The sequence below is a fragment of the Pandoraea pnomenusa genome, from assembly GCF_040391475.1.
Taxonomy (GTDB): domain Bacteria; phylum Pseudomonadota; class Gammaproteobacteria; order Burkholderiales; family Burkholderiaceae; genus Pandoraea; species Pandoraea pnomenusa_C.
Map to the genome: position 1 here is coordinate 345,358 of NZ_JBEBXS010000001.1, position 230,686 is coordinate 576,043.

At 62.7% G+C, this 230,686-nt stretch carries 214 protein-coding genes, 2 tRNA genes and 5 pseudogenes (1 of these 221 cut by a window edge); 77 read left to right on the forward strand and 144 right to left on the reverse strand.

Annotation, left to right across the window (positions count from 1 at the left end):
* A protein-coding gene (locus tag ABWO90_RS01410; protein ID WP_502922521.1) for a LysR family transcriptional regulator crosses the window boundary here: on the reverse strand, positions 1-14 show its 5' end (the start). The gene continues 1,012 nt to the left of window position 1, outside the view; 14 of the gene's 1,026 nt are visible here — the first part of the coding sequence; the start codon lies at positions 12-14; its stop codon lies beyond the left edge, outside the window.
* A 239-nt stretch (positions 15-253) separates the two neighbouring features.
* Here ABWO90_RS01410 and ABWO90_RS01415 point away from each other — a divergent pair, with 239 nt between their 5' ends.
* From ABWO90_RS01415 to ABWO90_RS01445, 7 genes are all read left to right on the forward strand, one after another.
* On the forward strand, positions 254-1,204 hold the full coding sequence (locus ABWO90_RS01415; RefSeq protein WP_353189406.1) for an alpha/beta hydrolase: 951 nt from the start codon (positions 254-256) through the stop codon (positions 1,202-1,204).
* Between the two features lie 28 nt (positions 1,205-1,232).
* Positions 1,233-2,489: an efflux RND transporter periplasmic adaptor subunit gene (locus ABWO90_RS01420; RefSeq protein WP_502922522.1), complete on the forward strand. Its 1,257-nt coding sequence runs from the start codon at positions 1,233-1,235 to the stop codon at positions 2,487-2,489.
* Between the two features lie 38 nt (positions 2,490-2,527).
* Positions 2,528-5,713: an efflux RND transporter permease subunit gene (locus ABWO90_RS01425; RefSeq protein ID WP_353189407.1), complete on the forward strand. Its 3,186-nt coding sequence runs from the start codon at positions 2,528-2,530 to the stop codon at positions 5,711-5,713.
* 12 nt (positions 5,714-5,725) lie between these two features.
* Positions 5,726-7,291 carry an efflux transporter outer membrane subunit gene (locus ABWO90_RS01430; RefSeq protein WP_353189408.1) on the forward strand — a complete coding sequence of 522 codons (1,566 nt, stop codon included), beginning with the start codon at positions 5,726-5,728 and terminating at the stop codon, positions 7,289-7,291.
* A 454-nt stretch (positions 7,292-7,745) separates the two neighbouring features.
* Complete coding sequence (locus ABWO90_RS01435; RefSeq protein ID WP_353189409.1) at positions 7,746-8,276, forward strand: RcnB family protein; 531 nt, start codon at positions 7,746-7,748, stop codon at positions 8,274-8,276.
* 419 nt (positions 8,277-8,695) lie between these two features.
* A complete protein-coding gene (locus tag ABWO90_RS01440; protein WP_353189667.1) occupies positions 8,696-9,811 on the forward strand; it encodes an HPP family protein in 1,116 nt (371 codons plus the stop codon).
* Between the two features lie 232 nt (positions 9,812-10,043).
* Entirely contained in the window at positions 10,044-10,871 is an 828-nt protein-coding gene (locus ABWO90_RS01445) for a hypothetical protein (RefSeq protein ID WP_353189410.1), read from the forward strand.
* 45 nt (positions 10,872-10,916) lie between these two features.
* Here ABWO90_RS01445 and map read toward each other — a convergent pair whose 3' ends face one another.
* On the reverse strand, positions 10,917-11,756 hold the full coding sequence (map, locus tag ABWO90_RS01450; RefSeq protein WP_353189411.1) for a type I methionyl aminopeptidase: 840 nt from the start codon (positions 11,754-11,756) through the stop codon (positions 10,917-10,919).
* Positions 11,756-12,010, reverse strand: coding sequence for a ParD-like family protein (locus ABWO90_RS01455; protein WP_353189412.1), 255 nt, complete (start codon positions 12,008-12,010; stop codon positions 11,756-11,758). The genes map and ABWO90_RS01455 overlap by 1 nt, the downstream gene beginning before the upstream one ends.
* A gap of 206 nt (positions 12,011-12,216) precedes the next feature.
* Here ABWO90_RS01455 and ABWO90_RS01460 point away from each other — a divergent pair, with 206 nt between their 5' ends.
* Together ABWO90_RS01460 and ndhC are read left to right on the forward strand one after the other, a co-directional pair.
* The gene (locus tag ABWO90_RS01460) at positions 12,217-12,531 is read left to right on the forward strand and encodes a DMT family transporter (protein ID WP_353189413.1); all 315 of its coding nucleotides are present in this window, start codon (positions 12,217-12,219) and stop codon (positions 12,529-12,531) included.
* Positions 12,532-12,712: 181 nt separating this feature from the next.
* Positions 12,713-13,072, forward strand: a complete 360-nt coding sequence (gene ndhC, locus ABWO90_RS01465) for an NADH-quinone oxidoreductase subunit A (protein ID WP_353189668.1) — start codon at positions 12,713-12,715, stop codon at positions 13,070-13,072.
* 29 nt (positions 13,073-13,101) lie between these two features.
* Here ndhC and ABWO90_RS01470 read toward each other — a convergent pair whose 3' ends face one another.
* On the reverse strand, positions 13,102-13,377 hold the full coding sequence (locus ABWO90_RS01470) for a hypothetical protein (protein ID WP_353189414.1): 276 nt from the start codon (positions 13,375-13,377) through the stop codon (positions 13,102-13,104).
* 507 nt (positions 13,378-13,884) lie between these two features.
* On the opposite strand from ABWO90_RS01470, the gene ABWO90_RS01475 reads away from it, so the two are divergent.
* A complete protein-coding gene (locus ABWO90_RS01475; RefSeq protein WP_353189415.1) occupies positions 13,885-14,841 on the forward strand; it encodes a cation diffusion facilitator family transporter in 957 nt (318 codons plus the stop codon).
* 34 nt (positions 14,842-14,875) lie between these two features.
* On the opposite strand, the gene ABWO90_RS01480 is transcribed toward ABWO90_RS01475, so the two are convergent.
* From ABWO90_RS01480 to ABWO90_RS01535, 12 genes and pseudogenes are all read right to left on the reverse strand, one after another.
* A complete protein-coding gene (locus tag ABWO90_RS01480; protein ID WP_353189416.1) occupies positions 14,876-16,954 on the reverse strand; it encodes an esterase/lipase family protein in 2,079 nt (692 codons plus the stop codon).
* A gap of 48 nt (positions 16,955-17,002) precedes the next feature.
* Positions 17,003-18,472 (reverse strand): efflux transporter outer membrane subunit, encoded by a 1,470-nt coding sequence (locus ABWO90_RS01485; RefSeq protein WP_353189417.1) that lies wholly within the window; start codon positions 18,470-18,472, stop codon positions 17,003-17,005.
* A gap of 76 nt (positions 18,473-18,548) precedes the next feature.
* On the reverse strand, positions 18,549-20,189 hold the full coding sequence (locus tag ABWO90_RS01490) for a complex I subunit 5 family protein (RefSeq protein ID WP_353189418.1): 1,641 nt from the start codon (positions 20,187-20,189) through the stop codon (positions 18,549-18,551).
* Positions 20,186-21,697 (reverse strand): complex I subunit 5 family protein, encoded by a 1,512-nt coding sequence (locus ABWO90_RS01495; RefSeq protein ID WP_353189419.1) that lies wholly within the window; start codon positions 21,695-21,697, stop codon positions 20,186-20,188. Before ABWO90_RS01495 ends, ABWO90_RS01490 begins: the two co-directional genes overlap by 4 nt.
* A complete protein-coding gene (locus ABWO90_RS01500) occupies positions 21,694-22,047 on the reverse strand; it encodes a sodium:proton antiporter (RefSeq protein WP_353189420.1) in 354 nt (117 codons plus the stop codon). The genes ABWO90_RS01495 and ABWO90_RS01500 overlap by 4 nt, the downstream gene beginning before the upstream one ends.
* Positions 22,044-22,988, reverse strand: a complete 945-nt coding sequence (locus ABWO90_RS01505; RefSeq protein ID WP_353189421.1) for a hydrogenase subunit MbhD domain-containing protein — start codon at positions 22,986-22,988, stop codon at positions 22,044-22,046. The genes ABWO90_RS01500 and ABWO90_RS01505 overlap by 4 nt, the downstream gene beginning before the upstream one ends.
* Positions 22,985-23,278, reverse strand: coding sequence for a monovalent cation/H(+) antiporter subunit G (gene mnhG, locus ABWO90_RS01510; RefSeq protein ID WP_353189422.1), 294 nt, complete (start codon positions 23,276-23,278; stop codon positions 22,985-22,987). Before mnhG ends, ABWO90_RS01505 begins: the two co-directional genes overlap by 4 nt.
* The gene (locus ABWO90_RS01515; protein WP_353189423.1) at positions 23,275-23,559 is read right to left on the reverse strand and encodes an MrpF/PhaF family protein; all 285 of its coding nucleotides are present in this window, start codon (positions 23,557-23,559) and stop codon (positions 23,275-23,277) included. The genes mnhG and ABWO90_RS01515 overlap by 4 nt, the downstream gene beginning before the upstream one ends.
* On the reverse strand, positions 23,552-24,079 hold the full coding sequence (locus tag ABWO90_RS01520) for a Na+/H+ antiporter subunit E (protein ID WP_353189424.1): 528 nt from the start codon (positions 24,077-24,079) through the stop codon (positions 23,552-23,554). Before ABWO90_RS01520 ends, ABWO90_RS01515 begins: the two co-directional genes overlap by 8 nt.
* Positions 24,080-24,198: 119 nt before the next feature.
* Positions 24,199-27,264, reverse strand: a complete 3,066-nt coding sequence (locus ABWO90_RS01525; protein ID WP_353189425.1) for an efflux RND transporter permease subunit — start codon at positions 27,262-27,264, stop codon at positions 24,199-24,201.
* On the reverse strand, positions 27,261-28,373 hold the full coding sequence (locus ABWO90_RS01530) for an efflux RND transporter periplasmic adaptor subunit (RefSeq protein ID WP_353189426.1): 1,113 nt from the start codon (positions 28,371-28,373) through the stop codon (positions 27,261-27,263). Before ABWO90_RS01530 ends, ABWO90_RS01525 begins: the two co-directional genes overlap by 4 nt.
* Before the next feature lie 106 nt (positions 28,374-28,479).
* Positions 28,480-29,454, reverse strand: a pseudogene (locus tag ABWO90_RS01535) (arginine deiminase family protein); the annotation flags it as partial.
* 974 nt (positions 29,455-30,428) lie between these two features.
* Between ABWO90_RS01535 and ABWO90_RS01540 the strand changes: the two are divergent.
* Positions 30,429-30,659, forward strand: a complete 231-nt coding sequence (locus ABWO90_RS01540; protein ID WP_353189428.1) for a hypothetical protein — start codon at positions 30,429-30,431, stop codon at positions 30,657-30,659.
* A gap of 49 nt (positions 30,660-30,708) precedes the next feature.
* Complete coding sequence (locus ABWO90_RS01545; protein ID WP_353189429.1) at positions 30,709-31,845, forward strand: alpha-hydroxy-acid oxidizing protein; 1,137 nt, start codon at positions 30,709-30,711, stop codon at positions 31,843-31,845.
* Between the two features lie 63 nt (positions 31,846-31,908).
* Here ABWO90_RS01545 and ABWO90_RS01550 read toward each other — a convergent pair whose 3' ends face one another.
* From ABWO90_RS01550 to ABWO90_RS01580, 7 genes are all read right to left on the reverse strand, one after another.
* Entirely contained in the window at positions 31,909-33,468 is a 1,560-nt protein-coding gene (locus ABWO90_RS01550) for an indolepyruvate oxidoreductase subunit beta family protein (protein ID WP_353189430.1), read from the reverse strand.
* Positions 33,465-35,615 (reverse strand): thiamine pyrophosphate-dependent enzyme, encoded by a 2,151-nt coding sequence (locus tag ABWO90_RS01555; RefSeq protein ID WP_353189431.1) that lies wholly within the window; start codon positions 35,613-35,615, stop codon positions 33,465-33,467. Before ABWO90_RS01555 ends, ABWO90_RS01550 begins: the two co-directional genes overlap by 4 nt.
* Before the next feature lie 75 nt (positions 35,616-35,690).
* The gene (locus ABWO90_RS01560; RefSeq protein ID WP_353189432.1) at positions 35,691-36,524 is read right to left on the reverse strand and encodes an ABC transporter ATP-binding protein; all 834 of its coding nucleotides are present in this window, start codon (positions 36,522-36,524) and stop codon (positions 35,691-35,693) included.
* Positions 36,521-37,276: an ABC transporter ATP-binding protein gene (locus ABWO90_RS01565; protein WP_353189433.1), complete on the reverse strand. Its 756-nt coding sequence runs from the start codon at positions 37,274-37,276 to the stop codon at positions 36,521-36,523. The genes ABWO90_RS01560 and ABWO90_RS01565 overlap by 4 nt, the downstream gene beginning before the upstream one ends.
* On the reverse strand, positions 37,276-38,214 hold the full coding sequence (locus ABWO90_RS01570) for a branched-chain amino acid ABC transporter permease (RefSeq protein WP_353189434.1): 939 nt from the start codon (positions 38,212-38,214) through the stop codon (positions 37,276-37,278). The genes ABWO90_RS01565 and ABWO90_RS01570 overlap by 1 nt, the downstream gene beginning before the upstream one ends.
* Positions 38,211-39,083 (reverse strand): branched-chain amino acid ABC transporter permease, encoded by an 873-nt coding sequence (locus ABWO90_RS01575; protein WP_353189435.1) that lies wholly within the window; start codon positions 39,081-39,083, stop codon positions 38,211-38,213. The genes ABWO90_RS01570 and ABWO90_RS01575 overlap by 4 nt, the downstream gene beginning before the upstream one ends.
* 72 nt (positions 39,084-39,155) lie before the next feature.
* Positions 39,156-40,316, reverse strand: coding sequence for an ABC transporter substrate-binding protein (locus tag ABWO90_RS01580; protein WP_353189436.1), 1,161 nt, complete (start codon positions 40,314-40,316; stop codon positions 39,156-39,158).
* Positions 40,317-40,424: 108 nt separating this feature from the next.
* Here ABWO90_RS01580 and ABWO90_RS01585 point away from each other — a divergent pair, with 108 nt between their 5' ends.
* Positions 40,425-41,345 carry a LysR family transcriptional regulator gene (locus tag ABWO90_RS01585; RefSeq protein WP_353189437.1) on the forward strand — a complete coding sequence of 307 codons (921 nt, stop codon included), beginning with the start codon at positions 40,425-40,427 and terminating at the stop codon, positions 41,343-41,345.
* 69 nt (positions 41,346-41,414) lie between these two features.
* Here the strand turns inward: ABWO90_RS01585 and ABWO90_RS01590 are convergent, their stop codons facing one another.
* Positions 41,415-42,497, reverse strand: a complete 1,083-nt coding sequence (locus tag ABWO90_RS01590; RefSeq protein ID WP_353189438.1) for an enolase C-terminal domain-like protein — start codon at positions 42,495-42,497, stop codon at positions 41,415-41,417.
* Between the two features lie 178 nt (positions 42,498-42,675).
* Between ABWO90_RS01590 and ABWO90_RS01595 the strand changes: the two genes are divergently transcribed.
* Both ABWO90_RS01595 and ABWO90_RS01600 read left to right on the forward strand, forming a co-directional pair.
* On the forward strand, positions 42,676-43,020 hold the full coding sequence (locus ABWO90_RS01595; RefSeq protein WP_353189439.1) for a hypothetical protein: 345 nt from the start codon (positions 42,676-42,678) through the stop codon (positions 43,018-43,020).
* Between the two features lie 117 nt (positions 43,021-43,137).
* Entirely contained in the window at positions 43,138-43,887 is a 750-nt protein-coding gene (locus ABWO90_RS01600) for a hypothetical protein (RefSeq protein WP_353189440.1), read from the forward strand.
* Positions 43,888-43,998: 111 nt separating this feature from the next.
* On the opposite strand, the gene ABWO90_RS01605 is transcribed toward ABWO90_RS01600, so the two are convergent.
* Together ABWO90_RS01605 and ABWO90_RS01610 are read right to left on the reverse strand one after the other, a co-directional pair.
* Positions 43,999-44,301, reverse strand: coding sequence for a hypothetical protein (locus tag ABWO90_RS01605; RefSeq protein ID WP_353189441.1), 303 nt, complete (start codon positions 44,299-44,301; stop codon positions 43,999-44,001).
* Between the two features lie 140 nt (positions 44,302-44,441).
* A complete protein-coding gene (locus ABWO90_RS01610) occupies positions 44,442-44,840 on the reverse strand; it encodes a hypothetical protein (protein WP_353189442.1) in 399 nt (132 codons plus the stop codon).
* A gap of 667 nt (positions 44,841-45,507) precedes the next feature.
* Here ABWO90_RS01610 and ABWO90_RS25020 point away from each other — a divergent pair.
* The 9 genes and pseudogenes from ABWO90_RS25020 to ABWO90_RS01650 form a co-directional block, all read left to right on the forward strand.
* Positions 45,508-45,687 (forward strand): annotated as a pseudogene (locus ABWO90_RS25020) (BrxR family helix-turn-helix transcriptional regulator); the annotation flags it as partial.
* Positions 45,688-45,729: 42 nt separating this feature from the next.
* A complete protein-coding gene (locus ABWO90_RS01615; RefSeq protein WP_353189443.1) occupies positions 45,730-46,359 on the forward strand; it encodes a helix-turn-helix transcriptional regulator in 630 nt (209 codons plus the stop codon).
* On the forward strand, positions 46,344-47,819 hold the full coding sequence (locus tag ABWO90_RS01620) for a Wadjet anti-phage system protein JetA family protein (RefSeq protein WP_353189444.1): 1,476 nt from the start codon (positions 46,344-46,346) through the stop codon (positions 47,817-47,819). The genes ABWO90_RS01615 and ABWO90_RS01620 overlap by 16 nt, the downstream gene beginning before the upstream one ends.
* The gene (locus tag ABWO90_RS01625; protein ID WP_353189445.1) at positions 47,819-48,502 is read left to right on the forward strand and encodes a DUF4194 domain-containing protein; all 684 of its coding nucleotides are present in this window, start codon (positions 47,819-47,821) and stop codon (positions 48,500-48,502) included. The genes ABWO90_RS01620 and ABWO90_RS01625 overlap by 1 nt, the downstream gene beginning before the upstream one ends.
* Entirely contained in the window at positions 48,499-51,957 is a 3,459-nt protein-coding gene (locus ABWO90_RS01630) for an SbcC/MukB-like Walker B domain-containing protein (RefSeq protein WP_353189446.1), read from the forward strand. Before ABWO90_RS01625 ends, ABWO90_RS01630 begins: the two co-directional genes overlap by 4 nt.
* 164 nt (positions 51,958-52,121) lie before the next feature.
* Positions 52,122-53,138, forward strand: a complete 1,017-nt coding sequence (locus tag ABWO90_RS01635) for a Wadjet anti-phage system protein JetD domain-containing protein (RefSeq protein WP_353189447.1) — start codon at positions 52,122-52,124, stop codon at positions 53,136-53,138.
* A gap of 114 nt (positions 53,139-53,252) precedes the next feature.
* Positions 53,253-53,655 (forward strand): annotated as a pseudogene (locus ABWO90_RS01640) (transposase); the annotation flags it as partial.
* 577 nt (positions 53,656-54,232) lie between these two features.
* The gene (locus ABWO90_RS01645; protein WP_353189448.1) at positions 54,233-55,165 is read left to right on the forward strand and encodes a hypothetical protein; all 933 of its coding nucleotides are present in this window, start codon (positions 54,233-54,235) and stop codon (positions 55,163-55,165) included.
* 6 nt (positions 55,166-55,171) lie between these two features.
* Positions 55,172-56,542, forward strand: a complete 1,371-nt coding sequence (locus ABWO90_RS01650) for a phosphoribosyltransferase-like protein (protein ID WP_353189449.1) — start codon at positions 55,172-55,174, stop codon at positions 56,540-56,542.
* Positions 56,543-56,857: 315 nt separating this feature from the next.
* Here the strand turns inward: ABWO90_RS01650 and ABWO90_RS01655 are convergent.
* From ABWO90_RS01655 to ABWO90_RS01695, 9 genes and pseudogenes are all read right to left on the reverse strand, one after another.
* A pseudogene (locus ABWO90_RS01655) lies at positions 56,858-57,061 on the reverse strand (IS3 family transposase); the annotation flags it as partial.
* A 12-nt stretch (positions 57,062-57,073) separates the two neighbouring features.
* A complete protein-coding gene (locus ABWO90_RS01660) occupies positions 57,074-58,123 on the reverse strand; it encodes an IS110 family RNA-guided transposase (protein ID WP_353189450.1) in 1,050 nt (349 codons plus the stop codon).
* 180 nt (positions 58,124-58,303) lie between these two features.
* Positions 58,304-59,295 (reverse strand): annotated as a pseudogene (locus ABWO90_RS01665) (IS3 family transposase); the annotation flags it as partial.
* A gap of 92 nt (positions 59,296-59,387) precedes the next feature.
* Positions 59,388-59,609 (reverse strand): hypothetical protein, encoded by a 222-nt coding sequence (locus ABWO90_RS01670; protein ID WP_353189451.1) that lies wholly within the window; start codon positions 59,607-59,609, stop codon positions 59,388-59,390.
* 51 nt (positions 59,610-59,660) lie between these two features.
* Entirely contained in the window at positions 59,661-62,261 is a 2,601-nt protein-coding gene (locus ABWO90_RS01675; RefSeq protein ID WP_353189452.1) for a DEAD/DEAH box helicase, read from the reverse strand.
* Positions 62,262-62,264: 3 nt separating this feature from the next.
* Positions 62,265-64,364: a site-specific DNA-methyltransferase gene (locus tag ABWO90_RS01680; protein ID WP_353189453.1), complete on the reverse strand. Its 2,100-nt coding sequence runs from the start codon at positions 64,362-64,364 to the stop codon at positions 62,265-62,267.
* Positions 64,365-64,393: 29 nt separating this feature from the next.
* Positions 64,394-64,966, reverse strand: coding sequence for a recombinase family protein (locus ABWO90_RS01685; protein ID WP_353189454.1), 573 nt, complete (start codon positions 64,964-64,966; stop codon positions 64,394-64,396).
* A 461-nt stretch (positions 64,967-65,427) separates the two neighbouring features.
* Positions 65,428-66,432, reverse strand: a complete 1,005-nt coding sequence (locus ABWO90_RS01690; protein ID WP_353189455.1) for a tyrosine-type recombinase/integrase — start codon at positions 66,430-66,432, stop codon at positions 65,428-65,430.
* Between the two features lie 188 nt (positions 66,433-66,620).
* Positions 66,621-66,707 (reverse strand) — tRNA-Leu (locus tag ABWO90_RS01695).
* Positions 66,708-67,012: 305 nt separating this feature from the next.
* Between ABWO90_RS01695 and hpnD the strand changes: the two genes are divergently transcribed.
* Positions 67,013-67,888 (forward strand): presqualene diphosphate synthase HpnD, encoded by an 876-nt coding sequence (gene hpnD / locus ABWO90_RS01700; RefSeq protein ID WP_353189456.1) that lies wholly within the window; start codon positions 67,013-67,015, stop codon positions 67,886-67,888.
* 4 nt (positions 67,889-67,892) lie between these two features.
* Here the strand turns inward: hpnD and ABWO90_RS01705 are convergent, their stop codons facing one another.
* The 3 genes from ABWO90_RS01705 to ABWO90_RS01715 form a co-directional block, all read right to left on the reverse strand.
* A complete protein-coding gene (locus ABWO90_RS01705; protein WP_353189457.1) occupies positions 67,893-69,110 on the reverse strand; it encodes a DUF1501 domain-containing protein in 1,218 nt (405 codons plus the stop codon).
* A 100-nt stretch (positions 69,111-69,210) separates the two neighbouring features.
* A complete protein-coding gene (locus ABWO90_RS01710; protein ID WP_502922530.1) occupies positions 69,211-70,758 on the reverse strand; it encodes a DUF1800 domain-containing protein in 1,548 nt (515 codons plus the stop codon).
* A gap of 279 nt (positions 70,759-71,037) precedes the next feature.
* On the reverse strand, positions 71,038-71,349 hold the full coding sequence (locus ABWO90_RS01715; RefSeq protein WP_353189459.1) for a hypothetical protein: 312 nt from the start codon (positions 71,347-71,349) through the stop codon (positions 71,038-71,040).
* 169 nt (positions 71,350-71,518) lie between these two features.
* Here ABWO90_RS01715 and ompR point away from each other — a divergent pair, with 169 nt between their 5' ends.
* The 4 genes from ompR (at position 71,519) to ABWO90_RS01735 (ending at position 75,150) form a co-directional block, all read left to right on the forward strand.
* The gene (ompR, locus tag ABWO90_RS01720; RefSeq protein WP_010808867.1) at positions 71,519-72,244 is read left to right on the forward strand and encodes an osmolarity response regulator transcription factor OmpR; all 726 of its coding nucleotides are present in this window, start codon (positions 71,519-71,521) and stop codon (positions 72,242-72,244) included.
* A gap of 194 nt (positions 72,245-72,438) precedes the next feature.
* Entirely contained in the window at positions 72,439-73,779 is a 1,341-nt protein-coding gene (locus tag ABWO90_RS01725; protein WP_353189460.1) for an ATP-binding protein, read from the forward strand.
* A 235-nt stretch (positions 73,780-74,014) separates the two neighbouring features.
* Entirely contained in the window at positions 74,015-74,563 is a 549-nt protein-coding gene (locus ABWO90_RS01730; protein WP_353189461.1) for a peroxiredoxin, read from the forward strand.
* A gap of 59 nt (positions 74,564-74,622) precedes the next feature.
* Positions 74,623-75,150, forward strand: coding sequence for a carboxymuconolactone decarboxylase family protein (locus ABWO90_RS01735; RefSeq protein ID WP_353189462.1), 528 nt, complete (start codon positions 74,623-74,625; stop codon positions 75,148-75,150).
* Positions 75,151-75,298: 148 nt separating this feature from the next.
* Here ABWO90_RS01735 and ispF read toward each other — a convergent pair whose 3' ends face one another.
* Positions 75,299-75,820 carry a 2-C-methyl-D-erythritol 2,4-cyclodiphosphate synthase gene (gene ispF / locus ABWO90_RS01740; RefSeq protein ID WP_353189463.1) on the reverse strand — a complete coding sequence of 174 codons (522 nt, stop codon included), beginning with the start codon at positions 75,818-75,820 and terminating at the stop codon, positions 75,299-75,301.
* A 107-nt stretch (positions 75,821-75,927) separates the two neighbouring features.
* Complete coding sequence (gene ispD, locus ABWO90_RS01745) at positions 75,928-76,650, reverse strand: 2-C-methyl-D-erythritol 4-phosphate cytidylyltransferase (RefSeq protein WP_353189464.1); 723 nt, start codon at positions 76,648-76,650, stop codon at positions 75,928-75,930.
* Positions 76,651-76,759: 109 nt separating this feature from the next.
* Here ispD and mfd point away from each other — a divergent pair, with 109 nt between their 5' ends.
* From mfd to serB, 8 genes are all read left to right on the forward strand, one after another.
* Entirely contained in the window at positions 76,760-80,224 is a 3,465-nt protein-coding gene (gene mfd, locus ABWO90_RS01750; protein ID WP_353189465.1) for a transcription-repair coupling factor, read from the forward strand.
* 196 nt (positions 80,225-80,420) lie between these two features.
* Positions 80,421-81,638 carry an acetylornithine deacetylase gene (argE, locus tag ABWO90_RS01755; protein WP_353189466.1) on the forward strand — a complete coding sequence of 406 codons (1,218 nt, stop codon included), beginning with the start codon at positions 80,421-80,423 and terminating at the stop codon, positions 81,636-81,638.
* A gap of 330 nt (positions 81,639-81,968) precedes the next feature.
* The gene (locus ABWO90_RS01760; RefSeq protein ID WP_353189467.1) at positions 81,969-83,255 is read left to right on the forward strand and encodes an MFS transporter; all 1,287 of its coding nucleotides are present in this window, start codon (positions 81,969-81,971) and stop codon (positions 83,253-83,255) included.
* A 99-nt stretch (positions 83,256-83,354) separates the two neighbouring features.
* Entirely contained in the window at positions 83,355-84,380 is a 1,026-nt protein-coding gene (locus ABWO90_RS01765) for a pyridoxal-phosphate dependent enzyme (protein WP_353189669.1), read from the forward strand.
* 117 nt (positions 84,381-84,497) lie between these two features.
* Entirely contained in the window at positions 84,498-85,523 is a 1,026-nt protein-coding gene (locus ABWO90_RS01770; RefSeq protein ID WP_353189468.1) for an ornithine cyclodeaminase family protein, read from the forward strand.
* 148 nt (positions 85,524-85,671) lie between these two features.
* Positions 85,672-86,238: an isochorismatase family protein gene (locus tag ABWO90_RS01775; RefSeq protein WP_353189469.1), complete on the forward strand. Its 567-nt coding sequence runs from the start codon at positions 85,672-85,674 to the stop codon at positions 86,236-86,238.
* Positions 86,239-86,349: 111 nt separating this feature from the next.
* Positions 86,350-87,375 carry a GlxA family transcriptional regulator gene (locus ABWO90_RS01780; RefSeq protein ID WP_353189470.1) on the forward strand — a complete coding sequence of 342 codons (1,026 nt, stop codon included), beginning with the start codon at positions 86,350-86,352 and terminating at the stop codon, positions 87,373-87,375.
* A 197-nt stretch (positions 87,376-87,572) separates the two neighbouring features.
* Complete coding sequence (serB, locus tag ABWO90_RS01785; RefSeq protein WP_502922531.1) at positions 87,573-88,475, forward strand: phosphoserine phosphatase SerB; 903 nt, start codon at positions 87,573-87,575, stop codon at positions 88,473-88,475.
* A gap of 171 nt (positions 88,476-88,646) precedes the next feature.
* On the opposite strand, the gene ABWO90_RS01790 is transcribed toward serB, so the two are convergent.
* From ABWO90_RS01790 to phaC, 8 genes are all read right to left on the reverse strand, one after another.
* Positions 88,647-89,864: a cystathionine beta-lyase gene (locus tag ABWO90_RS01790; RefSeq protein WP_353189471.1), complete on the reverse strand. Its 1,218-nt coding sequence runs from the start codon at positions 89,862-89,864 to the stop codon at positions 88,647-88,649.
* A gap of 53 nt (positions 89,865-89,917) precedes the next feature.
* The gene (bktB, locus tag ABWO90_RS01795) at positions 89,918-91,099 is read right to left on the reverse strand and encodes a beta-ketothiolase BktB (RefSeq protein WP_353189472.1); all 1,182 of its coding nucleotides are present in this window, start codon (positions 91,097-91,099) and stop codon (positions 89,918-89,920) included.
* Between the two features lie 68 nt (positions 91,100-91,167).
* Positions 91,168-92,127, reverse strand: coding sequence for a sugar kinase (locus tag ABWO90_RS01800; protein WP_353189473.1), 960 nt, complete (start codon positions 92,125-92,127; stop codon positions 91,168-91,170).
* The gene (gene rimO, locus ABWO90_RS01805) at positions 92,127-93,494 is read right to left on the reverse strand and encodes a 30S ribosomal protein S12 methylthiotransferase RimO (RefSeq protein ID WP_353189474.1); all 1,368 of its coding nucleotides are present in this window, start codon (positions 93,492-93,494) and stop codon (positions 92,127-92,129) included. Before rimO ends, ABWO90_RS01800 begins: the two co-directional genes overlap by 1 nt.
* 185 nt (positions 93,495-93,679) lie before the next feature.
* Entirely contained in the window at positions 93,680-94,270 is a 591-nt protein-coding gene (gene phaR, locus ABWO90_RS01810) for a polyhydroxyalkanoate synthesis repressor PhaR (RefSeq protein ID WP_353189475.1), read from the reverse strand.
* Positions 94,271-94,432: 162 nt separating this feature from the next.
* The gene (locus ABWO90_RS01815; RefSeq protein ID WP_353189476.1) at positions 94,433-95,173 is read right to left on the reverse strand and encodes a 3-ketoacyl-ACP reductase; all 741 of its coding nucleotides are present in this window, start codon (positions 95,171-95,173) and stop codon (positions 94,433-94,435) included.
* A 189-nt stretch (positions 95,174-95,362) separates the two neighbouring features.
* Positions 95,363-96,544: an acetyl-CoA C-acetyltransferase gene (locus ABWO90_RS01820; protein ID WP_353189477.1), complete on the reverse strand. Its 1,182-nt coding sequence runs from the start codon at positions 96,542-96,544 to the stop codon at positions 95,363-95,365.
* Between the two features lie 44 nt (positions 96,545-96,588).
* Entirely contained in the window at positions 96,589-98,436 is a 1,848-nt protein-coding gene (phaC, locus tag ABWO90_RS01825) for a class I poly(R)-hydroxyalkanoic acid synthase (RefSeq protein WP_353189478.1), read from the reverse strand.
* 195 nt (positions 98,437-98,631) lie between these two features.
* On the opposite strand from phaC, the gene ABWO90_RS01830 reads away from it, so the two are divergent.
* Entirely contained in the window at positions 98,632-98,871 is a 240-nt protein-coding gene (locus ABWO90_RS01830) for a hypothetical protein (RefSeq protein ID WP_353189479.1), read from the forward strand.
* Here ABWO90_RS01830 and pgeF read toward each other — a convergent pair.
* Positions 98,864-99,694, reverse strand: coding sequence for a peptidoglycan editing factor PgeF (gene pgeF, locus ABWO90_RS01835; protein WP_353189480.1), 831 nt, complete (start codon positions 99,692-99,694; stop codon positions 98,864-98,866). The two genes, ABWO90_RS01830 and pgeF, sit on opposite strands and share 8 nt — an antisense overlap.
* On the reverse strand, positions 99,675-100,835 hold the full coding sequence (locus tag ABWO90_RS01840; protein ID WP_502922523.1) for an RluA family pseudouridine synthase: 1,161 nt from the start codon (positions 100,833-100,835) through the stop codon (positions 99,675-99,677). The genes pgeF and ABWO90_RS01840 overlap by 20 nt, the downstream gene beginning before the upstream one ends.
* Positions 100,836-100,856: 21 nt before the next feature.
* Between ABWO90_RS01840 and ABWO90_RS01845 the strand changes: the two genes are divergently transcribed.
* Positions 100,857-101,681, forward strand: coding sequence for an outer membrane protein assembly factor BamD (locus tag ABWO90_RS01845; RefSeq protein WP_353189482.1), 825 nt, complete (start codon positions 100,857-100,859; stop codon positions 101,679-101,681).
* A 138-nt stretch (positions 101,682-101,819) separates the two neighbouring features.
* Positions 101,820-102,539, forward strand: coding sequence for a glutamine amidotransferase (locus ABWO90_RS01850; RefSeq protein ID WP_353189483.1), 720 nt, complete (start codon positions 101,820-101,822; stop codon positions 102,537-102,539).
* A 22-nt stretch (positions 102,540-102,561) separates the two neighbouring features.
* Here ABWO90_RS01850 and ABWO90_RS01855 read toward each other — a convergent pair whose 3' ends face one another.
* The 3 genes from ABWO90_RS01855 to ABWO90_RS01865 form a co-directional block, all read right to left on the reverse strand.
* The gene (locus ABWO90_RS01855) at positions 102,562-104,769 is read right to left on the reverse strand and encodes an ATP-dependent DNA helicase (RefSeq protein WP_502922524.1); all 2,208 of its coding nucleotides are present in this window, start codon (positions 104,767-104,769) and stop codon (positions 102,562-102,564) included.
* A 123-nt stretch (positions 104,770-104,892) separates the two neighbouring features.
* Positions 104,893-105,096, reverse strand: a complete 204-nt coding sequence (locus ABWO90_RS01860; RefSeq protein WP_353189484.1) for a YdcH family protein — start codon at positions 105,094-105,096, stop codon at positions 104,893-104,895.
* Between the two features lie 135 nt (positions 105,097-105,231).
* On the reverse strand, positions 105,232-106,041 hold the full coding sequence (locus tag ABWO90_RS01865; protein WP_353189485.1) for a hypothetical protein: 810 nt from the start codon (positions 106,039-106,041) through the stop codon (positions 105,232-105,234).
* Between the two features lie 189 nt (positions 106,042-106,230).
* Here ABWO90_RS01865 and ABWO90_RS01870 point away from each other — a divergent pair, with 189 nt between their 5' ends.
* Complete coding sequence (locus ABWO90_RS01870) at positions 106,231-108,576, forward strand: Tex family protein (protein ID WP_353189486.1); 2,346 nt, start codon at positions 106,231-106,233, stop codon at positions 108,574-108,576.
* 184 nt (positions 108,577-108,760) lie between these two features.
* Here the strand turns inward: ABWO90_RS01870 and ABWO90_RS01875 are convergent, their stop codons facing one another.
* The 16 genes from ABWO90_RS01875 to ABWO90_RS01950 form a co-directional block, all read right to left on the reverse strand.
* Positions 108,761-110,653 (reverse strand): potassium transporter Kup, encoded by a 1,893-nt coding sequence (locus ABWO90_RS01875; protein ID WP_353189487.1) that lies wholly within the window; start codon positions 110,651-110,653, stop codon positions 108,761-108,763.
* Between the two features lie 404 nt (positions 110,654-111,057).
* On the reverse strand, positions 111,058-111,783 hold the full coding sequence (locus ABWO90_RS01880) for a DUF2968 domain-containing protein (protein ID WP_353189488.1): 726 nt from the start codon (positions 111,781-111,783) through the stop codon (positions 111,058-111,060).
* A 381-nt stretch (positions 111,784-112,164) separates the two neighbouring features.
* Positions 112,165-113,562, reverse strand: coding sequence for a sigma 54-interacting transcriptional regulator (locus tag ABWO90_RS01885; protein WP_353189489.1), 1,398 nt, complete (start codon positions 113,560-113,562; stop codon positions 112,165-112,167).
* A 96-nt stretch (positions 113,563-113,658) separates the two neighbouring features.
* Entirely contained in the window at positions 113,659-115,743 is a 2,085-nt protein-coding gene (locus ABWO90_RS01890; protein ID WP_353189490.1) for a pilus assembly protein TadG-related protein, read from the reverse strand.
* A gap of 6 nt (positions 115,744-115,749) precedes the next feature.
* Complete coding sequence (locus ABWO90_RS01895; RefSeq protein WP_353189491.1) at positions 115,750-116,322, reverse strand: DUF3613 domain-containing protein; 573 nt, start codon at positions 116,320-116,322, stop codon at positions 115,750-115,752.
* Between the two features lie 80 nt (positions 116,323-116,402).
* The gene (locus ABWO90_RS01900; protein ID WP_353189492.1) at positions 116,403-117,581 is read right to left on the reverse strand and encodes a tetratricopeptide repeat protein; all 1,179 of its coding nucleotides are present in this window, start codon (positions 117,579-117,581) and stop codon (positions 116,403-116,405) included.
* Complete coding sequence (locus ABWO90_RS01905) at positions 117,578-118,612, reverse strand: type II secretion system F family protein (RefSeq protein ID WP_353189493.1); 1,035 nt, start codon at positions 118,610-118,612, stop codon at positions 117,578-117,580. The genes ABWO90_RS01900 and ABWO90_RS01905 overlap by 4 nt, the downstream gene beginning before the upstream one ends.
* Before the next feature lie 19 nt (positions 118,613-118,631).
* Complete coding sequence (locus ABWO90_RS01910; RefSeq protein ID WP_353189494.1) at positions 118,632-119,555, reverse strand: type II secretion system F family protein; 924 nt, start codon at positions 119,553-119,555, stop codon at positions 118,632-118,634.
* Positions 119,552-120,919, reverse strand: coding sequence for a TadA family conjugal transfer-associated ATPase (locus ABWO90_RS01915; RefSeq protein ID WP_353189495.1), 1,368 nt, complete (start codon positions 120,917-120,919; stop codon positions 119,552-119,554). Before ABWO90_RS01915 ends, ABWO90_RS01910 begins: the two co-directional genes overlap by 4 nt.
* A 1-nt stretch (position 120,920) precedes the next feature.
* Positions 120,921-122,261 carry a CpaE/TadZ family protein gene (locus ABWO90_RS01920; RefSeq protein WP_353189496.1) on the reverse strand — a complete coding sequence of 447 codons (1,341 nt, stop codon included), beginning with the start codon at positions 122,259-122,261 and terminating at the stop codon, positions 120,921-120,923.
* Positions 122,262-122,348: 87 nt separating this feature from the next.
* Positions 122,349-123,725 carry a type II and III secretion system protein family protein gene (locus ABWO90_RS01925; RefSeq protein WP_353189497.1) on the reverse strand — a complete coding sequence of 459 codons (1,377 nt, stop codon included), beginning with the start codon at positions 123,723-123,725 and terminating at the stop codon, positions 122,349-122,351.
* A gap of 57 nt (positions 123,726-123,782) precedes the next feature.
* Positions 123,783-124,811, reverse strand: a complete 1,029-nt coding sequence (gene cpaB / locus ABWO90_RS01930) for a Flp pilus assembly protein CpaB (protein ID WP_353189498.1) — start codon at positions 124,809-124,811, stop codon at positions 123,783-123,785.
* A 103-nt stretch (positions 124,812-124,914) separates the two neighbouring features.
* A complete protein-coding gene (locus ABWO90_RS01935; protein WP_353189499.1) occupies positions 124,915-125,385 on the reverse strand; it encodes a TadE/TadG family type IV pilus assembly protein in 471 nt (156 codons plus the stop codon).
* A gap of 198 nt (positions 125,386-125,583) precedes the next feature.
* Complete coding sequence (locus ABWO90_RS01940; RefSeq protein ID WP_353189500.1) at positions 125,584-126,063, reverse strand: A24 family peptidase; 480 nt, start codon at positions 126,061-126,063, stop codon at positions 125,584-125,586.
* A 20-nt stretch (positions 126,064-126,083) separates the two neighbouring features.
* Positions 126,084-126,287, reverse strand: coding sequence for a Flp family type IVb pilin (locus tag ABWO90_RS01945; protein WP_353189501.1), 204 nt, complete (start codon positions 126,285-126,287; stop codon positions 126,084-126,086).
* Positions 126,288-126,291: 4 nt separating this feature from the next.
* Entirely contained in the window at positions 126,292-126,477 is a 186-nt protein-coding gene (locus tag ABWO90_RS01950) for a Flp family type IVb pilin (RefSeq protein ID WP_353189502.1), read from the reverse strand.
* Positions 126,478-127,440: 963 nt separating this feature from the next.
* Here ABWO90_RS01950 and ABWO90_RS01955 point away from each other — a divergent pair.
* The 5 genes from ABWO90_RS01955 to ABWO90_RS01975 all read left to right on the forward strand — a co-directional run bounded on the left by ABWO90_RS01955 (position 127,441) and on the right by ABWO90_RS01975 (position 133,008).
* Positions 127,441-127,734 carry a hypothetical protein gene (locus tag ABWO90_RS01955; RefSeq protein WP_353189503.1) on the forward strand — a complete coding sequence of 98 codons (294 nt, stop codon included), beginning with the start codon at positions 127,441-127,443 and terminating at the stop codon, positions 127,732-127,734.
* Positions 127,735-127,761: 27 nt separating this feature from the next.
* Entirely contained in the window at positions 127,762-129,348 is a 1,587-nt protein-coding gene (locus ABWO90_RS01960; RefSeq protein WP_353189504.1) for a collagen-like triple helix repeat-containing protein, read from the forward strand.
* 252 nt (positions 129,349-129,600) lie between these two features.
* The gene (locus ABWO90_RS01965) at positions 129,601-130,776 is read left to right on the forward strand and encodes a collagen-like triple helix repeat-containing protein (RefSeq protein ID WP_353189505.1); all 1,176 of its coding nucleotides are present in this window, start codon (positions 129,601-129,603) and stop codon (positions 130,774-130,776) included.
* A 120-nt stretch (positions 130,777-130,896) separates the two neighbouring features.
* Positions 130,897-131,613 carry a MarR family winged helix-turn-helix transcriptional regulator gene (locus ABWO90_RS01970; RefSeq protein ID WP_353189506.1) on the forward strand — a complete coding sequence of 239 codons (717 nt, stop codon included), beginning with the start codon at positions 130,897-130,899 and terminating at the stop codon, positions 131,611-131,613.
* Between the two features lie 87 nt (positions 131,614-131,700).
* The gene (locus ABWO90_RS01975; RefSeq protein WP_353189507.1) at positions 131,701-133,008 is read left to right on the forward strand and encodes a collagen-like triple helix repeat-containing protein; all 1,308 of its coding nucleotides are present in this window, start codon (positions 131,701-131,703) and stop codon (positions 133,006-133,008) included.
* Positions 133,009-133,345: 337 nt separating this feature from the next.
* Here the strand turns inward: ABWO90_RS01975 and ABWO90_RS01980 are convergent, their stop codons facing one another.
* The 3 genes from ABWO90_RS01980 to ABWO90_RS01990 form a co-directional block, all read right to left on the reverse strand.
* Complete coding sequence (locus tag ABWO90_RS01980) at positions 133,346-133,828, reverse strand: DUF2147 domain-containing protein (RefSeq protein ID WP_353189508.1); 483 nt, start codon at positions 133,826-133,828, stop codon at positions 133,346-133,348.
* 265 nt (positions 133,829-134,093) lie between these two features.
* Positions 134,094-134,552, reverse strand: coding sequence for a DUF2147 domain-containing protein (locus tag ABWO90_RS01985; protein WP_353189672.1), 459 nt, complete (start codon positions 134,550-134,552; stop codon positions 134,094-134,096).
* A gap of 54 nt (positions 134,553-134,606) precedes the next feature.
* Positions 134,607-135,251, reverse strand: a complete 645-nt coding sequence (locus ABWO90_RS01990) for a DUF2939 domain-containing protein (RefSeq protein ID WP_353189509.1) — start codon at positions 135,249-135,251, stop codon at positions 134,607-134,609.
* A 225-nt stretch (positions 135,252-135,476) separates the two neighbouring features.
* On the opposite strand from ABWO90_RS01990, the gene ABWO90_RS01995 reads away from it, so the two are divergent.
* A complete protein-coding gene (locus ABWO90_RS01995) occupies positions 135,477-135,806 on the forward strand; it encodes a hypothetical protein (RefSeq protein ID WP_353189510.1) in 330 nt (109 codons plus the stop codon).
* Between the two features lie 96 nt (positions 135,807-135,902).
* Here ABWO90_RS01995 and zapE read toward each other — a convergent pair whose 3' ends face one another.
* The 4 genes from zapE to ABWO90_RS02015 form a co-directional block, all read right to left on the reverse strand.
* The gene (gene zapE, locus ABWO90_RS02000; protein ID WP_353189511.1) at positions 135,903-137,000 is read right to left on the reverse strand and encodes a cell division protein ZapE; all 1,098 of its coding nucleotides are present in this window, start codon (positions 136,998-137,000) and stop codon (positions 135,903-135,905) included.
* A 92-nt stretch (positions 137,001-137,092) separates the two neighbouring features.
* Positions 137,093-138,538 (reverse strand): dihydrolipoyl dehydrogenase, encoded by a 1,446-nt coding sequence (lpdA, locus tag ABWO90_RS02005; protein ID WP_353189512.1) that lies wholly within the window; start codon positions 138,536-138,538, stop codon positions 137,093-137,095.
* Positions 138,539-138,632: 94 nt separating this feature from the next.
* Positions 138,633-139,898 carry a 2-oxoglutarate dehydrogenase complex dihydrolipoyllysine-residue succinyltransferase gene (gene odhB / locus ABWO90_RS02010; protein ID WP_353189513.1) on the reverse strand — a complete coding sequence of 422 codons (1,266 nt, stop codon included), beginning with the start codon at positions 139,896-139,898 and terminating at the stop codon, positions 138,633-138,635.
* Between the two features lie 88 nt (positions 139,899-139,986).
* Complete coding sequence (locus ABWO90_RS02015; RefSeq protein ID WP_353189514.1) at positions 139,987-142,848, reverse strand: 2-oxoglutarate dehydrogenase E1 component; 2,862 nt, start codon at positions 142,846-142,848, stop codon at positions 139,987-139,989.
* 545 nt (positions 142,849-143,393) lie between these two features.
* Between ABWO90_RS02015 and ABWO90_RS02020 the strand changes: the two genes are divergently transcribed.
* Both ABWO90_RS02020 and ABWO90_RS02025 read left to right on the forward strand, forming a co-directional pair.
* Positions 143,394-145,217: an assimilatory sulfite reductase (NADPH) flavoprotein subunit gene (locus ABWO90_RS02020; RefSeq protein WP_353189515.1), complete on the forward strand. Its 1,824-nt coding sequence runs from the start codon at positions 143,394-143,396 to the stop codon at positions 145,215-145,217.
* A gap of 135 nt (positions 145,218-145,352) precedes the next feature.
* Positions 145,353-147,071 carry an NADPH-dependent assimilatory sulfite reductase hemoprotein subunit gene (locus tag ABWO90_RS02025; RefSeq protein ID WP_353189516.1) on the forward strand — a complete coding sequence of 573 codons (1,719 nt, stop codon included), beginning with the start codon at positions 145,353-145,355 and terminating at the stop codon, positions 147,069-147,071.
* Positions 147,072-147,164: 93 nt separating this feature from the next.
* Here ABWO90_RS02025 and ABWO90_RS02030 read toward each other — a convergent pair whose 3' ends face one another.
* Together ABWO90_RS02030 and ABWO90_RS02035 are read right to left on the reverse strand one after the other, a co-directional pair.
* Entirely contained in the window at positions 147,165-147,566 is a 402-nt protein-coding gene (locus ABWO90_RS02030; protein ID WP_353189517.1) for a hypothetical protein, read from the reverse strand.
* A 123-nt stretch (positions 147,567-147,689) separates the two neighbouring features.
* The gene (locus ABWO90_RS02035) at positions 147,690-149,315 is read right to left on the reverse strand and encodes a methyl-accepting chemotaxis protein (RefSeq protein WP_353189518.1); all 1,626 of its coding nucleotides are present in this window, start codon (positions 149,313-149,315) and stop codon (positions 147,690-147,692) included.
* A 313-nt stretch (positions 149,316-149,628) separates the two neighbouring features.
* On the opposite strand from ABWO90_RS02035, the gene ABWO90_RS02040 reads away from it, so the two are divergent.
* Both ABWO90_RS02040 and ABWO90_RS02045 read left to right on the forward strand, forming a co-directional pair.
* The gene (locus tag ABWO90_RS02040; RefSeq protein WP_353189519.1) at positions 149,629-149,931 is read left to right on the forward strand and encodes a hypothetical protein; all 303 of its coding nucleotides are present in this window, start codon (positions 149,629-149,631) and stop codon (positions 149,929-149,931) included.
* Between the two features lie 91 nt (positions 149,932-150,022).
* A complete protein-coding gene (locus ABWO90_RS02045; protein ID WP_353189520.1) occupies positions 150,023-150,682 on the forward strand; it encodes a LysE family translocator in 660 nt (219 codons plus the stop codon).
* 73 nt (positions 150,683-150,755) lie between these two features.
* Here the strand turns inward: ABWO90_RS02045 and ABWO90_RS02050 are convergent, their stop codons facing one another.
* The 13 genes from ABWO90_RS02050 to ABWO90_RS02110 all read right to left on the reverse strand — a co-directional run bounded on the left by ABWO90_RS02050 (position 150,756) and on the right by ABWO90_RS02110 (position 162,338).
* A complete protein-coding gene (locus ABWO90_RS02050) occupies positions 150,756-151,547 on the reverse strand; it encodes a DNA adenine methylase (protein ID WP_353189673.1) in 792 nt (263 codons plus the stop codon).
* 149 nt (positions 151,548-151,696) lie between these two features.
* On the reverse strand, positions 151,697-152,374 hold the full coding sequence (locus ABWO90_RS02055) for a DUF7338 family protein (protein WP_353189521.1): 678 nt from the start codon (positions 152,372-152,374) through the stop codon (positions 151,697-151,699).
* Positions 152,374-152,793 (reverse strand): phage tail assembly chaperone, encoded by a 420-nt coding sequence (locus ABWO90_RS02060; RefSeq protein ID WP_353189522.1) that lies wholly within the window; start codon positions 152,791-152,793, stop codon positions 152,374-152,376. The genes ABWO90_RS02055 and ABWO90_RS02060 overlap by 1 nt, the downstream gene beginning before the upstream one ends.
* A 1-nt stretch (position 152,794) precedes the next feature.
* A complete protein-coding gene (locus ABWO90_RS02065) occupies positions 152,795-154,399 on the reverse strand; it encodes a phage tail protein (protein ID WP_353189523.1) in 1,605 nt (534 codons plus the stop codon).
* Position 154,400: 1 nt separating this feature from the next.
* Positions 154,401-155,036 (reverse strand): phage tail protein I, encoded by a 636-nt coding sequence (locus ABWO90_RS02070; protein ID WP_353189524.1) that lies wholly within the window; start codon positions 155,034-155,036, stop codon positions 154,401-154,403.
* Positions 155,029-156,135 carry a baseplate assembly protein gene (locus ABWO90_RS02075; RefSeq protein ID WP_353189525.1) on the reverse strand — a complete coding sequence of 369 codons (1,107 nt, stop codon included), beginning with the start codon at positions 156,133-156,135 and terminating at the stop codon, positions 155,029-155,031. The genes ABWO90_RS02070 and ABWO90_RS02075 overlap by 8 nt, the downstream gene beginning before the upstream one ends.
* Positions 156,132-156,485, reverse strand: a complete 354-nt coding sequence (locus ABWO90_RS02080; protein WP_353189526.1) for a GPW/gp25 family protein — start codon at positions 156,483-156,485, stop codon at positions 156,132-156,134. The genes ABWO90_RS02075 and ABWO90_RS02080 overlap by 4 nt, the downstream gene beginning before the upstream one ends.
* Positions 156,486-156,530: 45 nt before the next feature.
* Positions 156,531-157,019 (reverse strand): hypothetical protein, encoded by a 489-nt coding sequence (locus ABWO90_RS02085; RefSeq protein WP_353189527.1) that lies wholly within the window; start codon positions 157,017-157,019, stop codon positions 156,531-156,533.
* A gap of 13 nt (positions 157,020-157,032) precedes the next feature.
* Entirely contained in the window at positions 157,033-157,635 is a 603-nt protein-coding gene (locus ABWO90_RS02090) for a phage baseplate assembly protein V (RefSeq protein ID WP_353189528.1), read from the reverse strand.
* Complete coding sequence (locus tag ABWO90_RS02095) at positions 157,632-158,816, reverse strand: phage late control D family protein (RefSeq protein WP_353189674.1); 1,185 nt, start codon at positions 158,814-158,816, stop codon at positions 157,632-157,634. Before ABWO90_RS02095 ends, ABWO90_RS02090 begins: the two co-directional genes overlap by 4 nt.
* On the reverse strand, positions 158,813-159,019 hold the full coding sequence (locus ABWO90_RS02100; protein ID WP_353189529.1) for a tail protein X: 207 nt from the start codon (positions 159,017-159,019) through the stop codon (positions 158,813-158,815). Before ABWO90_RS02100 ends, ABWO90_RS02095 begins: the two co-directional genes overlap by 4 nt.
* Entirely contained in the window at positions 159,019-159,930 is a 912-nt protein-coding gene (locus ABWO90_RS02105; protein ID WP_353189530.1) for a phage tail protein, read from the reverse strand. Before ABWO90_RS02105 ends, ABWO90_RS02100 begins: the two co-directional genes overlap by 1 nt.
* Positions 159,930-162,338, reverse strand: a complete 2,409-nt coding sequence (locus tag ABWO90_RS02110) for a phage tail tape measure protein (RefSeq protein WP_353189531.1) — start codon at positions 162,336-162,338, stop codon at positions 159,930-159,932. Before ABWO90_RS02110 ends, ABWO90_RS02105 begins: the two co-directional genes overlap by 1 nt.
* 28 nt (positions 162,339-162,366) lie before the next feature.
* On the opposite strand from ABWO90_RS02110, the gene ABWO90_RS02115 reads away from it, so the two are divergent.
* Positions 162,367-162,606 (forward strand): hypothetical protein, encoded by a 240-nt coding sequence (locus ABWO90_RS02115; protein WP_353189532.1) that lies wholly within the window; start codon positions 162,367-162,369, stop codon positions 162,604-162,606.
* A gap of 59 nt (positions 162,607-162,665) precedes the next feature.
* Here ABWO90_RS02115 and ABWO90_RS02120 read toward each other — a convergent pair whose 3' ends face one another.
* The 26 genes from ABWO90_RS02120 to ABWO90_RS02240 all read right to left on the reverse strand — a co-directional run bounded on the left by ABWO90_RS02120 (position 162,666) and on the right by ABWO90_RS02240 (position 178,802).
* Entirely contained in the window at positions 162,666-162,971 is a 306-nt protein-coding gene (locus tag ABWO90_RS02120; protein ID WP_353189533.1) for a phage tail assembly protein, read from the reverse strand.
* A 166-nt stretch (positions 162,972-163,137) separates the two neighbouring features.
* On the reverse strand, positions 163,138-163,662 hold the full coding sequence (locus tag ABWO90_RS02125) for a phage major tail tube protein (RefSeq protein ID WP_058377583.1): 525 nt from the start codon (positions 163,660-163,662) through the stop codon (positions 163,138-163,140).
* Between the two features lie 2 nt (positions 163,663-163,664).
* A complete protein-coding gene (locus ABWO90_RS02130; protein ID WP_353189534.1) occupies positions 163,665-165,095 on the reverse strand; it encodes a phage tail sheath subtilisin-like domain-containing protein in 1,431 nt (476 codons plus the stop codon).
* Between the two features lie 3 nt (positions 165,096-165,098).
* Entirely contained in the window at positions 165,099-165,323 is a 225-nt protein-coding gene (locus ABWO90_RS02135) for a hypothetical protein (RefSeq protein ID WP_353189535.1), read from the reverse strand.
* Complete coding sequence (locus ABWO90_RS02140) at positions 165,320-165,784, reverse strand: Gp37 family protein (protein WP_353189536.1); 465 nt, start codon at positions 165,782-165,784, stop codon at positions 165,320-165,322. The genes ABWO90_RS02135 and ABWO90_RS02140 overlap by 4 nt, the downstream gene beginning before the upstream one ends.
* Positions 165,784-166,218, reverse strand: coding sequence for a gp436 family protein (locus tag ABWO90_RS02145; protein ID WP_353189537.1), 435 nt, complete (start codon positions 166,216-166,218; stop codon positions 165,784-165,786). Before ABWO90_RS02145 ends, ABWO90_RS02140 begins: the two co-directional genes overlap by 1 nt.
* 7 nt (positions 166,219-166,225) lie before the next feature.
* Positions 166,226-166,522: an Acb2/Tad1 domain-containing protein gene (locus ABWO90_RS02150; RefSeq protein ID WP_353189538.1), complete on the reverse strand. Its 297-nt coding sequence runs from the start codon at positions 166,520-166,522 to the stop codon at positions 166,226-166,228.
* 2 nt (positions 166,523-166,524) lie between these two features.
* The gene (locus ABWO90_RS02155) at positions 166,525-166,857 is read right to left on the reverse strand and encodes a capsid cement protein (protein ID WP_150555714.1); all 333 of its coding nucleotides are present in this window, start codon (positions 166,855-166,857) and stop codon (positions 166,525-166,527) included.
* Entirely contained in the window at positions 166,854-167,198 is a 345-nt protein-coding gene (locus ABWO90_RS02160; RefSeq protein ID WP_353189539.1) for a hypothetical protein, read from the reverse strand. The genes ABWO90_RS02155 and ABWO90_RS02160 overlap by 4 nt, the downstream gene beginning before the upstream one ends.
* Positions 167,199-167,206: 8 nt before the next feature.
* Positions 167,207-168,130: a major capsid protein gene (locus ABWO90_RS02165; protein WP_353189540.1), complete on the reverse strand. Its 924-nt coding sequence runs from the start codon at positions 168,128-168,130 to the stop codon at positions 167,207-167,209.
* A 12-nt stretch (positions 168,131-168,142) separates the two neighbouring features.
* Positions 168,143-169,270, reverse strand: a complete 1,128-nt coding sequence (locus tag ABWO90_RS02170) for a peptidase (RefSeq protein WP_353189541.1) — start codon at positions 169,268-169,270, stop codon at positions 168,143-168,145.
* Positions 169,271-169,461: 191 nt separating this feature from the next.
* A complete protein-coding gene (locus tag ABWO90_RS02175) occupies positions 169,462-169,980 on the reverse strand; it encodes a phage virion morphogenesis protein (protein ID WP_353189542.1) in 519 nt (172 codons plus the stop codon).
* A complete protein-coding gene (locus ABWO90_RS02180; RefSeq protein WP_353189543.1) occupies positions 169,977-170,828 on the reverse strand; it encodes a phage head morphogenesis protein in 852 nt (283 codons plus the stop codon). Before ABWO90_RS02180 ends, ABWO90_RS02175 begins: the two co-directional genes overlap by 4 nt.
* Positions 170,821-172,272, reverse strand: coding sequence for a DUF935 domain-containing protein (locus ABWO90_RS02185; protein ID WP_353189544.1), 1,452 nt, complete (start codon positions 172,270-172,272; stop codon positions 170,821-170,823). The genes ABWO90_RS02180 and ABWO90_RS02185 overlap by 8 nt, the downstream gene beginning before the upstream one ends.
* Before the next feature lie 14 nt (positions 172,273-172,286).
* A complete protein-coding gene (locus ABWO90_RS02190) occupies positions 172,287-173,747 on the reverse strand; it encodes a hypothetical protein (protein ID WP_353189545.1) in 1,461 nt (486 codons plus the stop codon).
* A gap of 56 nt (positions 173,748-173,803) precedes the next feature.
* Positions 173,804-174,352 (reverse strand): DUF3486 family protein, encoded by a 549-nt coding sequence (locus ABWO90_RS02195; protein ID WP_353189546.1) that lies wholly within the window; start codon positions 174,350-174,352, stop codon positions 173,804-173,806.
* A complete protein-coding gene (locus ABWO90_RS02200; protein WP_150690290.1) occupies positions 174,349-174,660 on the reverse strand; it encodes a hypothetical protein in 312 nt (103 codons plus the stop codon). Before ABWO90_RS02200 ends, ABWO90_RS02195 begins: the two co-directional genes overlap by 4 nt.
* Complete coding sequence (locus tag ABWO90_RS02205; protein ID WP_353189547.1) at positions 174,653-174,997, reverse strand: hypothetical protein; 345 nt, start codon at positions 174,995-174,997, stop codon at positions 174,653-174,655. The genes ABWO90_RS02200 and ABWO90_RS02205 overlap by 8 nt, the downstream gene beginning before the upstream one ends.
* A gap of 28 nt (positions 174,998-175,025) precedes the next feature.
* The gene (locus ABWO90_RS25025; RefSeq protein WP_502922525.1) at positions 175,026-175,205 is read right to left on the reverse strand and encodes a hypothetical protein; all 180 of its coding nucleotides are present in this window, start codon (positions 175,203-175,205) and stop codon (positions 175,026-175,028) included.
* Positions 175,132-175,539: a hypothetical protein gene (locus ABWO90_RS02210; protein ID WP_353189548.1), complete on the reverse strand. Its 408-nt coding sequence runs from the start codon at positions 175,537-175,539 to the stop codon at positions 175,132-175,134. Before ABWO90_RS02210 ends, ABWO90_RS25025 begins: the two co-directional genes overlap by 74 nt.
* A complete protein-coding gene (locus ABWO90_RS02215; RefSeq protein WP_353189549.1) occupies positions 175,536-176,261 on the reverse strand; it encodes a transglycosylase SLT domain-containing protein in 726 nt (241 codons plus the stop codon). Before ABWO90_RS02215 ends, ABWO90_RS02210 begins: the two co-directional genes overlap by 4 nt.
* Before the next feature lies 1 nt (position 176,262).
* Entirely contained in the window at positions 176,263-176,610 is a 348-nt protein-coding gene (locus ABWO90_RS02220) for a putative holin (protein WP_353189550.1), read from the reverse strand.
* 82 nt (positions 176,611-176,692) lie between these two features.
* On the reverse strand, positions 176,693-177,172 hold the full coding sequence (locus ABWO90_RS02225; protein ID WP_353189551.1) for a hypothetical protein: 480 nt from the start codon (positions 177,170-177,172) through the stop codon (positions 176,693-176,695).
* Positions 177,173-177,222: 50 nt separating this feature from the next.
* Positions 177,223-177,612, reverse strand: a complete 390-nt coding sequence (locus tag ABWO90_RS02230; RefSeq protein WP_353189552.1) for a hypothetical protein — start codon at positions 177,610-177,612, stop codon at positions 177,223-177,225.
* A gap of 73 nt (positions 177,613-177,685) precedes the next feature.
* Positions 177,686-178,378, reverse strand: a complete 693-nt coding sequence (locus ABWO90_RS02235) for a hypothetical protein (protein WP_353189553.1) — start codon at positions 178,376-178,378, stop codon at positions 177,686-177,688.
* Between the two features lie 7 nt (positions 178,379-178,385).
* Complete coding sequence (locus ABWO90_RS02240; RefSeq protein ID WP_353189554.1) at positions 178,386-178,802, reverse strand: hypothetical protein; 417 nt, start codon at positions 178,800-178,802, stop codon at positions 178,386-178,388.
* Between the two features lie 139 nt (positions 178,803-178,941).
* Between ABWO90_RS02240 and ABWO90_RS02245 the strand changes: the two genes are divergently transcribed.
* On the forward strand, positions 178,942-179,181 hold the full coding sequence (locus ABWO90_RS02245) for a DNA-binding protein (protein ID WP_353189555.1): 240 nt from the start codon (positions 178,942-178,944) through the stop codon (positions 179,179-179,181).
* A 33-nt stretch (positions 179,182-179,214) separates the two neighbouring features.
* On the opposite strand, the gene ABWO90_RS02250 is transcribed toward ABWO90_RS02245, so the two are convergent.
* On the reverse strand, positions 179,215-179,460 hold the full coding sequence (locus ABWO90_RS02250) for a hypothetical protein (RefSeq protein ID WP_353189556.1): 246 nt from the start codon (positions 179,458-179,460) through the stop codon (positions 179,215-179,217).
* Positions 179,461-179,570: 110 nt separating this feature from the next.
* Here ABWO90_RS02250 and ABWO90_RS02255 point away from each other — a divergent pair, with 110 nt between their 5' ends.
* The 18 genes from ABWO90_RS02255 (at position 179,571) to ABWO90_RS02340 (ending at position 192,902) form a co-directional block, all read left to right on the forward strand.
* Positions 179,571-180,047, forward strand: coding sequence for a hypothetical protein (locus ABWO90_RS02255; RefSeq protein ID WP_353189557.1), 477 nt, complete (start codon positions 179,571-179,573; stop codon positions 180,045-180,047).
* A gap of 2 nt (positions 180,048-180,049) precedes the next feature.
* On the forward strand, positions 180,050-180,358 hold the full coding sequence (locus ABWO90_RS02260; protein ID WP_353189558.1) for a helix-turn-helix domain-containing protein: 309 nt from the start codon (positions 180,050-180,052) through the stop codon (positions 180,356-180,358).
* A 10-nt stretch (positions 180,359-180,368) separates the two neighbouring features.
* Positions 180,369-181,304: a hypothetical protein gene (locus tag ABWO90_RS02265; protein ID WP_353189559.1), complete on the forward strand. Its 936-nt coding sequence runs from the start codon at positions 180,369-180,371 to the stop codon at positions 181,302-181,304.
* 3 nt (positions 181,305-181,307) lie between these two features.
* A complete protein-coding gene (locus ABWO90_RS02270; protein ID WP_353189560.1) occupies positions 181,308-183,107 on the forward strand; it encodes an integrase in 1,800 nt (599 codons plus the stop codon).
* Positions 183,104-184,393 carry an ExeA family protein gene (locus ABWO90_RS02275; RefSeq protein WP_353189561.1) on the forward strand — a complete coding sequence of 430 codons (1,290 nt, stop codon included), beginning with the start codon at positions 183,104-183,106 and terminating at the stop codon, positions 184,391-184,393. Before ABWO90_RS02270 ends, ABWO90_RS02275 begins: the two co-directional genes overlap by 4 nt.
* 1 nt (position 184,394) lies before the next feature.
* A complete protein-coding gene (locus tag ABWO90_RS02280; protein WP_353189562.1) occupies positions 184,395-184,721 on the forward strand; it encodes a hypothetical protein in 327 nt (108 codons plus the stop codon).
* A complete protein-coding gene (locus ABWO90_RS02285) occupies positions 184,718-185,002 on the forward strand; it encodes a hypothetical protein (protein ID WP_353189563.1) in 285 nt (94 codons plus the stop codon). Before ABWO90_RS02280 ends, ABWO90_RS02285 begins: the two co-directional genes overlap by 4 nt.
* A complete protein-coding gene (locus ABWO90_RS02290; protein ID WP_353189564.1) occupies positions 185,002-185,484 on the forward strand; it encodes an HI_1489 N-terminal domain-containing protein in 483 nt (160 codons plus the stop codon). Before ABWO90_RS02285 ends, ABWO90_RS02290 begins: the two co-directional genes overlap by 1 nt.
* Positions 185,477-185,944 carry a hypothetical protein gene (locus ABWO90_RS02295; RefSeq protein WP_353189565.1) on the forward strand — a complete coding sequence of 156 codons (468 nt, stop codon included), beginning with the start codon at positions 185,477-185,479 and terminating at the stop codon, positions 185,942-185,944. The genes ABWO90_RS02290 and ABWO90_RS02295 overlap by 8 nt, the downstream gene beginning before the upstream one ends.
* Positions 185,945-186,559 carry a DUF3164 family protein gene (locus ABWO90_RS02300; RefSeq protein WP_353189566.1) on the forward strand — a complete coding sequence of 205 codons (615 nt, stop codon included), beginning with the start codon at positions 185,945-185,947 and terminating at the stop codon, positions 186,557-186,559.
* A gap of 1 nt (position 186,560) precedes the next feature.
* Entirely contained in the window at positions 186,561-186,770 is a 210-nt protein-coding gene (locus ABWO90_RS02305) for a hypothetical protein (RefSeq protein WP_353189567.1), read from the forward strand.
* On the forward strand, positions 186,767-187,042 hold the full coding sequence (locus tag ABWO90_RS02310) for an HU family DNA-binding protein (protein WP_353189568.1): 276 nt from the start codon (positions 186,767-186,769) through the stop codon (positions 187,040-187,042). The genes ABWO90_RS02305 and ABWO90_RS02310 overlap by 4 nt, the downstream gene beginning before the upstream one ends.
* Before the next feature lie 59 nt (positions 187,043-187,101).
* Complete coding sequence (locus tag ABWO90_RS02315) at positions 187,102-187,803, forward strand: DUF2786 domain-containing protein (RefSeq protein ID WP_353189569.1); 702 nt, start codon at positions 187,102-187,104, stop codon at positions 187,801-187,803.
* Between the two features lie 5 nt (positions 187,804-187,808).
* Positions 187,809-188,387, forward strand: coding sequence for a gp16 family protein (locus tag ABWO90_RS02320; RefSeq protein WP_353189570.1), 579 nt, complete (start codon positions 187,809-187,811; stop codon positions 188,385-188,387).
* Between the two features lie 2 nt (positions 188,388-188,389).
* Positions 188,390-188,773 carry a Mor transcription activator family protein gene (locus ABWO90_RS02325; protein ID WP_353189571.1) on the forward strand — a complete coding sequence of 128 codons (384 nt, stop codon included), beginning with the start codon at positions 188,390-188,392 and terminating at the stop codon, positions 188,771-188,773.
* A gap of 329 nt (positions 188,774-189,102) precedes the next feature.
* Positions 189,103-191,610, forward strand: coding sequence for a penicillin-binding protein 1A (locus tag ABWO90_RS02330; RefSeq protein ID WP_502922526.1), 2,508 nt, complete (start codon positions 189,103-189,105; stop codon positions 191,608-191,610).
* Positions 191,611-191,769: 159 nt separating this feature from the next.
* Positions 191,770-192,582 (forward strand): AzlC family ABC transporter permease, encoded by an 813-nt coding sequence (locus tag ABWO90_RS02335; RefSeq protein WP_353189572.1) that lies wholly within the window; start codon positions 191,770-191,772, stop codon positions 192,580-192,582.
* Positions 192,579-192,902: an AzlD domain-containing protein gene (locus tag ABWO90_RS02340; RefSeq protein WP_353189573.1), complete on the forward strand. Its 324-nt coding sequence runs from the start codon at positions 192,579-192,581 to the stop codon at positions 192,900-192,902. The genes ABWO90_RS02335 and ABWO90_RS02340 overlap by 4 nt, the downstream gene beginning before the upstream one ends.
* 84 nt (positions 192,903-192,986) lie before the next feature.
* Here ABWO90_RS02340 and gshA read toward each other — a convergent pair whose 3' ends face one another.
* On the reverse strand, positions 192,987-194,675 hold the full coding sequence (gene gshA, locus ABWO90_RS02345) for a glutamate--cysteine ligase (RefSeq protein WP_353189574.1): 1,689 nt from the start codon (positions 194,673-194,675) through the stop codon (positions 192,987-192,989).
* Positions 194,676-195,012: 337 nt separating this feature from the next.
* Between gshA and ABWO90_RS02350 the strand changes: the two genes are divergently transcribed.
* A complete protein-coding gene (locus tag ABWO90_RS02350) occupies positions 195,013-195,786 on the forward strand; it encodes a sulfite exporter TauE/SafE family protein (RefSeq protein ID WP_353189575.1) in 774 nt (257 codons plus the stop codon).
* A gap of 42 nt (positions 195,787-195,828) precedes the next feature.
* Here the strand turns inward: ABWO90_RS02350 and ABWO90_RS02355 are convergent, their stop codons facing one another.
* The gene (locus tag ABWO90_RS02355) at positions 195,829-197,517 is read right to left on the reverse strand and encodes an AMP-binding protein (RefSeq protein ID WP_353189576.1); all 1,689 of its coding nucleotides are present in this window, start codon (positions 197,515-197,517) and stop codon (positions 195,829-195,831) included.
* 289 nt (positions 197,518-197,806) lie between these two features.
* Here ABWO90_RS02355 and ABWO90_RS02360 point away from each other — a divergent pair.
* Positions 197,807-197,883 (forward strand) — tRNA-Pro (locus tag ABWO90_RS02360).
* A 393-nt stretch (positions 197,884-198,276) separates the two neighbouring features.
* Here ABWO90_RS02360 and ABWO90_RS02365 read toward each other — a convergent pair.
* Positions 198,277-202,569 carry an autotransporter domain-containing protein gene (locus ABWO90_RS02365; RefSeq protein WP_353189577.1) on the reverse strand — a complete coding sequence of 1,431 codons (4,293 nt, stop codon included), beginning with the start codon at positions 202,567-202,569 and terminating at the stop codon, positions 198,277-198,279.
* Positions 202,570-203,073: 504 nt separating this feature from the next.
* Between ABWO90_RS02365 and ABWO90_RS02370 the strand changes: the two genes are divergently transcribed.
* A complete protein-coding gene (locus ABWO90_RS02370; protein WP_353189578.1) occupies positions 203,074-204,666 on the forward strand; it encodes an EAL domain-containing protein in 1,593 nt (530 codons plus the stop codon).
* A 167-nt stretch (positions 204,667-204,833) separates the two neighbouring features.
* On the opposite strand, the gene ABWO90_RS02375 is transcribed toward ABWO90_RS02370, so the two are convergent.
* The 12 genes from ABWO90_RS02375 to ABWO90_RS02430 form a co-directional block, all read right to left on the reverse strand.
* Positions 204,834-205,472, reverse strand: a complete 639-nt coding sequence (locus tag ABWO90_RS02375) for a LysE family translocator (protein WP_353189579.1) — start codon at positions 205,470-205,472, stop codon at positions 204,834-204,836.
* A 171-nt stretch (positions 205,473-205,643) separates the two neighbouring features.
* Positions 205,644-206,318: a hypothetical protein gene (locus tag ABWO90_RS02380; protein ID WP_353189580.1), complete on the reverse strand. Its 675-nt coding sequence runs from the start codon at positions 206,316-206,318 to the stop codon at positions 205,644-205,646.
* Positions 206,319-206,510: 192 nt separating this feature from the next.
* Entirely contained in the window at positions 206,511-206,888 is a 378-nt protein-coding gene (locus ABWO90_RS02385; protein ID WP_353189581.1) for a VOC family protein, read from the reverse strand.
* Positions 206,889-207,009: 121 nt separating this feature from the next.
* Complete coding sequence (locus tag ABWO90_RS02390; protein ID WP_353189582.1) at positions 207,010-208,575, reverse strand: MFS transporter; 1,566 nt, start codon at positions 208,573-208,575, stop codon at positions 207,010-207,012.
* On the reverse strand, positions 208,572-209,084 hold the full coding sequence (locus ABWO90_RS02395) for a MerR family transcriptional regulator (protein ID WP_353189583.1): 513 nt from the start codon (positions 209,082-209,084) through the stop codon (positions 208,572-208,574). The genes ABWO90_RS02390 and ABWO90_RS02395 overlap by 4 nt, the downstream gene beginning before the upstream one ends.
* A gap of 487 nt (positions 209,085-209,571) precedes the next feature.
* The gene (locus ABWO90_RS02400) at positions 209,572-209,937 is read right to left on the reverse strand and encodes a cupin domain-containing protein (RefSeq protein ID WP_353189584.1); all 366 of its coding nucleotides are present in this window, start codon (positions 209,935-209,937) and stop codon (positions 209,572-209,574) included.
* Positions 209,938-209,987: 50 nt separating this feature from the next.
* A complete protein-coding gene (locus ABWO90_RS02405) occupies positions 209,988-211,259 on the reverse strand; it encodes an NAD(P)/FAD-dependent oxidoreductase (RefSeq protein ID WP_353189585.1) in 1,272 nt (423 codons plus the stop codon).
* 58 nt (positions 211,260-211,317) lie between these two features.
* Entirely contained in the window at positions 211,318-211,893 is a 576-nt protein-coding gene (locus ABWO90_RS02410; protein ID WP_353189586.1) for a helix-turn-helix domain-containing protein, read from the reverse strand.
* Between the two features lie 313 nt (positions 211,894-212,206).
* On the reverse strand, positions 212,207-212,707 hold the full coding sequence (locus tag ABWO90_RS02415; RefSeq protein WP_353189587.1) for a flavin reductase family protein: 501 nt from the start codon (positions 212,705-212,707) through the stop codon (positions 212,207-212,209).
* 101 nt (positions 212,708-212,808) lie between these two features.
* Positions 212,809-214,137, reverse strand: coding sequence for an LLM class flavin-dependent oxidoreductase (locus tag ABWO90_RS02420; protein ID WP_353189588.1), 1,329 nt, complete (start codon positions 214,135-214,137; stop codon positions 212,809-212,811).
* A gap of 44 nt (positions 214,138-214,181) precedes the next feature.
* Positions 214,182-215,093, reverse strand: a complete 912-nt coding sequence (locus ABWO90_RS02425; RefSeq protein ID WP_353189589.1) for a LysR substrate-binding domain-containing protein — start codon at positions 215,091-215,093, stop codon at positions 214,182-214,184.
* A gap of 304 nt (positions 215,094-215,397) precedes the next feature.
* On the reverse strand, positions 215,398-216,693 hold the full coding sequence (locus tag ABWO90_RS02430) for an MFS transporter (RefSeq protein WP_353189590.1): 1,296 nt from the start codon (positions 216,691-216,693) through the stop codon (positions 215,398-215,400).
* A 246-nt stretch (positions 216,694-216,939) separates the two neighbouring features.
* On the opposite strand from ABWO90_RS02430, the gene ABWO90_RS02435 reads away from it, so the two are divergent.
* The gene (locus ABWO90_RS02435; protein ID WP_353189591.1) at positions 216,940-217,791 is read left to right on the forward strand and encodes a hypothetical protein; all 852 of its coding nucleotides are present in this window, start codon (positions 216,940-216,942) and stop codon (positions 217,789-217,791) included.
* Positions 217,792-217,919: 128 nt separating this feature from the next.
* Here the strand turns inward: ABWO90_RS02435 and ABWO90_RS02440 are convergent, their stop codons facing one another.
* The 3 genes from ABWO90_RS02440 to ABWO90_RS02450 form a co-directional block, all read right to left on the reverse strand.
* Positions 217,920-218,393, reverse strand: coding sequence for a DUF934 domain-containing protein (locus ABWO90_RS02440; protein ID WP_353189592.1), 474 nt, complete (start codon positions 218,391-218,393; stop codon positions 217,920-217,922).
* Positions 218,383-220,389, reverse strand: a complete 2,007-nt coding sequence (locus tag ABWO90_RS02445) for a DUF2849 domain-containing protein (RefSeq protein ID WP_353189593.1) — start codon at positions 220,387-220,389, stop codon at positions 218,383-218,385. The genes ABWO90_RS02440 and ABWO90_RS02445 overlap by 11 nt, the downstream gene beginning before the upstream one ends.
* Before the next feature lie 193 nt (positions 220,390-220,582).
* Positions 220,583-220,906 carry a hypothetical protein gene (locus ABWO90_RS02450; protein WP_353189594.1) on the reverse strand — a complete coding sequence of 108 codons (324 nt, stop codon included), beginning with the start codon at positions 220,904-220,906 and terminating at the stop codon, positions 220,583-220,585.
* A 295-nt stretch (positions 220,907-221,201) separates the two neighbouring features.
* Between ABWO90_RS02450 and ABWO90_RS02455 the strand changes: the two genes are divergently transcribed.
* Positions 221,202-221,447, forward strand: coding sequence for a hypothetical protein (locus tag ABWO90_RS02455; protein WP_353189595.1), 246 nt, complete (start codon positions 221,202-221,204; stop codon positions 221,445-221,447).
* A gap of 34 nt (positions 221,448-221,481) precedes the next feature.
* Here ABWO90_RS02455 and ABWO90_RS02460 read toward each other — a convergent pair whose 3' ends face one another.
* Entirely contained in the window at positions 221,482-221,844 is a 363-nt protein-coding gene (locus ABWO90_RS02460; RefSeq protein ID WP_353189596.1) for a hypothetical protein, read from the reverse strand.
* A 250-nt stretch (positions 221,845-222,094) separates the two neighbouring features.
* Here ABWO90_RS02460 and ABWO90_RS02465 point away from each other — a divergent pair, with 250 nt between their 5' ends.
* Positions 222,095-223,183 (forward strand): helix-turn-helix transcriptional regulator, encoded by a 1,089-nt coding sequence (locus ABWO90_RS02465; RefSeq protein WP_353189597.1) that lies wholly within the window; start codon positions 222,095-222,097, stop codon positions 223,181-223,183.
* Between the two features lie 60 nt (positions 223,184-223,243).
* On the opposite strand, the gene ABWO90_RS02470 is transcribed toward ABWO90_RS02465, so the two are convergent.
* From ABWO90_RS02470 to ABWO90_RS02500, 7 genes are all read right to left on the reverse strand, one after another.
* Positions 223,244-224,842: a GGDEF domain-containing protein gene (locus ABWO90_RS02470; RefSeq protein ID WP_353189598.1), complete on the reverse strand. Its 1,599-nt coding sequence runs from the start codon at positions 224,840-224,842 to the stop codon at positions 223,244-223,246.
* Positions 224,843-224,863: 21 nt separating this feature from the next.
* On the reverse strand, positions 224,864-225,625 hold the full coding sequence (locus ABWO90_RS02475; RefSeq protein ID WP_353189599.1) for a YoaK family protein: 762 nt from the start codon (positions 225,623-225,625) through the stop codon (positions 224,864-224,866).
* A gap of 137 nt (positions 225,626-225,762) precedes the next feature.
* Positions 225,763-226,809 carry an ABC transporter substrate-binding protein gene (locus tag ABWO90_RS02480; protein ID WP_353189600.1) on the reverse strand — a complete coding sequence of 349 codons (1,047 nt, stop codon included), beginning with the start codon at positions 226,807-226,809 and terminating at the stop codon, positions 225,763-225,765.
* Positions 226,810-226,869: 60 nt separating this feature from the next.
* A complete protein-coding gene (locus ABWO90_RS02485; RefSeq protein WP_353189601.1) occupies positions 226,870-228,006 on the reverse strand; it encodes an NAD(P)/FAD-dependent oxidoreductase in 1,137 nt (378 codons plus the stop codon).
* Positions 227,999-229,468 carry an FAD/NAD(P)-dependent oxidoreductase gene (locus tag ABWO90_RS02490; protein ID WP_353189602.1) on the reverse strand — a complete coding sequence of 490 codons (1,470 nt, stop codon included), beginning with the start codon at positions 229,466-229,468 and terminating at the stop codon, positions 227,999-228,001. Before ABWO90_RS02490 ends, ABWO90_RS02485 begins: the two co-directional genes overlap by 8 nt.
* Complete coding sequence (locus tag ABWO90_RS02495) at positions 229,461-229,868, reverse strand: (2Fe-2S)-binding protein (protein WP_353189603.1); 408 nt, start codon at positions 229,866-229,868, stop codon at positions 229,461-229,463. The genes ABWO90_RS02490 and ABWO90_RS02495 overlap by 8 nt, the downstream gene beginning before the upstream one ends.
* A gap of 23 nt (positions 229,869-229,891) precedes the next feature.
* Positions 229,892-230,686: an ABC transporter permease gene (locus ABWO90_RS02500; RefSeq protein WP_353189604.1), complete on the reverse strand. Its 795-nt coding sequence runs from the start codon at positions 230,684-230,686 to the stop codon at positions 229,892-229,894.

Genomic DNA, 230,686 nt, shown 5'->3' on the forward strand with positions numbered 1-230,686 from the left:
TGCAAGCGATCCATGATATTTCCCCATTGAAGACACTGTTGCGCTGACCAATCCGCCACTTTTGCCCCAATCGCGAAAGCATAAGCATATTGGTCGACGGCATAAGCCAATGCCCATAAGGCCAGGGCCGATTAGTCGACCTGACCGAACAGTGTTGCCAAATTATAGGCGTTTATCCCAATGTCCGTGGCCTCTAGACTTCGCTCCATCGAATGTCATCAGAGGGGTATCGCTCGCGCGAACCCGAAGCCATATGTCAAGCAACGCCAAGCCGCGCTCGGGACGCACCGGGACACCGCACGAAGGACACGAAGCGCACGTATCCCGTGACGCCAACGGTCAGCCTGCGGGCGACGGGCTGCGCATTGAGGACGTCAGCATCGCCGGTCATGTCGGGCCGATCACGTTGCGGCTGTACCGTCCGGTCGCGGCCGCCGGGGCGCTGGCCAGCGAGCTCGCCGGTCAGCCGGGCGTGGTCGTGCCGCTCGAAGCACACCTGCCCGCCGTGCTGTACTTCCACGGCGGCGGCTTCTGCACGGGTTCGCTCAACGATGGCGACGCCGCCGCCCGTTATCTCGCCACGCATGTCCCGGCACTGGTCGTGTCGGTCGGCTACTCGCTCGCGCCCGAACATCCGTTCCCGGCCGCGCCCGAGGATGCGTGGAATGCCGCGCTCTGGCTGCAACGCCATGCCCGCCGCTACGGCGCGAGCCCGCGCCGTCTGGCGGTGGCGGGGCACGATGCGGGGGGCAATATCGCCACCGCGTTGACGATGATCGCCCGCGACCGCGGTGAAATTGCGATCTCGGCACAGGCACTGCTCGCCCCCCTGCTGGACCCGAGCATGACGCGCCTGGCCGACGGCCGCACGCCGAGCGACATCGAGGCGAGCGAATGCGCTCAGTGCTATCGCAAGTACCTGCCGCACGCCACGCAACGCCTGCACCCCTACGCCGCACCGCTCGAATCGCGGCGTCTGGCGGGCCTGCCGGCCACGCTGATTGCCTCTGCCGAACACGACCTGTTGCACGTCGAAGCCGAAAAATATGCGTCCGAACTCATCGCAGCCGGCGTGCCCACACAAGTCACGCGCCATCGCAGCGCGTCCCATCACGGTCTGGCCGCCCTTCCCGCCGCACTGCGGGAGGTGGCCGCGTTCCTGACACGCCGGCTGGCACCGCCTGCCGCTGGCTCTACCCAGTGAGTCCAATCCGATACCGGAGATTTCAATAATGACCACCCTCGCTCGCAAACCCGTACTCATTGCCGCTGCCGCCACCGCAGCCCTCCTGGCCATCGGCACGCTGACCGTCGTGCGTGTCGACGCCAGCACGCCCCCGGCCGCGCAAGTCATGCCCTCGGTGGAAGTGGACGTCGCCAACGTCATCTCGCGCACCGTGACCGACTGGCAAAGCTACTCCGGCCGACTCGACGCCGTGGACCGCGTCGATATCAAGCCGCTCGTGTCAGGCACCATTACCGCCGTGCATTTCAAGGACGGCCAGCTCGTGAAGAAGGGCGACGCCCTCTTCACGATCGACCCGCGTCCGTATGCGGCGGAGGTCGATCGTGCGGCGGCGCAACTCGCGTCGGCACAGGCGCGCGACGTCTTCACCAGCACCGACCTCGCACGCGCGCAGCGCCTGATCGCGGATAACGCCATCGCGAAAAAGGACTTCGACCAGAAGGAAAACGCCGCGCGTGAAGCCGTAGCCAATGTGAAGGCCGCGCGCGCCGCGCTCGAAACCGCCCGCATCAACCTCGGCTACACGCAGATCGTGGCGCCGGTCGCGGGTCGCGTCTCGCGCGCGGAAATCACGGTGGGCAACACCGTGTCGGCCGGCGCGCAATCGCCTGCGCTGACCACGGTGGTGTCGGTCTCGCCGATGTACGCCGCGTTCGACGTGGACGAGCAAACGTACCTGCGCTATCTGGCGCGCGACACGGGCAAGAACGGCGTGCCCGTCGATCTGGGGCTTGCCAACGAATCCGGCTACTCGCGCAAGGGCACGGTGTACTCGGTGGATAACCGCTTCGACACCACGTCGGGCACGATCCGTGTGCGCGCCCGCTTCGACAATGCCGACGGCGCGCTGGTGCCGGGGCTGTACGCCCGCATTCGCGTCGGTGGCGGCGAACCGCACCCGGCCCTGCTGGTGGACGAAGCAGCCATCGGCACCGACCAGAGCAAGAAGTTCGTGATGGTCGTGGACCCGGCGAACAAGGTGCAGTACCGCGAAGTCCAGTTGGGCGAGCGCCACGGCGGTCTCGTGGAAATCGCCGGCGGCCTGAAGGAAGGCGAGCGCATCATCGTCAACGGTCTGCAACGCGTGCGCCCGGGTGACCCGGTCGCGCCGAAGACCGTGAAGATGGCCGGCGATACGGGTGATGGCCACGACGTCGCAGGCACCGCCGTTGCCGCCGCAGGCACCCCGGGCAAACCCGCTACCGCGGCAGCCGCCGCTACAGCAACCGCGTCGCGCTCGTAATGAACGCCACGCGCTGAACGACACCCCAGAGTTTCGTCATGAACATCTCAAAATTCTTTATCGACCGGCCCATCTTCGCGGGGGTTCTTTCGGTCGTCACGCTGCTGGCCGGCTTGATCGCCGTGTTCCAGCTGCCGATCTCGGAGTACCCGGAAGTGGTCCCGCCGTCGGTCGTCGTGCACGCCCAATACCCCGGCGCGAACCCGAAAGTGATCGCCGAGACCGTTGCCTCGCCGCTCGAAGAGCAGATCAACGGTGTGGAGAACATGCTGTACATGCAGTCGCAGGCGAACAGCGACGGCAACCTCACCACGACCGTGACCTTCCGTCTGGGCACCGATCCGGACAAGGCACAGCAACTCGTGCAGAACCGCGTCTCGCAAGCGCTGCCGCGCCTGCCGGACGACGTGCAGCGTCTGGGCGTGACGACCATCAAGTCGTCGCCCACGCTCACGATGGTCGTCCACCTGATCTCGCCGAACAACCGCTACGACATGACGTACCTGCGCAACTACGCGCTCATCAACGTCAAGGATCGCCTCTCGCGCATCAAAGGCGTGGGCGAAGTGCAGTTGTGGGGTGCCGGCGATTACTCGATGCGTGTCTGGCTCGATCCGGCCAAGGTCGCCCAGCGCGGCCTGACGGCGTCCGACGTCGTGAAGGCCATTCGCGAACAGAACGTGCAGGTGGCTGCCGGGGTGATCGGTGCAACACCGGCCGGTCCGAACACGCCGCTGCAGCTCAACGTGAACGCGCGTGGTCGTCTGAACACGGAAGAGGAATTCCGCGACATCATCATCAAGACCTCGCCGGATGGTGCCGTCACGCATCTGGGTGACGTGGGTCGTGTGCAACTCGACGCATCGTCGTACAGCCTGCGCTCGCTGCTCAATGACAAGCAGGCCGTGGGGCTCGGTATCAACCAGTCGCCGGGTGCAAACTCGTTGCAGATCTCGGACGAAGTTCGTGCCGCGATGGCCGACCTGGAAAAGGACATGCCCCCTGGCGTGGAGTACCGCATCGAGTATGACCCGACGCAGTTCGTACGCTCGTCGATCAAGGCCGTGATTCACACGCTGCTCGAAGCCATTGCGCTCGTCGTGATCGTGGTGATCGTGTTCCTGCAAACGTGGCGCGCTTCGATCATCCCGTTGCTGGCCGTGCCGGTCTCGATCGTGGGAACGTTTGCCCTGCTGCTCGGTTTCGGTTACTCGATCAACGCGCTCTCGCTATTCGGGATGGTGCTGGCGATCGGCATCGTGGTCGACGACGCCATCGTGGTCGTCGAGAACGTCGAGCGGAACATCGCCGCCGGGCTCTCGCCGAAGGAAGCGACGTACCAGGCCATGCGCGAAGTGAGCGGTCCGATCATCGCGATTGCGCTCACGCTGGTGGCCGTGTTCGTGCCGCTCGCCTTCATGTCGGGCCTGACGGGGCAGTTCTACAAGCAGTTCGCGATGACCATCGCCATTTCGACGGTGATCTCGGCCTTCAACTCGCTGACGCTCTCGCCGGCCATGGCCGCCCTGCTGCTGCGCGACCATCACGCCAAGCCGGACTGGCTCACGCGTCAGATGAATCGTTACCTCGGCGGCTTCTTCGCCGCATTCAACCGCGTGTTCCATCGCGGCTCGGAGAAGTATGGCCAGGGCGTGACCCGCGTGATCGGTCGCAAGGCCGTGATGATGGCGATCTTCGCCGTGCTGCTGGGCATCACGGTGCTGCTCGGGAAGGTCGTGCCGGGTGGGTTCGTACCGGCGCAGGACAAGGAGTACCTCGTCGCGTTCGCCCAATTGCCCAACGGTGCCTCGCTTGACCGTACCGAGAAGGTGATTCGCGACATGACGGACATCGCCCTGAAGGTGCCGGGCGTGAAGAGTTCGGTGTCGTTCCCGGGTCTGTCGGTCAATGGCTTCACCAACTCGTCGTCGGCAGGTATCGCGTTCATCATTCTCAAGCCGTTCGACGAGCGTAAGGACAAGTCGATGTCGGCCGCCGCCATCGCCGCGAAGCTCAACGCCGAGTATTCGAAGAACAAGGACTCGTTCATTGCCGTGTTCCCGCCGCCGCCGGTGATGGGGCTCGGTACACTCGGCGGCTTCAAGTTGCAGGTCGAAGACCGTGGCGCACTCGGCTACGAAGCCCTTAACGATGCAACGCAAGCGTTCATCAAGAAGGCGTCGCAAACGAAGGAACTGGGCCCGACGTTCTCGTCGTACCAGATCAACGTGCCGCAACTGAACGTCGACCTCGACCGTGTCAAAGCCAAGCAACTGGGCGTGCCGATCACCGACGTGTTCGACACCATGCAGATCTACCTCGGCTCGCTGTACGTGAACGACTTCAACAAGTTCGGTCGTGTGTATCAGGTCCGTGTGCAGGCAGACGCGCCGTTCCGCGCCCACGCCGAAGACATCGGCCTGCTCAAGACGCGCAACAGCAGTGGTGACATGGTGCCGCTCTCGTCGCTGGTGAAGGTCACGCCGACCTACGGCCCGGAAATGGTGGTGCGTTACAACGGCTACACCGCAGCCGACATCAACGGTGGCCCGGCGCCGGGGTATTCGTCGGGTCAGGCACAGGCCGCTGTCGAGCGCATTGCGGCCGAGACGCTGCCGCGTGGCGTGAAGTTCGAATGGACGGACCTGACGTATCAGCAGATTCTCGCGGGCGATTCGGCGCTGTGGGTGTTCCCGATCTCCGTGCTGCTGGTGTTCCTGGTACTCGCCGCACAGTACGAAAGCCTGACGCTGCCGCTGGCCGTGATCATGATCGTGCCGATGAGCATCATGTCCGCGCTGTTCGGTGTGTGGCTCACGCGAGGCGATAACAACATCTTCACGCAGATCGGCCTGATGGTGCTGGTGGGACTCTCCGCGAAGAACGCCATTCTGATCGTGGAGTTTGCGCGGGAGCTGGAAATGCAGGGCCGTAGTACTGTCGCTGCCGCCATCGAGGCCAGCCGCCTGCGTCTGCGCCCGATTCTGATGACGTCCATCGCGTTCATCATGGGTGTGGTGCCGCTGGTGATGTCGACCGGTGCCGGTTCGGAGATGCGTCATGCCATGGGCGTGGCCGTGTTCTTCGGCATGATCGGCGTGACCGGGTTCGGTCTGATGCTCACGCCGGTGTTCTACGTGCTGCTGCGCACGCTGGCAGGCAAGAAGCCGCTGCACAGTGCGCATGCGTCGACCATGCCCGCCAACGTCAAGGCCGAAGTCTGAAGGATGCCAATCATGCAATCGCAATGGATCAAACGCAGTCTGGGTGTCTCGACGCTGCTCGCCACCCTGTTGGTGGTGGCGGGCTGTTCGATGGCCCCGACATACGAAGTGCCGAAGGTGACCGACAAGGGTACGCCGACGGCCTTCAAGGAAGCCGCACTCCCGGCCGGTGAAGCCGGCACGTGGAAGACCGCCGAGCCCTCCGAGGCGCTGGCGCGCGGCGAATGGTGGAAGGTGTTTGGAGACGCCACGCTCGACAAGCTCGAGGAAGATGCGCTGTCCGCCAACCAGAACCTGAAGGCGGCTGCCGCCCGCGTGCAGGAAGCGCGCGGCGTGCAACGTCAGGCCCGGGCAGCGCTGTTCCCGACACTCGACGCCGGGTTCGGACCGACGCGTCAGAAGATCTCGCCCGCATCGCAGATGCAACCGGACGGGACCAACATCGCGCCATACACGCTGTGGCGTGCGCAGGCGAGTGTCGGCTACGAGGTCGATCTGTTCGGACGCGTATCGGATAACGTCGCCGCCGCACGGGCAGACGCCGAGCAGAGCGAAGCGCTATACCACTCCGTGCAACTCGCCCTGCAGGCCGACGTCGCACAGAACTACTTCAGCCTGCGCGAACTCGACGCCGAACAGGCGCTGTACACGCAGACGGTGAAGTTGCGCGAGGAAGCGCTCAAGCTGGTGCAGCGTCGCTTCACCGAAGGCGACATCGGCGAGCTGGACGTGGCACGCGCCAAGGCCGAACTCGCCACGGCGCAATCCGATGCGCTCGCGGTCGCCCGGTTGCGCGCGGCGTCGGAACACAGCCTGGCGATTCTGCTCGGCAAGACGCCCGCCGAGTTCACGTTCGCCCCCTCGCCGCTTGTGCCGGTCACGGTGCAGATTCCGGCGGGCCTGCCGTCGGCGCTGCTGGAACGGCGTCCGGATATCGCGGCGGCCGAGCGCGGCATGGCGGCTGCGAATGCGCGTATCGGGGTGGCCAAGGCGGCGTTCTTCCCGTCGCTCTCGCTCACCGGCTCGGGCGGCTTCGAAGCGGCAACGCTGGGTGACCTGTTCAACTGGTCGAGCCGCACGTTCCTGCTCGGCCCGGTGGTCGGTGGCCTGCTCTCGATGCCGATCTTCGACGGCGGTGCGCGCAGTGGCAATCTGTCGCGTGCCCGTGCGCAATACGAAGAAGATGTGGCGAATTACCGTCAACAGGTACTCGTGGCCTTCCAGGAAGTCGAGGACAACCTGTCGAACCTGCGCCTGCTCTCGCAGCAAACGCGTGCGCAGGACGACGCCGTGAAAGCGTCGAATCGCGCCGCGCAACTCTCGCGCACGCAGTATCAGGAAGGCTCGATTGCCTATCTCGACGTGATCGACGCCGAACGCACGGTACTGCAATCGCAGCGCAGCGCCGTGCAATTGGCCGGTGCGCAAGCCGTGTCCACCGTCAACCTGATCCGCGCGCTCGGCGGCGGCTGGGGCGACGTGGCCAACGCGAAGACGCCGGCCGATACGTCGGATACGCCGGCGGTGGCACCGTTGGCGAGCGCGCCTGCGACGGGCGCCACGGTAGCGGCACGTTGAGCCGGAGAGTCGGAATGACGTGACGCCCCGATCCGGGCGTCACGACAGAAGTGAGGTGTGTGGCCCGGTCGAGAGATCGGGCACGCACCGCGACCCGATGCATCGAACCGGTGGCCACCCTCGTGTCCCCCAAGACGAGTGGCGCGCTGACCCGCCCCCGACGTGCGCCGTGTGCGCTACCGGTTCCGATGCACCCGTCGGAAAACGTACCGTAAGTTTTTGAAAGGTTTCTTCCCTGCGACCCTGCTTGCCCGGTGTTGCCTGAGGTCAATCGACCTTCGGCAAGCCCGGGCTTTTTTTTGCGTCCCGATGGTAGGATGGACGCACGGTTTTCGCTTTCGCCCGCCTTCGCTGATGTGACGAAAGGTGCGGTGGTGACGATCGTCGCTGGCAATTCATCTCGAATGCTCCCCCCGCGTCAGGTCTCTCGACCCTACGATAAGGACTGCAAACAATGAAGATGCGAAATATTCTGTCGCTTTGCCTCGCCGCCGGCCTGGCGGTTTCCTCGACACTCGCCCTTGCACAAGGCGGCCCGCCGCAGCAAGGTGGACCCGGTGGTCCCGGCGGTCAGCGCGGTCCCGGCGGGCAAGGCGGCCCTGGGGGTCAGAGCGGCCCCGGAGGGCAAGGTGGTCACGGCGCTCAAGGCAGTCCCCGCGGACAGCAGCCCGGTGGCCCGCACGGTGGTCCGCCGGGACAGAGCCAGTCTCACGGCAATCAAGGCGGTCATCGCGGCGGACCGCCGCCGCGAGGGCAAGCCGGCCCCGGACCGGGTTCGGACTCCTGGCAGCACCCGGACTGGCGCCGGGGCGATCGCATGCCACAGCAATACCGGGATCGTCAGTACGTGATCGACGACTACCGACAATATCGCCTGAACCCGCCGCCACGCGGCTATCACTGGGTCGGCGTCGGCGGCGACTTTCTGCTCGTGGCAATCGCCACCGGCGTGATTTCGCAGATCGTACTCAGCGGCGCTCGCTGATCGACGCTGCCGTTTTCGGGGTGCGACCGACGCACCCCATGCCGCCGAAATTCGCGGCGTCTGCCGGCATCTGCGTTAGCGCCGCCAATTTCCGCTGAAGGGTCAGCCCGCGGCGAGGCCTCGCGCCTTGCCGCATTCTTCCAGCCACATCCTCCTGCCGTGCCCTCCCCGGATTCCCGCCTTAGCAAGGTTCGGGCCGGTTCCGCATCGCCCCGAACCCTTTGGCGCTCGTCACGTCTCGTTTTCCTTTATTTGGTGCACCGCTTCGTCTTCCAGTGAGGCAGACCGCTGATTTCGCTGCGGCGCAGCATTAAAATTACGCCCTCATGCCCTCCCAATTCATCGATATACGATATATCATGCACAAAATATCAAGCAGACGCGCCAAACCGGTGCGCGTGGAGAGGGACGACATGGCAATGACACGACGTGACTTGCGGGACTGGGCAGTGGGCTTCCTGCCCGCCGTCGTCGCTGTTCACTGGCGCGAACGGCTTCGCGCAGGATTCGGCGCCCTCTGCGGTATCGCACTGACCGGCGGCCTGATGTTGTGGATGCTCGGCCCTGCAACGTATATCCCCTGGCTGGTCGCGCCGATGGGCGCGTCGGCCGTGTTGCTCTTCGGCGTGCCCGCCAGTCCGCTCGCCCAGCCCTGGTCGATTCTCGGCGGGAATCTGGTCGCCGCCGTCGTCGGCGTGACATGTGCCACCTACATTCCCACGCCAGTCGTAGCGGCGGCCACGGCCGTTGGCGTGTCCATCGCGCTGATGTTTACGTTCCGGTGCGTCCACCCGCCCTCGGGCGCCGTCGCTTTGACCGCCGTGCTGGGCGGTCCGGCGGTGCATGCGTTGGGGTATGGATTCGTGCTGGAGCCGATCGCCGTGCAGTCGGTCGCGCTGCTCGGGGCGGCCATCGGTTATCACGCGTTGACGGGGCACCGTTACCCGCACGCCATGCGAGCACAAGCCCCGGCGAAGCCGGTCAATGCGCAGGCAATTCCGGTCACGACGGCCGACGCAGAAAAGGCGCTTGCGCGCCGCAGCGAACTGCTCGACATTTCCGCCGACGACCTCGCCAGCCTGCTGCGCGATACCCAGCGCGAGGCGTTTGCGCGCCGTGCGCGCGAGTTGACTGCGGCAGACGTCATGGGGCCGCCGCTGGCGAAAGTGCAGCCGCATGACGAAGCCCCGGCCGCATGGCGTTTGTTGCAACGGCATGGCCTCGACGCGCTGCCGGTCGTCGACAGCGACGCCCGCGTGATCGGTCTGGTGACCCGCCACGACCTGCACACGCGCCGCGCGCGCCGCCAGCACTGGCCGCGTTTCGGCGTGGCGCTCGGCGCGAAGCAACGCCCCGCCGTGCGCGATCTGATGCAAGGCGATCTCAAAACCGCCACCACCGGTATGCCGATTTCCGAACTGGTGCCGCTGCTCATGACGCAACGTCATGGCACGTTGCCGGTGCTCGACGATGCCGCCAGGCTGGTGGGCGTCGTCACGCACGCCGAAGTGCTTCGCAAGGTGATGAACGCCTGAAGCAGGCGCCCGAGCGTCCCATCCGCTCGCGGCGCGCTCCGCGTCGCGAGCGTCTTTCCGCTTCCCTCCCCGCCCTGCGCGTCGCTCCGCGATTCCCCCCTTCTGCGCTCGCTTGCCGACAGGTACGCCAGTGCGATTGTCAGCCCTCGGCCGATCTGCAAGAATGGCGGCGGCGTGCCACATCGCGCCTTACCGATTCGCTCAACGAAGCGATATTCGCTCAGGGGGAAACATGGAACCGATCACGTTCAAGGAATGTTTCAGGGGCGCATGGCGCGACGGCCTGGGGGCACTGCGGAATCGACCGTTGCTTTGCCTGACGATCGCCGTCATTGTTCTGGTCACTTCGGCACTCAGCTATTCACTCAGGCAACTGGCGGTACAGGCCACACAACTGGGTGAGCCGACCGCCTACCGATTGCGCATTGCATTGATGTCGCTCGGTGTGTTGCTCGTGAACATCGTGGCGTTCTGCGTGGTCGCGATCCAGGTTTACCGATACTCGATTCTCGGGCCGGAAGCTGCCCGGCAACATCGCTGGTATGGACGCGACCTCTGGCGTTACCTCTGGTTGGCGGCGCAGATTTTCATCAGTTGCGTCGTCGTGTGGTTCGTCCTCGGGTTCGGTACGGGGCTCGCGCTGCGACTGAGCGGAAACGGGAACGCCACGGCGACCGTCGCCACACTGCTCGTGCTGCTGTCGTGCGCCATGTTTTTCGTGATCGTTCGCCTGTCCCTGATCTATCCGCAGGTCGCCACGGGACGCAGCAAGCAATGGCGCGCGGCGTGGCATGACTCGCGCGGTCACTTCTGGTCGATGTTCGGCACCATGATCGCGACAATGCTGCCGCTGGTAGTCGGCGGTTTCGTCGTCACGCTCTTGTACGGGCTGGTGTTGCACCTGATGCCGACGGCAACCGTGTTGGTGCTCGGCACCCTGATCCTTCAGGTAGTTCTGGCCATCGCCTGGGTGGCGGTCGCATCCGCCACCGCCGCCTGGATCTACCGTCGCCATGCCGATCGACTGCTCGTACTCGACGACGCACCTGACGACATTTGAGACGCCTTCGCGCCCCGAACGTCGTTCAGGTTGCGTTCTTCTTCGTCAGGCGGCGTCGGCCGTGGTCGCAGTACCGTCCACAGCCCCCAACGCGCCGAAGCGGGCGTACTCGCCAAGGCCATCGGGCCATTGGGTCAACACCTCAAAACCGGTCTCCGTCACGGCAACCATATGCTCCCACTGCGCCGACAACGACCGGTCTCGGGTTACTACGGTCCAGCCGTCCGCCAGTTGCTTGGTGTCGGGCTTGCCGACGTTGATCATCGGTTCGATCGTGAAGATCATGCCCGGGCGCAGCGTCAGGCCCGTGTTCGGACGTCCGTAGTGGAGCACTTGCGGATCGTCGTGATACGTGGTGCCGATGCCGTGCCCGCAATAATCGCGCACGACGCTGAAGCCTTCGCGATGCGCGACCGTCTGGATCGCGTAGCCGACGTCGCCCAGCGTCGCACCGGGACGCACGGCGCGAATGCCGGCCAGCATCGCCTCGTAGGTTGTGTCTACCAGACGCTTGGCGAGAATGCTCGGCTTGCCGGCGTAATACATGCGGCTCGTGTCGCCGAACCAGCCGTCCTTGATCAGGGCGACGTCGATATTCACGATGTCGCCGTCGTGCAGCTTCTTGTCGCCGGGAATGCCGTGGCAGACGACGTGATTGACCGACGCGCAGACGGTCTTCGGATAGCCGTGATAGCCGATATTGGCGGGAATCGCCTTCAATTCGTCGACGATGAAATCGTGACAGAGGCGATCAAGCTCGTCCGTCGTGACGCCGGGCTTGACGTGCTCGCCGATCATGGCGAGCACCTGTGCCGCCATTTCTCCTGCACGACGCGACAGGGCGATTTCTTCTTTCGAGCGGATGACAACGCGTTCGCGCACCATTAGGCCACCTTGTTCAATGCGGTGACGGGTGCACCGGTTGCTGGGGGAACGGCAGCCGCGGCCTCGCTGGCCTGGGCGCCGTCGGATTCGATGAGACGGCGGCAGATTTCGCCGTAACTCAGCGTGGGATTGAGTTCGGCGAGCATGCCGACGCGCAGCCAATGCTCGGCCTGCGCGTTGATGGAGCGGCTGAGCGCTCCGCTGGTATTGCGCAGCGCCTCGTGCATTTGCTCCGATATCTTCACGATACCCATGGTACGGGCTCCATATATACGAAATAGCTACGAAACGTATATTAACAGGTCCGCGTGAGGTTGGCGAGGGCGCGACGCGCCTGATGACACCTGAGTCCCCGACACTTCCCTATCGGTTCCCCGTCGGCTATAGTGTCAGGCGTGAGGACGACCTCAGCCAGTTGACGACAATTCCGGGACGGCCCGGCTCTTTTCAGGAGAGCCGTATGGCTTGGATCTATTTGGCGTTGGCGGGTGGTCTCGAGGTTGTCTGGGCCTTCGCGATGAAGCAATCCGCCGGCTTCACGAAGCTGACCCCGTCCGTCATCACGCTCATCACCATGGCCGCTAGCTTCGGATTGCTATCGGTCTCCATGAAGTCCCTCCCCCTTGGCACTGCCTACACCATCTGGACCGGTATCGGTGCGGTTGGCGCGTTCGTCGTCGGCGTTGCCGTGCTCGGCGAGTCACTCTCCCTCGCGCGCCTGTGCGCCGCTGCGTTGATCGTCAGCGGCCTGATCCTGATGAAACTCTCCTCCTAGGCGTTCGTCGTCCTTCCCTGTCCGATAGCCATGTCGATCACTGCGTGACGGGTGATTGGCATGCATCCGGATCGCATTCGGGCTAACGCCCGCTTCGTGGTTGCTGCCGTCGAGCGAATTCGCGTGCGTCGCGAACTCGCCTCTGCATTGCCGCTTTCAAACGTTTTTTGGGTGCTTCATGATGGACCTCGCTGAATACTATCCCGTGCTCCTTTTCCTGATCGTCGGGCTGCTGATTGGCGGTGGATTGCTTGTCGTGGCGAAACCCATTCGCCCGAACCGGCCCGACGACGAAAAAGGATCGCCATATGAATGTGGCTTCAATGCATTCGGAGACGCGCGAAGGAAGTTCGATGTGCGCTACTACCGCGTGGCGATTTTCTTCATTATTTTCGACATCGAACTGGCGTTCACCTTGCCGTGGGCAGTTTCGCTTCGGGAGACCGGCTGGATCAGCCTCACCGCGATGATCGCGTTCCTCGCGATTCTTGCGCTGGGCTTTGCCTACGAATGGAAGAAGAAGGCGTTTGATTGGGAGTAACGACCGAAGTCGCACGACGGTAACGACGATTACTGTCGTTGCATCACGCATACTGCGCAGCCGCCGTCCTTGTTGCACCAGCGATCGCTCAGCGATTGTCCATCGGCGGACAGTGTCATCGCGTGGACACTGCCCACACTGCTGATTTGAAGATCGGCGCCGTACGATCCTTTGGTCGACTGGGTCGGCACAACGGTAATCGACGCTTCGCAGTTGCCCGTGTATTGCTGGCAATCGCAGTTATTGCCCTGCCCCAGCGCTGCTGTTGCCGTGAGTACGAGTAGTATTCCGATGCGTTTTCGCATACCCATCCCGGTTCTGTCATCGAGCTGGACTGCTGCGGGTGCAGTCCTTCAACACCGACGATTGCGCACCGTATGTGACCATCTGCTGGAGGAGATCGCATCCACCATTTGAGTGATAAGCCCATCCACAGTCGCCGACCGAAGCTTTGTCAAAAACGTATGCGGTACGGTAGACGCAACGATGCACGCTGGTTTCGCGTGGTGCGCCAGAGGCGCCTATGGCGAATGCTCTTCCAGGGCAATTTCGTCTACACTTAATCGCCATATCCCCGCGTAAGTCGCATCAGTCTCGGGGGAAGGCGCACATTCCGGGCTGCACACAGCAGCCCTTTTAGCCACGCAAGTAAGGCCAGGCGAAGGTAGCGCTCTTTCGTGCGATGGGCGGTGGGTGGGAGCTTGTCACGTCCCCGCCGTTGCACATCGCGATTGATCTTCAGCGACAAGCCTGATGCGTGGTGAAGCGGATGTGTACGGCACCTCGCACTGCGCACCAACGAGGAAGCTGACATGCCCATACGCTCTACGCTGGAAAAAGCGCAGCTCGCCGAGATCGAAAAACAGGCGATGAGAGTGTCGCTCATCGTCACGTGCTTCGGCTTTGCCGCCAACATCTTTTACGGGTTACTCATCCAGTCAGATGCCCTGCTGCTGACCGCCATTATCTATCTGCTCAACCTCGCAACGGCTGGCCTGGGTGTGCTCGCTGCGACACTGGTCAATTCGCCGGCGAGCCAGCGGCATGAGCATGGTTATTGGTTTCTCGAGCCGCTCGTCAATGGCATCAGCGGGGTCATGATACTGCTGGTCTGCGCGTATGGCCTGATCAATGGGATCGAAGGCATCCGCACTGGTGGCCATTACGTATACACACGGGGGGTCGTGTGGTTCACCGCGGGCAGTTGTCTCGTTTGTCTTGTGATGGTGCGCTACAAGCTCTGGGCAAGCAAAAAAGTCAATTCCAAGCTACTGAAGACCGACAGCTGGAAATGGGTCATCAAGCTGGCATTCAGCGCCGCGACGATGGCCGGTTTCCTGGTGTACAGCGCGATGCCCGACCATCTCCGTGACATGTGGTCGCGCTACATCGACAGCGCTGTCACGATCGTGCTCTCGCTAATATTTGTCGGCGTTGCGCTCAAGGTTATCGGCCGTAGCTTCGGCGAACTCTTGCACGTCCCCCCCGAAGAAAACAATCCGACGGACGACGTGCGCCAGCTGTTGTCCGACGTCGGTGACAACGCGGGAATTCTGCGCTTTCATACCCACGTGATACAAATCGGACGATTGAACTCGGTGGATATCTGCATTCTGATCGACGCCGACTCCGAGCTACGCAATGTACGAGCGCAGGACGCACTACGGGAACGCATCTGGTCGGTCACGAACCGACAGCCAATCGGCAGTCGGGTAACGGTGCAGATCAGCGCTGACCCGAACTGGGAAGACGGTCGACATTCGGACTGACTCCGGCGGCAAAAGCGCTTCGATTGGCACATGATCACTGCTCGCTCGCACCCGCACGGCCGGCGTTCCAACAGCCGATTTCAGTGGCCGACCTTGAATGATCGAATGCTTCGATGTCCTCATGCAGGATGCGCCGAATCTCGTTGATCGCTTGCGGCGACTCCTGAACACTGTGTCTCGATACGACGATGAATTCAGAGCGTGCCCCCTCCAGATGTGCACTGCGATAAGGCACGACGCCGTCGTCCGAATCCTCAAGCGGCCCGTTCTCTTGGCGTCTCGCAATAATCGAGTGAAAACATACCTTCGGGCTTATCTGGAGCTGCGAGGCTGCCTGGATGATCGGATCACTATCCCGAAGCTGGTCAATGCTGTTTGGAATGTGAAACGTGCTACCTGCGCGTTCGGCGCTGTTGGCATTGGTGGCCACCTGTACCACTTCATCGATTTCCTGTAGCAAAGCCAGCGGCAGACGCACAAGATTGGCCGCCCATCGTGAAATCCGGTTATTCGCGAAGGGCGTGCCTCGATGAGGCGCCGCAATGAAAATGGCGCGGCCGACCTGCGGCATCGGCGTGAACATCAAGAACCGATTCACTTGCTCGTTTTCGAGATCAATCTGTGTCCCGGTCGGCACAAACGCTTTCTCGAATGCCGACATGAGGTTCTCGTCAGCCGTGGACACAAGCAATCTCGCCAGCACGCCTCCCATGCTGTGCCCGATCAACACCATCCCGCGCGAGGCCGGCATCGTGCCCTTGGGATCGAAATGCGCCAACGTCTGACGTACTGCCCGGCGAATACGAGCCAGATTCGCGAGGATCGGCGCATTCGTCGGGTAGTACACCTGCCACACCTGGAAATGCTCGCGCAGGGTTTCGTCCCCGAGAAGCTCGTTTGCGACATTGACCCACGCTTCCGGACTACTCGCGAGACCATGCAGCATCAGCACGATGCGCCGATTTGGATCGAATGGCTGCATCAGGTAAATGCGTGGCCGGTCAATACCTCGCGACCGACCAAACAGTGTGCGCAACGATTGTCCGGCAAAGCCGGAACGTGCGAGCCAGACCCCGTAGCCAGCACTGAAATTGCCAGCCAGTGGCACACTTTCCCCGCGTCGATCCACGTCCTCCACGCGATACGGGTCGTAAACGGACAGGGTTGCTTCGCGAGAATCGAGCACCTGCGCCAGCGAGTCGCCGCGGAAGTTGAGCAGCGCGGTAATGTTGGGCGACGGCATTTCTCTGAACGACCGAAATGGCACTACCGGCGCATCGGCGGCACGCGCCCCGCCCGCTTCCTCATCGCCTTCGCCCGGCGTGTCATGCGTGTCGGCAGTCTTCGTCACGGCCACCAGCTCCGCCCCGAGACCATCGCGACGAAAAACGCTGCGCAGCCCAGCAAACGACAGTCTCGCGGCGGGGATCACCTCCTGGAGTTCGCGCGCGTCTTCCGGCAATTGAATGGCGGAGAGGTCGACGTGAATCAGCCATCCCGCCACGGAGAGCCGCTTCAGATCGGGTCCCAGACCCTCCTTATCGCGCCCGTTTCGACGGTAAAGCGCACTCGCGAACTCCTGGACCGAAAAGTTGTAGTAGTCACGAACTTGCGTCTGACGATCTTCGAAGGCTCGCTCGGCAGGTGCGCGCTGCCCAAGAAAAAGAAAACCGTACGAAAACCGGATCGTCCGCAGCCACATGTCGAACTGTGCATCGCTCCACACTGTGGCGTTAGTGGGTGTGTTGGCCAGCGCCATCTGAAGGGATAGCTCCGAGGCGCTCGCAAGCCGCCGGTCGAGCGTGATGGCGCTGTCCGCCGAGATCACGTCCACGCAATGCCGCGTGTCAGGCTGGCACGCCGCTTCGTCCAGGCCCGCCGCATTCAACGTGGCGCGCGTTGCGCCGCTCAGACGGCCGGTCGACAGCACGTCGCCCCGGCGCATCGCGATATATTGCTCGGGACCGACCTCGCTCACGCGTACCATCGCACAACCGGAAAGCACGCCGATCGCGAGGACAATGCATGTGGCGTAGCGCAACATCAGCGAGCGAACCGCCGTAGCGTTCGTCGCATCGTTGGAAGGCCCGACCTCTTCTCGGGCAGATGCCACGCAAAGCACCTCGATCGTCTCAAGATCCGTCTCCTCTACCCGTCGTCGTCACTGCCCCCGCGCGCTACGCGCATCTCTTGTCGCGTTCAGGGCCACCGGTGTTCCCCGCCCCGCGATATCGACCCAGCCGCCCCCCATCGCCCGATAGACGCCGATCACCTGGTTGTAACGGGAGGCCTGCAGCGCAGCGAGCGAGAGTTCCGCGGAAAACAGATCGTTCTCAGAAACCAATACTTCAAGATAGCCGATCAGACCGTCCTCGAACTTGAGCCTGGACAACCGAGAGAACTCTCGCAGCGCAATCACCCGCTGCTGTTGAAGTTCCGTCTGCTCGATGGACTTCCGTGAACCGATGAGCGCATTGTTGGTATCGCTGAATGCGGCGAGCACCGTTTGGCGGTAGATCAACTCGGCCTGCACCTTCTGCGCCTCGGCCGATTGCACCTGTCCGCCGATCGCGCCGGACGTAAAGATCGGCCCGGCGATGCCCGCGGCGAGTGACCAGACTTGTGCCGGCCCGGAAAGGAAGTCGCCGAACGCCGTGCTGATGGAACCCAGTGCGCCCGTCAGGGAGATTGACGGATAGTAGAGCGCTCGCGTAGCGCCGACGTTTGCGTTGGCGGCCACGAGATTCTGTTCGGCCTGAAGAATATCGGGCCGACGTTCAAGTAGCGACGACGGGAGCGCTGCCGGAATTTCCGGAAGCACGAGCGCACTCACGGGCTTGCCTCGCGGAATGGGGCCGGGATTTCGCCCCAGAAGCACACAAATAGCGTTCTCCACAGCGGCAATCTGCTGCTCGATAGCGGGCACGGCAGCCTGGGCAAGCTTGTACTGAGAACTGACCTGCGAAAGTTCGGTTTGCGACACCAGTCCCTTCTTGAAACGCAATTCGAAAATCCGCAGGGTCTCGCCGAAATTGCCAGCTGTCGATTGCGCAACCTCCAGTTGGCGGTCCAACCCACGCAGCGTGATGTAACTCGACGCCACGCCGGTCACCAGCGAAAGCACCACACCCCGCTGCGCCTGTTCGCTGGCATACACCTGAGCCTGCGCGGCCTCGGTCAGGCGTGCAACGCGCCCGAACAGGTCTATCTGCCATGCGGCGGACAGCGTGCCCTGATATAGCGTGAACACGGGATCGAGGGTCGGGGGCAACGGCGGCATGCCGACTTGGCTGGCACGATTGCGTCCCGCGCTCGCACCGTAGCCGATTTGCGGAAGCCCCTGGGCGCGCGCGGAACGTAGCACGCCCATGAACTGGTCGACACGCGCAGCCGCGACACGCACGTCGAGATTGTCCCGTAGGGCCGACTGAATCAGGTCGTCCAGCACCGGATCCTGGAACTGCTCCCACCAGGCGGTGTTCGCAATGGCTTCGGCCTGTGGCAGGTCGATGCGCCATGTCGCCGGGGCTTGCACTTCAGGGCGACGGTAATCGGGGCCCACTACCGTCATGCAGCCGGCCAGGCATCCCGTGGCAACGGCGACAATCGCAGCACGCATGGGTGTTCTCATCACAGACTCCTTCGTTTGCATCCACCGCGCGCGTCTCACGCACGCGTCAAACGTTCTCGCAGCGCGTCTCCCCGGTTCACGCCGTCGCAGCCACGGCCCCCCCCAACAGAAGCACCACGAGTAGCAGCGCCAGGCACGACACCGACCATTCCCGCAAGACTGCATCCGCACACTGTGCAAGTCGCCCTGCCCCCGCCACGAATCGCGGTAGTCCGCGACGGAACCCGCCCTCGCTATTGGGTGGCGTGCGTGCCCCATGCATCGTCAACCGATATGCGGCCGCCGCCAGTACCGCGCCGGCGAGCACAGGCCAGAGCGCTGCCCACAACGCCGCAGGCGCGAGCGCGTCCGGCAGCGTACCCATGGGGATATGCAGAAACAGGATCCACGGCCCGACAAGCGACACCAGCAGCATGCCCAGCCATGCCCGGGAAAGCGGAGCGCCCGCGCGCGCAGCGGGGGTCGCCGCCGTCGTGGCACTGAGAGCCCGTACAAAATGAAGCATGAGCAGTGTCGTTGCGACGGAAGACGCCACGGCCAGTGAATTCGCGAGCGCGCCGTCCATCACCGCCTTCGCCGCAACCTTGGCCAGCGAGCCCCCCGTCAGCGGCAGGCCGCCCAGCCCAAGCGCGATAATCGCCGTCGGTATCACCACGCGGCGCGACGCTTCGACGCCCGTCAGTCCGATCACGCCCACCGCCAGAAACAGCGTGCCTTTCACCAGCAAATGATGCGCGGCGTAGAACGTGGTGGCCATGACCGTCGCAGGATTTCCCGCCGCGAGCCCCATGCCGATGACTGCCATCAGGAATCCCATCTGGCTCACGCTTGAATAGGCCAGGATCACTTTCGGATGCGACTGCATGACGCCGATCGCCACCCCGTAGAAAGCGCCAAGCATCCCGAGGACAGCCATGGGCATGCCGAGATGTGGCAAAGCGTCGCCAGGCGCGAACGGCACGAAGCGAACCAGCGCGATCACACTCGCCTTGACCACCGCACCGCTCATCACTGCGGCAGCGGGCACAGGTGCCGCGCGGTACGCACGTGGCATCCAGAAATGCATCGGCACAAGCCCCGCTTTCATCCCGAGCCCAACGAGCAGCAGAATCAATGTGGTGTCGCGTGACGGTGCGCTGCGCAAGGCGGCTGCGGCGTCACGAAGCAGCAGGCTGCCATCCGGAGTGGCCTGCACCATCAACACCAGCGCGGCCAGAACGAATGCTTCAGCGAGCAGCGCAACGCCCAGATAGAGCCCGCTCGCATGCACCGCGTCGCCCCCCTCCCCCTGAAGCACCAGGCCACTGGCGCCCACGCTCAACACCGCAAGCATCAGATAAAAGCTGATGAGATCCGCCGCGAGGAACACGCCCACGCTCCCGGTCATCGCCATCAACCAGCAGACGACGAAGGCGTCGCGGCGCCGCCCGGAACGCAACCAGCCCGCGGCATAGCTCCCCGCGCCCGCCCAGAGGATGGCCGCCGTGCCCAACAGCACCGCGCCAGGCATGTCCAGGGCGAACCGAAATGCGAAGCGGCTGGAACCGAGCACCAGCGTTGCGTGCCGATCGCCGACGATGGCCAGCGCCAGCGCAGGCAGCGGCGCAACCGGGAACCAGAGTGGCAGCCGTTGACGCCACGGCGCGGACACACAAAGCAACACCATCAGCAATGGCAGCCCCACGGCAACGGCAAGCAGAATTTCGGTCGGATTCATGGCACCCTCGCCGGGGCCGACGCACTTCGGCCAACCTGTGCCACGTCAACGGGTAGCATCACAACCAGGCCAAGCAGGAACGAACCCGTCGCGAGTCCGAGCACCGCAAACTCCTGGTAGCGTGGCACTTGTCGCTTCGGTGTCCATCCGGCCTCTGCTGGCGCAATGGCGCGTACAAGCACGATGAACACATACGCGCTGGTCAGCAGCCCCCCCAGCAGCATCACCACGGCCCACCACCATTGGCCGGCCTCGAGCGACACCGACATCAGCAGCCATTTGGCCAGAAACCCGCCACTCGGCGGTAGCCCGATCAAGGTGGCTCCGGCAAGCGCGAACGCGGTGAGTGTCATGGGCAGAGCACGGCCTGCACCGCGGAGATCGGCCAGTCGATCATGACCGAGCGTCGAATAGATCAAGCCCGCCGCAAGGAACATGGCAGCCTTTGCGCTGGCGTGCGAGACAGCCTGTAACAAGCCTCCCGTGACGGCCCGAGCGCCGTCCGGCTGCGCAACCAGTGGAAACAGAAGGAACAGATAACCAATCTGGGCAACGGTCGAGTAAGCGATCAGGAGCTTCAACCGCAATTGCCGCAACGCCACCACATTGCCGACGACGATTGCCAGCGCCCCCAGGCCGGCAAGGAGTTGGGCAACTGGCGCGCCAACGACACCGCCAAAGACGTCGAGCCATAGCCGGACAATCACGAACCAGGATCCCTTGACGACGAGTGCCGAGAGCAGCGCGCTGGCCGCAGCCGGTGCACCGGCGTGCGCCGGCGGCAACCACAAATGCAGAGGGAACAGCGCGGTCTTGGCGAGCATCCCGGCCGTCATGAGCGCCATTGCGGTCCACACGACAAGTCCGGGGCCTGTCATTCGGCCCAGGAGTTCGACATCCAGCGTTCCGTAGGCGCCATAGATCAGGAATACGCCCAGCAAGTACAACATCGAGCCGATCAGCGCGTACAAGAGATAACGCAAGGCGGCCTGCAGGGTCTCGGCTCGTCCATCCAGCGACACCAATGGCACGCCTGCGAACGTGAGAAGTTCCAGCGCGACATAGAGCGTAAAGACATCGCCGCTCACGAAGACCAGATTAAGGGATCCCCAGACCGCCAGCAGCAAGAGCCAGAACGAAAACGGCGCGCGCGCCTCGCGCGACTGTGCCGGTGTGTCGAAATCGCCATTGGCATAGACGGCGACCGCACCGACGACCACGGCCACCACAAGCATCATGCAGACGGACAGTCCGTCAGCGTGTAGCGTAACGCCCAGCGGCGGTGCCCAACCACCCAGTGCGTATCGCAATGCATCGCCCGACGTCAGTAGCCGCGTCGTCACGTCGACCACGACGCCGATGCCCGCCACGATCGTGATCCATGCCATGCGCTGCGCGCCGCGTCCGCCCAGCACGATACCGACCAGCACCCCGGCGAATGGCACGAGCACGGCGAGCGCGAGGGACAGGCCTCCCTGCGTCGACGGATTCAGGGGCGTCAGCGTCACCTCTTCACCTCCGTATCCGTGCGAACGTTCGGGGCGCCAACATCGCCGTCGTCCGAAAGCGAATTCGTTCCCGTCTGTGCATAACGGCGCAACATCAATGCCACCGCCAGCGCGGACGCCGCGAACGATACGACGATCGCGGTGATCAACAAGGCCTGAGGCACGGGGTCGCCGGACATACCGGCCGCCGCGCCGCGGTGAGCGATCACGGCGCACGCGAGAAACACGCCATTCCCCATGACATTGAAAGCCAGTACCTTGCGCAGCGGCTGCGGACTGGCGATCACGCCATACAAGCCAAGCCCGATGAGCGCGGCCGCAGTGAGCGCGAATAGCTGGGAGACGTTCATCGATGCGCCTCCGGGCGCTGCGGCGGGCCAACCAGCAACAGCACCAGCGTGACAGCCAGCGACGGTAGAAGTGCAGCTTCGATGACGATGATCCACGGCTTTGCCCAGCCGTCCGGGTAGGCCAGAAGCGCCCCGGCCGCAGGCACGCCGAGCAGACCGAGGGCGATGAAGACCGTCGGACCGAGAATGAGCACGGCGCGCAGCCTGCGGCGGCCTGTTGACGGCGCGTCGCGCAACCCGGACATCATGACGAGCAGCCACATCGCCGCGATCACCGTCGCGCCCTGGAACTTCCCCCCAGGATGATCGGCGCCGACCCAGAAGATGTAGATACCAATCACCACGCCTATCGGCGGTAATACGCGCGCCAGATAGACGAGGATGTCATTCGGGCCAACGGCTTGCGCCACGCCCGGCCTACCGCCCCAGCAGGCGTCCGACGCCAGCGACCATACGCCGACAACACCGAACAGCAACACGATGGCTTCGAGCAGCGTGTCGATCGCGCGGAACGAGAGCAGCACCGCCGTGATGGGATTGCCCACACCGGTGCGGTGGATTTCCTGCGCAACCTGCGGCGCTAGCGTCGGCGCGGGGTCCGGCAGGCTCAGCAGGCACGCGGCGACACCGCCCGCCACACCCGCCGCGGCGAGACCCGCACCCACCCGAGTGGCGAGGCCGGGCGTTTCGGCTCGGGCCGCCAATTCCGTCGACCGCAGCCGGGACGCGGCGCGAATCAGCAGTGCCCCCGTCAGTCCGGCGCCGATGGCCGCTTCGGTCAACGCCACGTCGACGGCGCGCAATACCAGCCAGGCGAGGGTCAGCAGCAAGCCGTACGGTATGAAGCCGGCCACCGCCGCGAACGTGTCGCGCGCAACCACGGTCCAGAACGCCAGTCCGAGCAGCAGCAGGCTGATGCCGACGGAAATGGCGGCCGTCATTGCTGGTTCTCCTGTCGGCGCGCAGCCCGCGCAATGAGCTGCGAGACGTCCGACGCCGTCAGCATCACCAGCAGCCATACAACGATCAGTTTGAGGGCCACCGTGATACTGTCAACCTGCGGGAGCAGTCCGACCACCACCATGCCGAGCCCAAGGTTGTCGGCCTTGGTAAGCGCGTGCAGCCGGGTGAAGGTGTCGGGAAATCGCAAGAGTCCAACGGTGCCCGCCATGAAGAAAAACAGACCGGCCACCATGGCGGCGATCGTGAACACGTCGATAGCGGTTCTCATGTCGCGTCCTCGTTCCGGATGTTGCCGGTGGGCTGGCTATCGGCCTTCACGAATGCCGCCGATGCGAACGCCGCAAGCACCGCCAGCGTCAACGCAACATCCACGACAGCATCGACACCGCTGGCCGTACCGACCAGCAGCAAGGCGGCAATGCCACCGGTGCCGAATAGCTGCGCGGCCATCATCCGGTCGGCGCGCGTGGGCCCGCGCAATACGCTCAGCAGGCCTAAGGCCACCATCAGCAGCACGAGTCCACAGACCACGATCAGCACATTAACCATCACGCTCTCCTGAGAGCAACGCCCCCGAAAGACGCCTCTCTTCGTCCGCCAGTGCTTCCGCGACCGGCTGCGTGATATCGAGGCAGTGGTAAACGATGCCGTCGTCGGTCTCGTCCACGGGAAGCGACCCCGGCAGGAGACTGGTGATGATGGCGAAACCGTTGCGCGCTGTCCCGGCCGGGAATCCGGTGCGGTACACCACGGTCCCCGGCTTCAAAGGCAGTTTCGGATCGAGCGCCCGACGTGCAACATCGATACCTGCCAGCACCGACTGCGCGAGGAAGTGTGGTGCGAAAACGCATAACGCGCCCACGCGTATGCGCCCCGCCGAGGGCGGCAGTAGGCGAAGGCTCATATGTGTGGCGATGACCGTCGCAACGACGCCGCAGAAGACATCGGCAAGCGCGAGCCCCGGGTTGAGCACGAACCACAACGCCAGGAAATACGGTGCACGGGCCAATCCGACTCGCCAGTGCGCTTGCCACTCGCGTCGGAAAGTGTCCAACAGTGGTGAGTCCATGAACGAAGCCTCCTTTGACAGGACCCACGGGCCCTGCCCCAACGCCCGCCCCCGCGCGTCCCGACGGCGCCAACCGTGCCAAAGGCCGAGGACGGATACCGGATTCCCGGGTAGCCCCCCTACGCTGTCTCGCGCGCCGCAGACTCGGACCGATCTTCCTTGCCGAACACCACGAGATAGAGCGCAGGCAGGAATACGAGCGTCAGGAGGGTGGCGACGAGCAAACCGCCCATGATCGCGAACGCCATTGCGCCCCAGAAAACGGTGGGGGCGATCGGTATCAGGCCGAGCACCGTGGAGATCGAGGTCAGCATCATCGGCCGTATCCGTGACGTGCCCGACGCGACCACGGCGTCCAGCACACGCATCCCCTCCTGACGATACGTTTCGATTTGCACGATCAGGATCAGCCCGTTCTTGGCGATCATGCCGATCAACGCAAGTATCCCCAAAATGGCGACGAAGCCTAGCGGCCGATTAAAGAGTAGCAACGCAAGCACAACGCCAATCAATCCCAGCGGCATGACCGAGACCACCATGGCCAGGCGCTTGAAGCTGACCAGCAGCACCATCATGGTGAACAGCATCAGCACGACCATGATCGGCACCACCGCGAACACCGACGCCTGTGATGTCGCGCTTTCTTCGAATATGCCGCCCGTCTGAACGCGATAACCGCGGGGAAGCTTGTCGTTGAATGCGGCGATCTTCGGTGCGATCTTCGCCACCACCTCATCCGGGAGGGCGCCGTGCATGACATCCGCTCGCACGGTAAGCGTCGGAACCCGGTTTCGCCGCCACACGAGCGGCGATTCCTGCGCCTCGGAGAACGTTGCGAACTGACTCAGCGGCACCATCCGACCGCTCGGGGTCGGCACCTGCAAGGTGCTCAGTGACTGTACCGTCAGCGGCACATCCGCCGCCGCACGTGCAACGACGTTGACGAGGTATATGTCGTCGCGAATCTGCGTAATCGGTGTGCCGGTGATCACCGTGTTCATGATCGCAGCGAGCGCGGCACTGCTCACTCCGAGTTGGCGAGCCTCATCCTGATTGATGTGGATCCTGATCTGGCGCGCAGGCTCCATCCAGTCGAAATTGATGTGGCGCGTGCGCTCGTCCGTGCCCACGATACCCGCGAGATCGAGCGCGAATCGGCGCACTTGTGCAGGATCAGGACCCGACAGCCGATATTGGAGTGGCCAGCCCACGGGCGGTCCCAACTCGAGCGGAGATACGCGCGACACGATATCGGGAAACTGTTCGCTGAGCACCTTCTCCAGCTTGCGTTGCAGACGATCACGGGCCTCAAGGTTCTTTGCCACCACCACGATCTGGGCGAAGAACGGATTGGGCAACTGAACGTTCAGCGTAAGAATGAATCTCACGGCGCCGCGCCCCACGTAGCTACTGAAGTGGTCGACATCGGGGTCACGCTTCAGGATGGCCTCGAGTTGCTCGACCTGCGCTTCGGTTGCGTGAATCGAGGCGTTCTGGCGCAGCGTCAGGTCGACCGTCAGCTCGGGCCGGTCGGAGGCCGGGAAGAACTGCTGCGGCACGAACCGTACGAGCAGGATGGCAATGACGAATGCAGCGAGCGTGATCGCAATCGTCAGCCAACGCCGTTGCAGCGCGCCGCGCAGGAAGCGGTCGTACGCCATCAGCATCCGGCCGGGCTTGGTCGGCGCCTTCTCCTTGTCTGGCGCCTTCAGGATGGCCTGTCCCACCAGCGGGGAGAAAATCACAGCACCAAACCACGAGACAAGCAATGCGATCGCCACCACGGCAAAGATCGAGAACGTGTATTCGCCGGCTGAACTCTTTGCGAACCCGATCGGCACAAAACTGGAGATCGACACAAGCGTGCCAATCAGCATCGGCGCGGCCAGCGTTCGATAGGCGAATGTCGCCGCCTGGTCCTTGGTGTCTCCGGCCGCAAGGCGATTGATCATGGCGTCAACCGTGGTCATGGCGTCATCGACCATCAGTGTCAACGCGATAATGAGCGCACCCAGCGACACGCGATGCAGGTCGATGTGCACGACATCCATGATGGCGAAAACGATGGCGAGCGTGAGCGGGATCGATAGCGCGACTACCGCGCCGGGCCGGACACCAAGGCTGACGAAGCTGCACACGAGGATGATGGCGATGGCCTGCCAGAGCGAGGCCATGAAGTCGTTGATCGCGACATCGACGGTGTCGGACTGGTTGGCCACGAGAAACGGCTCGATGCCCGCCGGAAGACTTGCCGTGGCGTCTGCCATCTCGGCTTTCAGGTTGTGGCCGAGGGCCAGGATATCGCCGGAGTCGCGCATAGCGATTGCCAGGCCAATAGCGGGCCTTCCGTTGACACGGAACATCGGCTGCGGTGGGTTGGTCAGCCCTCGTCGTACCGTGGCGATGTCGCCAAGACGAACGATCCGTCCGCCGAGCACGAGGTTGACATTCTCGATATCACGCTCTGAATCAAATGCACCGGTGACCCGGAAGAACACACGTTCCTGCCCGGTCTGCAACACGCCGGAAGGCCGGATGACGTTTTGCGACCGCAAGGCCGCGACGATGGCACCGTAGTCGAGCCGCAGGCCCGCCAGCCGTGTCGTCGAGAACTCGATGAAGATCTGCTCGTCCTGCGCGCCCAGTACGTCGATCTTGGAGACGTCGGGCACCAGCAGAAGGCGCGAACGTATCGCCTCCACGCGATCGCGCAGCTCGCGCATGTTGAAGCCATCCGCGGTAAAGCCGTAGATGATCCCGTAGGTATCGCCAAAGTCATCATTGAAGAATGGCCCCAGCGTGCCTGCCGGCAACGTTTGCTGCATGTCGTTGACGTTCTTGCGAACCTGATACCAGATGTCCTGGACTTCCGATGGCGGTGTCGACTGCAGCAGATCGACGAAGATCGTCGTCTGGCCTGCCGTCGTGTAGCTTCGTACCCGGTCCAGATGACGGGTCTCCTGCAACGTGCGTTCCAACCGTTCGGTCACCTGGGAGAGGGTATCGTCGACGGTGGCCCCCGGCCACGCGGCTGCCACCACCATGGTGCGAAACGTGAATACGGGATCTTCTGCGCGCCCCAGCCGAAGAAACGACAACGTGCCCGCGATCAATGCAGCGAGCATGAGAAACACGACCAGCGGGCGCTTCGAAAGCGCCCATTCGGAGAGATTGGGACCGATCACCTGACTTCCCCGTTCCAGTTAACTTTCTGCCCGGGTCGCAAGGCTTGCACACCCGCAGTCACGACAACGTCGCCGTCAGAAAGGCCTTGCGAGATCTGAACCCGATCGTCACCGTTCGCGAGCAACACCACCTCTCGCACGGACACCGTACTGGTTTTCGTATCCACCACCCAGACCGCCGCTTTGCCACCGGGCTGAATCAGCGCGCTGGCGGGAATCTCGATGGCCGGCGGCCGCTGTAGTTTCATGTGGCCGATGACCGTGCTGCCCAAACGCATGGCGCTCGGTGGTTTGATCAATCGGACCCGGATCGCGAACGTCCCGGTGACCGGATCCGCCCGCGGAGAAACTTCCCGCACCTTGCCGGGCGCGGTGATTTCGGGATTAGTGGCGAGGGCGACGACGATATCGGGATTACCGGGTGCCGCATCTTTGATGGCGGGCGGCACGTCGAAGACGGCGTCCACCTCGCCTTCGCGGGCGACCTGGACGATCATCCGACCCGCAGGAACCACCTCGCCAGGCTCCGCGCCTCGCGCCGTGACGACGCCTGCCACGTCGGAAACCAGATCGGTGTAGCTCAGTCGATTCTGGGCGATGCTCACCAGCGACTGCGCTGAGTCAACCTGCGACTGCGTCACCTTGGCCATCGCCTGGGCCTGCTCGAACGAGGCGCGCGATACGGCATTCTCGGCAAGCAGGTCGCGCATGCGCGTAAACATGCTGCGGGCTTCTATGGCCTGCGCCTGAGCGGCGGACAGCTGCGCACGCGCGGATTGAAGATTGCTTTCTTCGTTCATCCGGTCGAGCCGGGCAATCACCTGCCCTGGCCTGACGTGGTCACCCACGTCGACGCTGCGCGATAACAGGCGCCCGTCGATACGAAACGACTGATTGATCTCGGCCTGCGCCTGGAGCCGGCCTGTCAAGGCGATGCTCGCGCCCGCCTCCTGCTTTTCCACCCTGATGACGCGAACCGGTCGCACCTCTGTCACCGGCGCGTCTTCACCCTTGCGGCATCCGCCGAGCAATACCCCGGCGACCAACGCGCATAGCGTCACAGCCAACGACAGTTGCCCTGCTCGCCCCAATGCATGATTCGCGGACACTGATGTATTCCTCAGAAGCGGCGGACGCCTATTGCGCATCCACGCGGATTGAACAACACGTCCGGGCGTCAGTCGGGCGCGGCGACGTCAATCACATGCGGCAACCCTAGGAGTCAACCGGATCACGAATGATCGGACACGTCATGCAATGGCCACCGCCGCGTCCGCGCCCGAGCTCCGCACCAACGATTGTCACGACCTCAATGCCAGCTTTACGCAGCAGCGTGTTGGTGTAGGTATTGCGGTCATAAGTAAAGACGACCCCGGGCGACGCGCAGACCAGGTTTGCACCGCTGTCCCACTGTGTCCGCTCGCGTTGATAGTCGTTGCAGCCCGCTTCCACCACCCGCATCTTTTTGATGCCCAGCGCAGTGCTCACCACGTCCACAAAGGACTTCTTCTCCTGGTGCAGTTCCACACCCGCCGGATGATCACTCGGACGGTAGGTGAACGTGCGGGTCTTGGCGAGGAAGTCCGGTGCGATCGGCACGCAGTCGCGATCCGCGAAGGTGAAGACCGTGTCGAGATGCATGGCTGCGCGGATCTTGGGCATGGCCGACACGATCAGCCCAAGACTTACGAAGATGCCACCCGCCTCCGCCGCCGAATGAATGTTCGGTTGAAACGTGCCGCGACTGAACACGAAGATCAGGATGACAATGAATACCAGAATCGGGATGACCTTGGCGAAGGTCACAGCGGTGTTGATAAACGCCGCCTGCTTGACGCCGCGAAGAATGAGGAAGTGGAACAGCCATATACCGACGGATGCCACGGCGATGGCCACGACCGTATTGCCGTCCCCGAAGATCGGGAAGAATGCACCCAGCGTGGATTTGATCGGCACCCAGTATGAAACGTTACCGATGCAACTGCCGATCCAGTAGCCAAACATGGAGAGAAACCCGGGGTAATCCCCGAAGCCCTCTTTCGCGTAGACGAAGACACCCGCGTCGAGCTTCGGCTTTCGCTCAGCCAGCGCCTGAAAGACGCGAGCCAGCGGGTACGTGCCGATACCCGCCACGAGCCAGGCGATTGCAGCGCCGAAAGGACCCATTGCACTGGCGAAGGTACGTGGCAGCGAGAAGATCCCCGCACCCACCATCCCCCCAACGACCATCGCCGTCAACTGCAGGCGACTCACTTTCTGTTCGGCATCGGCCATCGGGGCCCTCTCTGTCCCTGGAAGTCTCGTTCAGAAGACCCGCCGCAGCAGCGCACATCACAGAAGCAATTCTTGCGACATCTCAGGCGTTGAGGCACCTGTGTTGGAGGCACGTTTCATCACTGACGCAATTCACGATCGATTGCCTTAGTGCTGTAACGCGCCCGCAACCTATCCCCGATTTCAAATATCCAAGTACGAATGCGACGCCATACCCACCGCTAGAATGTTAGTCAGTTATATGATTGTTCTCGAAAAAAATCCAGTACTAACGACGACTCAGTTGCGCCCAACATCCGTTCCATGAAATGCGAGGAGACGCCTGCGGTACCCGCCACCGAACCGCACAGTCACTTGCGCGGTTTGCGCTTTATCGGGAGGCCGGCTGTACATTGGGGGCTCTGCCGCACAACGCGAAATGGCCTGCCAGAAGACATCTTTTTGACACATCGCGGTTTGCGTGACGTACGCGATGCATTTGAATATCGACTGACAGACACCATTCTCGACCGCAATGCATTCGCGGCGCCAGCCCTTGCGGTTGACCGCTTCGGCGACACGGCGATGACTCCGCCGACGAACCAATCCTTGGCGCCCTTGTTGCTACGATTCGGATTCGCGTCATACCTGGCTCAACACGCTGATCAACCTTTCGCAGGCGACGTCGTATTCTGAGCCGGACGTGCCTTGTTTGACGACGATGTCCAGTAACGCCAGTTGGATCGAGGGGGCAACTGATGGGAACGGCAAGATCGGTGTCTGGTCCGTGGGCATCTCGTAGACGCCAGGCAGAACGAAAATAGACGCCATCTATATCAATTCAAAAAATCTTACGATTTGCCTAATTTTTGGTGTGTCCGTACGATGGATTCATCCATTAGGACATCGCCATGAAGACTATTCACACTGCCTGCTGTGACCGCCTGCGCGAGCAGGGTATGACCACCTTCGTTGGTAGCCCGAACTCGAATGAGCTGCCCTTCTTGACGGACTTTCCGAGCGACTTCCAATACATTCCCGGCTTGCAGGAGGCTGCCGTCGTTGGAATTGCGGACGGGTCCGTTCTGTTCTGGTCAATCTCCACGCCGCAGCCGGTACCGGTAACGCAATGGACGCTCTGACGAATGCGTGGAACTCCCTGACATTGAATAAAAAAGCTGGAGACGGGGAATGACAAATCTGATCAACGTTGACGACTATCGCGAACTCGCGCGAACTCGCCTTCCCAAGATGGTGTTCGACTATCTGGAAGGAGGTGCTGAAACCGAGGGCGGTCTGCGTCACAATCGCAATGTTTTCGGGCAGGTTCGTTTCGCGCCAAAACGGCTCGTCGACGTAAGTCGGCGGTCTATCGAAACGTCGCTGTTCGGCCGGCCGATGCGAGCACCGCTGTTGATTGCGCCTACCGGCCTCAATGGCGTGCTTTGGCCGCAGGGCGATATCGAACTGGCAAAAGCGGCGGAACGCTTCGGTATTCCATTCATACTTTCCACCGCATCGAACTCGTCGATCGAGCAAGTCGCAGAAATGGCAGGCGGTGATCTGTGGTTCCAGCTGTACATCGTTCATCGGCGCCTTGCCGAAGCGATGGTCAAGCGCGCCCTGGATGCTGGTTACAGCACGCTCGTGGTGACCGTCGATGTGGGCGTAAATGGCAAGCGCGAGAGAGACATGAGGAACAAGTTCGGCGTGCCCGTACGCTACACGCCGCGCACGCTGCTCGACGGCGTCCTGCATCCTCGCTGGTCGCTCGACCTGCTTCGACATGGCGTGCCGCAACTGGCCAATTTCGCCTCGGCAGATGCGAACGATACGGAAGTACAGGCCGCATTGATGAGCCGCCAGATGGATGCCAGCTTCGCTTGGGACGATCTGGCCCGCCTCCGTGATCTCTGGCCACACCGGCTTCTCGTCAAGGGCTTGAGCCGGCCAAGCGATGCGAAGCGCTGCATCGACATGGGCATTGACGGCGTCATTCTCTCGAACCACGGCGGGCGACAACTTGACTGCGCCGTCGCACCGTTCGAGTCGCTGCCCGCGACCCGGAACGCCATCGACGCGCCGATCCTTATCGACAGCGGCATTCGGCGTGGGGCTGATGTGGTCAAGGCGGTTGCCTCAGGCGCAACAGCTGTCCTGTTGGGTCGGGCAACGCTCTATGGACTCGCGGCACGCGGAGGTGCTGGCGTGGATGCAGTGCTCGACCTCTTCCGCGACGAAATTGATCGGACGCTTGCGCAGATCGGATGTGCGTCCATGGCTGAGCTCGATAGCAGCTATCTCTGGAACGAAGCCGCGTCGCAGTAACGCTTCTGGCCGGGCGGCACACTTATGATGCGTCCGCCGCCCGGTTCCCGGTTCCCGGCAAGATCAGGAAGTTGCCGCGACCCGCTTCGGCTTGGGCGAGAAGCGAATGGGCTGGACCTTGGGCTCCGGCACTGGCAAGCTAAGCATGGCTGACAGCGCTCGGCTTTCGGGATCGGCAAGTGCTGCCTTCCTCGCGGCCGAAATGCGCTGAGTCAGCTCAGTGCCGATCATGGCACCCGATTTCGCGACATCGTCGAGGATCTTCCGAAGATTGGCGCGACCTCGCAAGTGCGTTTGCCCGTACCCCTTGACCAGATTGCCGCAAAGCGCCAGTTCGTAAGCCACTGATGCGGATCGCGGCAGCGCGCTGCTAATCACCCCCAGCCATTCATTAATCAAGGCCTGCTCTTCGTGGAAGCGGGCCGAGCCGCGGCGCCAGCGCCGCAGGCTGCGCAAGGCCACGAGCATGGCGAAACCGCGCACGCTGGTCGTCTTGATATGCAGCCCCACGTGAACGTCCTTGCCCTGCCGCTCGCCCCATCGACGCGCCATGGCCGCCAGGCCACGCGGCAGCACCGAACACAGCTCTTCGATACCCGGTTTCAAGTATTCGGTGAGCATGACCGGCTCACTTTGTTTGGCACCGACTTCAGCACGCACGCGCAACAGGCGCTCCCGACGCGTTTTTAAATCCGCGACGCGAATGACGTCTTCGTAACTCATCCAGAGCGCGAGAAAACGAGCCGTTTCGCGTGATACCGGGTAACCGGACGCGCCACCGCCGGCGTCCCGCTCCAGTGCGACGACGGGCTGCAGTCGTTCCACATACGTTTCCACATAGCGCTCGTCCTGATAGTCGGCAACCTGCGCGATGCCCGCAGCCACGATTTCGCGCAGCTCTCGCGGAAACTGCGACAGCTGTGCACCTTGCGGACCCGCTGCGTCCTCGCTCTTCAATTGACTGCTAGTCGCTGAAGCGTCACGCACGAGTCCCGTTGTGGCCAATGCGTAACCGGCGGCGAAACCCGCCAGACTTGCTTCCACGGCCTTGCCCGTCCGGCGGATGGCCTCCTCGCAAGCGGCGCGAGACAATGGCAGGCTACCCGCCCCAACCAGCGCGCCAAACATCACGGTATTGATGACCGTGCCGTTGGCCAGTGCCAACGCGCGCAGATCGCCGAACACTGTGCGGTGTGCCAGTCGCTGCGCCGCATCGATGATGGGCTGGGTATCGTACCGGCCGTCCCCCATCGCGCTCTTCTCGACGACGGCATACTCTCGATGCGTCGACGCCACGAGCGTCGTGCGGCCGGGCGTTACCCAGCCACGTTGAATGGCACGTCCGGCCTCGACAATCTCGGACGCAACGACCGCGTCCACGCTGCCCGGGCTCGGCGTGAGCGACAGAACCGGCTCCCTGCCGGCCAGCTCGCTGCGCGCCTGCGGGAAGATCTCCACGTAATAGGTGGTGGCGCCCGTGCGCTGGGCGACACCGGGAATGGACGTGCTCTGCACAGGGTAATCGAGCTGGTTGGCCGCCTCGATCAACCAGTCGGTCAACACTCCACCGCCCTCGCCGCCCAGCGCTGCGATCAGTACGGTGTAACTGCGCGTTTTGCTCACTGCCATGCTTGCCTCCGGGCATTGCCCGCCATACGGTCGATCACGAAGTTCCTGAATCCTGCGGAGATTCGGTCCCATCGGCTCGGGTTCTGAATCACTTCTGCCTTGTAGAACGACGGGCACAGCACCGCTGCGTGAGAGACCTCACCGCACAGGCCGCAGCCGACGCAGCCCTGATTGACGGTAGCCACCGGGTCCGTGCGCAGTGCGCTCGGGTTGTCCTTGATGGTCAACGACGGACAGCCCGATAGGCGGATGCACGAATGGTCCCCCGTGCAGACGTCCTCATCGATGCCGAACCGCGTGCGCACGACCCGCTTGCCGGCCTTGAGCTTCGCGGCCTGCAGCGGCTTGATGCGTCGCTGCCGTTCCAACTGACACTCGCCGTCAGCGATCACGACTTTCAGGCCCGGCGTATCGGTGGTGACGGCTTCGGCCAGCGTCTTCACCATGTCACTCACCTGATAGCTGGGAACCGTCTTGATCCAGTTCACGCCAACGCCGCGCAACGCCTTTTCAATGTCCAGCGATTTCGGAATCGCATTGCCACCGGGCTTGGTGGACGGGATGGCTTGCGTGCCGGTCGCCGACGTGTAGCCGTTCTTCATGATGACCAGCACCGAGTCCTGCTCGTTGTGGACCGCATTGACTACCCCGGACGTGAAGCCGTTGTGCCAGAAGCCCCCGTCGCCCATGATGCTCACGACGCGGTTCTCCATCAGCGGCGCAACGCCTGACGAGCTTGCCAGTCCCAACCCGTAGCCCAATACCGTGCTGCCAACGTTGAACGGAGGCAGCGTGCCGAACGTATGGCAGCCGATATCGGCGCTCACGTGCACCGCCCCCACCTGCTGCTGCATCAGTTTCATCGCGGCGAAGACCGGTCGCTCCGGACAGCCGACGCAGAAGCCCGGCGGGCGGCCCGGCACTGGCGCGTCGCCGAGCGCCTCGGCACCGGCGGTACGATGGGTTGCCAGCTCGGAGAACGTCCCGGCGACGGCCGTGCCATCCAGCCCCATCGGATTGGCCTGCTCGACAAACTTCGCAATGCCGTCGACGAGCACCTCGCCGGTGTATTCGCCGTACGCCGGCAGGACATCCTTGCCATAGATACGCGTGTCGGCGCCGGCACGACGCAGAATTGCCTGAATGGCGTCTTCGATGTAGGCCGGCTGCCCCTCCTCGACCAGCAGGACAGCCTTCTTGCCCGAACAGAATGCCTCGATTTCGTCGGAGACCAGCGGATAGACGACGTTGAGCACATGAATCGGGATCTGTGGATCGCCGAAGGCATCTGCCAGGCCGAGTTGCTGCATGGCGCGAATCAGGCCGTTGTACAAGCCGCCCTGCACGATGATGCCGACGTCAGCGCCACTGGTGCTACGGAACGTCTCGTTCAGCCCCGCACGCTTGATATAGTCGACAGCCGCCGGCCAGCGGTCCTCGATCTTCTGCTTCTCGTGCGCGTACGTAGACGGTGGCAGGCAGATCTTGTCGTAACTGAATTTCGCATCGCCGATCAGATGCTCGCGTGACAACGCGGGTGCCCGATTGTCCTTGCAGACGAATGCGCCATGCACGTGACAGGCCCGAATGCGCAGTTGCAACATCACCGGCGTGTTGCTCGCTTCCGAAAGTTCGAAACCCTGCTCGACCATGTCAACGATAGAGGTAAGGTTCGGACGCGGATCGAGCAGCCACATCTGCGACTTCATTGCAAAGGCGTGCGTTCGCTCCTGGATGATGCTGGAACCTTCGCCGTAATCCTCGCCGAGGATGATCACCGAACCGCCCTTGACCCCGGCCGACGCCAGGTTCGAGAGCGCGTCGGACGCGACGTTGGTGCCGACCGTCGATTTCCAGGTCACCGCGCCCCGGATCGGATAGTGAATCGATGCGCCAAGCATCGCCGCCGCGCCGGCTTCCGACGCGTTGTTTTCAAAGTGGATGCCGAGCGAATCGAGCAATTCGCGAGCATCGCCCAGAACGTCGATCAGGTGCGAGACCGGCGCGCCCTGATAGCCCCCGATGTAGCTGACACCCGACTGCAGCAGCGCCTTCGTGACGGCCAGAATGCCCTCGCCGTGAAACACGTCACCTGCGCCCATCGAGAGGCTCTCCACCTCTCGCTTGAATGATCTTTCCATGAAATCTCCCGCGAGTTTATCCGCCGCCGGTTCTTGAAACCGTCGTCCGACGAACGTGTGCCAGAAAAAGAGGGCTTACATGCCGAGGTAGGCCTGCTTGACGCGATCGTCGCCAAGCAGTTCTGCGCCTGTGCCCGAAACGACGATCTTGCCCAGCTCCATCACGTATCCGTGGTCGGCGATCGACAGCGCCGCGTGGGCGTTCTGCTCGACCAACAGGATCGGAATGCCGGAATCGCGCAGACGCACGATGACGTCGAACACCTCCTGCACCAGCTTCGGCGAGAGGCCCATCGACGGCTCGTCGAGCAGCATCAGGCGCGGGCGAGACATCAGACCTCGCCCGATGGCCAACATCTGCTGCTGCCCGCCGGACAGCGTGCCGGCGAGTTGTTGTCGTTTCTCGAAAAGCACCGGGAAGATGTCGTAGACACGCGCCATGCCCTCGGTACGTTGGGCGCCGGATACGGTGAAGCCGCCCAGTATCAGGTTCTCTTCTACCGTCAGGCCGGAGAAGACCTGGCGCCCCTCCGGTACGTGTGCCATGCCGCGCGCGACGCGCTTGTCGGCTCTCACGCGGGTGACGTCTTCGCCGTAAAGCTGGACGACACCGCTGGTTGCAGACACTACCCCGGATAGCGTGCGCAATAGCGTAGTTTTGCCGGCGCCATTCGCGCCGACCAGCGTAACCAGTTGACCGGCGCCCACGGAAAATTCGACGCCGAAGAGGGCCTGAATTCGACCATAACCCGCGGTCAAACCGGAGACTTGCAGTACTGCGCGTTCGCTCCCGCCGGATTGGCCGCCAGATCTGCCGGGCTTGGCCGCCTTGGCGTGCAACGCGGGCGATGCTTGATCGGTCGCTCGCGCGACCCCTTGAAGGTTGGTGTCCACGCGCGTCACACTCATGCCATGGCTCCCAGATAAGCCTCAACAACGGCAGGATTGCTTCGCACTTCCTGTGCGTTGCCCTCCGCCAGCACTTTGCCGAAATCCAGTACCAGGATTCGGTCGGCGATCGACATCACCATGTTCATGTCGTGCTCGACCAGCAGCACGGTGACGCCCTCCTGCGACACCCGTTGAATCAGCTCGCTGATCTGCGCGGTGTCGGTATGGTTCAGCCCTGCCGCCGGCTCGTCGAGCAACAGCAGGCGCGGCCGGGCAGCCAGCGCGCGTGCGATCTCCAGGCGCTTGAGCGCGCCGAACGGCATGCCTTGCGCCCGTGCGTCGGCGTACTGTCCGACGCCGGCAAAGGTCATGCATTCACGCGCGTGCTCACGCGCTTCGCGCTCGGCGCGGGCCAGTTTGGGGCCGTAGAGCATGCCGGCCAGCACGCCGTGATTCAGGCGCAGATGTGCGCCGAGCATCACGTTCTCCAATGCGCTCAGGTTCATGGCGACCTGCAGGTTCTGGAACGTGCGGCTCATGCCGAGCTTCGCCAACTGCTCCGGCGGTTTGCCACCGATGTCGTCGCCCTCCATCCGGACGTGGCCGGACGACGGGGCGTAGACGCCGGTGATGACATTGAACAAGGTGGTCTTACCGGCGCCGTTGGGACCGATGACGGCGTGAATGTCGCCGGCCTTGACGGAGAAACTGAGATCGTCGATGGCCTTGACGCCGCCGAAACTTCGGCTCAGATGTTCGACTTGCAGCATCAGGACCTCCGGTTCGCAAAGCGGCTGGCCAGCGTCGGAACAATGCCGCGCGGCAGGAAGATCATCGTCACCATCAGTACCAGACCGAACAGGATCAACTCGTACTCCTGGAGCCCGCCAAACAACTGCGGCAGCAGGACGATGAGCGCAGCACCGAACACGACGCCAAAGGTGGAGGCCATGCCGCCGACCACGACCATCGTGGCGAGTTGGACCGACGACATGAAGCTCGCCAGCTGCGGCGTAATGAAGCCCGTGTAGTGGGCTAACAGACCGCCGGCAACGCTCGCAATAACGGCCGACAGGACGAACACCTTGGCCTTGAACGCCGTGGCATCCACGCCCATGACCTTGGCGGCGACCTCCGTGCTGTGCAGCGCGCGCAGGGCACGCCCTGCCGGCGAGACGTAGAGGTTGAGCGACAGGATGACGACGACAACCAGCAGTGCCGCCGCAGCGACGTACCACGCCATCGGCGACTCGAGCATCAGGCTGCCGACACCAAACGGGCCGACGGCCATGCCATCGGGACCGCCGGTGAGCGTGCCTTCGTTGATCAGCACCAGATTGACGATGATGCCGAGACCGAGCGTCGCCATGGTCAGCGAGTGCCCGCGCAGGCGCAGCATTGGCCGGGCAATCGCCCAGGCCACGATGCCTGTCCCCGCAGCGCCGAGGAGCAACGCCGCGACCGGAGGCAGGTCGTAGGTGGCCGTGAGAATGCCACTTGCGTAGCCGCCCATCGCCACGAACGCGGCGTGGCCGATGCTGATCTGGCCTGCGAAGCCCATCAGCAGGTTGAGCCCGACAGCGATGATCGCGGCGAACAGGATGCGAATGGCCACGTCCAGCATGAAGGCGTTCGGCAGCGCCAACGGCAGCAGCGCCAGCACGATAACGCCAAGCCAGACGGACCGGGCAAGCAGATGGTTGTTCATACGCGCTCCGCGAGACGACCACCGAAGATGCCGCGAGGCATCAGGAGCAGCACGCCGATGATCATGATGAAAGGCACGGCATCCTTATAGGCCGACGATACGTATCCTGCGACCAATGCTTCGAGCAAGCCGACGACCAGCCCGCCGACTACCGCGCCGGCGCCACTGCCAAGCCCGCCGAGCGACGCCGCCACGAACCCTTTCATGCCCAACATCAAGCCGAGGTCGTACACGGTCGTGGTTATCGGTGCTGCGGTAATGCCGGCGACGGCGCCGAGCAATCCCGCCAACCCGAAGGACAGCAGCGTCACCACATGCGCCGGGATGCCGACCAACTGCGCGGCAGCCCGGTTCATCGCGACGGCGCGAATGGCACGCCCGATCAGCGTTTTCTTGAAGAAGACGGCGACCAGTACCATCAGCACTGCCGCAACGCCGATGATCCACAGGCTCTGAGGTAGCAGACGGGCACCGGCCAGGTCGATCGGCGTATCGCCGGAGAACGACGCCAGCGTGTGCTGGTTTTTGCCGAGAAATAGCTGGGTGCCGCCCTGAATGAAGAGCGATGCGCCGATCGTGATGATGATCAGCGTCAGCGGGTCCGCCCGCCCTGCCGGCGCGATGCCGAAGCGTTCGAGCAGGCCTGCGATACATGTGGTTACTACGATAGCAATGCCGGCGGCGATCAGTGGATGGACGTGGAGCTGAATCAGCGCCACTGTCACCATGCCCCCCAGCATGACAAAGTCACCCTGCGCGAAGTTGATGACGCCGCTGGCGTTATAGACGATGGTGAAGCCAAGGGCCACGAGCGCGTAGATGGCGCCCACGGTCACCCCTGCAATGATGAACTGCAGCAGGTCGTGCATATTGAACTCCTCACGACTGACGCGAGGCGTGGCGCCGTGACGGCGGCGCCTCGCGCAGGAACAGGCGGGTCGTTACTTGGCTGCGACGAAGCGGCCGTCGCGGATCTCGACCATGCGGAAGGCGCTGCTGTTCAGGCCCATGTGATCGGTCGGCGACATCGTGTACACGCCGCTCACGCCGACGAAATTCTTCGTCTGCTCGATCGCGTCGCGTACCTTGGCCTTGTCGGTCGTGCCGGCGCGCTTGATTGCGTCGACGGCCATCATCAAGCCGTCGTAGGCGTAGCCACCGAACGTGGAAACATCCTGCTTGTATTTGGCTTCGTAGGATTGTTTGTAGTTCAGGCTCACCGGACGCTGGGGATCGTTCGGTGCCAGCTGCTCGGCAATCAGCAGCGCTGGCGAGGGCATGCGTACGCCCTCGGCGGCCGGGCCCGCAATGCGAATGAACTCCGCCGACGCCTGGCCGTGCGACATGTACAGCGGCACGTTCAGACCCAGTTGCTTGAAGTTGCGGGCGACGATCGCCGGCGCTTGCCCCGTGCCGAACACGAAGACGGCTTGTGGATTGGCCCCGCGAGCTTTCGTGAGCTGCGGCGTCATGTCGGCGTCGCGCTCGCCGTAGCTTTGATCTTCGACGACCGTCATGCCTAGGCGCTTGGCCGCCTTGATGGTTTCGTTGCGACCGGATTTGCCGAAACCGCCGGTATCCGAGAGCAGCGCAAACCGCGTAATGCCATGCTGCTTCATGTCCTCGAGCACCTTCTCGGCGGCCATCGTGTCGGAGTGCGGCACCTTGAAGACGAACGGCTTGACCGGGTCGACGATGACCGTCGCGGCTGCCAGCGAAATCGTCGGCACCTTGTTGCCCGTGGCCAGCGGCGCCATCGCCATCGTGGAGCCGGTTGTCGACGCGCCGAGAATCAGGTCCACATTGTCCTGGAGCATCAGGCGCTTGGCCATGGCATTCGCCGTGTTGGCGTCGCTGCCGTCGTCGTACACCACGAGCACGATCTGGCGTCCGAGCACGCCGCCCGATGCGTTCACCTTTTCCACGTACTGATTGAGCGTCTTCTGCTCGGGATCGCCAAGGAATGATGCTGCGCCGGTGGCTGACACCACGGCGCCGATACGAATCGGCTCGGCCGCGTGACTTGAAACGGCGAAGGTAAATGCAAGTGCGGGAACCACGGTCGCAGCAAGGCGCGACGTAAGCGTCGTCAAGCGGGGCATGTTGTCTCCAGGTTGTGTAGTTTTGTGAGCCGAGTATAGAAATCGCTCGACCCACAAATCAAATCGATAATATGATTCACCGAAATCGATAAGATCTATAAGCCCAACATGACGCACTCTCCGACGGGTCCAGCGAGGCTAGACCTGAATTTGATTAGGGTATTCGTTAGTATTTATGAGACCGGTAGCGTCACCGCTGCAGCGTCTCGAATGTTCGTGACTCAGCCCACGATCAGCTACGGTCTGGCGAAGTTGCGCGAAGCACTTCACGATCCGTTGTTCGTGCGCACAGCGGACAGAATGATCCCGACTGCGATCGGCGAAGCCGCCTACCGGAAATTTTCCGTGGCGATGGCGACGATTGCGAGCGCTATCGAGTCCCCGCAAGAATTTGTGCCGGCATCGTCGAATCGACGTTTCAGGCTCGCCATGAGTGACATCGGCGAGCTGATCTTTCTGCCGCCTATTTACGCGCGTGTTGCCGCTTCTGCGCCGCAGGTGGAGATCGAGATCGTGCAGGCGACGATCGACGACGCGGCCAAGTGGCTCGCCTCGGGCAAGGTCGATCTGGTCATTGGCAACATGCAGCTCATCGGGCAGAACATTCGCCGAAAGGGGCTGTTCCGAGAGCATTACGAATGCGTGCTTCGTCAGGGGCACCCGTCAGCCGATCCGCAACTTACGCTTGCGAGATTCATCGAGGCGCGTCACGTCATGGTGACCTCGCCGTTCTCCGGCCATGCGCTGGTCGAAAATGCACTGCGCCAGCACAGCGTCAGCCGTCAAATTGTGATGCAGATCTTGCACTTCACGATTCTTCCGCAGCTGTTGGCCTCGAGCGACCTGATGGCAACGGTGCCGTCACGAGTCGGCAAGCAGTTCGCACAGGTGGCGCCACTACAGACCGTGCCGCTGCCGATCGATATCGAGCCGTTCGAGGTTGGCATGTATTGGCACGAGTTCCAGGACGACAACCCGGCCCACATGTGGATGCGGGGCTTGGTGGATGACGCTTTATCCCCCTTGTAATCGCGGCGACGGCTTCAGACGCCGTTGACGCCAACTGTCGTGATTTATCCACGGCGCCAATTGCAGGCGTTACACGCTGTACTTTTCGACGGCATCTTGCTTCCACGCGATACCTGCGCCTGGAGCATCACCGATGATGGCTTTTCCGTCCTTGAACGTGAGTGCTGAATCGACCACCGGCCCAGCGAGATCCATCTGTTCAAGCCAATGGCACGTCGGGCTGACAGCGAGAAGATGTGCACTGAACTCCTGGAAGATATGGCTGGACATGGGCAGGCTATGACGCTCAGCCAGCGCACGTGCCCGCAACCAGCCGCTGACGCCACCAATCTTCATTAGATCGGGCATGCACAAGTCACAAGCTTGGGCCGACAAGGCCAGTGCCATTTCTTCGGCGCCGAACCAGTTCTCGCCCATCTGTACCGGCACCGAAAGTGCTTGTCGGATCTGACTGTGGCCTTCGTAGTCGTGCTGCAGGGTCGGCTCTTCGATCCAGCTGACGCCTTCTGCCGCGACGGCTCGGCCGCGGCGGATTGCCTCGGGAACGTTCAATCCCTGGTTGTAGTCGACCATGATTTCCATGCTGTCGCCCACTGCTTTGCGGATGGCACGAATGACATTGATGTCCTCGTCCAGCGTTGCATAGCCAATCTTGGTCTTGATCGCTTTGTACCCGGCCTCAGCGGCGTTCACTGCTCGGCGGACGGCAAGTTCCTCGCCATCCATTGAGTGGCTGTCGTAGGCGGCCAGTGGTCGTGCCCTCCCCCCCAGAACTTCGACCAGAGGCGCACCGAGCACCTTGGCGTACGCATCCCAAGCCGCCATATCCAGTCCCGAGGACGCCATACGAATCAACCCCGTATTGCCGACAAGGCGGAAGCGGGCCTGCAGCATCTGCTCGAGAGCGTACGGCGCCAGCGGCTGACCGCATACAACCGATGCCAACTCGTCGACCATGCATTGGACGGGCTTGAGCGCCAAAGGCGTATACGTGAACACGTAGGCGTGACCAACGACCCCGTTATTCGTCTCCAGGTCGATGAGGACCAACGGAGATGTGGCAACGATACCTACGGAGGTTTTCACCGGATATTGCAGGGGCACATTCACTGCGCGAGTGCGAAGGCCGGTGATCAAGATGTCGGTTTGCATTGAACGCTCTTGGGCTATACAGACGGGATTTCATACTAAGAGCCGTCAGGAGTCGACGCAAATCAACAGTTTTTTACTTCGCTCATAGATGCGATCTATAAGTGCCAAGCGCGAAAAGCTAAACTTGCTTTCCACGTAGCTGGCAGCAGGCCAACCCAACATGGACTGAGGAGGTTGTATGGAAATCCTATCGAAATCACCGGATGGCAAGTACGACGTTCGCTCGGCCCTATGGGAAGCATCTGCTTCGCAGTGGGTCTACACGCCGTCGATCGTCAACGCGGTGACGGGCGAGGTCCTTTATCAGCCGAGCGATGAGCGTTGGTCTGCAGAAGAGGCGATATGGGACTCGGCTAACGTGGTCACTTTGATGATGCGCCGATTTCCAGGAAATCACGTGCCAGCGCAGATTTCTCTGCGTATCGATGTCTGCAATAAGATCGCAAGCGTAAACGACTCACCCGGGATCACGTTGGATCAGGTAGATGACGCGATCGCGACGACGATTCAGTTGTTGCCGTAATCTCCTGGGAGCGGGTGGTGCCTGTCCCACGGACGTGGCTCAAGGATCGATAATTTGAGTAGATCTGACCTCATGACTGAGGTACCTCGACACGTACCAGACATTTGAGAAAAGAATATGGACGGCAGCAAACCTCAGGAGACCAAGTACCATGAGCAGAAAACATCAACGGTCCTGGACATCTCTGTCAAGCTAAGTAGCTTGACAGTCCTTGGAGCGGCGTTGTTCTCAATCCTGGGATACGTTTACGCGAAGATCTATCTTCAGGAGATCGGCGCGTCGTGGGCGGCCAACCTCCTGAATCCGACCGCGTTGATCTATTTATCCGCTCCATTCGGCGCAATGCTCACAATAGCGATTCTGTGTGGAATTGGTGTCCAATCGACCACATCGAACGACAAGGTTTGGCTGCTCGGAGGCCTGGGTGCCGGTCTCGTTTGTTATTGTCTATTTCTGGCCAGCGAAGTATTGAAGGGGCCCATCGCGTCGATCCTCTTGCTCGTCGGGTTCTTCATCGCCGACGGAATTGTCATTGGCGCCGTAGCTGGTTTTGCCAGATCCCGACGGCTTGCAAACAAACCCATGTTCTCTCAGCCGCTGCAAGGTGCTGCAGGCATGATTGCATTGGTCCTGGTATGCTCACTTCCGGTATTCGGCGGAAAGTCGATGGCCCGACTCCATGCCACCCCATCCCACTCGACACTCGCTAGAGCCCATCTCCTGAATCAAACAGAACCGGAGTGGCGGCTAGTGTTTGTCACCGCCGACAAAGCGCTCATCATGAAATTAACGGACCAATGGGCTGATCGGGAATTTCGCGTCGTATCGATCGATCAGATCAGGGTGGACGCTGTGCAACCATCGTGACAGCAGCCCCGCACACGCTCTCGACATTTGCGCCGTCCCTCAATCACGAGCCGCCACGACAGCGGCTTGTGAAAAGCAAACGCCTCATAAGCGTGAAGTGGGGCGCGATGTTCATTGAGAAGCCTGCCAGGCGTTGATCGCGGCGTCCAATTCGGCCGCCAGCTCAGCGGCTACGCGACGGCCAGCGTAAAGCGAACTACTACCAATCACGCCAGGCGCCGAGTAGTGGATTTCTTCAGCAAGTGCGTTCAGATATGCATGCCCTCGCCGACCGTACTCCGCCAACTCCTCTGCAGATAGCTTGATCGCGATGCCGTAACTCACTGCGCCGTGTGAGCAATGCACGTCGAAATACATGCCTTCCGGAGCTTCCGCCAAGAACCAGGTGTGCGGCTCATGATCGATGATTATCATCTCTCCCCTCGCTAGTTGGATCACTTGGCCACTGAGACCGCTGTCATGTCCACCAAAGGCTACCCACAGAAGTTCTGAGTAAGCCTGAACGCTCACAGGGCCATTGCGGAAATGGTTAAAGCCGGATCCCTTGGTCCGCGCTATTCCCAGGAGATGTTGTTCGCGGGAATGGTGCGGACCTTACCGTCAACCACCGCCTCAATCGAATCTGCCGACATCGTCGAAAGCCTGATATCCGCGAAGCCCACATTGCCGAGACAGTATCGGATCGCCCCATCGGACATACGCACGAGGCCGATTCGAAATCCCATTCCCTCTGTCCCCTTTCGGTTAGGAACGTCATCAACCTTGAGGCTTACGAACGCCATAAACGATTCATCGGCTGCCCACACAACTTCGGGCGATCCGGCGCTTTGCTCTGCACCGCCGTTGATCGATATCCATCCCCATTCAGGGCCGCCCATCCAAAGCTCGCCGGCCCAACGCCATGTGACGTGATGACGCGTGGATTCAATCTGCACGTGCGCTGAACGATTCACTTTCTTCTCCTAGGGTGCCTTCTGCTGGCATCGATGGCGCTTCTGCCAAGCATTCTCATCTCCGGACACCAGGAGGCGCAAGTGAAGCACTTCGTCGTGACGGTCTATACGACCGGTGGCCGCTATCGCGAAAAAGGAATCGCGCGATCTGTAGTGGTCTAATCCGTCCGGACACTCATTTAGGCGAGAATGCTCGCCATGAAAAGGTGTTTGATGACCAACCAGTTACCGTCACCTGACCCAGGAGGCAGATGATTCCTGCGACGGGGCTACCGATGGTGAAGTGAGACGCAGCAGGCCAACCCCGCGATTGAATCTCAACTTTCCGTTATCGCCGACAACGCCGCCCCCAACCCACTCGAGTTAGTCCCGATTGCATACAAATCGGCGCTCCGCATTACCTCCCCCGCAAACTGTACCACCGCAAGGCCGGCCCCAGCTTTCTCCAATATGCCGCTGATGTGCTCTTCAGCGAATCGCTATTTCATTGCCGCTCCGCTCTGGAACGCCCCCGCCATTTCGGCACCGCGCTAAACGCGAAGAGCAGGTCAATTCCCCCACAGATAGAAGCGGAAAGGGTATGCGCCAAACAACGCCCCCCCCCCCCTAGCAACATCATACAAAAAAATGTAGCATACAAAATATTGCACGATACAACACTTTTTCCATGGAATCTCCCTTTGAACGAACTGACGCGCTGAGATTGCTCCTCCTGTGGGAGGGGGAGCTTAGTCGCTCCAGATTGATAGATCTGTTTCGACTAGGAGAGACCCGCGCAAGCCAATGGATTCGCGAGTTTAGAGATGCAAATCCGGATTGGTTGACCTGGGATACCCGCGCTCGGCGTTACTACGCAACGTACACCGCCTATAAGGAATCGGAGACGGAAATGGCTCAAAACGAGCGCCGTGCAGCATCCCTTGCTCGGTATCTCGCGCTGAGCGGGCTCTTCCTGGACGCACCGAATGCGCGAACGGACGGTATTTCTTGGGCGGCGTATCCCGAACTTTCAGCTCCTTCACCCAAGACGTTCGCTGTAATCCGCCAAGGTATCCAGTCAAGCAAAGTGCTCGAAATTGCATATTCCTCCATGAGCAACCCCGCACAACACCGGAGACTCATCTCGCCTCACGGACTAATACGTGCAGGCCGACGCTGGCACGTTCGCGCATGGTGCGAACATGCGAATGCCTACCGCGACTTTGCGCTTGGTCGAATTTGGCAAGCGAGCTTGTTAGAACGAGACGCCACACAAGGTGCGAAGAACGATATTGGTTGGAATGCGACTATTCGAGTGTCTCTGATCGCCCATCCTGGACTATCGGAATCTAAAGCACTCGTCATTCGGAATGAGTACTTTGGTGGAGCCTCGAGTCGCACAGATCAATGTAAGGGCTGCCTCATCCCCTATTTTCTGCAAGATCTGCGGGTCGCAGTAGATCTCGATAAGGAACTGGCACCGGAATTTCAACTGGCACTGGGAAATCCGGATGAGGTTCGCCCTTGGCTTATATCTTGATGGATATTGAAAAACTTGAAAGCCTCGGTGGTTCAGCCGTCTCACTGCTTTTCCAACGGCTTCCGGATCGTCTGTTTGCCCCGCTTGCTGCGACTAATCGACAGCTCTACTGGGCGCTCCTTTGCATGCTTTACAGAAAGCGCTTCGGCCCGGACGCGCCACTGCCACCCATGGATGGTTTTCCCGCCCGAGACATTACGCTCGATATTGAGGGGGCTTTGACCGATGTCGACGACCTGCGTGATGACACCGATGGCCCAGCACCTGTCACTGACATCAACGTTCGAGCCCACAACCACCTGACAACGCTTATTGAGGCGGGATGGTTGAAGACAAGCAGGCGTCTGTTTGAAAAGCGACTCCAAATGGCGCCGGCGGTCAGTCAATTCCTTTCGAAACTTGTCGGTTTCGCCGAAACTGGCCCGGTCTTCGTCGCAGGAAAGATCCGCTCGGTGGAGACAAATCTCAAGGAGGCCATTCAGCTCGGCGCTGGCGACTCCCTAATGGAAGCGGCTGAAACGGCACGGAACCTGCTCGAACACATTCGTAATACAGGCATGAGCATTCGTGACCTTATGGACCAACTCGGGGGAGAAATACCGACACGAGAGTACGTTCGATTATTTTTCAATGACTACGTTGAAACTGTCTTCATTGGAGACTATAAGCGCTTACGCACGCAAGACCACCCACTGACGCGTCGTGCTCAAATCCTCGCACAAGTGGATGAGCTTTACGGCGACGACGAGAGGCGGACTACGCTTATCAACTGGTACCAAGCAAATCGAGCGCCGGGAAACACTCAACGAGCAACACGCATGTTTGAGCGAGACATTGAGCGACTACTTGAGCTATCGCGCATCGATGAGTATCTAGATCGTCTGGACGACGAGATCCGTCGTGCGAACAAACGAGCTCTGGTCTACTTGGACTACCGCATCCGTGCCTTGCGTCCCCTTGACGAGGTCATACAGACCACGATTCAACAGATATCTGCTAGTCCGACGCAGCGCCACCGAACGGCGCTGGCACCAGGATATCTAATCTCGCCGACCACATTGACGCAACCAAGACGCCCAGTAGTACGTGCTCCTGCGGATGCTCTACGCAACCGCATTCCGAGCGCAACAGACATTGCCCGCGCACGCCTAATCTTCAGAGCCAGGGATGCACGAACGATGACCGCCCCAAAACTTGCAACCTATGTCGCCGAATGGCTTGGTGATGAGGACAACGTAACAAGCCGGAACATTAACGTGGAAAGTGTCGAGGCGCTGCGCGCCTATCAAACGTTGTTTGGCATTGCACTGCCAATGTCCTCCTCATCTCGGGACCTGGTTATCACAGCGACCACCATGGCAAAGGGATTTAGGGTGCGTTTCACCGGCGACGAAGAGGTTACGCACAAATACATCAGTGGACGCACGTTTCAGGTAACTCCCCTCAAGAGGAAAAGTTGATGCCAAACTGGGATGACATCGCCTCGGATTCAGGCGGCTTATACGAACCAGCCAACTTCGAAAGTGCGGCGTATCGACTTGTAGCAGAGCAAGTCCTGTATCACTCAGATCGACTGAGTCGGACAGATTACGGCATCGTTGAGCGCTATGAGCGAGATTTCAGACAGGCACTGGCACCGCTGGGTATCGATCTCGAAATCAATCGAGAGTTGCGCTATGCGTGCGCAATCCCCAAACACGCTCGCAGTACCCCAGCAACAACGACGCAGACTCTGCTCGCACTGGTTTTGCGAGCGCTATTCGATGACGCTGCACGGCGAGGCGACCTTTCTGATGATGGCGAAGTCTTTTGCGAAACCGTTGAACTTGCTCAACGATATGCCCTCATGACGCACAGAGAACTGCCCCCCAAGACCGAATTCGATAATGCGATGAAGATGCTCCAACGTTGGGGCATCGCACGAACCGTCGGCGAGGCCGAAATGGAATACACCGGGGGCATTAGTGCTACGTCTGGCACTGTTTTTGCCATTCGACCGGCGATCGTTCAATTGCTTGGGGAATCTGCGCTTGCTCGACTAGCCGCGTGGGCTAAGCCAGACGCCTCCGCCCCCTCTTCCGCCTCGGATACCGATCATGACGATGACGGAGAGAACTCAACGGACCAGGACATCCAAGAATGACACTTTCTCTTCACGCTGTGCACGTCGTCCAATTCTTCATGTTTGACGCCGAAACGATGACGCTGGGCGAAATTTCCGGCATCTTCGGCCCAAACGGCAGTGGAAAAAGCTCATTCATTGACGCGGTACAGATTGCCATGCTGGGGGGCAATCAACGTGTCTCCGCACTCAATGCACAGGCAGACGAGAGCAGCAAGACCACGCGAACAATTCGGGGCTATTGCCTCGGCCAATACGGCGAGACCTCAGAGCAGCGTGTTAGAGACAACGCGACAACGTACATCACTCTCATCTGGCGAGATGGCGAGGCAAAGACATCTGTTTCAATGGGAGTGTGCATCTCCGCATCCGGTGACAGCGAGGAGCACGAAGTGCGTGGGCTCTATGTAGTTCCCGACATCGAACTAAGCCTGGGGGATCACCTGACTGTGGAGGCTGGAAAACGACAACCTAGAGACTGGAAATCGTTCAGAGCCGACCTTACCCGTCGGGCTCAGGTAACAACAGATGACGAAATCATCTACACAAACTCGAAACACTATCTCCGAGCCGCACTGACACGGCTTCGAGGAGATGGCGGTTTGCCGGACCATGAGGCATTTCAACGTGCGTTTCGCTTTGCACTCCGTATGCGTTTTGACAAATCTGTCGACCATATCGTACGAAACGAAGTGTTGGAGCCTCGCCCGACGAACGTCAAACGCTTTCGCGAGATTACCGACACATTCCGCTCATTAAAGGCTCTTGTCACGCGAGTCGCCAAACAGTTGGAAGCCAGTCAGTCTATCCTCGACCTGTTTGACAAAGCCGTTGAACAAGAACTTCAGGCAAATGCGTGGCAGGTCTTACACCATGACGTCGAGGGTGAGCAAGCGGACGACGAGGCCAACCAGGCTCGCGCTCTGGCAGGGGTCGCCGTGGAGGCATTGCAGGATCTACAGGACAAGCTTGCGGAGCACAAACGCCACCTTACGCAGAGGTATCAGGAGCGACTTGCCGCAGAGGGACTGCGCAATTCGCACGCTGCTCACGAACATCACGCAGTGATTCAGGACGGGATACGCGACAGTCAGGCCATTGTCCACGAGCGATTGAAAGACATTGAGTCGATGTTGCAACAAATCGCCAAACTGCTCAACAATGCTTCCCGCCGGCGTCATCTCGAAACTCACGCCGCAGCCCTCAGATTCGAGCATGACGCGCTCATTAACTTGAGTGCCACTCTTTCTCTGGATACCGACATCGAAGCTATCGCCACTAAGGTGCAGGTCGCACTTTCCGTTGCGAATAATGCTTGGGAAACGCTCATACAATCCGGACGTAGCGTTGCATCGGAACTTTCCGACCTACGGGAGCGAAAGGTTTCACTGGAAGGCGACCTGTCTCGTGCTAAGGGTGGCTATGCAAAGCTTTCCGAAAAAACAGGTAAGTTGCGTGCTGAATTGTCCGAACACGGAATCCCCTCCACGCCAGTCTGCGACGTCATTCGGGTGACGGACCAGGCCTGGCTGCCCGTGGTGGAAAGTTTTATGGGGTTATCAAATCTCGAAGCCTTGATAGTCGAAGAACGACACGAGCATCTCGCGTTTGATATATACCGAAATCTTTCGGGCCGTGGCGCCATCTACGGCGCAAAACTTGTCATGTCGAGCCGCTTCACGTCTCCTCAAACCGCCATTTCTGGGACCGTTGCCGAACTCATTGATGGCACACACCCGGTAGCGATTGCGTTCGCTCGAAACCTCGTCAAGGACATCTACCGCGCCACAACTAGCATCGAAGCCTTGCGTGGTACACGGACATTGACAGTAGATGGCATGCTGACTGGACGAGGGACTATTGAACGCCTATCCCCCGCAAAGGAGCGACGATTGGGCGTCATCGGACATGACCAAAAATCCGCCATCGAATCCGAGTTGCTTCAGTGCAGCGCAACGACCGCTGAAAAACAACGAGAACACGACGAGATCAATATCGTCGACAAGCTCCTGCGCACGTTGCCATCTGACGAGATGGCGATTAACAGTATCCGCACTCGCGCTATGGAGGCAAACACCGCTCAGAAAAAAGCGGATGGTTACGCCTCAAGGCTGCGCCAACTCTCAGACGACGAGTACCTCGAACTGTGCGAAAGAGTTCGGCACCTTGAAACCCAAGAGCAGCAATTGCGCGGTCAGGAAACGGAAATAGCCACATCGGTCGGCCAGGCAATACAACACGCCGACCATCTGAACCGAAGCGCCTCGGCTGCCGAGACTCACGCGGATGCCACTCGACTCCGATTGCGGGAAGTCAGGGCCAATACGGCGTTTGACAGCGATTACGCCGACAAACAATGGGATCAACTGCTTCCTCGCTTCGCACCAAATGACTACCTAGGCATGCTCAAATATTGCGAGAGCCGACGCAAGGATCTCGATAACAAGCATCGACAGTCAGCAGGCCGAGGCACGTCGCAGCTCGGCACTTTTCTCGCCGACTTTACCGAACATCTTGACATCGGCATTGCCGAGAACTGGCGACTAGCGAGAGACTGGGTTACGGCACGCGTGCACCGCCTTAAGGACACCGAGTTGGTGAATCACCAGGCAAGAATGGATGAAGCATATCGCGCATCCCAAGAAACATTTCGTACAGACGTTGCGGTCGCACTTTCAAATAATTTGTCTTGGCTGGACGACACCGTAAACCGTCTAAACAGCGTGCTTGGCACGAGCCCTGTATTTTCCAACGGTGAGCGTTATCAATTCGTTCGACATGTACGCCCCGAAAATTCAGCATTGCTCAAATTTGTTAAGGATATCGCCGCATATGGATCGGAAGAAGCGACACTTTTGGGAAGTGCAGGTGAAATTCCGGAGCAATTCAAAACGTTGCTCGAAGAAAAATCGAATCCTGGAACAGCAGGTTTGCGTACCGCACTCGACGATTATCGCGAGTTCTTCTCGTTCGATATCGAAATCGTCCGAGAAGATCAGGTGACCGGCCAGAGAAGAAAGATTGGGAACCTAAGCAAACGTCTTGGTCCAGGCTCTGGCGGCGAGCATCGAGCACCACTCTACGTCATCGCAGGCGCGGCGTTGGCTTCAGCCTATCGACTCAGCCCGGCACACCGAAACGGCATACGTTTGATCCTGCTCGATGAGGCGTTCCATCGGATGGACCAAACCAATATCACTGCGACAATGCGCTATTTCGACGATTTAGGTCTGCAGGTCTTCCTCGCAAGCCCCGGGGAGAATCTGGGCATCCTGACAGCATTCCTCCACCGGTACTACGACATTGTCCGAGATCCGGTCAACAATTTCGTCCATGTCACCGGACACGATGTGGACGAAGATTCGCGACGACTGATGCGCTCCGATTTACTTGAGTTCCACCCAGAACTATTGGAAGCTGAGCTCCAAATCGTCGAGAGTGAGTCTTTGGCCGAACCCACACCTGCCCTCGATTAATAGCTATGGATACGCTAGCCACGACGTTGCTGACCAAGCTTCTCGCCATAAGTGAGCGGCATACTGTTGGGAGACGCGCCCGGAGCGCTGCGCTGACCGCACGCGACCTAAACGCCTATTCATCGAGTCGGAGCCTTCAGGAACGCGAGTCCTTCGAGGCCAATATGAAGGCCGCCGTCAATGCTGGCGCTATTGAACTTCATTGGGATAACGAGCGGAGTGAGAGTCGCTCGATCACGCGTGTTTCCCCAAAAGACGTCGATGTATTGGCTCTGTTTCTTGGTCGGCCGACACAGTTATCTGTTGTCGAACGCGCTCGCGTCGCACTTGATCCGTGGCGTCCCGCATACCCCGTACTAGACGCCGTTCTAGCCCGCTGGGAGAAGCTTTTTAAGGTGCGAGGGATCGGCCCTGAGCGAGCGAATGATTGGACTGACGCGCTGGCGGTCATTGAGTCTATGAGGCGAGATACTCGCATCGGAGCAGAATCTCTCCCTGTCCGAGAAGTTAGCGCAACATTGTTGCACCACAGTAAGCGGATCGAACAAATCTTGACCTCGCTGGATGTGCTGCTTTCTGGTGATATTGACTCCGCCCCTAGGCAAGCCAACGACGTATTGGCGGAAATTGGCTTGTGCCGAGAAGACCAACCCGTTCGCCTAGCGGGAGCCGTTACGATTATCCGCGAGCGTGTAACCGCTTTGCTTGACATGCCTTATGGAGCGTTTCCTGCTAGCACACTGCTGGGAACTACGAGCTCACCAAAATTCCTTCTCACCATCGAGAATCAAACCACATTCCACAGTGAAGCAAGACGGCGCTGCAACGACAACGCACTCTTGATGTACACCGCAGGGATGCCTTCGCCAGCATGGCGAGCAGCATACCAACGATTGATAGAAAGCGTTCCACTCACGTGCCGCCTCATGCATTGGGGGGATGTGGATGAAGGCGGATTCCGCATTGCTTCCAACATTGCGGAAGTGGCGCGACAAAACGGGCGGGAATTGCTTCCGTATAAAATGTCACCATCGGACGTCCCTGAAAATCACCGGCGCCCTGCAACTGAGGGCCAAACGCAGCGCATGCGTAAATACGCTGAGCGAGCAGGTTGGCTCGAGCTCGCGAATGCCGTTACCGCCTCAGGTTTCATTTCAGAACAAGAAGCCCTCGCTTCCTAAATAATCACGACTAGGACAGCGAGGTCAGCACTTGTAGTAGTCAACCCACCTGTAGTGGTCTAATCCCTCCGAACACCCGTTTAGCCAAGAATGCTCTTTATGAAGCGGTGTCTGATGACCAAACAACGTCGTTCGTTTTCCACTGAGTTCAGACGCAATGCTGCCGCACTGGTTCTTGATCAGAGCTATAGCCACATGGACGCATGCCTGTCCGTCGGCGTTGCCGATGAGTGAGGACCGAAGGCCTGGCTGAGCGTGTTGTGCGTCGATGGGTTGAATAGCTCCAGGTTGAGCGCCGGGGTGTTACCCCTAAAGCAAAGCCCTCACGCCAGCGCAGCAGCGTATTCAGGAGATTGAGGCGCGCATCGATTGCCTTGAGCGCGAGAAGACCATTTTAGAAAAAACCACCGCGCTTAATGTCGGAAGGGATCGAACGTACGCGCTGATTGAGCAACCCGCCAAGTGTGCCCCCATAGCCTTACTCTGCGCGCTGTTTGAGCTTCCCCGCTCGATATTTGCCTGCACCCCAAGCCCACCGAGACATCAGCCATTACCTGATGCAACGATACAACTGGCTACGTCCGCATCAATTTGCCGACGGGTAGCTCCTGCGGTAGCAGAAGAAAAACTATGTGCAGCGTCTGCGATGGGTTGACCACTACAACGACCCACGCCATCGAAGCGCGCTGTGAAGACGTAAGCGTCTGGACGGTCAAGTCGGCTCCGAGCGCATTGAACCTCTTTCGGACACGTCGTCACTCGCCTGAAATCTGCAATCGAGCCACCTCAAAGGAGCTCTAGCTGGCTTGAGAGGGCCCGATTGCAGATTCCTCCGAAAATCGGCTATACTAAAAGTGCAGTGCGGGGTCGGAGGCCGCCAGTTGTTGCGTGACCCGACTCTTCAGGAAGAAAATAGCACTGGATGGCCATCGGACTTTCTGCTGACTTGGTATCGCGGTATAGACTGGACTCCTATACTGGCAATTTGTCCACAAAAGCAGTATCGCCGCAAGTGCTTTATGCAAAGCACTGGGGAATTCTAGATGTACTAAAAGGCTCATCACAAGATGGGCCTTTTTCATTTTGGGAGACATATGACGTTACCTGCCCGCGACCTAGAGCTCATCAAACTTGGCCTTAAAGAATGGGGGCATCCGACAATCACTGGTGCGAATTTGGGGGACCTAATAAGGGAAAATGCCCCAGATGTCGACGTTCGTGAAGTCGTAGGTATGCCGAGCGGAACAGGCGCACTCCGTCGCTTCGTGACCGAACATTTGGACGAGGTGCTACATTACAGCGGAAACAAACAAGGTTCCGACCCGATCTACACCATCAACCTGGGCGAGTCCGAGCAGCCGAAGTCAACGTCAGTCGACGATGATGATGCCGCTAAGTTGTGGACGACATTTGCCCGCACGTACGCTCCGAAAGTCATTCTTCTGACAAACTCCGGCGCAATAAAAGTGGTGGATGCTCCCGCCTCCCAAAACGACGGCGAGCAACAGATCAAAAGCGCTACGCGCGACGAGCTGGACGCAATCCGAGCTCAATTCACCGAGACACTTACTCAAAAACTGGCGGACTCGGACGTAGTCATTCCGGATGCTCACGCACCGTTTGATCTATGGTCTCTGGCCGTTAAGAAACTTGGCCTCGGTCATTACCGAGACTGGGCGATATATCGTGTCGACAAGATTGTTGGGCTATTTGAGTCACGTCTTCGTGCCTTCAACGTTGATGAAGCGCGCGTTATTGTACTGGCGAGACACCTGCGCAGCGCCCAGATGGCCGCCCGAACAAAGGCAAAGACCCGCGTAAAGGCCAAAACAATGGACGAAGCCACGTCAAGCGAAGCGGCGTCCGGCTCGAGCCTGCCGACGAACTCGCCGCCAGATTCCGATGGAGCTTTTCGTACTGCTGTTGCACACGCAATTGCGGCGCTGCCGATATCCGATCTGCGCGAATTACGACTGCCGGCGGGCGTCTTGTGGGACATCATCAATCAACAGCCTCGTAACATCTAAATCGCCGTGGCCGATCACTCTGTGTATGTCGAGCGCGAAAAAACGCTTGTCCTCGTCAGCCAAAAATACGAAAAAGAAGTTACCGATGCGCTAATACAGTACGGAAGTACAAGCTGGAGGACAGCCTTCGAAATACGCGTACTTTCCGAGCGTAATGACGCTTCTGCGGACATAACACAGACTATCCAAGACAACACTTCCAAGATCATCCGAGAGTACGCAGACGGCCGTCTAAATAATATCGTGACGCTACAGCACGTCACGGTGGATATGAACCGCCTCAGAGAAGAGGAAATCCCACTGCGCGAAACGAACACTGTCACCACAATGTGCAAGGTACTTGGCAAGGAGTTACGAGCCAAGCGCCTACATTGGATGGAGTTCGCCCGTGACGAGTGGCAGAAATCAACCCTCGCAACTGGGACGCCGGAGCACTGGGTTCAGCAATTCGCTGACCTGGGGATCAATACTGATATTGGTCGGCAACTTTTGAAGAGCCTGCGCGTTGTCACAGAGAAAGATCTCAGGGAAGCCTTTTCCGTCTCGCACCATCAGACGGTCGGCTTGCGTGTCGCCTATGCCTACATTCGGGATGACGAACCGGGCAGCAGTTCATTGTCTATCAAGAACATCCTTGAGCATTGTTATCCCTCTGAGGACATCATAGCAATCAACCTCGAAGCGATTGATGAGCTTGCAGAGATGGACAAGGACGTCATCTACGTATTCGAGGACGGTCTATGGAGTGGCGTCGAGCTCGTTAAGCGACTGAAGAAAATTCACTTGTCGACTCCTTTTCGCGGCAGCGCCGTGCAGTTGCACTTTAAATATGGTGTAACCAGCGACGCCGGTCTGACCGCCGCCAGGCTTTTCGCCAGGCGAGAGCGATCGAGCCGCGTTCAGTTTGATGCAGCTGCCGTACGCAACCATTTTCGATTCCTCAAACCAGGCATCGAAAGTGCTGTCGCCAAAGTCCAGAGCGAGACGGACGATGCCATCCGGCAGCTACTTGATGAGGCAGTGGAGCCTTATGCATTCCGTAGCGACGCTGGTTGGGGGCAAAGTCGGGATGATGCCGTATACATCTGCTCGGAAATTGGACGCCAACTTGTGGTGCCGTATTTACGCCGAAAGAAGGCTGGCGCGAATGGGACGGAACAGAGTAATGCGGAGCCCATCGATATCCCGGAAGCTGATATCGAGATGTGGAAGCTGGGCGCGAGCCAATTTGCGTCGACGGTGGTGTTCGCCACGAGCATCCCGAAACCTGTTCTGCCCCTGCTGTGGATGCATGGAAAAGTCACGATGGGTGATCGGACCGTTAACTGGAAGCCGCTCTTCTGGGACGTAAGGCGAACAGGTGTCATCACCGAGTAGCCCCCCCGGTCTTGGCAGGCGAAATGAGGGGCACCACGACGCGTCGCAGCGGGTTCAGACTCCCGCTGGGTACGTCCACCACGTAGCCGGCACATGAATGCCGGGATGGTGAACACCGAGACAGCCGGTGTCGACCACCATGTGCCATTCGGCGGTCAAAAGGGTTCAAGCTTAGCCCCCCCGAGAACAAGGCGCATACATCTGGAACGCTTACGGATGGAGCCTGAGTTTCGCGGCAGCAATCTGAGCCGGCTTGAGTTCAAACCTCCCCAACAGCCAATTGTCGTGACCTGCCCACCGGGCTTTTTGTAGTGGTCAACCCATCCCGGACACTGCGTTAAGTTTTTCTTCTGCTACGGCAGGGGCCAGCCCGTCATTGAACTGATGCGGACGTATCCAGTTGTACCGCTGCATCAGGTAATGACTGATGTCCCGGTGAGCTTGCGGTGCCGTCATATATCCCGCGTTCGGCACCCATTCTGTTTTCAAACTCCGGAACAAGCGCTCCATTGGTGAGTTGACGCTCCTATGTCAAGAAGTGCGCGCTGAATCGGCCAAGTCGGCAAGAATGAGCGGGTACAACTCCCTGACGATATAGCGCTTCAGGCAGCGATGTATTTCTTTGTTCGACATCCCTTCCTTCGTTCGGCGCTCGACGTATGCCCGAGTTCTCGGATCACTGCGCATGCGCACCATAGCGATGGTCCACAAGGCGTTGTTTGCAGCACGATCACCACCTCGGTTCAGGCGATGTCGGACCGTTTTGCCAGAAGACGCTTGCAGTGGGCTCGTGCCACAAAGTGCGGCGAGCGCGGCATCGCTTTTCAACCGTTCCGGATTATCGCCTGCAACGGCAACAAGCACTGCCGCCGTTTGAGGCCCAACACCAAATCGTTCTCGAAGCCGTCGTGCATGCTTGAGGGTTAGTTGTTCGAGCAGCGCATCGAGCGTCGAAAGTTCTTCCGTGAGAGAGAGGTAGCGCTTTGCCAGTAAGCGCAGCGTGGTTGTCAAAGCCTGCAACATCGGTGAGTCGCCTAACGAGCGCAGCCGTGCGCAGTTGGCGATGCATTCGGCGGTCTTTGTCTTCAGCAGGCGCTCCCGGATGTCCTGCGGGGCGCTCACCAGCAAGGCCCGCAACTGATTGATCGCCTGCGTCTTCGCTTTGACGGCGCTGCGGCGAGCAACGGAAACAGCCCGCATCGCTTCGGCCGCCCCAGATTGGTCTTTGGGGATCGCAGTTGCCTTTCCGGCGAGAACCGCGCGCGCGGCGTTTTCCGCATCGGTCGGATCGGATTTTCCGCGTGATCGACGTGCAGCCCGATCAGGGCGATTGACCTCCAGCACTTCGATCTCATGATCGCGCAACACTCGGGCAAGACCTGCGCCATAGGTGCCGGTCCCTTCAACGCCAGCTCGGCGCAACTGACCGAGAGAATTCGCCCAGGTCGGCAGCTTGAGATATCCCGCCGTCTCGGCCGTCACCGAGAGAGTTCCGAGGAGCTTTCCTGTTTCGCTGATTACTGCCCCGACATGCGTATCGAGGTGCGTATCGACGCCAAGAATGACTTCGTGTTGTTCCATGCGAGTCTCCGTCGTGATGGGCGCATCGCCAACCCCACTCGCTGGACAGGACACTCACGGTGCAGGACAAAGCTCCTATCAGGTCACAAACGCTGGGCCCGGCAACGCTCGGGGAACGCCGGAGCCCGATCGACAAGTCAACGCCAAGGCAGCTCGGCCAATCCCAGCACGGGTCAGATCGATCCGACGTTCGAAGCGTATTTTGGACTGAGTGTCCCAGCAATTGCCGCGCCGACTCATGCTCTGCTCGATCCGGTACCGCCATAGTCGCTGGCGGAACTTGCGACTACCGTACTGACCACCCTGATCCGAGTGAAATTGCAGCCCTTGTGGACGACCGCGCTGCTCATAGGCCATATCGAGTGCCTGCACCACCAGGTCGGCGTCAGGACGCGTCGAGAACGCCCAACCGACGACACGGCGCGTGAACAGGTCCAGGACTGCGGCCAAGTAATGCCAACGGCCTTGCGCCCAAACGTACGTGATGTCGCCGCACCAGACTCGATTCGGCGCCTCCACCACAATCTGCCGATTCAGGCGATTCGGAATGTCCACGCGCTCGATGGTGGCTCGCTTGTAGGCGTGGCTGCCCGGTTGTTTGCAGATCAGTCCAAGCTCCGCCATCAATCGACTGACCTTGAAACGTCCGATGGCAATGCCTTGCTCACGCATCATTCCCACGATGCTGCGGCTGCCCGCTGAGCTACGGCTTTCGACGAACAATTCATGCACACGACTGCGTTGGGACATACGTATCGGGTCGACACGCTGGCGCCGCTGACGATAAGCGTACAAGCAAGATCGTGGAAGCTCGAACAGCGCGCAGAGTAAGGCTATGGGCTCACCTTTGGCGAGTTGCTCAATCAGCGCGTACGTTCGATCCCTTCCGACATTAAGAGCGCGGTGGCTTTTTTTAAAATGGCCTTCTCGCGCTCAAGGCGGTCGATACGCGCCTCAAGCTCCTGGATACGCTGCTGCTCTGGCGTGAGGGCCTTGCTCTGAGGGGCAACACCCCGGCGCTCAAGCTGGAGCTGATCAACCCATCGGCGCAAAACGGACTCGGCAACGCCGACAGAACGGCATGCATCCACGTGGCTGTAGCTCTGATCAAGGACCAGTGCCGCAGCGTTGCGCTTGAACTCAGGGGAAAACGATCGACGTTGTTTGGTCATCAGACACCTCTTCATGGCGAGCATTCTCGCCTAAATGCGTGTCCGGAGGGATTAGACCACTACACAATGCCACGAAGAATACAATGTTAAGTTTAGCCGACCGAAAATGGCTTGTTCTGCCGGTGCATGCGCTCCTGGTCGGCGATCTCGCTCGGCTGCAACACTAGCTCGGCATCGCTCATACGCTCCAGCACACCACACAGACGCACCGTGCAGGCGATGGGCGGGGGCTCGAACTCGTAGCCGCTGGCGATCATTTCAGCCGCGACCTCCTCGGTGATGAAAAGCGGCTCGCTTATGTTGTTCCGCTTCATGAGCTGTGGATCCGATAGTCGCTGATCTGATCCGTGACTGCGCTCGCACGATCACTGATAGTCACCTGCCAGCCAGCTGCTGAACAACCCTTCGGCATCATCGGCGGCGGCAATCGCAACCTGTACTTCCTGGCGTTTCAAGTCGAGCACCCGCAGCTTGTCACTACCCTTCACCTGGGCAATGGATTCGATCCGACGATAGGCACCGGCATGGTTGGCTGCATACAGGGCTAAGCCTTGCAGCTTGACCAGCGCGTCGCTCAAGTGCAGTCCGTGCGGATCAACCAGATCAACGACAAGGGAGCCATCCCCCTGCGTGGCAAAGAACAGAAAGTCCGGGCGAACAATTCCGTACTGCCCCGATTTCTCATAGGCGATACCCAGCGACGCCTGCCCAGGCTGCTGTGGATTGCGATACCAGAACGAAAACCCCGGCTTTGCCGATTCAGTCTCGACGACCGTCCGCTCCCAGTCATTCAGTTCAGCGGGGTACTTGCCGGCCTCGTTGCACAGCAAGTGGCCATCCCAGACCGGGAGCACTCTCACCTTGCCGTTTTCGTTCGCCTTGGTCGCCTCATAACGTGCTTCGGGCTTGAGCAAGCCCACGTCCTGCGGCTCCGTGCTCATTTCGATGATCTGCCTGTAGGACTCCCGTCGATCATCGCTTAGCGCCTTGATCTCCGCCCCATACTTGGCCAGCCAGTCCTTCGCCAGCTTATCAGCCGCGGCATCAAAATAAGCCTGCGCCTCCATCACCAGCCCCAAACCAGCAACGGTTACGCGGGCTTCCATGATGGCCTCAAGAAAGCCTTCCGGGTCTTCGTCGCGGTCGGCTTCCTGACTCGCCAGATGGTCAACATACGAATGGGCAATCGCCGGGCTGAAGATGCGCGCCGCACGACGGTAGGCATCGTCAATGACTGCCACATCTGCATCTTCCCAGAATTTCTCCAGACTCCGGCCTTGGCCCAGCATGTCTGCTTTCACGGTCTTGCCGTCCACAACCAATACGGACTGCCGCTTGGCCTTGATCTTACCGTCGTTGTCGGCCTGAAACGCATCCAAAGCTGCGTGCATCTCGGCATGTGCTAGTCCACCTGCGCCGGACAGAATATCGTCCGACGCCAACTCGTGCGCTAACGCGGTCAACCTGACTGCTGGCTTGGCACCTCGTTGCGGGCGCGTTTGTGACGGCAACGCCTCGAACGCTTCCCATATCGCAGGCGCGACTGCAGGGTTCGGCAGCACCTCAATATAGTCGATCAACACACGCCCAGGCGTTGCCGCCTCATTGCCGGTTGTCAGCTCATCGACCACCTGCTCCACGGCCTTGCGATTGAATCTCGGCAATAAGCAATCCACCGAGTTCAGGCGGTCATTGCCGGGGATACGGCGGGCCAGCGGCGAACGTACCAAACGACCCAGCAACTGCGTGATGTGCGTCTTGTCGCTGGCCGCACGGAACGACACCATGACCTCGGCGCGCGGGCAATCCCAGCCGGTGCTGATAGCATCCTTGGCAATCAGCACCCGCACCCACGTCGATTCCTGAACCCGCTGCGGCTCGATGTAGGGCACGTCCCGGTTACCGAAGCGCTGCGTGGTGTGCTCCCCGAAAACGTGCGCCACGCTGGCAGAGGGCAAATCAGGGTAGCGCTCGAAAATGGTATCCAGGGCCCGCCCGATTTCATCGGCGTCAGGCGTGTTGGGAACCTGCAAAACCATCAACGGCACGACAACATGCGCTTCCTGTTGCTGCTTGGAATAAGCGTCCCACGCAAGACTGGATTCCTTCAATTTATCGGTCGCACGCCGCACCAGCACGGTATCGAAATCGCCAACATTGTCTGGAACATCCAGCAGGATGGTGTCCTTGATCAGGCCGGACTCCTGCACTTTAGACGCATCAACTTCTACGTTGGGCAGCTTGATATGCTTGCCTGCCGACTCAACCGCCTTGTTGAACCGCTCGACCGTTGCCGAAATACCCCAAACCGCCGGGATACCGGGCACGCTGCCCACGCCATTGATTAGCCGCTGGACGATAGTGCTCTTGGCGCTCTGACTGGCTGCTGTCTGCGCGCCCATGCCACGGTGCGCCTCATCCAGCACCAGGTAAAGCGTCAAATCCGGGTCTTCAATGGTGTTCTGAATGGTGTCCCAAATCGTGTAGGCCCGCAGGTCAGGCCGCATGTCCGGGAAGGTACCGTCCAGCATAGCGGCCATCTCTTCAGGGTCATGGCCACGCACCAGCAGGCTGTTCTTGCTGAGTTTCTGGGTGTTAAGAAAATAGATTTTCCCCGCCTGAAATTTTGGCCTGTTGAAGGTGTTTTCCACCACTATCAGGTCGGTGTAATTGATGCGGTCACTGGCCTCGATAAAGCGAAATCTGGTCTGCTCGTTCAGCGAAGGATCGTCGCTGAACCAAATCACCACCGCTCCGGGGTCGGCATCAAAGCTGAACTCATCGTCACCATGAAACAGCGCCTCAAACGTGGCGGCGGCCATCACAGTCTTGCCCGCACCGGTCACCGCAGTAAGCGAAAATGCTGTTCTATCAGCCTCGCCATGCCATAGGCGGCGAGCCTTGCCCAAGTTATTCAATGAGTCGCGGACGGCGTCGCGCTGATAGTCTTTGAGCGTGAACTTCATCCGTCACTCTCCGTTGGTGAAGCTGAAATTGGTCAGATACGATTCGTACAAGCGCACCGGCTCGACGCCATCAGGCAAGCGCTTAGCAATGGCCTGAAAGCGGCGGTCGTCATCGGTGACGATATAGGCAATGCGGATTTCAGCGGCGTTGCCCAGCGCCTTGATAAAAGGTGTGGCCGCATCCACATTATTGAGCAAGCCATAGGCGTCTACTACCGCCCAACCAACGCTGGCCAGCGTATCTATACGGTTACCCCGCGCCCCGGCTCGCAGCCACAGCAATGGTGCAATCCGGTTGAACGCCAGGTTGTAATTGACCGACACCGGCGTCTCATAGGTCAACGTGAAGAACTCGGCGTTTTCCTCGAAACCATCGGCCATCGGAAACTCATCGGTGAACTTATAGTCACCCTTGATCGGAGCACCGTCCGGCGTCTTGCCGGTGATTGCCGCAGCCACACGTGGCTTAGTTATGTAATCGCAGATCCCATACTTTTCCCATTCCGCATCGCCAGGACGCAATTCTTTTTTACGCAGTTCCTTTTGTTCCTCCGCACCAACTTCGTTATTGGTAACGCAAATACACTGACGATTTCCTCCATCCTGCTTATTGAGTCGCATCACCGCATGTGCGGTCGTGCCCGAGCCCGAGAAAAAATCAAGAATTATTGCGTTCTTATTGTTTTCTACGAATAGCCGCAACGAGTCTTCAACTACGTATAAAGACTTAGGAAAAGGAAAAGACCTTGTTGGCAACAGCGCTCCTAAAATTTTCTTTCCGTGGTCGGGCGCACTATGCCTGCTTTCTGTCCACACCGTCGTTGGCCGCGTCGTTTTTCCGCTAGGCGCGATGACAATCTTTGTACCATCTTCTCGAATACCCGATACGACATACTCTCCAGACTCAACCTTGCTAATCGCAGGCGCGGTAAGGTAAGAAATTGCATATGGCTGGAGTGAGTTCGTGCGACTTGCCCGAGCGAAACCACCACGCACCGCACGCATGAGGCTGGGGCCGGTAAGTCCCCACTCCATCTCGATTCCATCATCGCGGACAGGAAAAACCGCAACGACCCCAGGAGGGGTTTTAATACTCTCGCGTGGCACATCACGAGCCAATGGCTCGCCAACGCCCTTTATCCTCGAAGTGATCGGATCGACAAAAACCGGATAAAACTGTCGAGGGCGATGGCCCCGTGTAGATTGCTCATCTGATCGCCGCAAATAAGGCCAACGAACGGTCAGCCCCTGCGAATCACTCACAGCTATTCCAGAAACAGTGGATTCTCCGATCAGAACAAAATAAGCGAACTCATCCACCCTGGCGAACATGTCGGGGCGAGACGCTCCTTTGGGATTTGTCGTGATCGACACCATTTGAATCCGAGCTTCAGGAAATACTTGTTCCAGCAGCAGCCCCAACCGCAGATATTCCTTCTCATCAATAGTAACGATCAGGACTGAATTCACCGGACTCAGCAGTTTCCTCGCAATTAACAAGCGTCGCTCCATCATCGCCAGCCATTTGCTATGACGGTACAGATCATCGCCTTCGACGTAGTCGTTGTTATATTTCCAGTCCTTTGCCCCAGTGTTATACGGCGGGTCGATGTAGATCGCATCCACCTTACCCCGGTGCGTATAGGTCAATGCCTTGAGGACATGGTAGTTCTCACCATTGATGACTGTGTGGCAGGGTTTGTCGCCACCACGCTGCACCTTGCCGGTACTGACCAGGCCCGGATAGATGGTGTCGCGGAACTCGGCCACTACCACCAGATCATCCACCGCCACGGTCTGCGTTTCGATCTCTGCCGCACCCAGCAACTCCAGGTCAGCCAATTTCTTCGTCTTGTGGATCGACTTCACCTGCCACAGCCGCTGATCCCCCTTTCGGGTTGTGCCACGTTCCGGCAATACACGAACCTTGTCGCCCTTCCGTATCGGGCGCAACGGCAGTTCTACCGCTTCGGGGCTATGCCGTTCGAAGTTTAAGCCAAAGGGAAGGCGCGAAGAGAGAATCTTGAATTCTCGATCTAACTCAGCCCCCAGGGCCGAATCTTTGGCTTTTGCCTTGGCAATCAAATCAGTCAGTCTGGACACGAAAACTTTTTCTCTCTTTTGTTTCTTCGCTATTGATGACGTGGCGGCACGACACCGCAATGCTTGTAAATCGTGGTTCGAGACACGCCATAGCGGCGAGCCACGTCCGCCACCTGAATATCGGGGTCACGCAACAGGGCTTTGATCTCTCTCACCTGCTGTTCGTCCAGCTTCGGCTTGCGACCACCGGCGCGACCTCGGGCACGCGCTGCGGCCAAACCGGCTTGCGTCCGCTCACGGATCAAGCCACGCTCGAACTCAGCCAGCGCTGCGAACACATGGAAAATCAGCTTGCCCGCCGCGCCGCCGGTTTCGATCTTTTCCGTCAAGCTTTCAAAGCCGATGCCACGCTGCTCCAGATCGGTCACGATCTGCACCAGATCAGGCAGGCTGCGCCCGAGCCGATCCAGCCGCCACACCACCAGGGTGTCCCCTGCCCGCAGCGCCTTACGGCACTGTTCAAGTTCCGGCCGCGATGTATTCTTGCCACTGGCCGCTTCTTCGTAGATCACGCCGCATCCAGCCTGCTGGAGCGCGTCGCGCTGCAGGTCTAGGTGCTGATCATCAGTCGATACGCGGGCGTATCCTATGCGTTGATTCATGGACGCATCCAGGACATTGAAAACTTGACGTCGATATTAACACTCGTAGGCGGCTTTCACGAACACAAAGTGCGCCAATTTGATCTGTTCAGAAAACCACCGTTTGATGGACACATTCCGAGCTGTACGCCATCCTGCATACGAATAGCATGAAGTTGACTATAAGTGGAAAGAAACCCGAGCACGTGTTTGCAGACAGCGCGCCGGCTGTGCCTCCGCGCGGCTCTGCTCCCCTGATGGGTAGTGGGCATTGACCTGGGGGTGTGGTCGTGGCCTCCGCGTGGCCACTTCCAACTCGTGAGCGGTCATAGCAAACCGGGTCCCCAATTTGACCGCGATGGGTCGGAAGCGGGCGTTCCCAGCGATACCGAAACGCCCACACCCCCTTTGACTTTGGAGGGGCAAGATGAGTCACGACTTTGAGGAAAGTGCAGTGGTAGGCTCAAAGCCTTCCGACGTGGTTACCCGAGGCGGCTTGCGATATCTGTCGCAGTAGCGTTGTAGTACGTCATTAGCTCCGAGATGTTCCTATGGCCGGTCATCCTCGCCAAATCCAGCGGCTGTAGCTTTTTCGCTAACCGCGTAATGGCCTCGTGACGGGTATCGTGAAACGTCACATCTGGGATCTGCGACCTGTCTCGCGCCTTTCGGAACAGCGCATCACGGCTCGACGTAGACAGCGCGAACAGTGACTCGCCTTTGGGCACTGCTGGAAGCATCTTCAGAAGTTCAATCGCCCGGGAGGACAATGGCACATTACGCGCGGTGCCGTTCTTGGTCATGGGTAGTCGTGCGAACTTGCCTTTGTAGTTCACTGACGAGGCAGTGAGTGACAGGATTTCGCTAGAGCGCATGGCCGTTTCTATCGCGAAGAGGAATGCCACCGCCACTCGCTGGATCGGCGTTTCTACCGGCTGCCCCTCTTCGTACCCCATGCTTGCGAGCAGCGACTCGATTTCCTCTTCCGAAATCAATCGTTCGCGACCAGGAGGATCCGGCGGGCGCTTTACTTCCGCCATCGGGTTCGTCACGAGCCAGCCCCACTCCTTCCGGGCAACCAAAAACGCATGCGACATCAACGACATTTCGCGTGACGTTGACGAACCCGAAACCTCGCGCAGTCGCGTGTCGCGCCATGCCGCGATATGACTCGGGCGGAGATCCGCGAGCTTTATGTCTGCAAACTTGCGCCCGTTAATTTCCCGACTACCGATCAATGGCAAACGCAACTTTTCCCACCTCGCCCCGCGCTTCGTAGGGCTCACCTTGAGCTCGTACTCCCGAAGTACGTCGCCGACTGTCAAGGTCTTGCTACCGAAACCGTCTGCAATCGACCGTAGCTCCGTCTCTCGTTTCGCACTCCACGCCGTCGCTGCGGCCTTCGTATCGAACGTTCCACTGTCGCGCACGCCATTGTGCTTTACCTGTGCTCTCCAACCTCTAGAAGTCTTCGTAATCGATGCCATTTTGTGGGGCCGAGTTGGGGCCCCGATGGGGCCGACGCATCGATTTTAGGTTCGGAGAGGTGAGATTTTTCGTCTTGGACGAACAATCAGAATCGACGCGAAAATCCCGCCTCGCCTTATTCGGCAAGCGTTTGCGAGATATTGCGGGAAGAAGTGAGACCTACGAAACCGATGCCAAAACGGGGAGTTGGTGCGAGGAAGGGGACTCGAACCCCTACACCCTTTCGGGCGTCAGGACCTAAACCTGGTGCGTCTACCAATTTCGCCATCCTCGCAGCCCGTGGGCGTCGGTCACCTGGGTAAGGGACGACATCCCGGCATCGGGTCGACAACATGCGTCCTGTCGGACATGAAAAAGGGCGACTCGTCGCCACCCCGGTGCATGCGTCAAAGCAGGCAGGCATTCTACACGAAGTGATTTTCACCGGCAAATTCCAAGCGTCGCGCCAGCCCTCCCGACGCCTTCCGCCCGGCATTCCCCCCCGCAATGCTAGAATTCGCACCAATTCATGGCTTCTGCCCCGACTGCGCGCCCGCGCACCCACGTCCAGGCACCTGACCAAACCGATACCCCATTCGCATGCAGCCCCACGAGACCGCCGATACCCCACCCGGCTCCCCCACCAGCCCCGCGCAAGCCAACGAATACTGCCGCCAGAAAGCAGGCCCGCCCGGCTCCGCCCTCTACTACGCGCTGCTCCAGTTGCCGCCGTCGAAGCGCGATGCCGCCTACGCAGTCCACGCCTTCTGCCAGGAAATCGCCGATATTCATGCCGCCGTCCATGACCCCAGCGTCGCGCATGCCAAACTCGACTGGTGGCGCCAGGAACTCGCACGCCTGTTCGCCGGCGCACCCGCTCACCCCGTCACGCGCGCGCTCGCGCCAGTCGTCAACGACACCGGATTGAGCCGCGCCGCCTTCGAAGCCGTCCTGCATGGCGCCGAGATGGATCTCTCCCAGATGCGCTATCTCGACTTCGCCGGCCTCTCGCATTACTGCGACGCCGCCGGCGGCGCCCCCGTCGAACTCGCCTCGCACGTCTACGGCTTCGACGACCCGGCAACACCCGCCCTCGCCCGCGCACTCGGCCATGCCATCACGCTCGGCCGCCGTGTCACCGATGCCGGCGTGGATGCCCGCGCCGGTTATGTCTACTTCCCCATCGACGAACTCCAGCGCTTCGGCGTTACCGCCGCCGATCTGCAAAACGGCAAATACTCGCCCGCCTTCGTCGAACTGATGAAGTTCCAGCACGAGCGCGCACGGCAAGCGATCACGCAAGCCGCCAACGCCATCCCCAAAGCGGATCGCCGCAAGCAAAAACCACTGCTCGCCCTCGCCGCCTTGCAACTCGCGTTGATGGATGAAGTCGCCGCAAGCGACTATCAGGTACTTCACCAGCGCATCGATCTCACGCCGCTGCGCAAGTTCTGGAAAGCCTGGCGCGCTCGCTGAAACCTCAAGCGCGCAACACGTCCAGTGGCTTGAATGTCCCGCCCAACACGGGCTGCGCATTCACCCCCCACCAGCGCTGCAGTACCGTCGCATAGATGTCGCGAAAATCGACGGCGAACGGCAGATTGCCATTCCCGTCGAGCCGATCGAGTCGTGGCACCTCGCCGTACAGACCTCCACGAACGCGACCGCCCGCAATGAAGTGTGGCGCCACCGTACCGTGATCCGTGCCATTGCTCTGGTTCTCGCGCGGACGCCGTCCGAATTCCGCATAGGTCACGATCATCGTCGACTGCCAGCGTCCCAGCTCGGTCAGCCCCGAGCGCAACGCCATCATTCCCTGCGCCAACTGACGCAACAGATTCGCCTGTTGCCCCGGCTGATTCTGGTGCGTGTCGAAACCGTTGAGCGTCAGACGCAACACCGCAACGCCACGCCCCGGCTGTGGCACGCCCGTCGGTGAATCGGCCGCCGCGACCACCTGCAACGCCGTCTTCACCACGTTCCCGAACGCTCCCGCAGGCATCGGCGTGCGCAACACGTATTGCCCCTGACGCGGACGCAACCCGTCTGCCGCCTTCACGATATCGTTCTCCACCTGCAGCACATGCGCCAACGCCGGATTGCCAACCCGCGCCGCATTCGCCGAGGCGAGGTTCGCCTCGCGCAAGAACTGCGCAGGATTCGTCAGCGTGACCGCTCGTGCGCCACCACTCAGCGGCCCAAGCTCCGCACTGCCGACAATCACGCCATCGGCGTCGAATCCCGATGGCACCGCCTGCGCCGCGAACGCCCGCGACAACCAGCCGTCTCGCAGATATTCGTCCGAACGCGACGCCGTGTTCCAGATCTCGATCGACCGGAAATGCGACAAGTTCGGCTGCGGATACCCCACTCCCTGCACGATCGCCAGCTCGTTCGCCTGCCACATCGGCAAGAGCGCACGCATCTCCGGATGCAGACCGTTGTGCTCGTCCAGTTGCACCACCTGCTCCCGCTTGACACCAATGTTCGGGCGCAAGCTCGCATACATCGGATCGGCGTAGGGAATGACGGTATTCAGCCCGTCGTTCCCGCCCTTCAACTCGATGAGGATCAGCAGGTTGCCGTAGTTGCCGGGCAGCGCACCAGACAACTCGCGCGCTGCGGCGAACACCGGCATCGGCGTCAGCCATGCCGCGCCAAGCCCACCAGCAAAAGTCAGAAAATCGCGTCGACGCATTTCACACCTCTCATGGCTCGCCCGACATCATCCGTGCACAGGCTACGCCGCATGCCATCTCTTTCGTTCCCGTTGCTTTCGCTCGCCTCGTCCCTGCGCTTCACTTCAACTGGTATGCAGGGTCCATCAGCAACGCCTGCAAATACGCCGCGCTGTTATCACCCAGCGTCTGTGGCGCGGCGGGCGCGAACGGCAATACGGCACGCTGCAAAGCCTCTCGCGACGCCGCATCCGGGACATCCACCGGCCCCAGCGCATACGGTTGCAACCATCGCGACAAGTCGAAGCGAACACCCGCCACAGTCCTCGGCGTCGCGGGTGCCGGCTGCATCGCAATGCGCTGAATACCGGCACGCGCAGACATCGAGACGGGCGCCATCATCGAAGGCCCGCCTGCGTTTGCCTTTTCCGTCGCCCGGAACATGCGCTCGACGAACTGCTTGCGCGCCAGTAGCGTGGTGCTGTCGATCCACGCGTCGCCGCCCGGCCAACCTTTGACATTCGGCGGACGAAACAGGTCCTGCCCAAGCACTCGCATCTGTTGCGCGAGCATCTGCGGATCGTCATACCCGATGTCGAACGCGCGCACGGTGTCCGTCACGAATTCGGAGGGGGATTTGACCAAGGTGCCGCGCGATTTCGCGTCCCAGAACGCGGGCGTCAGCAGCAAAGCGCGCATGACCGTGCGGATGTCGTAGCCGCTCTCACGGAACGCATCGGCCACGCGCGTCGCCTGCGCCGCGTCAGGCGTTGGCGACACGAACTCGCGCCACAGTTTGCCGGTAATGAATGTCGCGGTCTCCGGACGCGCCAGCAACACGTCGAGCATCTGATCGCCGTCGAAGTCGCCCGTCTGATTCAGAACGGTCTTCGTGCCCGCATCGTGCACGTTCGGACGCCAGACATAAGTCATCGTCGGCCGGTCGATACCCCAGCCCGTATACGCCCGCGCAGCTTCGCGCACGTCCTGCTCGGTGTAATGCCCTTCGCCGAGCGTGAACAACTCCATCACCTCGCGCGCGAAATTCTCGTTCGGACGCCCCTTCCGACTGGCCGCTCCATCGAGATAGATGAGCATGGCCGGGTCTTTGGACACCGCGTGCAACAGCGTGCCGAAATTGCCCAACGCGTTTGCGCGCAGCAGTACGTTCTGCCGGTACAGCGCGACGGGCTCGCGCACCTTGTCGTCGCTCGAGACGAAATGGTTGTGCCAGAACATGGTCATACGCTCGGTCAGCGGCGACGGCGTGGTGGCCATCTCCTGCGCCCACCATGCCGACAGCGACGCCGCCATCCGGTTGCGACGCTGATTGAGCTCGCGCTTCTGATCGTCTGTCATGTTCTTGACGGGCACACCATACAGCGGCGGTTCGGCCGTCCAGCCGGGCGGCGCGCTCACTGCCGCACGACGCGTTTCGTCGAGCAATCGATCGACGGCCTGGGCTCGCGTCAACCCGACAAATGGGGCCAGTTCGCGCGCGTCAGGCGCATAGCCGGTGCGGGTGAGGAGATAGCGGGCGTCGTCGGCCGAAAGCGAACGCGTCGAGACATCAACCGACGCCCCCGCGCCACGCGACACCGGCCGCGCCGCATGCGTCACGCCCTTGTGCTTCACGTCGGCCGCATGCACCGCCAGCGGTAACGCCATCGTCATCGCGGCCACCAGGCCCGAGAGCACGGGAATGCGTCCCGGCTTCACTATCCCCTTCGCCCCCCTGCCCCGCGGGCGTGCCGTCGGAACGATGCCGCCCGAGGCATCCTCCCGCTCGCAGGCACAAAAAAAGCCAGCGTCGGCAGAGGCTGGCGGATGTCGATTCGGCTTCATGAGACGCTCGCGTCAAAGTGACTTCACTGGCGTTTTTAGGAGAAGCGTCGGGTGGCGTTGGGCTGACCGGTCATGCCGGCGCACGGCCACCTCGCAGGTCGTCTAGTGACTATATAGCTCGCGCACGGCGTCCTGAATATGCTGACGCAGCAATCGGCGGTCATCCGCCGACATATGACCGTTCGGACGGCGCTGCGGCGCGGCATTCGAGGGATCGTCGCCACGATGCTCGGCCGTCGGACTACTCGCCGGTGCGTTCTTCGACGGCGCCGGAGCGGCCCGCTGAACCTTGGAAATGTTCGCGCCGTGCGATTGCGTACTGAAATGCGCTACGGGACGGGCATAGGTCACGCCCAGGTGTCCCCAGAGCATGATTCCCCCGAACAGTAACGTCAACTCAGCAGCCCATCTCATCTTTTGCGTGTGTCCTTCATGCCATGCGGCACGTTTTCGCCCTGGCAGGGGTGCAAGTGTACCCAGTGCCTATGGTCAGCGCACAAGCCGTAGGGTAAATTGTGTAACCCTTTGTAACCCGCTTTGGCGGCCTCCTCAGTTCGCAACATTTCGGGCTAAGATACGTGGCATGGAAAACAAAAACTCTCCCAAAATTCTGGTTGTCGACGACGATCCGCGCCTGCGCGACCTGCTGCGTCGTTACCTCGGGGAACAGGGTTTCAATGTCTTCGTGGCTGAAAACGCGACGGCCATGAACAAGCTGTGGGTGCGCGAGCGTTTCGATCTGCTCGTGCTCGACCTGATGCTCCCCGGTGAAGACGGTCTCTCTATTTGTCGCCGTCTGCGTGGCGCCAATGACCGCACGCCGATCATCATGTTAACGGCCAAAGGCGAGGATGTCGACCGAATCGTCGGCCTCGAGATGGGTGCCGACGATTATCTGCCGAAGCCCTTCAATCCGCGCGAACTCGTCGCCCGTATTCATGCCGTGCTGCGCCGTCAGGCACCGCCCGAACTCCCCGGTGCACCCAGCGAAACAATGGAGACGTTCGAGTTCGGCGACTTCGCCCTGAACCTCGCCACGCGCACGCTCACCAAGAACGGCCAGGAAATCGCCCTCACCACGGGCGAATTCTCCGTACTGAAAGTCTTCGCCCGTCACCCGCGTCAACCGCTGTCCCGCGAAAAGCTGATGGAACTGGCGCGCGGACGCGAATACGAAGTGTTCGACCGCAGCCTGGACGTGCAGATCTCGCGTCTGCGCAAGCTCATCGAACCGGATCCGGGCAGCCCTCGCTTCATTCAGACGGTGTGGGGCCTCGGCTATGTCTTCATTCCGGACGGCGGCGCGTGATCGTCCGCGCTCACGTCTCACGCGGTAAAACGACGCCGGTCGCGACGCCTTCGCGCACCGGCGTTGTGCCTTGTCCAACACCGCGCCTGAAGCCGAAGCACCCGATGCCGCACTTCGTCATTCACCCGAGCGCCCCCGATGCGGGGCGCCGGGACTGCCGGCAGCCCCGAATCACGCACTAGCGGAGCAACCCCATGCATCCGATCCGGATGGTACGCGGGCTGTTCGGCGGTCTGTTCTGGCGTACTTTCTTTCTCATCGCCCTGCTGATCGGCGTAAGCCTGGCCGCCTGGTACCAGAGCTTCCGCGTGATCGAGCGCGAACCGCGCGCGCAGCGCGTCGCGCAACAGCTCGTCTCGATCGTCAAGCTCACGCGTACCGCCCTGCTCTATTCGGAACCCGACCTGCGTCGCGCGCTGCTGCAGGACCTCGAGAGCAACGAAGGCATTCGCGTATATCCGCGCGAACCCGCCGACAAGGTCGAGAAACAACCCGGTGGCGTGGTGCAGGACCTGATCGTGCGCGACGTGCAGCGGCGCCTAGGTACCGACACGGTCATCGCCGCCTCGGTCAACGAAATCCCCGCGATGTGGATCAGCTTCAAGATCGATGAAGACGACTACTGGGTCGCCATCGAGCAGGACCGCATCGATACGGCCACCGGCCTGCAACTGTTCAGTTGGGGGACGTTCGCACTCGCGCTCTCGCTGATTGGTGCGGCCTTCATCACAGCCCTCGTGAACCGGCCATTTGCGCGACTGGCGCACGCCGCTCGCGCCATCGGTGCCGGCCATCGCCCCGATCCGCTACCCGAGCGCGGCATGGGCGAGGCCGCCGAAGCCAATCGAAGTTTCAATCAGATGGTGCAGGAGCTCGACCGTCTGGAAGCCGACCGCGCGCTGATGCTCGCCGGCATCTCGCACGATCTGCGCACGCCGCTCGCTCGTCTGCGGCTGGAAACGGAGATGAGCCCGTCGGAAGAGTCGGTCAAGCGCGACATGATCAGCGATATCGAACAGATGGACGAGATCATCGGCCGCTTCCTCGATTACGCTCGCCCCGCCTCGCGCATGATGCAGTCGCTCGATCTGTCCGACATCGTGCGCGACACCGCAGCCGCCTTCGAGGGTCGTGAAGACCTGAAATTGAGCATCGAACTCGCCGACGGCGCGCCGGTTCTCGCCGAGCGCACCGATCTCAAGCGCCTGCTCACGAACCTGATCGAGAACGCCCGGAAATACGGGCGCGACGCCGAGACGGACATCGCCAACGTGCACATCGTCACGCGCGTGATCGGCGAGCGCGTGGAAATGCGCGTGCGCGATACCGGCCCCGGTATCCCCGAGGAACAGCTCGGCCTCGTCTTCCGTCCGTTCTATCGTGTCGACACCGCCCGCACGAAAGCCGACGGCACCGGCCTCGGCATGGCCATCGTTCAGCGCATCGCCAGCCGTTACAAAGGGCTCGCCACGCTGCGCAATGTCCGCCCCGGCACCGGCCTTGAAATCACGGTGTCATTTCCGCTTGCTAAATAGGTGTCGTCGAGACGAAATTTGGCTATGCTCAAGACTTGTCCCGCGCCCTTCGCGCAAAATCCTATCGACGGGATTTGATTTAACTATCCCCTGCATAAATACAAACTATTGCTATCATTAATTCGATAGCGTATACTGCTTTAGTTGACCGGGATCGTCAGATCCCGGTCAGTTGCCAGTTGCGATGTCCCCTGCGATATCTCGACATAAACCGCACTAATTTAGGAGTCAATCGATGAAGACTGTCGGCGATAAACTCGAAGCGTTCTCGGTCGAAGCGGCCAAGCCTGGTTTCAACAACCACGAAGAAAACGGCGTGTCGGCTTTCGAAACGATCACGGAAGCGTCGTTCCCGGGCAAGTGGAAGGTGATCTACTTCTACCCGAAGGATTTCACGTTCGTGTGCCCGACCGAAATCGTTGAGTTCGGCAAGCTGGCCAACGACTTCGCCGATCGCGACGCTGTCCTGCTGGGCGGCTCGGGCGACAACGAATTCGTGAAGCTCGCATGGCGCCGTGAACACAAGGACCTGAACAAGCTGAACCACTACTCGTTCGGCGACACGACCGGCGCGCTGATCGACCAGCTCGGCGTGCGTGACCATGCTGCCGGCGTGGCACTGCGTGCAACGTTCATCGTGGATCCGGACAACGTCATCCAGCACGTTTCGGTCAACAACCTGAACGTCGGCCGTAACCCGGAAGAAGTCCTGCGTATTCTGGACGGTCTGCAAACGGACGAACTCTGCCCGTGCAACCGTGCCGTTGGCGGTGCAACGCTGTAAGCGTCGTCTCGAAGCCCGCGCGAGCGGGCTTTTTCAGCCCCAAGCAATAGGAGAAATTTATGGAATTCATCACCGCGATTAAGGCCCAGATCCCTGACTATGCCAAGGACATCCGCCTGAACCTCGACGGCACCATTGCCCGCTCCTCGCTGGAAGGCAACGACGCCGTCGGTGTGGCTCTCGCAGCCGCCTTCGCCGCCAAGTGCCAGCCGATCGTCAAGGCGATCCGCGAAGCCGGCGTGCTGGCCCCCGAAGAGCTCGAAGGCGCGTTGACCGCAGCCGCGCTCATGGGCATGAACAACACGTGGTACCCGTATCTCGAGATGGCCGACAACGCCGACCTCAAGAACGAGAAGGCCCAACTGCGCATGAACGGCTACGCCACGCGCGGCGGCGTCGATCAGCGACGCTTCGAAATGTACGCACTGGCCGCGTCCATCATCGGCAAGTGCCACTTCTGCGTGAAGTCGCACGCTCACCTGCTCGAAAAGGAGCACGGCATGAGCACGGCGCAACTGCGTGACGTCGGTCGTATCGCCGCCGTCATCAACGCCGCAGCGCAGGTGATTTCCGCCGAGGCCGCCTAAGCGTCGCGAGCCACGCGACGTGGCGTGACGCCCCCGTCAGTCGCCATCGTCGCCACAAAAAACAAAACGGCGCTACCGGACCAACCGGTAGCGCCGTTTTGCCGTCTGGCGGCGCCATCGCTCGCGACGGCCCCCTGACTGCAGTGACTCACCGCGCGACGAGCAACGCCGCCGCCTGCGCCTCAATCCCTTCCTGACGGCCGAGGTAGCCCAGCTTCTCGTTCGTCTTGGCCTTCACGTTGACCTGACCGACAGTGACGCCCAGGGCATCGGCAATCGACTGTGTCATGGCCGCGATGTGCGGCGCGAGCTTCGGCGCCTGCGCGATCACCGTGCAGTCGACGTTGACGATCTCGTAGCCCTGCTCGCGCACGCGACGCATCGCTTCCTTGAGCAACACGACGCTGTTCGCGCCCTTGAACGTGGGGTCGGTGTCGGGAAAATGACGACCGATGTCGCCAAGTGCCGCCGCGCCGAGCACGGCATCGGTAATGGCGTGCAGGAGCACGTCGGCGTCCGAGTGGCCGAGCAGACCGCGCTCGAACGGGATCGTGACGCCACCCATCACGAGCGGACGGCCCGGCACGAGCGCGTGGACGTCGTAGCCCTGACCAATACGGAGCTTGGACAACGCAGCGAGCGCGGAAGAGGAAACAGCTTGTTCAGTCATAGAGATCGCCAATTGCGAAAAACGGAGCGTCGAATCATTGATGCTCGCCCCCGCCCGGCAAGGGCAACGGGGCGATCAAGCAGGCCTTTGCCAGCCTTATACCAGTCTTATGCCGGCCGAGTCATGCCGAGAAACGCCTCGGCCAGCGCGAAATCTTCCGGATATGTCACCTTGAAGTTGCGCAGGCTGCCGCGAACGAGCTTCGGGGCATGCCCCATGCGTTCGATGGCGCTCGCCTCGTCGGTGACTTCGGCACCGGCAGCCAATGCGTCTTCCAGCGCGTGACGCAACATGCCGAGACGGAACATCTGCGGCGTTTGCGCCTGCCAGAGTCCGTCGCGCGACTCGGTGGCATGCACGGCGGGCAGTCCACCCGGCTCGCGCGGCGCGTCTTCACGCTTGAGCGTATCGGCCACGGGCAGCGCGAGAATACCGCCGACCGGATCGTCACGCAGCGCTTCGACCAGCGCGCGAATCAGCGCCGGCGTAATGCCCGGACGCGCGGCGTCGTGCACCAGTACCCAATCGCTGTCCTGCGCACCGAACTCGGTCAACGCCTGAATCCCGCCAAGCACCGACGCGTGACGCGACGGCCCGCCACAGCGGCGGACCGCGAAACGCAGCGTGCCGAAGCGCCGCCCGTCGAAATGGTTGTCGTCCGGCGCCAATACCAGCACGGTCTGGGCAAATTCCGAACAGGCATCGAACGCCGCGAGCGCATAGTGAAGCATCGGCCGTCCGCCGACGCTTCGGTATTGCTTGGGCACATCGGCCCCGGCGCGCACCCCGGCCCCGGCGCAGGGGATGACGGCAAAAAGTCGGTCGCTCACGATAAAACGCAGGTAAGGGTAAAGCGGGGATTTTATAATAGACGCTGACTGTCACGGGGCCCCATGCGAATGGAGCCCCGTGCTTTGCCATTTCTGCAACGTTTTTCCTATGTCATCCGCCAACGCCTCATCCCGTAATACCGTGCCTGTGCCGCTCGTGAAAGCGGGACAGCGTTACGCCTTCGCCGGCGTGCACGCGTCGAGCGACGCCCTGCTCATCGCCCGTTACTTCGAAGACAACCGCGAGCGCCTGCCGTTGCTCGCGGTCGTGTGCGCACAAGCCACCGACGCCCTGCGCCTGCAGCAGGAACTCAAGTGGTGCGCTCCCGAACTGCGCGTGCGCCTGCTGCCCGACTGGGAAACGCTGCCTTACGACACGTTCTCCCCCCATCAGGACCTCGTCTCCGAGCGACTGGCCACGCTGCACGACCTCGGCGAGAAACGCTGCGACATCGTGCTGGTGCCCGCCACCACGGCGCTCTATCGCATGGCGCCGGCGAGCTACATGGCGGCCTACACGTTCTTCTTCAAGCAAGGCGAACGGCTCGACGAGGCGCGTCTGAAGTCGCAGCTCACGCTGGCGGGCTACGAGCACGTGAGCCAGGTCATGCGGCCCGGCGAATACTGCGTGCGCGGCGGCCTGATCGACCTCTACCCGATGGGCTCTGCCCTGCCGTATCGTCTCGACCTGTTCGACGATACCGTCGACAGCATTCGCGCCTTCGATCCCGACACGCAGCGCAGCCTGTACCCGGTCAAGGAAGTGCGTCTGCTGCCCGGTCGCGAATTCCCGTTCGACGAGCCGGCCCGCACCGCGTTTCGCGGCCGCTGGCGCGAAGTCTTCGAAGGCGACCCCAGCCGCAGCCCGATCTACAAGGACATTGGCAGCGGCGTGCCCTCAGCCGGCATCGAGTACTACCTGCCGCTGTTCTTCGAAGAGACGGCCACGCTCTTCCATTACCTGCCCGAAGACGCTCAGCTCGTGTTCGTGGGCGATCTCGACGCGGCCATTTCCCGCTTCTGGAACGACACGCGCCAGCGCTACAACTTCCTGTCGCACGATCGCGAGCGTCCGGTGCTGCCGCCCGAGCAATTGTTCCTGCTCGACCAGGACTTCTTCGCGCTCGCCAAGCCGTTCGCACGCCTCACGCTGCCCACGCCCGGCGACGGCAGTTGGGCGATCCCGCTGCCGACGCTGGCGATCAATCGTCGCGCCGACGATCCGCTCGCCGCACTGCGCGCCTATCTCGCCCGCACCCCGGCCCGTGTGCTGCTGTGCGCCGATTCGGCCGGCCGTCGCGAAACGCTGTTGCAACTGCTGCACGACAACGACCTTCGCCCGGTGTCGGTCGAGTCGCTCGAGGACTTCCTGACGTCCGATGCCAGATTCGCCATCGGCGTCGCGCCGCTGGCGTCCGGCTTCCTGCTGCCGACGGAAGACCTCGCGTTCATCACCGAAAATGAACTGTACGAAGGCCTGGCACGCCGCGCCGGCAAGCGCCGCCAGGAGCAGGCGACGTCCGTCGATTCGATGGTGCGCGATCTGGCCGAGCTCAAGGTGGGCGATCCGGTCGTGCACAGTCAGCACGGTATCGGGCGCTATCAGGGCCTCGTGAGCATGGATCTCGGCGAGGGCGAAACCGAATTCCTGCACCTCGAATACTCGGGCGACAGCAAGCTGTACGTGCCTGTCTCGCAATTGCACCTGATCTCGCGCTACAGCGGCGCCGATCCGGATACCGCGCCGTTGCACGCACTCGGCTCCGGCCAGTGGGAGAAGGCCAAACGCAAGGCGGCCCAGCAGATCCGCGATACGGCGGCCGAGCTGCTCAATCTGTACGCCCGCCGCGCCGCGCGCTCGGGCTACGCCTTCGAGCTGTCGCCACGCGACTACGAGAAGTTTGCCGACAGCTTCGGCTTTGAAGAAACGCCCGACCAGGCCGCCGCCATTGCCGCAGTCATGGGCGACATGACCAGCGGCCGCCCGATGGATCGTCTGGTATGCGGCGACGTCGGCTTCGGCAAGACCGAAGTGGCCCTGCGCGCGGCGTTCATCGCCGTGCTCGACGGCAAGCAGGTCGCCCTGCTCGCGCCGACCACGCTGCTGGCCGAACAGCACGCTCAGACCTTCTCCGATCGCTTCGCCGACTGGCCGGTACGCATCGCCGAGCTTTCGCGCTTCAAGACGACCAAGGAAGTGAACGCCAGCGTGAAGGCGATCAACGAGGGGCAGGTCGACATCGTGATCGGCACGCACAAGCTGCTCTCGAACGATATCCAGTTCCAGCGCCTGGGCCTCGTCATCATCGACGAAGAGCACCGCTTCGGCGTGCGCCAGAAGGAAGCCCTCAAGGCCCTGCGCGCCGAAGTGGACATGCTCACGCTGACCGCCACCCCGATTCCGCGAACGCTGGGCATGGCCCTCGAGGGCCTGCGCGACTTCTCGGTCATCGCCACCGCACCGCAGAAACGTCTGGCCATCAAGACGTTCGTGCGGCGCGAGGAAGACGGCGTCATTCGCGAGGCCATGCTGCGCGAGCTCAAGCGCGGCGGCCAGGTCTACTTCCTGCACAACGAAGTGGAGACCATCGAGAACCGCAAGGCCCAGCTCGAGGAACTCGTGCCCGAAGCGCGCATCGTCGTGGCACACGGCCAGATGCATGAGCGCGATCTCGAACGCGTGATGCGCGACTTCGTGACGCAACGCGCGAACGTGCTGCTGTGCACGACCATCATCGAGACCGGTATCGACGTGCCGACGGCGAACACGATCCTGATGCACCGCGCAGACAAGTTCGGTCTTGCGCAGTTGCACCAGTTGCGCGGTCGCGTCGGGCGCTCGCACCACCAGGCCTATGCCTATCTGCTCGTACACGACCCGAAGGCGCTGACCAAGCAGGCCCAGCGGCGCCTCGAAGCGATTCAGCAGATGGAGGAACTCGGCGCAGGCTTCTACCTGGCCATGCACGATCTGGAAATTCGCGGCGCCGGCGAAGTGCTCGGCGACAAGCAGTCGGGCGAGATCCACGAGATCGGCTTCCAGCTCTACACCGACATGCTGGCCGACGCTGTGAGCGCGCTCAAGGCCGGCCGCGAGCCGGATCTCACCGCGCCGCTGGCCGCCACCACCGAGATCAACCTGCATGTCCCGGCCATCCTGCCGAGCGACTATTGCGGCGACGTTCAGGAGCGTCTCTCGCTCTACAAGCGACTGGCCAACGGCACGCATCCCGACGCGATCGACACCATTCAGGAAGAACTCGTCGATCGCTTCGGCAAGCTGCCGCAGCAGGCACAGGCGCTCATCGAGACCCACCGCCTGCGCCTGCTCGCCAAGCCGCTGGGCATCATCAAGATCGACGCCAGCGAAGAGGCCATCGCCCTGCAATTCGAGCCGACGCCCGCCGTCGACCCGATGCGTATCATCGAGCTGGTGCAAAAGCACCGTCACATCAAGCTCGCCGGGCAGGACAAACTGCGCATCGAAGTGAAACACGCGCAACTGACCGACCGCGTGCGGGCGATCAAGGAGACGTTGCGGGCGCTCGGTTCGCCCAACGCCAAGGCCGCCTGATCGGCTGCCTGGACCAGGAAAGTCGGGACCGATTTTCGGGCCGGATGGGCAGCACCGATCCGGCCCGATTCCCGCGAGGCAAGAATGGTTGTTCGTACAACCTTTTACCTCTAAATTATTTTTGAGTAAGATTTCCCGGTATCAATACGCATTACGCGTATTTACCCGTATCACTGAAAGATTCACGGAGATTCGAATGACAAGCGCTTCCCCCCAAGCTATCGCGCCGCAGGCCGCCAACGAGGCCCAACCGGCATCGCTCGACTGGATCACGAAGCTGGTCAGCATCGACACCACCAGCCGCGAATCGAACCTCGGCCTGATCGAAACGGTGCGCGACAGCCTGCAACAGGCGGGCGTGGAACCGTGGCTGTCCTACGACGCCACCAAGCGCAAGGCCAACCTGTTTGTCACGCTGCCGGCCGCCGACGGCAACACCCAGGGCGGCATCGTCCTCTCGGGTCACACCGACGTGGTGCCGGTCGACGGTCAGCCGTGGGACACCGATCCGTTCAAGCCGGTGGTTCGCGACGGCAACCTGTACGGCCGCGGCACGTGCGACATGAAGGGCTTTATCGGTTCGGTCATGACCATGCTGCCCGAAATGCGCGACGCCAAGCTCAAGACGCCGTTCCACTTCGCGTTCTCGTACGACGAGGAAATCGGCTGCGTAGGCGCGCCGGTCATGCTCGCCGAGCTGCGCGAGCGCGGTATTCGCCCCGACGGCTGCATCGTCGGTGAGCCGACCAGCATGCGCGTGATCGTCGCGCACAAGGGCATCAACGCCTACCAGTGCTGCGTGCGCGGCCATGCGGCACACTCGTCGCTCACGCCGAAGGGCTCGAACGCCATCGAATACGCAGCGCGCCTGATCTGTTACATCCGCGATCTGGCCGATCACTTCAAGCAGAACGGCCCGTTCGACGAACTGTTCGACGTGCCGTTCACCACGGCGCAAACGGGCACGATCTCGGGCGGCATCGCCCTGAACACGATTCCGGCCCTGTGCGAATTCGTCTTCGAATATCGCAACCTGCCGGGCGTCGATGCCGACGGGATCTTCCAGCGTATTCAGCAATACGCGCTGGACGAACTGGTGCCGAAGATGCAGAAGGAGCATCCGAACGCAGGCATCGAGTTCAAGAAGATCGCCGCCGCCCCGGCACTCGACGCCTCCGAACAGGACGCGATCACGCAACTCGTGCGTGCGCTGACCAAGGACACCGACAAGCGCAAGGTCGCCTATGGCACCGAAGCCGGTCAGTTCCAGTTGGCGGGCGTACCGTCGATCGTGTGCGGTCCGGGCAATATCGAGCAGGCGCACAAGCCCAACGAGTTCGTGTCGCTCGAACAGATCGCCCAGTGCGAGTCGTTCCTGCGCAAGCTCATTCGCAGCAACACCGTCGGCGCCTGACGGCCTGTGCGAGGCATCGTGAGCGTGCATGCTTCGCCGCTCACGCCGCTCACGCCGCCTCGCAACGACGCGACGTACCTCTCACCGGGTCGTGTTCCGCCAGCGGGATGCGGCCCGTTGCCTTGCCATGGTCGACCCGGCGTCCGCCAGTGACCCAGCGCAAGCGCAACGGCATCGGAACGAAGCATTCGCAGCACATGCAACACCTGCAGTACCGGCAACGCCGCAGCACGCAGTAGCAGACGCTCACGCAAGGGCGCACAGGACACCCATCCGCAAGATAACAATCACATAGCAAGTACCGCCAGACAGGTATTGGAGATCTCGCCCATGAGCGCAAGCGCAGCCCCCAACGCGACGGCCCCGTCCGCACGCACCACCCCGCACGCCTGGCGTGTGATCGTATCGGCCTCGATCGGTAATGCGCTCGAATGGTTCGATCTCGTGGTCTACGGCTTCTTCGCCGTGACCATCGCCAAACTGTTTTTCCCGACGGGCAACGACACGATTTCGCTGCTACTCACGCTCGGTACGTTCGGCGTGTCGTTCTTCATGCGTCCGCTGGGCGCCATCGTGATCGGCGCCTACGCGGACCGTGCCGGACGCAAGGCCGCCCTCACCCTCTCGATCCTGCTGATGATGGTCGGCACGCTGCTGATCGCCGTCATGCCGACGTACGCGTCGATCGGCGTACTGGCGCCGGTAGGTATCGTCATCGCCCGCATGGTGCAAGGCTTCTCGGCCGGCGGTGAATTCGGCAGCGCCACGGCGTTTCTCGCCGAACACGCCCCGCAACGTCGCGGCTTCTTCTCGAGCTGGCAGGTCGCTTCGCAGGGTCTCACGACGCTGCTGGCCGCCGGTTTCGGCGCCCTGTTGACCGGCAACCTGTCGGCCGAGGCAATGGCGTCGTGGGGTTGGCGTGTGCCGTTCTTCTTCGGCCTTCTGATCGGTCCGGTGGCGTACTACATTCGCCGCCGCCTCGACGAGACACCCGAGTTCCTCGACATCGAGCCGACGCAAAGCCCGCTGCGCGACACGTTCGCGAGCCAGAAGGAGCGCCTGCTGCTGGCCATCGGCGTGGTCGTGATGGCCACCGTGGCGACCTACCTCGTGCTCTACATGCCGACGTATGCCGTCAAGCAACTGGGCCTGCCGTCGTCGGCCGCGTTCTCGGCCGTGCTGCTCACCGGCGTGGTGCAGCTCATCGTCGCGCCGATCGTCGGTCACTGGTCCGACACGCACGGCCGCATCAAGCCGATGCTCGCGGCGGCCGTGGCGCTGCTGGTCCTCGTCTACCCGATGTTCCATTACCTCGACGCGAATCCGACGTTCGGCTCGCTCATGGTGTTCCAGATCGTGCTCGGCCTGCTGATGACGACGTACTTCGGCGCCCTTCCCGCCCTGCTCACCGAACTGTTCCCGGTGCAGGTGCGCACGACCGGCCTCTCGCTCGGCTACAACATCGCGGCGACCGTGTTCGGCGGCTTCGCACCGTTTATCATCACGTGGTTGATCGGCGCGACGGGCAACAAGCTCGCACCCAGCTTCTATCTGATTTTTGCCGCCCTCATCAGCATCACCGCGTTGCTGCGCAGCCGTAAGCTCGGTATGCGTTGATGCCTTGCAGGCAACAACGCTGCGCAGCACACATCGCTGATCGATGAGCATCGGCCCCGGGCAGCTTCCGTGCCGCCCGGGCCTCACTACTACGGAGACATAGTCCAAGTGACGCAAACCCACACCGAGACGCTCGACGGCCAGCCCGTACCGACCAGGGAAACCATTGCGGCCCTTCACGAGCAGCTCAAGCCCTACGTGCGCACCACGCCGGTGTTCACGCGCAACGACTTCCCGACGCTCGGCGACACGCGCGTCACGTTCAAGTACGAGCTGCTGCAGGCATCCGGCACGTTCAAGGCGCGCGGCGCGTTCTCCAATCTGCTCTCGCTCGACGACGCCCGGCGCAAGGCGGGGGTAACGTGCGTGTCCGCGGGCAACCACGCGGTGGCCGTCGCGTACGCCGCGCAAGCAATGGGCATCGGCGCCAAGACGGTGATGCTCAAGACCGCCAGCCCGGCGCGCTCGTCGCTGTGCCGCGAGTACGGTGCCGATCTGATTCTGGCGGAGAACGTGCACGAAGCGTTCGACACGGTCAAACGCGTGGAGCAGGAAGAAGGCCGCTACTTCGTCCACCCGTTCAACGGCTACCGTACGGTGCTCGGCACGGCCACGCTCGGCTACGAGTGGGCGCAGCAGGCACCGGATCTCGATGCCGTCATCATCCCGATCGGCGGCGGCGGGCTGATCTCCGGCGTGGCAACCGCCTTCAAGCTGTTCGCCCCGCACGTGAAGGTCTACGGCGTGGAACCGGCCGGCGCGGATGCGATGGCACAGAGTTTCGCCACCAACGGCCCGGTGAAGATGGGCCCGATGACCGGCATCGCCGACAGTCTCATGGCGCCGCACACCGAGTTGTACAGCTACACGCTGTGCCGCCGTCACATCGACGAACTGGTGACGGTGACCGACGACCAGATGCGCGCGGGCATGCTCACGCTGTTCCGCCAGCTCAAGCTGGCCGTGGAGCCGGCGTGCGCTGCCGCCACGGCTGCCCTGATGGGGCCGCTGCGCGACAAGCTCATGGGCAAGCGCGTTGGCGTGCTGCTGTGCGGTACCAATACCGATACGGCAACGTTCAATCGTCACATCGAAGCCGCGCTCGCGGCCGAGGCCAACGGCTGACGGGCGCTCGACGCCTCGCATGACCCACCAGACGCGACCCGACGGTCGCGTCTTCGCTTGGCCCTCCCGGCGCGCTCAGACATTCGCCAACGCCGGGCCATGCAACAAGGATCTCCTATGTCAGCTTCCTCGCCTTCCCCCGCCGTTCTGCTGCTCGACGCCGCGCAAATCGCCGCGCTCATGCCGGTAGCCGATGCGATTCCCGTCATGTCCGACATGTTCGCAGCGCTCGCACGCGAACAGATCCACCTGCCGCTGCGCCAGATCGTCCGCCCACCGGAAGCGCTCGGCGCGAAGGGCCTTCTGGGCATGATGCCCGCGTTCGTCGGCGCCACCGCGGGTGGCATGCCGGTCTACGGCGCCAAGGTCGGCACGTTCTTTCCCGGCAACAGTCAACTCGGAAAAGATCCGCATCAGGGGTGCGTGCTGTTGATGAGCGGCGAGACGGGCGAACTGCTCGCGGTCATGAACGCCGCCGAGATCACCGGCATTCGCACCGCCGGCGTGACCGGTCTGGCCACGCGCCTGCTCGCGCGCCACGACGCCACGCGTCTTGCGCTGATCGGCGCAGGGCATCAGGCGCACTGGCATCTCGCGGCGCTCGCCGCCGCACGGCCGTTGCAACATGTGCGCGTGGCGAGCCGCTCGCTGGCGTCCGCACAGGCGTTCGTCGACCTGGAGCAGCCGAACTACGGCTTTCGCCTGGAAGCTGCCGAGAGCGTCGAAGCCGCCGTGCGCGACGCCGACATCGTCGTGACCGTGACCAACACGACGGAACCGGTGCTGCAAGCCGGTTGGATCGCTCCCGGCACCCACGTCAACCTGATCGGCAGCAGCACGCCACGTCACCGCGAGGCCGACACCGCGCTCATGGCGCGCGCCGAATTGTTCGTCGACCGTCGCGAATCGACCGTCAACGAGTCGGGCGACTATCTCGCAGCTGCCGCCGAGGGCCGGATCGGACCGGAGGACCTGCTCGCCGAACTCGGCGAACTGGTCATCGGACGACACCCCGGTCGCACGAATGCCGAGACCGTCACGCTGTTCAAATCGCTGGGAATGGGCGCACAGGACGTGGCCCTTGCGGCTGCGCTCTACCAACGGGCAATGGCCGCCGGTGCCGGCAGCCAGGTCGCCATCTGACGCCTCCGGGCAGACCGCTTCGCGCCCCCGACGGCGCGAAGCATGGATGTCCGGATCCGTCCGGTTCCGGTCCGCTCTCGGTCTGTCGGACGCGGCACCCGAGCCGTAAGATGGCATCACTGTCACCTGACCTTACGGAGTCGTTTCCATGTCGCAAACGCAGACCCCCCAGGCTTCCCGCACCGCCCTGATCGTCATCGACGTGCAGGAGTCGTTCCGTCAACGCCCGTTCTGGCGTGAAGACGACCTGGCCGTGTACTTCGAACGCCAGCAGGCACTCATCGACGGCGCCGTTGCGCGCGGTGTGCCCGTGGTGCAGGTATTCCACGTCTCCGGCGGCCCGTTCGCGCGGGAATCGGGTTTCGTGCGCACGCTCGAAGAACTGCGCATCGCCCCGGCGTTCACCGTCGACAAGACGAAGCACAGCGCGCTGGCAGGTTCCACGCTCGGCGCCTGGCTCGTCAAGAACGGCATTTCGCGCCTGATCGTGTCCGGCATCCGCACCGAACAGTGCTGCGAGACGACGACCCGCGCGGCATCGGACGCCGGCTACGAAGTCGACTTCGTCACCGAGGCGACGCTCACGTTCCCGATGACGCATCCGGGCTCCGGGCGTGTGTTGTCGGTGGAAGCACTGAAGGAGCGCACGGAAACGGTGCTCGTCGACCGCTTCGCGCGTATCGTGACGGTTGAGGAAGCGCTCGCGGCCGTGTAATGTCGCCTCCGGGGCCGCAATCGTGGCCCCGGACCGCGTGCGTTCCACGGTCCGCTTTCGTGCCGCTTTCGTCCTGATTCCGTCCCGACTTCGCCTCGATTGCCCCCTGCGATGCCACGAATTCAACCCGTCTACCTGCTGGTAATGCCGGACTCGCTGCTGCTCGATGTGGCCGCCCCTGCCGAGGCCCTGCGCATCGCCAACCACCAACAGGAAGATGTGCGTTTCGTGTTGCGTTACGTCGGCACGCAACGCTCGGTCGCGACCTCCATCGGCCTGCGCGTATCGCCGCTGGACGTCCTGCCGGACACCCTTCCCGACGACGCATGGCTGGTCGTTGCGGGGACGGTTGCCAAGCCGCTGCCGGTGCAAGCGTCTGACGAAGCGCCGGACGCCGACACGACACTTTCGGCAGAGACGGTCCCGGCCGACGCCGAATCCCGTGCGATCGCATGGCTTCGCAGCGTCGTGCGCCCCTCTCATCAATTGGCATGCATCTGCACCGGTGCGCTGCTCGCCGCCCGCGCCGGCCTCCTCGACGCACGCGCCTGTACTACACATCACGGTAGTTGCGACGCGTTGCGTGCGTTGGCGCCGAACGCCCGTGTGACGGACAACCGGCTCTACGTACGCGACGGCAATGTCTGGACAAGCGCCGGTGTCACGACCGGGCTCGATCTGATGCTCACGTTGATTGCCGACGCCACCGGCCCGCTGTGCGCCGCCGCCGTGGCGCGTCAGATGGTGGTCTACGCCCGTCGCGCGGGCGCCGACCCGCAGCTCTCTCCGTGGCTCGAAGGTCGCAATCATTTGCATCCCGCGCTGCACCGCGTGCAGGACGCCATTGCGTCCGACCCCGCGCACGACTGGACGCTGGCGTCGATGGCGGAAATCGCATGCGCCAGCGAGCGACACGTCACGCGCCTGTTCCGCGAATACGCCGGGGTCGCGCCTATCGACTACCTGCACCGCCTGCGCATTGCGCTCGCACGCGAGATGCTGGGCAACAGTCAGCTCGATCTGGAACGCATCGCCGAGCGCACCGGCTTCGGTTCGAGCCGCCATCTGCGACGTGTCTGGCACAAGTTCGACGCCTTGCCGCCCAGTCATGCACGGCGCGCGGTCCACGACAGTTAACGCCCTGCGAACGGTCGCGACTTCCGATTCCTCGGCCGTCCCGGCGTCGGTTCGGTCCGCCGGTGTGCATGGCTTTGCACGGTGCCCCCGCCGCGCTCTCGCAACCCTGTAAAATGCTGCTTTTCCCGCGAATGGCGCACGCCGGACGCCCCGCATCGCCCGATCTACCTGAGCAGTTGCTTACACACACCGTCCAGATGGCCCACGACCTCGTTCTCTTGGCACCCGCCGCTTCCCCGTCTCTCGAATCGGCATCCACGCAACCGGACGCCGCTGCGTTTTCGCCCGTCCTCCAGATGGCGCTCAAGACCCTGGCCCCCGAAGCGCGAGTCGAATTCGCCGCCGGTGCGGCGCGTGTGCGCGATGTCACCGACACGCCCGCGCTACGCGCCGGAATGCAGGCGCTCGTGCAGGCACATGGTGTCGATGCCGTGCTTGTCGACAGCGCGCGCCGCCTCAAGGATTTCAAGCTCGTTGCGATGGACATGGACTCGACGCTCATCACCATCGAGTGCATCGACGAGATCGCGGATTACTGCGGACTCAAAGCGGAAGTGTCGGCGATTACCGAAGCGGCCATGCGCGGCGAGATCAAGGACTTCAACGAAAGCCTCACGCGTCGCGTGGCCCTGCTCAAGGGGCTCGATGCCTCGTCGCTGGAAAAGGTGTACGAGGAGCGTCTGCAACTCTCCCCCGGTGCCGAGAAGATGCTGCGCGGCGTTCAGGCGCTCGGCATCCGCACGTTGCTCGTCTCCGGCGGCTTCACGTTCTTTACCGAACGCCTCAAGGCACGGTTGAATCTGGATGTCACGCGGGCGAACACGCTGGAGATCGTCGACGGCAAGCTCACCGGTCGCGTACTCGGGGAAATCGTGAATGCCGAGGTCAAGGCACGCACGGTGGCCGAAACTGCCGCGCAGTTCGGCGCCACGCCGGATCAGGCCATCGTCATGGGCGACGGCTCGAACGATCTGCAGATGATGGCGATTGCGGGCCTGTCCGTGGCCTTCCGTGCCAAGCCGGTAGTCCGCGAGAAGGCCTCCGTCGCGTTCAACTACGCCGGGCTGGACGGGTTGTTGTCGCTGTTCCGGAACGAGTGACGCGTCGCCAGACGGTCAACAGGCGGTGACGGGAACCGCGCGGCAGCAAGGTTCCCGCAGCGTCTCTGCGACGCCAGGGGCGCCATTCATGTCGATTGCAGGGGCTGTTGTGAGGGAAGCCGACGGCTTGCCGGCTTCGCTCACCGCCCCTGTCCGTCGCAGGCCGCAAGCTCAGGCGCCGAGGTGCGCCTTCAGACTCGTCTCGATGTCCGCCTGCAGGTCTCTCACATCTTCCAGACCCACGTAGAAGCGCACGAGCGCCCCCTTGTGCGGCCACGGCGTGGCCGTGCGCATGGCCGGTACCCGATACGGTACCGCGAGACTGTGGGCGCCGCCCCAGCTGAACCCGATCTTGAACAGGCGAAGCCCTTCGATGAAGGCATCGATCTGCGCTTGCGAATAGCGCTCGTCGAACACGACCGAGAACAACCCGCCCGCGCCGGTGAAGTCGCGCCGGAAATGCTGGTAGCCAGGGCAATCCTCGAACGCCGGATGCAACACCGCGACGATTTCCGGGCGCGTACCCAGCCATGTCGCCAGTGTCATCGCCGAGCGGTCGTGCGCCTCGAATCGCAACTGCATGCTCGGCAGACTGCGCAGCACCAGGCTGCAATCGTCGGCCGACACGCCCACGCCCATGCGCATGCGCGCCTGTTTGAGGCGGTGATGCAGGTCGTCGTCGACGGTGACCACGGAACCCATCAGCACGTCACTGCCGCCCGACTGGTACTTGGTCAACGCCTGCACCGAGATATCGACACCATGATCGAACGGGCGGAACGCCAGTCCTGCAGCGTAGGTGTTGTCGATGGCACTCACCACGCCACGCTCGCGCGCCACGCGCGCAATCGCAGGGACGTCCTGCACTTCCATCGTCACCGAGCCCGGCGCCTCGAGCCAGATCAGCTTCGTGTTGGGCTGGATCAGTGCGCCGATGCCGTCACCGATCATCGGATCGTAATAGCGCACGGTAATGCCGAACGATTCGGCAAGCCAGTCGCCGTGCTCGCGATTCGGGCCATAGGCGTTGTCCGGCACGAGCACGTCGTCGCCGCTTTTGATCAGGCCGAAGTACACATTGGAGATGGCCGCCAGACCCGACGGGAACAGCAAGCAGTGCTTGCCACCTTCGAGCGCCGCCAGACGTCGCATCAACTCCATCGAGGTGGGCGTGGCATGCAGACCGTAGCGCCACTGGCTGTCGTTCTTCCAGTCCAGCGCGCGCATGGCTGCGAGATCGGGGAAGATGACCGTGGATGCGCGCGCCACCGGCACCGGCATCGCGGCGAAGCCGGCGGGTACCTGTGTGTCGGTGTGCAGAATGTTGGTTTGCCAGTGCCAGCCGTTGGCTTCCGGCGTATCGAGGGGCTTGCGGTTGTCTTGCGTCATCACGGCTCCGGAAAGACTCGGGCCGGCAAGAACGCCGGCCCCCGGGGAGTAACTTACACGCGCTCGAACACCGCGGCAATGCCCTGACCGCCGCCGATGCACATCGTCACCAGCGCGTACCGTCCGCCGACGCGCTGCAACTCATGCAACGCCTTGACCGTAATCAGCGCGCCCGTGGCACCGATCGGATGACCGAGCGAGATCCCCGAGCCGTTGGGGTTGACCTTGGCCGGGTCGAAACCGAGATCGCGCGTCACGGCGCAGGCCTGTGCCGCGAAGGCTTCGTTCGCTTCGACGACGTCGATATCGCCAACCGTCAGACCGGCGCGCTCGAGCGCCTTGCGCGAGGCCGGCACGGGGCCGATGCCCATGTAGTTCGGATCGACACCGGCGTGCGCATAGCTCACCAGACGCGCAAGCGGCTTCGCGCCGCGGCGCTCGGCTTCAGCGCGCTCCATCAGGATCAGTGCGGCAGCGGCGTCGTTCAGGCCGGACGCATTACCGGCGGTCACAGTGCCGTCCTTCTCGAACACGGGGCGCAGCTTCGCCATGTCGTCCATGGTGACGTCCGCGCGCACGTGCTCGTCGGTCGTGAAAGCGACTTCGCCCTTCTTCGTCTTGATGGCGATGGGCACGATCTGGTCGGCGAAGTAGCCGGCAGCCATCGCACGCGCCGCACGCTGGTGCGATTCGACCGCCAGACGGTCCTGATCTTCGCGCGTGATGTTCCACTTCTTCGCGATGTTCTCTGCCGTCACCCCCATGTGGATGTTGGCGAACGGATCGTGCAGCGCACCGAGCATCATGTCGACGAGACGCGACTCGCCCATGCGCGTGCCCCAGCGGGCGCCGGGCATGACATACGGGGCGCGGCTCATGCTCTCGGCACCGCCCGCCATCGCCACGTCGGTATCACCGAGCAGGATCGACTGCGCGGCAGACACCACGGCCTGCAGGCCGGAGCCGCACAGGCGGTTCACGGTCATGGCAGGTGCGTGCTGGCTCACGCCGGCCTCGATGGAGGCAACGCGAGCGAGGTACATGTCCTTGGGTTCGGTATGGATGACGTTGCCGAATACCACGTGGCCTACGTCTTCGCCGCTCACTTGCGCGCGCGACATCGCCTCGCGGGCGACGATCGCGCCGAGCTGCGTCGGCGCGAAATCTTTCAGGCTGCCGCCAAAATCACCGATTGCGGTACGAACCCCGCTGACGATCACGACCTCTCGTTGCATGTCTCTTCTCCAGGTGGATATTGATTTGCAACGAGTATAGCGCCCCAGGGGTTACCGCGATGGCAGGCTCATTGGAAGGAAGCTTCGGTGGCCAGTTGTGCGAGCACCTGCTCCGCGCGCGGCACGGGCGCGACGGCACCGTAGCCCGTCGTCGACAGCGCTGCACAGACGTTGGCGTAGCGGGCTGCCGCGAACGGATCGTCACCCAGCGCCAGACGCGCCACGAAGGCACCGCCGAAGCAGTCACCGGCACCGGTGGCGTCGACCGCCTGCACCGGGTACGGCGCCACGATACGGCGCTCGTTCGGCGTCGCCACATAGCAGCCTTCACGGCCAAGCTTGAGCGCCACGACCTTCACACCGTGGGAGAGAATGTCGTCGAGGATGGCGTCGCGATCTTCGAGGCCGGTCACGGCGGTCACGTCGTCCCAGCTCGGCAGGCAGACGTCGGTCAGGCCGAACGCTTCACGCATGGTGGCGCGCGCGCGTGAAAGCGGCCACAGCTTCAAGCGCAGATTGGTGTCGAACGACACCTTGCCACCGGCGGCACGAATCTTCGACATGGCGTCGAAGGCGGCGTCGCAAGCGTTCACGCTGATGGCCAGGCTGATGCCGGACAAGTGCAGGAATGCGGCCCCTGCCAGCGCGTCGAGCGGCAGTTGCTGCGCACGGTAGCGGCTGGCGGCCGACCCGGCGCGCAGGTAATCGAAATGGTGACCTTGCGCGTCATGCGACACGAAATAGACGCCGGTCGGCGCCTGCGTGTCCACATCCACGTAGCGCGTGTCGACATCCTCGTCGCGCCACAGGTCTAGCAACATGCGGCCGAAGGCATCGTCACCGACGGCGCTTACGAATCCTGTCGTCACGCCCTGACGGCGTGCCGCAATGACGAAGTTCGACGTGTCGCCACCGAAGCCTTGCAGGTACTGACGGGCGTCGTTCGGCGACTGGTTGAACTCGACCATGGCTTCGCCCATCGCCAGCACTTGCGGCAAGGGCGCGATCTTCGCATTCGGTTGCGTCATCAGACGACCTCGCCCCACAGATCGTGACCGTCGGCGCCGGTCACCGTCACGTTCACGAACTCGCCGACCTTCAGGCGCTTCGCCGCCTTCGGCGTGGGCTCGATGTACACGAGACCGTCGATTTCCGGCGCATCGGCGGCCGAGCGGGCCACGCCGCCGTCCTGATTGATTTCGTCGACGATCACCTGGATGGTCGTGCCGACCTTGCGTTGCTGGCGTTCCGCCGAGATTTCCTCTGCCACTTCCATGAAGCGCGCACGACGCTCCTCACGCACTTCGTCGGGCAGTGCCCCCGGCAGTTCGTTGGCCTTCGCACCGTCGACCGGCGAGTAGGCGAAACAGCCCACGCGGTCGAGTTCGGCTTCGCGCAGGAAGTCCAGCAGGTATTCGAATTCGGCTTCCGTCTCGCCCGGGAAGCCAGCGATGAAGGTGCTGCGGATCGTCAGATCCGGGCACATCTTGCGCCATGCCTGAATGCGCTCGAGATTCCTCTCGCCCGACGCCGGGCGCTTCATGCGCTTGAGCACGTCGGGGTGCGCGTGCTGCAGGGGCACGTCGAGATACGGGAGGATGTGGCCCTCGGCCATCAGGGGAATGATTTCGTCGACGTGCGGGTACGGATAGACGTAGTGCAGACGCACCCACGCGCCGTACTGCCTGGCCAACTCGCCCAGCGCCGTGACCAGTTCGGTCATGCGGGTCTTGAGCGGGCGGCCCGCCCAGAAACCGGTACGGTACTTGACGTCGACACCGTAGGCGCTGGTGTCCTGCGAGATAACCAGCAGCTCCTTCACACCGGCCTTGAACAGGTTCTCGGCTTCGAGCATGACTTCCGCGACCGGACGCGAGTCGAGATCGCCGCGCATCGACGGAATGATGCAGAACGTGCAGCGATGGTTACAGCCTTCGGAAATCTTCAGATACGCGTAGTGGCGCGGCGTGAGCTTGATGCCGGCAGCCGGGACGAGATCGGTGAACGGGTCGTGCGGCTTGGGAAGGTGCGTGTGCACGGCGCTCATGACTTCGCCCACGGCGTGCGGGCCGGTCACGGCGAGCACCTTCGGGTGCACGGCGCTCACGATGTCCTGACCGGCGGCGTCCTTCTTGGCGCCCAGACAGCCGGTGACGATCACCTTGCCGTTTTCGGCCAGCGCTTCACCAATGGCGTCGAGGCTTTCCTGGACGGCGTCGTCGATGAAACCGCAGGTGTTGACCACGACGAGGTCGGCACCGTCATAGGTACCGGCGATGTCATAACCTTCGGCACGCAATTGCGTCAGGATCTGCTCGGAGTCGACCAAAGCCTTGGGGCAGCCGAGCGAAACGAAGCCGACCTTGGGGGTGCCGGCGGGCGATGGGCGGGACATGGGGCGAAATCCTGATGTAGTAAATACGCGTAACGACTGCGCAGAGCCGCGTATTTTACCTTGTTCGCCTGCGGTCCGTTCCAACTATCGTCGAGGACCGCTTCCCGAGCCCACCCGGGCCCCATTGCACGCCGCGACGGGCGCCACAGGCAGCCCGCCTGTGTCCCATCGCAACGTCATTCAGCTCAGGGTTTCTTGTTCGGGTCCTTGCCCGGCATACCGCCCGGGGCACCCGGCGCGCCCGGGAACGGGAACGTGCTGAACATGTTCTTTGCCTGGCTCTGCATCTGCTCCTGCATCTGCACGAACAGGTTCTTCGATTGCTCGATGTAGTTGGTCATCATGCCCTGCATCATCGGCGCCTGCATGTTCATGAATTGCGCCCAGACGTCAGGGTTGAAGGCAGCACCCTCGTAGATGCCCTTCGACTGATCGGCCAGCTTGTTCTGAATCTCGATGAACGTCTGGATATTCTTCTCGAGGTACGTGCCCATCATGCCCTGCAGCGCGTGGCCGTAGAAGCGGATGATCTGGGCGAGCATCGCGCTCGAGAACATCGGCACACCGCCGGTTTCCTCTTCCAGAATGATCTGCAGCAGGATGCTGCGGGTCAGGTCCTCGCCCGACTTGGCGTCGACAACCTTGAACTCCTCGGTCTCGAGCACCAGTTGCTTCACATCGGCAAGGGTGATGTACGTACTGGTCTGGGTATCGTACAGACGCCGGTTCGGATACTTTTTGATCAGGCGCTCGTCAGTCTTCTTGCTCGCGGTCATGCGCTGGGTTTCCTGCTTTTATGAAGGACTTCCCCGACCGGCGGTCGGGGTTAGTCACATATTATCGATTCTAGGGCGTTTGCTGCTATGCGGCAAAGCCCTAACCCGCGACCGGGGCGTGCGCCTGAACCTGGCCCGTACCTGCGCGCACCCCGTGACCGCTTAGCCCATGTGCAAGCCGCCGTTCAGCGAGAAGTCGGCGCCGGTGGAGAAACCGGAGTCTTCCGACGCCAGCCACGCCACGATGGAACCGATCTCGCCCGGCTCGCCCAGACGCTTGACCGGAATCGTCGCCACGATCTTGTCGAGCACGTCCTGACGGATCGAACGCACCATGTCCGTGCCGATGTAGCCCGGCGACACGGTGTTGACCGTCACGCCCTTGGTGGCGACTTCCTGCGCCAGCGCCATCGTGAAGCCGTGAATCCCCGCCTTGGCCGTCGAGTAGTTCGTCTGACCGAACTGCCCCTTCTGACCGTTGACCGACGAGATATTGATGATGCGACCCCAGCCGCGCTCGCACATGCCCTCGATCACCTGCTTGGTGACGTTGAACAGGCTCGTGAGGTTGGTGTCGATGACGGCATCCCAGTCTTCGCGCGTCATCTTGCGGAACACGATGTCGCGCGTGATGCCGGCGTTATTGACCAGCACATCGACTTCACCGACTTCGGCCTTGACCTTGTCGAACGCCGCCTTCGTCGATTCCCAGTCGCCGACGTTCCCTTCGGACGCGATGAAATCAAAACCCAACGCCTTCTGGTCTTCGAGCCACTTCACGCGACGCGGCGAGTTCGGACCGCAACCCGCCACAACCCTGAAGCCATCCTTGTACAGCCGCTGACAAATAGACGTACCGATACCGCCCATCCCGCCTGTCACATATGCAATGCGTTGAGTCATGGAACGCTTCCCCCAAAATTACGGCAAATCTGCCGCCTGTTGCGACTGCCAATTGACCGACGCCCAGGCCGCGCGTTCCCGCGCACGCCTTTCGTCTCCTGACTACCCGGCTTGACGCCCGCGCGTTGCACGCACGGGCGATGCCGATTCAGTTCTTTTCGGTGAACCGTCCCGCTTGCGCCGAGCGCGTCAGACGCGCTCGACCGCCAGTGCCACGCCCATGCCGCCACCGATACACAGCGACGCCAGACCGCGACGCGCATCGCGACGTGCCATTTCATGCAGCAGCGTCACGAGAATACGGCAGCCCGATGCGCCGATCGGGTGACCGATGGCAATCGCGCCGCCGTTCACGTTGATCTTCGAGGTGTCCCAGCCCATCTGCTGGTTCACGGCCAGCGCCTGCGCCGCGAAGGCTTCGTTGATCTCCATCAGGTCCAGATCGCTCGCCTTCCAGCCGGCACGCGACAGGCAGCGCTGCGATGCCGGCACCGGGCCGATGCCCATCACCTTCGGATCAACGCCTGCATTCGCGTAGGCCACGATGCGTGCGAGCGGCGTGAGGCCCAGTTGCTCGGCGCGCTTGGCCGTCATCACCACCACCGCCGCCGCGCCGTCGTTGATGCCCGACGCGTTGGCCGCCGTGACCGTGCCGTCCTTCGCAAACGCCGGCTTCAGGGTCGAGAGCGACTCGGCCGTCACGCCGTGACGCACGAATTCGTCGGTGTTGAACACCAGCGGATCGCCCTTGCGTTGCGGAATCGAGACCGGCACGATTTCGGCATCGAAACGGCCCGCCTTCTGCGCCGCTTCCGCCTTGTTCTGCGAAGCGGCAGCGAAAGCATCCTGCATTTCACGCGTGATGCCGTATTCCTTGGCGACGTTCTCTGCCGTGATGCCCATGTGGTACTGGTTGTACACGTCCCACAGGCCATCGACGATCATCGTGTCGATCAGCTTTGCGTCGCCCATGCGGAAGCCGTCGCGCGAGCCCGGCAGCACATGCGGCGCGGCGCTCATGTTTTCCTGGCCGCCGGCCACGACGATGTCGGCCTCACCGGCGGTAATCGCGTTGGCAGCGAGCATCACGGCCTTCAGGCCCGAGCCGCACACCTTGTTGATGGTCATCGCGGGCACCATCGCCGGCAGGCCCGCCTTGATCGACGCCTGACGTGCCACGTTCTGGCCCGAACCGGCCGTCAGCACCTGCCCCATGATGACTTCGCTCACGTCCTCGCCCTTGAGCTTGGCGCGCTTGAGGACTTCGTCGATCACGATGGCGCCCAGATCCGGCGCCGCCACCTTGGCCAGCGAGCCGCCAAACTTACCGACCGCAGTACGCGCGGCCGACACAATCACGATATCCGACATGTCTCATTCCTCGTTTTCAGATGACTCGAACCGGGGGGATGCCCTCAGGCCTTCGCCTTCACGTAGCGCCCGGGCGCCGGTTCGATAGGTGCATAAACAACATTACCATACGCTTTTGGCGCCTTGACGCGTTTTCCGGCGTAGCCCGCCAGCCATTCGCTCCAGTCGGTCCACCAACTGCCCGGATGCTCCGTCGCTCCGGTGAGCCAATCGCCGGCGTCGACACCCACGTCGTCGTTGCGCCAGTAGCTGCGCTTCTTCTTCACGGGCGGATTGACCACGCCCGCAATGTGCCCCGACGCGCCCAGCACGAAGCGGCGCTCGCCGCCGAGCAACGGCAACGACCGGAACGCCGATGTCCAGGGCACGATGTGATCCTCACGCGAACCGAACACATATGCCGGTGCATCGATGGCGCCCAGATCCACAGGCACGCCGCATGTCTGCACCACACCCGGCTGCTTCAGTTCGTTCTGCAAATAGAGATGGCGCAGATACCAGCAGAACATCGGCCCGGGCAGATTCGTGCCGTCGCCGTTCCAGTACAGCAGGTCGAACGGCTGCGGAGCATTGCCCTTCAGATAGCTGTCGACCACGTAATTCCACACGAGATCGTTGGGACGCAGGAACGAGAACGTATTCGCCAGCTCCACGCCGCGCATCAGCCCCGGCGGCTGACCTAGCTTGCCGCCGATCGTCTGCTCGCGGAACTGCACATGCGGCTCGTCGACGAAGACGTCGAGCACGCCAGTATCGGAAAAATCCAATAGCGTCGTGAGCAATGTCACACTCGCGACCGGCGACTTCGCGCCCTTCTGCCCCTTGGCTGCGTACACGGCAAGCGCAGCCGCGAGCAGCGTCCCGCCCACGCAAAAGCCGAGCGCGTTGATTTGCGGCTCACCGCTGATCTCGCGCACCACCTCGATGGCGGCAATCGGCCCCTCGCCCACGTAGTCGTCCCACGACTTGTGTGCGAGCGTTGCATCAGGGTTGCGCCACGACACCACGAACACCGTATTGCCTTGCTCGACCGCGTAGCGCACGAGCGAGTTTTCCGGTTGCAAATCGAGGATGTAGTACTTGTTGATGCACGGCGGCACGACCAGCAACGGCCGCTGATGCACGGTCGGCGTGAGCGGCTTGTACTGGATCAGTTGAATCAGGTCGTTCTCGAAGACGACGGCCCCTTCGGTCGTGGCGACGTTACGTCCCACTTCGAACGCCGCTTCATCGGTCTGCGAGACCTTCCCCTTGCCCATGTCGACGAGCATATGCTGCATGCCGGCGAGCAGGCTGTCGCCGTGCGTCTGCACGAGGCGCTGCTGGGCGTCGGGATTGGTGGCGATGAAGTTGGCCGGCGAACTCGCTGCCACCCATTGCTCGACGGCGAAACGAATGCGCTCGCGCGTCTTCGCGTCGGCATCGACCAGCTCGGCCATGCGCATCAGGAATCGGCCGTTGAGCAGATAGAGCGCTGCCGGCAATGCGTAGAAGGGATTGCGCCAGCCTTCGCCGGTGAATCGGCGATCGCCCAGCGCCGGGGCGTTATCCAGCCCCGGCTGGTTGAAACTGGCAACGAGTTCGGTGAATTCGCGGGCGTAGTCGGATTGCAGCGCGCTGATCTGCGCCGGATCGACATGCAGCGATGTCGGATGCGGCAGGCTGCCCGCCTTGAAAAGTTCGAAAAGTCCCGCGAACGGATTTGCGGCGCTGGCGGCCCCATTGGGGCCAGCGAACGATGGGCCCGCAGCCCCTGGCATCGCGCCGAACATTTGTTGGGCGGCCGTGAACCACTGCGACATGTCCTGAGCGGAGAGCGAAGCGGAAGGGAACTGCTGAGCGAACGAGGCGGCAAACGAGGCCGGATCGAAGTTGGCACTGGCGCGATTCATGATAGCCTGAGTGTCACGTCCGTTGCGTTCACGGGCCGGCGCCCGAAACGCGGCGGCGTGCTTCGCCACCTGTGCGATGCGCTCCGCCTGTGAAGCATTCTTGCGTGCGCGCGCAGGTGTGTCAATGGCTTGCGGCGTACGTCCTGAGCGCATTGTCGCGCTGCACCATCTTTTTTTGAATGCGCGTTTGCCCCGATGGTTATTGTCATTCTCGGCTGGCTTTATGTCATGGCGATGGTCGCCATCACCGCCCCGTCCGCCTGGCTGGGTGTCGTGATCTTTCTCGTTGGCGGCCTCGGCCCCGTCGCACTCTGGCTTTTCATCGCGGGAAGCCGCCTGCGGCGCGCACGTGCGCTGCGACCCGATGACGCACCGGCCAACCCTGTCGCACCGACCGCCGCGCCTGCGGCAAACGACCCGCGCGACGTTATGTAGTCCGCCAGACCAATGCCGCCATGCGTCCCGTCGTACGGTCGCGCCGATAGGAGTAGAACCGCGCCGGATCGCTGACGGTACACCACTGACCGCCCGAAACGCTCGTCACTCCCTCACGGGCAAGGCGCACTCGCGCGAGCGTACACAGATCGGCCAACGACTTTCCGGCGACAGGATCCCCATGCGCGACAAAGGCCGCCTGCGTGGCATCGCGCTCGTGCGGCGCGGCGGCATCCAGGAAGGCTTCGCGCACTTCCGGACCGACTTCGAACTTCTGCGGACCAATGCACGGGCCGAGCCAGGCAATGACCGCCGCATCGGCATCGTCTTGCGGCAAGCGCGCTCTCAACGCCTGTACGGCCTGTTCCAGCACGCCGGCGCACAACCCACGCCAGCCGGCGTGCGCCGCCGCCACCGCTCGCCCCTTCACGTCGCACAGCAGCACCGGCATGCAGTCCGCCACCATGACGGTGCTCGCCAGTCCGGGGACATTCGTCGCGCTGGCGTCCGCCTGCAACGGATCGCCCGCGCTCACGGCCTCGTAAGCGGCCTGTGCATCGACCACGCGCGGGCCGTGCACCTGCGCCACCCACGCCGACGGCACGCCCACACGCGCGGCCAGCAGTTCGCGGTTGGTACGCACGGCATCGGGATCGTCGTCCGCCTTGTAGCCGAGATTGAAGGTTGCTTGCGGCCCCTGACTCACGCCCCCCGCCCGCGTAGTGAAGATGGCACGAACGTTGGCGGGGGCAGGCCAGTCGGGAACGATCCAGTCCGCAGGCATCGCGGTCTGCGTGTCTTGCTCAGGCAGGGAAGAAGTCATCGAGCGTGTCGGGGAGCGTGGTGAAGTCGAATTCGAGCCCGAGCGCGCGCATGAGTTCGCGCATGTCGTCGGGCAACGGCGCCTGCCAGTGCATGGCGCGTCCGTCATCGGGATGAATCAATCCGAGCCGCCAGGCGTGCAGCGCCTGACGCGCGAACCCGCCCGGCAGCGCCGGACGCTTGTGACGCGGCTTGTACAGCGGATCGCCCAGCAGCGAGTGGCCGAGATGCGATAGATGGACGCGAATCTGGTGCGTGCGGCCCGTATCCAGCGAGCACAGCACCAGCGACACCGGTGAACCTTCCCATTCTGCGCTGGCAACGGTCACGACGCGCGTGCGCGCCGGCTTGCCGCCCTGCCCCTGCACGACCGCCATGCGGGTGCGCTCGCGCGGATCGCGGCCGATGGGCGCGTCGACGACCGTGCGTTGCGGTGGGCGCCCCCAAACCAGCGCAGCGTAATGGCGTTTCACCGTGCGCGCCTGCAATTGCCGGACCAGATCGGTCTGCGCAATCAGCGTTCGCGCGACGACCATCAGGCCCGACGTCTCCTTGTCGAGACGATGGACGATCCCGGCGCGCGGCAAATCGGCCGCAGCCTGGCCGTAGCGATGCAACAGCCCATTGAGCAAGGTACCGGACCAATTGCCTGCCGCCGGGTGAACGACCAACCCTGGCGGCTTGTTGAAGACGGCGAGCGTCGCATCTTCGTAGACAGCGTCGAGCGGCACCGGCTCGGGCGCAAAGGCAAGTTGCTCCGGGAGTGCCGCAGGCGTGATCACGACCGTCTCGCCGCCGGCCACCTTCTGGCGAACTTTGGCGGTTTCACCGTCGAGCGTCACCCGGCCGTCTTCGACCCAGGCCTGCAGGCGACTGCGGGAATATTCGGGAAAACATTGTGCGAGCGCCTTGTCGAGACGCTCGCCTGCGAGCGCGTCGGGAAGGGTAGCGCGCAGGGGGACGTCGTCGCCAGCCCCGCCCGGCAAGGGAGTCCCCTTGGAAATGGCGTCAGAAATGGCGCCGTCGGAGGCACTTGGGAAAGCCGCCGGAAGCGAGTCGAGGTCGTCGTCAGACGAATCCTCCGCAATTTCCGTGGCAAATGAGGCGGTTACGCTATAATCCGGCAGAATTGATCGGGTCATCGAGAAGTGAAGCCAACGAGCATGCAAGCCCTGAAACTTGTCAAACATCTGATGCTGGCCGCAGTCGTGGTCGGCGGCGTGGCCGCCTGCGGCATTCTGCCGGAGAAAGTCGACGAAACGGCCAGCTGGTCGACGAACAAATTATACTCGGAAGCCAAGGATAGCTTCGATAGCGGCGACTATACGAAGGCCGCCAAATACTACGAGTTGCTGGAAGGGCGCGATCCGTTCGGTCCGCATGCCCAACAGGCACAGATCAACACGGCTTACGCCTATTACAAGGACAACGAGCCGGCTCAGGCGCTTACCGCCGTCGAGCGCTTCATCCGGTTGCATCCGGACAGCCCGTCGATCGACTACGCCTATTACCTCAAGGGCCTGATCAACTTCAACGACGATCTGGGCCTGTTCGGCCGCTTCTCGGGACAAGATCTTAGCGAGCGCGATCCGAAGGCACTGCGCGCGGCCTATGACAGCTTCAAGTACCTGGTCGAGCACTATCCGAACAGCAAGTACGCGAACGACGCTGCCCTGCGCATGCGTTACGCCGTCAACGCGATGGCGGCCCATGAGGTCCACGCTGCCGAGTACTACTATCGCCGAGGCGCTTACCTCGCGGCCGTGAACCGCGCACAGACCGCCCTGCAGGACTATGACAAGGCCCCGGCGCTCGAAGACGCGCTCGGCATCATGATCAAGTCGTACGACAAGCTTGGCATGACCGAACTGCGTGACGACGCCCGACGCGTGATGGAACAGACCTATCCGAACAGCGGTTACCTGACGGTCGGTCACCGCATCGACACCGGTACCGACAAGAAGTCCTGGTGGCAGATCTGGCGTTGAGCCGGCTGCACTGATCTCACCCGGACCTGACGAAAAGCCCTCGCCCAGCGAGGGCTTTTTGTTTTCCGTACGCTGTCGACTTCGCCCGCCGTCGCTCGACCATCGAGGCGCCATGGCGTCACATCAGGAGTTGGATTCGTGAGTGCTTCCCCCGCCCCTCGCAAGACCTTGCTCGCGCTGCGTCACGTGCATTTCGAAGATCTCGGCACACTCGCGCCGTTTTTCGCAGATCGCGGCTACCGCATCGATTATGTGGATGTCCCGTTGGCCGACCTGCGCGCCATCGACGCGCTCTCGCCCGACCTGCTGGTCGTGCTGGGCGGTCCGATCGGGGCGTTCGACGAAGCGGCACACCCGTTTGTTGCCGACGAACTGGCGCTCGTCAAGGCACGGCTCGACGCCAGCGCGCCAATCCTCGGCATCTGCCTGGGTGCGCAATTGATGGCGCGCGCACTGGGCGCCAACGTCTATCCGCTGGGTGTGAAGGAAATCGGCTATGCGCCTGTCACGCTCACCGCCGAGGGACAGGCGTCGCCCCTGGCCCGGTTGGGAGACGCGAGCGTGCTGCACTGGCATGGCGATCAGTTCGACATCCCGCCCGGCGCCTCGCATCTCGCGCGCACTGCCGTTGGCGAGCATCAGGCCTTCGCGCTGGGAACCCATGCGCTGGGCCTGCAATTTCATCTGGAAGCCGATGCTTCGCGCATCGAGTCATGGCTGGTCGGCCATGCGTGTGAACTGGGTGCCGCAAAGGTCGACCCCGTGGCGCTGCGCGCGCAGGCTCGAGAACATCACGCCCGGCTGACGGAAGTCGCGTCGGCCGTGATCGGTCACTGGCTCGACGCCATGCCCCGTTAATTTGTAGCCCTCGCAGCGCCGCTTAACCGCCGGCGCTGGCGGCAATCTCGTCGAAGAAGCCCCGGACGATCGGCAATTCGCGAGTGCGCTTGAACGGCGGCAGACTTTGCCAGATGCGGCGACCGTAAGGTTTGTCCACCAGACGCGGATCGCAGATCATCAGCACGCCGCGATCGGCTTCTGACCGGATCAACCGCCCGGCGCCCTGCTTGAGCGTGATGACCGCCTGCGGCAACTGATGCACGGCGAACGGGCTGAGTCCCTTCTTCGTGAGCGCATCGAGCCGCGCGGCCAGCACCGGGTCGTCCGGCGGCGCGAACGGCAACTTGTCGATGATGACGAGCGACAACGCGTCGCCGCGGACGTCCACCCCTTCCCAGAAACTCTGACTGCCGATGAGCACGGCATTGCCCAACGCCCGGAAGCGATCGAGCAGTTCGGTACGGCTGGCTTCGCCCTGCACGAGCAGCGGATACGGCCAGCCACGCCGCTCGAACTCCTCGCGCAGGCGCTCCGCCGCCCGGTTCACCGCGCGCAGCGTCGTACACAGCACAAACGCCCGTCCGCCGCTCACTTCGAGCACCGGCAGGGCGGCGTCGAGTACGGCGTCGGTGAAGTTCGGCGCCGACGGTTGTGGCAACCCGCGCGGCACATACAGCAGGCTCTGGTTCGGATAATCAAACGGACTGGCAAGCGTGAGCGACTTGCCGGCGTCGAGCCCGAGCTGGGCCGCGTAGTGCATGAAATTGCCCTTCACCGACAATGTGGCCGACGTGAAGATCCATGCACGCGGTGCGCCCGCACGTTGCTTCGCGAAGATCGGCGCAATCGAAAGCGGCGTCTGGTGCAACTGCACGGCTTGTGAAAACACTTCGATCCAGCGCACGGTCTCGGGCGGCGTGTAGGTCTTCTGCTCGCCCGCCTCCCCCTTTGTCGCCTCGGCGGCTTGCGCTCGCGCGGCTTCCGCCTCACGCGCCTTGGCCGCCTTCTCGCGCTTGCCGTCGGTCACACGCGGCGCGTCCGGATCGAGCAGTGGCAAAGGCGTCTCGCCCGGTGTCGGCGGCGTCACGCCGGTCTGCCAGCGCTCCAGTTGTTGATGCAGCTCGATCGCCCGACGCGCGCAGGCACCCAACGCCTCTGCCCGCTCCGCCTGATGCTGGAGCGTCTCGATCATGTCCTGCAACGCGAGATCCACCGCGTCGAGGGCACCGAAGAGTTCGTGATCGTCCGCCAGTTGCGCCACCGACATGCGCGTGTTGTCCTGACCAAACGTCAGGCGCACATCACGCGCGGCGCGTTCGAGATTCGCGCCGAGCTTGACCCAATCGGCCGCGTCGCGTGCGTGAATCAGACCTTCGGCCACGCAATCGCGTGCGAGCTCCAGCATCTGGCCCGTCGAAACGGTCTCGCCGAAGAACAGCGTCGCTGTCTCGGGCAACTGATGCGCTTCGTCGAAAATCACCGTGTTCGCGCTGGGCAGCAGTTCGGCCATGCCGGTATCGCGCAGCATGACATCCGCAAAGAACAGGTGATGGTTCACGACCACGATATCCGCCTGCTGCGCTTCCTTGCGCGCCTGCATGACGAAACAATCCTTGTAGCGCGGGCATTCCTGACCGAGGCAGTTGTCTCGCGTAGACGTCACCTGCGCCCAGATCGGCGCGTTCTCGGGCACCGAAGCCAATTCCGCCTTGTCGCCGCTGTGCGTAATCCGCGCGAACGTCGTGATCTCTCGCAGTTGCGCAGCTTCATGGCGCGACGCGAAGCGCCCCTCCTGCTGGGTGCGCTCCAGATAGTAGTGACAGAGGTAGTTCGCCCGCCCCTTGAGCATGGCCACCGTGATCGGCACGGCGAGCGCCTTGCGCACGGTCGGGATGTCGCGCGCGAAGATCTGATCCTGCAAATGCTTGGTGCCGGTCGAGATGATCGTCTTGCCGCCCCAGAGCATGGCAGGCACGAGATAGGCGTAGGTCTTGCCCGTGCCCGTGCCCGCCTCGGCGATCAGCGTGTCGTGCGTGTCCATCGCTGCGGCCACGGCACGGGCCATTTCCGTCTGGGGTTCCCGAGCGCGGTATCCGTCGATCGCGCGCGCGAGCATGCCGCCATCGCCGAAGATGTCCTCCAACTCACGTTCGCGCTTGGCGGCGAGCGGCTTGAGTCCGTGGAACGTGGGCGCGTCGGGGCTTGAGGAGATGTCGGGGGAATCGCTGGATGCGGCGGAATCGGTCAAAACGGCTGGCAAACTCAAAGGCGCCGCGAATCGCTGCTGCGAGATTCGCGACGCCGGCAATGGAAAAAATACGTGATCACGCGCGTGGAGGGCCCGGGCGCCGAGCCTTGCGCAATTGCCCTGTCAGGCAGGCTGATCGGGCATTTGCTGCACCTGAAGCAGCGTGATCGTGTCCTTGATCTTCAGACGGCGCTTCTTGAGTCGCGTGACCTGCAACTCATCGTACGCCGGCTCCGTCAGCAACTTGTCGATCAGATAGTCGAGATCGCGGTGTTCGATCTGCAACTCGATGATGCGGCGTCCAATGGAGTGAAGATCTTGCTGCATCGTGGCAACTCTCCTGCAACTCTCGAATGAATCCGGCCCGGCGGTCAGCGGCATGGCTCGAAGGTCTGCCTGACGACCCGGCACCGGACAGGGATGCCATGACCGCCGCGCACGACGCCGGCGGCCACGCATCGCTTACTGACCTTGCAACGCCTTCTGTGCGGGCGTGCTGCCCGACTGCGAGTCCTTGCGGCGCTCGTCCGACTTCTTCTGGCGTTCAATGGCTTCCTGCTGCTTCTGATCGTACTTGCGCACGTTCTCTTCGCGCTCGGCGGCCTTTTGTGCAGCCGTCGCCTTCGCTTCGTCGAGCTTCTTCTGCTGCTCGGCCTGCTTGGCGTTGTACTGCTCGGTGTTGGCTGCACGCTCCGGCGCCTGACCGGTGCGTTCGGTCACGCGTTGCTGATATTCCGCCTGCTTGGTGTCGTAATCGGCCCGGTTCTGCGCGCGCTCGGCGGCACGTTGCGGTGCCTCGGCTTCGGTTTGCGCGCGTCGTGCCGCGAGGCGTGCATCGCGCTCCTCGGCACGCGTACGGCGTTCCTGATCCTCGAGCACGAGTCGCTGACTGCGAACGGCGCGCAGCGCTTCACGCTGCTCGTCGCGGGCGTTGTCGATGCAGTGGTTCACGAAAAACCGCGACGCGCATTCGTACTTTGCCTCTTCGAAGCGATAGTCGATCCAGGCGCGCTGACGATCGAGCAATGCGCGACGGCCGGCGAAATCGTCGTCGGCCGGGTGCAGATCGAGCTGGTCGTCGTAGGGCACCGGCTTGTCGTCTTCGGCCTGGGCCGCAGCCGCCTTGCTCGCCGCTGACGGCGTGCGATCCGCCGTGGCATCGAACGGCACCTCCGGCACACGAATCTGCTCCGAACCGCGATAGGCGGAATCGGGTGCAGAAAGCCCTTGCGCGAGCGCCACGCCCGGCACGACGGCCGCGGCCGTCAACATGCCGAAAGCGCCTGCGGTGCCGAGCGCCGCACGCAAATCGCGATGCCATGACCGGCGCGAAAACAATTTTGCGAAAGAAATCATGAGGTTGAGCAGAGTGATGCCAAATTTTAGCATTGCCTGCCCGGACGCGCCCGCGGTTTATGGCAAAATGCCCCGCTCCTGGCACTTGGGTAACTCGCAACACTCATGACGCAAAACGTAGCCCTTCAGATCGTTCAACGCATCGCCGATGAACTCAGCGTGCAGCCGCGTCAGGTCGCCGCTGCCGTGCAACTGCTGGACGAAGGCGCCACCGTGCCCTTCATCGCTCGCTACCGCAAGGAAGTGACCGACAACCTCGACGACACCCAGTTGCGCACGCTGGAAGAACGCCTGCTGTATCTTCGCGAGCTGGAGGAGCGCCGTGCGGCGATCCTCGCGAGCATTGACGAGCAAGGCAAGCTGACCGACGAACTGCGTACCGCTATCGAGGCGGCCGATACGAAGCAGACGCTCGAAGATCTTTACCTGCCCTACAAACAGAAGCGCCGCACCCGCGCGCAGATTGCCCGCGAAGCCGGTCTCGAGCCGCTCGCACTGGCACTGCTCGCCGATCCGACGCTCGATCCGCAGGCCGAAGCCGCGAAATTCGTCGACGCCGAGAAAGGCGTGGCGGACATCAAGGCAGCCCTCGACGGCGCGCGCGACATCCTCTCGGAACAGTTCGGCGAAACCGCCGAGCTGCTCGGCAAGCTTCGCGACTACCTCTGGAACCAGGGCGTGGTCTCGTCGAAGGTCGTCGAAGGCAAGCAAAGCGAGGAAGGCGAGAAATTCCGCGATTACTACGACTACGCCGAGCCGATCGCTGCGGTGCCGTCGCACCGCGCGCTCGCCCTCTTCCGCGGCCGCAACCTCGGCATTCTGATGGTCAAGCTCGGTCTGGGCGAGGAGCTCGACGCCCAGATCCCGCATCCGTGCGAAGGCGTGATTGCCGGCCATTTCGGCATTCGCCAGCAAAGCCGTGCCGCCGACAAGTGGCTCGCCGACGTGTGCCGCTGGTGCTGGCGCGTGAAGGTGCAGCCGCACCTCGAATCGGAACTGCTTACGCAAATGCGCGAAAGCGCCGAGAGTGAAGCGATTCGCGTGTTCGCGCGCAACCTCAAGGCGCTGCTGCTCGCCGCGCCCGCCGGCCCGAAGGGCGTGATCGGTCTCGATCCGGGCCTGCGTACCGGCGTGAAGGTCGCCGTCGTCGACGCGACCGGCAAGCTGCTGGGCACCGACACGATCTACCCGCACGAGCCGCGCCGCGACTGGGACGGCTCGCTTTCCCGCCTGTCCAAGATCGCCGCCGCCACCGGCGCCGAGCTTGTGAGTATCGGCAACGGCACGGCCTCGCGCGAGACGGACAAGCTCGCCCTCGAACTGATCAAGCGCCACCCCGAACTCAAGCTGCAGAAGATCGTGGTGTCGGAAGCCGGCGCTTCGGTCTACTCGGCGTCCGAATTCGCCGCGAAGGAATTCCCGGAACTCGACGTGTCGCTGCGCGGCGCCGTATCGATCGCGCGTCGCCTGCAGGATCCGCTGGCTGAACTTGTCAAGATCGAGCCGAAGGCCATCGGCGTCGGCCAGTATCAGCACGACGTGAACCAACGCGAACTCGCCCGCATGCTCGACGCCGTGGTCGAGGACTGCGTGAACGCCGTGGGCGTGGACGTGAATACCGCCTCCGCGCCGCTGCTGGCACGCGTATCGGGCCTGAACGGCACGCTCGCCAAGAACATCGTGGACTTCCGCGACAGCAACGGCCCGTTCGCGAACCGCGAGGCACTCAAGAAGGTGCCTCGCCTGGGCGACAAGACGTTCGAGCAGGCCGCCGGCTTCCTGCGCGTGAACGGCGGCGACAACCCGCTGGATCGCTCGTCGGTGCACCCGGAAGCGTACCCGGTCGTCGAGCGCATTCTCGCGAAGATCAAGAAGTCGATCGGCGACGTGATGGGCAACGGCTCGGTCGTGCGCGGCGTTTCGGCCAACGAATTCGTCGACGAACGCTTCGGTCTGCCGACGGTGAAGGACATCCTGACCGAACTCGAGAAGCCGGGCCGCGATCCGCGTCCTGAATTCAAGACGGCGACGTTCCAGGAAGGCGTGGAAAAGCTGACCGACCTGAAGCCGGGCATGCAACTCGAAGGCGTGGTGACGAACGTGGCTGCTTTTGGCGCGTTCATCGATATCGGCGTGCATCAGGATGGTCTGGTGCACGTGTCGGCCATGTCGACGAAGTTCATCAAGGACCCGCACGAGGTCGTCAAGGCCGGTGACATCGTGAAGGTGAAGGTGCTCGAAGTCGATCCGCGCCGTCAGCGTATCTCGCTGACCATGCGTCTGAACGACGACCTGCCGGTGGCCGGTGCGAGCGATCGTCCGGGCAGCAGTGGCGGCGGCGCACGCGGCGGCAATGGCGGTGGCCATCGCGGCGGCAGTGGCGGTGGACGTCAACGCGAGCCGGAGACGGTCAACGCAATGGCAGCCGCCTTCGCCAAGCTCAAGCGTTGAGCCCCACCCGCTAACGCCCCGCACGGTCGCCTTGCCGGCCGTGCGCACCGCTGCAAGGGAAGCACAAGGGAAAAGCCCGCCGTCTCAGGACCGCGGGCTTTTTCTTTGTCGCCAGCCGACGAAAAAAAGCCGGTGGCGATTTCTCGCCACCGGCCTTTCTCTTGATGCCGTTACGTCAGGCGCGTCAGATCTCGATTTTCGTCCCGAGCTCCACGACCCGGTTGGCCGGAATGCTGAAGAAGTCGGTCGGCTTGGCGGCGTTCTGGTGCATCCACGCAAACAGACGCTCGCGCCAGATCGACATGCCCGGCAGCTTGGTCGGCACCACCGTCTCGCGGGCGAGGAAGAACGATGTGTCCATCAACTCGAAATGCATGTCCGTCTTCTCTTCGAGCAGATGCAGCACTTCCTTCACGTCGGGGGTTTCGTTGAAGCCGAAGGTGGCCACCACGCTGTACAACCCGCCCGTATGATCCTTGACCTCGATGCGCGTCGAGTCCTCGACATACGGCACGTCGACCGTGCGGAACGTCAGGAAGATCGTGCGTTCGTGCAGGATCCGGTTGTGTTTGAGGTTGTGCAGCAGGCTCACCGGCACCAGCGTATTGCCACCGGTCAGATAGATCGCCGTGCCCGCCACGCGATGCGGCGGATGCGCCAGCAGCCCTTGCAGGAACGGGCTGAGCGGAATACCGTCGGCCGCCGTGCGCTCGCGCAGCAACTGACGTCCCTTGTGCCACGTCATGAGCATGAAGAACAGGAATGCGCCCAGCGCCAACGGCAGCCAGCCGCCCTCTTCGACCTTGATCAGGTTCGCGCCGAAGAACGCGAAGTCGACCACGAGGAAGCCCGCGATCACTAGCGCCACCAGGAACTTGTTCCAGTTCCAGACCTTCACCATGACCACGCATGCCAGCACGGTGGTGATCACCATGGTCGTCGTCACGGCGATACCGTAGGCCGCCGCCAGATTGCTCGACGACTTGAATGCCAGCACGATCCAGATGATGACCAGCAGCAGCGCCCAGTTGATGACCGGCATGTAGATCTGACCGATCTCACGGTCCGACGTGTGAAGAATCTTCATGCGCGGCACGTAGCCGAGCTGAATCGCCTGGCTCGTGAGCGAGAACGCCCCCGAGATCACCGCCTGCGATGCGATCACGGTCGCCGCCGTCGCCACGATCACGAGCGGCAGCAGTGCCCAGTCCGGTGCGAGCAGGAAGAACGGGTTCTCGATGGCCTTCGGGTTCGTGAGCAGCAACGCCCCCTGACCGAAGTAGTTGAGCGCCAACGCCGGGAACACGAGGAACGACCACGCGAAACGGATCGGACGAATGCCGAAGTGCCCCATGTCGGCGTACAGCGCCTCTGCACCGGTCAGCACCAGGAACACCGAGCCGAGCACGATGTACGCCTGCAAGGCGTGCGTGTGGATGAAATGGATGCCGTAGTACGGATTGATCGCCTTGATGATTTCCGGGGCGGCCACGATGTTGTACAGGCCGAGCACGCCGAGAATCACGAACCATGTCACCATCACCGGCCCGAACAGGCGGCCCACCTTGGCGGTGCCCGATTTCTGCATCGAGAACAGGATGATGAGAATGACAATGGTGATCGGCAGCACGAACCGCGTGAGCGACGGCGCCGCAATCTCCAGACCTTCGACCGCCGACATCACGGAGATGGCGGGAGTGATCACCGCATCCCCGTAAAACATACAGGCCCCGAACATGCCGAGCATCATGAGCACGGACGCCCATTTGCTCCCGGCCCGCACACTGCGCAGGCTCAGTGCCATGAGGGCCAGCACGCCGCCTTCACCGCGGTTGTCGGCGCGCATGACGAACAGCACGTACTTGAGGGAAACCACGATCACCAGAGCCCAGAACAGCAGCGAGATGATGCCGAACACGGCTTGCTGGTTAAACGGAATGCCGTGTTGCGGATCGAAACATTCCTTCAGCGCATAGAGCGGACTGGTGCCGATATCGCCGAAGACCACGCCGATGGCCGCCACCATGAGCGCGGGCATGGCCTGAGGGCGCTGCCCGTGTCGAATGTTTTGCGTCATAAGGTTTGGGTAATCGCTTTATTGCGCTGCACAAAATGGGCGCTATTCTAACTGGGCGCCGGTTCCCTCGCCAGTCCGGGCAGGTGTTGATTCGCGGACACTTTCGATGACATGCCCCGCTAGGATAATTCGTGCGGAGCGCCGTGACCAGTGCGCCACGGCAAGGGTTTTACCCTGCCCCGGCGCCAGCGGGTCGCTCACGAAACGATCCCTTTCCAGTTGCAAATGCGCGACATATCTCCAGGATGGGCATTTCGCGTGTCGACAGCCCCGGGAATTGGGTGTAAAGCGGCCTGCATCCGCCTTGCCTCCACAACCGAGCCCCCATGAAAAAGCCGCCCGAAGGCGGCTTTTCAACGTCCTGAATGCCACCGGCCGGCGAGAACCGGCCCGTGCCCCGCCGCTTAGCGACGGCGCGCGGCCTTCTTGGCGTTGCTGCTCTTGACCGAGCGTACCAGCTCCGAATCGGCGCTGTTCTGTTCGGTTTCAAGCGAACGGATCTGACCTTGCAGGTCCGTCAGGCGAATACGGGCCGCAGTGCGTTCCGTTTCCAGTGCAGCGGCTTGCTCACGCACGGCCTGCTGGTTCTCGGCGAGCGTCTGTTCCTGCTGACGCTGAATCGCCAGATCGTTCTGGACGGCATTCAGACGGGCTTCGCTCTCGGCCAGTTGACGCTCCATCACGGTGCGCTGGGCTTCGAGCTTGATGCGACGGATCTCGACGTCGGCCAGCACCTGCGTCTGACGCACGAAATCGGCGTACAACGCTTCGGCCTTCTTCTCGTTGTTCAGTCGGACCGCGCGCCAGAACTGGCCTTCGTGGAACAGCGCCACGTAGTAGCCCAGCGTTTGCGGATAGAACAGGAGACTTGCCCCGAAGCGGCCGTTGTACGTGGTACGGAGTTCGGTCACTTCCTTGTTCTGAATGCGATCGCGGAGTTCCTGAATCGTCCCCGAAGCGGCCGCCGGTGCGCCGGCTTGCCCAGGCAATGCCGGAGCCGCGAGTTGCGAAGGCGTAGCGCCGGCGACATCCTTGACCGCTTCTGCGGCACCGGCCGACGTCCCCCACACAGCCAGGCATGCCACCCCCACGCCCAACCAAAACCGCCCCCGGCAATCACTGATTTTCATCTGATCTGTTTTCCTGTTATCGACCGGATCGTTTTTCGACCCTTATACGTCGCATTCATTCGCCACCCCGGACTCCGTCCCGAGGATCTGAGACCTGCGTGTTTGTGGAATGATAACCGCATGCCCGCAATAGCCGCCAATTCTATCCATTGCGGCGCGCTCTTCCAAGCAGGGAATGCGTAATTGTGAATGCGCGATTTCATCTGTTGATACCACGCAACTCCAAGGCCTCGGCGAGTTCCTCCCATCGGAACACGCTTGTCAGACAAATCCCGTCATGACGAGAGGGGTTGCGTAACGTCTGCACCGCGATCAGCGGACGGCCCTAGCGGGCCTTATCAGGATGGGATGGCTTGGGGGACGGGGGACGGAGGACCGCCCCTACCCCTCGAATTCGCTGGTCAGTTCGGAGTCGTTGCCGAGGATCTGGTACTTGCGCATTTTTTCCCAGAGCACCTTGCGGCTGATGCCCAGCGCGTTGGCGGTGTCCTGACGGCGCCAGCCATTCGCGTCGAGGGCTGTCACGATGCGGGCGCGCTCCGTGGCGTCCCAGCGAGCGCGGTCCGTCATCGCGGCGCCGGGCGACGCGTCGCTCCCCCGAGCGACCGTGCCCATCGACAGCGCGTCGAAGATCGGCCGGATGCGGCGCTCGTCCCATCCGCCGAGTTGCCGGTAGATGATGCCCACGCGCTCGGCGATGTTGCGCATCTCGCGCACGTTGCCCGGAAATACGCCCCCCTCGACCAGCTCACGCAGCCACGGCGGCACCTGTGCGCCGATGTCGCCGTCGCCGACCACCTTGCCGAGATAGGCGGTGAAGACGGCCAGCTTGTCGACCGGGCCGCGCTCTTCGAGGCTCGGAATATGCAGCTCGATCACGGCCAGCCGGTAGAACAGATCGGCGCGAAACAGCTCGTCGCGCACCATCGACTTGAGGTTCTTGTTGGTCGCGGCCACCAGCCGGAAATCGAGTTTGACGGGCTGCGCGGAGCCCAGGCGCGTCACGGCGCTGTCCTCCAGCACCCGCAGCAACTTCACCTGCTGATACAGCGGCAAGTCCCCGATTTCGTCGAGGAACAGCGTGCCGTCGTTGGCCTGCTCGAAGTAACCCTTGTGGGAATAAAGCGCACCGGTGAATGCGCCTTTGGCATGCCCGAAGAAATGCGATTCGAAGAGCCCGTCGGGAATGGCACCACAGTTCACGGCCACGAACGGCCCTTGCCCGTAGTGACTCTGCTTGTCGTGCAGCAACCGGGCGATGCGCTCCTTGCCCACGCCCGTCTCGCCATGAATGAGCACGTTCGAGTCGCAATCGGCAAACGCGTCGACCTCGGCAAGCAATCCGAGCATCGCACTCGACTGGGCCACCAGCGGGTCGGACGGTGCCGGCGCACGATCGGCCTCCGCGATCGCGCCGGACAGCTTGAAGATGAGCGTGCGCAGCTCCGCACCGGTGAAGTCGAGCGTGAGGATGTTGCTGTACTCGGGCGGGTACACGCGCGGGTCGTTCTCCCGGGGCGACGTCGCCACCCAGATCACGGGCATGCCGTGGCCGAGTTGCCACTCCTGCGCGTTGGTCGAAGCGCCCTCGATCACCGACACGCTGACCACGGCGATGGACGCGCGCGCCTTGGTGCGCTCGCGCGACAGGTCGACGCCATCGGCACGGATGACCTCCATGTCGAAGCTCGCGAGGCAATGCGCGACCCGATCGGCAATGTCGGACTTGCCTTCCCACACATAGACGTCGAGATCTTCACGTACTGGCTTGCTTTTCATGCTGATCCGCTGGTTGCCGGACGCGCCCGGCGCCCGTCATGGTGAAGTTCGGTATTGCGCCCGGCACCGTGGCCCGGCATTGCCGCAAAAGCTCCGTTAGTACACCAACTGCACAAGGCCGTTCAGGCAGGTGATGCTGTCGACGGTTACGGTGGTCATGCCAAGCGTGATGCCCAGCGACGACAGCAGCGTGTTGAGCACATTGCTGAGCGGCGTGAGCAACGGGTTGAGCAGCGTGTACAGAATGCTGCCGAGCACCGGCGAAATGTTGGCCGTGGTGATGGAATTGTTGACGGCGCTTTCGCGACAACTCTGCGCATTGGCACCGCCGAAGACATCGCATACAAGATCGGTAACGCCGCCGATCAACCCGGTGACGATGCCGCCGAGCGTATTGACCAGCCCGCTCACGAGATTTCCCACGCCCCCCAGCACTTGCGGAAGATTGAGCGTCAACACGCCACCCAGCGTGGCGTTCAACCCGTTGGCCGTGGTCTTCAACCCACTGGCCGCGTTCCCCAAAAACGTATTGACGGTCGAGATCGTGGCACCGGTCAGGTTTGACGGCACGTTCGTCACCAGCCCGTTGCCGATATTCCCGTTCGTATCCTTCGCAGACGCGCCCACGTCGAGCGACAGTCCCGCGAGCAACGCTGTCACGATCTGCGTCAGGTTCACGTTCGAACTGGTCGACTGCGACTTCGGGAATGGGGCGGAAAACGTCATGGGCGCTGGCGTATTGGTCACGAGCGACAAGTTGACGTTTGCCCCGACGCTGATCGCCCCGAGCAACTGCGCAATGGTCGTGCGTTGTGTCATGAGCGTGGTGCAGCTCGCAGGATTGGTCTTCGGGTCCACCCCGCTTGCCGTGCCGCCCACGCAGACATTGACCAGCCCGGAATTCACCTGCAGCGTCGCCGATTGCGTTGCACCGCATTGCAGCGCGGTCACCGTTGCTGTCGACTGAGCAAGCTCGAGCACCAGCGGCAGCTTGAGCGTCGTATTCAGCCCGTTGAGCAGCCCGCCGAGTGTGCCGATCGAGGAATTGACGTTCAGGAACAGCCTGACTTGCGCCGAAGTGGCCGTCGCCCCCACGCCTCCAACCCCGATCTGCGGTGGCGAAATGACATGCGCCTCGGCCGAGACCGTCCCGCCGAGAATCGACAACGACGGAATCGCCACCGCGTTGGTCCCATTGGCCCCTACGACGGCGGCGGAGATCAGGTCGGCAACGCCGATATTGCCCGTGAGCGCGCTCGCTGCACTCACGCCCGCCGCATCGATGTTCGCGAGGATACCCGGCGAGGTTGCCGTGCCCAGCAGGTTGATCGGTAGATTCAGCACCGGGCTGTTGGCAAACACGTTCACGAGGTTGTTCATCGCCGAAACGGAAGCCGACAGCGCACCGTTCTGGGTGGCGAGCGCCGTGTTCGTCGCACTAAGCAGCGTGCCCACCGTCAGGTTCTTCACAGCCGCCACCCCGGATAGCGAAGCGACCGAGACATCGCCCGTGACCGGCACGCCCAGAGCCTGCAACAGTCCTTTCGGCGTGATATTCACGCCCACGAGCTGTTGTGCCGCGGCCACGTACACCTGCGGCGAGATGCCAAGCGACGTAAGCAGCGGCGCGAGAATCGAATTGTTGGCATTGAGCGCCAGCAAGCCTGAATCGACCGTAAATGTCACCACGGCGGGCACTTTGCGCGCGATCGCCGTTGCCATGATCGTGCGTGTTCCGGCCAGATCGAAGAACGACGGCACGGCCAAAGTCAGGGTCACGGACACCGCATTACCGGTTGACGCGTTCGCCGGTGTCGACGTGACGAACGTCCCCGGCCCGGTCGCACTCGCGCTCGGCGACGTCCAGAAGCCGCATGTCGACGACACCTGCAGGCCCGACACATTCGTACCCATGTTGGCGGTGACGTTGTTTTGCACGGCAGTCGCGAACGACGTCGCATTGGCACAACCGGGTAGCGTCTGCGCACCGGCAAGCGCCCCCATGTCGGCGGCTCGCTGCAGTTCGCGCCGCTTCATGAACGCGAAGCCCGCGTCGATGGCAATCGCGAGAATCAACACCACGATCACGAAGACGAAGGCGAGAACCGTTACCGAACCGCGTTGCCGCCTGAGCGGGCTGGCCGGACCGTTCGCTGGACGCATGCGCGCGTGCGCTTTCATGAGGCATCACTGGCTCACGCCAGCCCCCATCGGTGCCATGCCGCCGCCGCTTCCGCCACCGCTTCCACCTCCGTTACCCACGCCACTGCTGCTCTGGACAATTGCCGTAAAGCTCTGGGGAATCGGATACGTGAAGCTGTCGAGATAGCGCTTGTAGGCGCGCGACGCGGTCGCCCCGAGCATCGGCAGGCCCGGGCCGGCCGCCATGCCGCTTGCCTGCAACGCGAGCAGCGCCTCCGTTTCCTCTCCGATCATGCCGTCCGCTGCGTGCTCTCCCACACGCAACGGCGTGGTGCGTCGAACGACGTTGGCGGGGATCGGCCGCGCTTGCGACGCCGCAACGGGCGCTGCGGCCTGTGCCGGTTGTGCCGACGCCTGTACCGCGGGCGCCGCCTGCGCAGAGCCAGCCGCCTGCGCCGGGGCCACGGTGCGCGCGTCCACGCCGCCCATGCTGCCGGTGATCGGCGGATTGCTCTGCGCAGCGGCCGTCCCCGCCCAAAGCGCCAATGCCGCCACCGAAAGCCGTGCGGCCCGCCGCGCCGAGGAGCCCGATTGTCGTTGTGCTGTCTGGACTGCCATGATCACGTCTCCCTGATATTGCGTGATGCATCGTGTGCGTCAGGCGGCCCACGCTGCGCGTGTGCAGCGATGTCGCCGACTTATTGCGAATGGCCGAAGCGGTCGAGCATCGACGTCGGCATATCGCTGCGCGCGGTATCCGCCGCACGCGCGAGCTTGGCGTCCGACGCCGCCGTGACGGCCTTCGCCGCTGTCTTCTGCTGCCCCTGCGTGACCTCGGGCGCCGAATCGGGCACCTCGCCTTGCGACAGGCGCACGACCACCGCGCCGCTATCGCCCGCCGCGATGCCCGTTGCGCTCAAGTCATTGACGGCGCCCTTTGCCGGGTCACTTCCGCTGCGCGCCACGACCGCCGGCGCTACCGGCGCGACCGGCGCAATCGACGCCGCCCGCAGCGCAGCCGCCCGCGCTGCTTCGGCGTCCGCCGCTGCGCGACGCGCCTTGGTGTGCGCCTTGATATCGGCCGCGAGCTTGTTGATGGCCTCGCGCGTGGCGGGCGGCATCTTGGCGCGCGTCATCATGTCTTCGGCGCGCGTGTTCTCGCCCGTCACCACGAGATACACCGCAAGGTTGCTGAGAACCTTGCGGCTGTCCGGCCGCAATTCGGCCGCTTGCGCCAGCGGCACGCGTGCCGCCCCCGTCTCGCCATTACGCATCAGCGCGAAGCCGAGATCGCTCAGATAGAACGGCTCCGTGGGCGCGCGGCTCACCGCTTCACGCAGCGCCTGCGCAGCAGCGCCGTAGTCCTTGCGTTGCGCCGCCACCAACCCCAGCCCGTGCCATGCGGCGGCCGCTTCGGTGCCCCCCAGCAGTGCGCGATACGCCTGCTCGGCGGCATCGGGCTGGCCGGTTTCACGCAGCGCGTCGGCACGCAGCAGGTCGATATCGGGCGACGCACCGTATTGAATGCGGAACTGATCGATGTGAGCGAGCGACGCGAAATACGAGCCCTGCTCCTGCATCTGCCGAATCATCGACAGGTACAGCTCGCGCGAATCGGGCTTCGCCGCCCTGGCCTTTTCCTCGTCGGCCTGCTGTGCCTGCATGAGTGCCGCCGCCGTCGGTGCACCGTATCCGCCGATGCGTGGCCCGCTGCACGCGGCGAGCAGCACCACGCTCAACAACACAAGCGACGCACCGCCCATCGCACGCCCTTGCCTTCGCATTGCGCGTGGCAAGCAAGCATCATCGGCCGGCAGCTTGTCCACCGTCATTGCGGCATCGTCCTTCACACGTCCTGTGGGGATTTGTCGGGTCACTGGATGACCTCCATCGATTTGGTCAGCGACAGCAGTGCTGGCCCCGCGACCACCAGCATCAACGCCGGCAGGAGGGTCAGCATCATCGCCAGAGTCATCTTCACCGTGAGCTTGCCGATGCGCTCCTTCATCGTCTGGCGACGTTGTTCGCGCAACCGGTCACTGAACTGCTGCAACGGTTCCTGCACCGCGCCGCCATGTTGTTCCACCTGCACGATGAGGCGTACCAGCGCACGCAGATCGTCGTTGTCGTACACCTCACGCAAGCGGCCCATCGACGCCTCACGTCCTCGCCCCGAGGCGTATTGGCGATTGGCGTTTTCGAATTCCCTGGACAGGATCGGCAGCACTTCACGGAAGTCCGACACCATCACGTACAAGCTTTGATCCATCGACAGTCCCACGCCCTGCAACAGGCGCAGCAAGTCGATCAGCAACGGCAGTTCCTCGATCAGATCGCGACGGCGTTGTGCTGCCTTGCGCTGCACATAGAACTTCGGCGCGAGCAGGCCCACGCCCACCGCCCCGAACAGCCGAAGGATCGTGCCCAGCCCGCCGCCGCCCGGAAACCACAGCCAGACGAGCAGGGGCAGCACCACCGCGAGCGACACGCGCGCAAACAGGAACAGCGACTTGGCCCGCACGCTGTCCCACCCGCATTGCGCGAGCAGCAAGCGATCTTCGGCGGCGATCAGATGCTGCCCGAGACGTGTTTCCGACCATTGCTTGCCCAGCGCCGCTGCACGGTCGAAGACCGCGCGCCAGCCGCGATGTCCGCCCTCGTCCACCGGCATATCGTCGTCGGCGCCATCGCCGGTCCGCTTGCCAAGCGGGGCACTCGCTGCGCGCACCGCCGCCAATGCCTGCTGCTGACGCGTCGCGAGCACCTGATCGATCATTCGCTCACTACGCCCCTGACGCATCGCCCGCAGCACGATGGCCGAGGCGGCCAGCAGCAGGCCAGCGGCCACCATCAGCAGCCCGAGCATCATCCACAGATGCGAGTCGGAAGACAGTGAAGCGAAGTTCATGTCGGTAGCTCCTTCGCGTTCATAGCGACTTGGCCAGCCGGTACAGCACAAAGCCGCCGAACACTTCCAGTCCGACGCCGATCAGCAGCAGTTTCTGACCGGCCGCCTCCTGGAACATCGGCTCGAAGAACCTCGGATTGAGCAGCATGAGCATGGCGCTCACGACGATTGGCAGCGACGCCAGCACCCACGCCGACAGACGTGTCTCCGACGACAACGCGTAAAGCTCGGCCTGCGCCTGCTCGCGGTCGCGCATGAAACCCGCCATGCGCGACAGAATCTGGTCGGCGCGCCCGCCGAAACGCGTCGAGAGGTCGACCACGGAGGCAAACAGATAGATCTCGTCGACCTGATACACACGCGCTATCTGCTTGAGCGCCACGTCCAGTTCAACGCCCGCCTGCACCTGCCGGACCGCCCGCTCGAGCAGTTCGCGCAGCGGCATGTCGGCATTGGCCGCCGCCGTCTGGAATGCCGCCGGCAAGCTGTTACCGACCGTCAGCATGCGCACCATGCCGTCGAGAAACACCGGCAACTGACGCACGATATTGCGATGCCGGCGCGCCGCCTTGAACCCGTAGCGCAGCACGTTGCCGACCGAGTACATCACGAAAATGACGATGGCCGAGAGCGGCCCGTGCCACAACCAGAACCCCAGCCCCAGCACCACGCCCGGCGCAATGAGCAGCGTGTAGAACATCGGGTCGGGTTGCACGCCCGCCCGCTCGAAGAAGAACTCCCACGGCAGCGACTTGCGACGCGGCGCACGCGTGGCGTTCGTTTCGTTCGCGGCAAAGCGCGGCGCATTCTGTGCGAGTTGCTGTTCGAGGAACGCGCTCGTGGCCTGCGCCCGAACCCGAACATGCGTGCGCCGCCACAGTTCCAGCCCTGCAGCCACCAGCAGCAGGGCGATGCACGCGACCCACAGCACGACGGGATTCATCGCCGACGTCCGAAGAAGCCGCCCCCGCCCGAATCCGGCGGAGGATTGTTCTGCTGCGCGGCAGCGGCGGCCGCATTGCGCGTCTGCTCCTTGTAGCGTTGCAGCTTCGGTGAGTGCGGCTGCAAGCCCAGCGACACCCAGCGATCCTTCTCTTCGCCGTCCGGGCCCACGACTGTCTCGTGACGGAACAGCTCCTGTGTCGAGATCACCGTATCGGACACCCCCGTCACTTCGGTGATCGACAGAATGCGACGTCGCCCGCTCGACAGTCGACCGATCTGCACGATGAAGTCGAGCGCGCTCGTGATCTGGCGCCGCAGGCTGCTTTCGCTGCCCTGGAACCCGGCGAAACCCGCGAGCATCTCGAGACGGTAGAGACATTCGCGCGGCGAGTTGGCGTGAATCGTCGCCATCGACCCTTCATGGCCGGTGTTCATCGCCTGCATCATTTCCAACACTTCGGAGCCGCGCACTTCGCCCACGATGATCCGGTCCGGTCGCATGCGCAGGCTGTTGCGAATGAGGTCGCGAATCGTCACTTCTCCCGACCCGTCGAAGCCGCCCTGACGCGATTCGAGCCGCACCACGTGCGGGTGATTGAGCGAGAGTTCGGCCGTGTCTTCGACTGTCACCACCCGCTCGGTTGCCGGAATGAAACTGGCGAGCGCATTGAGCAGCGACGTCTTGCCCGAGCTGGTGCCGCCGGACACGAGAATGTTGCAACGCGAGCGCACCGCCGCTTCGAGCAGCGCGTAGATTTCCTCGTTGAAGCTGCCGAGCGCCAGCAGGTCCGACGGTTTGAGCGGGTCCTTGCGGAATTTACGAATCGACACGACCGGCCCGTCGACGGCGAGCGGCTCGATCACCACGTTCAGGCGTCCGCCATCGGGCAGGCGCGCATCGACCATCGGATTCGATTCGTCGAGACGGCGGCCGATCGGCGCGAGAATGCGGCGCACGATACGCAGCAGATGCTGGTTATCCGAGAAGCGCAACGCCTCGCGGGCCAGCACGCCCTTGCGCGACACATACACGTCGTTGTAGCCGTTGATCAGAATGTCTTCCACCGCCGGATCGGCGAGCAGGTCCTCGATGGGACCAAACCCGGCAAGCTCCTTGGTGAGCGCGTCGGAGATCTGACGCAGTTCCGACTCGTTGATCGGAATGCGGCGCAGGCGTACGAAGCCGTCCATCTCGAGATCGACGAACTGCTGGATCGCGCCGCGACTCCAGCGTCCGAACTCCGCGCCGAGTTCTTCGATGCGGGCAAGCAAATGTTCATGCGCAGCAGTCTTGATGTCCTGAAACTGCTGCGAATTGGCAAACGCGCGCTTGTCGTCCGCAAATTCGATGGAGTCGGTCATATCAGTGCTTTCCCATGAATCGACCCAGCCAGCCCGAAGACTGGCGATGCGCCGCGGCCCCCGCGTGCTGTGCGCTGAGCAGCCGCTCGACCAGCGGTTGCAGGGCGCGCACATACGGGTCGCCCCGTGCGGTGTCGAGAATCAATTTGCCCTGATTGGTTGCCGAGAGCATGGCGAGCGGCCGGTCGGGCAGCGTGGCGAGCAGCGGCACGTCGAAGCGTTTCGCGATCTGATCGGCCGCCATGCCGTAGCGCGGGTCGTAGCGATTGAGCACGAGTTGCAGATGACTGCGATCGACGCTCTTCTCCTCCAGATCGCGCAACATCGACGCGAGCGAGACGATGGCGCCCACGCTCTGGTCGACGACCAGCCAGACTTCGTCGGCCGCGCGCACCAGGCTCGCGACGAACGCGGGGTTGGAGAAGCCGCCGAGATCGGCCACGATCAGGTCGAAGAAAGCGCGCAGCCGGTCGGTGAGCGCCAGCGCGTCGCCGGCCGCCACGCTGCGCATGTCGCCGAGATCGAGCGGCAACGGCAACACCGCCAGGCCGCTCGGCGCATGCGAGACCGCCGTGTGCACGAGTGTCTCGTCGAAGCGCCGCAGGTTTTGCACCGCCTCGGCAAAGCTGAACTGGCTTTGCGTATTCAGATACAGCAACCCGTCGCCAGCCGGCAAGCCGAGATCGAGCAGCGCCACGTGGCCGAGCAACGAGCCGTCAAACTTGTCGTCCTTGCCAGTCGGGGCTTTCGCCGGCCGCGCGGACTTCTCGGGATGGGCGCCGACGGACATTTCCTGCCCGAGTTGCGACAGATGCGCGGCAAGCGTGCTGCATCCCACGCCGATACGCGCGCCGAGCAACACGACGAACCGGCCATGCCGCTGTGGCGCGCCAGCGCTCGGCGGTGGTGTGTGATCGACCACGCGGCGAATGACTTCCAGCGCTTCTTCGTTCGTGGCGTGTACGTCGATGAAGTCGTGAACGCCGGCGCGCAGCGCGGCTTTCATGCCATCGGCGCGCACTAGCGAGCCGACGGCCACGAGCGGCAACTTCGGCGCCACGCGTTTGAGCATCTGCGCGAGTTCCACCGCCTGCGCGATGCGACCGTCGGACGCCTCGTCGGCTTGCCCGCCCGGCTCGCCCGAAAAGTCGAGCAGCACGACCTGCGGATCGAGGTCGCCAATGCGCTGCTGCAATTGCGCAGGACGCCCCGCCTCCTGAAGCACCACGCCCTCTTCGCGTAGCGCCGCCGAGAGCCACTGCGCGTGGCCGGCATGCGCACTGCAAAAGAGGAAGCGATGCAACTCGGTCATGGTGTCCAGTATTCGCGTCGGTGCGTTCATTTGTGCACTCCTTACTACCGGCTTGCCGCACCCCGGCCCTCGCGGCGCCTCACCTCACTGCCCGTCGTTTTCACGACAGCATCGGCGTCACTTCGAGAATCCGGGCAGCTCGCTGTTGCTTGCCCCACCCATCAGATAATCGCCCCACACCGGGCCCGGGCGCTTCTCGCGTGTATCTCCCGGCAACGGTATGGCCACATCCTTCGCCATCGGCTTCACCAGATGCGGTGTCACCACGATGACCAGCTCCTTCTCGGTGCTGTTGTACTTCAAATTCCGGAAAAACGCGCCGATGAGCGGCAGATCGCCCAGCAGCGGCACCTTGTCGACGGCAGCCGTCGTGGTGCGCGAAATCAGGCCGCCGATGACGAAGCTCTCGCCATCGCCCAGCTCGACCGTTGTATCGGCCCGGCGTGTCGTGATCGCGGGAATCTGTACCGTATCCGTCAGGATCGCGTTCGTGTAATCGATGTCGGACGCCTCGGGCGCCACCTTCAGCGCAATGCGATTCGGCGACAGGATTGTCGGCGTGACCGTGAGCCCGACGCCGAACGGCTTGTACTGAATGGTCGTCGTGCCCAGACCGCCCGCCTGTGGCACCGGGATCTCGCCGCCCGCGAGGAAGCTCGCGCTCTGACCGGAAAGCGCGACGAGCGTCGGTGCCGCAAGCACCCGGCCCAGACCGTTCGACTGCAGCAGATCGATCTGTGCGGAGAGATTGAACGCGCCCCGGGTGATCGTGCCGAAGAACGATCCGAAATTCGGCACGCCGCCGCTGGCGAACGCCGAGTTCAGCGCCGACGCCACGCCGAAACTGCCCGAACCGGACGTGCGCGATGCACTGAAACTGGCGCCCACCTGATTCAGGATGTTGCGGTTGATTTCCACGATCTTGACGTCGACCTGAACGACCCCCGTGTCGCCCACGGTCGAGCGATCGACCACCACACCGCCCTTGCCCGTGGTGTCGACGGCTGCGGCCTGCAGGCCGCTGTGTTCGATCATCGTGTTCGCGTGCCCCTTGATGACGGCGGCGTTGCCGCGCGGGTCGACGCTGGCAGTGCCGGTGTCGCCCAATGCGTTCTGCAGATCGCCGGTGACATGCACTTCCCAGCGCACCGCATCGCCGCCGCGCGGCCACGCGGAGACCTGCGTGGTCCCCGGCTTCTTGCCCACGACGAGTACCGAACCGCGCCGCCCGCCCGTGCCCCTGAGCACGACGACGTCCGCGACGGTCGGATCCCCGACTGCCACCCGTTCCAGCGCACCCGGCACCTGCAATTCGCGTTGCTCGCGAACGCCCATCGTCAGCGAGCGCGCCCCGGCACTCACCGACGTATCCGCCGCGTCGGCCAGACGCACCGCGACGGACGCCGAACACGCAAGCAGCGCGGCCAAGCACAACAGCGTTCCCGTAACGCGTCCGGTCTCTCGTCTGGCAGTGCGAACCTGGCTTCTGGTCATGGCGTGGCTTTATCGGTCACTGTGTCGGTTAACGTTCATTAGGTGCGCAATGGGCGTTCAGTAAGCCGCCGTGGTCCGCTCGGACCCACGCACGACTTCGATCGTGCCGCCACCGCCATTGCCACCGGGCGCGCGCGGTGCCGCTGCACGGCGTACCGGTTCGCCCGCGAGGCCCGTCGCAGCGATACCGGCGAACGCCTGGTTCTCCGGCGTCTGGAGCGCCGCACGATCGTCGACCTTGAGCCCCGTCCGCCCGGCCAGCACCGGCGGCGGCGACGGGAACAACGACGTGTCCGGGGTCGCGTCATCGCCCGGGTTGCGAAGCGCGAGCATGATCTTGCCCTGCTGCGTGCCGAGCATGACGCGGTTGACGTCGGCGACGGGCACGGCCACGACGGCGGACGTCGCGGGCATCGGCGGTTGCGTGTTGACCTGCGGCTGCTGAGGTTGCTGCGGCGGCGGGGCAGACGCCGTGGCCGCCTGCACAGTCGACGCCACGCCTGGCGTTGCCGGCGGCGGCGTCACGTCGTCGAGCGATGCGTTGCCATAGCTCAACACCCGCACTCGCGAGGCCAGCAACCGCGCCTGCGTATCGTCGATGACACCGCCATTGGGTCCGGCCGGTTGATTGGTCTTCATCGTAAAGAACACGTCGACGAAGTCGCCCGGGCGAATACGGTTGGCTACGCCCACCGTTTCGCTCACCGGGAGCGCGACCGCGCGCTCGCCGGGGGCGAGTTGCAGCGCGAGGCCACGCGCCAGCGAGTTCTGCGTGACCGGCACACCGGCGGCAAGGGCCACGAGCGGTACCCGACCGACAACGTCTGCCGGATTGGCGAAGCCGCCGACCGTCTGGCTGTCGAACTGCACGATCTTCACGGCATCGGCGCCGATCGGCTGGCCCGGCGAGAGCGCTTTGGCCGCCACCACGGCCGGGTAACGCTGCGTGAGCGCCTGCGTGACTGGCGACGGCGTCGTGGTCGCAGGCGCAGGCGCGTTCGACGTGCCAAGACGCAACGCGAAGAGGGCCAGCAGCACCCCGGCGACAACCAGCAGAGCAGCGATAATCTTGGTGGCTTTATTCATGGCTCGGGGCCTGTGGACCGTTCAGTCACTTCCTGCGGGACGCCGGCTGACCGGCGGCATGACAACTCGGGCGAACCTCACATCGTGTGCATTGACGAATTCGTCAGCTTCCTCCCAGCGTCGAAGCATCGAGCGTGACAGCCGCCGTGCCAATCACGTTGGCCGGTACCAGCGCCCCCAGGCCGGGCCAGTTCACGGTCATCGGCTGGGTCAGGGTCAACGTCACATGGACGATACACGCGGCCGACGCCGGGCACGGCGCAACGGCGTCTTGGGTGAAACTCGTGCTGACGGCCGACGACGCCGGCCAAGTTAATGTGGTGTTGATCGCCTGCGTGGCATAGGCGTAGCGCTGTTGCATGTTGCCGGCTCGCAACATCGCGCGGCCCGCCTCCGAGGCGGCCTGCGTGAGCATCTGACGGGCGAGAAGGTTGATGGAGAACGCGACGGCCACGTAGAACGCGGGAAGCAGAATCATCAGGATCAGCATGAACTCCAGTGCCGCAACGCCGCGCGAGCGCGCGCATTGCAACCCTGGCAATCCGAGCCCTGCCTGTGCCCCATACCGCATCATGACGATACTCCCCGTCGCGCACGGCGCTGTGTGGCCGTGTTTTTGGCGACGCATTGTTTCCTGCCCATTTGCGCGGCGTCGCCCGCGCCTCCCGTTTTTGCGGTGCCGCCTTCGGGCGGCACTCGTCACTGCCTGGCATCAGCAGGGCCGTCGCGCCCTCATGCACGAACCCTGCTCGCCACTTCCACCCACGCCCGCCTATCTCACCACGAGCGCCGCCGCTGCCAGATACGCCCCGTAGGGCAGCCCGATGCGGCCGTCCCGCCACTGCAGAATCCGTTGCCACCCACGCGACGCTGCCAGGCGCTCGCGCCATCGCGTGAACCACTTCACCCGCGCGGCCAGCAACATCAGGGCGTGCAATCCGACGGCCACACTGGCAAGGCACCAGACCGGCAGCAGCGCCGGATAGCCCGCCACCAGCCCGATCAACGCGAAGAGCTTGACGTCGCCAGCCCCCATCACGCCACGCCACCAGAACGGCAGCAGCACCGTCAAGCCCAGCAACGCGCCGAGTCCGTGCAGCCACAACACCCGGGGCTCGCCATGCCACGCGCGCCACGCGATCCAGACCAGCGTCAGCCCGCCCACACACAGCAACCAGGCGTTCGGTATGCGCCGCGCGATGAGATCGGTGACGACGATCGGCACGCACAACAGGCACAGCAGCGTCAGCACGAATTCCGCCTCGATCGAGCTTAGTGAGAGACCGCCGACGTGGCGGCCGACGATACCGTACTGAAAGTGTTCGACAGAATCGTGCTCAGGTTCGTGTACACGGTTGCGCCAACGATGAGCGCCACAATGGCCGCAAGAATGCCGTACTCCAGTGCGGTCGCGCCGCGTTGCAGACCGAGTCGACGCGGCCGACGGCGTTGGGAGGGACGCAGGCTGGCGCACATACCTTTACGCACCCACCGAAGCGATGGCCGACGTCACCTTTGAAAAGAGGGTCGTGAACGTGGTGCCCAGATTCGTGTAGACCGTGCCGCCAATGATGACGGCCACGACAGCGGCGAGAATGCCGTACTCCAGCGCGGTCACACCCCGCTCGTCGCGCACAAACAGACGAATGTAATTGCCGAGTTTCATATCACCCTCCCTCATTAAGGCGCCAAGCGCCCGTTGACCTATGGCGGCACGCCACCGGCCGAACGGCCGCATGACGAATATCCGCCATTTCGCTTATCAACTCTGGACTTCGGCCTCTGGTTCGTGGCGCGATAAGGCTCACGAACGTCTTTCTCTTTGTACGCCAACATTTACTTGCTTGTTGGTACAACCTTTGCTGCGGCGTACTGTTTTTTTGTGATCGTAATTTAAACTAAAACGTAAAAACTAGAGTCTTGGTTCCAATCACCGGCGAGAGTGTAAAAAAGCGTTACACCGGTTGCTCAAACAATACTCCAAAAGTAGGGAATGCAACGCGCGCGAGGGAAAACCATGATTGGTGCAATGCCACACACCTTCGCAACGCTAACGAATCACTTATTTAAATAACTATTCATTCAATTCAGCGGCGCCCGCAGCTTCGCCTTGCGAAACTCGGCTGCCCGCCTCGCAGTCCGCCCCAGCGCTTCCGCACCGCGGCTTCACGTCGTCGGCGTTCGTTCGCACATCAATGCGCCTCACTCCCGGTTGGTCACCGGATTTCGGCCATTACCGAGAATCGTTACGTGAAATTACGGGCTGCCCATCAATACGTTCGATCGCGCCTTGACGGGAATGTTCGCCCAATGCCATTTCGCAACATCAGCCGAGCCCATTTCACCCCCGGCGTTACGTAACGTTACCCGTAACACCCCCCGTAACGGGAACGGAATTTCCGGCGGTATTCGCCAAATCCCGATGGCGTTAACCCTGATCCACCCGCCCTTTCGACAAAGGCCAATCTCTCGATCCAAAAGATTCTTGTTTTCCGAAACGCAAATAAATACAGGCTTTTCAGCCATTCACCGGAAAAACTAGAACGCTTACTCCAATTTGAATTGGACGGTTGGCACACCTCTTGCGGATACCCCTGCATCGCAACGCTGAAGATCACCGGGGGAAACCATGATCATTGGCAATACCAAGCAAACGATGCAGCGCACCGCAGCCATTACGGCCGAGCGCCAACGCATCGCTGGCAACGATCGTAGAGGCGCAAGCCCAGGGAGGGGCGGTGAAGACGGCGGTGGCGTACGCGCCACCGCCACACCGTTCGATCCGGCAAACGCCCAGCGCAGCACCACGTATTCGGCCCACGCGATGACGGGCCCCAACAGCGCAGCTGTCGACGCGCTCCTGTTCGCACTCATCGCACAACGCATGAACAACCGACTGGCAGCACAAGCCGTGCTCGCCTGAATACGACAAAGACCAGAGGACACCATCATGAACAACCTTCAACGCAACCTTCTCGCCTCCGCCTGCCTTCTCGCCGTCGTCACGATGACCGGCTGCGCCAGCTCCGGCTCGGGCGGTACCAGTGGCTCGCTCGGCGACGGCGGCGGTAGCGGCACCACGGCAGGTACCGGCAGCGGTGGCGGCACAGGTACCGGCACAGTGACCGACGGCTCGGGGACCGGAGGCGGTAGCGGGAACGGGAACGGCAATGGAAACGGGAACGGAAACGGAAATGGCAGCGGGAATGGCGACGGCGGCACCGGCACGGGCGCAGCCACCAACCCGATCGGCACCGTGGCAGCCACGACCAGCACGGGCGTCGTGACGCAGGTCGGCAAGACGGTCAGCGATCTCGGCACCACGCTCGGCAGCACACAAGTCCCGCTGCTCAGCTCGCAAACGCAAACGGGCCTCTCGGGTGCCGCCGTCTCCACGGGCAACGCCATACAGACGCTCGGCAACGGCATCACGAACGGTCTGGGCAAACTCGGTTCGGTGAAGGATCCGTTGAACCCGACGCTCGCCAGCGTCGGCGGCGTGGTCACCGACCTCGGCACGGCCGGCACGCAACTGGGCAGCGCCGTGGCCGGGCTCGGCAAGACCGGTCCGCTCGGCTCCACCCCGATCTACGGTGTCACGTCGCTGCTCGGCGGCGTGGTGACCTCCGTGGGCATGGCCGGTCAGTCGCTGGGCACGGGGCTGACGAACACCATCACGAGCGCGCCGGTGCAACAACTGACCACGTCGCTCTCCTCGGCCATCACCCCAATCACGAACGTCGTGACCAACACCACGCAGACGGTGGGTAACGCCACGGGTCTGGGCACGCCGGTCGCTGGCCTGCTCGCCACAGTCGGCGGCGGCCTGACCGGCGTCGGCGCGAAGATCGGCGGCCAGATCAACAACCCGATCGCCGCAGACGTCGGCGGCCTCGTGGCCGGTGTCGGCAAGACGGTGGCAAGCCTGGGCGGCGCCGTACACGGCACGCCGACGAGCACCAACCCGCTCGCACCGCTCACGTCGGCACTGGGTGGCCTGGGCGGTCTGGGTGGTCTGAGCGGTGGCAGTGGCACCAGCCCGCTTGCTCCGGTCACGAATCTCGTCTCCGGCCTGACCGGTGCCCTCGGCGGCGCCACGGGCGGCGCATCGGGCAGCAACCCGCTTGCCCCGGTAACCAATGTCGTCGCCGGGCTGACGGGCTCGCTCGGCGGTGCCACAGGCGGCGCCTCGGGCAGCAACCCGCTCGCACCGGTCACCAACCTCGTCTCCGGGCTGACGGGTGCCCTCGGCGGTGCAACCGGCGGCGCCACGGGCAGCAATCCGCTCGCACCGGTGACGAACCTGGTGTCGGGTCTGACCGGCAGCCTCGGCAGCGTAGCTGGAGGCGCCACGGGCGGTACGTCGGGCGGCACCGGTGGTTCGTCGGCGGCCGGGGCACTCGCACCGGTCACGAATCTGCTCGGTGCAGTGACGGGTGCCGTCGGCGGCGCCACTGGCTCGGGTAGCGGCACCAGCGGCGGCCCGCTCGCGCCGGTGACCAACCTGCTTGGCGGCCTGCTTGGCGCGAAGAAGTAAGCGACGGACCACGACCATGACCCGCGCCATTCCCCCGCCCGCCTGCGATCGCCGCGATCCGGCCCTCGCCCCGATGCCCACGCATCGGGCCGGGCGGACCGGGGTCCGGCGAATCCCCCACACCGCACGCGCGCAGTGGCATGACAGCGGGCATCACAGCGTGCGGCCCCGGTTCCTCAAATGGAAGTCACGGCATCACCAGAACGGCACATCGCCGAAAAACATTCAGAACGATCCAGGGAGATAGACATCATGACGAACGCACTTCAACGCACCCTCCTCGCTTCGGCCGCCATCGCGGCCATCGCCCTGACCGGATGCTCCAGCGGCGGCGGCGGCAGCGGCACCACCTCGACGGGCACCACCGGTACCCAGAACGCCGTAGGCACTACGGCCACCAACGCAGGCGGTGTCGTCAGCTCCGTCGGCAACGTCGTGAGCGCACTGGGCGATCAGGTCGCCAGCACGCAACTGCCGCTCGTCTCGGCGCAGGCGTCGCAAGGCTTCGGTGGTGCGCTCAAAAGCACCGGCAATGCCGTGACCGACCTCGGCAACGGCGTGAGCGCCGGCCTCGGCCAATCCGGCACGTCGGCCGATACGGTGGGCATCACGCTTGCCAGTAGCGGCAACGCGGTGACGGATCTGGGCCAGGCGGGCGTATCGCTGGGCAGCGGAATCGCCGGCATCGGCAAGAGCGGTCCGCTGGCCGGCACGCCCGTCGACACGATCACCGGCGCAGTCGGCAACCTGGTCGGCACGGTCGGCCAGGGTGGCATCGCCGGGGGCGCGATCCTGAAGCAGGCCTTCACGGGTGGGCCAGTGACGCAAGTCACTTCCACGCTGTCGGCAGCGATCAATCCGGTCACGAACGTGCTCTCCGACACCACGCGCACGGTGGGCAACACCACGGGCCTTGGCGGCCCGGTTCAGAACCTGCTGACGACGCTGGGCAACACGGTCGGTACCGTCGGCACGTCGGTCAAGGGCACGTCGTCGAACGGCGTGGTGACGGCACTGGGTAACACGGTGATCGCCACAGGCAACACGGTCTCCGGCGTCGGCTCGCTCCTGAACGGCTCGACCTCCACCGGCTCGGCCAACCCGTTCGGCTCGCTGCTGGGCAATCTCGGCAACACGGCGGCGGGCGGTAACGCGTCGAACCCGCTCGCCTCGGTCACCGGACTGCTGGGCGGAGCCAGCGGCTCGAGCAGCCCGCTCGCGCCGGTCACGAACTTGCTCAGCGGTGTGAGCGGTGCAGCCTCGGGCGGCAGCGGCAGCAGTAGCAGCCCGCTGGCCCCCGTGACGAATCTGCTCTCGGGCGTGACCAGCGCCGCCGGCGGCAGCTCGGGCAGCAGCAGTGGCGGTCTCGGCGGCCTGCTCGCCCCGGTGACCGGCCTGCTCGGCAGCGTTGCAAGCGTCGGCAAGTAATCGTCGGACATAGCAGGAAACAGCAGGAAGCAGAAGGAAGTAGCAGGAAGCGCGCGCCAGATACGCCGCTGCGTGTCTGGCGCCGAGACCCCTGAAGTCAATCATCGATAAGGAGATGTCATGACCCGCTTCATATCCGACACCGGCGTTCTGATGCGCGGTCATGACGACTCCGCCTCCCAATACGCCGAACCCGCGGCAATGCGCGATACCACCAGCCACAACCACAACACGTACGGCACCGAGTCCGGCGCCGCTTCCGGGGCGACGTCTACAGCCTCCCCGCTCAACGGAACACACGGCACCATGAGCGACCGACATACGAACCGAAACGATCTCGTCGCCGGCATCGTCCGCACGCTCGGACGCCGGCTGGCCGTGTACACCGCCCTCTATCACGCAGCGTTGGCCGAGCAGCTCGGCCTGAACGTGACCGATCTGAACGCGCTCGACCTGATCCTCGAACTCGAATCGATCACGGCCGGGCAGCTCGCCGAACTCATGGGTGTGAGCTCGGGCGGCATTACCACCGTCATCGACCGGCTGGAGCGCGCGGGCTTCGTCGAGCGCGAGAAGAATCCCCACGACCGTCGCATGGTGATGATTCACCCCATCGAGGAGCGCTGTGCGCAGATCGAGCAGTTCCTGTCTTCGGTCTCGCGCGAACTCACGGCCGTGAGCGCCGCCTACGATCACAGCGAACTCGCGGCCATTCATGACTTTCTGGTGCAGAGCATTCGCACGCTGAAGAGCGAGACGTTCCGGCTTCGCTTCGAAGCGGATCAGGACATCGCCGGTCTGGTCTCCGGCAGCCGGAACACGACAACGAAAGCGTAATCCGGGCGCACAGCCGTCAAGGCCAGGCGTATGAAACGCCAGACGGCCATCGCGTCGGTACGACGCCGCCCATCGAGGAGAACTTTCATGACGAAGATTCTGCACCCCGCGATACTCGCTGCCGTCGTGGCGGGCGTCGTCGGTGTCACCGGTTGTTCGAGTTCGGGCGGCGGCAGCGGCGCGACGTCGAATACACCAACCAACCCCAACAGCCCGACAAACCCGAACACGCCGACCAATCCGACCAATCCAACGAATCCGACGACCACCAGCAACGGTGTGGTGAGTTCGGTCGGTTCGGTCGTGAGCGCCATCGGCAATCAGGTGTCGAGTACGACGATCCCCGGTGCGTCGCCGCAGGTCACGCAAGGCTTCGGCGGCGCCCTCTCCCAGACAGGCAACGCCGTGACCGATCTCGGCACGGGCGTGGGCAGTGGCCTCGGCCAGCTCGGCCAGTCCGGCACCAACCCGGTCGGCACCACGCTCGCAAGCACGGGCAACGTGGTGTCCGATCTGGGGAATGCTGGCAAGTCGCTCGGCAGCGGCATCGCGGGCATCGGCAAGAGCGGACCGCTCGCGAATACGCCGGTCGACTCGCTCACGGGCGTGCTCGGCAATGTCGTGACCACCGTCGGTCAGGGCGGCGTGAGCGGCGGCGCGGCGTTGACCCAGGCCCTCACGAGTGCCCCCGTCGTGCAGGCCACGACGGCGCTCTCTTCGGCCATCTCGCCCATCACGAACACGGTGGTGACGACGACGCAGACAGTGGGCAACACCACCGGACTGGGCACGCCAGTGGCCGGTCTGCTCGGCACACTGGGCGGCGCGCTGAATTCGGCCGGGTTGCAGGTCAAGGGCGCAGCGCCGAACGCCGTCGTCGCCAGTCTCGGAAATCCACTCCTGGCGCTCGGCAATACGGTGACCAGCGCGGGCGGGTTGCTCTCGGGCAGCACCAGCGCGACAAACCCGAATGCCCTGGGCAATGTCTTGGCCAACGTAGGCAACACGACAGTCACCCCGACCACTGCGAGCGGGAGCAATCCGCTCGGCGCACTGACCGGTTTGCTTGGCGGCCTGGGCGGCGCGACGGGATCGTCGGGTAGCGGTAATCCGCCAGGCGCGGTCACGGGCCTGCTCGGCGGACTTGGCGGCAGCTCGGGCTCGGCGGGCAGCAACCCGCTGGGCGCCGTTACCGGCCTGCTGGGCGGCGTGACGAGCACGACCGGGGGCACAGGTACGGGTGGCGCAGCCAACGCGCTCGCGCCGCTGACAACATTGCTGAGTACCGTCACCACGCCGCTTACGTCCCTCGCCAGCACGGGGGCCGGCAGCAGCGGCGGCACCGCCGGATTGCTGGCGCCGGTCACCGGACTGCTCGGCGGACTGGCCAAGTAGGGCAAGGGATTGCTGTAGCAAGATCGCGAGGGGGGGAACGTCCGAAGGGTGCAGGCCCGGACGACGTCGGCAAGCCCGGACAGTGAAGCGACACTGCCCGCGTTTTGTCGTGCCATCACGTCGTGCTTGTCGCGACCGGTCGGTGGGATGGCTCTAATAATTCGGCATCCTTATTTTCTTGTCGTCCCAGCCACCTCGCCTGCCCTGCACGAACGCAATCGTTCATCACGCTACACCTGACGCGTTGCCCCCCGTCATTGCGCCCCATGAAAAAAGCCCCGGACAACGAATGTCCGAGGCCATTTGTCACGATGGCGCGTGCGCCGCGCCGCCGACGTTACTGCACGCGATTCCAGGTCTGCGTACGACCCAGCAGCGAAATCCCGATGAAGCCACGAACGTCGAGCTTCTTGCCGTCGTCCGTCACCGTCATCTTGCAGCTATATTCCTTGCCGTTTTCCGGATCGAGAATCTTGCCGCCGCTGTAGGCATCGCCGTCCTTGCGCATGCCGCTAAGGATCTGCATGCCCAGCATCTTCTGATCCTTTCGCGAATCCGTGCACTTCGTGCAAACGCGCTCGGGATCGTCGTTCGGGCCCAATCCCTTGGTAATCACGCCGACCAGTTCGCCGTTCTGCTCGGAAATCGTCACGAGAGCTTTGGGTTGCTTCGTGTTGTCGTCGATCGTCTGCCAGACACCCACCGGCGACATGCTGTCGGCGGCCATGACGGCCTTCGCGACGCCACCCAACAACGCCACTGCCACGAGCGCCTGCGCGCCCAACCGTCGCCACGATGTTGCGTTCGAAATCTGCTGCATGATTGTCATCCTCCCAGATACGGAATTGATTGTCGTAGGACTCACGAAAGCCGTTGTCTGTGCGCTCGCGCGCCACGTCTCACGTGTGAGTCGCTTTGAAGATTACGCCAAAGGCGTGACGCCGTGCTGAGGAAGTCCTCTAGCCGGAAGTCACGTCAAGCCACACATGGGAGGATGCCGAATTGCCACCGCGTTGCGGCAAAAGATGCGGCGGTGTGAAGGCGGTATGAAGGCGATATGAAACGTTACGACGCGATACCTGCTGTCACGGCTCGCGAATCCACGTCTGCGTCCGGCCGAGCAGGGAGATGCCGAAATAGCCTCGAACTTCGAGCTTTTTTCCCCCGTCGACAAGCCGCATCCTGACGCCGTATTCGCTGCCGCTATCCGGATCGAGAATCTTCCCGCCGGTGTATTCGTCGCCATCCTTGCGCAGGCCGCGAATGATCTCCATGCCCTGCAGCTTCTTGCCCCGTCGGTCATCGGTGCAGTCGTTGCAACGCCGCTCGAGCGCATCGCGCCGCCCGAGACTCTTCGTGAGGGCACCGACATACTCGCCATCGCGCTCCGAAATGAGAATGAGCGCCTTCGGATCGCCCGTCTCGTCGACGATACGCCACATGCCGATCGGCGACGCGGTTTGCGCAAATGCCGTCGCCGCGACGGCATTGCCCAGCAGAACGGCGACAACGCCCACGAATCGCCACAACGCGGCGTTTGGAATCGCTTTCAAGATGACCTTCTCAACAATACGGAGCTACGCAGACGAGATTGACGCTTACAACGGCGGCAGCGCGATCGCCGTCAAGCGCCATTGCACCAGGTTGCGGCGAGTGAGTGTGAACGTCACCACACGGTCCGGTCGGTCGCTGCGCGACACATGCACGAGGAAGTGGTTGAAGTCCTGAAACTCGGTTCGCGTAATGGTACGCGCTGGCGCACTTTCCTGCGCAGGAGCCGGCGATTCGCTGCCATTCGGCGGGGACGCCGGGGCCGAGGGCGCGGGCTGCGGCGCCGGTGCGGGCGAATTCTGCGGCGGCTGCGGCGCCGCCTCGCTGGGCGACGGGGCGCCCGGCGCCGGCGGCAGTCCGGTGCTGTCGCCCCGCAACATGGCGGCCACGGCTTCGGGCGTAAGCAACGCCTCGACGACCCGATCCGATACCCAGCCGCCAAATGCCAATGCCAGCGCACCGAAGGCGTTGTTGTGCTGCTTGTCCATCTGACGCGCCAACTGGTCGTGCAGGCTCGTCTTCAGGCTCTCGCGTACGGCCGGATAGTCGACGTAGGACGACAGCGCGTCCGCATCACGGGCATTGGCCGCGTCGCGCGCGCGCCACAGCGTGTAATACGGGGTGCCGAAGAGCAACCCCACCACCACAACGAGGGTCACGACGGAAGTCGCAACAATCGACAGCTTACGCATGACAAAACTCCCACACTCAAACAGCGCATGGTAGGTGACGCAAGGCTGCGCCCACCTGCCGGCTTACATTGCTTTACAAATCTTTACAGCACGCGGGACCGCGCCCTTTTACTCTCGAAGCGTAGCCGCCAACTGTGTCATGCGATCCGATGCTGCCCGATCGGCGGGTCCGATCCGTATGCCATTGGCCAGACGCGGCAATTCAACCGACAAGGAGGTGGCACCATGCGTCACACCCGACTTGTCCGGATGATGGGAATCGTCATGTTGGCCATCGCCTCGCTGAGCGCGCCGGCCCGAGCGTCGTCGGACAGCCGCTTCTTTCAGGGCTGGTTCGCACAAGGTGCCGAGCGTCCGGGCGGACGCGGCGATAATCATGGCGGTTCGCGTCCCGGACCGTCACGCCCCCAGCCTCAGGAGGTCCGGCCGCAGGGCGACCTGCGCGGCGACATCTACAACCATATCCGCGAACAGCGACAACCACCATCGCAGCCACCGGGGCCGCAACCGAGAGGGTCCGACGGCCGTCAACGCGACCGGGATCGCGGGCGCTAAGCGCGCCCGGCGCTCCGGAAATCTTCAGCGCTCCGGGCACGCGTGGCGCGACGTCATTCAAGCGTCACCGCGCGCCAGACCCCGGGGCGTCGCCCCTTACGTCAGCGACGTGTCCACCACGCGACGCGGCGCTTCGAGATATTCCAGCGACTGCATTTCCACGAGACGCGAGACCGTTCGCGTGAATTCGTTCGCCAGCGTTCCCTCGGTGTACAGCTCCTCGGCCGGCACTTCCGCCGACATCAGCAGCTTGACCTTGTGGTCGTAGAAAACGTCGACGAGCCACGTGAAGCGACGCGCTTCCGAGGCCATGCGCGGCGTCATCTTCGGCACGTCGGAGAGCACGACGGTGTGGAAGCGGTTGGCCAGTTCGAGGTAATCGTTCTGCGAACGTGGTCCGCCGCACAGCGTGTGGAAGTCGAACCACACCACCCCACCGGCGCGACGCAGCGCCTTCAGCTCACGCTGCTCGATATGGAGCAGCGGGCTTTCGTCGGGCACCCCGGCAATCTCGCTGAACGCAGCGCGCAGTGCACGGTTCGCATCGTTGCCGAGCGGATAGTGATAGACCTGCACCTGAGCCAGTGTGCGGCGTCGATAATCGATGCCGGCGTCGACGTTGAGCACGTCGAGCTTGTCTTCGAGCAAGCGGATGGCGGGCAGCACGCGATCGCGATGCAGGCCGTCCGGGTAGAGCGTATCGGGACGGTAGTTCGACGTCATCACGAACTGCACACCGTTCTTGAACAACTCGGCGAGCAACCGGTGCAGGATCATCGCGTCGGCCACGTCCGACACGTGGAATTCGTCGAAACAGATCAGGCGATAACGCTTGGCGATGCGCTTGGCGAGTTCGTCCAGCGGATCGGGCAAGCCTTTGAGCGCCTGCAACTGATGATGGACTTCGCGCATGAACTCGTGGAAGTGCAGACGCGTCTTGCGCTGCAACGGCACCACCGAGTAGAAGCTGTCCATCAGGAAGCTCTTGCCGCGCCCCACCCCGCCCCACAGGTACACGCCCTTGGGCAGATCCGGGTGCACGAGCCACTTCTTGAATGTGTTCGAACGCCTGGCCTTGTAGGCGGCCCATTCGTCGTAGCACTGTTGCAGACGATCGACGGCACGCTCTTGTGCCTCATCGGGCTTGTAGCCGCGCTCGGCCAGCTCTTGTTGGTAGTATTCGCGAACGTTCATGCGGTGCGGCGACAGGCCGGGGGGCAGAGGAAATCGGGAAAAAACAAAGGCGAGTCGCCTCGCCTTTGTTCAGCCAAGTGAGCGTAAGCCGCTTACTTGTTCAGTGCACGCTTCTCGACATCGAGGGCGGCTTCACGCATCACTTCCGACAGCGACGGGTGCGGATGGCAGATGCGGCCGATGTCTTCCGACGCGGCCTTGAATTCCATTGCCACCACGGCTTCGGCGATCAGGTCCGAGGCGTTCAGGCCGATCACGTGCACGCCGAGGATCTCGTCGGTCTTGGCATCGGCCAGCACCCTCACGAAACCGTCCGACGAACCCATGCCCAGCGCACGGCCGTTGGCCGCGAACGGGAACTGGCCCGGCTTGAATTCACGGCCTTCGGCCTTCAGCTGCTGCTCGGTCTTGCCGACCCAGGCGATTTCCGGCGAGGTGTAGATCACCCACGGAATGCAGTTGTAGTCGATGTGCGGCTTTTGACCGGCGATCACTTCGGCCACCAGCACGCCTTCGTCTTCGGCCTTGTGCGCGAGCATCGGACCACGCACCACGTCACCGATCGCGTACACGTTCGGCACGGTGGTCTTGCAGTGGTCGTCCACCGGGATGAAGCCGCGCTGGTCGGCGGCGAGGCCGATGGCGTCCAGACCCAGGTTGTCGGTGTTCGGCACGCGGCCGACCGACACGATCAGACGGTCGACTTCGAGCGTGTTCGCCTTGCCGTCCTTGTCCGTGTAGTTGATCGTGACGTTGTTCTTGCCGGTCTTCACTTCGTCGACCTTCACGCCGACGTGGATGTCCAGACCCTGCTTCTTGAACTGCTTGGCGGCTTCCTTGGCGACGCCGACATCGGCGGCGGCCAGGAATTCCGGCATGGCTTCGAGCACGGTGACTTCGGCACCCAGACGGCGCCACACCGAACCCAGCTCCAGACCGATCACGCCGGCGCCGATCACGCCCAGCTTCTTCGGCGCGACGTCGAACGAGAGCGCACCTTCGTTATCGGAGATGAGCTTGTTGTCGACCGGCATGCCCGGCAGGTGACGGGCCTTCGAACCCGTGGCGATGATCACGTTCTTGGCGGTCACCGTCTCGGCTTCGCCCTCGCCTTCCTTGACCGGCGTCACTTCGATCTGCACACCGGCGTCCGTCTTGCCGGCGAACTTGCCGTGACCCTTGAGCCACGTGATCTTGTTCTTCTTGAACAGGAACTCGATACCACCGGTCATCTTGTCGACGATGCCTTGCTTGCGCGTGAGCATCTTCGCGATGTCGATCTTGACATCCGACGTGGTGATACCGTGATCGGCCAGGTGATGACCGACCTTCTCGAATTCTTCCGACGAGGCGAGCAGTGCCTTCGACGGAATGCAGCCGACGTTCAGGCAGGTACCGCCCAGCACCATCTTGCCGGTCGGGTTGATCCACTGCTCCACGCAGGCGACCTTGAAACCCAGTTGGGCAGCGCGGATCGCGGCGATGTAACCGCCGGGGCCGGCGCCGATAACGACGACATCAAATTCTTTGTTTGCCATTTTTGAGACTCAGTGAGGTTGACGGCAGGGGGAGGCGCGGCGCGCCGGCCACGCATCGCATGGCCGGGCAACACCGCGCAGTGCGCGCTAACGCTTACAGGTCGAGCAGCAGGCGAGCCGGATCTTCCAGCGCTTCCTTCATGGCGACGAGGCTCAGCACGGCTTCGCGGCCGTCGATGATGCGGTGGTCGTAGCTCATGGCCAGGTAGTTCATCGGGCGGATCACGATCTCGCCGTTCTCCACGACCGGACGATCCTTCGTGGCGTGCACGCCCAGAATGGCCGACTGCGGCGGGTTGATGATCGGGGTCGAGAGCATCGAACCGAACACACCACCGTTCGAGATCGAGAACGTACCGCCGGTCATTTCTTCGATCGACAGCTTGCCGTCGGCAGCCTTCTTGCCGTACTCGGCGATCTTCTTCTCGATGTCGGCCAGGCTCATCTGGTCGGCATTGCGCAGAATCGGCACCACCAGGCCACGCGGCGAACCGACAGCGATACCGATGTCGAAGTAGCCGTGGTAGACGATGTCGTTACCGTCGATCGAGGCGTTCACGGCCGGGTACTTCTTGAGCGCGTGGACAGCCGCCTTCACGAAGAACGACATGAAACCCAGCTTCACGCCGTGTTCCTTCTCGAACTTGTCCTTGTACTTGTTGCGCAGATCCATCACCGGCTTCATGTTGACCTCGTTGAACGTGGTCAGAATGGCGTTGGTCTGTTGCGACTGGAGCAGACGCTCGGCGATACGGGCGCGCAGACGCGACATCGGCACGCGCTGTTCCGGACGGCCTTCGAGCGACGTGTCGCGGCCCACGGCAGCCGACACGGCCGGCAGTGCGGCGCGTTGTGCCGGTGCCGGGATCGACGCAGCGGCAGCGGCGGGCTTGGCGCCTGCGGCCAGGGCGTCGCCCTTGGTCACGCGGCCGTCACGACCCGAGCCTGCCACGTCGGTGGCCGACAGGTTCTTCTCGGCGAGCACCTTGGCTGCGGCCGGGCTGGCGATGCCACCCGACGCACCACCGGCTGCGGGGGCAGCGGCCGGGGCAGCAGCGGCCGCCGGGGCAGCGGCTTCGGCCGGCTTGGCGGCGACCGGTGCAGCAGCGCCTGCCTTGGCTTCGGTGTCGATCTTGGCGATGATTTGTTCCGACGTCACGGTGTCGCCAGCGGCAGCGGTCACTTCGACGATCACGCCGGCAGCCGGTGCCGGCACTTCGAGCACGACCTTGTCGGTCTCGACTTCGATCACGGTTTCATCTTGGGCGATGGCTTCGCCGACTTTCTTCTTCCAGTCGAGCAGCGTGCCTTCGGAAACCGACTCGGAAAACTGGGGGACTTTGACTTCAACAATGGCCATTTCTGGATCCTGGATTCGATAAACGTTCAATTCGGAAATACGGCAGCGGCCGTCCCTGGGGGAGGACGACCGCTGTAGACCTGACTGCTTACTGCTTCACGGTCGCGCCCTTGAGGCGACCGAAAGCGGTATCGAGCAGCGCCTTGAGCTGTTCGTAGTGCTTGGCGTAGTAACCCACGGCAGGCGAAGCCGAAGCCGCGCGACCTGCGTAAGCCAACTTCTGACCTGCACCCATAGCTTCGATCAGGTGGTGTTCGATGTAGAACCACGGACCCTGGTTTTGCGGCTCGTCCTGGGCCCACACCACTTCGGCGAGGTTTTCGTACTTCTTGAGCTCGTTCTCGAACGCCTTGTGCGGGAACGGGTAGAGCTGTTCCACACGGACGATCGCGACGTCGTTCGACTTGTCTTCGCGACGGCGGGCGATCAGGTCGTAGTACAGGCGGCCCGAGCAGGCAACCACGCGCTTGACCTTCTTCGGATCGATCGAGGCATCGGTTTCACCGATCACCGTCTTGAACGTGCCCGTGGCCAGTTCCGACAGATCGCTCACAGCTTCCTTGTGGCGCAGCAGCGACTTCGGCGTGAACACGATCAGCGGCTTGCGCAGCTGGCGGATCATCTGACGACGCAGCAGGTGGAAGATCTGAGCCGGCGTGGTCGGCTGGACCACTTGCATGTTCGTATCGGCGCAAAGTTGCAGGTAGCGTTCGATACGTGCCGACGAGTGCTCCGGACCCTGGCCTTCGTAGCCGTGCGGCAGCAGCATCGTCAGGCCCGAGACGCGGCCCCACTTCACTTCGCCGCTCGAGATGAACTGGTCGATCACGACCTGTGCACCGTTGGCGAAGTCGCCGAACTGGCCTTCCCACAGCACCATCGTGTTCGGCTCGGCGGTCGAGTAACCGTATTCGAAGCCCAGCACGGCCTCTTCGGACAGCACCGAGTCGATCACCGTGAAGTTCGCCTGACCGTCGGCCACGTGTTGCAGCGGCACGTACGTACCGTCGTTCCAACGTTCGCGGTTCTGGTCATGCAGCACCGAGTGACGGTGCGTGAACGTGCCACGGCCCGAATCCTGACCGGTCAGGCGCACAGCGAAGCCCGACGAGACCAGCGATGCGAATGCCAGATGCTCGCCCATACCCCAGTCGAGCGGCTGCTCGCCTGCACCCATCTTGCGACGGTCGTTGATGACCTTCTCGACGAGCGGGTGAACCTTGAAGTTCGCGGGGATCGTGGTGATGCGCTCGGCCAGACGCTTGAGTTCGTTCAGCGGCACGGCGGTGTCGCCGGCGTCCGTCCACTTCTTGTTCAGGAACGGCACCCAGTCCACGGCGTACTTGCTCTTGTAGTTCGAGAGCACCGGGTCGATGGTGTGATGACCGTCGTCCATGGCCTGACGATAGGCCTTGACGAAGCCGTCGCCCTGCTCGGCCGAGATCACGCCTTGCGTGACCAGCTTCTCGACGTACAGCGCGCGCGTGCCCGGGTGTTGGGCGATCTTCTTGTACATCAGCGGCTGCGTGACCGCCGGGGTGTCCTGCTCGTTGTGGCCCAGCTTGCGATAGCAAACGATGTCCACGACGGCGTCCTTCTTGAATTCCTGACGGAATTCGAGGGCCAGTTGCATGGCCAGCACGACCGCTTCCGGATCGTCGCCGTTCACGTGCAGCACCGGCGCTTCGATCATCTTGACCACGTCCGAGCAGTACGTCGTCGAACGGGCGTCACGCGGATCCGACGTGGTGAAGCCGATCTGGTTGTTGATGACGATGTGGACGGTACCGTGCGTGCCGTAACCACGCGTTTGCGCGAGGTTCAGCGTTTCCATCACGACGCCCTGGCCGGCGAATGCCGCATCACCGTGCACTTGCACCGGCAGCACGCTGGCTGCATCGGCTTCGCCGCGACGGTCCATACGGGCCTTGGCCGAACCTTCGACCACCGGGTTCACGATTTCCAGGTGCGACGGGTTGAACGCCAGCGACAGGTGGACCGGGCCACCGCTCGTCGAGACGTCGCTCGAGAAGCCCTTGTGGTACTTCACGTCACCTGCGGGCAGGTCGTCGACGTGCTTGCCTTCGAATTCGGCGAACAGGTCCGACGGCATCTTGCCGAGGGTGTTGACCAGCACGTTCAGGCGGCCACGGTGGGCCATGCCGATCACGATTTCCTGCACGCCCTTCGCACCGGCGTGGTGGACGAGTTCGTCCATCGCCACGATGAACGATTCGCCGCCTTCGAGCGAGAAGCGCTTCTGGCCGACGAACTTGGTGTGCAGGTAACGCTCGAGGCCTTCGGCGGCCGTCAGGCGTTCCAGGATGTGCTTCTTTTTGTCAGCGGTGAAGTTGGGCGTAGCACGCACCTTCTCCAGACGCTCTTGCCACCAGCGCTTTTGCACCGGATCGCTGATGTACATGTACTCGGCACCGATCGAGCCGCAGTACGTGTCGCGCAGCGCCTTGAGCAGATCGCGCAGGCTGGCCTGTTCAAAACCGAAGTACGTGTTCTCTGCCGAGTACACGCTGTCCATGTCGGCTTCGGTCAGGTCGTAGAAAGCGGGCTCCAGTTCCGGAATGGCCGGACGTTCCTGACGCTTGAGCGGGTCCAGATTGGCCCAGCGTGCGCCGAGGAAACGATAGGCTGCCACGAGCGACTGCACGTGAACCTGCTTGCGGGCAACGGCCAGGTCGGAGGCACCGGCGTGCGACACGAAGGCGTTGGCCTTGGCGCGCTGGGCGAACGACTCCACGATCGGGGCATGAGCCACGTCGTTGGCGTTGGAACCATCAACAGCGGGAACGTTTTGCAGCGCGTCGAAATACTGGCGCCAGTTGTCCGGCACGGAAGCCGGATTATCAAGATACGATTCGTACAGTTCTTCGACGTAGGGGGCATTGCCGCCGAAGAGGTACGAGTTCGCTTGGAATTGTTCCATCAAACTCATTTTGCGCTCACCTTTTCTACGAGTGTCTCGAGAAATAGCGGGTTACGAAACCTTCCGCGACACGGCCTGACCGATTAGCGGATTGCGAGAATCAAGTGGGGTGCTTGGAAGGACCTGATCAATCACGGCGAGGAGCATAGCACGTTTTCCCAGCGGTCATCCCCCCGGAAAGCCGTCACACGGGGACTTGCGGGGTGCCCGTCGCATGCGTCGCGAACCCTGCCCCCAACCGTGTCGAACGCTCGTTCGGGATACCTGCATCGTGCGCACATCCGACCCCGAATTCGCATCACCTGCCGTCGAATTGACAGCGAACGTGCCGTCATCACGCGTATTTCAATTACGCTGCCCACGCCCGCCCAATGCCCCCGGCCTTATGCTCATATGGAAAATGGATATATAGGAATTAAATTTTATTATTTTAATTTCTAAGAGCCAGCCGATATGGTGTTGAGTATCCCCTTGCCGGTCCATCTGGGGGTGGCTTGACGGGCTTCACCCCGCTCGGCTTCCGTGCTGGTCCGGCCCCTGGAGCCCAGCACGACATGCAAGAGACGCCCCTTTCTTCCCTGCAAGCCCAGTTGCTCAGCCAATTGGTCGACGGACTCTCCACCGAGCAACTCGCCTGGGTGCGAGGTTTCCTGGCGGGTATCAATCACTCGGTCCGGCAAGCCGGTGCCACGGCGACCGCTGCGGTGGCGCCGGGCGCCGCAGCACCGCAGTTGACGATTCTTTACGGATCGCAGACGGGCCATGCGCAGGAAGTCGCCGAACATGCCAAGGCGCGGGCTGCCGCTGCCGGGTTCAAGGTCGATCTGTTCGCGATGGGCGACTACAAGGCGTCGCGCCTGAAGAACGACAAGCTGCTGCTGGTGGCCGTGTCGACGCAGGGCGAAGGCGAGCCGCCCGATGACGCCCGCGATTTCTACGACTTCCTCCACGGCGAGAAGGCCCCCAAGCTCGACGGCACCCGCTTTGCCGTGCTCGGCCTGGGTGACTCCAGCTACGAGAAATTCTGCCAGGCAGGCAAGGACTTCGACGCCCGTCTCGCAGCCCTCGGCGCCGAACGTCTCGTGCCCCGTGTCGACAGCGACGTCGACTACGACGCCCCCGCCGAGCGCTGGATCGAAGACGCGGTTGAAGCCCTGACCCGCATTGCCGCTCCCGCGAGCGCGGGCGGCAATGCCATCAGCCCGAGCCTGATCGAAAGCCTTACCGGCGGTGCGCCGCAGGCCGCCGCGACCAGCCAGTACAGCCGCAAGCGTCCGTTCGACGCGGCCGTTATCGAGAACATCACCCTGTCCGGACGTGGGTCGTCGAAGGAAGTGCATCACGTGGAGCTCTCGCTCGAGGGCTCCGGTCTTGCGTATGAACCGGGCGACGCCCTCGGCGTGGTCGTGAAGAACGATGCCGCGCTGGTCGACGAACTGATCGACACGCTCGCCCTGGATCCGCAGGCCACGACGACCACGCAGGACAGCACGCTCTCGCTGCGCGACGCGTTCCTCGGCGCCTACGACATCACCACCCTCTCACGCGCCTTCCTCGAAAAGTACGCCGCACTGGCGGAGTCGACCGAGCTCAGGGCCTTGCTTGCCGCCGGCAACGAAGCGTCCCTGCGCGACTATCTGTACGGACGCGACGTGCTCGACGTCGTGCGCCAGTTCCCGGCGCGCAAGGTCAAGGCGGCCGAGTTCGTCGGCACGCTGCGCACGCTCCAGCCGCGCCTGTACTCGATCGCGTCGAGCCTCGCTGCCAGCCCCGAGACTGTCCATGTGACCGTGGGTGCCGTGCGTTATGAGAGCCACGGCCGTGCGCGACGCGGCGTCGCGTCGACGTACCTCGCGGACATCGCCCGGGAAGGCGAGACCGTGCCGGTCTACATCGAAGCCAATCGCAACTTCAAGCTGCCTGCCGACAGCAACGCGCCGGTCATCATGATTGGCCCGGGCACCGGCATCGCGCCGTTCCGCGCGTTCGTCGAAGAGCGCCAGGCGCTCGACGCCCCCGGCAGGAATTGGCTCTTCTTCGGCGACCGGAACTTCCGCACCGACTTCCTCTATCAGCGCGAATGGCAACGCTATGTGAAAGACGGCGCGCTCAATCGCATCGATCTCGCCTTCTCGCGCGACACCGGCGACAAGGTCTACGTGCAGCACCGCATGCGCGAGCAAGGCAAGGACCTGTACGCGTGGCTGCAGGAAGGCGCGCATCTCTACGTGTGCGGCGACGCCGAACAGATGGCGCGCGATGTGAACACCGCCCTCATCGACATCGTGACCGAACATGGCGGCCTGACACCGGACGGCGCGGCCGAGTACGTCAAGACGTTGCAACGCGAAAAGCGCTATCAGCGCGACGTGTATTGAACACACCGTGCCACCGTGCCATCGTCCATTACGCCGCAGGACGTCGCAGGACGTCGCAGGACGTCGCACGATGGTGCGACAAGCCTCGCGCGATGGCGCGTTCACCGCTCAACGCCCCCGGATAAAACAGCCCACATGACGCAAACCACGCAAGCCAGCGCCGCCCCGGCGCGCTCCGAAGTCGAGAAGATCAAGGACGTCAGCAACTACCTGCGCGGCACCATTGCCGAAGGTCTGGCCGACCCGCTCACGGGCGCGATCTTCGAGAAAGACGCGCAACTGCTCAAGTTCCACGGCTCGTACATGCAGGACGACCGCGACCTGCGTAGCGAGCGCCAGAAGCAGAAGCTGGAGCCGGCCTACCAGTTCATGATCCGTCTGCGGATGCCGGGCGGCGTGTGCACGCCCGAACAATGGCTCAAGCTCGACGATCTCGCGCAGAAGTACGGCGGTAATACGATTCGCCTGACCACGCGTCAGACCGTGCAGTATCACAACGTGCTCAAGCACCAGTTGCGCCCGCTCATCAAGGGCGTGGACGAAGTCGCGATGACGAGTATCGCGGCGTGCGGCGACGTGAACCGCAACACGCTCGTGTCGAACAATCCGCACCTGTCGCCGGCGCATGCCGAAGCGCTCGACTGGTGCCTGAAGATCGATCAGCACCTGCTGCCGCAGACCACGGCCTACCGCGAGATCTGGCTGGGCGACAAGCGACTGGGCGCGGGCAAGGAAGATCACGAGCCGATCTACGGCAAGCACTATCTGCCGCGCAAGTTCAAGATCGCGATTGCGATTCCGCCGAACAACGACGTCGATCTCTACGCCAACGATCTGGGGTTCATTGCGATTGTGGGCGACGACGGCAAGCTCGAAGGCTTTAACGTCTCGGTCGGCGGCGGCATGGGCATGACGCACGGCGACGCCGCCACCTATCCGCGCACGGCGACCGTGATCGGCCACATTCCCGCCGATCGCATCGTCGACGTGGCGGAGAAAGTGTTGCTCGTGCAGCGCGACTTCGGCGACCGGACAAATCGCAAGCACGCGCGCCTGAAGTACACGATCGACGACCGCGGCGTGGAGTGGTTCAAGGAAGAACTCAATCGCTATCTCGGGTGGAATCTCGCGCCCGCGCGGCCGTTCCGCTTCACGACCAACGGCGACCAGTACGGCTGGCTCAAGGGCGCGGACGACCTCTGGCACCTGACGCTGTTCATCCAGAATGGTCGTGTGAAGGACTGGGACGAGTACCGTCTGATGACCGGTTTGCGCGAGATCGCGAAAGTGCATGAGGGCGACTTCCGCATTACAGGCAATCAGAACCTGATCGTGGGCCGCGTGAGCGAAGCGAACAAGCCACGGATCGAAGCGTTGGTGAAGTCGTTCGGCCTGCTCGACGGCAAGCACCAGAGCGCGCTGCGCATCAACTCGATGGCGTGCGTGGGTTTCCCGACGTGCGGCCTCGCGCTGGCCGAGAGCGAACGCGCCCTGCCCGGCCTCGTGACGCGGCTGGAAAAGGTGCTCGATGACGCAGGCCTCGCGGGCGAGCCGATCACGATCCGCACGACGGGCTGCCCGAACGGGTGCGCGCGTCCGTACATCGCGGAGATCGGTCTGGTCGGCAAGTCGGCGGGCAAGTACAACCTGTATCTGGGTGCGGGCTTTCACGGCCAGCGGCTGAACAAGCTTTACAAGGAGTCGGTCAGCGAGGATCAGATCGTGGCCGAACTCACGCCCCTCTTCCAGCGCTATGCGAACGAGCGCGACGCCGGAGAGAAGTTCGGCGACTTCCTCGTGCGCCAAGGCGTTGTGAAGGAAGTGATCGAAGCCCGCGAGGACTTCCACGGGTGACGGTAGCGTGGCGAGGAATGCGTCGTGCCCATCAAAGAAAAACGCCACGTGAGACCGTGGCGTTTTTCATGATGCGACCGCTTCGGGTACGCGTCAGTCGGTGGCTCCCGAGTACGGCACCATGCAGCGCTTGACGGTATTCTCAAAGTCACGCGGCAGATTGCTGCCGGGCGTCTCGAAGTACTGCAGGCGCGTGCCGAAGCCGCCCTGCATGATGTCGACGTACGGGTTGTACGTGGCATTGCCCTGCGCATCCGGGCCGCGATACACGCGCACGCGATCCGCGCCCTGACGCGCATACGACGTCGAGTCCACGTTCGGCGTGAGCGCGCTCCAGCCGTGATAGATGCAGTTCAGCACCATGAAACGATCGGCCGCAGTGCCCTGGTCGAGCAATCGACCGGCTGCCGGATCTGGCCGGCTCATCTGGTTGATCGGGCCGCAACCTGCCAGAACCCCCACGGCCACCGCCGCCATCAGCGCCACTCGCTTCATACTTCGACACCCTCAACTGAGCAAAAGATGGGCAATGTTACCCGGTTCGGCGCGCTGCCGCCATGAACACGCCCGCGCACCAGCCCTTCGCCCCCTTCCTTTGCGCTTGCAGCGCCCCGAACTTCACGCCGCCAGCGACAGCGGCGAAGTACCGCCCACCGCGTGCAACGCGGGCCGTCTCGCGGTACCCGCTGCCTGCCCTTCGTCGCCAAGCCGGAAACGCGCCATTTCCTCACGCAGTGCATTCGTCTGATCCTCCAGCGAAGCCGCCGCTGCCGCCGCCTGCTCCACCAGCGCCGCGTTCTGCTGCGTGACCATGTCCATCTGCGTAACGGCCTGATTCACCTGCTCGATGCCACCGCTCTGCTCGTCCGAGGCCGCCGAGATCTCGCCCATGATGTCCGTCACACGTTGCACGGCCTGCAGGATTTCGTCCATCGTACGCCCCGCTTCCGAGACCAGCGCCGAGCCGTCCGACACCTTCTGGGCAGATGTCTCGATCAACCCCTTGATCTCGCGCGCCGCCGTGGCGCTGCGTTGCGCCAGTGTCCGCACTTCGCCTGCGACCACCGCGAATCCTCGTCCCTGCTCGCCCGCGCGGGCGGCTTCGACCGCCGCATTCAACGCGAGAATATTGGTCTGGAACGCAATGCCGTCGATCACCGCAATGATGTCGACCACCTGCGACGAACTCGCCGAAATGCCCTGCATCGTGTCGACGACCCGAGAGACCACCTGATTGCCGCGCGCGGCGATATCCGACGCGTTCAACGCCAGTTGGCTCGCCTGCCGCGCATTGTCGGCGTTCTGCTTGACGGTAGCCGTCAGTTGCTCCATCGACGAGGCCGTCTCTTCCAGCGAGGCTGCCTGCTGCTCGGTACGCGCCGACAGGTCGGTATTGCCTGCCGAGATTTCGGCCGTGGCCGTGGCCATCGCATCGCAACTGCGCCGCACGCCCCGAATGGTGCCCGCCAGACGCGACTGCATCGTGTCGAGGCCGCGCATGAGCATCGACATTTCATCCTTGCCGCGCACCTCCACCTGATTGTCCAGTTGACCTGCCGAAATGCTCTCGAAGTGCTCCAGCGCCTCGCCCAGCGGACGCATGATCGCGCCGCGCAACGAGAAATAGCAGGCGATGGCCATCAACACGCCGACGACGGTCGCCCCGATGCTCAGCCAACGGAACGCGGCCAGCTCGGTCATCGACGCCTCATAGGTCTCCTGCCCCAGCTTCAGCTTGTACGCGGCGAGCGCATCGCTGGCGGCCGTGAGCGCCGCGTAGTACTTCGGCAAGGCGTTCATCGTGAGATCGTCCATCGCAGTGCGGTCGCGCGCGTCGATGGCGACGAGCATCGGGTCCATCCCCTTTTCGAAGAACGTCACCCGCTTGGCAGCCACGTCGTCCGCCATGCGCTGCTCTTCCTTGTCGCGTGGCAACGCCTGATAGGCCGCCCACGCGGCGTTGGCATCCTTGATCATCCCGCGCGCACGGGCGGCGACCTTGTCGGCATCGGGCGATTCGGGATGCAGGACCACACGGTCGAGAATGGCGCGTGTGCGCGCCAGCGTGGCATTGTCCTTGCCGAGGGCCACCGTGGCGGCGAGGTGATTGGCATACGTCTCGCGCAAGGCATCGCCGGTGCGTGTCATACCGGCGATACCGAGTGCGCCCAACAGAATCAGCAATACGGCCAGCAACGCCATGGTGATGCCGAGGCGTGCCTTGATAGAAAAGCTACGCAACATGCTGTCGTCTCCGTCATACGTAATGGGATTACCACCCCTGTCCCGGCCTCTGATGGGCCGGTAATACTTGTCACATCGGCGTTGCACGCAGCAGACTTGAGCATCCTGCGGGTTTACGTGTCCATGCGCCAAGGCATTGCACGACGTCCGCTTGACGCAAATCAAGCCGCCGACGCGTGCCGATTCAGGCGCCGGCAGTCTTATGTGCCGAAACGGGAAACCTCGCGGAGAATGACCGCGAGGCTGCCGATGACGTGGGGGAGTGCCGCCATCTTAGTACGTTTTTTATAGATTAAGTCGATATATACAAATCATGATCGAAGGACTCGAAAAGCTGCTGGCCGCCGGCAAGGACAACGCACTGCTGCGTTTCGGCCTCGGCAAGGCCTATCTGGACGCGCAGAACTTCGCCGTCGCCGCCGACCATCTGACGCACTGTGTGGCATTCGATCCGGCCTACACGGCCGCGTGGAAGCTGCTCGGCAAGGCGCGCCAGGGGGCGGGCGATATCGACGGTGCGCGCGATGCGTGGACCCGGGGCATTGCGGCCGCACAGACGCACGGCGATCGTCAGGCCGAGAAGGAAATGACTGTCTTTCTCAAACGGCTGGGCTGATTTCGCATCGTGTGACCGAGCGGTTCGACACAACCGGCGAACCCGGCGGCGGCGTGGTATCGTGCAGCTTGCCCATTTGAGACGCACGAACATGCCTGCACTCTCGACCTGGCTGGCCTTTGCACTGGTCGCCATCGGTATGGCCCTCACGCCGGGTCCGAACATGATGTATCTGATCTCGCGCTCGCTGTGCCAGGGGCCTGCGGCCGGTCTCGTCTCCCTCGGCGGTGTGGCGCTCGGCTTTGTCTTCTACATGCTGTGTGCGGCCTTCGGGATCACCGCCCTGCTCTTCGCCGTGCCGTTCGCCTACGACGTGCTGCGCATCGGCGGCGCCCTGTACCTGCTCTGGCTCGCATGGCAGGCACTCAAGCCGGGCGGCCGCTCGCCGTTCGAGATTCGCACACTGTCGCGCGACAGCAACCGGCGTCTGTTCCTGATGGGCCTGTTTACCTCGGTTCTCAATCCGAAGATCGCCATGTTGTACCTGGCGTTGCTGCCGCAGTTCGTGCATCCCGAGCACGGCAGCGTGCTCACGCAGTCGCTGGTGCTGGGCATGACCCAGATCGTGTGCAGCGTGATGGTGAACGCCTCGGTGGCAATGTCCGCAGGCGGCATCTCCCGATTCCTCGGCCAGCGCCCCGCGTGGCTTCGCGTGCAGCGCTGGCTCATGGGCGGCGTGCTCGGGGCCCTGGCCCTGCGCATGGCCACGGTGAAGCGCGGCGCGACAAACCAACCGGACTTCGCGCGATAAATGGAGCGTGATGCATTTTCCAGCATTTGCAAGCAAATTTCACGCCCCGCGCGTTTGATTTCGCCCGAACGAGTCAGAATAGGCCGCCAAACACCTCCGCCTCCCAATTCATGATGACCAGTTCTTTACTGGTTTGGGGGATACCGCGTGCGTTGGCCACCGAGTATCGGATGTCCAACTCTGCGACATGGAGGCCGGCAAAGGCATCCCGGATGTCGGGGTGATCGTTTATGGACAACATCACCTTGCCCTTGCATTCCCGCATGATTGCTGCCATCCGTTGATACTCACCAAATTCAAACGGCACGCCATAGCCCTCTGTCTGCCAATAGGGAGGGTCGAGGTAGAAGAACGTATGCGCGCGGTCATAGCGGCGCATGCAGTCGTGCCAAGACAGGTTTTCGACGGTAGTACCAGCAAGGCGCAGGTGAGCAGCCGAAAGCTGCTCTTCGATGCGCAGAAGGTTGACTGTCGGGGCGGTCGTAGCGGTACCGAATGTCTGCCCGTCGATTTTTCCGCCAAAGGCGTGGTGCTGCAAGTAGTAGAAGCGCGCCGCGCGCTGTATGTCTGTAAGCGTCGCCGGAGACGTCATCTTCTGCCATTCAAATACCTGCCGACTGGAAATCGCCCATTTGAACTGGCGGACGAACTCTTCGAGGTGGTGCTGCACAACTCGGTAAAGGTTCACCAACTCGCCGTTGATATCGTTGATTACCTCGACGTGAGCCGGAATCGGGCGAAGAAAGTAGAGAGCTGCGCCGCCACAAAACACTTCCACATAGCACTCGTGAGGCGGAAAGAGCGGTAGCAGCTTGTCCGCGAGACGGCGCTTTCCGCCAAGCCACGGGATGATGGGTGTTGCGATGTGCATTTATCGTGCGTCATATGTGATAGGCTTACGCCGCCTCTGCAGGGGTACGCGGCCTTGCCAAACTTGCAGGACTCTTCTGCGAGGGCGGGACGCGGCCGGTGTTGGCGCACCGACCGCGTCGCCGCGTCTTTTCTTCTAAATTACTATGCGGCCGAAACCCGTCGCTTGAACGGGTTATATGTGGCACATACAGGAATCTGCCAAGCCGGGCCCCATGGCGTTTCGCGCCAGGCGTTGCCCAACCAATAGTTCCACGCCTTCCAGCCGATTTTCGCTTCGCCGAAACGTCCGTGGTAATAAAGGTTCACGCCATTACCCACAGCCAAGAACAGCACCAGGTCATCTCGCTCGATGTTGGCCAGGACACGCCAACTAGACGCGTCAAACGTCAGACCAAAGAGCCAATAGTCCAGTCCATAAGCCGGATTGCGCAGGAGCCACAGCACCCGAGCCACATAGCGCATGTGCGCGCTCTCGCCCCACACGGCAGGGAAGTAGCCATCCTTCCACCCGGCGTCGATCGAAGCATCGAAGGTCTGGAACCAACGAAGCCAATGCGGCAGGTTGCCGTTGTCATCTGCGAGCAGCACTGCCCACCAGTTCACACACAGAACGGCAAAAACGACGCCTGCCCAAGTCGCGACGGCATAGGCGGGATACGCGATAACTGTCACGACGGCGTACAGGCGGTGTGGCATCGCGCTGGAGAATAATCCTGCGGCCAAGTACCGATCGGCCACGGAGACCACAGTTGCGATCGCCGCCGCGATGGCGGAAAAAGCGGCTGCTGAAGCTAGGAAAGCCAAGAGTGATGAGATCATTAGGAGACCTCCATCATGGCGGCAACGCTCTCGGGAATCGTGGGCATACCGACGTGTGGAAAGCCGGCGGCGAGGGGAAGATCACGAAGTTCCTGTCGATATTGAAGCAGCGCCGCAAACGCTTCTGCTGACATTGTCGGCGTACGTTGCATGTCGAGCTCGTCGCGATGGCGTTGGACCAGCCAATCCGTCCGGGTCACGAGAGTGTCTCGAAGCGCCTTCAGTCCGGCCGCACGCTCCTCGTCGCTCGGTCCAGCGGGTTTGACAAAATTGTTGCCATCCCAGATATCGCCAGCGACCGGCGTGGGAGCGTGGTCCGTGATGTCTACCAGCTCGATATTGGGCGCAAAATCCGGGCGCTCTTCTGCTTCGAATGTCCAGTGCAAAACACCATTGAGAATCTGACCGAAGGTTTTCATATCACCACTCCACGATGCAAATGCCGTCACCACCATTACCACCGTTAGTGTCGGTACCATTTCGGTAGTACAGAGCACCACCGCCGCCGCCAGCGCCATAGCCGGTAGCGTGCACGGCCACATATCCGTGAGACGACTGTCCTGCACCTCCGAACAAACCGCTTCCGCCTGGCCCGCCCCGAGAGGTCTGCGTGATGGTGGACGCAGAGTATTCGCCAGCACCGCCCGGCGGCCACCCCGAGCCGCCTGCGCCTCCGACGTTTCCTGCGCCGGTAAAGCCCCCTTTGCCGGAGCCACCGCCGGTGAGGGAGAAGTAACTGCCAAAGCTCGTAACTCCACCGGCGGTGCCGTCTGGCAGAGGCGCCGACGCGGGGACAAGGGTCGAGACGGCGCCTTTCCCTCCCTTTCCGATAGTGACGCGAACTGGCACACCGACCGTCAATTTCACGTACTTGCGAAATACGGACTGCCCTGCGCCGCCCCCGCCACCCGGAATCGCCATGTTGTTGACGTCCTGCCCACCCGCACCACCGCCACCGCCGCCCGCGATCGCCGTAACCCAGTTGTCCTCACGAACGGGGATGAAGTCGCCACTCGCCTCGAAGATCGCCAGGCCAGGTGCAAACAACGCCTTTGCCTGGTCACGTGTATAAAAGCCGTCTTGGAGTTCCTGACTCAACGCGTATTGCGGATGAGGGTCCGACGCGTCGGTATGTGCCTGCATCGCCGCCTGAACGAACGCCGTATTGGCGATCTTCCGGCTGCTGTCGCCGGCGGCCTGGTCCGGCGCATTTAGACCTCCCACCCATTGAAAAGCGAGCGATGTCGTACCCACCACTACAGCGCCGTCGGTCTTGAGCATCCACAGGGTGTCGGCATTCAGCGTGCCGGACTCCACGGGAATCACTGCGCCAGATGTGAGCTTCGCCGCACTGTTGGCGTCCGCAGCGCGTGCCCACGCGCCGGCCCCTACCACGTAGATACCGTTCTCAGCGCCCGCCACCTGGTTCTTTACCAGCACACGGTCGCCCGCCGTGAGCGCGACGTCATCTACCGGTTCCAGTCCCGTAAGCACGATCGGCCCCGTGGTGGCCGCTCGAACCGATTGCTTGCTGTCCAGCTTGGCCAACTCGTCACGGACGTAATCAATGACGTACGCACGCGGCGCCATCACCACGGAGTTGTCAACTAGCAACGTGACGCTGGCGGCGTTGCTCGTCTGAAAGATGGTGCGCACATAGAACTGCTTGCCGCTACCGCTGGCCAGCATCGGTTTGATGGACTCGGGATACTTACAAATTGCGTAGAGCACCCCGGTGTCGGTGTAGATACCGACCTCCCGGATCGTCCAGCCGCCCACGTCGTCGGCCAGCCATCCTTCACAGACAAGCCAGTTGGGATTGTTGGGGTCTTGCAAAAGCGCGTTAATCGGCTGGCGATGGACTTCGCGCCGCAGCGCCGTCGCAGTCGGATCCGGGTTGTAGACGGCTCCATTGCCGTCGCCGATGGCCATCGTAGTCAACGTGATGGGCTTGTTCTGAGCCTTTTGCTGAGCCTCATATGCGAGCCCGGCGTTGGTCAGAATGGTGTAGTAGTCCTGAGCCACGTCAGTTCTCCAAGGGGTAAATCGTGGTGATCTCGATGGTTTGCTGGCCGTAGCCAATGAATACGGCCCCGCGTTGCTCGACGCCGTCCAACTGCAACGGATATATGGTCGTCAGCTCGCCGCCGAGCGTCGCGGCCGCGATCACGGGCACGGGACTTCGCACGGTGAGGTACAACGTGAGCGCCTCGAGGTGGCTGCGCACGTTTTTGTACTCGTTGACCAAGGCGACGAGCGCGTCGTAGGTTGTCTCGTCAATTCCGCGGTCGGACAGATCCACGTCGATACGGAAGTGATACGGCTGGCCACCGTACTCAAACCACTCGGCGATCTGACCTTTGAGGGCCAGCGTTTCTAAAACTTGTTGAATGGCCCACTTCGTGCCTTTGAACCGGTGCAGTTCGATCGCCCGCTTGAGCAACAGGCGACGCTCGTCGTCGTTGCGGGCAAACTGCCAACCTTCGCCAAGGATGTGAAACTGATCCGCGAGCACCGGTAACGCCGACGCGTTGACGGTGTCCACGAGATAGACCAGGAGCGGCGAAAGGTCGATGTCGCTGATTCGAGCCGCCAGCTGTCCGAGCACTCGGAAGCGCTCGTCGCTGGCCAGCGGCGGCGGGAGCAACAGCGAATCAGCCATCGACCGTCCCCGAAACGGTGATATTGATTCCAGTGCAGCGCGCCCACTCGTTCTCCGCGAGCACGAGCTTGGCCGGAGAGGTACGCACGATGTCATACACACCGGTGACCTTCAGCGCGACGTCCACCTGCACCGGCACGATGTCACGGCCGAGCCCCGCTGCGCGATCTGCCATATAGGCTTGGGCTGCAGCATTCGCCTGCGCGAGCACGCTGGCCACATCGGTGTCCTTGTACAGCACCAGTTGTGCCTCGATCGCGTAGTCGACGGGCGTGGGGGCAAGCGCTTGCACCTGGTCGGTCAACGGGCGCACGCGGTCGGCCGAACACTTCGCTTCGACCAACGCCAGCATGTTGGCGTCTGGCAATCCAGTGGTAAGCAGCGGGTAAAGCTTGACCACGCCAGGCGTGGGGGACAACACGGCCACGTCGACGATGCTTTGGTGCGCGCTTTTTGCGTGGAACACGTAGGCCAGGCGGCTGCCAGCGGTGCTGAACGCTTCCGGTGCCAGCTTGATACGTTCCCGCAAGCGGTCGTTTTCCTCTTCCTCAACCCCGCCGGCGGTGACGGTGACATTGGTGGCGGTCACTTCGATGTCGCCCAGCTCGTCGACCAGGTTGTTGATCTGTCCAGGTTGCCAGCCATTACCAACGGCGCCGGGTTCCTCACAGGTCGCGGCCGCGTCTACCGACAACTGGCCGGCTGCCAGCGTCACGTCCTCGTCGGTAGCAAACGTCGCGGCCCCGTCGCCGCCCTCGACGCGGGTGCCTGCGGGGATTAGGAAATCGGTGGCCAACGCAGTCTTCACGGCAAAGCGCAATGGGGTCATCGCTGACTGCGCCGGCAGGCGCGTGACACCCACGAGCTCGCCCAGGTAATCCAGCATTGGCGCGCGGGCGTAGTGCACGAGGCTCTGTTTGGCCGCTTCCTGTATGCCGACGCGCACCAGTGTTTCCCGATAGGCGATAACGTCGATGAGCAGCCGCTCGACCTGAGCGGGATAGAGGGTCTTGCCGGAGAGCGACTCGTATTGCGCGACGATCTCGGCGGTAATGACCTGTGGATCTCGTTCAATGAAACTCGGCTCGGGAAGGCTCACAGACGCACCTCCGTGTCGCGCTTGACGCCGTCGGCCAGCTTCCATCGCACTCTCAGGGTCATCTGCGCCTGATCGATCGTCGGAGTGACCTTGAGCAACTGGCAACGCGGCTCCCATTGCCGTATCGCATCGACGGCTTCGCGCACCAAGTGAGGCACGGCTTGATCGATGGGGTAATCGACGTACCGATGTACGTTCGAGCCGAAGTCGGGGCGATGCGGATCGCTGCCTTTTGGCGTGCGCAGGATCACGTGGATGGCCTGGCCGATGTCTGCCTCCGCTTCGACAACGTCGAAACTGTTGAGTGCAGGTTGCCAGTGAACAGAGGAGATGTCGGATAGCCGGGTCATGCGGCTATCGTGCCGCCATGCCCGACTGGGGGATATTAAAGCGCTTTAAGGCTTAATGCGCTGGATGTGCCTATCGGCAAGTCGAATCGCGGCGAACATGCGGCGCATCACTCTTTCGCGCTCAATCGAGGACGCCGGAATGAGGATGTCGCTCAGAGAGCCGTAACGTAGGAGTTGGCGTCGGTCGGAATATAGTAAACTCACGCGCCGCAACTGCTCGGCCAGCGGCGATGACAGCGGATGCAGCCCAAAGCTAGAGGCGGCCTCATTGGCAACCTTCACAATATCGTGCCCAAACCTCTTCTTTTCGTAGAGATCGAAATCCTTGAGCAGGAGCAGCGCCTTGAGCGCGACTTCGATACCTTGGCATAACAGATACAGAACGACGGCCTCGTTGCCACAGTGGCGTTTCAGCAGAAGTGCGGACGCGACAAAGGCTCGCCCCTTGTCGTACTGGATCTGCCCGATCTTTCGTTTGCTGTACGTCGACAATGTCGCTTGTCCCGACTCCCCGGGACCGATGATAACCTTCATTGCGCATCGGAAATCAGTGAGTGTGGTGATTCGAGTTGCCGCCACCGTCCATGACAGTACCAGTGGCGTCCACGTTGCCGTCGACGCGCATGTTACCACTCACGGTGGCACCGTCACCGCCCGAGATCGCCATGCCTGCTTCGCCAGACAGCTTGCCTTTAACGAGGAGGTTTCCGGTGACCTCGGCATCTGCCGCATCGATGGTCACCTTGGTTCCGGCCTTGAGCAGGATTTCCGTGTGCGCCTCAACTTCGACGCGTCGAACACCGGCGGCAGTCAAAACACCGGTCGAGCGGTCGTACTCGAGCAACGCACCGTCCTTGAACCGGATCGTGAACTTATTCGGATCGGTGACCGGTGGCGTGTCGGCGGATGAGTAGATCGCGCCGAGAATGACCCCATCCTCGCCACGCGCATCAAGCAACACCGCCACTTGCTCACCGGTGTCATACGTCCAGCAGGCTTGATCGTCCTGCGTTTTCGGGTACGCAATGGGCAGCCACATGGTGCGCATGTTATCGAGATCGGGTAGACGCACCCGCGCGAAGCCCGGCCGAGACGCGCTGACCGTGCCAAATTTCAGGGTGGCGCCGAATTCTTCCATGGTTTCCGTCATTTCTTCTTGGTCACCTGACTGGTTCCGACTACGCCGACCTGTCCGTCAGCCGTGGTCCCGTAAACCTTGAGACCCTTGCGGGCGCTTGCATTGGTCGTACTGGTTCCCGTCCCAGCCTTGACCGGCAGTGCCACACGCTTGATCTCCATCTCGGTCGTATAGCCAGCGCCGCGATCGAGTCGGTGATGAGCCGACTCGACAAGATATTTCCCGGAGAGCTTCCCGCAGTGCGCCAGCTCGATGGTCGTACCAGCGACGAGCTTGGGATTGCCGTACACGGTGACGTTGCCGGCAGTTTGCTGGAGGTTCGCCGCGTCAAGAGCCGCCTGCGTCTTCGTCTGGAGCGCGGCCTTGGATCCTCTGGCGCTGAATTTCAACGTATCGCCGCTTGCAGATTTTCCTAAGCGCTTCTTCGTGCTCACACTCGTTTGGCCAACCTCGGCGACGTCGTCCCCCTTCACACCGTAGACCACCAATTTCTTTGTCTTCGGATCGTGATATTTGCCTTTGGCCGCCTGGTAGACGTCCTTGATCTTGTCGCGCATCCGAACGGACTGGAGGTCGGTCGCGTTCAGCGTGGCGACTGCATCGGTCTCACGCAAATTGGCTAGCTCCGTGAAAACTAGCTTGGTGCCCACAATCTTGAAGGCATACCCAAATTCGCGTGCCAGGCGAGTAAGGAATTCGACGTCCCGCTCCTGGTACTGCGTGACCCGATCGATTCGGATGTCTCTGATTTTCCCGACCAGCGTGAGCTTGTTACGCTTGGCGATGCGTTGCGCGATCGCGGCCAGCGTCGTGCCCTCATACGCTCGTCCAGCGCGAGTACGAACCGATTTCTTCACGCCGGTGGCCAAGGCACGAATCGTCACGGTCGCCGGCGGGTGCGCAAACTCGATTTCGTCAATCTCAAACGTCCCGCAGGGCAGCAGCGGATCGTCACGGTAGCCGATCTTGAGGGACAGTGCATCGCCTTTTCCCGGATACCATTGCTCGATCCAACGACCGTCCGCATCCTCCAGTTCGACGGCCAACTCGTCGGACTGGCCGTCCAGGTAGTCGGTGTACGTCACGGAGCGGACATAGGGCGTGATGTCGTTGGTGATGTTCTTCTGTTCGTAGGTGAGCACGAATACCGGGTGCGGCACCTTGGCCGTGGTCGTGGCCGATTGGTCGTTCATCGCATCCACGGCGGGAGATCCTCCGACAAGTCGGTTTGTTCAATCACCGGGATCGAGAGCCGCAGACCGCTCGGAAGCGTCGGCGTCAGTAGAACGTGCGGATTGGCAGCCACGATGGCTTCGTAGGCAAGCGGATCGCCGTAGTAGCGGTTGGCGAGCTGATCCCAACGCTCGCCCTCAGTCGTGATGTGGGTCAAGTACATCAGATCGCCCTCGCGATGACCTTGGCGGCCAGTTTGCTGATGCTCGGCGCCGCCGACTGGAGCGCGCTTGACGCCGTCGAGAGCTGCCCGCTCAGGTAATCCATTCGACCGCCGATGTTAGCGGCGCTGACCGAGCTCAGCGCTCCCTGTGCGCTGCGGACTGCGCTCAGAGCGTTATCGCTGGCGCGCAGCACGCCAGAAACTTCGGGAAGTTGGCCAGACAGCCCGCTCAACGTTGGTGACAACTTTTCCAATGGACCAGCGACCTGTTTCACGCTCGTCAGCAGCGCCGGCACCCGGCCCAGCGCCGCAAGCGGGTTTGCTGCGAGCTTTTGTGCAAGCCGAGCGCCATCGACGGCGACGCGCAGGGCCGATTGCGCCTGGTTGGCGTAGGTGACGGCCTGACGTACGCCCTCGCGAACGGTTGCCGTAGCGCTGTCGAGCGCACTGGCCGACGCATCTTCGACCGGCAGCGCCTTGGCATCGGCCGGCGGCGGATTCGGCTGGACGGCGGGTGGCTTGAGTGGATTCTTCTTGTCACCAACGAACTCGCGCAGCGTGATGCCAGCCTCGAGCGCGACAAGCGTTCCGGCTTTGTCTGTGTGCTTGCTGGTGGCCTGCACGCTGGTCAGCACGAACCAGCCTTTGTAATCGCCATTGCCCAACACCAACGCCATTGCCTGGTGAGCGGCCAGCGCCGTCTTGAGCTTTACGAGCTCCGCTTCCGGGTCACAGTAATACTGGTGAAAAGCGAGCTGGATCCGAATCTCGTCAAGCTTGTCGCCAATGAACTGCAGCCGCGGCTTACCTTCGATGAGCGCGTGCTCAGCGAAATCAGCCCCGAACTCCGATTCGAAGCCGTCGAAGTACGTGATCAAGTCGAATTGGACATCACCGAGAAGCGCGAACATCAATAGGCCCTCCGCGCTTGCTGACCGGTCACCCGCTTGATCATCTGCTCGAGCTCACGCAACGAAAGGTTGAGCGCTTCCGTCACCTGCATCTTCGCCGCCTCGGGCGAGCCACCCTGGACGTGGATCGTCGGACTGAACTGGATTGTCGTCCCGCCAGCGCCGGCGCCGGCGGCAGATGCACTGAGGCGACCAGACGCGATATGTTGGGTCGCCGCGGCGGCGGCCGTATCTGAAGCCATGTCTGCAGCGGCCCTCGAGGCGAGTCCCGCCGACCGCCCGATACCAAGGGCAGCACCTTGTGCGATGTTGTCGCCAAAGCCCATGAACACGCGAGACGGGGATCGGATGCCCAGCGTGTTGGCAAACCAGCCTTTGATGTCCGAGCCGAACGAGACGATGCTGTCGCGCGCCGCCGAAATCTTGGACGTCACGCCGCTGACAAGCCCGTTGATCAGATCCGCTCCCGCAGAGAAGAATCGATCTTTCATGCCTTTGAGCCAGGTCCAGCCGACCACAATTGCTGACTTGACCTTGTCCCAATTTTTCCAGACAAGGTAAGCGGCAACGCCGATCGCGGTCACAGCCAACCCAAGCGGGTTCATGAGCATTGCCCGGCCGAGCCAGAGAAATGCCTGACCGGCAATCCGCAAACCGGACAACAGGTTTCCGGCAAGCAGGCGGCCGAGAAAAAGCGCTCCACGACCGAGCGATAGCATCCAGCCGCCGATACGGCCGAAAACGCTCGCCAGCCTGGTCGCTGTTTGCGCCCCAGCGCCGAACAACTGGAATACGGTGGCAAGGCGCGACGAGCCACCGAGCACCAAAGCGCGCATCAACGTCCACTTGGCGGAAACCGTCGTGAACGCGGTACCGAGAAGGTTCAGCGGGGATTTGACGAAGAAGTTCAGTCCCCAGCCAAGGGCAAGGGTTGCGACCTTCAGGCCGACGATGCTCACCGCGAAGCCCGCAACCGCTCGGACAACGCCTGGATGGGCTTTCACGAACAGCTCAACGTTCTTTGCCATCGGCGTTAACGCATCAAGCAACCCGGTCAACGACGGCATCAGTTCCCGTCCGACCGTGATGCCGAGGTCAGCGACGCTCGTATTGAATCGCTCCCACGCTTTGGTGGCGAGTTCCGCGCGTTTCCGATAGTCCTCATCGATGGTGCCCATCGCTTCCTGGCTCCCCATCTTTTTCTTCGTGTCCTGGTACTTATCCCATCCTTGGCGCATGGCCAACAAATGGTTGATGGTCTGGATGTCCTGGAACACTTCGTTCAGGCCGAAGCTCTCCATCAAACGGCGTTGGGCCTCTTCGTCTCCCTTCGCGCCGGCTTCTTTCCATTGCTTCATAAACCCGTCACCGCGCGACGAGATGAACTTCTGCGCAATCTGCAGAGACGCTTCATAGCTGGAATAACCATCGGCGACGAGGTTTTGCATCGACTTTTGATAGTCCACGCCCGCCTTCGAATACGAGTCGATAGTGTGCTTGGCGTTCATGTGCGAGAGCCAATTGCGCAGGTTGGTCACGGCTTCATCGCCGGAACCAGCGCCTTCGCGGCCGACTTCGAGACTCGCGATGATCTGCGTGAGCGCGGCCTGCCCCTTGATGCCCTTCGCCGCGAAGGCCGCCGTCATCTCAGGCAGTGCTTTGGCCACATCCTTGAGTTCGAAACGACCGAGCTTTCCGCCGAAGGCGGCACGGTTGAACGCTTCCTTGAGCGCTGCATCGCCCTTGATGCCGAGCGTCTCGGACAGCGAATACACCATACCGGCAAGGTCTTTCATGTCCGCATTGGTCGCGGTGGCCACCTTGCCCAGAAGGCCCGAGTACTCCCCGGCCTTATTGGCGTCCATGCCTGCCGCAACCAAGGTGCCGACACCTTCCAGAATCGCCGCATGCCCCTGACTGGTGGACAGCGCGGCCTGGCGGACAGCCTCGCCCACCTTGAATTCTTCCTGTTTGGTCAGATTCCCGGTAATGGCGATATCACGCAGCCCGGCTTCGAACGTCGCAGCCTGCTTAACCGCCCCGATAAGAGGGGCGGCCGTCGCTTTGGCCGTGAGGTACGTGCCCACCATTTCGCCGCCAAGCCCCATGCGTTGCTGCCGCAGCGCGTCGCCGCGAGCGAGCTGGGAAGCCAGCGCAGCTTGCTTCGTTGTCAATGCATCCATCGTGGTGCCGAGCCGCTCGTATTGGCGGCGCAGCTCGCCGACATTGCGCATAGGATGGGACATTGCGCGCGACATCACCTCGCCAAGCCGGGTATGCTTGACCCGCAGGTCATCGGCGACTCTGCCAAGGTTCGACATGGTCGTCTTGGCGCCGGCGAGCGCGGTGCCGAAGCTGGCCAGCATCGTCGCGCCGATCTTGACACCAACGTAAAACTCACTTGCCATGTGGATACCTCGGAATTAGGATGCGGCTATGGACATCGAAACCCTCGCCAAAACCATCGCCTACGTTGTGATTGCCATGCTTTCAGTGGCGCTTGGCGTGTGGCTGCTCATCGAGCTGCCCCTGTGGGCCGCGCCGTTGATGTTCGGCGTCGCCGTGTTTTTTGGGTTGGTTTTCTTGGGGCCGCTAATCGCCGTCGCAGCGTTTTGCATCGCGGCCCTCATCAAAGCAGCCGCGTGGCTGGTTAGCCATCGCCGTGCTCGCGCTTGATTTGCTGACTGGCGTCGGTAATCCAGTCACAGAATTCATCGACGCTCAGATGGTCAATCTCACTCGGCTGCATCCGGAACCACCTCGCTAGCAGGCTTTGCCCCGACCGCAGGTTTTCCGGTGATACCCACAAACTCCAGAAATCGGGCCTTCACCGCTTGGTAGTCTGCGGCGTCCATCTCGTCCAGATCCTCCGGCACGAGATTGCACATACGTGCGACGCCGTTCAGTTCGAGCGACACCTCGCTCCCGCCGCTTTGCTCGCCGATGGCCTTCAGATCCTTGACTTTGAGTCGGCGGATGGTGACGGCGCTCAACTTCTGACCGGCTGCCGTCGTGAACGGGTACTGAAGTTGGATCTCCATAAGATTTCCTTTGCATGTGGTGAATGAATGAACTACACGAAGGATTCTCAGTCGATGCCAGACTCCAGTCAGTTAATCTGCTTTACCAAATGAAAAGGCCCACCGAAGTGGGCCGTGAGGAAAAGCGCCAGTTTGCGCAATTTCGCAAACTGGTCGGATGGTGGGGTCAGGTGCCGGTGTTGCTACGGTAGTCGGCCAGCATGTCTTCGCCGTTGACGCGGAAGATGTTGGCCATGTAGTCCAGCTCGAGCACCTCCTCGCCGTCGATGACCTGCTTGATGTAGGTCGCACCGAACGCCGAACTGAATTCCGCGTTCTCGTGCTGCTTGAAGGTGCCCAGTGGATTTTTCTTGAACATGACCGTCAGAAACGTCACCAGGCTGACCTCCTGGATGCGCCCTTGCGCGCCGTAAGTCTCGATGCTGGAGCGGCACTGAAGGGACACAGCCTTGAAGGGGTTGGCCACCGTCTTGGCCACGTCCTTGTACAGCGAGTTCCACTTCACTTCACCCTCGAGCTTGTCGAAGCCGGCCGGCAACTCGATCTTGCCCACCATGCCAAGCGCCTTGTGTTCCTGCATGATGGCCGAAATGTCGGGCAGCTTGATCTCTTCTGCGCGGCCGAGCAGCGAGTTCCCGTCAACGTAGATGTTGGCGTTCGTGATGCGGTTGATTTCGATCTTGCCGGCCATGATCAGTTACCTCCTTTCAGGGTCAGCAGGTATTCCGAGGTGATCTCGGTCTCAAACGTGAGGCGCTCGAGCGGCGGCGGCACCGTGTATTTGTAGTTGATGAGCAGGTGCCCGTTGGCCAGCTCGGTTTCTTCGTTTCGGGCCGGGTCGAACCAGGCTTTGAAGCCGAGCAACGCACCGTCGCCGATGAGCTTGCGGCCGTACCCGTTCACCGACTCGACCAGGGCATCGATCAGCGCCTGATTGATCGGCACATCGATGTACTGCTGGCTGAAGTACCGCAGCGATTCGTTGATCACATCACCCGTGCGCCGGACGTTCTCGAAGTTGCGCATGTGTGTGACGGTCGGCCAGGCGGCGGTCCGGTTCCCCCATAGGCGGAAGCCCGACCCATAGCTCGAGAAGATGGTGGTGATCCCTTGCTCGTTGAGCAGATTCACCTCGGACTGCGGGTCGTCGATCATTGCCGAAAGCTGACGCTCCACGCCCGTCACGCCCGCAATTTCTTGGTTGGAGCTCGACCACCAGAAGCCCTTTTCCAGGTCGATCTTTGCACGCAGCCCTGCAGCTCGGGCGGACAGCGGCTCGAGGCGTTCCGCGTTCGTCGCGGCGTCGTACACCTTCACGTGCGGGTAGCACAGCCGTACGCGGTCGCTCGACGTGTTGAAATTGATGGTGCCCATCGGGCCACGACCTGCGACCGCCTGCGCGTAGGTGGTGCCGATCGGCGCATCGATATAGGCCACGGCGTCGAGCTGGTCAGCCATCGCGATCATCTCGGTAGCGACCGAGTTCTGTGTGCAGAATGCCGGCGAAATCAGGATCTTGGCGAAGAAGCCGAACAGGTTGTACGTGTCCTTGAGTGCCTTGATGCCCGTGCGTACGCCTGCGGCGTTGACTGCGCCGATGATGTCGGCGGCGGTGACCTTCGTCGGGTCGGCGTATTCGTAGCTCGCCTTGACGCTCGCGCCTGCAGCGATACCACCGCCCTTGACCCGGGTGAGCATCCCCGTGAGCGTGTCGACCGAATAGTCGGTGCCGAGCACGTGGGTCGTGTTGCCGTCGTTGCTCTTGACGACGAGCGAGGCCACGGCACCATGAGCCAGGCTCACCCGATCGGTGGACGCGTCGAAGGTGACCGCCTCGGTGGGCACAGCCGTCTTATGAATTGCCGGATCCAGCACGTTGATGACGATGACGGTGCCCGCGCCATGATCGTAGATCGCGTCGAGCGCCTGCGGAATCGTGAAGCCGGGAAGCTGCGAACCGAACGCGGCCGCGTCCTTTTCCGACAGCGACAGCGTGGCCACGTTGACAGGCCCGGTCGGGGCGGTGCCGATCAGGCCGATCACCGCAGATTTGACGGTACGAACCGGGCGAGGCCCATTCTCGACTTCGATGGTTTCCACACCATGCAAGTAATTTGCGGCCATCGTTCACTCTCCTTTCGCGGCGGATTCGTCCGCGCTGACATTGGCACGCGCTGCAGCCTTACCGCCTTGTTTAACGGGGGCCAAATGTCCCAAGGCCAACAGGGTCCGCGTGTACTCGTGAGCTTCGGGCAAGTCGACTTCCTCGCCGGTGTGAAGCATTACCTCTTTGCGTTCTGCGCCGTCTTGCAGCGTCACACCGCTCGTCGGACCGCTGTAACGGTATTTCATGAATCCTCCTCGTAGGTCACCTCAGTCAGAGGCGTTTCAGTGTTGACGTCTGCGTCCTCGACCAGCATGGCTTCGGAAGCGACGTCGACGGCGTACTGCCACAGGCCGGCCGTCTCGCCCAGGAACTTCTCCGATACCGCCCAGACCTTGCGGCAGTCGGGTGGGCGAAACCCCACCAGCGCTGCACGCACGAGGTCCACCACGTCAACGGCGCCGCCCTTGCCATTCAACTGGCGGAGGACCACCGTGACCGACAGCTTCACGGTGCGCGGCTGTGCGACGTAGGCGACGTCCACCGTCTTGTCGAATTGGCTCCCGAGGTAACTGACTAGGAGCGCGCCCTTGGGATGGTTCAGTCGATACTCCGAAGGCTTGTCGGGGAAGTACTCCACAGCCAGGTGTGGCAGCTTCACGGCCAAGCGCTTCACGACCGCATCGATAATCTGAAGGGTCGTGGCCATCAGTAGCGATCCAAGATGTCGGAGCCGAAGCGACGGGGCTTCGCCCGCACCTTCATCTCGCCAGGCTCCGGCGCTGCCTCGCCGGTGGGAACGCCGATCGTGAGTTTTGCGTCGCGGATTGCCTCGAGCATCTGCAGTGCGGACTTGTAAGTGCGCGTGACGGCGTCGGGCAATTCCGCGCCTTCAGGCCGACGTGCATACAACCAATGACGTGCCAGATTGACGGTCATGTCTTTCACAACAGACGGGACCGGCTCCAGGGGCAGGTTGTAGCGCCCGCGAAGATGGGCATCGACCAGCTCTTCCGCCTGCCTGACGGCTTCCTCGACCACCGCCTGGTTCATGGCGGTGGCCGACTCGTCGTCGTTCGATAGCCAGATCAGCGTCTGCGGCGGGATGGCCAGCTGCAGGTCGGCGAGTGAGCAGTAGCGCATGACCGCCTCAGAACGTGGTCGGCCGGGCCACGGCACGGGTCAATGCCATGAAGCCTTGCTGCAGGTGGTCCTGCCCGATCGTCAGCCACCGGTCGGTTTCGTACGCTTCGTCGCTGACCGCCACCAATGTCTGATCGCCGACCTGGACCGGCTCGCCGTCGATCTTGAAAGCGGGCAGCCGGCCGCGCAGCGTCTCGACGAGCGAGCCAATCTCGACGGCCTTGGTTTTCACCTCGTTCATCAGCGAAATCTCGTCTTCCGTCAGATCCCGATAGCCGGCAATGTGCCTGTGCTGGTTCTCCATGCTCAGATGCTCCGCACGATTCGAATGAGGTCGCCAGCGGCGGCGGCACTGTCCCAGGCGTAGCCGTTGGAAGTACCGGCGGCCTTCGTTACGGCGCGACCGCTTGCGTCCGACTCGACCTCCGCGCCGGCGGCGATCGCGCCGCCTGCCTCAACGAGGATTGCGCCGAGGATGTTGGCGGGCGCTACGCCGCCAGCTTCGGTGTCAGCCTCGACCACACCCAATGCTTTGGCTCCAGCCGCGCATACGGTGCCGTCGAAGGCGACGAAACGGCGACGGATCAGATCCGTCGCAGCGATGACCGACGTGGTCAGTACAACCTGCTGCGTTTTCATTGCTTACCTCCGGTCGACGAACTGTCCTTCTTGGCCGCCTCGGTCGCGGCCTTGTCGGCAGCGGCCTTTTCTTCGGCAGCTTTCTTTGCTGCAGCGTTCTCGGCCTCAGCTTTCTCTGCTGCAGCCTTCTCGGCGACCTCCTTTTCAGCCTGGGCCTTCTCAGCGGCGGCCTTTTCTGCCGCAGCTTTCTTCGCTGCATCGCCCTGGCTCGCAACCGGCTCGAGATAGCGGCGGAGCTTGTCTGCTGCCGCATCGTCGAGCACGACTTCGGCGCCTTCGGGGACACGTTGGCCGTCGTGATGCAGATCGATGCCACGCACACGATAGGTTCGGGTGTTCATGGGCGACCTCATGCGTTCGTGTCTGCGATCAGATAGCCGGCATCGGCGCCAACCACCACGGGCTTGTAGACGTCGGTGTGGCGTACGAAGCGAACCTTGCCGCCCTCGGCGTCGTACTTGTCCGTCTCAGGCATGCCCTTCTTGCGCAGGGTGTAGCCGAAGGACGGCTCTTCGTAGTCGGCCGATCGATCGGCACCCGGCTTGGCCACGTAGGCGAGGATCATGTTGTCGCCCCACACGTCACCAGTCGCCCCATCGCCGGCGAGCGCCTCACCGATGAAGATGTCGTTGATGCCGAAGAGCATACGAAGATGCTCCAGTGTGACGAGCTTGCGTTCGTTGCTGCCCAGAGCGGCCTGCAGCTTCGCGTGGAACTTCAGCGACTGGTAGACCGAGGCGCCCATCACGATCGTGTTGGGACGAATTCCGATACGGCTGCGCACAACTTCCTTGGCGGTTTCGACAACGGCCACGGGATCACCGCCGTTGTTGCTCCACTGGCTTGCACCCGAGAGTGCGACCTTGCCACCGGCCAGGAACGTGCTGGCGTTCTGTGCCAGCGCGGCGCAGGCCCACTCGCGGCGAAGATCGATCGCATCTTTCACGCGCTTGGCTGCACGAGCTTCGGCATCGAACATCGATTCCTGCTGCTCGCGATAATCGACCGGATAGGCCAGATCGTGTTCGCGCAGCACGACATCGAGCGAATCGATATCGTCCGGCGTCATCACGTTGGACTTCGCGCGGATCGCGCGCTCGGTTTCCCACAGGCGGAAGGCTTCCTTGCCGAACAGCGGCACGATCGCGCCTTCCTTGTCCGACGGCGCAATCGGAAACAGTGCTTCGCCGATGTACTGCGCGTTGCGATAGCCGCGCGCGATGTTGGTCAGGACCGGGTCGACTACCCGGAGCTGACGGAGACGGTCAACCATGTTGGCTCCTTCTTACTTGGTGATGAGCTGGCGCGCAGCCTGCTCGTAGGGGATTCCCTTCTCGGCCGCCAACTCGGTGGCGCGCACGTGCAGGGTGAGGCGCTCGGGATCGATCGACTTTTCGGCGAACTCGGCCACATCCGCGCGGCCGCCGGCACCGGATTTGTCCTTGGTGGCGGATTCACCGAACTCGACGACTTTGGGCAAATCGCCCAGGAACGACTTGAAGGCAGTTGCCAGCGGCTGCTTGGCATCGCCTTCGCCGAACTCGAGTGCCGTCTCGCACTCAGCAAAGTCGAGGAACGCCACGACGGCGTCTTTATGTTTCGGGGCGAGCGTGCCGCCTGCGACGAGCTGCTCGGCGTAGGCCACGTGGTCGTCGTGGCGCTTCGCGGCCAAGTTGGCTTTCTCGCGAGCGGAGGCTGCCTCCAGTTGTTGCTTGAGCTGGGCGTTTTCGGCCTCCAGTCGGGCCTTTTCCTCGGGCGTCACAGCATGCTTCTCCTCTTGAGGTAGATGGGGCGGGGAAATCGTGGACTCGGCAAACGCCGGATCGTGGACCGGGCTGTCCTGGCGCGCGGACTCCCGCATCGCCTCGATCTGCCAGTCGGGCGCCACCTGGTCGGCAGCTTCCTGGCCGAACTTGGCCAGAAGCCATTCGCGCATCCGGCGCCACAGTGAGGCGTTGGTGTCCATGCCCCAGTCACCGAACTCGACGACGCCGGTCTCGGCATCGGCGAACTCAGCCTGCTTGAGCCCCTTTACGGCCGGCGGCTGGGCGCCGAGAAATGCGACATGGCGCAGGTAATAGACGCCGGGCACAGGGTTGTTCGGGGCGTCGGGAACGTAGAAGCTGGCGCTAATCTTCTTGTAGCGGCCGGCGCCGACAAGCTCGGCAAATGCGGCATCGACCTGGTGGGGCTCAGCCATCAGCCCTTCAGCGCCGGCCGATACAGATCGCACCCAGCCATAGGCCGGGGCGTCATGCTTCGGGTGTCCAATGACGATTGGCGCCTCGTGTTTGGCGGGGTCGTATGCACGAGCGCTCGCCTCGAGGTCGGACTCGGAAAAATCCAGCGTCACACCACTCATCGTGGTCTGGCGGCCGGACTTGAAGATGTGGAGGTGTCGGGTAGCAGTCATGCCGCCATGTTCGGCGGCAACGCGATGGCGGTCTTTTAATCGCCTTTACAATTCCAGGGCTCTGGGCGAGCAGCGAGGGAAAGATCGGCCGGCGTTGTGCGCACCAAGCCTTTATAAAACCTTCAGACGGGGCGCTCGCGACGCTTGGCTATCGTTGCGTGCCCCTGTTATCCGAAAAGCCGTCTTGGCGGCTAAATGCCAGCCGCCGCTTTCAGGTGCCGGAGGATGGTTCCAAGAACCGCGTCAGTGGCTTCAGGCTGCAGCGTGCCGTCGCTTGTCACAGGCAAAAATGGTCGAGCCGGAATATCGGAGCCTGGGTGGTTGACGGACGCCAGGACCCGGCCGCCGAATGCCAGCGCCTTCTTGGCACGCGGACGGATTACATGCGGTGATGTCTTGCCGCCGAGTTGGTGGATCCGCGCGTACACGACATTGCTGCCAATCACGACGGTATTGGCATTGTGGTCGGTGGTAACGGATGCCGCCATCCGGCCGCTCTTCTGAAGGGTAACGCCGGCCTCTGATTTCGCCCGCGCGCTCGGTATCCAGCGCGGGCGCCCCTCGGCCTCAAAATTCTCTTCGACGACGCTCTCAAGCGTCGCGGCGATCTTCCGCATCGCCGGCGTCATGTCGGATGCAGCCGATGCCAGGTGCTTAAGTCCGGCCTGGAGCCGGGAGTCGTCGATGTCGATTCGAACAAACTCGCTCATACAGCCCCCGCCAGTTCCTTCTCGGCCAAGGTCGCCAGTTCTCCCACATAGCGCTTGATGTCCGGGACCCATGCGGCTGCGCCGGGGTTATAGCTCCAACCCACATCTGGCGAAATGACGATCTTGCGCTTGCCGGTCGGATCGTCCGGGTGCGCCGTGGTATAGGTGGTGACCTCGCGCGTTTCGCCGGTCTTCTCGGATAGCAAGCGCATCGCCGCGCCCAACTTGCCTTCGGACGAATCGACAATGATTCCGCGAACCTCGATATCGTCGGCCGACAGCGCAACGACGCGGCAGCGGCATCCCCATCCGTTGGGCGGATAGAACGACGACCAGAATGGATCGTCATAGCGGAATACCTTGCCGTTCAGCGCCCGATGGCTTGGCCGCGTTCGACTGTCCAGGATTGCCACGTACTTCCAGTAGGGCCTGTCGTCGACGTTTTCGAGCTGGCGCTGAAAGCGCCCAGCCATGTAGGCCGTTTGCACGTTCGCACGAAAAATCGTCTGCAAGCGCCAAGGGCTGCCCAACTGCACCTGGCTGACCTCACCCGTTTCCGCGTCCACGTGCTCCTTGCGGCCCCACCAGCCTTTGGCCTGAAGCACCGGGGTGAGCTCCTGTGCGAACCACACTGCAGTCTTGCCTTCGGTCAGCACTTTCTGTAAGGCGTCGCGGATGTCCTGCAGGATATCCAGGCGAGTCACTTTCGCCACGGTGAATGCCTGCGCTTGGGCTTCCTGCCACAACTCCTGCCAGTCCCAAGTAATCGCGTAGCCCTTGCGCTGAAAGTACGCAACGGCGTCCTGGGGCGGCAAGCTCATGGCATGCGCGAGATTGATGTCAGGCATGCAGGATTCCCCACAGCTTGGCGGTAAAGATGACGCGCGCCAGGCGTTGTTGCAGGCCGGCCGCGTCCATCGTCGGATAGAGCTCGGCGAGCATGCCGAGCAACTCATCGGGTTGCGCGCCTTTCGCAACCCGCTTTAAGAGCGGTGCCAGCATCCGTTGGGCGTCGGCGTTCATGGCATCGGCGGAGAGCGAATCGAGTGCCTGGTCGATAGCGTCCTGGTCGGGCGCATCATCGGATTCGGCGAACTCTGCCGATCGCGTTTCGAGCGAGGACGGTTCGGCAAGGTCTCCATCTTGGAGATCGTAGGCGCGCTTGAAGTAAGCCGACGTGAGCTTCGCACCGGCTCGGACCAGCTTCTCGTCGCGCTCGGCCAACATCTGGTCGACCTCTTCCTGCTCCCATAACGAAAACACCGGGCGCGCGCCGTCGTCGAAGTTCAACTCGCATACCCATCGGATCAGGGTGTTCACGGCTTCTTCGACAATAGCCTTGTCGCCGTCGCGAATGTCGCGCGTGACCTCCAGCCCGGCCTGGGCCGAAGCGCGGTTCGCGCTCGCTTCGGTGGTTTGGTTCTGCCCCAGCAGCGCAATCGATACCTCGGAACGACAGAAGTGCAGGAGCCGTTCATAGACGTCGGCGTTATTGGCGCCATTGGCCGCTTCCTTGATTTCGACGCTGGAGTCATCGGGAATCACTGCCACAGCGTCCTGCACCATGTCCTCAAGGCGGTCGAGCAGCTGGTTGGTCTCGCCGTCGGATGCGCTGCGCGGATGCTTGCCGATCACCCAGGGAGCGCCGTACTTCTCCGTGAACTGCACCCAGAACTTCAACCCGCCCTTTTTGAAAGTAGTGGGCCAGAAGCACATGGACAGATCCGCAAAGCCGTAGGGATTGTCGTAGCTCGCGTCCTGGCGCGGTACGAGAAATTTGCGCTGGGGCAGCTCTTCGCCCTTGATTGGGCTTTGCTTGGTGCGCAGGCGCAACTGGTTTTCCTCGTCGTACACAAACCAATCTGCTGGCTTGCCGACTACGTCAATGGGCACCAGATAGCTTCCGACCTTACCCCACATCACCTCCATCGGCTGGTACCCATAGAGGACCGCGTCCAACATCTCTGTCACGATGCGAGACAGGTCGAGATCGGCGAAGATTGCTTCAATCGACTTGGCCACACGGCTTTTCGCCTTCTCTCGGTCAAGCCCCCACTCGAGAGCCTTCACGGCGGCCTTACGTCGGCGAATGCATCCACCAACGTGCGCGTCAGCGCGCAGTTCCCGATAGACCTTCAAGTCCTTTCCAAGAGCCTTGAGAACCGGATCCGGGTTCGGCAAATACATGCCGAGCGCGTAGAAATCGATACTGCGTCCGCGCGTTGCGATCTGGTCCGAAAGCGAGGTGCTCGGCTCGGCGAACTGTACAAACTCGGTGGGGCTGACCCACATGCCTTTGGCTCTCATCAATACCCCTGTGTGATTCTGGTGCCGGCGCGGCGGCGGCGCGATTTCACCGCGACCGGACCGTTGTTGATCTCGCGGCTGGCGAAGTAGGCGAGCGCCACCGCCACGGCGGCGTCGCCGTGGCGCTTGCCTTTGTCCTCGCCCGTCGTGCGAGTGTCCGGGATTCGCGGCACACCCTTGATGACCTGCACGGCCCGCAGGTCGGCCAGCACGTCCGCGTCGCGCGGAAGACCGTCCAGCGTGCCATCTTCCAGAGCTGCCTTGACCGGCGGCATATGCTCGCGGTACCAGCCCTCTGACAGCATCACCTGCTGGATCCGGCTCGCGCCGTAGCGTTGCATGGCAACTTCGGCCAGGTACTGCCCGTTGCCGCGAGCGTCGAAGGCACCGCCAGTGAAACGGGGCAATCGGTCGAGCAAATAGAATGCGACCTGCTCCTGCTGGCGAAACGGCACATTGCGCAGTTCCACGATGAATGGCACACGACGCACCAGGTTCTGCGTTTGAATCAAAGGCACGTGAACAGTCAGGTCACCGGTCCGCCCGAAATCTTCACCGTCGAACGAAATGGCATCGGACGGCAATGGCGCGAGCAGCGGCGCCATCTTCGCTTCCAGCCAGTCTCGGCACTCTGCCGCGCGAATGTGATCGGACAGCACCTCGAAACCCGAGGCACACTCCCAACGCAACACCGGCGTATCTGCGGACATACGCGATTCGATCAACGCGCGAGACAGCCAGGCGCCACCCGAGTTGGCAGGCACACAGTCCAGTTCCTCCTGGGCACCGTCGCCATAGAACGCATAGACGTCGGCCATCCACGCCGCCTCGTCCGATGCTGTCCATTCCTTGCCCAGGCGTAAGCAGACGCGTCGGTACAGTCCATCCGACACCGCATCCTTGAAGGTGATACGGTGCACAGCACCCTTACGTTTTCCGGATCGGATGTCCTCGACGAGCTCATTGAAGGGGTTGTCGGTGCCGTTGTGGGTGGAGATGACGCGCACCCGACCGCCCCAGATCAGCATGGCCAGCGCTGCCTTAAGCAACTCGCCGAGCTGGTCGTGAAAGGCGGCTTCGTCGATCACGATCGTGCCCTGGCGGCCGCGCAGGTTGGATGGCCGGCTGGTGAGTGCCACGATACGGAAGCCGGACGCAGGGAAGCGGATCGTGAACGTCTTGATGTTCTTGTCAGCGTCGTCGTCTTCCCAGAAACCCTCTTCGATCTCGGACGCTGCGTGATGGAACGCCCGCGCCCACATCGCGCATGCCTGGATGTACTCGATGGTCATGTCCTGGTTGTACGCGATGTAATACACATTCTGGCCGCCGGCCGATCGATTGGCCGCCGCCGTCAGGACGTTGTCGGCCGCTTCGCCCCAGGTGAGGCCCGTGCGGCGGCTCTTCTCGATGACTTTCAGAGGCGATTTGTCCGCGACCCAGCGTTGCTGATAGGCCATCAGCACAGGCGGCGCGTCGGCGCTCGCTGTATTGGGAAGTCGGGCAGGAATGGAGCTCATCCGGCGATCCCCAAAATTTCGCGTCGCAGCGCGTCAACTGATTCCGCAGACAGGCCGCCTTTCTTTGCAATCTTCTCGACGTTCGCGGCGGCGGCCTCGGCACGCGCCTGGATCTCGAGCCGGAACTTCTTCTGGTTCACCGAAGCACGCGCGAGCGTGGCGATGTTCTTCGCCGCGCTGGACAAAAGGCCGATCCGCTCGGCCGGATCCATGTCTTCCTCACCGGCTTCCTGCAGGTTGACGATGCTCTCGAACAGCTCCGTTTGCACCAGCGCGATGACGGCCTCGGAACGAGCGTCCTGATCGTCGGCCGCGCCCTCGGTGAGAAAGCGGGCAGCTTCCGTGCTGGCTTTGATCGCAGCGAAGCGCCGTTCGATCTTCTGGCCGTGTCGATGAATCGCCGACTTGCTGATCTGATACCCCTTCGTGCGCAGGATCTCTTCCAGCGCCTGATAGCCGCTGAAGTTGCTCTCCGCAAGGGCGCGCTCCAGCCAACGCCGCACGTCTTCCGGCAGGCCGTCGATGCTCGAGCGGCGCACCATCATTCGCTCCAGTACTTTTCTGGCCGTGCGATGCCAGGCGCACAGTCGATCGTGTACTCAGCGATGTCGACGCCGTAGCGAGTCAGGTCGGCAAACCATGCGCCCGAAGGCGACTTATTCAGATCGACGAGGCGACGATCGGCCAGATAGTCGAGCTCGCGGCGGACTTCGAGTGCCGTTGTGTCGGGGTAGATGGCGCGCATGACTTCGAGCAGGAACTGCTCGTTGCTGGTGTGCGGACGCGCCTTATCCAGCGTGCTGATCAGGTTCCAGCGCATCGATTCGCGCCGGACTTTGGTGTGGTCAACCATGGTTTGCTCCCTTCATTTGAACCACCTCGAGCTTGTTGTAGAGCGCGTCCAGCTTGGCCTCGATCACCGTTTGCCCACGGACGTAGTCTTCGCGTCGAACGTACTGCAGCGGAAGATCAGCCTGGAAACGCATGAAGTCGCGCTCGAGACGCGAAACGGTTTCGGCCTCTTTGCTGAGTTGGGAGAGCAGCGTTTTGATCTGTTCTTCCTGTTTCAGGTCGCGCTCGGCCTGCCGGCGCTCGATCTGCGAGAGCAGCATCTTGCCCGCGCCAAACATGAAGCCCAGGAACGCCCCGAGCAGCGAAAGCATCTGCCAAAACTCCACCTGTACGGTCATTCGCAGGTTCCCCCGTATTGTTGAAAAATCATCGGCGCTTCGTGACCCAGTCGACCAGGTCGATCAATCGGCCCGCGCAGGCGCCGTAAAGGTCGTACGTCGCCTTCAGAGCGAGTGCCACGTCATCAGCAGAATCACTTGCCGGAGCCGGCGGCGGCGGGCATGCCGTCGAGTACTCCGCGGGAAGCGGCGGTGGCGGCACGATCACGGGCGGTGTGGATGAGGCGCATGCTGTCAGCATCAAAGCGGCAATCAGCACGACTACCGGCAGTCTTGGCGAGCACATCACGTAGCTCCTTGGTGGATTTCTGGTCTTGGGCATTACGCAGTGCGAGTGCATTGCGCATGTCGCGACTGGCGGCCTGGCTGTCCTCGACCAGGTGTTGCCCCGCATCAATGAGGCTGGATAGGCTCTGGATGGTCTTCTCGGCCGTCTGCGCGCGCTGAGCGTTCGACTCGACGTGCCGGCCGAAGAGAAAACCGCTCACCGCCGCGAGGCACATCAAGCACAGCGCGATCAGCGCTACTCGTTCGCGTGTCATGTGCAGCTCCCGGGGCCCCAGCCCGCCCGGACGTACACAGGTTCAAGCAGTCGCAGAATCCGACGCGGGTAGGCACGGTTTTCGCGCCAGTTGGCTTCGGACCGGCCGGCGTTGACGCTCTCGAGGGCGCCAAACCATTGCCCCGCATCCTTGCCAGCGCGTCGGGCGGCAGCTTCGTCACGGATGACCCATCCGAGACCGCCGTTATAGGCGGACAGCGCTTTGGCCATCCGCTCGCAGGGGGCAGCGGCGCGCACGCGCTGCCACAGGTGGAAGTCATATGTCACGAGTGCGCGCAGACTCCAGCCAGGATTGAATGGCTGTCGGTCAGCGAGTGCGGGATAGGCCTGTGCGATCCACGTCGCCGTCGATGGCATGAATTGCGCCATGCCTTGGGCACCGACGTGCGACACGGCGTCGGGGCGCCAGCCGCTCTCCTGGTGCAGCTGCGCCGCGAACGTGGCAACAGGTGCGTCGATGCCCCAGATCGCGCGCGCCGCGCGTGTCAGATCGGCGCGATATTGCTTGGCCGTTGCAGGAACCTGAGCGGCAGCGGGATGGCTGAAGAAGCCACCCCAGTACAGAAGGCCGGCGAACGCTCCCCACCGGAGTACGGCGACCCAGAATTTGACGCGAGCTGACAAGGTTTCACGTTGTTTGGCTGCGCCAACCCCAAGTGAGAACAGCGCCACGGCAATCCAGACGATCTGCGGCGTGCCCATGTCAGAGCCCCAGGGCGACGCCGATGACCACACCCACGACGATGGCCGCGCGACGCAGCATAGCGGCCGCAAATACGACCTGGTATCCGTCTACAACAGGATAGTCGGCCTGGTACCACGGTTCGTCGGTACCGTGACGCCAGTCCAACTGCAGATAAGCATCGGGCCGAGCGTACGGAAAAAGTCCGCGATCGAGCCAGTACGCAACCACGGCCGCCAGACTGATGAGACTCAGCTTGTACAGGGCAACCGGCAATTGCTGGGGCGAGACGAGTGCGATCGCGATGATGAGCAGCACCGCAGCGGCCAACCAGCCGAGCATGCGGGGAAACCGATTTGTGAAAGGCATGTGCCCCTCCTGAAATGAATATGCCGCCATGATCGGCGGCATTCCAGGAGAGGTCTTTTAATCAGGTTTAGAGAGAGCTTTACTAGGCGGCCAACTCCGTCTTGCAGTTCTTCAAATCTTCTTTGTATTGCCGCTTGGCGGGAACCACGTCTTTTTCAGGCAGGCCATTGAAGGCGAAATCATGCTGGGCATGCGCATAGCCGTTCGCAGAGACAATCAGATTCTGACATGCCGCGTACTTTTCGGCTTCAGAATTGCCGGTGAACGGTGCTGGCCAGCGCTGGGCAAGGGCCCGAAACTCAGGACCGTTGAAAACGCGGAGGAGAGCGTCCTTGTTCATGACTGCATCGTCGGCCATCGCCTTCTGGTGCTTGTTGAGGTATGCCAACGTATCAGATGCCAACTGCTTGGCTTCGGCCGCGCTGAGCTTCGGTTGCGGAATCTCAACTTTTGCCGCAGGCTGCGGCCTCGATTTCTCAGGCGTTTCCGCTTCCCCACATCCTGCCAAGAACGTCAACACGACTACCGGCAACAACGCGCCTCTGTTCAATCGGTTTACCATCCGTTTCTCCTTGTAAGGCCTGTGCGTGGCACAAGCTGCGTAAGCAACCCTTACATCCTGTCTTGCAGGATGGTGTCGATGATTTCGATACGTTCGCGGTAATACGCAACCATCTTGCCCTTGCGTTGCCGAATGGCTGTTAGCCACGCCGTCGGGATCAGCGTCGCGCCGACAAGCCAGGCGAACATAACTGGCGTCGAAATCTTGAACCACGTCCCGGTCAGCAGCAGCCACACCGAGCCCATCGTCCCGGCGATAAACCAAAAGAACGGAACATTGAGGAAAATGGCCCGCCGCATTTGCCATAGCTTGGCATTGCACCGTTTGAATTCACGCTTCAACGCGGGTGTCTCGCACTCCCACAACATTTCCGACGCTTCGTTGATTATGTCTCTTCCTGCTACCTGCCCCACCTGGCTATAGAACTCCTGTCTGCTCATTGCGCGCATTCCCTTATCTCGTAACCCGGTACGCAGGCGTTTCCGCAATCTTCCGTCTCTGATCCAGGTCCCGTCACTTCTTGTGCGACACTTCGATCTGTCGCCACCTGGGCGCGGCACCATTCTTGCCCGCGACACATTCCAGATCAGCCGCCTTGGGGTCGGGATGATCGATGGCGCTACCAATCGCATAGGCTTGTCCTGCATACAAGCAGGATTGGTCGCGTTCAGACCAGATTTTGTAGCCCAGCGCAGAATTGCACGCTAGCGCCAACACTAAGAGCCCCAGAACGATCATCACCTTGCGCTGCAATGCCGCAACGGAGGCACGAGCGGCCCTCAGTTGTGCAGCCAGCTCACTGAATTGAGCCTCACGACCATGTGCGAATTCAGTGTCAACTGCAACTGATTCAGAGCCAGGAACTGATCCCGGCTCGCCGGTAACGCGCTTCACCCAAGCTGTCAGGTATTGCTCGATATCGAGATAGGCTTCACGACGAATCTCTTTGACCCGCTTGGCTCCGGCTCGAGCCAAAACAACACGGTAGATTTTGAGTCGATGGCTTTCCGTTGCGTCCGCTATCTGGTCAACCAACTCGGCGATCATGGCTTTCTGGTGTTCAGTAACGAACTCGACGACCGCGTCTTTCTGACCAAATTGCAGGTTGACCACGTTGCTGTTGGTGATCGGCGCTGCGTGGTTAACCACGTCTCGGCCGGCAACATCGCCGACCGCGCCTTGAAACTCCTGCTTTCCCCCGTCCATTGTTGATTTACCTCTTTTTCTTTATATCTCTGCCGACCATGTTCTTGATGTCCCGTCCCACCACGGGGCCAGTCGGCGCCTGATGGAATATCTGCATCGAACCTTCGATTCGCTTCGGCTGACCTTCGCTGCCGCCTAGCAGCACACGTAAGGCCGCATCTCGCAAATCTGGCGGGCAGCTACGAAATCGAGCCAGCAGCAGCTGCTCTTCCGGCGTTAGCACTACCGTCGAGAGTTCATTTCTCTTACCGGTCAGCACATAAGCGGCATCAACCCCCACCGTGATAGCGAGCGCAGCGAGAAGTTCGGCCGAAAGGCGCTTTCGCCCTCCCAAGACATCGCGAAGACCTTGCGAGTCAGGGTCGCCCGCAGCCTTTGCGGCGGCTGCAGGTTTTAATCCAAGCCGCTCCAGCTCTTCCTTCAAACGAATGTGTATCAATTCCACGATATATGTTTGACATTGTGGATTATTTCCACAATAATTCACTCACACCGTCCAACCACGAACGGCAACTTAAGCGGCACTGTGCAAAGTGCCGGCCGCCCCTCGCAAGGAGCCTGCCATGAAACTACGTACTGCTGATGAAGCCCGCGCTGAGCTTCAGTCGAAAGGCATCTCGATCACCCAATGGGCCATCGCCAACCGCTTTTCCCCGAATCTGGTCTTCGAGGTGCTCGGCGGTCGTAAAAAGTGCGTTCGAGGTCAAGCCCACGAAATCGCCATCAAACTCGGCCTCAAGGCCGGTGAAATTTGCAGCGATCCCGCGAAAGCCCTGGCGCCCGTGCATCGTCGCGCCGCGTGAGGATCGCCATGTACGACCGCTTCGGCTTTCCGGTCAACGCTCTGCTGATAGGCGAGCCGCGCGAGCCTCATCCAGCTGCTCACACAGCCATGCCAGCGTCGGCCGCGCTTCCTCGTTCACCGCGTGATTCTTCGGCCAACGTCGCTCAAGCAGAGACGCCTGAAGACCGGCTGCATCAAAGCCGCCCTGAACCTCCAGAGCCGCGACGAGAGTGAGCCAGGCATGAGCAAGCGCGTTGACCTGACCTTCCAGTTGTTTAATGCGCCGACTTTCGTCCATGAGTGCATTCCCATTCAGATTATCCGCTGTCAATCCTACATCCTGCAAATGGCTTTCGACAGTTGCAAAAACCGCCTTTGTTTGGACATGGTGCTTTTGAGGGGACTCCAATGAGCCGCCGCAATTGGAAACACATCCAGCCGACGTCGCTACGCCAGGCGCTGGAATTGTGCAAGGACCACGCAAAGGAGCGCCATAACCTCTCCGTGGAGCGCATCGCCGAACGCATGGGGCTTGCTGATCACTGGACGCTCTACAAGTGGTTTCAGAACGGCCGCATGCCGTTGAACCTTGTCCGGCCGTTCGAGAGCGCGTGCGGCATCGACTTCGTTACACGGTGGCAGACGGCTAGCGCTGGAAAGTTGCTCATCGATATGCCGTCGGGGCGGAATTGCGACGCCGCCGACATCCAAACGCTCCAGGAGACCCTCAACACCGCGGTCGGACACCTCTTGCAGTTTTACAGCGGCAAGTCCGAAGCGGCAGACACTCTGGTCGTCATTCAGAAAGCGATGGAGGGTCTCGCCTGGCACCGCGGGAACGTCGAGAAGCACGCGCAGCCCGAGCTGGATCTGTGTGGAGAGTGACGATGAAAGACACACCGAAAACCGCACAGTCCGCCGGCAAGGTGCTCGAGGTTCTGAACGTTCTGTTGGGCCACTTCGCTCACGGCCTCACGCCCACGGAACTGTCGAAGGCAACCGGCCTGGAGCCCAGCGCGATCACGCGATACGTGGCGACGCTCGAGGAAAAAGGCTTCGCCGAGCGCATCCCTGAGACCGGACGCATCCGTCCGTCGTCGCGACTTGCTCAACACGCGGTAAGCATCCTCCGCTCGCTTGATTCAGCGCGGCAGCGGATCGATGAGATTACCAACCGCCTGACCACTCAACTCTAAGGAGACCTCAATGGCCCGAAAGCCGCTACAGACCGAAAACACCGCAGTGGTGGTGACCGATGCTGATACGCCGGCACTGCCTGCGATGCGTGAAGCTGCGAACCAGTTGGCGGTCATGCACGAGGAACGCCAAGCCACAGTGCGCGCCGTCGCAGCCCAACTGGGCTATCTGTTGCCCGCTGACTGCACCGACCCGGACCTGATCCAGCGCGATATCGCGGCAAACATGCGTCGCAGCGTTGAAGCTTGTCTCGAAGTCGGGCGCGGTCTTCGGGTGCTTAAGGAGGCATGCGAACACGGGAATTTCATCGCTCGCCTCGACTCCTTGGGAGTCGAGGTACGTGTTGCGCAACGATTCATGCAAGCGGCCGTGAAATTCACAAATGCGTCGACGTCGACGCATTTGATCAAGGCAATTGGCACCAGCAGCAAGTTGATCGAAATGTTGGTCCTGGAGGATGAGCAGATTGAGGAGCTGGAACTTACTGGCCAGACCGGCGAGTTGAAGCTCGACGATATCGCCACCATGAGCGTCAAGGAACTGCGTGCGGCCCTGCGGGAAACCCGCGAGAACGCTGAAGCACAGTCCCGCCTGCTTGCCGATAAGAACGCGAAGATCGACGAACTGGCCGCCAAGATCACTACTAAGAAGCCCCGCGTCCAGACGCCCCCGCCGGACGTGGAAGGGCAGGAAATTCGCAAAGAAGCCAGCCAGTTCGCCTTCGAAGCCGAGTCGGTAGTCCGTGGCAAGCTGCGCGCCGCCTTCCAATCACTCGCCGAACATGCCGAGAAGCACGGTATGACTCATGAAGACTTCATGGCCGGCCTGCTGTGCCAGGTCGAAGTGTCAGTCAAGCAGTTGCGCGGTGAGTTTGGCGTCAAGGAAGCCCCGGACGGCGAAGAACTTCCCGACTGGATGCGCAGCGGCGAAACGACCGAGGCATAACTCATGAACGCCATCCTGACCGAACGATTAGTGGCCGTGGCTCACGCTGCTCGCAAGGCCGGGCATGGCGGCAAAGGGGCGATCTACGACGCCGCGTGCCGCGAGCTGCGGATGTCGCGCGCCACGCTGCTCAAGAAGCTCAAGGAGGTTTCCGTCATGTCACAGCGCAAGCGCCGCTCGGACGCGGGACAAAGTGCGTTGACGCGCGACGAAGCCATGATGATCTCTGCCGTGCTGATGGAGTCAACGCGAAAGAATGGCAAGCGGCTCTACTCGGTCGCCGATGCCGTCGAAACGCTTCGTGCGAATCAAATGATTCGTGCCGAGTTTCTCGACGAGTCGACCGGCGAGCTGCGCCCTCTGTCCGAAAGCACCATCCATCGAGCGCTGCGTATGTATGGTGTTCACCCCGATCAGTTGCTCGCACCCGCACCAGTTACTGAGCTGGCGAGCTTGCATCCGAATCACGTCTGGCAGATCGACGCGAGCCTTTGCGTTCTGTACTACCTCAAGCCCTCGGCTGACGCGCGCGCCAATGGTCTGCGCGTCATGGACCACGCGGAGTTCTATAAGAACAAGCCCAAGAACATCGCCCGCATTGCGGCTGACCGGGTGTGGAGCTACGAGATTACGGACCACACCAGCGACTGGCTCTACACGGAGTATGTGATGGGTGCCGAATCGGGGGAAAACCTCTGTTCGGTCCTGATCAACGCCATGCAGGAGCGCGAAGGGGCTGATTTGCTCCACGGCGTGCCGCGCATCTTGATGCTGGACGCAGGTTCTGCCAACACGGCATCCATGACGCGCAATCTGTGCCGCTCGCTTGGCATCGAAATGGTCGTCCACAAGGTCGGAAACGCGCGGGCCACCGGCCAGGTGGAGAACGCGCGGAACATCATCGAGCGCAAGTTCGAACCGGGTCTGAAGTTTCAGCCGGTGAACAGCCTGGACGAGTTGAACGCCTTGGCCAGAAAGTGGCGCATGCACTTCAACGCGACGGCTGTGCATCGACGCCACGGGCAGACCCGCAGCCAGGCATGGATGGCGATCCGCGCCGATCAACTGATCAAGGCGCCCTCGGTAGATGTGTGCCGCGAGCTTGCCGTGGCCACGCCGGAGAGCCGCAAGGTGACGCCGAAGCTGCGCGTGCCGTTCCAGGGACGCGAGTACGACGTCTCGACGGTGCCGAACGTGATGGTCGGCGAGAAGGTAATGGTCACCCGCAATCCCTGGCGCGACGACGCCGCACAGGTGGTGCTCGTCGGCGAGGACGGTCATGAAGTCTTCCACGTGGTCCACGAGGTCAGGAAGACCGAGTTCGGATTCAGCGCGGAGTCGGCTGTCATCGGCGAGAGCTACAAGCGCCACGCCGCGACGCCGGCGCAGGGCGCGCTCAAGCGCATTGAGCAGTTGGTCACCGGCACAGACAGCCAGGAAGCTGCCGAGGCAGCTCGAAAGGCAAAAGCACTGCCGTTCGGTGGCCGGCTCGACCCGTACAAGCACATCGACGACGCCACACTGCCGACCTACCTGCCGCGCCGAGGCACCGCTCATGACCTGGTCGCTCCGACGATCGAGTTGCCGCCGCTTTCGCACGTTGATGCCGCTAAGCAGATCAAGTCGAGGGTCGAGGCCGCAGGTGGGAAGTGGACCGCTGAACGCTTCCAATGGCTGCAACAGCGCTATCCGGCAGGCGTCCCCCAAGACCAGCTCGACACGATCGTTGCCGAGCTTTCCGGCCCCCGCGCGGGTCATCAGAAACCGCTGCAGCTGCTGCGTGCGGCGGCTGGAGGTGAATGATGCTGAAGCTGAAGAACGTGCTGGCCCAGGCCAGTTGCAAACAGGCCGATTTGGCAAAAGCACTGAATGTCTCGCAAGCCACAGTCGCGCAAATCGTGAATCACGGCGAATGGCCCAAGAGCCTCGACGAGCTCGATCTCAAGGAGCGCATTCTCGACTTTCTCGAAGGGAAAGGCGTTGCGCCGAACGTCCTTGAAAGTGCCTTTGAAGAGGTTGACGCGAACGACGTGCGCGAACGCGTTCACGCCTTTCTGGCCGACATCGGCGTCGATCCGTCTGATCTGCCCAAGGTTCTAAAAGCAAAGGTGGACGAGCCGCGCGCCAACGCGGCCCGCCCGGCCACCAAGTCGAAATCCGCTATCGAGTCCAACCCGGAGGAATCTATGTTACTGCGCAAACAAACACTTTATCCAGCGGCGCGCAAGCACTTCAGTCTGTTTCGCGACCCATTCCAGGACGATATCCAGTCGGCAGAGGACATGTACGTCAGTCCTGACATTCGCTACGTGCGTGAGGCAATGTTCCAGACGGCCAAGCACGGCGGGCTGCTCGCCGTCGTAGCAGAGAGCGGTGCCGGCAAGACCACGCTGATGCGTGACCTCGAAGACCGCATCGTTCGCGAGAATCAGCCCATTCTGCTGATCAAGCCGTATGTGCTCGCGATGGAAGACAACGACCAGAAGGGGAAAACCCTCAAGTCGACCCATATCGCGGAGGCACTGATGGCAGCCGTCGCGCCGTTGGAGAAGCCGAAGTCGAGCCCGGAAGCACGCTTCGCACAACTGCACAAGGCGCTGCGCGAAAGTCACACCGCAGGGTATCGGCATTGCCTGATCATCGATGAAGCGCATGCGCTGCCGATTCCTACGATCAAGCACCTGAAGCGCTTCTTCGAATTGGAGATGGGCTTTAAGAAATTGCTCTCGATCATCCTGATCGGCCAACCTGAACTGAAGGCCAAGCTCTCGGAGCGAAACCAGGACGTGCGCGAAGTGGTACAGCGATGCGAAATGATCGAGCTTGCGCCACTCGAAGGCGCTCGACTGGAGGAGTACCTCAAGTTCAAGTTCGATCGCCTGGGTAAGCAAGTCGGGGAAATCATTGACCCGAGCGGCGTCGACGCGCTGCGCGCCAAGCTCACGATCACGAGCACGCGTCGGGATCGCCCGGAAACGGTGTCTCTGCTGTACCCGCTCGCCATCGGAAACCTGTTGACGGCCTGCATGAACCTCGCAGCTGAGATCGGTTCGCCCACGGTGACCGCTGATGTCGTAAAGGGGGTGTGAGATGGGCGTCACGCTGACTGTAGTCTCGCCCCTGGCACCGCAAGTCCAGGAGAGCGTCTGCCGAGTATTCAACGTCGGGCTGACCGATCGGTTAGGAGCCGCGAACTGTGCGGCGCGTGCCCTACGTGAAATGGGCTACCGAGTGGTCGGGCAAATTCTCTACCCCGAGCGAGGCAACCATCCCGAGCTTCGCATTGTCCGCGACCGGCAAACGTCGATCGGCCCGCTGCTGGACCGCTCAGGCGAACGCCTGTGGCGCAACGAAGGTGGGGTAAAGCGCGGCTATGCCGTGTTCCTAGGCGTGACCGTCACCTGGGAGGACGCATGAGCGAATCGACCATCACGATGTGCCCTCCGTTGGCAAATCCGGACGTCATTGAGAGCGTCCCCGAGCTTCGGGCCGAACTACATCGGACGAATGGCAGCGTGCTGCAATTGGCTGATGAGCTCCACGAACTTCGGCATGTTCTGCATGGCGTCTCCCAAAGCCTCGCTCGCGTCGTCTTCCTGCACATGCGCGGACACCACGAAGCCGTGGCGAAGGAGCTCGATGCGATTGTCACCAATCACGTCAAGGTGATGCACAAGCCGCAGGGAGGGATGCATTGATGCGAACTCGCTGCCCGAGCTGTGGCACGACGCTTTCGCTCGATGCCCTGGTCGCACACGAAGCCGCGCGCGAAGCGCTTGCGTCCGCATTCAAGCTGTCGGGCCAGATCGGTTCGGCGCTGGTGCGGTATGTGGCCCTGTTCCGACCGGAATCGCGGGAGCTGACGATGGACCGCGTTGCGCGCCTGATTGGTGATCTGCTGCCGGACCTGCAAGCGCAGCGCATCACTCGCAACGGTCAGGCATACGACGCACCGCTGGAAGCGTGGGTGTGGGCGGTAGAACAGGCACTCGCCGCTCGTGATGCAGGTCGACTTACTCTGCCGCTGAAAAGCCACGGCTGGCTCTACGAGGTCATCAGTAACTGGCGGCCGCAGGCCGGCGCAGTGGTCACGGTCGGTGAACCTCGTGCCACACCTTCGAAGGGACAATCCAAGACGCTGTCGGCGATCGCTGCCCTGGAGGAGCGTGCTCGTGGTTGAGAAGTGGCTCGAGCGGGAAGTGTCACGCGGCTTGCAAGGGCTGGTTGCCCTTCGACTGCCTGGCGCTCCCGCCGAGGACAGCGTGACTCTCACGCTGGATATCTGGCTCGCCGCGATTGAGGATCTGGCGTCGTCTTGGAGTGAGGAAGCCGACGAGCAGCGGGTACGTCGAGCGTTCCGCACGCTGTACCGCCTCTGTGATCGCTGGCCTCCGCCGAAGTTGTTCCTGGACAACCTCGGCAACCGGGATCCGCCGCGCGCGCTTCCGGCGCCGGACCTGACCAAGGAGCAGCGCCTGCGGAATAGCGAGCGGATCCGAGAAGCCGTGGCGCTGCTGGCACGAAGTAAGTCGGCGGAGCAAACCGAGCAGCAACGTCAACAAAACATCGCCAAGGTTCGCGTATTTCACGAACGTCTGGCCAGCAGTAACTCAACGCAATCAGAGAGCAAGGAGCACTAGATGAGCGAAACGATTCCGGCCGGGTACTGGCGTGACGGGGAAGGACGGCTGATCCCCGAGAACATGGTCAAGCCGATCGACAAGGCACGAGACGCACTGGTCCGCGAGCTGGTGGAGCGTGCCAAGTCAGCATCAACAATCTTGGCCGATTTCAAGGCGAAAGCGTTCGGTGACATCGGCGCGTTTGTCGAGATGTCGGGCGAGCAATACGGCGTGAAACTCGGTGGTGTGAAAGGAAATGTCACGCTGCTGTCGTTCGATGGCCGTTTCAAGATCGTCCGACAGATCCAGGAGCATTTGGTGTTCGACGAACGCCTGCAGGCGGCAAAGCAGTTGATTGACGAGTGCATTCAGACCTGGACCGAAGGCAGCCGTGACGAGATCAAGGCGCTCATCAATGACGCTTTCCAAGTGAACAAGGAAGGCAAGATCAACACGGGCCGCGTGCTCGGGCTGAAGCGTTTGAATATCAACGACGAGAAATGGCAGCGCGCGATGCAGGCGATCGCCGACAGCGTGCAAGTGGCCGGAAGCAAGCCTTATGTGCGCATCTACGAACGTATCGGCGACACCGACCAGTATCAGCCGATCAGCCTCGACGTCGCGGCGGTGTGACATGAGCAAAGCCATCGGAACCGTAACTGTGAAACGCAGCCGCAACGGCACCACGATCCGAGCGACAGGCACCGCCGCCAACGCGCTCTTCGAGGCGATGGTGCAACAAGTCGCGGGTGCGACAACCTCCCTCGGGGCGGCGGAGCGCGAGCCGTCGTCGTCGAAAGCATTTACCACCAACCAGCAGTCAAAGCGAAAGGAAAAGCAATGAACAAGCAAGAACTCATCAAGCATCTGGCAGCCAACGCCGAAGTCACCAACAAGCAGGCTGAAGCGGTGCTTAACGCGCTTAGCGCTGCCGTACTTAACGCTGTCTGGGCTGGAAAGCAACTGGTGATCACCGACTTGGGCAAGTTCAGCGTTGTGGAGCGTGCGGCGAAGGTCGGTCGCAATCCGAAGACCGGCGAATCGATTCAGATTGCAGCGAAGCGGGCGCCGAAGTTCACGCCGGCCAAGGCGCTGAAGGATGCCGCAGCCGGGTAAAGCCGTTGCCTCAAGCTGCTCGCTCGCGGGCAGCTTCGGGAAGCGGTTTGACGGAGACCATGATGACCAGCGATCACAGCAAGATTCTGGACAAAATCAAGAAGTGCCTGGCGCTCTCAGCCAGCTGCAACGAGCATGAAGCCGAAGCGGCCCTTCGACAGGCCCGCAAGCTGATGGAGGCGCACGGCTTGACGGAAACACACCTCCAGGCTGCCGAGGCCGAGGAGCGGCGGGCCAAATCCGGCGCGAAAACTCACCCATCACGGTGGGAGACGCTGCTGGCGCAGCACGTCGGCGACGCCTTCAACTGCGCCGTGATCTTCTCGTCGAGTGGATGGGTAGCGTCTGGTGAGTGGTGTTTCATCGGTTGCGGCGCAGCGCCGGAAGTCGCTGGCTATGCGTTCTCGGTGCTGTGCCGACAAGCCAAACGGGCACGTGCGCAGCACATCCAGCAGCGGCTCGGACGCTGCAAAAGCGCCACGAAGACTCGCCGGGCCGACCTTTTCAGCGAAGGCTGGGTGCGTGCCGTGGCCGGGACCATCGCAGCCTTTTCCTGCAGCGACAGAGAGAGCGAGGCAATCGAAGCGTATATGACGGTTCACTACCCATCCGTCAAGGAACTGAAGACCCGCGACCGTAATGACGGCCGGGCGCTGCGCGATCACGAGTACGGCGATTACGCCGCCGGCCGCGCATCAGGGCACGACGCCAAGCTGCACCGGGGCATCGGTGCGACGGCTCAACCGTTGGCCCTGGAGTAAGTTCGATGAGCCAGTCTGCCGATCGCCAGCGCCTCATCCGCCTGATTCACGTCGCCAAGCGCGACCTGTCGATGGACGATGACACCTATCGTCAGATTCTGCGACGCTTTGGAAAGCGCGCGTCCAGCGCGGAGTTGAGCGTTCCAGACCTGGAGCGTGTGTTGGAGCACATGAAGCGCTGCGGCTTTAAGGTGCGTCCCAAAGCGAAGCCGTCTCGTGCGCTGGCGCAAGATCGGCAGAGCAAGAAGATCCGAGCACTTTGGCTGTTCCTGCACCATCTACAGGCGGTAAAGAATCCGTCCGAGGAAGCCTTGGCCGCTTACGTTAAGCGAATTACAGGCGTGGATGCCCTGCAGTGGATCGATGGCGCGCAGGCCGAGCGCTTGATCGAGACCATGAAACGCTGGGCGATGCGGTTCCTGCCGCAAGCTGTAAGGAACATGGTGCCGCTGGTTGGCGAAATTACCGATGTGGAGCGTGCGCAGTTGGATATGGCGCTCAGCCATGCGTTCACGGCGGGCACATTCGACCCGATGCATGCCGCATGGGATCGTTTGAACGACATTTTGACTCGAGGGAGATAGACATGGCCGAGGGTGCTTTCCACGACAGCCGCCTGAAAGGCGATTTCAAGAGCAAGGGGCCGGAGCTACTGGTTGACCTGGCCGAACAGTGCGTTCTTGTGCTGCAGGAGAGCGCGGGGCTGGATGCCGATAAGGCGAGCCAAGTCGGAAGGGAGATTGCGGATCGTATGGCCGCGCATTGGGGCGGGCAGAACATCTACTTCCCGATGGGGCTGTCGTATAAGCTGTCACAGCGTGATCGCCAAATCTACGACGATTTCAATGGCGCGAACCACAGTGAGCTGGCCCGCAAGTATGGCGTCTCCCTCCAGTGGATTTACAAGATCGTCAAAACGGTCCGCCAGGAGGAGATGGCCCGGCGCCAAGGAGACATGTTCGCTGAGTAAGAAACGGGCCAATTGCGGCCCGTTCGCATTTTCACCCGCTGCAAGTCATTTTTTGTGGGGCCGTCCGGGTTCTTCCCATATCATCCCGGTTAGTCCCATTTATCTTTCGTCCCCCGGTCAAATATCTCAACGTCTCTCACCACGGAAGCCCGTCGTTGAGCCATTGAGCAGTGGCACCCCGGCCATCCCCCCCCATTTTTTTGGGGGGTGACACGTCGGGCGTGGCATACTGCTCCGATTTCGCCGCGCGGCGGGGATCCACGCAGCGCTAGGCCGGCTGGCCTGTTCCCATCCTGCTTTTTTCGTTGGGTATGTCCTTGAAGCATTGTTTGCCGCCTCGTACACCGTCTGATCCGGCGCATCAGCAGCGTCCCCAAAGCGTCCGGAGTCCTGTCAGCAACGCCCCCGCCACTTCGCCACACGCGGCTTCGTCGTCGGCGCATTGTCGTCAACGCGGTTTTGGCACCCTCGGCGTCATCGTCGCCACACTGGCCGGTCTGGCCATCGTTGGTGCGCTGATCGTCGGCTACGCGCTGATTGTCATGCGCCCGAACCTGCCGCCGCTCGATGTCATTACCGATTACCGTCCGAAGGTGCCGTTGCGCGTCTACACGTCGGACAACGTGCTGATCGGCGAATTCGGCGAAGAGCGACGCAGCCTGGTCACCATCGACCAGATTCCCGATGTGATGAAAAAGGCCGTGCTGGCGATCGAGGACTACCGTTTCTACGATCACGGCGGCGTGGACTTCATCGGCATTCTGCGTGCCGGTGTCTCCGACGTACTGCACGGCGGCGCGGCGCAAGGCGCCAGCACGATCACCATGCAGGTCGCGCGCAACTTCTTCCTCTCGCGGGAAAAGACGGCCACGCGCAAGATCTACGAAATGCTGCTCGCTTACAAGATCGAGTCCGCGCTGCCCAAGGACAAGATCCTCGAGCTGTACATGAACCAGATCTATCTGGGACAGCGCGCCTACGGTTTCGCAAGCGCCGCGCGCATCTACTTCGGCAAGGACCTCAAGGACATCACGCTCGGCGAAGCCGCCATGCTCGCAGGCCTGCCGAAAGCGCCGTCGGCGTATAACCCGATCGTCAATCCGAAGCGCGCCAAGATCCGTCAGGAATACATTCTCAAGCGCATGCTGGATCTGGGCTACATCACGCGCAATCAGTACGAAGACGCGTTGCACGAGCCGGTTCGCACGCGCACGTCCGGCAACGAGTACAACGTTCACGCCGAATACGTGGCGGAAATGGTGCGCCAGGCCGTGTACGACGAATACAAGGACGACGCCTACACGCGCGGCCTGACCGTCATCACGACACTCGACTCGAAGAAGCAGCAAGCCGCGTACGAAGCCGTGCGCATGGGCGTGCTCGACTACGAGCGCCGCCACGCGTATCGCGGCCCCGAGGGGTTCGTCGAGTTGCCCGCCGCCATGCCCGATCGCCAGCAACTGATCGAAGACACGTTGCTGGAGCATCCGGACAACGGCGATCTGGTCGCTGCCGTGGTCGTGGCCGCCAGTTCGTCGCAAATCACGGCCGTCCCCCTCTCGGGCGACGCCGTGGTCGTCAATGGCGACGGCATCGGTTTCGCCGCGTCGGCGCTCTCGGCAAAGGCCAGCGAGAAGCTGCGCATTCGTCCGGGTTCGATCATTCGCGTGATGAAGGACGTACGCGGGAAGTGGCGCGTCGCGCAATTGCCGGAAGTGCAAGGCGCGCTCGTCTCGCTCTCACCGGATGACGGCGCCATTCGCGCCCTGGTCGGCGGCTTCGACTTCAATCAGAGCAAGTTCAATCGCGCAACGCAGGCCTGGCGTCAGCCGGGATCGACGTTCAAGCCCGTGGTGTATTCCGCCGCCATCGAGAAGGGCGTGAGTCCCGCCACGATGGTGATGGACGGCCCGCTGAACCTGCCGCCCGCGCAAACCGGGGGCCAGGCGTGGGATCCGCATGACGACGACGCCTTCAGCGGACCGATGACCGTGCGCGAAGGTCTGCAACGTTCGAAGAACCTCGTGGCGATTCGCCTGCTCCAGTTCGCGGGCACGCAATTCACACAGGATTACGCCACGCGCTTCGGGTTCGACGCGGACAAGGTGCCGCCGTATCTGCCGATGGCGCTCGGCGCCGGGCAGACCACGCCGTTGCAGCTCGCGGGGGCTTATGCGGTGTTCGCCAATGGCGGCTTCCGCGTGGCGCCGTACCTGATCAGCGAAATTCGCGACGCACGCGGCAATGTGCTCAACAAGGCCACGCCGGTGATCGCCAACGTGAATGCCGCACGGGCGATTTCCGCGCCGAACGCGTTCATCATGAACAGCCTGCTGCAGTCCGTGGCACAACGCGGCACGGGCTCGGGCACCAACGTGCTCAAGCGTACCGATCTGGCGGGCAAGACCGGCACTACCAACGACGCACTCGACGGCTGGTTCGCCGGCTACCAGCATTCGCTCGTCGCCGTGGCGTGGCTGGGCTTTGACCAGCCCAAGACGCTCGGCAGCCGTGAATTCGGTGCACAACTGGCCCTGCCGGTGTGGACGAAGTACATGGGCGTGGCGCTTAACGGCGTGCCGCAGCAGCAGATGGCCATGCCGCCGGGCGTGAGCGTCGTGAACGGCGAGCTGTACGAGACGGACAAGCTGCCGGGCAACGGTTTCGTGGCGAGCATTGGCATCGAGGACAACAGCGGCGGCTTCTCGCTGCCGTTCTTCGGGAACAACTCGCCGTCGCCTGCCGCCCCGCCCCCCGCGGCCGGACAAGCGCCGTCGCCGGGCGGTGCCGACGCCAGCGAGAAGGCGCGCATTCTCGAGATGTTCAAGCACCCCTGACGCAGCACCGCCTCGTCTCAGACGGCCACCCGAACGGTGGCCGTTTTTGCATTGACGCCCATCCACCGGCCGTCGAGCGCAAGAACGTACAAGCGTCGACGCCCTCGCCGGCGCTATGCTGAAGCCTCCACCGAACCCCCTTTTCAGGAACGTTTCACCATGTCGGTTCCGTCTCGTGCCGCAAGCTTTGCCGCAGGTGCCCGCGACACGCTGCCCATGATCGTCGGCGCAGCGCCGTTCGGGCTGATCTTCGGCGCCCTGGTCGCCACGACACCCCTCGCCACGTGGCACGGCCAACTCATGTCGCTCACGGTCTTCGCGGGGTCCAGCCAGTTCATTGCCGCGGGGCTCTTTGCCACGGGTGTGGGCTACGCCGTGCTGTGGGCCACGACGTTCATCGTCAATCTGCGTCACATGCTGTACGCGGCGAATCTTCTGCCGCACGTGAAGCACCTGAACTTGCGGTGGCGAGCCCTGATGGGCTTCCTGCTGACGGACGAGACCTTCGCCGTCACGAGCAGCCATTTTCACCGCCACCCCGACGACCCGATGGGCCACTGGTATTTCCTCGGCTCCGGCCTGTCGATGTACCTCAACTGGCAACTCTGGACGCTCGCCGGCCTGCTGTTCGGCGCCGCGTTCCCGCGGTTGCAGACGCTTGGCCTCGACTTCGCGATGGTCGCCACCTTCATTGCCATCATCGTGCCGCAGATGGCCCGCCTGCCGTGGGCCGTCGCAACGGTCGTGGCGGGGGCGAGCGCCTATCTTTGCCAGGGTCTGCCGTACAAGCTGGGCCTGCTCGTGGCCGTGGCGCTCGGTATCGCCGCAGGCATGATCGCCCTGCACGCGAGGCGTCGCGACGGCGAGCGTGCGACGGCTGACGCCGCACAGCGCGACGATGCCAGCGGGGGCGCGTCCGACGAGCCCAATGGCATGCGTTCCCAGGAAACCCCGGCCGGAGGTGTGCAATGAACTTCGTGCTGGCGATTCTCGGCATGGCGGTCGTGACGTTCTCGGTCAAGGCGGGCATCTTCGTACTGGGCGACCGCGTGCGATTCCCGGAATGGCTGCGCGAAGCGTTGTCCTTCGTCCCGGTCACGGTGCTCACGGCGATCATCGTGCCGATGACACTGGCGCCGCACGGCAACGGAATGGAGTTGACGTGGCGCAATCCGCAACTCGTTGCCGCCCTCGTGGCGATCGGCGTGTGTGCGGCAACACGTCATCAGTTGCTGACCATCGGCGCAGGGCTGGCAGTCTTCTTCGCGTGGCAGCTCGGCGTGCTGGCCTGACGCGACCCACCGACATCGGTACACATCACTCGCCCATGAAAAAAGCGCCCCGAAGGGCGCTTTTTTGCGATGACACGACGTGCGTCAGACGGTCACTGTGCCGAGCGTTCCCGCGCGATACGCCGCGACGAAGGCGTCGAAGTCACCGACTTGGGTGCGTTCGAGTTCGGCCTGCGATTCGAGCGACTTGCTGGCCAGCGTCTCGAAGTGCGCCACGACACTCGCGTCGAGCGGCATGTCGCGCAGCGTTTGCGCGTGGCGCTTGCTCTGCGCCAGTGCGAACGCCTGAAACGCCCCGCCCTGCGTACCGCGCAACGGTTCGAGCGCAGCCATGACACGGGCGGACGGCGTGCGCGACACGTCTTGCACCTTGGCGCGTTGCAACGCCATCGAGTGCGCGTAATGCGCACCGCCGCGCTGAGCGTCGAAGGCGGCGGCCGTGCGGTCGATACGGTCGAGCAACGCCTCGGCCCAGTCGAACAGCGTGATCGCCTCGCCGCCCTGATGCAGCACCAGACCGGGTTTGCGGCCCTCCTTCACGACGTGCGCGAAGTTGTCGCGATTCTCGAGGTTCTCGGCGTTCGAGCACGACGGGCTGTCTTCCAGCGCGCAGAACAGCAGGAAGGCGTCGATGAATCGAGCCGTATCGACATCGATCCCCACCGGCAGGAACGGATCGATATCGATGCAGCGCACTTCCACGTACTGCACGCCGCGACGCGCCAGCGCCTGCACCGGACGCTCGCCGCTGTACGTCACACGCTTGGGGCGAATCGTGGCGTAGAACTCGTTCTCGATCTGCAGCAGGTTGGTCGAGAGTTGAATCCATTCGCCGTCGCGCTTGGTGCCGAGCGCCTCGTAGGCCGGATGCGGCTGGCTAACGGCCTGCGTGAGTGCATCGATGTAGCTGGGCAGGCAGTCGTAGCACGGCGAGACTTCCGATTGCGCGCTGTTCTGGTAGCCGAGATCGCTCATGCGCAGGCTGGTGGCGAACGGCAGGCCGAGCGTGCCCTCGTCGAACGATTCGAGTCCGTGTTCGCGGCCACGCAGAAATTCGGCGTGCAGCACCGGCGACGCGCCGAACAGGTACATCAGCAGCCAGCTATAGCGGCGGAAATTGCGAATGAGCGCGACGTAACGCGCCGACTGATAGTCGCGTGCCGATTCCTTCGCCCCCTCGCTCTCACGCAGCAGCTCCCACACCGGCTCCGCCAGCGAGAAGTTGTAGTGAATGCCGGCGATGCACTGCATCGGCTTACCGTAGCGCAACGCGAGGCCGCGGCGGTACACGTGCTTGAGCATGCCGATATTCGACGTGCCGTAGTCGGCGATCGGAATGACATCTTCGGGCGGCAGCGCGGGGGGCATCGAATCGCTCCACAGCAGTTCCGCGCCGAGCTTGCGGTAGGCGAACTGGTGGATCTCGTCGAGACGCGCGATCACTTCGGCGGCGTCGTGCTGCGGCGGCGTGATGAATTCGAGGAGCGCTTCGGAGTAATCGGTGGTGATCTCTTCGTTGGTCAGTGCCGAACCGAGCGCACGCGGATGCGGCGTGAGCGCGAGATCGCCATTGCCTTCCACGCGCAACGTTTCACGTTCGATACCGGAAAGCCCGTCGCCGAGCAGCGCGCGATGAGCAGGTTGCATGATGAGCGCCAGACGCCGGTCAAGCTGCCCGGAGGCGGCCTCCTGTCCGGTGTTTGCGATGTGTTCGTGTTGACGATTCTGTTTTTCCAACTTCCATCCCTCTGGGCAGGCGCAATGCTTTGGCATGGCTGTCGCCGCCGACACGCCCTCATGACGAAGGCCATGATCGGGGCGGGGACGACGACATACGGGGGTCTACGGGGTGCCGACGGCGGCGGCACGGCCGCCGGAGCCGCGATCACTGAACGGACTCCGGGGGACGCGCGCGATGCGCGGCACGGCGCGAATTTGGCCTGAGCATAACTGAAAACGCCAAAGCGCGTCGGACGCCGCCTCGGCCCGCCTGCGCAGGCGCAGGCCGGTGCCTCGGGTGGGGACTTCGGTATCAGCCTCAGCGTCTGCCTGAGTCCCCCTGCGCGAATGCCGCATTGGCGGCCCGTCGCGGCGCCCCGATACTGAGGGCATGATGAATACCCAACACCTGACCACCCTCATTCCCCTGCTCTCGCTGGGGCTCGTGACCTTCCTGCTCGCCGGCTTCGTCAAGGGCGTGATCGGGCTTGGCTTGCCGACCGTGGCGGTCGGCCTGCTCGGTCTGGCCATGCCGACGGCCGAAGCGGCCGCCCTGCTCATCGTCCCGTCGCTCGTGACCAATGTCTGGCAACTGCTGGCCGGCCCGCGGTTTGCCGCCCTCGCCAAACGCTTGTGGCCGATGTTGATCGGCATCTGCGCCGGCACCTGGGCGGGCGGCGGATGGCTCGCCAACGGCGGCAACCTCGCGGGAATGGCGCTGGGCGTGGCTCTCCTCGTCTATGCCGCACTGGGACTGGCGGCCGTGCGTCTGCATATCCCGAAACACTGGCCGGGTGCGCGCGTGAGCGCGCTCGGGGGCGGCATTGGCGTGATTACCGGACTGGTCACGGCAGCGACGGGCGTGTTCGTGATTCCGGCGGTGCCGTTCCTGCAGGCGCTCGATCTCGACAAGGACGATCTGGTGCAGGCGCTCGGTCTGTCCTTCACGGTGTCGACGGTCGCACTCGCGGCCGGACTGGCCCGCGACGGCATCTTCCACGGGCATGCCATCGGCGTGTCTCTGCTGGCCCTCGCACCGGCGCTGGGCGGCATGTTCTTCGGCCAGTGGGTGCGCACCCGCGTCAGTGCGCCGGTATTCCGCCGGTGCTTCTTCGTCGGGCTGGCAATGCTCGGTGCCGAGCTGGTGATTCAGCACATGCGTTGAGCGTCGGATGTCGACGGGCGCGTCGCCGGCGACGCGCCCGTGTCATTTCAGATCCGGGAAATCGACGTCCCAGAACTCCATCTCCCGACGGCTTTCCAGGGCACGCCCTTCTTCCGTGCGGCGCAGTTCGACGCGCCGGATCTTGCCTGAGATCGTCTTCGGCAAGTCACAGAACTCGATCCGGCGAATGCGCTTGTACGGCGCGAGATGATCGCGGCAGTAGCGCAGGATATCGAGAGCGAGCTTCTCGTCTGCGTGAAATCCGGTGCGCAGCGAGATGAACGCCTTGGGCACGGCAAGACGCACCGGATCCGGGCTCGGCACCACGCCGGCTTCGGCAACGGCAGGATGCTTGATCAGTTCGCTCTCCAACTCGAACGGGCTGATGCGATAGTCCGACGCCTTGAAGACGTCGTCGGCACGCCCGACGTAAGTGAAGTAACCACGCTCGTCGCGCATGGCGACGTCGCCGGTGTGGTAATAGCCGTCGCGCATGACATCGGCGGTCTTCTCGCGGTCGTCTTCGTACCCTTGCATGAGGCCGGTCGGGCGCGACGACAACACCAGCGCGATCTCGCCTTCGTCCGTCTCGTTGCCGTCGTGATCGAGCAGCACCACGCGATAGCCGGGCATTGGCCGCCCCATCGCGCCGGGCTTGACCGGCTGGCCGGGCGAATTGCCGATCTGGCAGCAGGTTTCGGTCTGTCCGTAGCCGTCGCGAATCGTGATGTTCCAGGCGCGCCGGACCTGATCGATCACCTCGGGGTTGAGCGGCTCGCCGGCGCCGATCAGTTCGCGAAACTTCACGGGGTAACGCGCCAGATCTTCCTGAATCATCATCCGCCAGACTGTCGGCGGTGCGCACAATGTGGTGACGCCGCAGCGTGCGGCCGTCTCCAATGCGGCACCGGCATCGAATCGCGAGAAGTTGTAGATGAAGATGGTCGCCCCCGCGTTCCAGGGCGCGAAGAAGCAACTCCATGCATGCTTGGCCCAACCGGGCGAGCTGATGTTCCAGTGCACGTCGCCCGGCTGGAGGCCGAGCCAGTACATCGTGGCGAGGTGGCCCACCGGGTAGCTCTGGTGCGTATGGAGCACGAGCTTCGGCCGCGATGTCGTGCCCGACGTGAAGTAGAGCAGCAGCGGATCGGTGGCGAGCGTGGGACTGTCGGGCTCGAACCGGGCGGAAGCCGAGTAGGCGGGTGCGAGCGGCGTCCATCCCTCGGGCGGGTGGTCGCCCACGGCAATGCGTTGGTAGTCGCCCGCGAGGGTGGCGAACTTGGGTGCGTCGCGTGAGGTGGTGATCGCGTGGCGCACTCGCCCGCGTTGGAGTCGGTCGACGAGGTCACCGGCAGCCAGCAGCGTCGTGGCAGGGATCATGACGGCGCCGAGCTTCATGCAGGCGAGCATGAGGTCCCAGAGCTCGACCTGATTGGGCAACATGAGTAACACGCGGTCGCCGCGTGAGACACCTTTTTCACGCAGAAAATTGGCAACGCGGTTGGAGCGTTCGGACATCTCGGCGAACGACAGTCGCGCTTCACGACCGTCCTCTTCGACGACCCACAGAGCGGGCCGATCGTTGCCATGCGCTTGCGGGTCGAAAAAGTCCAGTGCCCAGTTGAAATGGGTCAGGACCGGCCAGCGGAAATCACGGTACGCCACGTCGTAATGGGCACGCTGCGCGAGTAGCAGGTCGCGCGCGTCCTCGAATCCCAGGGAGTGCGGCATCGCTTGTCTCCGAGCCTCGGAAGGCAGGATTTAGGCAGAATTCCATTATCGTGAGCGCCCCTGAATTCGACATTCGGGATAACCATCATCGGGGAAGACGTCTGTCGCGGTGCTCGCTCGATGCGCGAGAAATGGAAGCGAATCAACGCGTTATCGACTTGCGATGCGGCGATGATTGGGTGCGGGGGAAAAAATATGCGTTGCGCGCGCACGCCCCCTTCCTTTCCCGCGAAAAGCTCTGCTATAATCGCGTTCTTTCGAGCGATGCATCCAAGCGATGTGTTTCTCACGGGGCGTAGCGCAGCCTGGTAGCGTACCTGCATGGGGTGCAGGTGGTCGGAGGTTCAAATCCTCTCGCCCCGACCAGAATTGAAAAACCCGCACAGTCTTTGGCTGTGCGGGTTTTTTCGTTTGGGTCAATCTATTGATTCGTGCAGCAGCATATTAGCCGAGTGCTTAGTATCGGAGGTCCTCTGGGCAAACGACTTGACGCGGTACGCGGTGAAATCGCAAAAGCGAACGAAGCACTTCAGTCGATGAAAAGTGCGAATGATCTCAATCCTTTCGACGCCGAATGGAAGCGCCTGCTGGGGCGCCCCATTCGGATGCGGAACAAAACTCAGGCAGTCTTGAAGGGCGATCCTCGCTTCACGAACTCCGACCGGCCCAGCCGCAGCAACCGCAAGACGCAAAGGGTCGGACATCCGGATAGCGAGCGACGTCATTAAGACGACGGTGTGCAGCCATGACCAGCCGTCATCAGAACGGGGCCGTGAACGTGAGGCGCACGCCTTGCTGCAAACCACCCATCCCCGTCGTCACGCTGTAATCCAGCCCGAAAACGAGCACACCCGTACGCAGTTTTGTGCCCGCACCGATCTGTAAGCGGTCGCTGCCGTAAGGGCTGCCAGGCACGAAGTACACCGGCCCACTCGACGCAATATCCGCATACGCCAGCCCGGCAATGCTCTGGCCATTGAAGTCGTGCTGCAACTCCACGCGGATGTATGGCGAGAACGTCCCGATGCGCGTCGCCTTCGCGAAGCCTGCTCGCACGCCCAACGTGCCGGAGAGGGTGTTAACGTTCTGCTTGAAGTACGTTAGCGCGTTCAGACCCGCACCGGTTTCGCTGTACTGATCGAGCGTGGAGCGCGAAGCCGTCAGACGTCCGTACGGTGAGAACAGCCAGTCGTCGGTACGGTACTCGTAACCCGCCGACAATGAGCCGAAGAACTGCTGTCCGTTGCGCTTGCCGAGTGCGAAATCGTTCGCGTCGATGACCCAGCGGCGCGAGTCGAAGCTCAGCGTGCCAAAGCCGGCGACGGCGTCGACGAAGAGCACAGGAATAGGACGATAGCTCGCGTACAAAGCACCGCTGTAGCTGTTGCCCGTGCTACGCGTACCGGAACTGCCGATGTCGGTTGAGTCGTGCCCGTACCCAACGCCTGCACCCAGCGAGAACTGATCTGAGAAGCGGTAATCCGCGCCCATCGTCACGCCGCCGGTCGTGAACCTGAACCCCGAACGCTGAGCAGTCGTGTTGGCGAAACCGAAGTCGACCGTCCCCGCGGTCCAGTAGGCGAAACGCTGGTCGCCATTTTCTCCTTCGCCGGGCACGTCGGGGCCATCGCCGGTGGCCACGCCACTCGCACCCGCGTTCTTGTCCGACTTGTCACGCACGTCGAGATGCTTTGCCTTACTCATCGCCGTCGGGCTGACCTCCCCACGCAGGCAGGCGTCGCGATCCGTCATGCCGACGACGTCCTGACAGCGCGCCGGGTCGCGACTGTTGCCGCGATCCGCTGACGGCAGCACCACGTTCAACCCATTGCTCGACGGCGCGCGTCCCTTTCCGTGCAGCATTTCGAGGCGCTGATTGAAATTACCGATCTGCGTCGTGGCGAAGCGACGCGCGGCCTCCACCTGTGCACCGATGAGGCCAGTCACGTCGGGGTCGGTCGTCGGATCCTTACGCGGAGCGACTGTCACCTTCGCTGTGCCCGGGGCCGACGTCGCGTTGGCATTCGATATCGTGTACGAAATCACCGCGACACCCGCGAACGCCGCCGCCGGTACAAAGCGCAGCGTGTACGCATTACCTGCGGCGACTGCGGCACGCGCGACACCTGCTGCTGCAGGCGCCGCCACTGTGCCAATGATCGTTGCCGTCCCTGCATTCGCCGGCGAGATCGACACGACGTTTGCACCCGTGAACGGGCCCCCCGTCGCGCCCGCGGTGATATCGAAGTCCGCCGTGCCGTTGGCGGCAACCGACGTCTCTTGCGGTACGCCCGTCACCGGCACGGCCCGCACGGTCACTGTCACCGGAATTGGGGCAGAGGTACCGATCGCGTTGGTTAGCGTGTAGGCAAACGTCACGTCGCCGTTGGTGCTCGGCGTCGGCGTGTAGACGATGTCCTCGCCGTTGACCACGGCCGTGCCGCTGGCAGGCGGTGTCGCGATCGCAATGCGCGTGAACGGCCCACCCACGGCGTTGGCCGTCGCGCGGAATGTGACGGGTGTGCTGGAGAGCGTCTGCGTCTGCACTGCCTGCGCCGATGCCACCTGCCCCGTGATGTTGAAGTTGTAGCTTTGCAGCGCACTCAGCGGCGTGCCCGGCCCGGTACTCGAATCCTTCGCGGTGACGGTGAACGCACTCGTGCCGGTCGCTGTCGGCGTGCCCGACAACACCCCGCTCACGGGGTCCAGCGTCAACCCGGTCGGCAACGCGCCCGCGCTCACCGTGTAGCGATAGGGAGCAATGCCGCCCGTTGCGACAAACGTCTGGTTGTACGCCTGACCCGCGACCGGCGTGGGCAACACGCCCGGGGCCGGGGCCAGTGCCATCGATGCCAGATTGACGCTCAAGGGCATCGTGGAGATTCTGGAAAACGGCGCCCCCGTGCCTGTGGTCGTGTCATCCAGCCGGATCGTGACGGAGAAAGACCCCGCAGCGGTTGGCGTCCCTGTGATCGCGTAATTGCTGCCGGATTGCGTGAGCTGCAAGCCATTCGGAAGGCCCGTCGCCGTCACCGTGAAGCCCGCATTCGCGCCCGAAACGGAGATGCCTTGCGTATAGGGCACGCCCAGCGTCCCGCTGGCCAGCGAACTGGTCAGGATGTTCAGATTTGGTGCCTGCACGCGCACGTTATACGTAATGGAACTCTGGAAATGGTTGACGTCCGTTGCCGTGACGGTGACGGAACTGCCGCTCGACGTCTGCGTGGGGGTTCCGCTGATCGTCCCTGTCACCGCATTCCAGTTCAGGCCCGTGGGCAACGCGCCGGCCAGCACATAGGTATACGGAACCGCGCCGCCGTTTGCCTGAACGGTCTGCGAGTAGCTCGCGCCCGCCGTCGCGTCGGGCAGGGTCGCCGGCGTGAACGTAATCGTCGGCGCATTGATCGTCATGGTCAGCAAACTGCTGGTCACCGGTAGATTGGTCGTCGTGACCGTGTCCGTCGCCTTGACCGTGAAGCTGAAGGTTCCCACGGCGGTCGGCGTACCGGACAGCGTACCGTTGGGGTTCAGTGTCAGGCCGGTCGGGAATGCCCCCGATGCCAAGTCGTAGCGATACGTTCCCGACCCGCCCGACGCAGATGCGAGCGACGTCGTGGCGTAAGTCACGCCGACAGTGCCGGCGGCGGGTGCCGAAGGCGTGTACGCGAACGTCGACGGTAGCACCGTGACGGTGACGACACCGGGCATCGACTTCCCTGCCACGTTCGTCATGGTGTAAGTGAACGAATCCGAACCCGAATAACCGGGTGTCGGTGTGTAAGTCAGCGTCGTGCCAGTCGCCACTGCCGTTCCGTGTGCCGCGTCTGTGCCAACTTCCACCGACGTGATGTGATTCGAGAGATCGAGCGGAATGGGAATCGCGCTGCTGTTGAAGGGTATGTTGCTCAGGGATATGGACGCGGCAGTCGGCACCGCGACATACGTAAAGCGGTCGGCCGCACTGGTAATGCTTGCCCCTCCGAGATTGCTCACAGTCACGTCTACCGTGCCGGCCGATCCGGCTGGTGACGAGACATTGATCGACGTATCGCTGGTCACGGAGAACGTCGTGGCCGACACTGTGCCGAACTTCACGCTTGTCGCCCCCGTGAACCCGGAGCCCGTCACCGTCACGGGGGTGCCGCCCGCTGTCGACCCGATGGTCGTCGACAGACCGGTGACCGTCGGCGGCGGAATATAGTTGAACCTGGCGTTGCCGTTAGTCGCGCTCGTGCCACCCGACGTGGTGACAGTGACATCCACCGTGCCGGTACCCGCGGGGGCATTGGCGGTCAGCGTCGTACTGTTGCTGTAAGAGACGTTGGTGGCATTGCTGATGCCGAACTTTACGGTCGACGATGGGGTGAATCCGGTCCCGGTGATCGTCACGCTCGTCCCGCCGTAACCGCTCCCTGTATTCGGCGCAATCGACGTCACCGTCGGCACGGTGGCGTAGGTGAACTGGCCGGCGCCATTCGTCGCACTCGTGCCGCCGGCCGACGTCACCGTGATATTGACCGTGCCGCTGCCGGGCGGCGACATCACCGTGAGACTCGTTCCATTGTTGACCGTCACGTTGGTCCCGGGCGCTCCACCGAAAGACACGTCGGTGACGTCCACAAAATTGGTGCCGGTGATCGTCACGACCGTCCCGCCAGTCGTCGGGCCGGCAGTCGGGGAAACCCCCGAGACGGTCGGCGCGCCCACAAAGGTGTATGCGGCGGGCACCGATGTTGCGTCGCCCGGTACGGCAACGGCGACGGTCGAAGGCCCTACGGCCTGGGGCGGTGTGGTTGCGGTGAGGTGTGAGGGGTCGACAACGACGACGTTCGTGGCCAACACGCCCCCGAAAGTCACCGTCGTCGCCCCCTGGACGAACCCGCTGCCGGTCAGCGAGACCGACGTGCCGCCTGCCGACGGCCCGCTGAGAGGAGAAACCGAGTTGAGGGACACGGCTGCGATGGCCGATGACGCACTTAGAAACAGCAGTAAGGCAAGCGCGGCGCAAATCCAGTTGCGCCAGGGCGCGGGCAGACCTCCGCAAATGTTCATTCTTGTTTCCCCGATTTGCTGACTTCAGTCACGCCGCGATCGGGTTCAATTGCCCCCCCCGCCGACGCTGTGTTCTTATACTTCGAGACCGCTGCCGCCGGATGTTTGTTTTTTAGTACTGATCAATGTCCGGCGAGTCGCCGCGAAAGGGTAAGAAAGCTTCGAGTTCCCGTCAAGGGCAGTACGGCCCCCAACGAGGGCTCGCTAGCGATATCGCGGGAAATTACCGACGTTTTTTGCACTTTTCTGGCGCATTCCTGCGGACGGGACGAATTGCAGAAGGCGTCCCGTGGTGACGAATGACCTCGCTTCGTCGATCGATCATGCCCCGAGCCTGTTGCCATAGCCGTTCGGCCTGATGCGGCTCGAGCGCGACGTCCTGAAGCCCAAGCGTTCGCATTTGCGCTAATATCCGCACGAATAGCGGGAGGTGGTCGACAACGTGCCCCGATGCATCAACGAGGGCGGTGCCGATATCGGCGGCGGGCCCATCAGGGGCGCAGAATGTTGAGACGTCTGACTGTCATTTCGTCGTCCATCGCCCTCGGCTGTATCGGGACGATGCTCCCTGTGCTGACGAGCCTCTATATTGCTCGCGAGGATGCTCAGACGCGTGAGCAGGAAGATCTCCAGCAGTTCGCCTTCAAGGCGCTCATGCGGGCGGAGCTCGTGACTTACCAGGCGTTTGCTGCCATCGCGGACCTGTCCGCCGGTCATGACGCGCCATGCTCTCCCGAATATCTGGCAAGAGCGTCTCGCGTCATCTTCAATTACGGCTACGTGCAGGATGCGGGCGCCTTTGGAGACGGAAAATACCTTTGCTCGCCGCTTCTCGGCGACGTGCGTCACAAGTCTCTGACGCTCCCCCTTCCCGACTGGCGCAGTAGCGACGGGTTTCTCGTCTGGTTCCGGCAACGACATCCCCTCAGTGACATACGCGAGGATATCCAGACCGGGCGCACGGGAAACTATGTTTCGGTCAATCCACGTTCATACGTTGACATTATTGACCCCGCCCAGCGGCCGGTCGCGGCGATACACACGGAGACGAACACCGTTATCGCACTCTCCTACGGCGCCGACAGCGATGAAATGTTGAATGCCTGGACGCACGGCGGTGACGTCAAAAGCGACGCGTGGCACTACGCGGTAGCCCGCTCAAAAACACGCGCGCTGGGCGTTGTCGTCAAGGCTCCCCGGAGCGGCCTCATGTCCGACTGGTCCGGTCTGCTGGCCACCTGGCTTTCGATTGGCATAGCGGCAGGCGGACTGGTCGGATGGCTATCGTTCCGACGAGTCTTCCGCCAAATGTCGTTCCCGGCCACTCTCGCATGGGCCATTTCACGCCGGCAGATCGACGTCGCCTATCAGCCAATTATTCGCCTTGAAGATAATGTTTGCGTTGGCGCTGAAGCGCTGGTCCGCTGGAATCTCAACGGCGAGCCTATTTCTCCGGAAATATTTGTCGCCGTAGCAGAAGAGAATCACCTGGTACCGGCGCTCACTGATCTGGTACTGGACAAGACGATAGAGCAGTTGGGGGAATTCCTGCAAACCCAACCATCCTTTTATGTTTCCCTCAATCTGAGCGGAGACGATTTGCAGACCAACCGTTTCCTGAAGCGACTCGAGAATCGCTTGTCCGGCACGGGCATTCATCCATCACAAATCAGGATCGAGGCCACCGAACGAAGTCTTCTGAAAACTGATGCGGCGCGAAAAACGATTTCGGACTTTCGGCAAGCAGGCCACCCGGTGTCTATCGACGATTTCGGCACTGGCTATTCAAGTCTGTCGTACCTGCAATCGTTCAAGGTCGATGTCCTGAAAATCGATAAATCGTTTATCGATACGATTGGGCAAGACGCAGCGTCGAGCGTCGTTGCACCGCACATCATCGAGATGGCGCACGAGTTAGGTATTTCGACAGTCGCCGAGGGGATAGAAACGCCGGTGCAAATGGCTTATCTGAAAAGTAAAGGCGTCGAGTTCGGACAGGGCTGGCTCTTCGCGAAAGCCATGCCGGCAGCACAGTTGATGAAGTGGGTCGCAGCCAGAAGCGGTGCGTCTGCGCATGACGCCCCACCGAGAGACTGACACCCCTGAAAAACCGGCAAGTGCGCGAACCATCGCGCGCATGGCGCTGCACGATCCGGTGGCGGGCGCGTTCAGGCGCGCACAACGGCGAGCCAACCCTCGCCACGACAGCCCGAAGGTGGCTGCCGCATCCGGCACATATCGATCGGAAGCTTACCGATCCCCCATCAAATGCTGGGTTTCGACGCGTTAAGAATCAGCCGCAAACCGAGCACCGAAATGGCACCGGCGGCGATCCGATCCACCCACTTTTTCGCGCGAAGATAGAGTCTGCGCGGCCGCTCACTCGAAAAACACAGGGCGACAATCGTGTACCAGCCGCATTCCACCGCAAACACCAACGGCGGCAATACGACGTAGCACCAGATCGGCGGATGTTGCGGCAATAGGGCCGCGAAGATGCTGCCATACCAGATCGCCGTCTTGGGATTGCTCATTTGCGTGGTGAGCCCCATCAGGAACGCTTTGCGCCCACTGCCGCCGAGCTTTGGCTGTGCGTCGCTGACCGAGATGGGGCGATCGGCGCCCCGCCATATCTTCGAGGCAACGTAGATGAGATACACGCCCCCGGCAATCTTCAGCCCGATGAAGAGCCACTCCACCGCCTGCAACAACGTGTAGAGACCCGCAAGCGCGATGGCGCCAAAAAAGAGGCCACCCGCGCCCATGCCGAGCGCCGTGGCCAGTCCGTCACGACGAGACTGCCCAATCGCATTGCGGGCAACGAGCACGAAGCTGGGGCCGGGAATCATGGCACCCAGCCATAACGCAACCAGGATAGCGAAGACGGCGGCTGATGCGGTCATGGAACACTCCTCGAAGTCCACACCCCTGCATGGGTGCGCACGCGGCAAGCACATCTGGATAATGCGCCACGCATCAAGCGGGAGGGATCGCTTGAGAACACCAACGGCGTTCGACGCAGCCCGGTCGCTTCAATGCACTACCGCAGCATACACTCGCCACAACGCCCCGGCTCATTGGGCGACGAACTGACACGACATCTCCGCGGAAGAATTCGCGGTCGTGCCGACCAGACGAACCAGCGACACCTCGTAGCGATAGTCGGATACCCCATCGGTCTGATACGTCTGGCTGCACTCGCCTTGCCAGGCGCCCTGATACATCCGAACGTTCCTGAACACGTGTTGCCCGGCCGGAAGCGTGACCGACACGCTTTGACCATTGCCGAGCGCCCCGACAGACTTGCCGTCGACGGAAACCTGATTCGTCACCGCAGCGCCTCGCTCTCCGTCGGGACGGAAAAATGTGACCCGGGCGCCGCCCACCGCGCCATTCTGCCCGCCCGCGGTTTGCCCCTCGTCCGTCCGACGGCAAACCTGGCAACTGATCGAACTGATGTTTTCCCGGGTAATCGGCTTCTGTCCGAAAACGCGGTCCTCTGCGCCATTGCCCTGCTGCAGGATGGTGAAGTACGGCGTCCCATCGACGTAGTAGTCAACTTTGGCGCAAACCGGCGCGCTCGACGTTATCTTCAGGTCTGCCCCGTAGCTGCCCTTCGTCGATTCGGTCGGCACCACTCGGATCGATGCGGCACACGAGCCGACAATCTGCTGGCAATCGCACCGACTGCCTTGCGAGAATGCGGCGGTGCTCACCACTAATAGACACAACCCGACAAGCCCGCGCATGCGTTCCCCCTTTTAGGTTTCGCCGATTCTACGATGCACCGGAAATCGAACACACCCTTCATTTGGATGACGTCACTATCGAAGGCCGACGGAGCAACGAAAAAGCCCGCGAATGCGGGCCATTTCCAACTCGTCTGCCAGTGACCGGATCGTCCACTACAACATGCGAATGGACATGCGCCCCCCCCCCACTTACTGCGACGCAATCCACCATGTCGTTCCCGAGGCGTCTTGTACCCCGCCGCGCAGGTCGTCGTCGGCTCGCTTGCGCTGCAGCGGCTGGATGACGCTCGCCCCGGCAGCCACGGCACGCTCGAAGGCGGCGGCTGCGTCCGGTACGTAAAGATGAATGTGCGACGCGGTCGCATCCACGTCCGTCGCACCGCCGCCGAGCATCAGGATACTGTCGTCGATCTTCAATTCGGCGTGCATCACCGAGCCATCCGGCCGGTCGAAGCGACGCATCAACACCCCGCCGAATGCGCGCTCCACAAACGCAATCAATGCCGGTGCGTCCGCACACACCAGATACGGACTCATCGACGGGTAATGTTCAGGCTTCCATGACATCGTCATCTCTCCCCAAAGTTGCGTGGCAATCGCCCGATCCTATGCCGATGTGACCATGCTGACAATGCCACCCCGTCACGCCCACACCCCCCCAAGGGAAGACCGCCGATCTCGACCGCACTCAATCGATCTGCTTCTGGATGAACGCGTACACCGCACCCACCAGCGCCACGCACACGAGCACGGAGAATCCGTCGAGCGACGCCATGAAGCTCGCCTGCTGCATCACCAGTGTGTGAATCGACGACAGTGCCAGCGAAGCCGCCTGCTCTGCCGTGTACCCCATCGCTTCGTAACCGTGGATCAGTTTGCCGTAGGTTTCCTGAAAGATCGGATTGAAGGTCGAGACCGATTCGCCCAGACGCGTTTCATGCACCGCCACCCGGTGCTGCTGCAGAATGATCATGGTCGCCGTGGCGAATGAATACGTCAGCTGCTTGACGATGTTCTTGAACCGGTACCCGTGATGAAATTCCTCGACCGCAAAGATGCGGAACGTTACGTTGGCCACCGGCAACGCGATGGTCAACAGCAGCAATCCGCGCAGCACCAGCGGCACGATGAGCCACGGCGTGCTGACATCCGGCGGCATGCGCGCCATCCACACACCGATCAATGCCGCCATCAGGAAGCCCGGCACGATCATCCACTTCTTGTGCGTCACGCGCCCCGAGAACCGGAAGTAGACCAACGCCCCGACCACGGACACGAGCGACGTCAGCCCCACGAGCCGCCCTGCGTTCTCCACGGGAAAATGCAGACCGCCTTCGAGCATGCGCGACACCAGGAACCCCATCGAATTGCTGATGTAGTAGAAGGCGATGTAGAGCATGATGCCCGCCTGGAACGTCTTTTCACGTAGTGCGTGCAGACGCAGCAACGGCCGGGGATGATGCCACTGCTGCCAGATGAAGCCACCGAGCGCGACCAGTCCGGCCCCCGTCAGGAAGATCAACTCCGGCGACGAACCGAACAGCTCGAAGCGGACTTGCTGCATGGCGATCTGCAACGCCCCCTGCGCGAAGGCAAACAGGATGTACGGCCAGAAGTGCGCCTCGCCCCGGTGTTCGTGCTGCACACGTCCGGTCGACGGCACCACCAGAATGGTAAAGAGCCCCAGTGCCACGCCACCGAACGCGGTCGAGACAAACAACGCGCGCCACCCGAAATGACCGATCAGGTAACCGCCCGCCAATGGCGCCAGCGCGCTCCCGATCAGAATCATCAACAAGAATATGCGCACCGCCACGGCGCGTCGCTGCGGCGAGACTTTCGTCTGAATGAGAATCCGGCAGGCACTCATCATCGGACCGATGAAGTACCCCTGAAAGCCGCGTGCAAGCGCCAGCTCGATGGACGATTCGCTCAACGCTGCGGCGACCCCACCCGCCGCAAACAACAGCAGACTCCCACCCACATACCGCCGGTAACCGAGCCGCTCCACCCACCACTGCTGCTGCAGAATGCCCAGCACCGATGCCACGGCGTAGGCGCTCGACGACCACACGAGTTCGTCTGGCGATGCATTGATCCCTCCGGCGATATAACTGGTGAAGAAGGCGAAACCGGCGTTATCGAAATAGTCGAGCCCGGTCGCGAGTGCGATGGCCCAAGGAAAGACGTCGTCCCGGAAGCGGGCCAGTAACCCGCGAGACGGCCCCGCCGGCGCGCTGGCGGCGCCGCTCATTTTTCCGCACCCTTCGATTTTTTGGATCGCGCAGTAGACGCGCGCTCCCGGCGCTCGCGAATCAGGTCGTCCTTGGGCTCACCGGCAATCCGGCGACGGATGTACTGAAGGTCATACTCGAGCTCGTCGCGCACCGACGTCGCCTCGCGCATTTCGCGACGCACCGCCTGAATTCTGGCGTCGACCGCTTCGACCTGCCGCACCAGCGACGCCTCGACTTCGCGCAGCGAGGCCAGCGAGACTGCCGTGCTCGACGCCGTCGAGGTCTCGACCGGCTTCGACAGGATTTCGGCAATCGTCTGGAGCGAAAAACCCAGCGAACGCATGCGCAAGATCCGCACGAATTTCCCCAGGTCGTCTTCCGTGTACAGGCGATAGTGTCCTTCGCTCCGGTTCGGAACGATCAGCCCCTTCTCTTCGTAATACTTGAGCGTGCGGGGTGTAACGTTCAGCCGCTTCGCAGCGTCGCGAACGGTGACGAAGCCCGGCTCAGGCGTAGACGATGACATGGCATGACCTTCAAACCCACAATGGCGAGGATCATACCATAACCTGTACGTACACGTTCATCTTGGCTTTTTTTGCGCAACCCTCCAGGCCTCATGGATCAGCCGAAATAATGCTGGGTGAGCGCAATGAAATTCACGAACGGGTCGGCCAGACTGACGACCGAGCTCTCATCTGCGCGAGGGCGTCGGCGTTTGCCGCTTGTACGATTTGCCAGATTTTTTGCATGGGATACCTCTCGAACCTCTCAACATGACGCTCACGCCCCGGACCTGCGCACCACATGGGGACTCTCGCCGGCAGATCCGCTTGCGCGGTCGCTCGGCATGACTGAAATGTAATTGGCCGAAGGCAGGAAGAAAACTGCGACAAATACGGGGCGGCATGAGATGCCATTTGGCATTTGCCGTGAAGGCAAACGTGACGGGAGTGTTGGGCCATGCTGCCGGCCGGTTGCGCGAAGCTCGCCTCACCGGCCGGCCACCACGATCAGTCGGTCAGCGAGACGAACCAGACCTTCTTCACGAATTCGTCGACTTCCCAATGCCCCTTGTAGCCCTCGGGCATCACGAACGGATCGCCCGTCGTCAGCGCATGTACCGTGCCGTCCGGGTCGACCACGCGGCATTCGCCTTCGAGGATGTAACCGAACTCGATGTACCCGGTCGTATCCGCACGGAACTTGCCCGCCGTACTTTCCCAGATGCCCGACGAGGCGCGTCCGCCGTTACCCTCGAACCCTTTCAGGCTGCGAAACACCGTGTCGCCCTCCATCGGACGGCGGGGCTTGCCGATCTCGGGGTTCTGCAAAGGACCTGCACTGAAACGCACCAGACGCGAATGACTTTCGGCCACAACTCACCTCAATATCGATAGGAACGCACTACCAGAAACCGTACGACAGCTCACTGCCTGTCGTACTTCGACAAACGGAACGCATGCGGGTCGACCCGCGGCGTATTGCCTTGCACCAGATCCGCCATCAGCGCCCCCGCAGCCGGCCCGATACCGAAGCCGTGCCCGGAGAAGCCGGATGCCAGATAGAAGCCGGGCACGCTGTCCACGCCTGAAATGACCGGGATGGCATCGGGGGTAACGTCGATGAAACCGGCCCACGCGTGCGCGACCTGCGCCGGCTGAAATTCCGGGAATGCCTGTTTGAGCTTGTCGAGCGCCACGCCGATCGACTTCATGCCCGGCGCCGGGTCAAGCATGCGATGCGCCTCGAACGGTGTCGGCCCCTCCGCGCCGAAGCGCGTCGGCATCATCAGTTCGTCCAGAAAGCGCTTGCCTACGCGCAGCTTCAGATACTTCTTCTCGGAGAGCCATGCCGGGAAGAACTGACGGCACAAACGAATGCTGTCCGGCGTGAGATCGGCCACCGACGCCCCCAGTTGCGAGACCGAGTAACCGCCGTCCGCGCGCTTGCGGCACGTGAAATCCTTGCCATTGATGGCGAGATCGAGCCCCGCGTCCACTGGCGTAGTGCGCAGCACCGACGCGTGAACCTTCAGCTGCGGGAAGCTCACCCCCGTATTGCCGCAGAACAACCGCGACCAGGCGCCACCGGCAAGCACCACGGCGTTGGCGGCAACGCGCCCACGCTCGGTCACGATGCCGCTCGTTCTGCCCGCTTGCCTGTCGAGGCCACGCACGGCGGTTTGCTCGAAGATCTGCGCACCGGCGGAGGTGGCCAGCTTTGCGATTGCCTGCGTCGCGCGTTCCGGTTCGGCCACGCCGTCCACCGGACAATGCAGCGCGCCGATCCAGCCGCGTTCGGAACGCGTCTTGAACAGCGCCGGCAATTGATCGCGCTCCAGCAGTTGCGCGGGCACACCGAGCGGCGTCGCTTTGTCGAGCCACTTGCGATAGCCGTCCATGTCGGCCTGCGACTCGGCGAGATACGCCACACCGGTCTGACGGTAGCCGACGTCGTGCTGCGACTGGATTTCCTTCCACAAATCGATGGCCTGCATCGCCAGCGGCAATTCCTTGTGGTCGCGGCCTACGGTGCGGATCCAGCCCCAGTTACGCGAGGACTGCTCGCCCGCAATCACGCCCTTCTCGAACACCGCCACGCGCACGCCGGCCTTCGCCAGCGCCCACGCAGTACTCATTCCGATAATGCCGGCCCCGATGATCGCGACATCGACCTGCCTGGGGAGAACACTCGCCATAAATCACCCATCGACAATAGAAGGAAAAGACGCTGCAGCACAGGCGCAACCGCCGCACTCAGACGTAGAAGTGGTTGCTGTTCACGACCATGAACACCGTGGGCTCGTCCCACGCGTTCTCCCAGCGATAGGGCCGGTTGCCCGTGAAGCCGTAGGTATCGCCCGGACCGAGTACGAGCGTGGTGTCGTCGATGAACACGCGCAGCTTGCCGGAGAGTACGTAGCCAACCTTGTCGCCACTCGCGACCAGCAGATTCGGGTCGGATGACGCGCCCGGTTCGAGCTCAATCATGAAAGCCTCGAGCGACGCGCAATTCGACGGCGTGATGCGCGACTTCGTCACGCCCGAACCGGCCAGTCGCAGCGGTTTGCGCTGACTCGCCCATACGACGAATTCGCTCGACTGCGAGGCATTCGGGGTGTCGGCCCCGGTGCCCGGGGTCGGCGAGAAAAGCGCTGCGCCATCCACCCCCAGCGCGTGGCACAACTGCCGCAGCGAGCGCATCGACGGCGAGCTCACGCCGCGCTCGATCTGGCTCAGCATGCCGATCGACATGTTCGTACGCGCCGCGAGATCCTTGAGCGTGAACTTGCGCTCGGTGCGCATGGCGCGCAGGCGCATGCCCAGCGCCATATCACTCGCCTCGCTCGCTTCATTCGCCGGCGCGGTGGGATCCGCGGGCACATCACCCGCCCGACGAGACAACACGTCAGGTTCGTGTTCGGCAAATGCGCCCGGGGTCGGAATCGGTGCAGCAACGGCTTTCGGCTTCGATGACATGGCGAAAAAGACTCGGAGGATTCGGAATCGCTAAGAAGACGCAAACGAGGGCGATGAAATCAATGCCCAACGAATTTCAATCACACTTCAAAAAGCTTAGAGTGATTTCGATTTAGCGTCAATCCGGAAACCCCCGCCTTTGTCACGCGTTTCGTGATCGCCAGCGTCATGCCGTGAGCGGACTGCTGCACGCATAGGTCCGGTCGTGCCAGAGCAGGCAGCCGGCGTCCGAAGCGCCACCCTTTCGCGTGGCGGCAACGGCACCGACGATGATCGTGTGCGAATAGCCGTCGTGCGTATTGAGCAGCGTGCAGTCGAGCGCCACGGCGGCGTCGGCGAGAATCGGTGCGCCGGTCTCAAGCTGCGTCCACAGGCCCGGCTCGAAACGCGCGGCACCCCGCTGCTGCTGGAAGCGGGCCACAAGCGCGCGGTGACGCGTCGAAAGCAGGTTCACGGCGAAGTGGCCCGCATCGAGAATGGCGTCGTGCACCGACGCACTCTTGTGCACGCACACGAGAATCGACGGCGGCTCGGCAGACAGGCTGCAAACCGCCGTGGCAATGATGCCGATGGGGCCGTCGGTAAATCGGGTCGTCACTGCGGTGATGCCGCCGGGAAACGACGCCATCGCCTGCTGGAAGTCGGGAAGCGCAACAGTGGAAGTCATGATGTCGGTCTGCCGGTTTCGTGAAATGTCGTGGCATGTCGTGCGTTAGCGGTCCGCCGCCACGGCACGGGCCCCTGAGGCATCGAGTCGACGCAGCAGCCTTACCCCTGCGCGTAGGCAAGCGGCTTCAGGCCGAGATTGGCACGCAGCGTCGTGCCTTCGTACTCGGTGCGAAACAGCCCGCGACGGCGCAGTTCGGGCACAACCAGTTCGGCCATGTCGTCGATGCCGTGCGGCAGCGTGGCCGGGCAGATGTTGAAACCGTCGGCCGCTTCGTTGCGGAACCATTCCTCCATCTGATCGACGATGTCGGACGGCGTGCCGATCACCATGCGCACCGTGTAGGTCGCCGCCACGCGCTGGTAGAGCTGGCGAATCGTCAGGTTTTCCTCACGCGCCATCGTCAGCAGGTTCTCGGCGATGCTGCGGATATTGCGACTGGGTTCGACCTGCGGCACTGGCCCGTCCACGGGATAGCCCGACAGATCACCCAGCGCGTCGTACAGGCTGGCCAGCCCGCTGATCGGGTCGATCAGTTCCTGCAATTGATCGAACTTGTCCTGAGCCTCCTGACGAGTACGGCCGACGAACGGCGTGAGGCCCGGCATGATCAGCAGGTCGCCGGGGGCGCGGCCGTGCGCTTCGAGGCGGCCTTTCAGGTCCCGGTAGTACGCCTGGGCGTGCGCCAGATTGTGTGAATTGCTGTACACGAGATCGGCCTCGCGCGCCGCGAGCGCCCTGCCCGCCTCCGACGCGCCCGCCTGCACGATGAGCGGTCGCCCCTGCGGCGTGCGCGCCGAGTTCAGCGGCCCGCGCACCTGGAAGTGCTTGCCTGCGTGGTTCGGCACATGCAGCTTCGCTTCGTCGTAGAACAGCCCGCTCGCCTTGTCGCGCACGAACGCGTCGTCTTCCCAGCTTTGCCAGAGCGCCTTGACGACCTCGACGAACTCGTCGGCGCGTTCATAACGCTCCTCGTACCCCAGATGCTCGTCGCGGCCGAAGTTGCGCGCCTCCTCGTTGGACCACGAGGTCACCACGTTCCAGCCCGCACGCCCGCCGCTGATGTGGTCGATCGACGCGTATTTGCGGGCAACATGGAACGGCTCGTTGTAGGTCGTCGAGGCGGTGGCAACCAGCCCGATGTGCGACGTGTGTGCGGCAATCGCAGCCAGCAGCGTGAGCGGTTCCAGCTCGGCGTTGCGCATGTCGCGCGCCAGGGCGCCGCGGGGGTTGTCCTGCGCCCGAATGCCCAGTCCGTCGGCAAAGAAGATCATGTCGAACCTGGCGGCCTCGGCCTTCTGCGCGTTGGCGAGGAAGTAGCGATAGTCCAGCGCGCCGCCAGCCGGCACGTCGGGGTGGCGCCAGGCGGCCACGTGGTAGCCGAGGTAGCGCATCGACAGGCCGAGTTTCATTTTGCGATCAGTCGTCATGAGAAGTCTCTGCAAGAGCAATCAGGGGGACAAAGTGGACGGGTTCAAGCGCCGCAGCGCGCCGCAACGTCGGCAAAGCACCGGTCGCGCGACTCGCGCATGAACGCGATGAAGGTGCGGCACACCTTCGAGAGCGGCCGATGCCGCGGATACAGGAGGCCCACGCCGAAGTCGAGGCTCGGTCGCAGCGGCCGTGCCACCACGCGATCGAGGTTGGCATGTACCGTGAAGGGATCGGCCAGCGCAACGCCCATCCCGAGATGGACGAACTCGCTGACGGCCTGCAAATACGATGTTTCGAGCGACGTGATCCGGCGCACGCCATGCGCGTCGAAGAACTGGTCGACGTGATGCCGCACCTGGCAGACGTTCGTCATCGAGATGAACGGCAGCCCGTCCATATCGCGCGGCTGCAATTCGCGCCGCGCAGCGAGGGCGTGGCCCGGCGGCAGGATGGCGTAGTACGGCACGCGGCAGAACTCGTCGACGGCGAGATCCGTTCGTGAAAACGGCAATTCCGCCAGGCCGAAATCGGTCTGCTGCGCGGCGATCCAGTCTTCCACGCGCGTCGACGACTGGATCTCCAGCGAGATGTTCACACCCGGGTACTTGTCGCAGAACGCCTTGATGACGCCCGGGAGGAAACTCATGCCCAACGCCGGCATGCAGGAAATGGCGATCTGGCCGGCCCGGTTCTGCCGAACATCCTTCGCCAGCTCGCGAATCCGTTCGTACGAGCGGTGCGCGTGTTCGGCCTGCTCGAAGATCAGTTGCCCTTCCGGCGTGACGACCAGCCGGCCGTTCGCCCGATCGAAGAGCGTGAGCGACAGCGAACGTTCGAGCTGGCCGATCAGCCGGCTGACGGTCGATTGCGACGTCGCAAGCATTTCCGCAGCCCCGTTGACGGTGCCGGCCATGACCGTGGCGCGAAACGCTTCCAGTTGTCGAATGTTCATCGTGAACTCCTTGGCACGCGGCAACGAGAGACAGCTCGTGACCGGTTCGTGAAATCATCTTGGCCCAGCGACGGCGTGCAGACAATGACATCAATAAGCGCAGTCATTGCAAAAACTGCATACGGTCGACGCACCGGGGGGCGGTAGATCGGCAGTGGCGCAAGCAGCCACAAAGCGCGCCGCGAACGCACGAAAGCCCGACGCCCCAAAGGGGCCGTCGGGCTGAACTTCAACGCTTCAATACGATACGAACCGGACTGTGCGGCGCCCCGAGTTGGCGGCCCGGGAGCCGCCGTGCGCGGCGTTACGTCACGTGTTTGCGGCTGGCGTACAGCCCGATCAACGCGAACACCGCGATGATCACGATGTAGTACGCCGGGGCCATCACGCTACCGGTGGCCTTGACCATGAATCCGACGACCAGCGGCGTGATCCCGCCAAAGAACGTCTGTGCGATCACGTAGGCGATCGACACGCCGGTCGTGCGGCACGACGTCGGGAACAGTTGCGAGAGCAGCGAGCCGATCGGCGCGTAGTAGAAGCTGTAGAAGACGACCGACAACGTGCACTGGAAGATGGCCAGCGTGAGCAGCGACGGCGAACGCGTGAGCATCTGGAACAGCGGGAAGACCAGGATCACGCCCAGCACCAGCGCCGTGCGCATGACCTTGACGGTCCCCAAACGGTCGGCCGTGATCCCGCCGAGCATGGGCACGAGCGTGCAGACCACGCCACTGCATATGGAGGCGATGAACGCGTCGTCCTTGGTCAACCCCAGGTTGTTGATCGCGAACGTCGGCATGTAGAGGTTCAGGAAGCTGGCGACCACGCCGGCCGCGGCCACCACGGCACCGATCAGCACGAAGCGCTTGTGCGAGCGAAAGGTCTCGGCGAGGGGGTTCTGTACTGTCGTGCCCGTGCGTTTCACATTTTCGAAGTCAGCCGTCTCCTCGATCTTGGAGCGGATATACAGACCCACCGGACCGATCAGGCAACCGAACAGGAACGGCAGACGCCAGCCCCATGCGTTGATCTGGTCCTGCGACAGGAAGTGGTTCGAGAAGTAGGCAAACAGCGACGCGGCAAGCACCGCCAGGCCGGACGCCGAGAATTGCAGGCTCGCGAAGAACGCCTTGCGCGAGGCGCTTTGCTCCGTCAGATACGAATTGGCCGTGCCGAACTCCCCTCCGACCGAAAAGCCTTGCAGCAAGCGGCCCGTCACGAGAACGACCGGCGCCCAGAGGCCAATCGAGTCGTAGGTCGGCGTGACCGCGATGAGCACCGTGCCCGCCAGCATCAGCATGGCGGCAAAGCTCAACGTGTTACGGCGCCCGACCTTGTCGGCCATGATGCCCAGCACCACGGCGCCGACCGGTCGGATCAGGAACGAGCTTGCAAACGTCATCAGGCTGAACAACAGCGCCGACTGCGGATCGCCCTGCGGGAAGAACAGCTTCGAGATGGTGATGGCATACATCGCATACACCAGCAGGTCGAACCACTCGAAGAACGTGCCGAAGTTCGCCGCGATGACGTCGCGGGTCCGGCTGCCCTTGCGGGGTTCCCGGGTGATGTAACAGCCGATTTTGGTGGTTTCCATGTGCGACCTTCCAGAGCGAGACGTTGCAGTGATCTGAGCCTGCATTCTGGGCAGCCGAATTCGGTGTCGATATTAGAGATTTCACCTATGTGAAATTTATCGACATATTTCGGTGAAATTTCCGTCTCATTGAAATTTCCGTGAAACGCCCGTCCGGACGTCATGAAAGATCCTTGAACACATTAAATATTTACCGGGGGCTGCCGTTATTGCTGTGACGGTTTACTACGGAAGATCCACTTCACCATGCACCTGAAACTACGATACGGCGTCGCCACCGCCCTGCTCTGCACGTTGCTCGCCGGTTGCGAGGACTCGGACGTCGGGACGGTCAAGGCCGCTGCCGTGCCGGTCGACGCCACCCACACCTACGAATCGGCATTGTCCGAGCGCGCCGCCTGCAAGCAAGTCAGTTGGAAAGCCTTCAAGGACGAGAGCAACCGCCAGGCGGTCGAGTATCGTTGCGAGTTGAACGACGCCGTCGCCGAACTGCAGAAGGTGCGCGACGCGCAGATCAACGACATCAACGGGTATCTCAAGGCGAGCACCGAGAATCTGAGCCGGGCCATCGACGGTGCCGCGGGCGACAGCGCGCGTTACGCAAAGCTGCTCGAGGAGAAGAAGGCGGTACTTCAGCAGATCGACGAGAAAAGCCAGGCGCAGCTCGCCGGCATGGATGGTCCGTCCGCCTTGAAGGCCAAGCAGGTGTGGGACGCCTCACGCGAGTACGCAGCGTCCGAAGTCGCTCGCTATCAGGCCGAACTGGACAAGGCGAACTCGGGGGCGAACACGGCGTCGCTCCAGGGCTCACTGGAAAGCTATCAACAACGGTACGCCAACGACATCGCGAACCTCCACCGTCAATATGACGGCGTGAAATCGGTGACCGAAGTCATTCGCTGGGCTGTGCGCGACAAGACCGTCACGCCCACCTACCTCGGCTTCGACATCGATTCCGAGCAGGGTATGAAGCACAGCGACAAGTCGACGCAGTTCGCAGGCTATCTCAATCAGATCGTGCGCACTCGCGGTCAGGACTACGTGGCGCTCGTCGCGCCGAATCTGCTGGCGGGCATTCCGTCCACGACCGGTAAGTAACGATCGGCAAGTGACGGTCGGCAAAATGCCCGGCCATAAAAAATGCCGCCAGTCTGAATGGCGGCATTTTTTTGCCCGGATGCCTGGCGTCGGCCGGCCGGGCGATCCGGCGTCGAGCGAGGCCTTCGTCAGGCCGTCAGCCGGGCAAGCAAGGTACGCGGGCGCGCAGCGCGTGCCGTAGCGGCCAGCGCCGCCTCGTGCCAGCGCGCCGTAGGCACGTCGGCGGGCGAGAGCAGGCTGTCGAAGCCGCAGGCCCACAACATGGCCAGTTGATCGGGTAGCAACGGACCGGCGGCACGTATGGCACCGCCGAATTGCCACTTGTCGCGCAGCACCTTCGCCAGCGTGAAGCCGCGCCCGTCGCGCGTCTTCGGAAACTCGATCACAACGAGTTCCAGCTGGGGCAGGAACGGCGCAATGCGCTCCGGATCGTCATGTCCCTGCACGCGAATACCGGCCGGCGCCGTGCCCTGTGCGTTCGCGGCGAGCCAGGCGTCCAGCGGCAGGACATCCTTGTTGCCCGACTCGGCACCCGCGGCGGCCTCGTCGGCGACATACGTCCAGGTGTCTGCAGCGGGCAGTCCGTTTCGATCAATCAACATGCAAAGCTCCCTTGAATTCTTCCGCGCCCACACGGCCGAGCGTATCGATGAAGCGCTCGCCCTCGTGACGCAGCGCGCGATAGCGATCCAGAATGTTCTCGATGACCTGCGGCACGGCTTCGTAGCTCACGCCCGGGCCGAGAATCTTGCCCACCGCCGCGTTGTCGTCCGCCGAGCCGCCCAGCGTGATCTGGTAGTTTTCCTTGCCCGCCTTGTCGACACCCAGAATGCCGATATGGGCGACGTGATGGTGTGCGCAAGCGTTGATGCAACCTGACACATTGAGCGTGACCGGCCCGATGTCGCGTTGCTGCTCCTCGGTGAAGCGCAGCGCAATACGCTGCGCCACCGGCACCGAACGCGCATTGGCGAGCGCGCAATAGTCCAGGCCCGGGCAGGCGATCGCGTCCGAAATCAGACCGATGTTCGGCGTCGCCAGTCCGGCCGCTTTCAATTGCGACCACAACGCATACAGTGCCTCGCGCTGTACGTGCGGCAGCACCAGATTCTGTTCGTGCGTCACGCGCAACTCGTTGTACGAATAGCGCTCGGCCAGATCGGCCAGCACCAGCATCTCCTGCGAACTCGCGTCGCCCGGAATTCCGGCGGCGGGCTTGAGCGAGACCACGGCGCTGATGTAGCCCGGCACCTTGTGCTCATGCGTACACGTGTCGACCCAATGGCGGAAGGCGGTGTCCTCGGCGTAGGCCTTGTCGAACGTCGCGGATGCGGCAGGCAACGTTGCGAACTCGGGCAGGATGAAACGTTCGCGAATCGCCGCCACCACGTCGTCGGACAGCGGCTGATGCGTTTGCGCAATGCGCGCAAACTCTTCCTCGATCATCTCGATGAACTTCGCGGGCTGCATCTCCTTGATCAGGATCTTGATGCGCGCCTTGTAGATGTTGTCGCGACGGCCGAGTGCGTTGTACACGCGCAGGATCGCCTCGACGAAGCGCAGCAGATCGCTTTCTGGCAGCCAGTCGCGCACCAGCGTGCCGACGATCGGCGTGCGTCCCAGGCCACCGCCGGCATAGATCTGGAAGCCCACTTCGCCCTGCTCGTTCGTGCGAGCCAGAATGCCGATATCGTGAAAACGCACTGCCGCACGATCCGTCTGACCACCGGTGATGGCGATCTTGAATTTGCGCGGCAGATAGGTGAATTCAGGGTGGTCGGTCGACCATTGACGCAGAATCTCCGCGTACACGCGCGGATCGACGACCTCGTCTTTCGCGGCGCCGGCGAACTGGTCGGTCGTCACATTGCGAATGCAGTTGCCGCTCGTCTGAATGGCATGCAGGTCGACGTCTGCGAGTTTCGACAGGATTTCGGGGGCGTCGGTCAGCGTCGGCCAGTTGAATTGCAGGTTCTGACGCGTGGTGAAGTGGCCATAGCCCTTGTCGTAACGATTCGCCACGAACGCGAGCTGGCGCAACTGAATGGCGCTCAGCGTGCCGTAAGGGATCGCCACGCGCAGCATGTAGCCGTGCAGTTGCAGGTACAGACCGTTCATCAGACGGTAGACCTTGAAGTCGTCTTCGCGAAGTTCGCCGCTCAGGCGGCGCGCAACCTGCAGGCCGAAGTCGCGGGCGCGGTCCTTGAGGAATTCCCGTTCGGACGGATCGTAACGATAGATACCGGCGTGCTCGGGCGCCACGGTGAGGGCCGGTGCGTCGGCCAGCGTGGCTTGTGTGGCGGCATCGGCTGCCTGCTTGCCGAGGTCGGCGCGCACCGACGGGCCACGCGAGCGAAGTTGCTCACGGAAGTCGACGGGCACCGGGCCCGCCTGCCCGACCTGCGCCGGTCGCGGCATCGGATCCACGATCCGGTTGGCCGCCAGTGCGGCCTGCGCCGCGTCCTGTGCCGAAGCGAGCGCCGCTTCGTCGAACACATGCGCTTGCGCCAGGTCGTCGACCCATTGGTGTTGCTTGTCCAGCCAGACGACCAAGCCGTCTTCGAGCCGGTTCGCCGAAATCAGATTGCCTGCATTCATTCCACGCTCTCAATGCCTGTTGTTTTGTGGTCGCACTTCGCGAGTCGACCGGCAGGCTATCAAGCGGGGCGGGAATATACGACCATTTAGAAGTTATTTAGACATTACCTGACGTTGTTTGGGCCCGGCCCGCGGGCGCGACGCCTTGCCCGGCGGGGGCAGACGGCAGACACCACGACACGCCCAAAGGCGTTCAGTCGGAAATCGGAATGTAGGCGCGAAGGGCGAATCGGGCGTCGGGCATGACAACGAGGCGAGCTTCGACAACGCGTGCGCCTTCGATTTTGGCGAAGACCGGGAGCACGAAAACGCAGTCGAAGACGCGCTGAATGGTGGGCTCGGCGTTCGCCTCCACCGCGTGAAGGCGCATACAGCGCAGCCGGTCGAGAATGAAGCCCCGGATGTCCTGATCCGAAGGCATTTCAACGCCGATGGTGTGGGCGAACTCGTCGTGCGCGAATTTCCGGACGAGGTCGACGGTTTCGTCGAGATTGGCTTGCACGGCAACGACTTTCATGGCTTCCCCGATGACGAATGTCTGCGTCCAATACCCTGCGATACCTTGCGGTGCACACCGATGCCGGCGGTCGATTGCAGGCCGATGCAAGCGTCAATATTAGCAGGACTCCAAGCAGTGTTTCGCGCCCGCACGCCACGAGGTGCGCGTCAGTGAATCGGCCATTCACCGGGGCATCCGCGACACATCGATCCGATGAAAACCCAATGTAAATACTGTACAAAAACCACTGTATTTTTACACAGTACCCATGCTACATTGGCGCACATCACAACAACATCGTGAGTGACACATCATGAGCGACGCCAAATCCATCAAGTTCATCGTCGTGCCGTATCGCAAGAACAAGGACGGCGTACTACAACCGGGCGAGCTGCGTCAGGCGAGCACCGAGTTCGGCGCGGTACGCATCGCACAATCGATGGCCTCCGGTTTCGCCGGCATTGCCGCCTACGAAGTGCTCGTCGACGAAGAGGACGGCACGATGGACGCGCCGCGCATTCTCTTTCAGGACGGCGCCATTCCCGCGATGGCCGACTGAAGTCCCTCCCCGATCCGCCGATCGCCGGATCACTTCACTGCGCCCGCGTCGGACGCGGAATCGCGTCGAAGGTGCGGGTCTGACGCGGATGCTGAAGGTCGCGCGTGTCGAGCGCGCGGCTCGTGGCGGCCAGATCCTGCTCGCTCGGCCCGGTAGCGGCGCCATTGCGCGCGCTGGCCGTACGGTTGATGGTGGCGCTGGCGCTCTGGGCATCGGTCACGGCGGCCGAAGGCTGCCCGCCAACGGCCGACGCGGCCACGCTACGGGCCGGGGTCTGGTTCGATTGCCGGATGCTGCCGAGATCGCCGGCCCCGAGATACGACTGCGCGCTCGCTTGCCCGAACGTCAATACGCCTGCCAGACACACGCCGATGGCGAAGACTTTGCCGAGATTCATGAGGGCTCCCCTATCACGTTGAATGGCGTTCCGGGATGCCTGTGCGCCTGTGACTTCCTGCGCCCACCACGATCCCGACATGGCGGCATTGTCTCAAGGGCACCGCATTTTGTCGCCCGCATAAATCACAGTTGACGCTCCGGTCTTCCCCTATCAATTTCGACAGCCTGTTCTGCTACACTGCGCGAAAATGCGGGCCAAAGGCTCCACAGCGCAAAAGGGCAACCAAAAGCAATAACGGGGGGATCCCATGCCGGACGACATCGGTTTCCGACGGGCATCGGACGCGGTTCAGGCCGTAGGTGCCGGTCAGGCAGACTGGCTGGACGTTGTGCAGACGGCACGCGAGTTTCTCGGCGCAGATGCCGCCACGTTCCTATGCCACGACAAGCAGACCCGGTCGGTACGCTTTGTCGAACAATCCGGGCATGAATCGCGCCTCATCGAGGAATACGCGCGACACTTCTACCAGTACGACGACTCGACCCGCCGCTTCTGGGAGGCCCCGGCCGGCACATGGTTCGATTCTTCCATCGCCCTCAAACACGAATCGCCGAACGACCGCATCTTCTGGAACGAATTCATGCGCCCGCACCAGCTCCAGCAGTTGGTCGGCGTGGTGATCTGCAACGACGACGACGCGCTCACGGCATTGAGCATTCAACGCACACATGTCGCCGAGTCCAGCTTCGCGCACGCCGCGAAAGTCGCCGAATACGAGCGCATGCTCGCGGTTGCCTTTGCGGCCCGCCGCGCCGCCACCCGAGCGAGCCTCAACGCACTCAGCCAGATGCTCGATCCGACCCGCGAAGGTTTTCTCATCGCCTCACCGGACGGCTGGGTGCTGGAATGGGCGCCTGGCCTGGAAAGCTTGCTGGGCAGTGACGACAGCCAGCTCGTGCTCAAGCAACGGTTGCTCACGCATCGTCAACCGGAATGGCAGACGCGGCTGGTCAAGGCGATGCATGGCGTGAGCATGTCGCGCGAACCCGTGTCGATCGTGTTGCCCGACTCGTGGGGACATGCCTTCCGGCTCACGCTGCGCGCACTGGATCACCAGATGAATCACGGCCTGCGCTCGGCCGTGGGCGTGCGCATCGAGCGGCGCAGCATCTTCGATGTACCGACGGAGACCGCCCTGCGTCACCATTTCTCGCTCACCCAGGCCGAGGCAAGGCTGTTCCATCACCTCGTGGCAGGACTGACTATCGGGGAATGCAGCGAAGTGCTGAGTCTGGGCACGAGCACATTGCGCACGCAACTCTCGGCAATTCTGCGAAAGACCGGCTGCCATCGTCAGGGAGAACTGCTGCGGCTTGCGGCCATGCTCGCACCGTAGACGCGCCGATGGCACGGATGGCCCCGTCAGCCTGACACCCGAGGCGACCGACCCGCCGCATTACGACGTCGCGTCGCCTTTCGGATCTTGCTTTGCCTCATTCCCGGCGCCGCTGCCGCCCCCTGCCGCCTTGCCCAGCACGATCGTGCTGATGCGATTTCGACCACTCTGCTTTGCCACGAACAGTTGCTCGTCGGCCGCCTTCAGGATGGTTTCCGCGCTCTCGCACTCGCTCGCCAAGCCGGTGGCAGCCCCGACACTCACGGTCACCATGCCCCGCGCGCTGCCCTCGTGCGCAATGTGCAGACGTTCGACGTCACGCCGCACCTGCTCGGCCATGACCGCCGCCGTGGCAGCATCGGTGTCGGGCAGGACCACGGCGAACTCTTCACCGCCATATCGCGCGGCCATGTCGGCGTCGCGCCGGGTATGCCCCCCGATGTTCTTGGCGACGGCACGCAAGACGTCGTCGCCGACGGCGTGGCCATAGGCGTCGTTGAAGTGCTTGAAGTGATCGATGTCGACGAACAGGATCGACAACGGATTGTGACTGCGGCGCGCCCGCCGCCATTCACTCGCGAGCTTCGCGTCGAGCGCACGCCGATTGCTCAACCCCGTCAGGCCGTCCGTCACGCTCAGGCTCATCAGGCGCTCGGTCGCACTGACTCGCGTGCGTATGGCGGCCACGAGCAGCCACGAACCTGCGATCAACGTGGCAGCACAGGCCATGGCAATGACACCCAGCAGCACCGCGTGGCGCTCCCAGTCACGCAGGGTCGCTTGCGTCGAGGGCGTCGCGACCACATACATCGACGCGCCCGGCACGCGCACCGACCGGTAGGTACGCGCCCGAGCCCCCACGGGAAACGCCAGCGCATCGGCCAGATTGCGATCCTGCGTGGCGTTGCCGGGCAACTGCATCAGCGCGCCGGGGGGCGACCCCAGGCACGGATTGCAGGCCAGGATCGTGCCCTTCTCTTCCACGATATCGATCGTTTTCGCCCCGGCGGCATCGACGTCACCGATCAGCGCGCCCAGATGGTCGAGGCGCAAGGCGATCACGGCCACGCCGCCGAACGTATGATCGGGCGCCGCGATGCGACGCGTCAACGCAACCGACAACACACCGCCATGCGTGCGGGACGCATAGGGCTGCGAGATATACAGGCCGAGAGACGGATTCATCTCGTGCGAGCGGAAATAGTCGCGATCCGCCACGCTGATCGGGAGCTTCAGATCGGCGTCGAGCGGCGCCACGATGCTGCCATGCCGGTCGACGATGTAGGCGTCGTCGAGAAAGTCTCGACTGAGCGCCTGCCCGAAACGCACACGATCACGAATCCGTTCCGGAAACAACGCCGACTTCGGGTCTTCCGCTTCACGCACCATGTCCATGAGCAACGCGTCGTAGAGCGCAATGTTGCCACCCAGACTCGCGGCCACGACTGACGCCACGCTTTGCGCGCGCTCCAGCGCATAGGTGTAGCGCGCCTCGCGGTCGGCGCGCAGCAACAGGCCCACGCCGATCAGGATCGCGACGGCAATGCCGGTTCCCACCCAGCCGACCACCGACGGATACGCGTCGAACTTGTCGAACACGGCACGCAGCCGGCCCGACGTCCACGTCTTGAAGCGAGATACGCTCGAGCGATGGGTCATGTTGAATGGCCTTACGGGAGGTCAGCGCAACGGTTTGTGATGGTGTCGTGCGAGATCGTCGAGCAACGGCACGATGGCGAGCATGATGAGTACCATCGCCAGCGGGATCGTCGAGACAAACCCCAGATGTTTGAATCCGAGGGCGCCGGTCAGGCCACCCAGAAAGAACATGCCCAGCAGTGCACACAGCAGACGCAGCTTCTGCCGGTCGCCGATCACGCGTACGGCGTCGTGCGCCGCGCCCGCCCGGTTCCAGTAGCCCAGCTTGCCCAGTTCGATGCCGATGTCGGTGACCAGTCCCGTCACGTGCGTCGTGCGGATTTCGGCTCGGGAAATCTTGGTGATGATCGCGTTCTGCAATCCCATCACGTAGCACAGCAGCCCGACGGTCGCGGGTGCGAACAGCAAGCGATGCGCTTCGAGATTCGCGCCCATCATGCCGAACGTCAGCAGCAGCAGCGCTTCGAGCATGAGCGGCGCCGCGTATTCGCTATGGGTGTGGTGACGACGTCCCCAGTTGATCAGCACCGCCGAGGTCATGGCCCCGAAGAGGAAGGCCAGCAATGCGCTAAGGCCTGTGAGGACAAGCAGGACCTGGCCGAGCGCCAGGTTGTCGGAGAGCGACGCCACGATCCCCGACATGTGGGATGTGTACTGCCCGACAGCAAGGAATCCCCCCGCATTCGCCGCACCGGCGACGAAGGCGAGCGAGTACCCCAGACGCCGGTTCGCCGCGTCCGTGCGCACCGGCTGGGTAAATCCCCGAAGGTAATTGATGGGCATGACGCGTGAGTCCCGAGGCATCGCACTGCACGTATTCTAATGTGCGTTCACGTGTCACGGTGCGACCGCCCGAAGCGGGACCGGAAACCGGCCCCAACCCCTCACATTGCTTCACAACGGCCCATCAACACCGGCAATCACTGCTCGATCTGACGGTTCCAGCGTTGATCCCATTGCGCACGACGCTGGTTGATGGCATCCCAGTCCACGGTCTTGAGGTTCCTGGCCAGTTCGTCGATCTTGCCGATGCGCTTTTGCATCGCGGGCGGCACGCTCGCTTGCGGGTTGGTCGGGATGTACGCGCCTGCCGCCGCGGCCAGCGTCTGCCCCTTGGCCGACAGCAGGTACTGCGCGAGCTTCTGCGCCATGGCATTGTCCGGGCTGTTCTTCACCACACACAGGTCCACGAGCAATTGCACCGCCCCTTCCTTCGGCGCGACATACGCCACCGGAATGCCCTTGTCCTGAAGGTCGCTCACCGCCGTCGGCGTCAGCGGGAAGATGGCGGCTTCCCCGGTCTGGATCATTTCGGAGAGCTTCGCCGAGTTCGGGATGTACTCGACGACGTTCGGCCCCACCGTGCTCGCCCACTTGCTGAAGCCCGGCTCGACGTTCGTCTCGCTGCCCCCCCAGATGCGGTTCAGCGCCAGGAAGCCGTGCAGGCCGAACGTGCTGCTCGACGCCGACTGGAAGACGACCTTGCCCTTGTACTTCGGATCGGCGAAGTCGCTCCACGATGTCGGCGCCGTCCAACCCTTGTCCTTGAAGACCTTCGTGTTGTAACCGATTCCGGTCATGCCCAGTTGCACACCCGCGCCCATGTCGTCCTTCACACGGGCCGACGGCATCAGCTCCTTGAGCACCGGCGAATCGTCGAGCTTCTGGCACACGCCCATGCTGATGGCGCGCGCCATCACGCCGTCATCCAGAAACACGACGTGCATTTGCGGGCTGTTGCGGTTCGCCAGCAGCTTGGCCAGCACGTCGGACGACGTGCCCGGCACCACCACGACCTTCACGTTGTTGGCCTTCTCGAACTCCGGGAAGACCTGGCTCGTGTAAGCCTTTTCCATCGGACCGCCGTTCATGCCGATGTAGAGCGTCTTGGACTGCGACCAGGCCGCGCTGCTCGCGCCCAATGCCAGCGCCGCAGCGCACATGACGACCGTTCGGGTTAGCTTCATCGTGGTTCTCCTTGCGTTTTTCAGGGTGTAAGGAATGAGGGGTTGGGGTCAGGCACGAGGTCAGGCGGCCACGCTCATGCTCGCGAACCGGTCGACGGCGAACGCGGCGATCGGCGTGGCCGTCTCGCCCTGCGTGACCAGGTCCGCCAGCACTTCGCCCACGCCGGGGGCGAGCAGAAAGCCGCCGCCGGAAAAACCGAAGGCGTGTACCAGACGCGGTGTCGTGCGGCTCATGCCGATGATCGGGTTGTCGTCGGGGGTCTCACCTTCGACGCCGCTCCACGTGCGAATCAGCAACGCGTTACGCAGCGCAGGCAACAGCGCACAGGCCTCGCGCATGACCGCGCGCGTGGTGTCGGCCGAGGGCTGGGCGTATTCGCCGTTGCCGGTGCCCCGGCCGCCGCCGATCACGCAATTGCCGCGCTCGACCTGCCGCGCATAGACCCCGCCGCCATAGACGCCAAGGTTGTGGCCGATGAACTTCGGCAACGGCTCGGTCACCCACATGTTCGGATAGATGGCATGCATCGGCACGCGCTCGCCGAAGGCGCCGGCGATGTGATTCGCCCACGCGCCCGACGTGTTGAGCAGCCAGTTCGCGCTCACGCGCAGCGTCTCGCCGGTCTCGGGCTGCGCCGTCAACTGGAAGCGCACGCCATCGTGCATCATCGCCGTGATCGGCGTGCGCTCGCGCACGTCGGCCCCCAATGCGCGCGCGGCACGGGCAAACGCCGGCGACACGAGGCGCGGATTTGCGTGACCATCGCTCATGCACAGCGACCCGCCGACAGCGCCGTCGCCGATCCACGGGAAGCGTCGACGAAACGCGTCGCCACGCAGCACAGTGGTCTGCAAGCCGTAGCGGCTCGCCATCGCCGACCACGCGTCGAGCGGTTCGAGATCGCTCTCCCGGCGCGCCAGACGCAAGTGTCCGGAGCGCACGAATTCCCCGTCGATGCCGATCAGCTCGGGCAGCCGGTCCCAGATGCCGCGGGCGCGCATGGCGAGCGGCAACTGCACTTCCGGGCGGCCCTGACAGCGCACACCGCCGTAGTTCACGCCGCTGGCCTGCGCGCCGCAGTAGCGTCGCTCGAACAGGGCCACGCGCATGCCACGCTCGGCCAGCGCGCGGGCCGCCGCGGCGCCAACCAGGCCGCCGCCGGCCACCACCACGTCGTAATGCAGGGTCTCACTCATCGCGCGCCTCCTCGGGAATCGCGGCGACGTTGTCGTCGAAGAGCATGGGCGCAATCGGAATCGGTTTGATCGGCGCCTGCGCGCGCAGACGTCCCACCTGCGCCAGCGTCTGACCACTCGCTTCGGCGAGCAGGTGACAGGCAGCCTCCCCGCACATGCGCCCCTGACAGCGGCCCATGCCCACGCGCGTGAGCGCCTTGAGCCGGTTGATCTCGGTCACACCGTCGTGGCGCACGCAGTCGCGCAGTGTGCGGGCATCGACTTCCTCGCATCGGCACACCAGCATGTCGTCGGGCCAGTGCGCCGACGGGTCCTGCGGCAGGGCGAACGCCCGCTCGATCCCCTCACGAAAGCGTCGGATACCGGCCAGCTTGCGCTCGAGGGTCGCGGCGTCGGGTGCGTTCGCCATCGCACGTATCGCAGGTATCGCAGGTATCGCAGGTATCGCAGGGGATGGCATGCCCAAGTCTTCGAGCAAGGCCAGTGCCGTGCGACGCCCCGCGAGTTCGGCCGCGTCCGCCCCGGCAATCCCGGCACCGTCCCCCGCCAGATAGATTCCGGGCTGCGAGCTACGGCCGGCCGCGTCGCGCTCGGGCAGCCAGCAACCATCGAGCGTGTCGAAAGCGAAGCGGCAACCCGCGAGATCGGCAAGCTGTGTCTCCGGGCGCAAACCGAAGCCCAACCCCACGGCCGTACAGGCGAGCGTGTGCTCGCGAGTGCCGCGACGCCAGCGAATCGCGCGCACACCGGCCGTCCCGTCGATGCCGTCAAGCGAGACGCCATGCTCGATGCGCACCCCGCGAGCGCGCAGCCATCCCACGTAGTAAAGCCCCTTGGCAAAAGTCCCCGGCTGGCGCATTAGCTGCGGCGCAGCCTTCGCCTGCCGGGCGAACGTGCTCGTGTCGAGCACGGCAGCCACGTTCGCACCGGCTTTGACGTATTGATAAGCCACGAGATACAGCAACGGTCCGGTGCCCGCGAACACGACGCGCTCGCCGATGGCGCAGCCCTGCGCCTTGAGTGCCACCTGCGCGCCGCCCAGCGTGTACACGCCCGGCAGCGTCCATCCCGGCAGCGGCAGTACGCGATCGGTCGCGCCGCTAGCGATGATCAGATGCGTGAAGGCAACCGGCGTGTCGCGACCGCCGTGCATGGTGTGAAGCCGTTTCGGTCCGTTCGGATCGCACGCCCACACGAGCGTTTCCGGCCGATAGTCGACCTTCGGCAACAACGCGGCCATGGTCTGGTGGATGGCGTCGGCCTTGGCGGCTTCGAAGCCGTACAACGTCTGTGAGGCCCGCGAGAAGCCGGCGCCCACAGGCGGCTGACGATAGATCTGTCCGCCCCAGCGCGCGTTCTCGTCGAGCACGACCGGACGCAGTCCGGCGGCCACGAGCGTCTGCGCCGCGCGAATGCCCGCGGGCCCGGCGCCCACGACGACGATTTCGGCACGCTCAGTCATGCGCACCTCCGTGGGGGTCCCCGACATCGGCCGCGCGCGTGAGCACGCGCATGCCGGGCTGCACCGTCGTCGAGCAGGCGCGCACGCGTGCGAGTTGGGCGTCGTCCGCTGCGCTCGACACCGGCGCGCAGCGCACCCAACAATCCTGACAGGCACCGATCAGGCAGAACCCGGCGCGTGGGGCGCCTGTGAATTCGCTGATGCGCACGTGGCGTTGATGCGTCAGGATGGCCGTGAGCAGCGTGTCGCCCGCGAGCGCCTGCACCGGCTTGCCGTCGAGATGGAACGTGACGGGCGCACGCGCGGTCTCGGCCAGACGCGTCAGTTGCGCATGACCCGGTGCCTCCGGCAGCGGATGCAAAGCGCTCGGGTCATGCAAGGGAGAAGAGAAGCGGGACATGAGGATCGTCTGGGTGCGCGGATTCAGTGCTGGCCGATGAGAATGCGGTTCAGGCCGTAAATGCGATCGAGCAGCAGCATGGCGCCGAGCGTCACGGCGATGACGAGCGCCGAGACCGACGCCATCATCGGGTCGATCGATTCGGTCGCGTACATGTACATGCGCACGGGCAGCGTGATGGTCTGCGGCGACGTGATGAAGACCGACATCGTCAGCTCGTCGAAGCTGTTGATGAACGCGAGCAGCCATCCGCCGGTGATCCCCGGCAGGATCATCGGCATGGTCACACGACGAAAGGTCGTCCACGACCCCGCCCCCAGCGACGCGGCGGCATGTTCGACGCTGCGGTCGAGCCCGCTGATCGACGCGAGCACGAGGCGCATGATGAACGGCGTGACCACGATCATGTGGGCGAAGGTCAGCGCGCCGAACGAGCCGGTCACGCCGAGCATGGCGAAGAAGCGCAGCAGCGCAATGCCGAGCACGAGGCCGGGAATCACCAGCGGCGAAAGCAGCAGACCGTTGAGGAAGTTGCGCCCCGGAAAGCGCGAACGGCCGATGGCCAGCGCGGCAGGCAGCGCGATCGCCAGCGAGAGCGTGGCCGACAGGAACGCGAGCTTCAGGCTGGTGAAGAACGACGCGATGAAATCCGGATAGTCGAGAATCGCGCGGAACCAGCGCAGCGAAATGCCACGCGTGGGCAGCGACAGCGTCTGCTCCGGCGTGAACGCGACCAGCACCACGATGATCATCGGGGCGAGCACGAAGAGGATGACGAGCGCGTGAAACGCGAGCGCCAGGGGACTGTTTTTACGCAT

Coding starts and splice junctions, on each gene's coding strand:
- ABWO90_RS01415 (WP_353189406.1), top strand. CDS start 254: ATGTCAAGCAACGCCAAGCCGCGCTCGGGACGCACCGGGACACCGCAC.
- ABWO90_RS01420 (WP_502922522.1), top strand. CDS start 1,233: ATGACCACCCTCGCTCGCAAACCCGTACTCATTGCCGCTGCCGCCACC.
- ABWO90_RS01425 (WP_353189407.1), top strand. CDS start 2,528: ATGAACATCTCAAAATTCTTTATCGACCGGCCCATCTTCGCGGGGGTT.
- ABWO90_RS01430 (WP_353189408.1), top strand. CDS start 5,726: ATGCAATCGCAATGGATCAAACGCAGTCTGGGTGTCTCGACGCTGCTC.
- ABWO90_RS01435 (WP_353189409.1), top strand. CDS start 7,746: ATGAAGATGCGAAATATTCTGTCGCTTTGCCTCGCCGCCGGCCTGGCG.
- ABWO90_RS01440 (WP_353189667.1), top strand. CDS start 8,696: ATGACACGACGTGACTTGCGGGACTGGGCAGTGGGCTTCCTGCCCGCC.
- ABWO90_RS01445 (WP_353189410.1), top strand. CDS start 10,044: ATGGAACCGATCACGTTCAAGGAATGTTTCAGGGGCGCATGGCGCGAC.
- map (WP_353189411.1), bottom strand. CDS start 11,756: ATGGTGCGCGAACGCGTTGTCATCCGCTCGAAAGAAGAAATCGCCCTG.
- ABWO90_RS01455 (WP_353189412.1), bottom strand. CDS start 12,010: ATGGGTATCGTGAAGATATCGGAGCAAATGCACGAGGCGCTGCGCAAT.
- ABWO90_RS01460 (WP_353189413.1), top strand. CDS start 12,217: ATGGCTTGGATCTATTTGGCGTTGGCGGGTGGTCTCGAGGTTGTCTGG.
- ndhC (WP_353189668.1), top strand. CDS start 12,713: ATGGACCTCGCTGAATACTATCCCGTGCTCCTTTTCCTGATCGTCGGG.
- ABWO90_RS01470 (WP_353189414.1), bottom strand. CDS start 13,377: ATGCGAAAACGCATCGGAATACTACTCGTACTCACGGCAACAGCAGCG.
- ABWO90_RS01475 (WP_353189415.1), top strand. CDS start 13,885: ATGCCCATACGCTCTACGCTGGAAAAAGCGCAGCTCGCCGAGATCGAA.
- ABWO90_RS01485 (WP_353189417.1), bottom strand. CDS start 18,472: ATGAGAACACCCATGCGTGCTGCGATTGTCGCCGTTGCCACGGGATGC.
- ABWO90_RS01490 (WP_353189418.1), bottom strand. CDS start 20,189: ATGAATCCGACCGAAATTCTGCTTGCCGTTGCCGTGGGGCTGCCATTG.
- ABWO90_RS01500 (WP_353189420.1), bottom strand. CDS start 22,047: ATGAACGTCTCCCAGCTATTCGCGCTCACTGCGGCCGCGCTCATCGGG.
- ABWO90_RS01505 (WP_353189421.1), bottom strand. CDS start 22,988: ATGACGGCCGCCATTTCCGTCGGCATCAGCCTGCTGCTGCTCGGACTG.
- mnhG (WP_353189422.1), bottom strand. CDS start 23,278: ATGAGAACCGCTATCGACGTGTTCACGATCGCCGCCATGGTGGCCGGT.
- ABWO90_RS01515 (WP_353189423.1), bottom strand. CDS start 23,559: ATGGTTAATGTGCTGATCGTGGTCTGTGGACTCGTGCTGCTGATGGTG.
- ABWO90_RS01520 (WP_353189424.1), bottom strand. CDS start 24,079: ATGGACTCACCACTGTTGGACACTTTCCGACGCGAGTGGCAAGCGCAC.
- ABWO90_RS01540 (WP_353189428.1), top strand. CDS start 30,429: ATGAAGACTATTCACACTGCCTGCTGTGACCGCCTGCGCGAGCAGGGT.
- ABWO90_RS01545 (WP_353189429.1), top strand. CDS start 30,709: ATGACAAATCTGATCAACGTTGACGACTATCGCGAACTCGCGCGAACT.
- ABWO90_RS01555 (WP_353189431.1), bottom strand. CDS start 35,615: ATGGAAAGATCATTCAAGCGAGAGGTGGAGAGCCTCTCGATGGGCGCA.
- ABWO90_RS01560 (WP_353189432.1), bottom strand. CDS start 36,524: ATGAGTGTGACGCGCGTGGACACCAACCTTCAAGGGGTCGCGCGAGCG.
- ABWO90_RS01565 (WP_353189433.1), bottom strand. CDS start 37,276: ATGCTGCAAGTCGAACATCTGAGCCGAAGTTTCGGCGGCGTCAAGGCC.
- ABWO90_RS01570 (WP_353189434.1), bottom strand. CDS start 38,214: ATGAACAACCATCTGCTTGCCCGGTCCGTCTGGCTTGGCGTTATCGTG.
- ABWO90_RS01575 (WP_353189435.1), bottom strand. CDS start 39,083: ATGCACGACCTGCTGCAGTTCATCATTGCAGGGGTGACCGTGGGCGCC.
- ABWO90_RS01580 (WP_353189436.1), bottom strand. CDS start 40,316: ATGCCCCGCTTGACGACGCTTACGTCGCGCCTTGCTGCGACCGTGGTT.
- ABWO90_RS01585 (WP_353189437.1), top strand. CDS start 40,425: ATGACGCACTCTCCGACGGGTCCAGCGAGGCTAGACCTGAATTTGATT.
- ABWO90_RS01590 (WP_353189438.1), bottom strand. CDS start 42,497: ATGCAAACCGACATCTTGATCACCGGCCTTCGCACTCGCGCAGTGAAT.
- ABWO90_RS01595 (WP_353189439.1), top strand. CDS start 42,676: ATGGAAATCCTATCGAAATCACCGGATGGCAAGTACGACGTTCGCTCG.
- ABWO90_RS01600 (WP_353189440.1), top strand. CDS start 43,138: ATGGACGGCAGCAAACCTCAGGAGACCAAGTACCATGAGCAGAAAACA.
- ABWO90_RS01605 (WP_353189441.1), bottom strand. CDS start 44,301: ATGATAATCATCGATCATGAGCCGCACACCTGGTTCTTGGCGGAAGCT.
- ABWO90_RS01615 (WP_353189443.1), top strand. CDS start 45,730: ATGGCTCAAAACGAGCGCCGTGCAGCATCCCTTGCTCGGTATCTCGCG.
- ABWO90_RS01625 (WP_353189445.1), top strand. CDS start 47,819: ATGCCAAACTGGGATGACATCGCCTCGGATTCAGGCGGCTTATACGAA.
- ABWO90_RS01630 (WP_353189446.1), top strand. CDS start 48,499: ATGACACTTTCTCTTCACGCTGTGCACGTCGTCCAATTCTTCATGTTT.
- ABWO90_RS01635 (WP_353189447.1), top strand. CDS start 52,122: ATGAAGGCCGCCGTCAATGCTGGCGCTATTGAACTTCATTGGGATAAC.
- ABWO90_RS01645 (WP_353189448.1), top strand. CDS start 54,233: ATGACGTTACCTGCCCGCGACCTAGAGCTCATCAAACTTGGCCTTAAA.
- ABWO90_RS01660 (WP_353189450.1), bottom strand. CDS start 58,123: ATGGAACAACACGAAGTCATTCTTGGCGTCGATACGCACCTCGATACG.
- ABWO90_RS01670 (WP_353189451.1), bottom strand. CDS start 59,609: ATGAAGCGGAACAACATAAGCGAGCCGCTTTTCATCACCGAGGAGGTC.
- ABWO90_RS01675 (WP_353189452.1), bottom strand. CDS start 62,261: ATGAAGTTCACGCTCAAAGACTATCAGCGCGACGCCGTCCGCGACTCA.
- ABWO90_RS01685 (WP_353189454.1), bottom strand. CDS start 64,966: ATGAATCAACGCATAGGATACGCCCGCGTATCGACTGATGATCAGCAC.
- ABWO90_RS01690 (WP_353189455.1), bottom strand. CDS start 66,432: ATGGCATCGATTACGAAGACTTCTAGAGGTTGGAGAGCACAGGTAAAG.
- hpnD (WP_353189456.1), top strand. CDS start 67,013: ATGCAGCCCCACGAGACCGCCGATACCCCACCCGGCTCCCCCACCAGC.
- ABWO90_RS01705 (WP_353189457.1), bottom strand. CDS start 69,110: ATGCGTCGACGCGATTTTCTGACTTTTGCTGGTGGGCTTGGCGCGGCA.
- ABWO90_RS01710 (WP_502922530.1), bottom strand. CDS start 70,758: ATGGCGTTACCGCTGGCGGTGCATGCGGCCGACGTGAAGCACAAGGGC.
- ABWO90_RS01715 (WP_353189459.1), bottom strand. CDS start 71,349: ATGAGATGGGCTGCTGAGTTGACGTTACTGTTCGGGGGAATCATGCTC.
- ompR (WP_010808867.1), top strand. CDS start 71,519: ATGGAAAACAAAAACTCTCCCAAAATTCTGGTTGTCGACGACGATCCG.
- ABWO90_RS01725 (WP_353189460.1), top strand. CDS start 72,439: ATGCATCCGATCCGGATGGTACGCGGGCTGTTCGGCGGTCTGTTCTGG.
- ABWO90_RS01730 (WP_353189461.1), top strand. CDS start 74,015: ATGAAGACTGTCGGCGATAAACTCGAAGCGTTCTCGGTCGAAGCGGCC.
- ABWO90_RS01735 (WP_353189462.1), top strand. CDS start 74,623: ATGGAATTCATCACCGCGATTAAGGCCCAGATCCCTGACTATGCCAAG.
- ispF (WP_353189463.1), bottom strand. CDS start 75,820: ATGACTGAACAAGCTGTTTCCTCTTCCGCGCTCGCTGCGTTGTCCAAG.
- mfd (WP_353189465.1), top strand. CDS start 76,760: ATGTCATCCGCCAACGCCTCATCCCGTAATACCGTGCCTGTGCCGCTC.
- argE (WP_353189466.1), top strand. CDS start 80,421: ATGACAAGCGCTTCCCCCCAAGCTATCGCGCCGCAGGCCGCCAACGAG.
- ABWO90_RS01760 (WP_353189467.1), top strand. CDS start 81,969: ATGAGCGCAAGCGCAGCCCCCAACGCGACGGCCCCGTCCGCACGCACC.
- ABWO90_RS01770 (WP_353189468.1), top strand. CDS start 84,498: ATGTCAGCTTCCTCGCCTTCCCCCGCCGTTCTGCTGCTCGACGCCGCG.
- ABWO90_RS01775 (WP_353189469.1), top strand. CDS start 85,672: ATGTCGCAAACGCAGACCCCCCAGGCTTCCCGCACCGCCCTGATCGTC.
- ABWO90_RS01780 (WP_353189470.1), top strand. CDS start 86,350: ATGCCACGAATTCAACCCGTCTACCTGCTGGTAATGCCGGACTCGCTG.
- serB (WP_502922531.1), top strand. CDS start 87,573: ATGGCCCACGACCTCGTTCTCTTGGCACCCGCCGCTTCCCCGTCTCTC.
- ABWO90_RS01790 (WP_353189471.1), bottom strand. CDS start 89,864: ATGACGCAAGACAACCGCAAGCCCCTCGATACGCCGGAAGCCAACGGC.
- bktB (WP_353189472.1), bottom strand. CDS start 91,099: ATGCAACGAGAGGTCGTGATCGTCAGCGGGGTTCGTACCGCAATCGGT.
- ABWO90_RS01800 (WP_353189473.1), bottom strand. CDS start 92,127: ATGACGCAACCGAATGCGAAGATCGCGCCCTTGCCGCAAGTGCTGGCG.
- rimO (WP_353189474.1), bottom strand. CDS start 93,494: ATGTCCCGCCCATCGCCCGCCGGCACCCCCAAGGTCGGCTTCGTTTCG.
- phaR (WP_353189475.1), bottom strand. CDS start 94,270: ATGACCGCGAGCAAGAAGACTGACGAGCGCCTGATCAAAAAGTATCCG.
- ABWO90_RS01815 (WP_353189476.1), bottom strand. CDS start 95,173: ATGACTCAACGCATTGCATATGTGACAGGCGGGATGGGCGGTATCGGT.
- ABWO90_RS01820 (WP_353189477.1), bottom strand. CDS start 96,544: ATGTCGGATATCGTGATTGTGTCGGCCGCGCGTACTGCGGTCGGTAAG.
- phaC (WP_353189478.1), bottom strand. CDS start 98,436: ATGAATCGCGCCAGTGCCAACTTCGATCCGGCCTCGTTTGCCGCCTCG.
- ABWO90_RS01830 (WP_353189479.1), top strand. CDS start 98,632: ATGGTTATTGTCATTCTCGGCTGGCTTTATGTCATGGCGATGGTCGCC.
- pgeF (WP_353189480.1), bottom strand. CDS start 99,694: ATGACTTCTTCCCTGCCTGAGCAAGACACGCAGACCGCGATGCCTGCG.
- ABWO90_RS01840 (WP_502922523.1), bottom strand. CDS start 100,835: ATGACCCGATCAATTCTGCCGGATTATAGCGTAACCGCCTCATTTGCC.
- ABWO90_RS01845 (WP_353189482.1), top strand. CDS start 100,857: ATGCAAGCCCTGAAACTTGTCAAACATCTGATGCTGGCCGCAGTCGTG.
- ABWO90_RS01860 (WP_353189484.1), bottom strand. CDS start 105,096: ATGCAGCAAGATCTTCACTCCATTGGACGCCGCATCATCGAGTTGCAG.
- ABWO90_RS01865 (WP_353189485.1), bottom strand. CDS start 106,041: ATGTTGACGGCCGCGGCCGTCGTGCCGGGCGTGGCGCTCGCGCAAGGG.
- ABWO90_RS01870 (WP_353189486.1), top strand. CDS start 106,231: ATGACGCAAAACGTAGCCCTTCAGATCGTTCAACGCATCGCCGATGAA.
- ABWO90_RS01875 (WP_353189487.1), bottom strand. CDS start 110,653: ATGACGCAAAACATTCGACACGGGCAGCGCCCTCAGGCCATGCCCGCG.
- ABWO90_RS01880 (WP_353189488.1), bottom strand. CDS start 111,783: ATGAAAATCAGTGATTGCCGGGGGCGGTTTTGGTTGGGCGTGGGGGTG.
- ABWO90_RS01885 (WP_353189489.1), bottom strand. CDS start 113,562: ATGAAAAGCAAGCCAGTACGTGAAGATCTCGACGTCTATGTGTGGGAA.
- ABWO90_RS01890 (WP_353189490.1), bottom strand. CDS start 115,743: ATGAAAGCGCACGCGCGCATGCGTCCAGCGAACGGTCCGGCCAGCCCG.
- ABWO90_RS01895 (WP_353189491.1), bottom strand. CDS start 116,322: ATGGCAGTCCAGACAGCACAACGACAATCGGGCTCCTCGGCGCGGCGG.
- ABWO90_RS01905 (WP_353189493.1), bottom strand. CDS start 118,612: ATGAACTTCGCTTCACTGTCTTCCGACTCGCATCTGTGGATGATGCTC.
- ABWO90_RS01910 (WP_353189494.1), bottom strand. CDS start 119,555: ATGAATCCCGTCGTGCTGTGGGTCGCGTGCATCGCCCTGCTGCTGGTG.
- ABWO90_RS01915 (WP_353189495.1), bottom strand. CDS start 120,919: ATGACCGACTCCATCGAATTTGCGGACGACAAGCGCGCGTTTGCCAAT.
- ABWO90_RS01920 (WP_353189496.1), bottom strand. CDS start 122,261: ATGAACGCACCGACGCGAATACTGGACACCATGACCGAGTTGCATCGC.
- ABWO90_RS01925 (WP_353189497.1), bottom strand. CDS start 123,725: ATGACCAGAAGCCAGGTTCGCACTGCCAGACGAGAGACCGGACGCGTT.
- cpaB (WP_353189498.1), bottom strand. CDS start 124,811: ATGAATAAAGCCACCAAGATTATCGCTGCTCTGCTGGTTGTCGCCGGG.
- ABWO90_RS01935 (WP_353189499.1), bottom strand. CDS start 125,385: ATGATGCGGTATGGGGCACAGGCAGGGCTCGGATTGCCAGGGTTGCAA.
- ABWO90_RS01945 (WP_353189501.1), bottom strand. CDS start 126,287: ATGTGCGCCAGCCTGCGTCCCTCCCAACGCCGTCGGCCGCGTCGACTC.
- ABWO90_RS01950 (WP_353189502.1), bottom strand. CDS start 126,477: ATGAAACTCGGCAATTACATTCGTCTGTTTGTGCGCGACGAGCGGGGT.
- ABWO90_RS01955 (WP_353189503.1), top strand. CDS start 127,441: ATGATCATTGGCAATACCAAGCAAACGATGCAGCGCACCGCAGCCATT.
- ABWO90_RS01960 (WP_353189504.1), top strand. CDS start 127,762: ATGAACAACCTTCAACGCAACCTTCTCGCCTCCGCCTGCCTTCTCGCC.
- ABWO90_RS01965 (WP_353189505.1), top strand. CDS start 129,601: ATGACGAACGCACTTCAACGCACCCTCCTCGCTTCGGCCGCCATCGCG.
- ABWO90_RS01970 (WP_353189506.1), top strand. CDS start 130,897: ATGACCCGCTTCATATCCGACACCGGCGTTCTGATGCGCGGTCATGAC.
- ABWO90_RS01975 (WP_353189507.1), top strand. CDS start 131,701: ATGACGAAGATTCTGCACCCCGCGATACTCGCTGCCGTCGTGGCGGGC.
- ABWO90_RS01980 (WP_353189508.1), bottom strand. CDS start 133,828: ATGCAGCAGATTTCGAACGCAACATCGTGGCGACGGTTGGGCGCGCAG.
- ABWO90_RS01990 (WP_353189509.1), bottom strand. CDS start 135,251: ATGCGTAAGCTGTCGATTGTTGCGACTTCCGTCGTGACCCTCGTTGTG.
- ABWO90_RS01995 (WP_353189510.1), top strand. CDS start 135,477: ATGCGTCACACCCGACTTGTCCGGATGATGGGAATCGTCATGTTGGCC.
- zapE (WP_353189511.1), bottom strand. CDS start 137,000: ATGAACGTTCGCGAATACTACCAACAAGAGCTGGCCGAGCGCGGCTAC.
- lpdA (WP_353189512.1), bottom strand. CDS start 138,538: ATGGCAAACAAAGAATTTGATGTCGTCGTTATCGGCGCCGGCCCCGGC.
- odhB (WP_353189513.1), bottom strand. CDS start 139,898: ATGGCCATTGTTGAAGTCAAAGTCCCCCAGTTTTCCGAGTCGGTTTCC.
- ABWO90_RS02015 (WP_353189514.1), bottom strand. CDS start 142,848: ATGAGTTTGATGGAACAATTCCAAGCGAACTCGTACCTCTTCGGCGGC.
- ABWO90_RS02020 (WP_353189515.1), top strand. CDS start 143,394: ATGCAAGAGACGCCCCTTTCTTCCCTGCAAGCCCAGTTGCTCAGCCAA.
- ABWO90_RS02025 (WP_353189516.1), top strand. CDS start 145,353: ATGACGCAAACCACGCAAGCCAGCGCCGCCCCGGCGCGCTCCGAAGTC.
- ABWO90_RS02030 (WP_353189517.1), bottom strand. CDS start 147,566: ATGAAGCGAGTGGCGCTGATGGCGGCGGTGGCCGTGGGGGTTCTGGCA.
- ABWO90_RS02035 (WP_353189518.1), bottom strand. CDS start 149,315: ATGTTGCGTAGCTTTTCTATCAAGGCACGCCTCGGCATCACCATGGCG.
- ABWO90_RS02040 (WP_353189519.1), top strand. CDS start 149,629: ATGATCGAAGGACTCGAAAAGCTGCTGGCCGCCGGCAAGGACAACGCA.
- ABWO90_RS02045 (WP_353189520.1), top strand. CDS start 150,023: ATGCCTGCACTCTCGACCTGGCTGGCCTTTGCACTGGTCGCCATCGGT.
- ABWO90_RS02055 (WP_353189521.1), bottom strand. CDS start 152,374: ATGATCTCATCACTCTTGGCTTTCCTAGCTTCAGCAGCCGCTTTTTCC.
- ABWO90_RS02060 (WP_353189522.1), bottom strand. CDS start 152,793: ATGAAAACCTTCGGTCAGATTCTCAATGGTGTTTTGCACTGGACATTC.
- ABWO90_RS02070 (WP_353189524.1), bottom strand. CDS start 155,036: ATGGCTGATTCGCTGTTGCTCCCGCCGCCGCTGGCCAGCGACGAGCGC.
- ABWO90_RS02080 (WP_353189526.1), bottom strand. CDS start 156,485: ATGACCCGGCTATCCGACATCTCCTCTGTTCACTGGCAACCTGCACTC.
- ABWO90_RS02085 (WP_353189527.1), bottom strand. CDS start 157,019: ATGAAGGTTATCATCGGTCCCGGGGAGTCGGGACAAGCGACATTGTCG.
- ABWO90_RS02090 (WP_353189528.1), bottom strand. CDS start 157,635: ATGACGGAAACCATGGAAGAATTCGGCGCCACCCTGAAATTTGGCACG.
- ABWO90_RS02095 (WP_353189674.1), bottom strand. CDS start 158,816: ATGAACGACCAATCGGCCACGACCACGGCCAAGGTGCCGCACCCGGTA.
- ABWO90_RS02100 (WP_353189529.1), bottom strand. CDS start 159,019: ATGTACTTGACCCACATCACGACTGAGGGCGAGCGTTGGGATCAGCTC.
- ABWO90_RS02105 (WP_353189530.1), bottom strand. CDS start 159,930: ATGTTCGCGCTTCTCGGTGATGTCCAATTCGACTTGATCACGTACTTC.
- ABWO90_RS02110 (WP_353189531.1), bottom strand. CDS start 162,338: ATGGCAAGTGAGTTTTACGTTGGTGTCAAGATCGGCGCGACGATGCTG.
- ABWO90_RS02115 (WP_353189532.1), top strand. CDS start 162,367: ATGGACATCGAAACCCTCGCCAAAACCATCGCCTACGTTGTGATTGCC.
- ABWO90_RS02120 (WP_353189533.1), bottom strand. CDS start 162,971: ATGGAGATCCAACTTCAGTACCCGTTCACGACGGCAGCCGGTCAGAAG.
- ABWO90_RS02125 (WP_058377583.1), bottom strand. CDS start 163,662: ATGGCCGGCAAGATCGAAATCAACCGCATCACGAACGCCAACATCTAC.
- ABWO90_RS02130 (WP_353189534.1), bottom strand. CDS start 165,095: ATGGCCGCAAATTACTTGCATGGTGTGGAAACCATCGAAGTCGAGAAT.
- ABWO90_RS02135 (WP_353189535.1), bottom strand. CDS start 165,323: ATGAAATACCGTTACAGCGGTCCGACGAGCGGTGTGACGCTGCAAGAC.
- ABWO90_RS02140 (WP_353189536.1), bottom strand. CDS start 165,784: ATGGCCACGACCCTTCAGATTATCGATGCGGTCGTGAAGCGCTTGGCC.
- ABWO90_RS02145 (WP_353189537.1), bottom strand. CDS start 166,218: ATGCGCTACTGCTCACTCGCCGACCTGCAGCTGGCCATCCCGCCGCAG.
- ABWO90_RS02150 (WP_353189538.1), bottom strand. CDS start 166,522: ATGGAGAACCAGCACAGGCACATTGCCGGCTATCGGGATCTGACGGAA.
- ABWO90_RS02155 (WP_150555714.1), bottom strand. CDS start 166,857: ATGAAAACGCAGCAGGTTGTACTGACCACGTCGGTCATCGCTGCGACG.
- ABWO90_RS02160 (WP_353189539.1), bottom strand. CDS start 167,198: ATGAACACCCGAACCTATCGTGTGCGTGGCATCGATCTGCATCACGAC.
- ABWO90_RS02165 (WP_353189540.1), bottom strand. CDS start 168,130: ATGGTTGACCGTCTCCGTCAGCTCCGGGTAGTCGACCCGGTCCTGACC.
- ABWO90_RS02170 (WP_353189541.1), bottom strand. CDS start 169,270: ATGACTGCTACCCGACACCTCCACATCTTCAAGTCCGGCCGCCAGACC.
- ABWO90_RS02175 (WP_353189542.1), bottom strand. CDS start 169,980: ATGAGCGAGTTTGTTCGAATCGACATCGACGACTCCCGGCTCCAGGCC.
- ABWO90_RS02180 (WP_353189543.1), bottom strand. CDS start 170,828: ATGCCTGACATCAATCTCGCGCATGCCATGAGCTTGCCGCCCCAGGAC.
- ABWO90_RS02185 (WP_353189544.1), bottom strand. CDS start 172,272: ATGTGGGTCAGCCCCACCGAGTTTGTACAGTTCGCCGAGCCGAGCACC.
- ABWO90_RS02190 (WP_353189545.1), bottom strand. CDS start 173,747: ATGGCCTATCAGCAACGCTGGGTCGCGGACAAATCGCCTCTGAAAGTC.
- ABWO90_RS02195 (WP_353189546.1), bottom strand. CDS start 174,352: ATGATGGTGCGCCGCTCGAGCATCGACGGCCTGCCGGAAGACGTGCGG.
- ABWO90_RS02200 (WP_150690290.1), bottom strand. CDS start 174,660: ATGGTTGACCACACCAAAGTCCGGCGCGAATCGATGCGCTGGAACCTG.
- ABWO90_RS02205 (WP_353189547.1), bottom strand. CDS start 174,997: ATGACCGTACAGGTGGAGTTTTGGCAGATGCTTTCGCTGCTCGGGGCG.
- ABWO90_RS02210 (WP_353189548.1), bottom strand. CDS start 175,539: ATGACACGCGAACGAGTAGCGCTGATCGCGCTGTGCTTGATGTGCCTC.
- ABWO90_RS02215 (WP_353189549.1), bottom strand. CDS start 176,261: ATGGGCACGCCGCAGATCGTCTGGATTGCCGTGGCGCTGTTCTCACTT.
- ABWO90_RS02220 (WP_353189550.1), bottom strand. CDS start 176,610: ATGCCTTTCACAAATCGGTTTCCCCGCATGCTCGGCTGGTTGGCCGCT.
- ABWO90_RS02225 (WP_353189551.1), bottom strand. CDS start 177,172: ATGGTAAACCGATTGAACAGAGGCGCGTTGTTGCCGGTAGTCGTGTTG.
- ABWO90_RS02230 (WP_353189552.1), bottom strand. CDS start 177,612: ATGAGCAGACAGGAGTTCTATAGCCAGGTGGGGCAGGTAGCAGGAAGA.
- ABWO90_RS02235 (WP_353189553.1), bottom strand. CDS start 178,378: ATGGACGGGGGAAAGCAGGAGTTTCAAGGCGCGGTCGGCGATGTTGCC.
- ABWO90_RS02245 (WP_353189555.1), top strand. CDS start 178,942: ATGAAACTACGTACTGCTGATGAAGCCCGCGCTGAGCTTCAGTCGAAA.
- ABWO90_RS02250 (WP_353189556.1), bottom strand. CDS start 179,460: ATGGACGAAAGTCGGCGCATTAAACAACTGGAAGGTCAGGTCAACGCG.
- ABWO90_RS02255 (WP_353189557.1), top strand. CDS start 179,571: ATGAGCCGCCGCAATTGGAAACACATCCAGCCGACGTCGCTACGCCAG.
- ABWO90_RS02260 (WP_353189558.1), top strand. CDS start 180,050: ATGAAAGACACACCGAAAACCGCACAGTCCGCCGGCAAGGTGCTCGAG.
- ABWO90_RS02265 (WP_353189559.1), top strand. CDS start 180,369: ATGGCCCGAAAGCCGCTACAGACCGAAAACACCGCAGTGGTGGTGACC.
- ABWO90_RS02270 (WP_353189560.1), top strand. CDS start 181,308: ATGAACGCCATCCTGACCGAACGATTAGTGGCCGTGGCTCACGCTGCT.
- ABWO90_RS02275 (WP_353189561.1), top strand. CDS start 183,104: ATGATGCTGAAGCTGAAGAACGTGCTGGCCCAGGCCAGTTGCAAACAG.
- ABWO90_RS02280 (WP_353189562.1), top strand. CDS start 184,395: ATGGGCGTCACGCTGACTGTAGTCTCGCCCCTGGCACCGCAAGTCCAG.
- ABWO90_RS02285 (WP_353189563.1), top strand. CDS start 184,718: ATGAGCGAATCGACCATCACGATGTGCCCTCCGTTGGCAAATCCGGAC.
- ABWO90_RS02290 (WP_353189564.1), top strand. CDS start 185,002: ATGCGAACTCGCTGCCCGAGCTGTGGCACGACGCTTTCGCTCGATGCC.
- ABWO90_RS02300 (WP_353189566.1), top strand. CDS start 185,945: ATGAGCGAAACGATTCCGGCCGGGTACTGGCGTGACGGGGAAGGACGG.
- ABWO90_RS02305 (WP_353189567.1), top strand. CDS start 186,561: ATGAGCAAAGCCATCGGAACCGTAACTGTGAAACGCAGCCGCAACGGC.
- ABWO90_RS02310 (WP_353189568.1), top strand. CDS start 186,767: ATGAACAAGCAAGAACTCATCAAGCATCTGGCAGCCAACGCCGAAGTC.
- ABWO90_RS02315 (WP_353189569.1), top strand. CDS start 187,102: ATGATGACCAGCGATCACAGCAAGATTCTGGACAAAATCAAGAAGTGC.
- ABWO90_RS02320 (WP_353189570.1), top strand. CDS start 187,809: ATGAGCCAGTCTGCCGATCGCCAGCGCCTCATCCGCCTGATTCACGTC.
- ABWO90_RS02325 (WP_353189571.1), top strand. CDS start 188,390: ATGGCCGAGGGTGCTTTCCACGACAGCCGCCTGAAAGGCGATTTCAAG.
- ABWO90_RS02335 (WP_353189572.1), top strand. CDS start 191,770: ATGTCGGTTCCGTCTCGTGCCGCAAGCTTTGCCGCAGGTGCCCGCGAC.
- ABWO90_RS02340 (WP_353189573.1), top strand. CDS start 192,579: ATGAACTTCGTGCTGGCGATTCTCGGCATGGCGGTCGTGACGTTCTCG.
- gshA (WP_353189574.1), bottom strand. CDS start 194,675: ATGCCAAAGCATTGCGCCTGCCCAGAGGGATGGAAGTTGGAAAAACAG.
- ABWO90_RS02350 (WP_353189575.1), top strand. CDS start 195,013: ATGATGAATACCCAACACCTGACCACCCTCATTCCCCTGCTCTCGCTG.
- ABWO90_RS02355 (WP_353189576.1), bottom strand. CDS start 197,517: ATGCCGCACTCCCTGGGATTCGAGGACGCGCGCGACCTGCTACTCGCG.
- ABWO90_RS02365 (WP_353189577.1), bottom strand. CDS start 202,569: ATGAACATTTGCGGAGGTCTGCCCGCGCCCTGGCGCAACTGGATTTGC.
- ABWO90_RS02370 (WP_353189578.1), top strand. CDS start 203,074: ATGTTGAGACGTCTGACTGTCATTTCGTCGTCCATCGCCCTCGGCTGT.
- ABWO90_RS02375 (WP_353189579.1), bottom strand. CDS start 205,472: ATGACCGCATCAGCCGCCGTCTTCGCTATCCTGGTTGCGTTATGGCTG.
- ABWO90_RS02380 (WP_353189580.1), bottom strand. CDS start 206,318: ATGCGCGGGCTTGTCGGGTTGTGTCTATTAGTGGTGAGCACCGCCGCA.
- ABWO90_RS02385 (WP_353189581.1), bottom strand. CDS start 206,888: ATGTCATGGAAGCCTGAACATTACCCGTCGATGAGTCCGTATCTGGTG.
- ABWO90_RS02390 (WP_353189582.1), bottom strand. CDS start 208,575: ATGAGCGGCGCCGCCAGCGCGCCGGCGGGGCCGTCTCGCGGGTTACTG.
- ABWO90_RS02395 (WP_353189583.1), bottom strand. CDS start 209,084: ATGTCATCGTCTACGCCTGAGCCGGGCTTCGTCACCGTTCGCGACGCT.
- ABWO90_RS02405 (WP_353189585.1), bottom strand. CDS start 211,259: ATGGCGAGTGTTCTCCCCAGGCAGGTCGATGTCGCGATCATCGGGGCC.
- ABWO90_RS02410 (WP_353189586.1), bottom strand. CDS start 211,893: ATGGCGCTGGGCATGCGCCTGCGCGCCATGCGCACCGAGCGCAAGTTC.
- ABWO90_RS02415 (WP_353189587.1), bottom strand. CDS start 212,707: ATGACTTCCACTGTTGCGCTTCCCGACTTCCAGCAGGCGATGGCGTCG.
- ABWO90_RS02420 (WP_353189588.1), bottom strand. CDS start 214,137: ATGACGACTGATCGCAAAATGAAACTCGGCCTGTCGATGCGCTACCTC.
- ABWO90_RS02425 (WP_353189589.1), bottom strand. CDS start 215,093: ATGAACATTCGACAACTGGAAGCGTTTCGCGCCACGGTCATGGCCGGC.
- ABWO90_RS02430 (WP_353189590.1), bottom strand. CDS start 216,693: ATGGAAACCACCAAAATCGGCTGTTACATCACCCGGGAACCCCGCAAG.
- ABWO90_RS02435 (WP_353189591.1), top strand. CDS start 216,940: ATGCACCTGAAACTACGATACGGCGTCGCCACCGCCCTGCTCTGCACG.
- ABWO90_RS02440 (WP_353189592.1), bottom strand. CDS start 218,393: ATGTTGATTGATCGAAACGGACTGCCCGCTGCAGACACCTGGACGTAT.
- ABWO90_RS02445 (WP_353189593.1), bottom strand. CDS start 220,389: ATGAATGCAGGCAATCTGATTTCGGCGAACCGGCTCGAAGACGGCTTG.
- ABWO90_RS02450 (WP_353189594.1), bottom strand. CDS start 220,906: ATGAAAGTCGTTGCCGTGCAAGCCAATCTCGACGAAACCGTCGACCTC.
- ABWO90_RS02455 (WP_353189595.1), top strand. CDS start 221,202: ATGAGCGACGCCAAATCCATCAAGTTCATCGTCGTGCCGTATCGCAAG.
- ABWO90_RS02460 (WP_353189596.1), bottom strand. CDS start 221,844: ATGAATCTCGGCAAAGTCTTCGCCATCGGCGTGTGTCTGGCAGGCGTA.
- ABWO90_RS02465 (WP_353189597.1), top strand. CDS start 222,095: ATGCCGGACGACATCGGTTTCCGACGGGCATCGGACGCGGTTCAGGCC.
- ABWO90_RS02470 (WP_353189598.1), bottom strand. CDS start 224,842: ATGACCCATCGCTCGAGCGTATCTCGCTTCAAGACGTGGACGTCGGGC.
- ABWO90_RS02475 (WP_353189599.1), bottom strand. CDS start 225,625: ATGCCCATCAATTACCTTCGGGGATTTACCCAGCCGGTGCGCACGGAC.
- ABWO90_RS02480 (WP_353189600.1), bottom strand. CDS start 226,809: ATGAAGCTAACCCGAACGGTCGTCATGTGCGCTGCGGCGCTGGCATTG.
- ABWO90_RS02485 (WP_353189601.1), bottom strand. CDS start 228,006: ATGAGTGAGACCCTGCATTACGACGTGGTGGTGGCCGGCGGCGGCCTG.
- ABWO90_RS02490 (WP_353189602.1), bottom strand. CDS start 229,468: ATGACTGAGCGTGCCGAAATCGTCGTCGTGGGCGCCGGGCCCGCGGGC.
- ABWO90_RS02495 (WP_353189603.1), bottom strand. CDS start 229,868: ATGTCCCGCTTCTCTTCTCCCTTGCATGACCCGAGCGCTTTGCATCCG.
- ABWO90_RS02500 (WP_353189604.1), bottom strand. CDS start 230,686: ATGCGTAAAAACAGTCCCCTGGCGCTCGCGTTTCACGCGCTCGTCATC.